Here is a 230,686-nt window from a genome sequence, read left to right as displayed (position 1 = left end):
GACGCCGCATTCATGCAGGCCGTCCAAACGGTGTTGGGCGCGAGCCTGCCTGTCAAGCCGAACACGGTTGCACAGGCGCACGAGTGTGATGCTTTATGGCTTGGCCCCGACGAGTGGTTGATTCGTTCGAGCGAGCCGCGCGCGCCGGTACTCGAAGCGAAATTCGGCGCGGCATTTGCGGGCGTGTTCGCGTCAGCGGTCGATATCGGCAGCGGCTATACGGTGCTTGAAGCGAGCGGCCAGAAGGTGCGCGAGGTCATCGCTCGCGGCTGTCCGCTCGATCTTCATCCGAAGATGCTGACGCGCGGTCAATGTGCGCAAAGCCATTACTTCAAGGCGTCGATCGTGCTGGTGCCGATCGCCGACGACGTCTACGAGATCGTCGTGCGCCGCAGCTTTGCCGATTACTTCTGCCGCATCATGCTCGATGCCGGGGCACCGCTGATCGCGTGACGGATCGGCGGGCCGCATCGGCTCGCCGCATCGTCAGCGCGTCACGGCGATGGCGGTTATCCTTTGAGCTTTGCGCCCGCTGGGCTCGACTCTTGGAGAAATCGTCATGGAATACCGCAAGCTCGGCCGAACTGGCCTGACCGTCTCGCGCCTGTGTCTGGGAACGATGACGTTCGGCTTTCAGACGGAAGAAGCTTTGGCCGGCCGCATCATGGAGGCCGCTGCCGACGCGGGCATCACGTTCTTCGACACGGCGAATGTCTATCCGCTTGGCGGTGGTGACACGCGTGCAGGACACACCGAGGAAATCGTCGGACGTTGGCTGAAAGGAAAGCGTCAGCGGTTCGTGCTTGCAACGAAAGCCGTGGGCAAGATGGGGCCGGCGCCGTGGGATCAGGGCGCATCGCGCAAGCATTTGCTCGACGCCATCGATGCGTCGCTGCACCGCCTCGGGACCGACTACGTCGATCTTTACCAACTGCATTCCGATGATCGCGAGACGCCGCTCGATGAGACGCTCGAAGCGCTCGATATCATCGTGAGGTCGGGGCGGGCGCGCTATATCGGCGTGTCGAATTTTTTGGCGTACCGGTTGGCGCGTGCGCTAGGCCGTGCCGACACGTTGAAGCTCGCACGTTTCGTTTCGGTTCAACCGCGCTATAACCTGCTGTTTCGTCAGATCGAACGGGAATTGCTGCCGCTCGCCGACGAAGAAGGGCTTGGGGTGATCCCGTATAACCCGCTGGCCGGCGGTTTGCTGACGGGCAAGCATCAGCGCGCGGCGACGCCGCCGGAAGGCCGCTTTACGCTGGGCACCGCAGGGCAGGTTTATCAGGAGCGCTACTGGCACGAGCGCGAATTCGAAACGGTCGATGCCGTGTGCAAGGCGGCGCGAGACGCCGATATTTCTCCGGTGACAGCGGCGGTCGGCTGGGTGCTGGCCAATCCGGTCATCACGTCTGCGATTATCGGCGCGAGCCGTCCTGAGCAATTGACCGATTCCATTGCGGCGGTGGATCGTCCACTCGATTCGGCGTTCAAGGCGAAGCTCGATGAATTGAGCTACGAATATCGTTTTGGGGATGCGCTTCGTTAGGTCGAGCTAACGAGTAAAACGCGCGCGCATTGCGTTGATTTGCGCGCGGCGGCGCCATGGCGAGGGCCCGGAAGGTTCGAACTACTGGATGTGTGCATCGCTGCTGCAGCCTTTGCCGCGATGGCGGCATGGGCTGTGACGTTGTTCCGCGTCTCCTTTGGCGTAGATGCGGTTACTCGTCAATACAATAAGTACCGCGAGCGATTGATGAAATCCTGGCGAATCTATTTCGCATCAATCGTTATTCAGTCCGAATTTTATGGAGAGGGTTCAGTCGGGTAGGGCGATCGGCGTGTAATGCGGCGGCTATACACATTCACCAATCACGCCGCCAATGATGGACACGACGAATTCCGGGATATTCAGGCCGGCGATCAGCGCTGCACGACGTATGTTGATCGCAGGTGGTGAGAGGACATCACTGCGGGGTCGAGCGTGCGGCGAGCGATTTGTTAGGAGTCCAATAGGATTCGCCGTCCTGTGCGCATTCATTGCTCAGCCGTTCGCTGTCCACGCGCAGATGACGTTACCGATCACGCCTGATCGCCGCGGGCCGACGCATCCGGTCATCGGTGTGTCAGCCAACGGTGTGCCGCTGATCAACATCACGGCGCCCAATCGCGCGGGCGTGTCGCTGAACAACTTCACGCAGTACAACGTGGGCACGAACGGCGCGGTGATCGTCAATAGCGGTCGGCCGAGTGCGTCGCAACTGGCGGGCGCGGTGCAGGGCAATCCGTTTTTGGGCAACCAATCGGCGCGCGTCATCATTAATCAGGTGACGTCCGGCAACGCCACGCGCTTGCTCGGTCCCACCGAAATCGCTGGCCACCGGGCCAACCTCGTTATCGCGAATCCGGCCGGCATCACCTGCGCGGGGTGCGGTTTTATCAATACGCCGCGCGTGTCGCTGTCCACTGGGTTGCCGACATTGAATGCCGACGGCTCGCTCGCGGGCTTGAATGTCACGCAGGGCCATATCGATATCACCGGCGCCGGGCTCGATGCGCGCGGCAGTGCGTTGGATCTGATCTCGCGCGCGATGACGATCAACGCCCAACTGTGGGCCGATTGGGCCGACGCGGTGGCCGGTGCCAACCAGGTCGACTACGGCACGAACGCGGCGCACCCGCAGCCAGGCGTCGGCCCCGCACCTTACTTTGCGATCGACGCCAAGGCGCTCGGCAGCATGTACGCCAACGGTGTGCGGCTGATTGGCACCGAGGCGGGTTTGGGGGTGCGTGATGTCGGCGGGATTACCTCATTGACGGGCGAGATCCACCTGTCGGCGAATGGCGAGATCACGATCGAGCCGCGCGCACGCCTGCAATCGGCAGCGGGCACGCGTATCGAGGGCAAGGTCGTTACGAATCGGGGCGAGATCGTCAGCGCGCAGGCGGCGGCGTTGCGCGCCTCGGCGGCACTCTCGAATGAGGGCGTGATTGCGGCGGCGGGGGCCGTTACCTTGGAGGCAGCGGTGCTTCGCAACAGCGCGCAGGTATGGGCCGGTGTGGATAGCAGCGGTGTGCTGAGCGCGCCGGGTGCGGTGAAGCTTGCCGCGTCGGAGGTGGTGAACCGCGGGCTGATCGCGGCGGGCGGCGGCATCGACGTGGTGGCGCGCGAGCGGATGTCCAACGTCGGCGGCACGCTGCTGGCGAACCACGCGACGATCGACGCGGCGCGCCTGGACAATACCGATGGGCGAATCGGCACGGCGGGCCAGCTTACGATCGAGGTGGCGCACGATATCTCGAATGCGGGCGGGTTGATCGAGGGCGGCAAGCGGCTGAGCCTCGAAAGCGAGACGCTTTCGAATACAGGCGGTGGACAGATACGAAGCGTGGCGGGCGATTTACGTATCCAGGCGCGCGAGGACGTGAATAACACGGACGGCACAATGTCGGCAGCGGGCCGCTTGACGCTCGACGCGGGGGTGCTGCGTAACGAGCGAGGGGCGATCGGCGGGGGCGAGGCAAAGGTGGTGGCCGACTCGATCGAGAACGACGCGGGCAAGATCGTGGCGGCTGGGGCGTTGGAGGTGGATGCGAGGGGCGCGGCGTCCAATGCCAATGGCGTGATCGTCGGCGCAAGCAGCTTGATATTCACGGCTGGACGGCTGTTGAGCAATGATCACGGTCAAATCGGCACCATTGCCGGGGATGGATCGTTTGAGGTCGCGCGGGAGATCGATAACTCGAATGGCCGCTTCGGTGTGGGCGGTGAGCTGACGTTGCGCGCGGGCGCACTTGAGAATGGCGCGGGCACGATCACTTCGGGTGCGGCCGATATCGGGGTCATCGGCGAACTGACGAATCGCGGCGGCACCATCGCCACGACGCGCGACACCGAACTCACGGCGGGCGCGTTGCGTAATGAGCACGGCATGATCGGTTCGGTCGAAGGGGGATTGTCGGTGACGACCGATGGCGCGACCAATAACACCGAGGGCAAGCTGCTGGCGGACAAGGATCTTTCGCTTAAAAATGCGGAGTTGGACAATCGCGCGGGGGACATCGATGCGGATAGCGTCAAGCTCGAAAGCGCGGGGACGTTCAACAATACGGATGGTCGCGTCAACGCGGGCCAGCAGGTCGATGTTGCGGCGGGCGCGCTCAATAACGACGGCACGCTTGAGTCGGCTGGCAACTTTACGTTGTCCACGCGCGGCGATTTCAACAACACCGGGACCATGGCCGCAGCTGGTGACCTGCGCGCGACAACCAAAGGCGTGCACGAGAACAGCGGAACGCTATCGGCCGGCCACGCCCTTTCAGTGTCGGGTGCCACCGTCAATAATAAGGCCAGTGGCGAGATGCTCGGCGCCACGCAGACGAACATTAAAGCGACCGACACCGTTGTCAATGATGGATTGATCGATGGCGGCGCGACCCAAGTCACGGCCAACAAAACGGTGCTCAATGTTGGGCGTCTCTATGGAGATGCCGTTTCGATTGGCGCGCCAACCGTCGTCAACAAACAGAACGAACAAGGTGTGGGCGGCGTGATCGCTTCGCGCGGCGACGCCGACATCGGCGCGCAATCGATCTCGAACGGGCAGCACGCACTCGTGCATGCGAGCGGCGATATGCGCATCGGCGGTGCGCTCGATGCCGACGCGCGTGCCATGGGCACCGCCAAGACCATCACCAATGACGGTGCCCAGCTCGATGCGGGAGGAGACGCCAACATCGATGCGGATCGGGTCGATAACCTGAACGCGGACTTTAGAACGGCTAAGGAAACGACCGATTCGGGCCGCAAGGTCTGGCATCAGCTCCCGGGCTCGACCGAGCAAATCGATCCTTCGACCGTGCACTTGTACCACCGCAACAATCACGAGATCACCGAGGGCGCGAACTATCGATGGCTCGGCTCGGACGATCATAAAGTGTTGCTGCTGCCGTCCAAGGCGTATCCGGCGGCGACGTTCGGGCCGCATACCGTGAACGGGGTGGCGGGCGCGATTGATCCGGTGTTTTCGGAGTCCTATTGGGACAACATGAGCGGCTGGAATATGCCGCCGAAGTACCGCGTATTCGGGGATAACGGCATTTGGCGGACGTTTGGCATTGAAGCGCCGGCAGCGATGCCGGATATCGAGCAGCGAGATGGGCGCGGCCGGTCACTGCCGCCGTTGACAGGCAGTGCCGCCATTACAACTTGCTTTGCATCGACCGCCCCCGATTGCGCGCCGGTGATCAACTGGATGCGAGCGAGCGGCAGTGCCTACACCGCATTGAACCGTGCCATTTGGAAATACAACGACGACGTTCGCCGCCATATGGTATCGGATTGGACCATCTACGATGTTCAGATGCGCTCGTCGAAGGACGTGGTTGTCGCGACGCAGCCGGGCAAGATCACCGCGGGCGGCAATATTCATATCAACGCGAAAGACGGCAGCAACGACAAGAGCCAGATCGTCGCGGGCGGCACCGCGTATTTAGGCGGCATGCGGGACAACCAGCGTGCGGTGGGCGAACAAACGTTCACGGCGGAGGGGCACGCGATTTATACGCGGGTCGCCTCGGGTGGACGATTTAGCGGGGACGAGCGCAAGAACGACTACACGCCGTATCGGCCGGCCGTGCCCGCGCGTGAGATCGAGCTGCCGGTGGCCACGCCCAATGCGGCACGCGCCGCTCCGATCAAGCAGGTCGTGGCCCGGACGCCCGATGTGCCCACCTTCACTTCGACCGTCTCCACCCGCGGCCTGGACCCGGCGCTCGTCACTGCAGTGCGCGCCAACGCCGGGGACGCGGTGATTCGCACCGTGAGCCCGAACGTCCAACTGCCAAGCCACGCGCTGTATCGCGTCACACCCGATGCGGGCAGTCCGTTTCTGATCCAAACCGATCCGCGCTTCACACGCGGCAAGACGGAGGTATCGAGCGACACGATGTTAGCGGCGCTCAGGACCGACCCGGCGAGCGTCACCAAGCGCATCGGCGACGGCTTTTACGAGCAGCAACTGGTGTTGCAGCAAGTCATGCGTACGACCGGACAGTATTTCGTGGGCGATTACACCGATAAGCAGCGGCAGTATCAGGCGCTGCTGGCCAATGGGGTGCAAGCGGCCAAGCGGTTCGATCTGAACGTCGGCACCGCACTCACCGAAGCGCAAATGGCCGCGTTGACCACCGATATGGTCTGGCTCGTCAATCAGTCGGTGAAGCTGCCGGATGGAACCGAGCAAACGGTGTTGGCCCCGCAGGTGTACTTGCGTGCCCGCGCGGCTGATGTAACGGGCGAGGGTGCCGTCATTGCCGGCAAACGGGTTCGCATCGACGCGGCGGGTTCGTATCGGAATTCAGGCACGATCGCGGGCCGAACGGTCACGGTCATCACCGCCGACTCGATTACGAACCGCGGCATGGTCGAGGCCGACACCGTGCTCATCGGTGCAAAACGTGACTTCGCGAATCTCGGTGGGGTGATTCAGGGCAATGCGGTGGCGCTCGCGGCGGGCCGCGATGTGAATCTGACGAGTACGACGCGCTCGGCCGAGGCCGACAGCGGCACAGCCACGGGCGTTGATCGCCTATCGACGATTAACGCGGGCACACTGCAAGTGCAAGCGGGGCACGATGTGAACGCCCGTGCCGCGGTGATGACCACGACGGGGGACGCGCAAATCGTAGCCGGCAACGACATCAACCTGCTTGCCGCACGTGAAAGCAGCGAGGAGGCGATCCGATGGAGCGAGAGGAACCGCGCGGAGCATGCCGCCTCGGTGGACGTGGGCACGCGCATCGCATCGGGCGCAGGTCTGACGATGCAGGCGGGGCGCGATGTCAACGCGGTTGCCGCCTATGCCAGCGCGCAAGGCGAGATCGACGTGCATGCCGGGCGCGACGTGAAACTCGATGCGGGCAAACGGAGCGCGAGCGCGCTGGATGAGCATTACCACAAGGAAAGCGGATTCCTGTCGTCGAAGAGGACACACACGCTCGATTCGAGCGCGCACACCGAGGCGATTGGCACGACGCTCTCGGGCGATCGCGTCACGGTGACGGCAAGCAATGACCTCCGCACGCAAGCGGCGACGATTGCGTCAACCGGTGACGCCACGCTGGCCGCGGGACATGACCTCTCGATTGGGACGGCTCAGAACTCAGCACGTGAATACCATTTCAAGGACGTCACGCGAAGCGGCCTGGGCGCGGCCGGCGCCGGTATCTCTTACGGGCGCAGTCAGACGACCGACACGAGCCGGGACACCGTGCGCAGCGAGCAGGGCAGTCTAGTGGGTAGCACGCACGCCAGTGTGAGGATGCAGGCGGGTAATCGATTGCAGATCACGGGCTCGGACGTCATAGCGGGCGAGCACATCACCGGTATCGCCCGCGAGGTGAGCATTGAGGCGTCGAGCACACAGCGCCACCATGACGAGACGCACGAGATGAAGAGTTCGGGCATCTCGCTGGCGGTCAAGACGCCGGTGATCGATGCGCTGCAAAACGTCAATCAGCAGGCGCAGGCGGCAAGCGACAGCCAAGATGGCCGTGCGGCGGCCTTGCGCGGCATTGCCGCCGCTGGTGGCGCGATGGAGGCGTTGATTGCCACGGAGGACATGGTCAGCGCAATCAAGGACCCTGAGCGCCGGCCGGAGGCGAAAGTGGAACTGAGTGTGGGCGCGTCGCGTAGCAAGATGACTTTTACCGAAGACAGCACGCAGCACACCGGCAGCCATATTCGTGCGGGCGAGACCGCGGCATTCGTCGCAACAGGCGACGCGGCATCCGAGAGCGGCAACCTCACGATCGCGGGCTCGGACATCGATGCGCGCGAGGTATTACTGCAAGCGAACAATCGCATTGACTTGCTGAGCAGCGTCGACACGAACCGCACGCGCAGCACGAATGAATCGAAGAGCGCGAGCGTGGGGGTGTCGTATGGGGTGGATGGGGTGGGCGTATCGGGCTCGGTGTCGTACGCGCGAGGCGAGGCGAATGCCGATGCGAGCAGTCATAGCAACACGCACATCAACGCAAGCGATCGGGCCACGCTGGTCAGCGGGGGCGACACGAACGTGGTGGGCGCAAACGTGAATGCGAAGCGCATCGTGGCGGACATTGGGGGCGATTTGAACATTGCCTCGATGCAGGACACGAGCCGCAGTGCGGCGCATCAGTACAGTGGGGGCGGTGGCTTTGCGGTGAGCACGGGCGGCGCGAGCGGCAGCTTTAGCGTCAACGCTGGTCAAGCGCGCGGCAACTATGAGGCGGTGAACGAGCAGTCAGGCCTACAAGCCGGTGAGGGTGGGTTTGAGGTGACGGTAAAGGGCAATACGGATTTGAAAGGCGGGTATATCGCGAGTACGGCGAGCGCGCCGGACAATCGCCTGAGCACGGGCACGCTGAGTTGGAGCGACGTCATGAACCGTTCCACCTATCGCGCAACGAGCGGGGGGATGGCGCAAGGGGGCACGACAGGTAACGGCGGCAATAACTACGCGACGCACGGTGCGAGCTCGGGCAAGAACACGGGCGGGGTGTCGCCGATGCTGGTGCAACACGAAAGTGGCAGCCAAAGCGCGCTGACGCGCAGTGCGGTGGAAGCGGGCTCGATCACGATCACCGATGAAGCGAATCAGAAGCAAGACGTGGCGATGCTCAATCGCGATACCAGCGCATTGAGTGGCACGGTGGCTCGCACGCCGGACTTGCAAAGCAAGCTGAACCGGCAGGCGGAGGTGATGACTGCGGTGCAGGCAGCGGGCGAAGTGGTGGCCAAGCAAATCGGGCGGTATGCGAACGGCAAGCGCGAGGCGGCATTGGAAGAGATGAAGCAGGCCCAGGCGCGGGGCGACGCGAAGCTTGCGGCGCACTACGAAGCGCAGGCTGAGCGCTTGAGTGAAGGCGGCAAGAGCCGCGCGCTGATGCAGGCGGCGGGGGCGGCGGTGACGGTGGGACTCGGTGGCGGCAACGCGGTGGGCGCGGCGGCGGGAGCGGGAGTGGCGTCGCTGGCGGGCGGCAAGCTGGACGAGCTTGCTGAGCAAATCAGGTCATCAAAGCTCACAGGTAATGCCGACGTCGACGAGGCATTGGGAAATATCGTGGCGAATAGCCTCGCGACCATGCTGGGTGCGGCAGTGGGCGGCAATGCGGGTGCGGTGGGTGCGTATAACGTGGATCGGTTCAACAGGCAACTTCGGACTGACGATCGGGAGCAAAGAAAGGAGCTCACGGCGTTGGCTGAGGAAAAGGGACTGCGGCACACCGAAGGGGACATTGCCAATCAACAGGCCCTGATGGATCTGAGGGTAGGCGGAAAGGCCTACTATGGCGACAATCAAGTGGCGACGGGCGAGAAGCCGCAAGACGGAACGGATTGGAGCTACTACGCAGCCTTCGACCTTCACACCGCCAACGAACGCCTCTTCGAGATCAAATTCTGATCGTCAAGACGGCCGCCAAATGTCGCTTACAATGGAACGAGCGTGCTGCCGCGTTCTTGCGTTAAGAGCGGCATGCTTGCCCCTGATGGCAATAGCGGGACGGCGGTTGGGGCAGCTACGATCGCTGTAGGTGGTCCGGTTGCAGCGCCGCCGGGAGCGCCGATCTTCAGTTCTGGCGGCGTGCTCGGTTCTGAATCGTTGGCGTCGCCGGTTGGGACCGGCGCTATTAGCGCAACGATCAACGCGGGAGCACAGTATCTGCAGAATGGAACCGTCAATCTCACTGACGTTGCGGGCGCATTTGCGACAGGCGCTGCGGTCAATCCGGTCGGCTATGGTTTTACGCCGACAGAATAGTGGAGATGTCGAAATGGCTGGACCATCATTCAAACTGGGGCACTACGAGATCCTGAGCGAATGGCAGAAGGCGATTTATTGGCTTGCCGTCATAGTTGGGTTCGCCGCGATTGCCTGCATTTTGATCTATAAATTCGCTATGAAATGTTGAAAGCGAGGGACGCGTCGTCGCTGAATTTTGCCGCTTCGCTCGAGCCTAATGCGGATGCCGATGCGAGCAGCCACAACCATATCGGATCGTTTTCGGTCAGCACCGTCTTGGCGCCAGTGCTGCTGCGTTGGTTCGTCACAGCAGCGGGTTTGGCAGCCGAGATGATGGTTCATCTCGCCACCCAGCGCCCGCTCTATCAACGCCTTTTTCAGAGCCATCGTCGCGGCGTTAATCGATTAGGCTGTCATCGGACCGTTGCCGAATTGCTCAAGCAGTTCGGGGGGATCGCCGGCAGGTCTGCAGGTGGGGCTTTTGGTTTGCGAAGCATTTATTCTCCTCGGGAGCATCATATGCCTTGAACACGAAATTACTGACAGACCCGAGCGATCAGCCAGAGTGACCTTGCCCCTGCCATACACACCTAGTCCGCCGTCACATACTGTCGACGCAATGGCGCCGGGCTCGGTGCCGGCCCTGTTGCCGCACGCATCCTGCGCGCTTCGTCCACGGGACTCACGCCGAACAGGCGCTTGAATTCACGGCTGAATTGCGAGGCGCTCTCATATCCAACATGTGCCGCGGCGGCACTCACGTTCAGGCCGTCTTGCGCCATCAGCAGGCGAGCGTGGTGCAAGCGCGTCGCCTTCACGTATTGCATCGGAGACGTCGCCGTCACGGCTTTGAAGTGCGAATGAAAAGCCGCGGAGCTCATGCCTGCCTCGCGGGCAAGCATTTCGACGTCCAGATTGTTCCGATAATCCGAATGAATGCGACGCAACGCCTTGGCAATGCGGCCGAAATGGTGCTGATGCGTCAGTGCGACGCGAATCACATCGCCTTGTGGGCCCGTCAACACGCGATAACAGATTTCCCGCACGATGCCGGGGCCGAGAATCTGACCGTCGGACGGCGAGGCGAGCGCCTCGAGCAGCCGCAGCACGGCATCGCCGAGTGGTCGATCGAGCGGCGTGGCGTAAAACGCGCGCGGTTCGCCATCAATGGGCCCCCGCATGTCGTTCAATGCAATCAGCAATTCGGCTACCACTGTCAGATCCACGCGGATCGACACCGCGAGCAATGGCTCTTGCTCGGTTGCCTCGGTCTCGCACTCGAACGGCAGCGGCACCGCCATCACCAGGTAATGCTGCGAATCGTAGACGAACGTCTGTTCGCCCAGAAAACCGCGCTTCCGTCCTTGGCAGACGATTACGATGCACGGTTCATACAGCACCGGCATACGCGGGCAGCGCTGATTCACGCGCATGAACCGCACGCCATCGAGCGGGGAAGGCGTGAAGCCTTCCGCCGGCGCCAACTTGCCCAGGAGTTCGATGACGCGAGGCTGAGCAATGTCGACGAGCGCTGTTTCGGAAGAAAAATGATCCATGTCCGATGTATCGAAATTCGAGAGAATCGGGCTCGAAATCTACCACTAATCCAGCTTGCCTGCTGATTGGCAAGAGAAATAGGCAAGCGTTAAAGAGCTTCATGTATTCCGCGGGCCAAGCGTCCTGCCTACGATGCCAGCCTTAGTCAGTTGTCAGGCAGTTCAGCGATTTCCCGGCCTTCGCCTCACCGTTTTTGCAGGAGATAAGCATGTACAAGACGCACGGATACGCAGCACAGAACGCGCAATCGCCGCTCGCCCCGTTTCAATTCGAGCGCCGCAATCTGCGCGAGCACGATGTGCATATCGACGTGATGTTTTGCGGCGTGTGTCATTCCGATCTGCATCAGGCGCGCAATGAATGGAGCAACAGCGTCTATCCGGTGGTGCCGGGCCATGAAATCGTCGGGCGCGTCACCGAAGTCGGATCGGGTGTCACGCGCCACAAGGTGGGCGATCTCGTAGGTGTCGGCTGCCTCGTCGATTCCTGCCGTACCTGTGCGAGCTGTCAAGAAGGCTTGGAGCAATACTGCGAGAACGGCTTTGTCGGCACCTACAACGGTGTCGATCGTGTAACCGGCGAAACGACTTATGGCGGTTATTCGACCAATCTCGTCGTCGACGAAGCGTTCGTGCTGCGCGTACCCGACAATCTCGACCCGGCTGGCGTTGCACCGCTTTTGTGCGCCGGCATTACGACGTACTCGCCGCTGCGCACGTGGGGCGCCGGTCCTGGCAAGAAGGTTGGCGTCATCGGTCTCGGCGGGCTGGGCCACATGGGTGTGAAGCTCGCGCGCGCGATGGGCGCACACGTGGTACTTTTCACGACGTCCGCTTCGAAGATCGAGGATGCGAAGCGGCTCGGCGCGCATGAGGTCGTGATTTCGAAGCATGCGGACGAAATGCAAGCCCATCAGAATAGCTTCGATTTGCTGATCAACACGGTTTCAGCACAGCACGATTTGAACCCGTTCATCGCGCTGCTCAAGCGTGACGGAACGATGACACTTGTGGGTGCACCCGAGCACGATCATCCATCGCCGCAAGTCTTCAGCTTGATCATGAAGCGGCGGCGGTTGGCGGGCTCGCTGATCGGCGGCATCGCCGAGACCCAGGAGATGCTTGATTTTTGTGGTCAGCACGGCATTACTTCGGACATCGAAATGATTTCGATGCAGAACATCAACGAAGCGTACGGCCGGATGATGAAAAGCGATGTGAAGTACCGTTTTGTAATCGATATCAACTCGTTACGACAATAAGGCGGAATTGCATGACGACATTGAATATCAACGGGCAGGTCCGCACGGTTGACGTGCCGGACGATATGCCGCTTCTGTGGGTGTTGCGCGATGTGGTGGGGCTGACCGGTACGAAGTTCGGCTGCGGCATTGCGCAATGTGGCGCCTGCACGGTGCATCTCGACGGCGCGGCGGTGCGCTCGTGCGTGTTGCCCGTCTCGGCAGTCGGCAACAAGAAGGTTACGACGATCGAAGCGGTCGGTGCGACGCCTGCCGGCCGCAAGGTGCAGCAAGCCTGGCGGGATCTCGATGTCGTCCAATGCGGTTATTGCCAATCGGGGCAGGTCATGTCGGCCGCATCGCTGATTGCGCAAAACGCCAATCCGAGCGATGTGGATATCGACGCGGCGATGTCGGGCAACATCTGTCGCTGCGGCACTTATCCCCGCATTCGCGCTGCGATCAAGCACGCGGCGAAGGAGGCTTGATATGTCGAGAGGATTACTCGATGTCGCGAGCGCGGGGCTGGTCGAACTAGGTGGTACACAAGTCGATGCAGCCGATGTAGGCCTGTCACGCCGAACATTTCTCAAGGTCGGCATGACGCTGGGCGCAGCGGCAGGCGGTGGTCTGCTGCTGGGTTTCAGCTTGCCGGCTTTGGCACGTACGGACGAGCGCGGTGCGCGCGGGCATCAATCCGCCATCGGCGGACAGGCCACGGCCGCGCCTGCGCCCGGCGTGTTGGCACCGAATGCCTTTATCCGGATCGATCGGCAAAGCAACGTGACGCTCGTCATGCCCAAAGTGGAAATGGGACAGGGCGTCTATACGGCTATCCCGATGCTGATCGCCGAAGAGCTCGAAGTGCCGCTCGAAAAGGTAACGCTCGATCACGCACCGCCAAACGACAAGCTATATGGCGACCCATTGCTGGGCGGCGGACAGATCACGGGCGGCTCCACATCGGTTCGCTACGCATGGAAGCCGATGCGGCAAGCAGGTGCCACAGCGCGTGTATTGCTGATTTCGACCGCGGCCCGGCAGTGGCATGTCGATCCTTCGACGTGCGTTGCGCGTGCGGGCGAAGTCGTGCACTCGGCGACGGGGCGCCGCGTCGCTTACGGCAAGCTTGTCGATGCCGCTGCGAAGCTGCCGCTGCCGAGCGATGTCGCGCTCAAGGACCCGAAAGATTTCAAACTGATCGGCAAGCCGACCGACCGGCTCGATTCAGCGATCAAAGTCGACGGCACAGCGCTTTTCGGTTTTGACGTGCGCTTGCCCGGCATGCTCTACGCCGCAATCGTGAACTGCCCGATGCTGGGAGGCACGCTCGAAAGCGTCGACGATACCCGCGCGAAGCAAGTGCCGGGCGTGCATCAAATCGTGAAGCTGGATAATGCGGTGGCCGTGGTTGCGGCGCATACGTGGGCGGCCAAGCAAGGTGTGGCCGCGCTCGATGTGAAATGGAACGGCGGGCAAGCTGCCACGCTGTCGACGCAGCAGCTCGCCGGCGATCTCGCCGCGGCATCGAAACGCGAAGGTGCGGTTGCCCGCAAGGAAGGCGACGTCGGTCATGCATTTGGCGAGGCGAAGACGCGAGTCGATGCTGTCTATGAACAGCCGCTGCTGGCGCACGCGACGATGGAGCCTATCAACTGCACAGTGCATGTGCGCGCGGACGGTTGCGATATCTGGGTGGGTACACAGGTGCCGACCATCGCTCACGCGGTGGGGGCGAAAGTGACGGGGCTTGCGCCGGAAAAGGTCACGGTCCATAACTACCTGCTGGGTGGCGGCTTCGGCCGGCGCCTCGAAGTCGACGGCATCGTGCAGGCGCTTAAGGTTGGCAAGGCGGTTAGCTCGCCTGTCAAAGTGGTTTGGACGCGGGAAGAGGACATTCAACATGACATGTACCGGCCTTGCTACTACGACAAGATTTCGGCCGGGCTCGATGCAAATGGCAAGCCCATCGCATGGCAGCATCGTATTGTCGGCTCGTCGATCATCGCGCGTTTTGCGCCGGGGTTGATCAAGAACGGCGTCGATCCCGATGCGGTCGAAGTGGCGGCCGAGCTGCCCTACGCGTTACCCAACCAGCTCGTCGACTACGTGCGCGAAGAGCCACGTACGGTGCCAACCGCGTTTTGGCGCGGCGTGGGCGCGACGCGCGGAACGTTCGTCGTCGAAAGCTTTATCGACGAGTTGGCGGCGCACGCGGGCGTCGACCCGGTGAAGTACCGGCTCGACTTGCTCGGCAACGCACCGCGCGCGGCGAACGTACTGCAAGTCGCGACGCGCGCAGCCGGATGGGGTACGCCGCTGCCGAAAGGCAAGGGCCGCGGTGTATCGGTCATGCATGCGTTCGGCAGCTACTTGAGCATGGTGGCGGAGGTAACAGTGGACGGCGGCGACGTGAAGGTGAATCGCGTCGTATGCGCGGTCGACTGTGGCGCTGCGGTGAATCCGAAGACGATCGAAGCACAGATTGAAGGCGGCGTCGTCTTCGGTATTACGGCCGCGCTCTTTAGTGAAATCACGATCAAGGACGGCAAGGTCCAGCAGAACAACTTTACCGACTACCGCATGCTGCGGCTCAATGAAACGCCCGAGATTGAAGTGCATATCGTGAAAAGCAGCGAGGCACCGGGCGGCATCGGCGAGCCCGGTACTGCTGCGCTTGCACCTGCGCTTACCAATGCGATTTTTGCAGCGACGGGCAAGCGCGTGCGCAAGTTGCCAGTGGGCGAACAGCTAAAGAGCGCGTGATTTGACGGGTATGGGTGCTGGCGGGCGCGCGAGTGATGGCGTGCTCGCTGGTCATCAAGTATCAATACCGTTCAGTCGGATTTCGTGCGCATACCACCGGCCAATCCGACCGATCTACACAGCCCCGAGCGCCGAGGCAGCGCAGGCCGAACTCGATGCCTTCGCCCAAGGGCCCTGGGGCCAACGATTCCTGACAGTCAGCGCCGCCTGGCGCAACGCTTGGGATCGCGTGATTCCGTTCTTTGCGTTCCCGCCGGCGGTGCGCAAGGTGGTCTACACAACGAACGCCATTGAGAACATCAACGCGCAACTGCGCAAGATCATCAAAACGCGAGGCCACTTCCCGATCGATGATGCCGCCACGAAACTCATCTGGCTTGCACTGCGCAACATAACGGCCGGCTGGAGTCGCTCTGCTCACGATTGGAAGCAGGCCATGAACCAATTCGCTATCCTTTACGTGGACCGATTCGTTCGACCATCCGCGTGAATCTTAGCCCCGCCTTGAACACGGAAATTCTGACAACCTCCGGGCGGTTCAAAAGCGCGCGCGCTGGCGACCTTGCTCGCGTTCGCACTAAGAACCTTGAGAGGCGCGAGTTTGCGCGCCGAGCCATCAAGCCCAAGCTCGAGAAACTTTGAGCGACGCCGCTGTTCTCCGTGCTGAAAGAACAATGCAACTTCATGTCCCTCGAGCGATGCTTGCCGTGCAAAGCAAGGGGTCCGTCTACACCATGGAGGGCAGTAAAGTGAAGCTCAGCTGCCCGTTCTGTGTCGAGACGTGGGAAAGCTCGGACGATCCCCGCGTTGCCTTGTTCATCTTCTTGTTTCTCCCTGCGCGAGTTTAAACGCGGGGCAAGTTCGTCCTGAAGCTACCCCTTATTCGGTGACGAATTATGCGTTTTCAACGCATCTGGGTTTCGACACGTATATCGTTTCTCGGTGAGTCCGCGAATTCGATCGAAACAAAAACAGACCCGCGAAGATCATGCCAGTTATTAGATGAAATGTCTGAGCAATGCCACTAGCCATTCCACTTGCAAAACAGGTGCATGCGCATACACTGCAATCGCGTTGTGACATTGTCCGATATTCGAAACGAGACCCGCTGTATGGCAACGATTACAATCGACAGCGTTCTGCCTATCTTGCTAATTTAGGTCCCTTGAGGATCTGACTATCCGCAGCGGCGTTGCAGCTCCTCTTATTAAGTAAAAGCCGGAGGCCTTAATATGTATGTCCCGTGATCAATATACATTTTGCCAAAGGATGGCTTGCGAATATTGATAATCTTGATTTGCGTCGTCCACGATATAGCTCATGCTCTTATGTTTGAGTTCCGGATGAGTTCATGACATCAAAGCGGATCGCGTCCGCCAAGAGCATCGCGCCATGCTAGTCCCGCCCTTGCTTCATCTTCTCGGATCTCAGTCTCCAATCGCGAAATAGAGGTTTATCATGAAATTATTTGGAATTTTCGTTTCGTTTTGCATTTTTTCAACGCTTTCGAACATCGCATTCGCAGATACCACTAATACGATAAAACAACAGGGGACAAAGAATGAGATCAACAACCAAATCGTAGGCAAAGGAAACCTGAGTACATTTATGAACTCGGGAAGCGTGAGTGTCGGCGGAACCGCAACCCAAAACTCAATTTTGGTCAACGACACAAAACATGGATCCACTAATACTATCGAGCTCCAAGGTGGCACCAATACAATCACCGGCCAAGGAATGCAAAATTCGATTTCCGTAGGAAAAGGAAAATAGGCCGACACGATCCTTTGCAAAGGTATGCGCCGGAGTCGCATTACCCTTTCATTTCACATTCCACCTGGCGCACCCAAAAATGACTCGACCATCTTATCTGGCACTCGTTGCCACGACTCTTCTGGCGTTATCTGATTTTTGCTTGGCAGATGGAAATACATACGGTCAATATATGTCTACACTAACTCAGCAGCAAAAAGATGTGAAGCCGATAGTTAATTCGCAATTCTTTGTCACGAATGCAACGAATCGCGCAAATAGGGCGGCACTCACCGGGTTTTCCGGAAAAAATCGCAATATCATTCAAGGTACAAGCGATGGTGGCGCAAATTTTGATAGCGTCAATATCGGACCAAACGCGAAGCTCAATAACGCAACGATTGTTGTGAAGTCGGATCACTCAAATTCAACCATCGTTACCAAAAATGTCGCGAATAAATAACGATTTCCTAAAAAACACCGGCCGCGACGTTGATTGAAATCGAGGATGTCTGCTCGGGCGTGACCTTTAATATCGGAGAGGAGATTACAGATTCATGTGGAGAGCGATCGGGCAACGTTAGCGTGCGCCCCGGAATCACGAATCACTGGACTACTTATCGTACGGATTGATCAATGTTACGCCTCGTTTCATATATTTGCATTTCGCTTTCTGGGATTTTATTTTCGGCTTGTGCGAGCCGCGAAGCTTTGGTGGTGGAACCTTACAGCATTCCCACGCAGCGGATTGATGCCTTTACTGAAAGTCTGCAATGTTTTGGCCGGATGTTGAGCGCCTATGTCGACCAGCCGCTTCCCGTCGAGGTGGGTGTGGTCAAGGATGCCACAGGTGCTTCCAAAGAGGAGGAGGTTCCCATCGACCTGCGAGATATGACGGTGAGCACCGTCTCGAAAATCGGCGGACCGCTCAGCATTGTCTATCGACCAACAATAGAAGAAACTCAGTTGTTCAATATCGGTGGCGCGGCATTGATCCCAAGTCGGGCCTTTGGTTACGATACGATTTTTACGCTCTACGGCGCGGTGACTGAATTTGACCGTGCGGTCTATGGCAGAAAAAAATCACAAAACGTATCCGCTGAGTTCGGCGGCGGTAATGGCCTAACAAATTTGGATTTCGGACGTAATCAAGAGAGGACAAGTACCCGGATGGTCATGGATTTTTACGCTAATCAGACGACCATGTTTTCGATTGCCAACCACACAGCATCGACCAATGCGATGTTGCTGAATCTTGACAACGTCGATCACAATTACAATATCAGCATTGAGGGTAACTCTATCGGCTGGAGCGAATCTTTGTCACGGATCGAGGCCCGACATGCCTCTGTGCGTCTTCTAGTGGAGTTGGGTGTTATTGAGACTCTGGGTAAATCCGTACCAGTGCCTTACTGGAAATGCTTGCCCGGCGGCATCGAAGACTCTGAGACGACGCAAACGGCACGCCGCGAGTTTTTGGAGGTTCAGGAGGCGAGCAATATGCACAACATTGCTAATAGTCATACCATTTCTTTTGTTCAAACGCGCCGAGCCCGGACAGCTCTGGAGAAGGAACAGAAACTCAACAGTTTAATCAGCGCTTACGCTCGCAGCGGTAGATATCCGGAAACCGGAATAGCGTTGCGCGATCGATTGCTACGGGATGCGGGATTTTCTTCTTCGGACTATTTAAATGTGGCCGCTTATGCTTCACTCTGGAAAAATCTTCCGTATTAATGGGCAACGGGGCACCAAAATATTTTGTCTATTTTGGTTGGTATGCTCTAGTCCGGTAGCTCCCGCCGCCAGCGAATCTCCGGTTTCCCCGCCCTCTGATGCAGTTTCGAGTTGCCGTTTAAGCGACAGTCAAGACTGGCCATTGCATCAATATAAAGGGCCTTGCTTGAAAGGCTTGAGCGACGGTCTTGGCGTAGTTCGCTTCGCCAATGGCGACGAACTGCGAGGCCAGTTTAAACAGGGCCAGTTGACTGGAGGCAAAGCGGAAATTCACTATGCCAATGGCGATCTCTATGTGGGTGGAATACGGGACGGCTTACCTGACGGAGAAGGGATCTACACTTGGCTAAACGGCGACACGTATAAGGGACTGTTTGAGAGGGGCAAGAAGAATGGGGTGGGACAGTACACGGAGGCTCAATCGGGCCGACAGTTTCAAGCTCGATACCAAAATGATTTTCTACAAGAACTGAATCAGACATCGACATCCGCGCTCGTAACCGCAGCACAACAAGAAAAAGCGCTGGAAGCATTTCGCCGAACGCTTAAGCCGGGCGATCAGACAAATTTGGGACTGGTTATCGAAATTAGGCGAAAAGACGGTCTAGTCTTGGTGCAAGCGGAGGAAAGCGGCTTGTTTGGCATTCCTCGTTACAATTACCAACAGCGGCGCTCAAGCGTCGATTACGCGCTCGCCCAACAAGTTAACCAGAGATGGGTCAAGCTATCGGAAATTCGTCCGCCGACATCGCACGTTCGGCCAGAGCAGGAGCACCGCCTACCTCATCGGTAATCGGGGTTGACGGCCATACCTTTATGGCGTGGAGAAAACATGACAGCACATCAATGGCGGACACATGCTGGCCTCTCAGACGGAAAATTGCCCGAATCACCGCAGCGCGCGCAATGCGTGTGAGGAACGAAAAGCACACATAGATCAATGGCTTGCGCTAACGTTTCGCTAGCATCACCGCTAGCAGAGTACCTTGCTGTGTGCTGGGATCCTGAAAGTTCGCCAGTCCGTCAATCGCGTCGCCTCGACTGCCATTACGCAGGTCGACGCTGCTACAGTCACGCCTTTTTTGAGATATCTAGACGTAATGGGCGGTGTCTTGCGGAAGGATACTTGCGTTATGGACGGAACAATCGGTGGCTCGAATGTGCCGCGTCACGGCAGTAGTTGGCAAGGCGCGAGCAAAGAAGACATGCATTCGACACTGGCGCGGTCGTCTCCCGTCACGCAGGGAAGCTCGCCGCAACTGCAAGGACTTGTGCCACGCCCTCGACGGTCTCGCATCTCTCCCTGCTATGCGAGCGGTGTGCGGATGGCAGGGCAGGCAGCAGGCGGATACACGCGTCTATTGCACGCTCGCGCAAGTAGCAAGTACGACAGCAGCAGCGCGGGGGTATCGGATCATCGGTTCGCTCTAGTAGACGAACGACCCTCCGCGAACACGCTGCGCGCGGATGATGCGCCCGAATCTGAGCTCTCGGAGCGGAGCTCATTTTCCGCCGAAGGCGGTCCCGTGATTGTCTGGAATGCTCTACTATGGGACCGCTTTCCCGACGGAGACCGGCTCGGTGGCATCGCTGTCAACGTAGCGGTGCGCCTAGCAGAACTTGGTACACATGTCGCGCCCGTCGTCCGCGTCGGCAATGACGAACTCGGGCATGCAGCTGTCGAACAGTTGTCCGCTCGGGGCGTGGACACCTCGCTGGTACAGATTGATGATGAGCGTCGTACCGGACACACTATCGTTTCTTTCGAAAACGATGAACCTCGTTTCGAGAATCAGCCTGGATGCGCATGGGAATGGCTCGAGATGACGGAGAATCTCGCGCAGGCATTGCACAGCGCCCGTGCGTTTGTCTTTGGCACTGCGACCCAGCGAAGCGAGCATGGCCGCAAAGCGCTCGCCGACGGGCTAGCCGAATTGTCACCCAGCGCCCCCACGCTGTTTGATCCCAATTTGCGGCGGAATATTTTCGATTCTGAGAATGATCTTGCTCTGACGCAAGGACTGGCTAGAGCGAATGTGCTAAAGCTGAGCCGAAACGATGTCGAGTTGATAGGGGAGCGGCTAGGTATCAAAGACGATCCGGTAGCGGCGCTCCTTCGCTCCGATACCCGGCTACCATACGCCTCCGATCGGCGGTTGGTTGTGGTGACGGACGCAGCAAGCGGGAGTTGCTGGTTCGCAAACAACATGCAACTGAATATTCCTGCGGCCCCTGCGCAACCCGGTGGCGACCCGGTCGGCTGTGGTGATGCATATCTCGCCGCGACTGTGCATGGCTACGTCAATGGATGGCCTGCCCCGAACATCGGTTCGCTTGCAAGCCTGATCAGCGCTGAGGTGGCCAGCACCCGCGGAGCCACGCAGCCTATCAGCGCAGAGCGGCTTTCGGAGATTTATGGGCAATCTGCGCCAGACACAAGCAATGCTGACTCTTGAATTTTTCGCCTTGTACTGCCCTGTGGCGACTGTGTTGGTCAAGTAATTTCGGACAGGCAGATAGGCTCTTTTGCTGTCGACTTCGCCTCGAAGGCGGCGTCGTCTTCGGTATTACGGCCGCGCTGTTTAGTGAAATCACGATCAAGGATGGCAAGGTCCAGCAGAACAACTTCACCGACTACCGCACGCTGTGGCTCAAATGAAACGCCCGAGATTGAAGTGCATATCGTGAAAAGCAGCGAAGCACCGGGCGGCATTGGCGAGCCCGGTACTTCCGCGCTTGCACCTGCGCTTACCAATGCGATTTTTGCAGCGACGGGCACGCGCGTGCGCAAGTTGCCGGTGGGCGAACAGCTAAAGAGCGCGTGATGTGACGGGTATGGGGTGCTGGCGGGCGTGCGAGTGATGGCGCGCTCGCTGGTCATACCAAAAACGTTTCGCACTGCGAATCATTCGCCGAAGACGCGAAAGCCTTACTCCGAATGTTGCTTTTGCCAGAGCTGCATCAAGCGGATCTCCCGCTCTTGCGCCTGTACGATTTTCGCGGCGAGTCGCCGCATCATCGGATCTTTTCCGTATTTCAATTCGACCTTCGCCATGTCGATCGCACCTTGATGGTGCGGGATCATGTGAGCGACGAAATCCTTGTCGGCGTCGCCCGTATAAGTGGGCGAGTTCATGTCTTTCATCATTTTCTGATCGGCATCCTTGAACGCCTGCGTCGAAAGATGCGACTCGTCGGACGATTTAGAGGCATTCGATGCGCCGCTCGCCGAAGAGGACATGCTCATGCCGGGCATGGATGCAGCCGACTGCGCAGCAGCGGGCGTGATCGAAGCGCTCAGTGCGATGCCGACACATACAAGTGGTACGGAAAGCGGGACGAAAGCGGACCGAAGGATTCGCATTGGGGATTTCTCCTCAACTCAATATGCGGCGACGCCAATCGCACGCGAAAACCCCTTCCGCCTCGCGCCAGTTCGAAAGGGCTCGTGCCTGGGATGCTAGCCAATTTCGTGCCGCGTCGCCCCGTTAGCTTGGGCGCTTTCTCCGTGTGACGTTGCCGTTGCCATTGCCGTTACTGTACCCGACGAGGCAATCGCCTCGAGCGGCTGCCCTTTCGTTTCGATACCGAGCGCGGCTACCGCAATGGCCGCTACGACGAATGAAAGCGCGCCAAGCGTAAAGACCCCGCTTTGCCCAAATATGGGCAGCACGACGCCGACGACATAAGGCCCAATCAGCGACCCGACGCGGCCAATGGCAGACGCGAACCCCGACCCCGTGGCACGCGCCCCCGTTCCATAGAGCTCGGGCGTATAGGTATAAAGCGCGGCCCACATGCCGAAGAGAAAAAATTGCATCGCGAAACCGGCGCCGATGACAAGCGCGATATCTGCCTGGTACAACAGCGCTTGCCCGTAGAGATAGGCCATGGCGGCACCGCCGACAAGCGAGGCGACGCACGTCGGTTTGCGGCCCCATCGCTCGACGAGCCATGCCGCGCAAAGAAAGCCGGGAATACCGGCGCTTGAAATCAACACGGTATAAAGCACCGATTTCGTGACCGTAATGCCGCTTTGCTGCATCAGCGCGCCAAGCCACGAAGTTAATCCGTAAAAGCCAAGTAGCGCAAAGAACCACAGCGTCCAGACCATGATGGTGCGACGACGATAGATGCCGCTCCAGATTTCATTGAACGCACCGCGCGCGTGACGCTGAGCCAATGGCGCGATAACAGTGGACGGCGTTGGCAGCACAGCGAGGCCGCTTGCGCGCAGCACCTTCGCTTCGATTTGCGCGAGCACCTCTTCTGCACGCGCAGCATGCCCGCGATGCTCGAGCCACCGTGGCGATTCGGGCACGATGCGCCGCACGACGAGCACGAAAACCGCGGGAATGGCAAGCAGTGCGAAGACAGTGCGCCAGCCGAAATGCGGCAGAACAAAATAAGAAACGATGCCGGCGCTGATGAAACCGAGGGGCCAAAAGCCATCCATTAATGCAATCAGGCGACCGCGCGAGGCGGTCGGTACAAACTCCGACAGCAGCGCTTGCGCGACAGGAAATTCCATCCCCATGCCGATGCCGAGAATCACCCGATAGGCGATCAACGTATTCACATCGTGGGCCGTCGAGCACAGATACGATGCAACGCCCCAGAGCACCATGCTCCACTGAAACACCGGGCGCCGACCAAAGCGGTCCGCGAGCAGCCCGGCAACAGCCGCGCCGAGCACCATGCCAAAAAAGCTGGCACTGGCGACGAGTCCGGCCATCGCACTGGAAAGACCGAACTCCTGTTTGATCGAACCAAGCACGAACGTCATCGTGCCGAGATCGACCGAATCGAAGAAAAACGCCAGCGCGATGACGATAAACAACGTTCGGTGATAGCGCGAGAACGGCAGGCGCTCGAGCCGCGCGGCGGCACAAACGCGGGTGGGCGTCGGGTTGGCGACGGTCGGCATGGCAGGCTCCGAGTAGGAAGAAGCCGCCATGTCGGCGGCATCACTCAGTAAATGCGGCCATTAATGTGCGCCATAGAAGAAATGCGGCATCGGCATGGAACGAGGGCGCCATGCGATGCTGTGGCGGAACAGGCAAGCTCCTGCAACGCTCTGCAATCATCCGCATCAGAGCGCAGCGTGTGCTGCCGAAACAGGTGATGATGCAGCATCGCTCGCCCCCGTATGCCGAGCCGGCGCTCCATTTGCCACGTAATAGGGCGCATCGGCGCGTGGCAGCGCGCGTCGCCCGCGGATTTCATCGGCGATTTTTTCGGCAAGCATGATGGTGGGTGCGTTGAGGTTGCCGGTTGTAATGAGCGGCATGATCGACGCGTCCACCACACGCAATGCCTCGATGCCGTGCACGCGCCCTTGTCCATCGACGACGGCCATCCCGTCATATCCCATCGGGCACGAACAGGATGGATGGAAGGCCGTTTCAGCGCGTGCGCGGACGTATGCGTCGAGTTCCTTATCGCTTTTTACGTCGACGCCGGGGCTCAGTTCTCGTCCGCGATAACGATCGAGTGCAGGTTGCGAAATGATTTCACGCGTGATGCGGATGGCGTCGCGGAACTCGCGCCAATCCAGCGGCTCCGCCATATAGTTGAACAGAATGCTCGGGTGAGCGCGCGGGTCGCGCGAGCGCAACTTGACGCGGCCGCGGCTCGGTGAGCGCATCGATCCGACGTGCGCCTGAAAGCCGTGCATGTCGATCGCATTCGATCCGTTGTAGTTGATGGCGATCGGCAGAAAGTGATATTGAATGTTCGGCCAAAGGTCGTCATCGCGCGTGCGGATGAACCCGCCGGCTTCGAAATGATTGCTTGCGCCAAGGCCCGTTCCGTTGAAGAGCCATTCAGCACCGATGGCCGGTTGGTTGTACCACTTCAGCGCGGGGTAAAGCGATACCGGTTCTTTGCATTCGTACTGCATGTACATCTCGAGATGGTCTTGCAGATTGCGGCCCACACCAGGCAAATCGAGCACGATCGGAATTTGCAACTCGCGCAGCCACTCGCCCGGGCCGACGCCTGAGCGTTGCAAGACCTGAGGCGATGCAATAGCGCCTGCGCATAGCAGCACTTCGCGCCGCGCGTGTGCGCTTGCCTGCGCATTGCCATGCAGATAAGCGACACCGATGGCACGTTTGCCGGAGAACAAAATGCGATCGGTTTGCGCGTGCGTGACGATGGTGAGATTGGGGCGCCCCTTTGCCTGATCGAGATAGCCGCGTGCTGTGCTCGCGCGTCTGCCGTGCGGCGTCACGGTGCGATCCATCGGGCCGAAACCTTCCTGGCGATAACCGTTGAGATCGTCGGTACGTGGGTAGCCGGCCTGCACGCCCGCTTCGACCATTGCGCCAAAGAGCGGATTGTTGCCGGGTTTGCTCGTTGTCACATGCACGGGGCCTTCGCCGCCGTGATAACTATTCGGGCCGATGTCGCGCGTTTCCGCTTTCTTGAAGTAGGGCAGGCAATCGAGGTAGGACCAGTTTTCGAGGCCTTTGATCTGCGCCCAGCCGTCGTAATCGAGCGCATTGCCGCGGATATAGCACATACCGTTGATCAGCGACGATCCGCCAAGACCTTTACCGCGCCCGCACTCCATCCGGCGATGGTTCATATGCGGCTCGGGCTCGGTTTCATAGGCCCAGTTATAGCGGCGGCCTTGCAGTGGATAAGCGAGGGCGGCCGGCATTTGCGTGCGGAAGTCGAAGCGGTAATCGGGGCCGCCTGCTTCGAGCAGCAACACCGTCACATCGGCATCTTCTGTCAGGCGCGTGGCGAGCACGTTGCCGGCAGACCCCGCGCCGATCACGATGTAGTCGAATTCGCTGGCATTCATGAACTTCCCCTTCGCCTTCAGAACGCGGGCCGAAACGGGCCGAGCTCAACTTGTATCGATTTGATCTGCGTGTAGTGTTCGAGTGTCGTGATGCCGTTTTCACGGCCGATGCCCGATTGCTTATAACCGCCGACCGGCATCTGCGCGGGCGATTCGCCCCAGGTGTTGATCCAGCAGATTCCCGCTTCGAGGCGATGAATCGTGCGATGTGCGCGCGACAGATTTTCGGTGACGACGCCGGCGGCGAGCCCGTACTGCGTGGCATTGGCACGCGCGATCACCTCCGCTTCGTCATCGAAATCGAGCAAGCACATGACCGGGCCGAAGATCTCTTCGCGCACGATACGCATGTCGTCGCGGCAATCGGCGAAGACAGTCGGCGCAACGTATTGGCCTTGTGCGTAATGACCATCGACAAGACGCATCCCGCCCGCAACCAGCCGCGCGCCGTCACGGCGTCCGCTTTCGATATAGCCCAGCACCTTGTCGAGTTGTGCCGCGCTGGCAAGCGGCCCGAAGTTCGTTTGAGGATCGGACGGTTTGCCGATTCGGATCCGTGAAACACGCTCGGCGACGAGTGCTTCGAATTTGGCCTTCACGGAGCGGTGAACGAATACGCGCGTGCCGTTCGTGCAGACTTGCCCGGCGCTGAAGAAATTCGCGGTTACCGCAATATCGGCAGCGCGGTCGAGATCGGCATCGTCGAAAACGATCAGCGGCGATTTGCCGCCGAGCTCCATCGTCACTTCTTTCAGCGAAGAGGCCCCGGCAAGCGACATCACTTTCTTGCCCGTTTCGACGCCACCCGTAAACGACACCTTGGCGATGCCGGCATGCGCGGCAATAAGCGCGCCGACGCTGCCGTCGCCCTGTACGACGTTGAATACGCCAGGCGGCACGCCGGCTTCGGTATAGATTTCGGCCAGCTTCAATGCGGACAGCGGCGTCACCTCGCTTGGCTTGAAGATCATTGCGTTGCCGGCCGCCAGTGCCGGCGCCGATTTCCAACAGGCGATCTGGATCGGGTAGTTCCATGCGCCGATGCCCGCGCACACACCGAGCGGCTCGCGCCGTGTGTAGACAAAAGCATCGTCGCGCAGTGGAATCTGCCGACCCTCCAACGCAGGTGCCAAGCCGGCGTAATACTCGATGACATCGGCACCGGTGACGATGTCGACGCTGAGCGTTTCGGCAATGGGTTTGCCTGTGTCCCGCATTTCGAGCGTGGCGAGTTCGTCATTGTGCTCACGCAGCAGCGCGACGGCGCGGTGCAGGATACGCGAGCGCGCAATGGCGCCGAGCGAGGCCCACGCATGCTGCGCTTCGCGCGCCGATGCGACTGCGCGATCGATATCGGCGGCGTTTGCCTGCTGTACGGTCGCGAGTCGCTCGCCAGTGGCGGGATCGTACGTCTCGAAAGTCGTGCCCGCGGTTGCATCGACATAGCCGCCGCCGATATAGAGACGCTGCAACCCGTAGGCCGAGGACATGGACATCGAAAATCTCCAGCAGGCAATGTTGCAAAGGCCTTAAAGATAGGCGTTTTGCGCTTGGCGTTCAATCGATAAGGGACGCATCGGCCAGCGTATGTCGGGTTCCGGCAAACGTGTGTCGCGTTTTGTAGGATCGCGTTTGGGCATCGCGGGCTACCCTGAAATCCTGTGGCGCAGGTTCCAACAACCGAGACATGGAGACGAAAGCGATGAGCAGCAACCGAGGTGTCGTTTATTTGGGGCAGGGTAACGTCGAAGTCCAGTCGATCGATTACCCGAAGATGGTGGATCCGCGCGGACGATCGATTCAGCACGGCGTCATTCTGAAAGTGGTCAGTACGAATATTTGCGGCTCCGATCAGCACATGGTGCGCGGCCGAACGACCGCACCGGTTGGCCTCGTACTGGGCCATGAAATTACTGGCGAGGTCATTGAAGTCGGCTCCGATGTGGAGACGCTGGCAATCGGGGACCTCGTATCCGTCCCGTTCAACGTGGCTTGCGGCCGTTGCCCGATGTGCAAGGCGCAGCACACGGGGGTATGCCTCAATGTCAATGCTTCGCGCGCGGGCGGTGCTTACGGCTATGTCGATATGGGCGGCTGGATCGGCGGGCAAGCGGAATATGTGCTCGTGCCCTATGCCGACTTCAATCTGCTGAAGTTTCCCGATCGCGATCAGGCACTGGCCAAGATTCGCGATCTCACTTGCCTCTCGGACATCTTGCCGACCGGCTATCACGGTGCCGTCACGGCAGGCGTCAAACCGGGCTCGACGGTCTACATTGCCGGGGCGGGCCCCGTTGGCATGGCCGCTGCGGCGTCGGCGCGTTTGCTTGGTGCCGCTTGCACGATCGTCGGTGACATGAACGCAGAGCGGCTCGCGCACGCAAAAGAGATGGGCTTCGAGACGGTTGATCTATCGCTCGATGCAACGCTTGGTGAGCAGATCGAGCAGCTTCTCGGGAAGCCCGAGGTCGATTGCGCCGTTGATTGCGTGGGTTTCGAGGCGCATGGGCACGGCAGCGCGCACGGCCAGGAGGCACCCGCTGCCGTGCTGAATTCGCTGATGGAAATCACGCGTGCCGCGGGCGCGATCGGCATCCCGGGGTTGTACGTGACTGACGACCCCGGCTCCGCCGACGCCGCGGCCCGTCGAGGGAGTCTGAGCTTGCGCCTTGGCCTGGGTTGGGCAAAGTCGCATTCGTTCCACACCGGACAAACGCCGGTCATGAAGTACAACCACAATTTGATGCAGGCGATTTTGTGGGACCGTTTGCCGATTGCGAAGATCGTCAACGTCACGGTGATTTCGCTCGATGAGGCGCCCGAAGGCTATCGCAAGTTCGATGGTGGCGCACCGCGCAAATTCGTGATCGATCCGCACGGGTTGTTGAAGGCAGCTTGAGAAGGCAACGCGGGCGCAGGGCTTACCAGCCCAGCGCCTGCGCGAGCCGGGAGAGGGAAACATCGATCTCGTCAGCTTCGATGCAACCGAACCCGAACGCGATGCCGGCTGCTGCACGCGTGTCCGATTCGAACAGAAAATCGCTTACCGGCTGCGCACCCGCTGCAAATCGCCTGACGTGTGGCAGCAAACGCGATGCGTCGTTGCGACGCCGATATCGCGCGCAAAGATGAATACCCGCCTGAGCCGGAATCGCATCGAACCAGTCACCCAAGCGCAGTTGCAGCGCGTCGAGCATCGCCTCGCGCCGCGCGGCATAATGCTTGCGCATCGAACGGACGTGCCGCGCGAGATGCCCATCGAGGATGAATCGCGCCAGCGTCTCGTGCAATTGCACGTTGCCGGCCGCATCGGCGCAGCGCTTGGCCCAGGCCAGCGCATCGCAGGCCCATGGCGGCGCGACGAGGTAGCCGATCCGCAATGACGGGAACAGACTCTTCGAAAAAGTTCCGACATAAACGACGCTTCCATCGCGATCGAGCGTTTGCAATGCATCGAGCGGTTGTGCGCCGTAGCGAAACTCGCCGTCGTAATCATCTTCGATGATGACGGCGCCGTGTGTGCGTGCGAAATTCAGCAGTGCTAAACGTCGCTGCATCGACATCACCACGCCGGTCGGAAACTGATGCGATGGCGTGACGTACACCACCCGTACGTCGAGCGGTAGTCGTTCGACGATCATGCCTTCCTCGTCGACCGGTATCGCCACCAGTTGAGCACCCGCTGCAAGCATCGCAGCTCGCAACGGCGGATAACCTGGGTCTTCCACCGCAACCTTGGTACGCCCGCTCGTTACCAGAATGCGCGCGAGCAGATCGAACGCTTGCTGCGCGCCGGATGTCACCACGATATCGTCCGCGCTGCAGACCACCGCGCGCGCGTACGCGATATGCTGCGCAATCGCGGCGCGCAGTAATGGCGGGCCTTCCGCACTTGGATAGTCGAACGCGGACGCACCACTTAATCGCGAAGTTTGTCCGAGAAGGCGCCGCCAGACTGTCAGCGGCAGATGTCGATGGTCTGGTACGCCGAGCTGGAAGCCGCCTTTTGCCGTGCTGACTTCGATGCTGCGCGATGCCCCCGGCGCACGTTGATGCCAATCGGGCGCGAGCCGCGAGGCCTGACGCACAGTGGCTTTGCGGCTCGGGGTTTGCCGCATTTGCCCGACATCGGCTACTACCGCTTTGGCACCCGCGCGCGTGATCAGATAACCCTCGGCCATCAATAGATCGTAAGCGGCGACAACCGTATTGCGCGACACGCCGTAGGCCGATGCCACGCGCCGCGTAGCGGGCAACGATACACCGGCGGCAATGCGTCGTTCCAGAATGGCCGACCGCAGTTGTTGATGCAACCGTTGAACGAGTGTTTCATGCCCCGCTCGTTCGAGATGCACGGCAAATTCAAAAACTGGTTCTATAGGCATATCTATAACTGGATCATTCTCAGGGCCAGTTTAACGTTAAATTATTTTCCATGGCATGCGCTGGCATGCAGTCGAGACAGGAGAATTCAAATGACCGAAGTCGACATCGCCGCGCGTGTGCCGCGCATCGATTTTTTGCCTGCTCACGTCACCATCGGTGCCGATACCCGTTGGATCGAAGAATCGCCCGTCAAATGGTGGACACCGTTGCGATTCTTCTCCGACGGCGGCGGGTTTGTAGAACTGATGCGGATGAGCCCCGGTGCGCTGATGCCGTTGCATCGTCACACCGGCGAAATTCACGCATTCAACCTGAGTGGCGAACGCTTGCTTTCATCGGGCGAGCGCATTGGCCCGGGCGATTACGTATTCGAACCGCCCGGCAATGTCGACTGGTGGAAGGTAATCGGCGAAGTGCCGATGACGGTGCTCGTTGTCGTCAAAGGCACGGTGGAGTTCCTCAATGCCGACGGCACTGTGCGCGCACGTGTGAATGCATTGACGCAGCTCGATGCATATCGCCGGTACTGCGAGCAAAACGGCGTGCCGGTCCGCGATCTGTTGGATTGAAGCCGTGCTTTGCTTTTAGCCGCGCTTTTCGCGTGCAAGTTGCTCTCGATAGAGCGCCATCTCTTCGTCCATCGCGCGGGCCACGGCAGGGCGCGCGGTGACACGCTCGAAATACGCGCTGACGGCCGGCCACTGGGCGAGATCGACATCGCAGTAGCGCGCCCAATTAAGCACTACGGCCAGATACGCGTCGGCCACGCTGAAATCGTCTAACAACCAATCTTGCGACGCGAAGTGTGCCTGCAGAACACCGAGCCGTGCGGGCACTTTCTCGCGCGCATAACGCTTGACGTCGGCACCCGCATTCTGATCGAGCAATGGCGTGAATAGCGCTTGATGCAGTTCCGTGCTGATGAAGCCGAGCCATTGATGTAGCCGCGCCCTTGGCAAACCGGATGTGGGTGCCAGCCGTGCCGCCGGCAGCGCGTCGGCCACGTAGGGCAGGATCGCCGTATTTTCGGTTAGCAACTGGCCGTCGTCCGTGCGTAGTACGGGCACCATTCCAATTGGATTGACGGCGAGAAAATCCTCGCCGTCGCGCAGCAGCTTGCGCTTGGTATCCACTTGTAGATAGCGCGCTTCATAGCCTGCCTCGTAAAACACGATTCGCGTTGCGAGCGAGCAAGCCAACGGAGAAAAGTAAAGGTCCATGTCCCACCTCCTCAGTGATTGTTTTTGTACTATATTGGACACAATTGAATCGAGTCAATTATTTTATTCGATATGGTACAAAAAGACGTTGTGAAAGAGCCGAAACCCAAGCGTGCGCGGGGGCGGCCACGTGCGTACGACGTCGACGAGGCGCTCGCTCGTGCGCGCGATGCCTTCTGGGAGAGCGGGTATAGCGGCACGACACTCGACGAACTTAGCGCGGCGACGAGCATGAACCGCCCGAGCCTTTACGGCGCATTCGGCGACAAGCACGCGCTTTATCTCGCCACATTGCATCGCTATGTGGCGCAGAGCGTGCAAACGATGGATGAAACGCTTGCAACCATGTTGCCGCTGCGCGAGACATTGCTGCGCATTTACGATCTGGCGCTATCGCTGTATTTCCGGCCGGGCGGTGCGCCGAAGGGGTGCTTCCTGGTCGGCACGGCGGCGGTCGAAGCTGTGAATGACGACGAGATCCGAGACATCCTTCGGCAGGCGCTGCTGGCGTTCGATCGGGCGTTTGAAGCGCGCTTTACGCGTGCGCGGGAAGCGGGGGAGATTGACGCGCATGCCGATCCCGCGACGTTGGCGAAGCTCGCGTCGGCCATTTTGCATACGCTTGCGTTGCGTTCGCGCGCAGGCGACAAACGGCCGTCGCTGCGTGCGACGGCCGAAGCGGGTGTAGCGATGATCTGCGGCACGTGTCCCCCGCCCGCGCCGGGGCGAAAAGGCAAGCGCAGTTGATGGATGGCGCCGGGCTAAGCTTTCGTTGTGCTTACGGTATGTGGTGGCTGCGAGGCTGCCATCCGAGTATGCGTTTGGCCTTTTCGGTGCTGACTTCGGCGTTGTCTTCGGCGATATTGAAAATGCCGGTTACCTGACGTTGCACGGCGAGCAGCGCTGCGCTCGCGGCGTCGTCCACATGCAGCGGGCTTGCACCGGCTGGTGCCATGCGGCCCGTGCGAGGGCCGTACAAGCTGCCGTAACGCAGGACGGTCGCTGTCCGCGGGGCGCTGGCATAGCCCAACACGGTTTGTTCGAGCGCTACGACACCGCGCACGGTAATGCCGCGCGGATCTTGTGCATCGAGATCGAGCGGGGCTTCTTCGATGTAGGGCTTAGGCCCCCAGCGTAAGCCCACGAGATGCTTTGCGCCACGACGTGGCGGCAACCGGCGGCGCTCGCAGCGGACATCAGATTGCGTGTGCCTTCGTCACGAATACGCGCGTTGCGCGGTACGGCATCGGCCATGCGGGCGGGGTCGAGCGCGGGCGGCAAATCGGTCAGTTGGTGCACGACGATGGCTGGCTTGATGCGCACCATCTCGCGTTCGAGCGTTTCCTTGTCGAAGACATCGACGATGACCGGTTTCGCCCCGGCGGCTTCAATTGTTGGGGCGAGTGCCGGTTTGCGAGTGGTGCCGTAGACGAGGTATCCGGCATCGATCAGCCTGGGAACCAGGGCAGTGCCGATCGCGCCTGTCGCGCCGGCAAGAAAGACGACTTCGCTCATCGATGGTCTCTCCTATCCAAGGTTCGTCGGCGGCCCACGTGCCGCCGTGACATGACGAAGCGGAATGTTACCTAATGGAGCTGGAGTGCGATCTTGGTTGGCGCGCATGTCATCTCGTGAACGTCCCAATAGCGCGTGTAATGCAATTGAATTACAATGCGGCAATTGAGCTACTAACATGGGGAACGAACATGGCTGCGACTGCATTGGTGCAAACGCGCATCGATCCCGCGCTGAAAGAGCGCGCGGCTGCGGTACTCGACAACATGGGGCTGACCGTTTCGGATGCCGTGCGCATTCTGCTGACGCGTGTCGCGAACGAAGGGGCGTTGCCGTTTGCGTTCGCTGCTGACCCTGTAGCACACGATGCCTGGTTTCGCGCGAAGGTGCGGGAGGCATTGGCAGACCCACGGCCGGCTGTTCCTGACGATGAGGTAGAGGCCCATTTCGCCAAACGTCGCGCGGCGGCACTTCGCAAAGCTGACAAGAAAGGTTGACGCATGAGGCTTGAATGGTCGGCCTTCGCGTTAGACGATCGGGACAGAATTTTTGATTACATTGAAGAAGATAGCGCGCGTGCTGCCGTTGCCGTGGATGGTCAGATCAGCACTCAAGTCCGCCAGCTAATCCAGTTTGCGGAGACGGGCCGGCCTGGGCGTATTGAGGGCACTCGCGAACTGGTTATTAGCCGAACGCCGTATATCGCAGCGTACCGCATCATCGGTGACACCGTACGCGTCCCGCGGGTGTTGCACGGTGCACGCCAATGGCCTGATGATATGTCGGACTAACGGCCTTCGATATCTAGCAGTCGTCGCGTTTCAGATGTGCAGCGCAATCGCCCCATCTAACACCGAAGGAATTGCACTGCCGGCGAGCGGCGCGACTTGCTTGCGTCGTTCGCGCGTAGGTGCCGTGCCGAACGCGTCGCGATAGCTCTTGCTGAAATGACACGCGGACTGAAAACCGCAAGCCATCGTGATATGCATGATCGACATGTCGGTCTGCAGCAGCAACTCACGGGCGCGACGCAAGCGTAACGTCAAGTAGTAATGCGTCGGCGTCATGCCGAGATGCTCGCGAAAGAGCCGCTGCAGTTGGCGTTGCGACATATTCGCAAGCCGTGCGAGTTCCTCGCGTGAGAGCGGCTCTTCGATATTGCTTTCCATCAGCGCGATGACTTCGAAAAGCGATTTGTTTGCGGAGCCGAGCCGTGCAACGAGCGGCATCCGTTGTTGTGCATTGTTGTCGCGAACGTGTTCGACGATGAACTGCTCGGCAATTTGCGTGACGCGTGCCGTACCGATGCGCGGTGCGATCAGATGCAGCATCATATCGAGCGGTGCGACGCCGCCGGTACAGGTGATGCGGTCTCGATCGACGACGAAAAGCTCCTTGAGAAAACGCGTGCGCGGAAATTCCTCTTTGAGCGCCGACATATTCTCCCAATGAATTGCGCAGGCAAAGCCATCGAGCAGGCCGGCGCGCGCAAGCGCATAGGTGCCGGTGCAGAGGCTGCCAAGCACGACGCCCGCGCGCGCGAAGCGGCGCAGTTCAACGAGATGTGCGGGCGCGGTTGCGCGCTGCACATCCACGCCACCGCAGACGAATGCGATATCGGGCTGGTGCGCGAGCGAGGCTATCGGTGCCGTTTCGACGGACAAGCCATTGCTGGCGGTCACGGGGCCACCATCGGGGCTGACGAGACTCCAGCGGTAAAGCTCCTGGCCACTCAGGTAATTCGCCATTCGCAGAACTTCGACCGCATTCGAAAACGCGATCATCGTGAAGTTCGGCAAAACCATGAACGCGAAATTCGAAAGCGACGCAGTGCGCTCGGGTGACATGGCGATTTCCTTCGAATCCGGTGTAATGCGGCCGATGGGGGAGCAACGGCACTTTTCATTCTGGCTGCCAGGGCAACATGCATGCCATACGGCCTTACCCTAATGTCCGCCGCCGCGTGGATATGCCGCCACGTCGTTGTCGCGCGGCCCAAACTTGTCCAAAACGGACGCGCGTGTCGGAAAAGGTAAAGAACGCGTCTGAATTCGTCAATCCGCCAAAAATCCGAAAGACAAGAATAGAGCCATCGCCAACGAAAGCCAGCGGCGCCCGTTTCGAGCAGGCGCCGCGCACGACTCAATACGGATACCCCATGTCGAACCCTCAGCCGTTTTTCACGCAGCCCCTCGCCGAGCGAGATGCACCCGTGCGCGGTGCGATTCTCAAGGAACTCGAGCGCCAGCAGTCACAGGTGGAGCTGATCGCATCGGAAAACATCGTGTCGCGCGCCGTCCTGGAAGCGCAGGGCTCCGTACTCACCAATAAATACGCCGAAGGGTACCCGGGCAAGCGCTATTACGGCGGCTGTGAATTCGTGGACGAAGTGGAAGCGCTCGCCATCGAGCGCGTGAAGCAGCTTTTCAATGCCGGCTACGCCAACGTTCAGCCGCACTCCGGTGCGCAGGCGAACGGCTCGGTCATGCTGGCGCTGGCCAAGCCGGGCGACACGATACTTGGGATGTCGCTCGACGCGGGCGGCCACCTGACGCATGGCGCCAAGCCCGCGTTATCGGGCAAGTGGTTCAACGCGGTGCAGTATGGCGTCGATCGAGAATCGATGCGCATCGATTACGACCGCATCGCGGCGCTGGCCGACGAACACAAGCCCAGCCTGATCATTGCCGGGTTTTCGGCCTATCCGCGTGCGCTCGATTTTGCCCGGTTTCGCGCGATTGCCGATGGCGTCGGCGCCAAGTTGATGGTCGATATGGCCCATATCGCGGGCATCATCGCGGCCGGCCGCCATCCGAACCCGGTCGACCACGCACACGTGGTGACATCGACCACGCACAAGACATTGCGTGGCCCGCGCGGCGGCTTTGTGCTGACCAATGACGAAGACATCGCGAAAAAGATCAACTCGGCTGTCTTCCCAGGCCTGCAAGGTGGGCCGTTGATGCATGTCATCGCCGGCAAGGCGGTTGCATTCGGCGAAGCGCTGCAAGACGGCTTCAAGAGCTATATCGACAATGTGCTGGCAAACGCTCAGGCGCTCGGCGCGGTGTTGACGGAGGGCGGCGTTAATCTGGTGACGGGCGGCACCGATAACCATTTACTGCTTGTCGATCTGCGTCCGAAGTCGTTGAAGGGAACGCAAGTCGAAACCGCGCTCGAACGCGCCGGCATCACTTGTAACAAGAACGGCATTCCGTTCGATACGGAAAAGCCAACGGTCACGTCGGGCGTTCGGCTCGGCACGCCGGCCGGCACCTCGCGCGGGTTTGGCGTGGCGGAGTTCCAACAGATTGGTCAGTTGATTCTCGAAGTGCTCGATGCGCTCACGCGTCATCCCGAAGGCCATGCCGAGACCGAGCAACGTGTACGCCGCGAGATTTTCGCGCTGTGCGAGCGGTTCCCGATCTATTGATTGACACGATGAGATTGTGCGCTTGAGACACGCAATCGTTAGGACTCCTCTCATTTCGACAGCTTTTACGCCCGGAGCAACAGATGTCCACCTTGCATGAGAACAGCATCATCATCGACGGTCTGAATATCTCCAAGTTCGACCGCTCGGTTTTCGAAGACATGCGAAAAGGCGGCATCACTGCCGCGAACTGCACCGTGTCGGTATGGGAGAGCTTTACGAAGACAGTCGACAACATCGCACTGATGAAGCAGCAAATTCGTGAGGAGAGCGAAATGTTGACGCTCGTGCGAACCACCGAGGACATCGCTCGGGCCAAGCGCGAAAACAAGACGGGCATCATCTTCGGTTTCCAGAACGCGCATGCGTTCGAAGACAATATCGGCTACATCGAGGCTTTCCACGACATGGGCGTGCGCGTCGTGCAGCTTTGCTACAACACGCAAAACCTCGTCGGCACGGGTTGCTATGAGCGCGACGGCGGCCTTTCTGATTTCGGCCGCGAGGTCATTACGGAAATGAACCGCGTCGGCATCATGGTCGACCTTTCGCACGTCGGCGGGAATACGTCGTCCGAAGCCATTGCGTTTTCGAAAAAGCCCGTTTGCTACTCGCATTGCCTGCCGTCAGGCCTCAAGGCGCATCCGCGCAACAAGAGCGACGCGCAGCTCAAGGAAATTGCCGATGCAGGTGGGTTTGTCGGCGTCACGATGTTCGCCCCGTTTTTGAAGCGCGGCATCGACGCGACGATCGATGACTACATCGAAGCCATCGATTACGTCGTCAACCTGATTGGCGAAGATACGGTCGGCATCGGTACAGACTTCACGCAAGGTTATAGCGTCGATTTCTTCGATTGGCTGACGCACGACAAAGGCCGCTATCGCCGGCTGACGAATTTCGGCAAGGTCGTCAACCCTGAGGGCATCCGCACGATCGGCGAATTTCCGAACCTGACCGCGGCGATGGAGCGCGCGGGCTGGAGCGAAACGCGCATTCGCAAGATCATGGGCGAAAACTGGGTGCGCGTGTTCCGCGACGTCTGGGGCGCCTGAGCGACGGCACGCCCTCGCATTTTGATTCGGACTACGAAACAAATAAAAGCGCCACCTCTCACCGAACCACTCTCTGTCCATCAAGGCGAAAACATGCAACCGCAATTGCCGATCGACGTCGATGCCGATACGGGCGTTTGGACGACGGACGCGCTGCCGATGCTTTACGTGCCGCGTCATTTTTTCACGAACAATCACGTCGCCGTTGAAGAAGCGCTCGGGCGCGACGCGTATGCCGAGATTCTCTATCGCGCGGGCTACAAGTCGGCTTATCACTGGTGCGATAAAGAAGCGAAGCAACACGGGCTCAGCGGGATGGCCGTCTTCGAGCACTACCTGAAACGACTGTCGCAGCGCGGCTGGGGCCTCTTCCGAATCGTCGAGGCCGACCCAGCGCGCGCGCATGCGCGCATCGAACTGCGGCATTCGTCGTTTGTCCTCGCGCAGCCCGGCAAGCAGGGCAAGCTTTGCTATATGTTCGCCGGCTGGTTCGCAGGGGCAATGGATTGGGTCAACGATACGGCCGATGCCGGCGGCGCGCGCGGCCCGCGTTCGCAATCGAAAGAAACGCAGTGCGCGGCAGAAGGCCATGCGCATTGTATTTTCGAAGTGTCGCCGCTCGGTTGAGCCAGTTCGGCCGATTAGCAAACCAAGGTTCAAGGATCCAGGATTAGAGGTCGAACGAGATGCGCTATCCCCATCTTTTCAAGCCGATGACGCTGAACAAACTGACGTTGCGCAACCGCATCGTCAGCACGGCGCATGCGGAAGTCTATGCGGAGCCGGGCGGCTTGCCAGGCGATCGCTACATCCGCTACTACGAGGAAAAGGCGAAAGGCGGCGTTGGGCTGGCCGTGTGCGGCGGCTCGAGCCCGGTCTCGATCGATAGCCCGCAAGGCTGGTGGAAGTCGGTCAATCTCGCAACGGATCGCGTGATCGAACCGCTTGGCCGGCTCGCGGAAACGATGCATCGGCACGGCGCGAAGATCATGATCCAGGCGACGCACATGGGCCGCCGTTCCGCATTTCATGGCGAGCACTGGCCGCATCTGATGTCGCCGTCCGGTGTGCGCGAGCCCGTGCACCGCGGCAATGCGAAGATCATCGAAGTCGAGGAGATTCGCCGCATCATTGGTGACTTCGCCGCCGCCGCGCGGCGGGTACAGCAAGCGGGCATGGATGGCGTCGAAATTTCGGCGGCGCACCAGCATTTGATCGATCAATTCTGGAGCCCGCGCACGAACTTTCGCACCGACGAATGGGGCGGCAGCCTGCAAAACCGGATGCGCTTCGGTGTCGAGGTGCTCAAGGCCGTACGCGAGGCGGTCGGGCCAGATTTCGTTATCGGCTTGCGCATGTGCGGCGACGAATTCCACGAAGACGGGCTCGATCACGAGCAACTCAAGGAGATCGCGCAAGCGATGTCCGAGACGGGCCTGATCGATTACCTCGGGGTAATCGGATCGGGGGCCGATACGCACAACACGCTTGCGAACTGCATGCCGCCGATGGCGTTGCCGCCCGAGCCGTTTGTCCACCTCGCTGCCGGCATCAAATCGGTGGTCAAGGTTCCCGTGATGCATGCGCAGAGCATTCGCGACGCGGGCCAGGCCGAGCGGCTGCTGGCGTCGGGCGCGATCGATCTGGTCGGCATGACGCGTGCGCAGATCGCCGATCCGCATATGGTCATCAAGATTCGCGATGGCCGCGAGGACGAGATCAAGCAATGCGTCGGCGCCAATTACTGCATCGATCGCCAGTATCAAGGGCTCGATGTGCTCTGCATCCAAAACGCAGCCACCTCGCGCGAAGCAACGATGCCGCATGTCATCGAAAAGTCGCGCGGTGCGCGCCGCAAAGTGGTGGTGGTTGGCGCCGGGCCTGCCGGGCTGGAAGCCGCACGCGTTGCGCGTCTGCGCGGGCATGATGTCGTGCTGTTCGAAAAGCGCCAAGAGGTGGGTGGTCAGATCATGCTTGCCGCCAAGGCGCCGCAACGCGAGCAGATGGCGGGCATCGTGCGTTGGTTCGACATGGAAACGAAGCGCATCGGCGTGGACAGGCGGCTCGGCGTCGAGGTCGACGAAAAAGCGATTCTCGCGGAAAAGCCCGACATCATCGTGCTTGCCACCGGCGGAAGGAGCTTTTCGGATCAGGTCCCGGCATGGGGCGTGGCGGACGGGTTGGCCGTCAGTTCGTGGGACATTTTGTCGGGGCAGGTCGAGCCGGGGCGCAACGTTCTCGTGTATGACGGCGTGAGCACGCATGCGGGCGCAGGTGTGGCCGATTTCATCGCAAGCCGGGGCTCGAAAGTCGAAATCGTCACACCTGATGTGAAAGTTGCCGACGATTCGGGCGGCACCACATTCCCGATTTTCTATCGGCGCCTGTATGCGCAAGGCGTAATCCATACACCGAACCATTGGCTCGACCGCGTGTATGAAGAAGACGGCAAAAAAATCGCCGTGCTGCGTAACGAATACACCGAGGAACAGGAAGAGCGCGCGGTCGATCAAGTCGTGATCGAAAATGGCAGTACGCCGAACGATGCGCTCTATTGGAAGCTCAAGCCCGAATCGGTCAATCGCGGTCAGGTCGACGTCCACAAGCTTTTTGCGTCCGAACCGCAGCCGTCGCTTGCCGAGACGCTCGGCGATGGGCGTTTTTTGCTGTTCCGCGTCGGCGACTGCATTTCGATGCACAACATCCATGGCGCGATATACGACGCCCTCCGTCTTTGTAAGGACTTCTGATCATGAGCCCGGCGTTCGTCATCACGGGGCTGTTGTGGCTGTCGATGGCCGGCCTCGCCTATGCGCTCGCACGTCGTGCGTCGTACTGGCGGCTCGGGCGCGCGACGCCGGCCGGCATGTTTGGTTTGACCAATCTATTAAGGATTCCTAAGCGATATTTCGTTGATCTGCATCATGTCGTCGCGCGTGACCCTTACATTGCACGCACGCACGTGGCGACTGCCGGCGGCGCCATTGCGGCGCTTGCATTGGTGTTCGTCAATTACGGGTTCGCGATTTACTCGCCGTGGCTCGATCGGCTGATCGGCGTGGCGGCGCTTGCGATGCTGATCGGAACGATATTCGTCTGGCGGCGCCGCAGCGACCAGCGTGCGATGCCCGCGCGGCTTTCGCGTGGCCCTTGGAATGCGCTGCCCTGGCTGCTCGGCGCGTTTGCGCTGGGGCTCGTGCTGCTCGTCACGGTGCCGGCACCGGCTGCGTCCGGTGTCATCGCTGTGCTGATCGCGCTGCTGATTGCGGTGGGGGCCTATACGATGACATTTGGCGCCGCGCGCGGCGGCCCGATGAAACACGCGCTTGCCGGGCTCCTGCACCTCGCATTTCATCCGCGGCAAGAGCGCTTCGGCCAAGGCAACGCCGACGCGCTGCCGCCCACCGCGCTTAAAACGCCTTCGCTTGATGCTCGCGAGTTTGGCGTCGGCAAGCCAGTCGAGTTTCGTTGGAATCAGTTGCTGAGCTTCGACGCGTGCGTTCAGTGCGGCAAGTGCGAAGCTGCATGCCCGGCATTTGCGGCAGGACAGCCGCTGAACCCGAAGAAGCTGATCCAGGATCTGGTGACCGGCATGGTCGGTGGGACGGATGCAGCCTATGCCGGCAGTCCGACGCCGGGTATTGCGCTCGGCAAGCATGGCGGTATGCCGGACGGCCCGATCGTTGCCGGGCTGATCGAAGCCGACACGCTCTGGTCATGCACGACATGCCGCGCATGCGTACAGGAGTGCCCGATGTTGATCGAGCATGTCGATGCGATCGTCGACATGCGCCGCAATCGGACACTGACGGACGGTGACTTGCCGGGCAAGGCGCCTGAGGTGCTCGCGAACTTGCGCGAAACAGGCAGCGCCGGTGGTTACGGCATCGCCGCGCGCTACGATTGGGCGGTCGATCTGAATGCGCGCGTCGCGCAGCCGGGCCAGGCCGTCGATGTACTGCTCGTGGCCGGCGAAGGCGCGTTCGACATGCGTTATCAACGTACGTTGCGTGCGCTCGTCAAGCTATTGAACGAAGCGGGTGTCGACTACGCCGTGTTGGGCGGATGCGAAACGGACACTGGCGATGTGGCCCGTCGTTTGGGTGACGAGGCCACGTTCCAACGCATGGCCAAACGCTTGATCGCAACGCTCGATACGCTCAGCTTCAAACGCATCGTCACGGCAGACCCGCATGTGATGCACAGCTTGCGCAACGAGTACCGCGCGTTAGGCGCGCGTTATGCGGTTCAGCATCACACAAGTCTCGTGGCGGAACTCGTGCAGTCGGGGCAGCTCAAGCCGAAGAAGTCTGCGGCAATGATCGATAAGCGGGTGACCTATCACGACCCGTGTTATCTGGGCCGCTATAACGGCGAGACCGATGCGCCACGCCGGGTGTTGAAATCGATCGGCATCGAGATCGTCGAAATGGAGCGTCATGGTATGCGCGGGCGCTGCTGCGGAGGCGGAGGTGGAGCGCCGCTCACCGATATCCCCGGCAAGGCCCGCATTCCCGACATCCGCATTGCAGATGCGCGCGCGATCGGCGCGGAGATCGTCGCAGTCGGCTGCCCCAATTGCACGGCGATGCTCGAAGGCGTGGTCGGCCCGCGGCCCGAGGTACTCGATGTGGCGGAACTCGTCGCAGCGGCGCTGGAGTGAACACGATGAATGCCATCAAACGGATCGACCCGCGCAGGCCGTATGTGATTGCCTCGTCGGGCCTGCGGCGCATTACGCTCGGCGCCGAAGGTCTTGTCCCTGGCGCGATGTTCGACACGACATCGCATCCGCTTGTCGGGCACGATGTTGCGCCCGCGAAGCCGCGTCGCCGAATCGACAAGATCGAGCGTGTGTTGTTGGTCGCCGCGCATAGCGATCGCGGTGCGCTCGACGAGCACGCGCGGCAGGCGCTCGCTGCGGCGGCAATCGTTGCCGACGCGCGTACCGAAGTTGCACTGGTCGTGTTTGGCGAGCTCAACGAAGACGCGGCCGCACTCGGTGCCGACAAGCTGATCGAGTGGCGTTCGCTCGGCCGCCCCGCGTTCTTACCTGATCAGACGCTCGCGGCCTTGATGCGCTGCGTCGAGGTGTTGATGCCGGCGCACATCGTGATGCCCGACAACGCGACAGGCGACGGCGATCTTGGCCGGCGTTACGCCGCGCGCATGCGGGCAAGTGTTGCGGCGAATGTGGTCGAGATCGACGCGAACACCGTCGGTGTTTATGTCGCTGCAGGCAGGCAGTTTGCGACGCGGGCCTGGCCCGATGTCATCTTGCTTGCACCCGACGCGGCCTCGGCGAGGTTGCCATTCGTCGGAGCTGGTGAGCGTTTGCCTTTGCCTCCGACGGAATCGTCGAAATACGGCGAGTCATTGCACACAGCCGGCGCATACCGCGATCTCGGCACAACGCAACTCGGCGCAGCCGAGGTGGCGCTGGAAGAAGCGGACTTCATCGTCTCCGCGGGCAATGGCGTGACCGATATCGCTGCATTCGAGCAGCTCGCACACACGTTCGGAGCCGCGATTGGCGCGAGCCGCGTCGCCGTGGACAACGGACACTTTCCGCGCGACAAGCAGATCGGCGCCACGGGCAAAACCGTCAGCGCGAGCGTCTATATCGCGTTCGGCATCTCGGGCGCGGTTCAACATCTGCAGGGCATCAAAGATTGTCGACACGTCATTGCGGTCAATCTCGATGCAAGCGCGCCGATCGCCAAACGGGCCAACCTGACGATTGTCGGCGATGCGCAAGCGACGATGACCGCGTTGGGTACGGCCATCGAGAGTGCACGCGCATCGAGCGCGAGCGGGTTCCAGATGCCGGCACAAAAACCGGTCACGAACGAAGGAGTCGCGGCATGAACGCAGCAACGAGGCTCGAACGGATAGCCGTGCTTGTTTCGGCGGGCCGGCATCGCGTGAGCGGCGCGCCTTGCTACAGCCGCAACGATGCTTCAGCACTCGAGATTGCACGGACGCTGGCCCAGGCGCATGGCGCCGATCTCGATGTCCTGCATGCAGGTGATGTGTCGAACCCCGCGCTCTTCGATTACCTTGCACTCGGCGCCCCGCGCATCGAGGTGATCGAATGCGGGGAAACGGACGACCCCGTTGCCGCACTTGCGCAGCGGTTGAGCGGCGTGTCACTGGTGCTGACCGGCACGCGCGCCGAAGGCATGCACGATACGGGCATGCTCCCATACCGTCTCGCTGCTGAATTGGAATGCACGCTGATCGACTCGGCCCTCGATGTGACGATCGAAGCGGGCTCGGCGGTTGTGACGCAATTCATGCCGAAGGGTCTGCGCCGCCGTGTGGCGGCGGCACTGCCGTGCGTGGTTGCCGTGCATCCGCAGTCGAGCGTGAAGCCGCGTTACGCCTATGCGCGCGCGCAGCAGGGCGCAATCGTTCCGGGCGTCACGGCACAACGGCCCGATGCCGATGCGCCGCTTTGGACGCTTACTCCCGCCACGCGCAAACCGGTGAAGCTCGTGGCAGCCGAAAAGCGCTCGGGGCACGCGCGAATGTTAATGGCGACCACGACCGAAAGCCGCGGCGGAAACGTCGTAATTGAGGGGACTTCGGTCGAAAAAGCGCAAGTGATCCTCAGCTATTTGCGCGAGCATCGACTCATCGATTACTGAGCGAAGCATCGCTGCAAGCACTTGTTACCTGTATGAGAACCAGGACGCACGAATCCGGAGCACACATGAACGTATCGGCAGACATTCGCGAACTCGTCGAACGGCGCAAGGAAGGTTATAGCCTCGAAGCGCCGTTTTACCGGAGCGAAGAAATTTTCGCGCTGGATATGGACGCGATTTTCCGCAAGCACTGGATTCACGTCGCGGTCGAACCCGATATTCCCGAGCCGGGCGATTACGTGACGGTGGAATTGCACGGAGAGTCGGTGCTGATCGTGCGCGACGACGACATGGCCATCCGCGCATTCCACAATGTCTGCCGTCATCGTGGCGCGCGGCTGTGCAATGAGGAAAAGGGGGCGGTCGGCAATATCGTATGCCCCTATCACAGCTGGACCTACGACCTGAGCGGCGCGCTGATGTTCGCCGAGCATATGGGCGAGAAGTTCGACCGCTGCAAGCACAGCCTCAAGCCCGTGCACTTGCAAAATCTTGCTGGCTTGCTTTACATCTGCCTTGCAGATGAACCCCCAGCCGATTTCGCGACGATGCGCGCCGCAATGGAGCCGTATTTGCTGCCGCATGATCTGCCGAACTGCAAGATCGCGGCGCAAGTCGACCTCGTTGAGGAAGGCAACTGGAAGCTGACGATGGAGAACAACCGCGAGTGCTATCACTGCGTGGCCAACCATCCCGAGCTGACGGTCTCGCTGTACGAATACGGCTTTGGCTATCAACCGTCGCCATCGAACGCCGAGGGCATGGCCGAATTCGAGCGCAACTGCATCGAGCGCGCGGCGCAATGGGAGCGGATGAACCTGCCGTCGGTCGAAGTTGACCGGCTGTCCGATGTCACGGGTTTTCGCACGCAACGGTTGCCGCTCGATCGCGACGGTGAATCGCAGACGCTCGATGCGAAGGTGGCCTCGAAGAAATTGCTTGGCGAGTTCAAGCGTGCCGATCTCGGGGGGCTTTCGTTCTGGACACAGCCGAACGGGTGGAATCATTTCATGAGCGATCACATCGTGACGTTCTCGGTGATCCCGCTTTCGGCCGGCAAAACGCTGGTGCGAACGAAATGGCTCGTTCATAAGGATGCCGTTGAAGGTGTGGATTACGACGTAGCGAACCTGACGGCCGTTTGGAATGCGACGAACGATCAAGACCGCGCGCTGGTGGAGCTTTCGCAGCGTGGCTCGGGCAGCAGCGCCTATGAGCCGGGGCCGTATTCCCCCTATACGGAAGGGCTCGTTGAAAAATTTTGTGATTGGTATGTGAAACGCCTTGCTGCCCACCTCGGCGCATAGCGGACACTGGACAGCAAGAGAGCGAGGCATACGATGATGCGCGACGCGCAGATGTTAGAGCCGAACGAGAGCCGGCTCACGCGGCCTGCGTTCTGGAGCCGGTTGGGCGAACCCTGGACGAGCGACGCCGAAGAAACGCTCGTTTGCTGCCAGGTGCGCCAGGAAACACATGACGTGAAGAGCTTCTTCTTCATGTCGCGCGAGGGGCGTACCTTTGTATTCGAACCAGGGCAATTCATTACTCTTGAGCTCGACATAGACGGCGAGGCAATCAACCGCTGCTATACGATCTCCTCGCCGCCCACGCGGCCTCATACGATTTCGATCACGGTCAAGCGGGTGCCTGGCGGCAAGGTATCGAACTGGCTGCACGACAACCTGCGCGCCGGCGATGCGGTACGTGTGCTGGGTCCGGCGGGCGTCTTCACATGTGCGCGCCAGGCGGCGGGCAAGTATCTGTTTTTGTCAGGCGGTTCGGGCGTCACACCGCTGATGTCGATGAGCCGCACCCATCACGAACTCGGCGAGGATCGCGACATCGTCTTCGTGCACAGCGCGCGGACACCGGACGACATCATCTTCGCGCGCGAACTCGAATTGATCGCATCGAATCATCGGCATTTTCGTACGGCCTTCGTCTGTGAACGGTTAGGAGAACGAACCAATTGGTCAGGTGTAACGGGCTTTCTGACGCTGCCGTTGCTCAAGTTGATTGCGCCTGATTTCATGGAGCGTGAAATCTTCACTTGCGGGCCGGGCCCCTACATGAAGGCTGTGCGCGAAATGCTGGCCGATGCGGGCTTCGATACGAGCCGGTACCACGAGGAAAGCTTTTCGTTCGAGGAAACCGTTGCGCCGCAAGCCGCACCGGACGAGGCCTCGCCGAGCGCGGATGCACCGTCGAGCCCGAGTTCAAACGCAAGCGCGAACGCGGCTCGCTTCGCGGTGAGTTTCGCGAAGTCGCGGCGTGACATCGAGTGCGGTGGCGACCAACATGTGCTAGAGGCTGCGAGACAAGCGGGTGTGCGCTTGCCGGCGTCCTGCACGCAGGGTATGTGCGGCACATGCAAGGTCAAGCTTTTGTCGGGACAGGTCGACATGCGGCATAACGGCGGCATCCGGCAGCGCGAGATCGATCAAGGCATGGTGCTGCTTTGCTGCAGCAAGCCGCTGACGGATCTCGTGGTCGACAAGTAAGACGGTCGTTTTCTGACAAGCGCACGTCGTAAAAAACAGCACTTGGCTTTTAATGGCTACGCACTCTAGAGATTCTCGGATACGCTGATTTCGACGACTGGACGGTTAGGAGACCTTACTATGAATCTTATTAAACGCTTGATGTTTGCCGTCGCCATGGGCGCGGCGTTGACTGTCGCCGCGCTTCCTGCGTCGGCCGACACGAAGCCAATGATCAAGATCGGCTACGTGGAAGGATGGGACGACAGCGTCGCTACCTCGAACGTGGCTGCCACCATTATCGAAAAGCGGCTTGGCTACCCAGTCAAACTGGTGCCGGTTGCAGCGGGCGTGATGTGGGAAGGCGTGGCGCGCGGCGACCTCGACGCTACGCTCTCTGCGTGGTTGCCCGTGACCCAGGGCGCCTATTGGACGCGGTTTCATGAAAAAGTCGTCGATCTCGGCGCGAACTTCACTGAGGCCAAAATCGGCCTGATCGTGCCGGCCGACGCGAAGGTCAATTCGATTGCTGATCTCGCCGCGCAGAAAACGGCGTTCAGCGGGCGCATCGTCGGCATCGATGCGGGTGCCGGGGTCATGACGAAGACCGCCGAGGCGATCAAGGCGTACGACATCGGTTTTCAACTGATGCCGAGTTCGGGTAGCGCGATGACGGCGGAATTGGCGCGCGATATCAATGCGAAACGGCCCGTTGTCGTGACGGGTTGGGCGCCTCATTGGATGTTCGCCAAATGGAAGCTCAAATTCCTCGAAGACCCGAAAAAGGTGTTTGGCGAGGCAGAGCATGTGGATAACGTCATCAACCCCGAACTCGAGAAGAAGGCACCGCAGGTGGTTGCGTTCTTGAAGAAGTTTCAATGGAAGACGGGGCAGATCGACGGGGTGATGCTCGCCGCGCAAAACGGTGCGAAGCCGCAAGAAGCTGCAACGAAGTGGGTTGACGCGCATAAGGATCAAGTCAACGAGTGGGTGTCCGCCGCGCAGTAACCGTAAGGCATGACGATGGACCGCCGGCCTCGAGCCGGCGGTGTCGGTTCATCGTTCAAAGCGTGTTGTCTTGCTCGGGCTCGTTGAGTGTGGACAATCAAAACAGGGAGCGACGTCTGTCCTCCTGTAAATAGATCTGCTCGAAACGCACACTGCCTTGCGCCGGGAAGCGGTCTCTTCCGGTTGGATCGATGGTACATGTGCGGCCGATCAAGTTTCTTCAATTGCACGCCGAGCCCGGACAAGCTCATCGGCAAGGCAATCGACATCAGGTAGTAGCGTTCGGTACTCGGCAGCGAGCACTTTGGTTGGCAACCCATCCAGCGCGTACTTTGCTACGGCCGCGTCTTTTTGCGCGCAAAGAATCAAACCCACCGGAGGGTTTTCGCCGTCGCGCATCCAATGCTCGCGCGCATAGTTCAGATACATGTGCATCTGGCTCGCGTCCGGAGATGATTGAACCAGTCGACCCATTCGAGTGTGGCCATCTCAACGGCCTGTTGGTCGACGTCTTCATGCAAAATTTCCTGTAGATCCTGCTGCTAGAAAATCCTACCTTGAACACCCGTTAATCCTCGGGGGGACCACCGTTTCGTTTGTCGAATTGTCACGGCCAATAACGCGACAAACTCCTATTCTTAAGAGTCCATTCGGACACAATCAAGGAGGAAGACTATGCGCATGCTTCTCAACATACGAATACCTCACGAGCCATTCAACGCTTTTGTGCGCGACGGCTCCATCGGAGAGTTAATCGAGAGGATTCTCGCAGAGATGAAACCGGAAGCCGCCTACTTTACCGAGCAGAACGGAACACGCGGAGCAATCCTCGTCGTGAACCTTGAGGAGCCGTCGCAGATTCCAAAATTCGCAGAACCATGGTTTCTTACGTTCAATGCCGACTGCGAGTTTCGCGTGGTGATGGTGGCAGATGACCTCAAGAAAGCTGGACTCGAAACGCTTGGCTCGAAGTGGAAATAGGGAGCGCGGCACGGCGTGTGAGTAACGCTAACAGCATGCCGTGCTGCCGGCCACTTTTGTTGACCTACTCCGATGACCGCTTGACCTCCCCACCTCGCACTACCTTGAGGCAGGTCAAAAACAGTAATTCTAGATAAATAAGGGTAGCAAAATCCGCCATAACATCGTCCTTATCGGGAGAAATCAAAAGGATTAAAAAAAGTAATTTTAGGTAACGCACTTGACCTATATTACATTCTTACATTCGAGATTAAAGAAGCCTAACAATCCTAATTAGGAGGTTACTGCTTCAGAACATTTTGTCACGCACCTTGATCGATATCGGGCAATACCTCAACATTCGCGTCCCGCCGGGCAGCGCGCGATAGTTAATTTGTCGTGTCCGAATTTAAGTAATTCAGCAATACTTCGGCGCAACTCGTTGCGCCACTGCCGCTGAGCATATCGCCCATAAGCAATCCTCGTATTTTTATTATTATTAGAAAAGGAGGCCAATTATTCAACGTTTCTCAGTTATTTCTCAATAGACCATGCCCTGATATGCTTGGAGACAAATATGAAGAATCTAGCTTTAGTTACATTGGCTGCGGTGCTGGTCGCGCCCGCAGCTTGGGCCGAAACCAATCCCGCCAATGGGCCCAGCGGAGCACATTTTGCAACTGCCGAGCCGGTATGCACCGTAGATGGAGCCCAGGATGTCAGCTGTACCGGGGCCACCATCGGGGGGATCGGCCACACTAATGCGACAGCGACTCTGTCAGCGACTTACTCAGGCACCGTACAGTGCACAAACCATGGCGGCCAGGTCGTCGATGTGAAGGCGCAGACCACGGATGCTAGTTCGTCGGGAAAACTGACACCTTCTAGGAACGGGCAACTGGTAGTGCCGGCGCTCGGTGTGACGGCGCCGACCCAACAGGATTTAGCAAACGCGGCCACCTGCCCCAACGGGAACTGGACCAAGCAGCCGATCTCTGGCCCAACCCTTGCAAATTACGTATATACGATCACCTTCGCTGGCTTTAGCGGGCCTTATTTCAGTCTCACGGGTCCTTGATTGACTTGGCACAGGCTTCAGCACACTCGACTGATACAGGAAAAGCTGACACTAGGGAGAGCGTCCTAAGCCATAGGGATGGGCGTGCCAGTATCCGCTGGCACGTCTGCAATCGGTGGCGGCTGCTACCGTCATTTACGCGGTGCCACGCCCACTTTTTCCTGAATCATCGGACGCTTGGCCATGCAACAAAACGTTCACCTTAATTGCCGCGTGTGGCATGTCCCACATGCACCGCGCCGTTTTTTGCATGCCCCGTGGATGCTACTGTTCAGTCTGCTGCTTATCGGATGCGGCGGAGGGGATTCGGATTCCAACTCGGCATCAATGGCAGCCCCGCCGCAAGCTTCATCGGGAGCGAGCCCACTGGCCGCGCAAAGCACGTCGCAAGGGGGGCGGAAATCGGCACCGTCGGCAGTGACGGACGAAGCTGCCGTACCTTCGGTAGAGTCCGCCGGTTTTGTGCAACTTAGCGCGCTACCGCATCTGTCATCGCTGTCCGACCGCGAGAAGGCGGGGTTGCTCATGCTGCTGCCCTCCAAGTCGTCTTCGCAACGGCTGGCATTGATCAACATGTATCCCAGTCTGGTCAAGCTGCCGGAGCAGCAAAAGGAACTGTTGCTGGACCAACTGGAAAAAATCGTCCCGGTCACGGTAAGTCAGCGTCAATGATCGCTTTCCGGTAAGCGGTCGCGACCATGCCAAGTCGTCTAGCCGGGAGATCCGAAACGTTCGGTCGTGGTTGGACGGTTTTCTCCTGCTCCCATGCAACACTTGATCGTAGTCCCATCCAGACTGCGCTCTCGAGGGACTGGCCGCCTGGATTACCGTCCTACGATTCAGGATTTCGTTGCCGGCGGCGAGCGGTAGCGAACCGCTTCGGGGATGGCTGCGTTATTGCAGGACGACAGTCCGATCGCCGTTGATGAAAACGCGCCGCTCGACAAATGCCTTGACGGCACGCGCGAGCGTAATGCATTCGACATCGCGTCCGACGGCCAGCAGCCGCTGCGCACTATGTGAGTGGTCGACGCGCTCGACAGCCTGCTCGATGATCGGACCTTCATCGAGGTCGTCCGTGACGAAATGAGCGGTCGCGCCGATCAGCTTTACCCCACGCGCATGCGCTTGATGATAAGGCTTGGCCCCTTTGAAGCCCGGTAAAAACGAATGATGGATGTTGATGGCGCGTCCAAAGAGCTTGCGGCTCGTGTCTTCCGACAATATTTGCATATAGCGCGCGAGGACCATCAGTTCGGCGCCTGTCGTTTCGAACAGATCGAGAAGACGGGCCTCTTGTTGCGCTTTCGTGTCGGGCGTGATGGGCAGGTGATAAAAAGGCAGCGCATGTTGCACGGCCAGCGGTTCGAATGTTGAATGATTCGATGCGATGCCGACAATATCCATCCGCAGTTCGCCCATGCGCCAGCGAAACAGCAAATCGGCCAGGCAATGTTCTAGTTTCGATACGAGGATCAGTACCTTTGGCCGCGCGTTGGCATCGTGAATATGCCACTGCATGTCGAATCCAGAGGCGATCGGCACGAATTCGGATTTCAGCGCGCAAACGTCGTCCACGCCGTGAAAGACGCATCGCATAAAAAACCGCGCACTACTGTCGTCGTCGAAAACGGTCAGTTCGTCGATGTAGCCGCGATGCCGGTCGAGGAGGCCGACAACAGCAGCAACTTGGCCTGCGGCGCTCGGGCAAGCGAGCGTGAGAACGAATGATGGAGTCGGGTGGTCTGTGGTGGACATACGCGTATCCGCAGTAATCGATTGAGAATGCGTACGCGGCCCGATGACATATCAACTCGCCGCGCGCGGCATGCCGAAGTAAAGCAGGCGCGGGGCGAGACGGATAGAACTGAAGCGCCGTCAGCCTGGTATCGGCGCGCCAGCGGTGCTGCTGGCCGATGACCCGCACGCGGCCAGCAGCCAACGGCGAAACGCTGGCACGGCGAGGGCTTCGGGGCGAGCGGGGGGGCAGACAAGAAAGTAGCCGCGCGTTGTCACGACGGGCGGCGTGACGAGCGCGACCAGTTGTCCGGTGGCGATCAGTTCGTCGACGAGCGGTGACCAGCCGAGCGCCACGCCCTGATGCGAGAGCGCTGCGTGAATGACGAGCGCATAGCTGTTGAACGTCATGCCATGCTGCTCGGGCGGCGCATCGAGGGCGTGGGCTGCGAACCAGGCGCGCCAATCGAGCCACCGCTCGGGCCGCGTCGGTTGCACGTGCAGCAGCGGTAGCGCGAGCAAGTCGTCGGCACGCGTGATCTTTTTATGTGCCGCGCGAAAGGCGGGCGTACAAACCGGCACGACGTGCTCTGGAAATAGCCGCGTCGCGCGTGAGGGCGACCAATCGCCGGCGCCGAATGCGATTGCCACATCGGTACGATCGCGCTCTGGATCGAAGCCTTCTTGCGACGTGACGATTTTTACGTTGACTTCGGGCATGGCCCGCTTGAACTCAGCGAGCCGCGGCATCAACCAATAGGTGGCGAAACCGAAATCGGTGAGGATCGTGAGTGTGCCGTTCGCGGTGCGGGTACGGATATCAGCCGCGGCATGCCGGATTTCATCGAGGCTTTTTTTGACCGCATCGAAAAGCCGAATGCCGTCCGCGGTCAATGTGACGCCGCGATGGCTGCGCTCGAACAGCGGCGCGCCCAGGCTGGCTTCGAGTTGGACAATGCGCTGGCTGACCGCGGGTTGCGTAGAGCCAAGTTCGCGCGCGGCGGCGGTAAAGCTGGCCAGACGGGCAGCGGCTTCGAAGACGAACAACGCCTGCATCGGCGGCAGGCTGTCGGGGGGACCAAAACGGTTGTTCATACCGGCCTCCGACATGAAAGAGATGTTGCGGTAAAGAGGCGAAGCCGGTTCGATATTAGGCAGTTTCACCGCATTCGACAATGGCGATAGCGCTATGAGCTCATTCGGATGCGGCGGGTGGGGGTACTAATCGGTTGGCATCGCTTCGAGGCTTGTCGCGGCACGTCGGAGTCCGTCGAAAAGAAGCGCTGCCACGCGATGTGGAAAACCGTCGGGCAAAGCTCGCGAAACCTGGTCGATAACATCGGGCGTGCGTTCGACGATGCGCGCAATAATCGGCTCGGCATCGGATCCGTAATGGCAAAGACGCGCGGTTGAATTAAAGTGCTTGCGTTTAATATCACGCATTCTGTAGTGCCTGTTCTTTCCCCAGATCGCCATGGCGAGCGTCGCTTTGTACCACGACCACTGATTGTCGGCATTGCCCTCGACAGGCCAGATAGACATCACATCGTAGAGTGGAGTCAGATGAAAGCGACCGCCGGCGAGCAACCGAATGCTGAAGTTCTTTGCGTGGCCATCGGGCGCAGCCAGCATCCAGTAAACGATTTGTGCGCTCAAAAAGGTTTCGATGTCCTGGTGCGCCGCTTCCGATTGGCGCAAGACATTCGCGATTTCCCGCACACCGGGGCCGCCATGTGCTTCGTATTTGTGATGTGGCGCTACGCCGAGCGCGGTTTTTTCCTGAGCGCCGGCAAGCGAGATGCGAAAATCGTCTTCCTCATCGTCGGCGCCAATGGACGAGCTGGTAGTCTCGCGCAGCCATCGTTCGATATCGCTCTCGGAAAGCGGTGTACCTTCGATCTTCTCGATGTTTGTCGGCGCATCGTTTTCGCCGAGTAATTGGACGGCGCCGACGCAATCGCGCCCGACAGCTTGCAGCAAATCGAACGTCTGCATCGTATTGGTTCTAAAGCGAGTGGCGATTCTCCGGCGAATATCCTGGCTATCGGGAAGCAGGTTGTCGAAGTAGTTGGCAACCTGCTCGCCTTTGAGCGGCGTATCGCCCACGCCGAACGGCAACGAAAGCGAAAGTGGGCGCCCCGTGGGCGAGGTCTGCCAGCTAGCGTCGTAGCGCAATTCCATGGCGCCGGTAGCCGGCATCAGCCATAGGCCGACGCGTTCACCATTAGCCCAGATCGACAGTGCGCGCGAGTGCGATGGACGGGCCATGTGTTACCACTCCGGCCGGGTCGCGTCCGACCGAACGGTGTCCGATTGAGCAGGCTCCCGCGTTTGGACACAGAACTCGAGTCCATACAGCGAAAAGAGGGCCAGCATTTGTTCGAGCGAGATGCTAGCTGTGCTTGTCGTCTCAAGCGCCGAAAGCCTTGGTTGTTGCACGCCGATTTGCGCCGCAGCCTGCGACTGCGTGACATGTCGAGCCTTGCGGGCCGACAGCAGCACGTGGCCTAATTGATGGGGCGTGTGAATGATGATCTTCATTGAAGATATCTCTGACGGAAATATCCCCAGTATATTCGCTACAGAGATAAATCTCAAATATTCTTTCCACGAATAAATCTGCAGCACGCGCCTATCCATAAGCCTCACTTATGGATACATAAGACACAAGCAGTTCTCAACACGTTATTGACGGCCGATAGTGGGTTCGACGTCGCACGCGACGCGCGCCGTCAAGTTCCGAATACATCGGACTCCTAACTAATCGAATCCGCATCGCCTAACATGCCTAACCTCCAACCGAATCTGCTCGTGCTGATGGCGGACCAACTGACGCCATTTGCGCTGCGCGCCTATGGTCACCATTTGACGCGCACGCCGCACCTCGATGCGCTCGCGCGCGATGGCGTCGTTTTCGAATCGGCTTATTGCGCGAGCCCGCTTTGCGCGCCTTCACGCTTTGCTTTCATGGCCGGAAAGTTGCCGTCCGCTATCGGCGCATTCGACAATGCCGCCGAGTTGCCGGCCCAAACGTTGACGTTCGCGCATTATCTTCGCGCCGCCGGCTATCGAACCATTCTGTCCGGCAAGATGCATTTTTGCGGACCGGACCAACTCCATGGTTTCGAAGAGCGCTTGACGACCGACATCTACCCGGCCGATTTCGGCTGGGTGCCCGATTGGGACCAGCCGGACGTGCGCCCAAGCTGGTATCACAACATGAGTTCGGTCCTCGAGGCTGGGCCGTGCGTGCGCACCAATCAGCTCGACTTCGACGATGAAGTCGCTTTTTGCGCCAGGCAGAAGCTCTTCGATATCGCCAGGCAAAAGCAGGGCGGCGTGGACGTACGCCCGTTTTGCATGGTGGCCTCGCTGACGCATCCACACGACCCTTATGCGATTGCTCAACCGTATTGGGATCTCTATCGCGACGACGAGATCGACATGCCGGCCGTCTCGCTCTCGCTCGAAGCAAGTGACCCGCATTCCAAGCGCGTGCGCGCGGTGTGCGAAACGGATCGCACGCCGCCGAGCGCCGCGCAGATTCGCGACGCGCGGCACGCCTATTACGGCGCCATCTCATACGTGGATGCGCAGTTCGGTACCATCGTCGAGGCACTGCGCGAGACCGGCCTTGCGGACGACACCATCATCGTCGTGACGTCCGATCATGGCGACATGCTCGGTGAGCGCGGGCTCTGGTACAAGATGACCTTCTTCGAACAGGCCTGCCGCGTGCCACTGATCGTGCATGCGCCAAAGCGGTTTGCGGCGCGGCGCGTCAAGGCATCGGTGTCGCATGTCGATTTGCTGCCGACATTCGTCGAGTTGACGAGCAGCGTGCCACGCAAACAATGGCCGGATTCCATCGACGGACGCAGCCTTGTCGCACATTTGCGAGGCGAGAGCGGCCACGACGAAGCAGTGGGCGAATATCTGGCCGAGGGGGCGATTGCGCCGATCATCATGATCAGGCGCGGCGATTACAAGTTCATTCACTCGCCCGCCGATCCTGATCAACTGTTCGATCTCGCTGCGGATCCACAAGAACTGAACAACCTTGCGAACGATGCGCGCCACGCCGAGTTGCTGACGACGTTGCGCGCGGAGGTGCAGGCGCGGTGGAACTTGCCCGCGCTACATGAGCAGGTGCTCGCTAGCCAGCGTCGTCGACGTTTTCATTTCGAAGCCACGACGCGCGGCAAGATTCAGTCGTGGGATTGGCAGCCGTTTGCCGATGCCAGCCGCCGTTTCATGCGCAACGATCTCGAGCTCGATACGCTCGAAGCAATGGCACGCTTGCCACGTGTCGCCTCAAGCCGACCCTTACCCCCACCCCCATCCTCGTTGGACGGAGATTGACAATGAGAACGATCAAGCTTGCCCTGCTATTGCTGATGTCGTCAGGAGTCCTAATGAGTGCGGCGTCGCACGCGGCGGCTACAGACGAAAAAGACTGTACGGCGGTGCATATGGCCGCACCGGGCTGGACTGACATCGAGGCGACGAATGCGATGGCCGGCGTCGTGCTGCGTGCGCTCGGCTATCAGCAGACCGTGCAGAACCTATCCGTGCCGATTACGTACGAGGGGTTGCGTAAAGGGCAAATCGACGTCTTTCTTGGCAACTGGATGCCTGCTCAAGCGCCGCTCGTGAAGCCGTTCATGGACGCGCATGCGTTCGATGTGGTCCAGGCCAATCTGACGGGTGCGAAGTTCACTCTTGCGGTTCCCGATTATGTCGCCGCCGCCGGCGTTCATACGTTTGCGGATCTCACGCAGTATGCGGCGCGTTTCGGCGGCAAAATATACGGCATTGAACCGGGTGCGCCAGCCAATCAGAACATCAAGAAGATGATTGCCGATAAGGCATTCGGACTTGGCGATTGGCATGTGGTCGAATCGAGCGAGACGGGCATGCTCACACAAGTCTCGCGCGCGGTACGCGAAAAGCAGTGGATTGTTTTTCTCGCCTGGGAGCCGCATTTGATGAATACCGAGTTTCATCTGACCTATCTCTCGGGTGGCGATGCGTATTTCGGGCCGAACTACGGCGGTGCGACCGTCAACACTGTCGCGCGCAGCGGCTTTATGGCGCAATGCAAGAATCTGGGGCGTCTTTTCAGACAAATGACTTTCAGCGTCGATATCGAGAACCAGATGATTGCAAGCGTATTGCGTGGCAAGGTCAATGCCGATGCAGCGGCGCGCAAAATGCTGAGCGCGAATCCCGCGATGCTCGAAAAATGGCTGGACGGCGTGACTACGATTTCTGGCGCAAGCGGACTTCAAGCGGTGCGAGCTTCGATTGGCGCCCAATGAAGGTCTGAGCTAATACCGCGCTCACTATATGAGAGCGTTGCCGTAATAACGCTATTTAGGAACGCAACCGCTGCATTACGCGAGCATTGAAATGCTGCGGGCGCAGCGGCGAGCGGTATTCAGGTGGCGCAAGCGCACGCGCCTGCCCCTCCGCCTTGGATGAAGGCTTCGACGGAAATCATCGCTGATGCGTTGGCCGGGGCGGGCCGCTCAGCCGGCCTGAATACGGCGTCGCCACGACGAATCGCCCGGCGTGACACGACGCATGTCCCGGATGAATTGGCCGAACGCCGACGCCAGCGCTGCTCGCCGTAATGGCAACGACCGGGCTCCACCCAGCGAATGACGAGCGTATTTTCGGACTGCTCGAGAATTTCGATCTGGACGCGGCTCAGGTCTAGGGCGGAAGATTTTTTAGTCCTCATTGCTGCTCCTTAAATCGAGCCCTCTAAATGTATTCGTCTGCGAGCGCCGCGAACATCGTTATATCCGTAGAAACACAATTCTCCAAAGCGAAATAATGACGAATCGATACTTCGTATTGATGGGATTGTTCGACACCGACGTCTAATCGATGCCGATTCGCTGCCGTTTCAGACGTGGCGTCGATATTGGCGCGTCTGATCGCGCAAACGCCTTGGCGTTGCACAGACTGGCACCACGCAACCTACGTAGTGCAGGTTCAAGGACTTAGGCGATGTGCGGGCGGGTTGTCCACAACCTTGCTAACAGAAACTGTGGATAACTCTGCGCATCGCATCGACTATGGCTGGCCAGCGGCATTCCCGTCATTTCGCGACGGCACCGGCTGTCAGCGTGGGTCGTCTGCATGAAAGCGGCTTGCCCACCTGCCGAGCGCATCGAGCGTGGACGATTCGAGTTCGGGCGCCTCGGCCGCTGCCACACGCGAAAGGCCGATCCGGTTGTGCCAGTATGTTCGCAGACCCACCGCTGCTGTGCCGATCATGTCGTAGCTCGACCCGGCAACGAACGCGGCTTCGTGAGCAGCAACGCCGAGCTTCGCGAGCGCAAGACGGTACGGGCGCGGATCCGGCTTGTAGGCGCTGGCTTCTTCAGCCGTGACAACGGCATCCCATTGCACCGGCAAGCGCGCCGCGGCCGCTTTGCCTAGATCCGCCGAGCAGTTGGTGACGATGGCCAGCTTGACTCGGCCGCTCACACTGAGCAAAATCTCAGGCGCTTCCGGCCAGGGCTCGAGTTCGAGCCAATGTGCCGTCAGTGCGCGTGGTGCCGCCGACGACAGCCCGACATTTGCCGCCGCCTGTCGCACGAGTGTCTCGTAGTCAACATAGTTCCCGCAGCCGTAGGTGAGCCGCAGGTATTCAGCGCGCCAGGCGCGGCCGGATTCGACCGATCCGGCACTGCGATTCCACAACGTCCATGAATCGAGCAACGCAGTCAACAGATCGAAAAGAATTGCCTTCGGATAGGTGGTCGATGAACCGCTCATGAACGAATGCCTCGCAAGAGAAGATGGAGGATGCGCTCGAGTATAGGTGTCCGCCGGGCGCTGGTCGTTAAGCGGCCTTAAATGCATCAGTTACCGCAGCTAAATCATGGCGATGACAAGCCGTCGGCGCGAGGCCGGCTACGCACGGAATGCGTTGACGTCTATGCCGTGCCGCGCAATCTTGTCATAGAGCGTCTTGCGTGGCAGGTCGAGCAATTCGGCTGCCCGCATGACTTGTCCATCGGCCGCGCGCAGCGCTTCTTCAATGCACGCACGTTCGGCGCGCGCCATTCGCGCTTCGAGCGAGCCGGCATTCGATGCGGGCTGAATCAGGCCGTCGTCGAGCCCAAGGCAAAACCGTTCGGCGACATTCTTCAGCTCTCTGACATTGCCGGGCCAGTCGTGCGCTTGCCAGCGCGCCATATCGGCTGGAGTCCACACGGGCGCGGTACGCTCGAACCGCGCGCTCGCGTCGCGCACGAAATGGGCGAAAAGTTCGGGAATATCGTCGCGGCGCTCGCGCAGCGGTGGCAACTCTAGCGTGGCAACGTTCAGCCGGTAATAGAGATCGGCGCGAAATGCGCCACCGTCGACCAGTTGCTTCAAATCCTGCTTGACCGCGGCCACGACCCGCACGTCGACGGAGATGGACGTATTGCTTCCGAGCCGCTCGACGCAGCGTTCTTGTAGCACGCGTAGCAGCTTCGCTTGCAAAGCGGGGGAAAGGCTTTCCAGTTCGTCGAGAAACAGCGTGCCGCCGCTCGCATGTTCGAATTTGCCGACGCGCTTTTGTTGTGCACCAGTGAATGCACCTGCTTCGTGGCCGAATATCTCGCTTTCGAAAAGCGCTTCGGGCAGGGCAGCGCAATTGAGTGCGACGAATGGGCCCGAGCGGCGGCTCGCGGCGTGAATTGCCCGCGCGAGCACTTCCTTGCCGGTGCCCGTTTCTCCGCGGATGAGAATGTCAGCCGGCGTCGGGCCGATTGCTTCAACCATCGCGTGAACTTTTCGCATGGCGCTCGAATGCCCCAGCATGACCTGCTGGCCGAGCAGTTGCGCGCGCAGATGCCGAATGTCGACAACCAAGCGGCGGTGCTCGAGCGCGCGCCGCACCGATTCGAGCAGGCGTTCGGAGTGAAACGGCTTTTCGATGAAATCGTATGCGCCGGCACGCATCGCTCTGACAGCCATTGCGATATCGCCATGCCCGGTAATGAGAAGCATCGGAATATCTGCGTCCTTCGCTCGGGCTCTGACGCTGTCGAGCAACGTCAATCCGTCGATGCCAGGCAGGCGGATGTCGCTGACGATGGCCGCCGGCAACTCACGTGCGAGCGCAGCGAACGCGCTTTCGGCATCCTCGAATTCGCGCACCGGTATGCCCGCGAGCGAGAGCGCTTGGGAGCAACCAAGCCGCACGGCCGGGTCGTCTTCGACGACATACACCGGATGTTCGTTAAGAAAGGTGACTGAATTCATCAGATGGACTCTGTGTTCGCCGCTGCACGTTGCAGCTCCACGACGAATACTGCGCCACATTGCGCTCGGGTTTTGCCGACATTGCTTGCGCTGAGCGTGCCGCCGAATTCGTCAACGATTGCTTGCGAGATCGCGAGCCCGAGGCCCAGTCCTTTGCCGGCTTTCTTCGTCGTATAGAACGGCTCGAAAAGTCGCGGCAGAGCATCGGGTGCGATGCCGGGACCGCTATCCGCGAAATTGATTTTCACGGTGCGCGGCGTGACAGTTGTGCTGACAACGACTTCACGCATGCCGTCATGCGCGGCACTCGCATCGATTGCGTTGGCCAACAGATTGACGAATACCTGCTCGGCGCGGATTGAGCTCGCCAGCACGAGCGCTTCACGCGGGACCTGCTCGGCGCGGATTGTGACATCGGATGCCTTGCGATGCGCTTCGACGAGCGCGAGCGATTGGATCAGCGTCTCGCTGACGGACACCGGTTCGCGTTCGATGGCATCGTTGCGCGCGAACGCTTTGACATGGGCCACGATCTTGCCCATGCGTGCAGCGAGCTCGTTGATCAGATGAAGATTGCGTGCCAGTTCGTGAATACGCTGCAGTTCGATCAGGCGAACCGCGTTGGTCGACAACGTCATCAATGCGGTCAGCGGCTGATTCAGTTCATGCGTAATGCCCGCGGCCATCTGGCCCAAGGCCGCGAGCTTGCCGGCTTGAATGGCGGCGTCGCGCGTATCGCGCAGAATGCGCCGCGCGTCATCGAGCGCCTCGACTTTGTGTGCGAGATCGGTATTGGCTCGCGTCAGTTCGGCCGTGCGATCGGCGATGCGGCTTTCGAGGTCGCGATGCGCTTGTTGTAGCGCGAGCCGTGAGCGGATGCGTTCCCGCGCGCGCGTGTGGCGCAACCATCCGGCGGCTGCGAGCGCGAAGGCGAGGGCACAGGCAGCCGCCGCGCCCGCTGCGGCGAGCGCGGCCGTTTGCTGATCTTCCGCTGGGTCGGTGAAGATCGCGATGCGCCAGCCGAGCGAGCCGGTAGCGCGATATTGCACGCGATACGCGCGCGCCGATTGACCGGGCAGCGCGGCTTCAAGCGCCGCTGGTGCGGTGGAAACGGCTCGGGTGCCTACGCCGCGTCGAGCACGCACATTCTGCAACGGGTCGAGGGGCGCATCGCCATACTGGCGCGTCGCGCGCAGCCGCTCGCGAGCTTGCGGCGACAGCGCGATCATTGCCCGATAGCGCCATGCGGGCACGGAGCTGAGAAAGACCACGTCATCGCGGTCGGCGACCAGCACGATGTCGCCGCTTTTGGCGAGCGCATCCTCATAGCTTTCGAGCGGCGCCTTGATCGTCACGACGCCAATGGGCGGCCCGTCGGGATGGTCCGGGGCGTGCACGGGTACGGCAAGAAAGTATCCCGCTTCCCCGGTCGTGTTGCCTACGCCGTAAAAGCGGCCGACGTCTTGCTTGATGGCTTCGATGAAGTACGGCCGATAGGCGTAGTTTCGACCGACGAAGCTGGCGGGCGTGTCCCAATTGCTCGCGGCTAGCGTATTACCGCGCGCGTCCATCAGATAGGCCGCGGCGAGTTGCGCTTTGGACTGAACCGCCTTCAGATAGGCGTTGGCCGCAGCGCTTTCGCGTGTGTCATCGGGATGTTCGAGCAGACGCAACAGCACTGGCGCGAGCGCGGCGATGCGCGGCAACGATTCATAACGCGCGAGTTGTGTTTCGAGCGAGAGAGCGTAAAACGAGGCGCGCTGCGCGACCTCGGCCGCGCGCACTTGCTGATAATGACGCAGCGCTCCGGCATAGGCCAGCCAAGCCACGACAGCGCAACATGCCAGAACGCACAACGTGCCGGCGGCACGCCGCAGGCGCATGATCGGAAACCTCATCGCGCCCACGCCGGCGCATCAGTCTTCGATACGCGAATGCTGCCTCGAGTCGCGCGTAAAGACGTAGACGAGCAATGAGCAGAAGATTGCCCCCGTGACATACCAATAGAACATTTCTTCATGTCCAGCCTGTTTGAGCCACAACGCGATATATTCGGCTGTGCCGCCGAATATCGATACGGTAACAGCATAGGGAAGGCCGACGCCCAATGCACGCACTTCAGCCGGGAAAAGCTCAGCTTTCACGACGGCGTTGATCGACGTGTAGCCCGAGACGATTACGAGTGCGGCAACGATCAGAAAGAAGGCCGTCCACGCATCGTGCGTATGGCTGATGGCGGTCATGATCGGAACGGTGAAAAGTGTGCCGAGTATGCCGAAGGCGATCAGAATCGGGCGCCGGCCGATGCGGTCGGAAATCGCCCCTACCACGGGTTGCAGTATCGCGAAGAGCGCGAGCGACGCCCCCGACACCAGCGTTGCATCGAGCTTGCTCATGCCGACCGTGTTGGCGAGAAACTTCTGCATGTAGATCGAGTACGTGTAGAACGCCACCGTGCCGCCCATCGTCAAGCCCACCACGGTCAACACCGCACGCGGGTGCTTGGCAAGCTCGGCCAACGTGCCGCGCGCCTTGCGGGCTTTGCGCGCCTTTTCGAATTCGCCCGTTTCTTCCATCGTCGCGCGCAAACGCATGCCGGCGAGCGCGCAGGCTGCACCGATAAAGAACGGAACGCGCCAACCCCACGATTCAAGCTGATGGGTTGTCAAAAGAAATTGTTGCATGACGATCAGCAAGACAATCGCCACCAATTGACCCATGATCAGCGTCACATACTGAAAGCTCGAATAAAAGCCACGGTGTTTTGCGGTGGCCACTTCGCTCAGATAGGTGGCTGACGTGCCGTATTCTCCACCGATACTGAGCCCTTGCAGCAGGCGGGCAAGCACAAGCAGCGTGGGCGCCGCGGCACCGATGGTTTGATAGCTCGGGCAGAGGGCGATGATTAGGGATCCTAAGCACATCATCAGGATCGAGATGAAGAGCGCCGAGCGTCGTCCGTGCCGGTCGGCGTAGATGCCCATCAGCCAGCCGCCAATGGGCCGCGCGAGAAAGCCGACGGCAAAAACGGCTGCGGTATTGAGCAATTGCGCCGTGCTATTGCCGGCCGGAAAGAATGACTTCGCAAAATAAAGGGCAAACGCGGAATACACGTACCAGTCGTACCACTCGATCAAATTGCCAACGGAGCCTGAGAAGATCGAGCGTATCCGACGGCCTACTTCGTTCGCTGTCGAGGCGGGGGCTTGCTCTAAGGGGGCGCCGCTCGTTGGCGCGGCAGTGTCAGAAAGAACCGGCTTCATGGAGTCTCCAGTAACGTTATGGTTCGTCCGCTCTACTGAAAATGAGCGCGACCCGCTAACGCAACTGCCATGCCAATCGATGCGTGTTTTTCGCAATCGCCAAGTTGTTGTTTACGAAAGGGATTCTATTTAATGTCGAGCCATTTCACGCGGCGATGTGCGGACGGTCGGAATGAACCATCCGAGATGTGCGGAATTTCGCATCCGCCCATGGCGCTTCGCGTTCATCGAGCATCACGTCTTCGTGCTCGATAGCGTGCCAGCCGACTTCTTTCTTATCAGCAATACGCCGCCTGCCGCCCCGCCAGAAAACTTCGAAAGCTAATAGTCAACTGGCGATATCGCCCTCCGCCGGCGCGATCGAGGCCCCCGCAATTCCATGACGCGCGAGCGATTCAGCGATCAACCCACTGGCTTTCATCGTCTCGACGAAGCGACGTAGCACCGCGGCGGCTTGCTCGCCGCGCCGCTTCGGCAGGCCCATTGCCTGTCGGATCACCATGAAGCGTTCCTCGAGCAAACGCAGGCCGGGCGTAGCCTGCACGTCAGCCTCCAGTTGCTGCTTGACACCCGCAGCGACCTCGAGGTTTTGTTCGAGAAACGTTTGAACGACCGCAGGAGAGCTCGGCGCACGCACGATTTGTGCGGCTTTGAGTTCGCGACTCAGGAAGAGGTCGTATGCGCTGCCTTTGCCGACCACCACGCGGTTGTGTCGCTGGTCAACATCCTCGTTGTGCTGGATGGCAGAATCCTCGCGCACGAGGTAGAAACCTTCGATCAACAAATAGGGAGCAGTGAACGCAATCGACTCGCCCCGCAAAGGGTCGACGGCAAAAAAAACCCACATCGGCACGCTCAACGCTTACTGCTTGTACCGACTTCCCAGCCGTATCGAAGACGACGAGTTCGAGCTCGACGGCCAGATGCTCGGCAAGCGCACGCGCGAGGTCGACCGATACGCCTGATGGTTCACCAGAGACAGCGTCCCTGCCGGCGAGAATCGGATTGCCGAGGTTGATCGATGCGCGCAACTTCCCGGTAGGCGTAAACGCGGCGACGATGGGCCGATCGATTGACATGTTGCCTCCGTTTTTACGGCGCCGGATTCGGCTGTGCTTCGTAGAGCGCGTCGATCTCCGCCATCGCTTCATCGGTTAGCCGAACGGTGACACTCGCGATGTTTTCCTTCAATTGCTCGAGCGACGTCGCCCCGACGAGATTACTCGTCACGAACGGGCGCGAGTTGACGAACGCGAGTGCGAATTGCGTCGGCGATAGGCCGTGCCGTTTGGCCAACGCGACATAGGCGCTCGTCGCCTTCACGGCTTGCGGCTTGCTGTAGCGTTGGAATCGCTCGAAGAGCGTAATGCGTGCGCCAGCGGGGCGCGCTCCGTCTTCATACTTGCCCGACAGCCATCCGAATGCGAGGGGCGAATAAGCGAGCAAGCCCACGCCTTCACGATGGCTGAATTCCGATAAACCGATTTCGAAGGTGCGATTCAGTAAGTTGTAAGGATTTTGAATGCTGACGATGCGAGGTAAGCCCAGCCGCTCGGAGGCACGTAGAAATTGCGCCACGCCCCAGGGGGTTTCGTTCGAAATGCCGACATGACGAATTTTGCCGGCTCTGACGAATTCGGCCAGCACGCCAAGCGTCTCCTCGATCGGCACGGAGTAAGCGTCGTCGATCCACGGATAAAGCGGCCGGCCGAATGTCATCGTGCTGCGATCGGGCCAATGCAACTGGTATAGATCGACATAATCGGTGCGCAGACGCGCCAGGCTGCTATCGAGCGCCTCCGTCAGATTCTTCCGATCGAATTGGTTATCTTCGCCGCGGATATGCCGTGGGTTATGAGGCTGGCGAGCCGGGCCGGCGATCTTCGTTGCAAGCACGATCTTGTCGCGAGCCGACGGATGCTTCGCCAGCCACGATCCAATGTAGCGTTCCGTCTCGCCTTGGGTTTCCGGTTTGGGCGGCACCGGGTACATTTCCGCCGCGTCGATCAGTGTCACACCTTGGTCGAGTGCGTAGTCGATCTGCGCATGCGCTTCGCGCTCGTCGTTTTGCTCGCCCCACGTCATCGTACCTAGCCCGATCGCACTGACTTGCATGTCCGAATTGCCGAGTTTGCGATATTTCATCGAATCGATCCGTTCGTTGCTACGTAAAAACGCGACGCTATCACGATGAGCGAGAACGTGCAGACGGGAAAGAAGACTTGATGCCCTTTTCGGCGTGCGGGGTTCCGTGCCGCGATATGTCCACCCCCGATATCATGCGCAACGATTGACCGATATCCGTTCAACGACAGCACGCACATCCATGCATCAGCGATTCACACCCACTACGATTGTTTTGCTTTGTCTGCCGCCTTTGCTTTGGGCTGGCAATGCCGTGGTCGGCAGGATGATCAGCGGACTTGTTCCGCCGCTGACGTTGAATTTTCTACGCTGGCTGCTCGCCTTCGTCGTGCTGGTTCCGTTTGCCGGCCGCGTGCTGCGGCCGGGCAGCGGCTTATGGGCGCATTGGCGGCGTTTTGCGCTGCTGGGGCTGTTCGGCGTCGGTTGCTATAACGCGTTGCAGTATTTGGCGCTGAAGACTTCCACACCGCTCAACGTCACGCTGATGGCATCGAGCATTCCCGTCTGGATGCTTGGCGTCGGCTGGCTTTTTTTCCGCCAAAGCGTGACGGGGCGGCAGTTGGTTGGAGCGGTATTGTCGATTGCCGGTGTGGTGCTCGTCCTTTGTCGAGGTCAATGGGCGGTGTTGATGCAACTGCGGCTGGTGTCGGGCGATCTTTATATGCTGGTTGCAGCGTTCGCATGGGCGGTATACAGCTGGTTGCTGACGCGCACGCGCGAGCCGGCGCAATGGCGCAGCGACTGGTCCGCATTCCTGCTTGCGCAAATTGCGTTCGGCCTCGTTTGGTCAGGGCTTTTCTCGGCGGGCGAATGGGCGCTGACTGACGCGCATATTGTCTGGGGCTGGCCATTGGCTGCCGCGCTGTTATATGTCGGGCTCGGGCCTGCGGTGCTGGCGTATTGCTGTTGGGGCTTCGGTGTTCAGAGAGTCGGGCCCGAGATCGCCGGCTTCTTTACGAATCTCACGCCGCTTTTTGCGGCGTTGATGTCGGCGGCTTTTCTCGGTCAGCGGCCCGAGCTCTACCATGGAGCAGCATTCGCGTTGATTGTCGGGGGCATCGTAATGGCATCACGCCGGTGACATTGTCAAATCCGACGTACCGCGTGCCGGCAATATCGGTTGCTCAGGTTCGTGCGACCAGAAACGCCTCGCCGCTCGACGGACGCAAGCCATCGCTGCGATCGGCGAAATATCGCGCCGTGATATCAGCAGTACAAACGTAGCGCGCCTGCGCAAAGCCGGCTTCGCGCGCCAGCGCGAGCATGTCTGCGGGACTGAAGAAGCTGACGAACGGTGTGCCCGCCGCACGCGCGCGTTCGTAGACCGCTGCATGTTGCGCGCGCTCTGCGGCATCCTCGATGAGTTCGAGCGGCAGCAAGAACGTCATCGCAAACGTCGAATTCGGCGCAAGGGTGGCGATCTGACGCAACGTGGCAGCGATTGCTTCTTTTGTGAGGTACATCGACACCCCGGTGGATGCGATCACTGCGGGTTGGCGCGCGTCGAACCCGGCGGCCGTCAGCTGCTCCCACCACGATTCGTTCGCTTCGAAGTCGACCGGAACAAGTCGAAGCCACTCGGGGACGCCGAAGCCGAGCTCGATCAAGCGCTGTCGCTTCCAGGCCTGCGTGCCGGGCTGATCCACCTCGAAAATGCGCATGCGCGAGGCGATGTCGGGCTTGCGCTGGGCGAAGGAGTCGAGGCCGGCACCAAGAATGACGTACTGTGCGATGCCCCGGTCGGCTTCTTCGATAAGCAAGTCGTCGATGAATCGCGCGCGGCCTACGATGGACGCGCGGTAGCCAGCGGTGCCGTTCGGCTCCATGTCTGGACGTTTGCGCCAGTCCTCTGTGGGGTTAATGAGCTGCAGGCCGATCGAGTCTTCGCAGACATACGGCGGTGCGTCGACTTCGAGGTGCAGTGCTCGCCATAGGGCAACTCGCACCGCTGTGCTGTCCGGTTGAGCAGCCGACTGGTCATGCATGGCATTTCTCCTTTCATGGATGTGACGTTGAGGAGGTTAGCAGTTTATCCGCCGTCTCGATTGGCCCCAAGTTCACAACGGCGGATAATCGCGTGCCTTGGCGCGTTTAATGCCGGGCTAAAAGATCACTCATCACGCTGACATTGTTATCGCACGCGTGGTTCAAACAACGAAGCCCAAAGCCGGCTTCGAGCGTCTTGAGCAGCGAAAAGTGTGAGTACGGTTTGTTGCTCTGCGTGCCCTTCGCTCCGAAATTTGAATCGACGATCACGACGACCTGATTCGGGGTTGCGCTGTAGTCGTTCTCGTCCCAAACGACGAAAAGCGCGTTATTGCCTTCGTGCCAAGCGCGCGAATCCTTGATTGCGGCGATAAGCTTTTCGAGGCTTTTGTCGCCCATGCGGATGGTGGACGCCTCGTCCGTGCACAATGCGCTGCCACCGGTCGCACCGTGCATGTCGTGGCACTGGTTTGGCGCAATCAACGACAACTGCGGCAATGCTCCAGCGCGCAGGTCGGCGTATAAGCCGTCGAGTCCGTCGAAGCCGACCACGTTCGCAAGAGAGTTATTCGGATTGTCGCCGCGCTGCACACTGTCGAAGTAAGCGAACGGATTGTGTTTCACGGCGTAGAGCTTTTGAACTTTCGCCTGATCGACGATGGTATCGAGGTTCGAAAAAACGCCGTCGCTATAGTTGACCTTGTCCGCGCCGGTAGCCGGAAGATCTTCCTGGTAGCTCTTCCAGTGCATTCCGGAAGCCGCTAATTGATCGCCGATGGATGCTGCGGTGTAATAAGCCGATGGAATGGCCACGTTCGACGGAGCGGTATCTGCGGGGGTCGCGACATCCATACCGGTGCCGACAATCGGATTTACCAAGTTGGGATTGTTCGGGCCGTGGTGCCAGTTTGGATAGTTATCGCTTGTCACGCCGAAGTTCGAGCCGCCGACGATCTCGAGATAATTCGTCAGGCTGGGATGGCCGACCGCGAAGTAATTGGTGGCGAGATTGGCACGGCGCGCATAACGGGTGATAAACGGCGCATTCGCGTTGCCGAGGATCTGTTGATAGCCGTGATTTTCCATCATGATCACAAATGCGTGATCGAGTCTAGGCACTCGCTGGTCTTCGTCGGCATTGGCAAGCGAAGGGGCCGTGATCAGACTTGCAGCAATCAATGCGGTGAATTGAATTCTCATGGCGAGCGGATCCCGTTGGGCAAGGTGATGGGGGAAGGGCACAAACGCAGCTACGGCGACAGCGGCGCATCATCTGCAGCTTTGTAAGCGAAGCGAAGATGGAGGGTACGGACGGCGCGTGACAATGATATTGCAGCTCAGGTCGCATCGTGCCAACCGGCACCGCGATGCCGTGCGCCGGCTGGTCAGCGCCATCCACTATTACTGTTCGGCACGGGGTGCCTGCTTACGCCTGGATCGCCCGTTGGTGCGTGCGCTCGAAGAAGAGCTTCGCGAGCGCAGCCGAGGCGAGCCGCACACGCAGCGAGTCGGCGCGGCTTGTCAGGATGATGGGCAAGCGTGCGCCGAGAACCAGACCCGCTGCGTCCGCGCCGGTGAAGTACATCAATTGCTTGGCGAGCATGTTGCCGGCTTCGAGATTGGGGACGAGGAGAATGTCGGCCGCGCCTGCGACGGGCGAGACGATCCCTTTTGTGGTGGCCGCAGCGAGGCTGACGGCGTTGTCGAACGCTAACGGACCGTCGACGAGCCCGCCCGTAATTTGCCCACGCATAGCCATCACCGTGAGCGCAGCCGCATCGAGCGTCGATGGCATCTTTTCGTTGACAGTCTCGACTGCCGCGAGGACAGCGACGCGGGGTTGCTCGATGCCCATCGCGCGGAGCAAGTCGATGGCGTTTTGGCAGATATCGCGCTTGTCGCTGAGCGTCGGGGCGATGTTTACCGCAGCGTCGGTGATCACAAGCGGCTTGAAATAGGCCGGGATGTCGAGCACGTAGACGTGGCTGATCCGCCTTGCGGTGCGAAGCCCCGACGTGGGTACAACGACCGCGGCCAGCAGCTCGTCAGTGTGAAGGCTCCCTTTCATCAGGGCCGCGACCTTGCCCGCCGCGCCGAGTTCGACGGCACGCGCTGCTGCGGCATGACTATGTTCGACGGCTTCGATCTCGATGTCGCCAAGGTCGATCTGCGCGATGTCGGCCGCCGCGCGAATTTTTGCCACGGGTCCGATCAGGATCGGCTCGATCAGCTTTTCGCGGCGCGCTTCGACCGCTGCCTGAATGGCCTCGGGGGAGCAGGGGTGGACGATTGCGGTGCGTATTGCCGGTTGAAGGCGCGCTGCGCGGATAAATGCTTCATAGCGATCGTGATGTCGGACCGTTATATCCGGGCGCGGCATGCGCGGCCATGCGATCGGGCTCGTTGGAGCAATCACTGTGGCTTTCCCGCGCAAGACCGTCTCGGCGTTCTGATTCGTGCAGCACGTGTCGAGCACGACAATGTGCTTTTGCGGTTGCTTTGTCCTGACAGTGACTGTGGCGGTGATCGTGTCGCCCGGCACGACAGGGCGCTTGAACTCAAAGGTTTGCTCAAGGTAGATCGTGCCGGGGCCGGGCAGCTTGGTACCTAGGACGGCGGAGATGAGCGCCCCTGTCCACATGCCATGCACGACAACATGACCAAACACGTCCTGCGCGGCGAATGCTGCATCGAGATGAGCCGGATTGACATCGCCCGATACTGCCGCGAAAAGCGCGATGTCATCCCGATCGGCGGTGCGTGTGATCGACGCGGACTCGCCGACTGCGAGGTCGTCGAATGGGCGGTTATGCAAGAGGCTGTCGTTCATATACACCTTCACCTCTGGAAAACGTAAGTGCCTGGCGCGTCTTCAAGGGTCGGCGTGGCGACGTCGGGCAGACCCATCCGCGGCGGAGATGAGCGCTTTGCCGAAGAATGCTCGTCAAGCCATTCGACCCACGCTGGCCACCAGGAGCCGTCGTGCACTCGCGCCGTAGCGACCCATTCAACTGGCCCGACATACATGGCGTCGGCATCGGTCACGCTCATTCGAAATTGGCGATGCGGATGTCCAGGCTCATTGACGATGCCGGCGTTATGGCCGCCGCTCGTGAGTACGAATGTTACAGGCGGATCGTGCCTTGCCAATCGCGCGAAATCTTCGAGCGCATTAAAAAAGCCTTTCGCAAAGTTCATCCCGAAAACGTCGACAGTGCGTTCGACGACTTCGGGGTTGGTCATCGGGAAGTTCGCCGGAGAAAAGATATCGAGCACTTGCCTCATGGCGAACGACACGACGTCCTCATGATGACGCGTCGTTCCCGGCACTTCATGCGTAGCTGCGCTCCACCATTGCTCGGCAAGGAAAAACGATTGTTGCCAAAAACGGAACGGCTCCAGTTGCCACGCCGCGCCGCGAAAACGGTGGTCATGGCTGGTGACGGCTGCGGGCGACGCAGGGTTCTCATCGGTTCGCACAGCGCTAACGCTCTCGGTCATGCTTAACACGTTGCTGGCGGTGAGGGACGCAAGCTCTAGCCGTTTGCCGGGGGCGGCAATAAGATGAATGAGCCAATCCGCAAACGCGAGTGTGAGCGCGGCCGGCGAAAGGCCGAACGTCGCACGTGCAATCATTGCCTGCGTTGCGTGATCGAGCGAACGGAACGGAGTATCCGATACGCGGCCTGGTATCGGCTCTGTTGTCACGTCGCAGGTCGTCGGGTCGGGCCTTCTTCGCGAGTCCATTTTTTTTATCCAGTCAGCGTGCGGTGTATGACGGCCCATATCACCCGGCTTATATTGATCGTCGATGCATTGCGCGATTCAATGCTTTCATCAGCTTCCCTGATTCGGTTTTCGCCGTTATTGCCAGAACGCAGACTCATCGGGACATGAGAACGGGTACCGTCATCGTGCCGAGCACCGTGCGCGTCACACCGCCTACCGCCCGCTCCAACGCGCGCGCGTGAGCGTAGGCGCCCATGACGAGTAGATCGGCATGCAGCGTGCTCGTCAGTTCGAGCAGCGTTGCGCCCGTGGTCGAACCTGAGGGGCGCGGGGTGACCGTGAAACTCGCCCGCACGCCGTGCCGCTCCAAATAGGCGGACACGTCGATTCCGGCCGGCTCTTTGTCGTCGGGATGCTTTGCGACCGTGGACACCGTCACGAACCTTGCCCGCTTGAGGATCGGCAGCGCATCGGAGATCGCGCGCGCAGCTTCGCGACTGCCGTCCCATGCAATGATGACGTTCTCGCCAAAGGACGAAATGTGATTCGCACACGGCAGCACGATCACCGGCCGTCCCGCTTCCATGACGAGGTCCGCCACGAAATCGCGGGCGATATGAGAGCGTTCGTCATCGGAAGCCTCCTGGCTCACTACAACGAGATCGGCATGGCGCGCGTGTAGCGTCGCAGCGTCGATCGCAGAGCCCGATGGAGCGCGCCATTCGAAAGCGCAGCCCGCGCGCCCCGCCGCCGTGACGAATTGATCGTGGGCGCGGCTCATCCGCTCGTCACTCTGCGATTCAAGTGTGGCGAGACTCAACGCCCCGTCACGTTGAAGCATTGGCCGAAACATATCCTGGCAAACAACATAAAGCCCGATCAGACGAGCGCCATGCCGGTTCGCGAGATCGAGCGCAAAGGCGAGGCGCATATCGTTGTGCCGGCTGTCGTCGATATGGACGAGCAGAGTTTTGTAGCTCATGGCGTCACCTTTGCGGTTTCCGATACTTTGGGCGTGCCGGTCGTGTCAACCTTGCCGGCTTCCTCGAAGCTGCCGGGAATCATCACCACGGGACAGGACGACGTCCGGGCGACGCGCTCGGCGACACTGCCGAGCACGAGACGGCGAATGCCACGTCTGCCGTGCGTACCCACAACGAGCAGATCGGCGTTCACGCTGCGTGCCTCTTGCAGAATGCGTTCGGCGACATCCATCCCGGGTCTGTCGATCTCGACGACGCGCGGCATCCCGTTCACGCCTTCACGCTGCATTGCCTTGAGTGTGTCCGAGCGAAGCTGCTTGCCTTCCCGCAATAGCGCCTCGAGCACGATCGACGGTTCGAAGCCGGGTGTCTGATAGGCGATGATTGGAACGTCGACCACGAAGAGCGGGATGAGCTCCGCGTGGTTCTCCCGTGCGGCGTTGAGCGCGAAATCGAATGCGCGTTGCGACGTCGGGCTGCCGTCTATCGGCGCCAGGATTCGTTTGTACATATCTGCACCTCTTCATTCAGTACCTCTTGGCCGCTCAATGCGACATCAGCACCGGGACGGTCATCGATTGCAGGATTGAGCGCGAGGTACCCCCAAGCGCCAACTCACGCCAGCGCGAGTGACCGTAACAGCCCATCACGATCAGATCCGCCCCGAAGTCGGCGGCGCGTGAGAGCAGCATTTCGCCGACGGACGCGCCGTGCACGCCCTCAATCTGCTGGGTGACGACATTCGCACCGTGGCGAGCGATGACTTCGGCGATGTCGACGCCCGGAATGCGCGTCGCGGGAGGCTCGCCGTCTAATGCATTCACAGTCAGGACCGCGGTTTGTTCCGCGCTGATAAGGAACGGCAGTGCGTCGTGCAGCGCGCGCGTGGCCTCGCGGCCCGCGTCCCAGGCAAGGAGAACGCGCGTGCCGACGGTCGAAAAATGGCCGGCGTATGGCACGATGAGGACGGGCCGTCCTGCGGACAACACCAGGTTCTCGGCGAATTGCTCGGCGACGAACGACTCTGGATCGTCCGGATCGAATTGGCCGATGATGGTCAGATCGGCGAGGCGTGCGGTTTTCGGCACGACCGTGTTTGGGTGCTCGCTCGAGTCGAGCCATGCGCCGTGCACCGTGGCGTGCACGATCTCGCTGTGAAAACGCTGTTCCAGCTCCGCTCGCTGTTCGTTGCGGAACGATTCCTGGTTGATGAAGTAGTCGGCCGTGCCAGCGTTGACGTAAACGGACGGCATTTCGCGCCGGGAGACGACAAAAAGAGCTGTGAGGTATGCATCGAAGCGCGTCGCGAGTTCCATGGCGAGTTTCAGTCGCGCAGGTGCCCGTTCGCTGGCATCCAGGTGAACGAGGATGTTTCTGTAATTCATCACAAAAGCCTCCAAGAGAGGAAACGAAGCGCACCAGCGGCGTTCGTTTCGACTCTAAGCAATGCGCGCGTGAAAGGATTGACGAAAATCAATCGAAAGCGGACTACCTCTATGCCTTTCTATCTGCCCCCGGCAACGAGCACGGGGGGGCGCCCGGCGCGGCCTACCTGCTGCGAGTTCCATTGACCGAAGTCAACTGTTGGTCGGAGGAGACGCTTAAAGTTCTGTTTTCATATGCGCGTCTCGGCAGTGTGCCGGCGCGCGATGCGACGCGCTCGACGGTGGAACCACAATAGGTCGTATGGGCCTCAGATAGCGAGATTATGTCGATGCTCTCAGATTCCGCATCACGTTCGCCCCTCAATTTCGAGGGGCACGTGCGAGCCGTGCGTGGCGCAGTGATCGGTGTGGACTTCGGCTCGGCGGGCTTCCTGCGATCGAAGACGCACTACAGATCGATGCGGGCCGCGCGCAACCTTTGCTTGCCGAAGACGTCGCATCCAAATGAGATTACTTCCGATATCCTCGAGCTCGCGCGCGTTGCGGCTCCGATTCACAATCACGCGATAGCAAAGACATATTCATGAAGCACCCGATCCTTGTATTGAACGCTGGGTCGTCCAGTCTCAAGTTCTCGATCTTTGAATCGCTCAAGCATCACTCGCTCGTCGTTGCCGCACACGGCGAGGTGGAGCGTATAAACGATAGGCCGCATCTGATTATCAAAAATTCGCGAAACGAGACGATCGCCGATAGCGACATCGCAGGACGCGGGCATCATGGTGCGATCGCTGCTATTCACGAGTGGTTTGCGTCACACGTTGGCGGTGACGTCGGATTTGACGGTGTCGGTCATCGCGTGGTGCACGGCGGTCAGCGTTTTGTCGCTCCGGTCAGGATCGATGCGGAAGTGCTTGCGGCAATCGAGGCGCTGGTGCCGCTCGCCCCACTACATCAACCCCATCATGTCGAAGTAATTCGCGCGATCAGTGCGGTTGCGCCGGACGTCGTGCAAGTGGCGTGCTTCGACACGGCTTTCCATCGGACGATGCCGATGCTCGAGCGTGAGTTTGCGCTGCCCCGCGCGCTGACCGCGCGGGGCATCGTGCGCTATGGGTTCCACGGTCTGTCGTACGAGTACATCGCCACAGCCCTCAGTGCGCTCGACCCGAACTGGATGCAGCGGCGCACCATCGTCGCCCACCTTGGCAACGGCGCGAGCATGTGCGCGCTCGCGAACGGCGAGAGCGTCGCAACCACGATGGGCTTTACTGCCGTCGACGGCTTGCCGATGGGCACGCGAACTGGCTCGCTCGATCCGGGTGTGCTGTTGTACCTGCTACGTCATGACGGACGTTCGATCGACGACGTCGAGCACCTGATCTATAGCGAGTCCGGCTTGCTCGGCGTGTCTGGAGTCTCGAGCGACATGCGCGAACTCACGCAAAGCAAGACAGCTGAAGCTGCGCACGCGATCGACTTGTTCGCTTACCGATCGGCGCGCGAACTTGCTGCACTGGCCGGTGTGCTCGGGGGGCTCGACACGCTTGTGTTCACGGCTGGCATCGGCGAGCACGCACCGAACGTGCGCGCGGCCATCTGCCAACGCGCGGCGTGGCTCGGCATCACACTCGACGAAGCAGCGAACGCAGCCAACGAGGCAATCGTATCGGACCGCCGATCCGCCGTCACCGTGCGCGTCATCCCGACCGACGAAAACCTCGTGATCGCGCGTCATACTCGCAATCTGCTGGACAGCTGACCCGTACACGGACAACCAGTCAACGTGCAAACACTGTTGCACGACCATTCTGATGATCGAACCATGTCGCGTGCCTGAAACATGAGCGGATTTTTTGACAGCCTCGAACTAAGTGGTCCGGACTCGCTTGACAGCCCTCGAGCTGCGCGCGCGTACCACTGGATACAGTGGGTCCTCTTCGGCAGCAGCCTGCTTGCGATCCCGGCCTTTTACATGGAACTCACGGCCAGCTCACCGTTCTTGCTGAACGCAGGCCGGATTCTTTACCTGTGCATGGCTACGGGCTTTGCTTGGTCGCTGGGTTGGATGGTGCATTTGAGCCGAAGGTACCGGCATCTGATTTGGCGCAATCGGTTCGACGTTTTAGTGTTGGTCGGTGCGGCGGCAAGCATTGGTTGGGGCGGCAACCCATGGTCATCGTTGGAATGGCTATTACGCATGACGTTCATGGGTATGGTGGCGCTGCGTATCGTTATGTCCCTGCGCCGTTTCCTTTCACCCAACCGGCTGCTTTCTTTGTTGATGGCGGGCGCCGCGTTGCTGGCATTGGCAGGTGTGGGGTTTTATTGGCTCGAACCGCGAGTGCACTCATATGCGGATGGTCTTTGGCTCGCATTCGAGAGCAGTGCTACCGTGGGATACGGGGACGTATCGCCAACGACACCTGCGTCGCGGGTATTCGCAGTTTTCGTCGTGCTATTCGGCTATGGCATGCTGTCTCTCGTGTTTGCGAGTATCGCCGCGAAGTTTATCGGACAAGAAGAGCGGCTGCTGCGGCATGAGATGCACCAAGATATAAAACGCCTACACGAAGAGATGGCTGTTATTCACAAGGAACTTCAGGGGCTGCGCGAATCCATGAACACTAAATGGCCGCCCGCTCCGGCAGGACATCTGGATGAATAAGGCTGTCCTGTGCTTCTGCGTTTTCAGGCGGATGCAGCGACCAATTAATGGAATACGACCTCGGCAACGCCGGCCATCGTACAGACAGCGACCACCGCCAGCGGCGCAACGCTCCACCGCGTGAGTAGAAAAAACCCGATCGCCGAGATGGAGAAATCGAGCGTGGAGCGGACTGCACTGGTCCAGACTGGCGAGTAAAGTGCCATCGCCAGTAATCCGACGACCGCGGCGTTGACCCCGGCAAGCACGGCAGCCATCGACGGATGCGTGCGCAATGCTTGCCAATACGGCAACGCAGCGAGGACGAGCAGCAGCCCGGGCAGAAAGATGCCGGCAGTGGCCAGTAAAGCGCCCGTCCAGTGGGTTGGCGCACCGGCCAGCATCCAGCCAAGAAAAGACGCGAAGGTAAACAGGGGGCCGGGGACTGCTTGCGCGGCACCGTAGCCGGCCAGAAAATCGTTTGACGAGACCCAACCGGTGGATACGGTCTGCTGCTGCAAAAGCGGCAGCACGACATGACCGCCACCGAAGACGAGTGCGCCGGATCGATAGAAGCTGTCGAACACTTTGATTGCCTGATTGCCATGCAGTTGCGCGAGGATCGGAAGGCCGAAAAGTAGGATGAAAAAGACGATCAATGCCACTGTGCTCGCGGCCCGGGGCACGCCGAATTCTTGCAGACGTTGTTGCGCGCGCCTGAAACCCGGCGGCATCGGCGTCTGGCAGAACAGCAATCCGAGCGCTGCGCCGAGGGCGATCACGATGACCTGTGCATAGACAGTCGGTAGCACGCTGAGCGCGGCCAGCGCGACGAGTGCAATAGCGGCACGGCGATGATCAGGGCACAGGCGACGTGCCATGTCCCACACGGCTTGAGCCACGACAGCGACGGCGACGAGCTTCAATCCGTGGATGAGGCCATTACCGAGTGGTCCGCTCAGACTCGGGGCAAGGACTGCAAACATTAGCAACAGCAGGATCGATGGCAGCGTGAATCCGCACCAAGCGGCGAGCCCGCCGAACCAGCCTGCTCTAAGTAAGCCAATCGAGAATCCGACCTGGCTGCTTGCAGGCCCCGGGAGGAACTGACACAGCCCGACCAGATCGGCGAACGTTTCATCGTCAAGCCAGCGTCGCCGTTCGACGAATTCACGACGGAAATAGCCGATGTGAGCGATTGGGCCGCCGAAGGATGTGAGCCCTAGCCTGAGGAATATAGAGAGAACTTCGAGCACGGCGCCTGCTCGTGTCATTGTCAACCTTTCTCAAATGAAAGCATCGGGAATCGCGCAAAGCCATTTACGTTGGCTTACCGGCATTGTTTTGATGCGAGCGGTCGTTTTGGTTGCCTTTGTTGATTCGCATCAACGCCGGCGCCAAGCTGGGGGGCAGGATATATCGAACAGAGAAAGAAATGGCGTGAGCGTAACAAACGGAGACGTACGATGGAAATATCATTTCGCGATTTGATGACGGTCATGCACGGCATGGGTTTTGGGGCGCTCTTTATGCTCGCTTTCTCGGGCGCGATCGCGGAGCTTTACCGCATGACCGCTCCGGGGGCGCCGTTAATGCCGACTCCGAGGGAGCACAAGCTGCTGATGCTGTATCTGGTCGCGATGGTAGTCCTCGCATGGGCAGCCACCCTTTCTGGCGCGTACGTCGTCTACCCGTGGTATCGCGCGGTACCTCCGGCTGGCCTCGCGGATCTGTCAAATTATCCGCAGCGCCTTTTGATGTCGAGTCGTGACACCTCTGGATGGCATAGCCTCGGGATGGAGTGGAAAGAGCATGTAGCTTGGCTCGCGCCTATCTCCATCACGATGGTGGCGTATGTGTTCGGGAAATATGGGCCCGCACTCGCACGGCTGCGGCAAATCCGCCACGCAGTTCTTGGGTTTACGCTCGTCGCCTTTGTCGCCACGGGCGTTGCCGGCGCGTTCGGCGCCTTCTTGAATAAATATGCGCCGGTGCGAGGCGGCACCACGATTCATTTGATGACGGGAGAATCCAGATGAATACCTATCAACCCGCGAGCACTCCACGAACGACAGGCGACGCAGTCTCGACCGAGAAGACGGCCGCAAATCGACGCTCAGAAATGGTCGGTGCGACGGATACGGTCGTCAATGGGCCGGCTGCCGCCGCGATTCTCGCCGCAGGTATCGGCTGCTTTGCTGTCGGCTTGTTTGCACTCGCCGGCGATGCATTTTCGGTCTTTGCGCATTTCTTCACCTTTTATAAACCTACGGGACCACTTTCCGGGGTAACGACGAGCGCGATTATCGTGTGGCTGCTGTCGTGGTTCGCGCTGTCGCGTCGGTGGGAGGCAAAATCGATCGCATTGGGGCGGATAACGACGATCGCGTTCGTTCTTTTGGCTTTCGGTGTCCTGCTGACATTCCCTCCCTTCATGGACCTTGTGCAGGGCAAATAGCCAGTTATTCAATGTGTCGCTACTTCACTGACCCTCGACCTGCAACTCAGAGGGAAGGGCCGTCGAGTGATCAAGGATGATGCTGCGACCTTTCCTGCAACATGCTCACGAACGGAGCGCGGAATGACACAGATGCAACTATTGACCTATGAGGCTATTCCTGGGCTTGCCCCGAAGTCGACGGATGGCGACGTCGCGCAGACGATCGATTTGCCCCGCCCGCAATTGGCGGCGAGCATGCCGCTGATGGCGGCGCTTTCGCTTCGCGCGAGCACTCGTGAATTTTCAACGGCGCCGCTGCCTCTCGATATGCTGGGGGCATTGCTTTGGGCAGCCGACGGCGTCAACCGGCCGATCACGGGAGGGCGCACCGCGCCATCGCCGCATGGATTCCAAGAAATCGACATTTATGTCGCACTCCCGAACGGCGTGTATCGCTACGATTCTCCGACGCATCGGTTGATACTCAAGCATGCTATCGACGCGCGCAATATGACCGGATATCAGGACTTCGTCGGTACCGCGCCACTTGATCTCGTCTACGTCGTTCATAGCAGCAGACTGCTGACCATGCCCGCCTCGCAGCGCGACATCTTCTCGGCAGTGACGGCGGGCGCAATTTCGCAGAACGTCTCGCTTTTTTGCGCGTCCGCGGGCCTCGCGACTGTGGTGCGCGGTTGGATCAATCATCGCTTGCTCGGCGATGCGCTAAGCCTCAACGAAGACGAACTACCCATTCTCGCGCAGACAGTTGGTTTGACGACGGGGCGAGACGAGGAAAGTGGTCCCGCAAAGGCGTAAAGGGACGGTGGCAGTATCGTTCTCGATGCCCGTGTCGTTTTACGTATGGGCATCTGGTCTGCTCTTCGCGCGTTCGTTGATCTTCGTCAATCCGGTCGCGCCTTGCCGGCGCGATGTTCGAATCAGCGGCATTGACAGAACCTGGCATTGGGACTTTCCGGCTTGTTTGCCATGCTTGCGTTCTGATAGCGCTAGAACGCCGGCGTTTCGATTCGATGGTTATAGCAACCGCATAGCAAGGAGTGCGCAATGAAGACGGACGAGCAATTGAAGCGGGAAGTGGAGGAAGAACTTCACTACGATTGCGCGATTAACACCGCCAATCTCGGCGTCGAAGTGAAGGATGGCATCGTCACGTTGCTCGGATCGCTAGCGAGCTATGTGGAAAAGATCGCAACCGAAAAGGCTGCGCAACGGGTGGCCGGGGTGAGGGCGGTTGTCGTCAAATTGGAGGTCAGACCGCCCAGCAACGACATGTTGCCCGACGAAGAAACCGCCAATATGGTGCGATCGGCCTTGCGCTGGACGGCCGGGCTTTCGCAAGACGCCGTCAAAGTGCAGGTTGAAAAGGGCTGGGTGACACTGCGCGGCGAAGTGCCAAGCGCGCACCTTGCACATCGTGCGACCCGCGTGGTGCGCCGTCTGCGTGGGGTGACGGGAGTATCCAATTTGATTGATGTCGTCGGCGTTCACGCAGCCGCCGACGATATCGCCAGCGAAATCGGCCGTGCGCTCGAGCGTCACGCAGCGCGCGAAGCGAAGCATATCCATATCCAGGTTCGCGACGGGACGGTGACGCTTAGTGGCAAAGTGGGTTCGTATGCGCAGCGATCGGCCGCACGAGGCGCAGCATGGTCCGCGACGGGTGTGCGCGCCGTCGTTGATGAGTTGGACATCGAGTGACCTGATCGGGCGCGAGGCAATGCTGTCATGAGCGAGAGCGCCAGCAAAGTAACTGCGACAAAAGGCGGGCCAACAGACCGACAAGTCGTACGAAATTAGTGCAGAGCTTCCGGGACTCGATGAAAAAGATATCGAGGTGAAACTTGTCGACGGCAGCATCACGATCAAAGGCGAAAAGCGAGAAGAAAAGGAGGAAAGCAAGAAGGACTATTACCTCCGTGAACGTCATTTCGGCGCTTTTGAGCGTACGTTTCGCGTGCCCGAAGGCGTGGATGCGGAAAAGATTCAGGCGACGTTCACGAAGGGCGTCCTTGCCCTGACATTGCCGAAGCGAGCGAACGCGCAGAAACCTGAAAAGAAAATCGAAGTGAAAGCATCTTGAGGCCTGCGGCTGGCCGGGATGTCCAAGAGGCGATCCCGGCTGGCGTTCTCGCGGCTGTACCCGGCGCAGCGAACCGCCGTTAGTGCGCCCGACGGACGTGCATTGCCGCATGGAGTGACCATGGCACAGATAGTCACGATTACGCTGAATCCCGCAGTGGACATCTCATTCTCGGTCGCGCAGCTGTTACATACGAGAAAGCTGCGTTGCGCGCAGGCGCGCAAGGACCCAGGCGGGGGCGGAATCAACGTCGCGCGCGTATTGCAACGTCTCGGAAGCGAATGCGTTGCGATTTATCTCGCTGGCGGCAATACCGGGCTGGAACTCGGTCGGTTGCTCGATGCCGAGAACGTCGGAGGCGAACGAATTGCGATTCAGGGCGAGACAAGGGAGAACGTGACGGTGCATGAAACGTCGACGCACCGCGAGTTTCGTTTCGTCATGGAGGGTCCTGAAGTTTCCGGGGCCGAATGGACTCGCTGTCTCGAGCGGCTTGGCGAGTTCGATTCGGTACCGCGTTACCTCATTGCAAGCGGCAGCCTGCCACCCGGCGTGCCTTCTCGATTCTATGCAGAGCTCGCACACTGGGCCCGCGCACACGACGTTCGCATGGGACTGGACGCATCGGGCGAGGCGCTTGCCGAGGCGCTCGAGGTCGGGGTGTTTCTCGTAAAGCCGAGCCTTCGCGAACTGTGCGAACTCGCAGGCGCGGAATTGACAGAGGAAGCGCAATGGCGCGAAGCGGCCCAGCGGCTCACACGAGAGTGCCGAGCCCATTGCGTAGCGCTGACGCTTGGTGAACGCGGTGCGATGATGGCGACGCAAGAGCGGATCATCCGTCTTCCCGCGGTGCCAGTGCCGGTCGTTAGCGCCGTCGGCGCGGGCGACAGCTTCCTTGCTGCGCTGGTCTGGGCACTCGAACACGATGCCGATTGGGCGCACGCTCTGCGCTATGCCATTGCGGCGGGCAGCGCGGCCGTGATGAATCCGGGAACAATGTTGTGCAATCCCGCCGACGTCATTCACCTTTATCGGCAGTCGTTCGATATCCCTCTAACCACTGATGGCCGCTGATCACGCCATCTGCGCGAATCAGCCCGGGCTGTTTGGCAACGCGGTGCCATTGCCCGCGGCATCTATTGCGATGCGCGCGCACACGCCGCGACGCGCATGTTCGAAAAGACCTGCGAGTAACGGATCTAGTCCTGCGCCCTCGTCATAGACGAGTCCTGTGAGATCGAAGAGTCGAAAGCCGCCGCTGGTGACGAGTCCAGCTTCTGGCGTGTCGCTCATTCGCACGCCATGGTCGCGCGCTCATTCCTCAGCTCTATCGATTTCATCGAGCGTTGCTTCGTTGCCGAAAGGAAAGGCGGAGCGATCTCGGGTCTGCGGTATGGCGTCGATTGTGAATACAATCTTTTCGTCGAACTCGAGTACGGGCTGACCAAATAGATCTTCACCCCGGCGGCAGGCGACCACCGGCGCGCCATTCGAGCGTCGCTTTTCCGGGTTTGGGGATACGAACTCGCCCGCATCGGCCACGGCAGATGAAGCGGGCACGAATACCGGCCCGCCCATTATGTCAGCCAAGTCTTTTGCGCAAGCAGCTGCAAGCTGATCCGGCATGTTTCTGATTCGCCATGCAACAGCATCGCCAGGGCCGAGTTCGTCTACCGAAGTGAGCAGCAAGTAAATCGTCTCGTGCGCATCCATCCGGCGTCCCTCGGGATGCAGGAAGGCCCCATCCGCGGTGCCTTCAACCTCGACGTAGAAGTAGCCTTCGGGTACATATCGGCGCGACGGCGGTTCGACCGGGCTGGACCGGTCGAGAGCGGGCGTCGGAAAAATCAAGTCGGCCGTCTTCAACCGAAAATTACCGGCGTCGGTCGTGACCGAGGCTGGCAGCATGGGCCTTGGCGGTTCGTTCGCCAGAACTTGCCTTTCGAAGATCAGCCGCTTGTCGAGCCAACCTAATTGCTCGAATCGGCAAATAACGCGACCAAAACCATGATGCGTCATCATCGTCCGCATTGCATGCGCAAAGTCAAGATCGCTGGCGCTAATCGCAGCTTCCAATGCGGGTGGTAGAAGGGAAAACATGATGCCCTTGTCAATTTCGTCGCGGTACAACTCGATGAATTGGGAAACCACGCGCATGACGATATCGACGATCCTGTCAGGAGGTATGCCAGCAAGCGGAACATTGATAAAGCGCGGCAATCGTCCGTTCGACGGTCTTTCGAAAGCGATGCGGAGGTTCACATTATCGAGGCCACGTGCTTCGACGACGCGTTCGTCATAGGAGTTGGAAACCCGTGCGAACGCAATGGACTTTACATTCGGCCACGCTGGCTCATCGCTTTGCTCCCCAGGGGGTTGCCGCACCTTCGCGAAACCACTGCCTGAGCACGACTCTATTGGCAGGTGCCACGCCAAAGTCGAACCGCATGTTCAACGCAGCGGCGTTCGTGCCAGACGCGTAGTCCAATTGCTCGGCATCGTTGAATGGCGCAGGAAAACGATTGATCCACGCCGCGGCTTTTAACGCGGCGAAGCGCTCGACGGTACGCTCATTCAGCGACGAATCATCCCGATAGTGCTGGCCGTGAAATCCGCATTTGAGACGATGTCGTTTGGCGTGCGCCAACTCGTGCAACAGTTCGATCAACTGGTTTTCGCGTGACTTCAACAGCAGTGCCGCATCGATCTGCATAACGCGCACGTTCGCGTCGGTGACGTAAAATGCGCTCGGTCCATCCGCGATATGAATTTCGTCGAACAGCGCTTGAACGTCGGCAAAGCCGGATGCTTGCACTGCCTCGTTTATCGCCGTCGACGCCCGCCGCAAACGTTGTGTGCGCGTAACTGGACTATCGGCTGATGCCGAGTCAAACACGATGCCGCAATTGCCGGCGGTTTTGATCGATGCGATCGGCGCATTGCGTATGCCCGGTTCAATTGGGCGTGTCGCACCGCGTTTGCTATTGCTGAGCGGAGGCAGGCAGGCGGGCACTCGCTCGATTTGCGACTCCGGGTGTCGCGCTGGCGGGATCGACGAGGTGCTAAGGAACATCTGATCTATTGACGTTTTGAACGTTGACGTTCATGCCAGCAATTTTCTGCGAGCTTCGATGATCGATTTTTCCGGCCATCACGCTACCAATCGAGGCCATATCGGCCCCGAGCGCCGATTTTCCGAGGCAGCGGACGGATTTTTCCCATCAAGCCATCAGCTTTCGCCTCGCTAGATAAAGATTCGTCAGGCCGATCAGCGAGAACACCTGCGCCGCGTTCTTCGCCAGCCCTTTGTAGCGCACCTTCGCGTAGCCAAATTGCCGCTTGATCACCCGAAACACGTGCTCGACCCGGGCCCGGATCGAGGACATCCGGTGATTGAAGCGCTTGTTTGCGCTCGTCAGCGGATACGGCTTGCTGCCCTTGAGCGCAACACCCCAGAACACACCGGCTTCACGCGCCAGACGCTTGAACGCGTTGTTCACGTAGCCCTTGTCGCCGAACACCGCCCGATCGCTCTCTCGCAGCAGCACCGGCAACTCGCTCACGTCCGCCGTGTTGGCCGGCGTCACCGATACCGTATGCACCAGGCCGCTATCGACGTCCGCCCCAACGTGGATCTTCATGCCAAAGAACCACTGGTTCCCCTTCTTCGTCTGATGCATCTCCGGGTCGCGCTGCTTGCCCTCGTTCTTCGTCGACGGCGGCGCATGGATGATCGTCGCGTCTACCATCGTGCCGCCCTTGAGCAGCATGCCCCGTGCTTCCAGCGTCTCGTTGATGACGTTCATCATCTTCGAGGTCAACCCGTGCTGCTCCAGCAGATGTCGGAACTTGAGGATCGTCGTCTCATCGGGCAGCGCATCGTCCGACAGTTCAAGCTGCGCGAACCGGCGCATCGATTCGATCTCGTAGAGCGCGTCTTCCATCGCCGGGTCCGACAACGCGTACCACTGCTGCATGAAGTAAATCCGCAGCATCGTGGCCAACGGCATCGGCGGTCGGCCACGCCGGCCCGACTTCGGATAGTGCGGCTCGATCACCGCCAGCAACGCCGTCCACGGCACCACCGCTTCCATTTCCGTCAGGAAACGCTCCCGGCGCGTCTGCTTCTTCTTTCCATCAAACGCCAGCGAGGCGAACGTCGTTTGTTTCATGGCTCGGAGGCAAGTGGCAACGGATCAATCTTAACGGCTCGAATAGATCAGATGCTCCCTAATGGTTGCCAGCGATTTTCCGTCGTCAACCGTTAGCCGGCGGCTAGTGTTATTGGGTCCCATAAAACATAGGCGAATGCGTCAGCATGTGGATGCTGCTCCATGTTGGCGGATAGCGTAAGCGATTACCGATATGGCGGATCGCTTAGGCAGTGCCATGCATTTTACTTGACCAGTATATTTATGTAATAGAGCTATTTGGTGCGACTTACGAATTTTGCTTCGCTTTTTCATGAGCGTGTGCGCATTGAGATGTTATTAAACGTCCAGTCTGTGTTAATTCATCATTCAATATTTATGACGTCCTGGGTGCCTAATGTCAATGCCTCCTATCCGCAAACTGGTCGACCTAACGAAGGCACCACCCGCGGAAGTCAACACAGAAACAAGCGATTCTTCGCATGCAGCGCATCCAACCAAACAAGGCACAGTCGCTGGCGTTCTTGCAGGCCTGAACCATCAAAGACCAACGGCGAAGACAAACGCCGGCGCGGTGCCCGCGGCGACACGTGAGATCGGGAATGCATCTGTGTTGTCCGCGCCGAACGATGCGCAGGATTCTTTGGTGAGCAACCCATTTATCGTGGATCGAAAACACCGAACCATCACGAATGATGGGAAAGCTTGTCTTATCCGCGTGGGCGACAAGAGTCGTCAATTGAGTGCTCGGGAATTCCTAGCCGCGGACCTATTAATAGATAACATTGGACAGTACGTGTCGATGGATACGTTATGTGAGCAGTTGGATCTCGGCGCGGAAAGCGTAAAGATCATGTTGTTTAAGGTACGGCACGCGCTGGGCTTGGGAAGCACTCACAATCTCTACTCATCGTCGTCGTCGTTGGTCCTGATACCGGATGGAAGCCCGGCGCGCGGATATGGAATATTTAGATCTCGGAGGGCGATCGACGAACTTGACGCGGGCGCGGGCGCGCGCGGCACTCAGGAAGCGCTGTTTGTGGATTTGGAACCGCAAGCGCAGTTGCTTGATTGTCCTCCTGATGCCCCGTATTTGGCCGTGCGGATAGCCAACTATGAATTGTGGCTATACGTCACCGAGATAACGGGGCGCATCAAGCCCGAGATCAGATGGAAGGCGTTGCCGGGCGAGGCGTCTTCGCAGCCGGTGGACGCCACGGTTGAGCTTATGGTGGGGTGGGACCAGGGGCGTGGCGTCTATGCGCTCAAAAAAAAAGGACGTTCTACGTTTGTCAGCAACGCTTTGCTCAACGGCGCCGAAGCAGACGATATTTTCTATATCGTCGAGGCACTGAACGACCTGCCGGAAGGCGTGTTCAAAGTCGAAAGCGCATGGGCGGCGAAACCGCGGGCGATGATGACTGCGATACAGGGCTACTTGGCTCACGAACAGGTCCAAGCAAGCGGCATTCCGTTCAATGTGACGCAAAATTCTGAGGTCCAGGCAATCGTTCTGGCTCAACTGGGCGCGCAACGTCACGGGCTGCTTGGCGTCAGTCCGCTTCCCGTGTATGACTTGAGCTCCCCTTACCCTAGCAATGCGCTGCTCTACATCAATCCAGTCTTCCGCGTGAAAGGAGGCCCGCAGTTTGGAATACGACCTACGTTGCCGGGGCAGAATGGAGGAAAAACTGCGACGTTTTATCAAGCGGATGGCGTATCAACGTTCGTTTTAGGTGTGTGCGAGTATGACGGGGAAACGTTAGTCATTGCATGGGATCCCGCAAGTTATCCAGAAATGAGAGAACGGACCTTGATGTCCGTTGAAGAGGACACTCTGCGGGAGGCCCAGCAAAGCCACCGGCTTGTAAGCCAATGGCGACGGCAGTTGAGGAATGGTCGATCGGAAGAAGTCCTCGTCGCACCGCTCGACCTGCTGGCGGAACTGATAACGATGCGATCGCGGCCCGATCCGCGGCGGCGACTAATTGATGCACTGGGCGGTGAATCTATCGTACGCCGGCGCTTCAATGAACATGTCTGGACGATGATGGTGGACGAGCGCCTTCTCCATATTCAGTGGTGTGGTGCATTGCTTCGCGGCAATATTGAGCCGCATATCACGCCGTTTTCGAGCGCCGAGCGTTTCGTGCCGCCGGCGCCAGATACCGTCGCAATTTTGGCTGCATATGATGCGAGTAACGACGTCGTCGTGTTTTGGCGCCAAGATCAGATCGATGCCGCAGGCCCCAATTTACTTTTGATCGCGCCAGAGAGTGTACTCGAGGATGCTGCCCATAACGGCACCGCCTTACATACGACGGAAACGGGGCGCCGTTCGATTCAATTCAGGGATGTCGTTGCTTCGCCCTATGAGAGTCGCCACGTGTCGAGCGCATTGCGTCAGCTTTTGAGTGTGCAGGACCGGTCTCAAGTCTGGCGAACCCGTCGATCAGACGTTCATGACGAACTGGAAGCGTATCTGCGACCCGTGGAATCGGGCAGTACGCGAATCCGGCCGTGGCCCGTCACAGTCGATCTGCCAAACCTTGGAGAGACTTCGCTTGATCTCTTTGCCTATCGTGCCCAACCAGTGTCAAAGGATCGTCCCCACCTGCTGGTAATCCAGCCGCATATTGTCGGATCGGAAAAGCGCAATTCATTTTTTTCCGGTGAGCGCCGGCCTGTGGTGCTGGGCGAGTGGAAGGGCATCTATTTTCTCGTTGATCCTAAAGCGCATCCAACGATGAAGCTTAATCAGCGGATCACGGTTTCTATCCGTCCCGAGTTATTGGAAAAAGTTCGATCGGAAGGCATCTGGCAGATTACACGGCCGATAGGGGCGGGTGAGTTCGAAGAGAGGGTGATTTTTTCCACTGCGCCGCGCTTGCTCGACGCCATTGCGATGCGCTTGGTTACGCCGCCGATACTGAACGCAGGCGCAATCCAGCAAGCCGTGAATGCTGCGGATCCGGATGCGCTGGAAGCGATGGCAACGCGCATGCGATATGCGCTCGATCTGCCCGACAGAGATGCCCTCACGGGCACCCGGAACATCCCTGATCGGCCGCTGGTGATCGCCGGGCCGCCGCACGGCATCGCTCTATTTGACTTCGACGTTGAAGAACGGCTTGCCATCGCGCCAGAAACCGAGACTGACCAGCAGCATCTTTTGCGCATACATTCGGATGGTGCCGGGCGCGCCGTTGTGCTCAACGCCCACCTGTGCGCTGTATTGCAGGAAGGCGAGGCCCCGCGATGGCCGTCGCGGCGGCAATTCGACGTATTGTGGGCGCTGGCGTATGCCGCCGCTTATCACCAGCCGGTTTCAGCGGAAGTGATCGAAGCGGCGTGCATGGGTTCGCTCGAATGGTTGTTTCTTGGCAGCGCGTCTCCGTTCGCATTGAGCGTCAATGCGATCAACGGCGCCTACGGGGTTCGATATCGACGTGCCGGCGGCTCCAGCGAAGATGAAGAGCGCATCCCCTCGAGAGCACTCGACCTGCTGCTGAACCACGGAGCGCTTTATGCAGAGCCGAAGGCAAATCCGATTCTGGCGTGGAAGTTCATGAAAAGGGTGGGACTGACAAAGTTCCTGCCTGCGGGGCCGTACAGCGACGTGTTGTTTCAGCTCGGTGGGCGACGCGTAAGGGTATCGGGGTTGTGCCGTGTTTTGTGGCGAACAAAAGACGGACAAACGGCATATGTGGTGCCCCGGTTGTCCGAAAAGCAATTGAATCGGATCAGGTCACATCCAGAAGAACTCCATGTTCTTGCTGGCTTTGATCCGAGCGACGGCGCGGAGAGCTGGGTATTCTGGCGAGCCGACGCCCATATCGATCGATTAAGTGATCCTGGCTATCGCATTTGCGTGAGTGCTCAGTCGCTAGGTGCTTCCTCGCACGAATGGCGCCCGATGGAGGATGGTCGGGATGAATTGATTGCGATTAGCCATGCCAAGGGGCCGCTTAGCGCATTGCGGCGGTTATTGAACGACGACGTTCTAGGGCAGACGGTTGCCGTTTTGGAGTCCGAAGTATCTGGGGAAGGCATAACGATTCAGCAGGCCTTAGGTGTGATGCTGCCGGCTCAACAAATCGCACTCTCGATGCGTTTGGGGCTCGCTCCGTACACGAGAAGCCACGGCATAGAAGAAATAAAACAGGTTGTTGGTGTTGTGCCCGGAGCGGACGCGATTCGCAAGGCGATCCCGGCCGCTCGCGAGGCGCTTGCGGCTGGCGAGCCGATTCCCAGCCTGTCGGATGTGTTACGGCTGCTGGACGACGAGCATGCGGAACACTACATGGGGTCGCGGACGTTGTTTAAGATGCTGCGCGAGTTATACGGCTTGGGCGCTAGCGGTAAACCGATGGCGATATCAAAAGCGTTTGCTGGCTGGGAGATTGAGCCGCGCCATTGGCGGATCTGTTATCGAGAGTTGGTCATGCGCTTAGTATGGGGTGCGGCGCGCGGTGGGGCGTTGGCTACTCAGTTCGTCAGTATTGACTCACCTGCGGCGGAGCCCACTGCCTCGCCGGATTCGACGCTTCCGCCAGTGAATGCGCCGCTGATTAAGCCAGACGTTGAAATCGACCTGGAACGAATGAACATCGATTTGCCCGATCGCTCCGAACTCGAGGCGAATCAAGCTTCAGCGTTGAGCTACTGCAGAGAAAAACACGGTTTGCATTGGCCGAACGGTGTGGCTTTACCTACGGCGCTCGCGCGACTTCCCCCTGACGCAGAGTTGGTCGTGCGAGCCTATTTGGGATTATGGCCGTACGGGCATCGCTATACGTTGGCTGAGCTTACCGCTCAATTCGAAATCCGCACGGTGTCTTTGACAAATACGTTGGTCACTAATGCGCTGGACGAGTTGCTGGCGCATGCCGAATCGTTGCACGGGAGAATTTTACCCGTTGCGCAGCCGCGTCCGACGCTGGAACGGCTCGTTGAGCTGCTCTTAATGAAGGGCAGCGCGTTGAATAGCCAAGAGTTGAATGCGGTACTGATCCGGCATGGGTTGGCCGGCATGCGCGCTATCGTTTCCGAGCCGACGCGGCGTGGGACGTTACGTCGATATCGTGATTCATCAGCCTACCGGAGCGCGATGGAGAAGTTGACCGGAAGGTCCGAGCCAATTCAGGAGCGTAAGGAAAAGGAGGCTTTCTGGTCAACTGATCAGATCGATGAGATTTACAAGCGAATCGACGCGGGCGAGTATGCCAAAACAATCCTTCGGCTGCGCGACTCGGAGACACGAGACGATACTTTTGCTGACATGGTGATCAGATTTGCTGTGATTGCAAATCGCCGGAAAATTCATCGCTTGAGCGCGGTGCAAGGTCGGAGATTAAATACAATGAACAAAATAAGCGATGAGACCTCGATGGATTATGAGACGGCGGTCACGAAGCTTTATGGAATCGATCCGCAGTTCGAAACATTTATGCAGCGTACACATGTACTGGACGTTGTTCGCGAGCGTTCGCTGGTAGTTACAGACGCAGAAGCTGATGAACTGGCGCTGATTGTAGAAGACGGATCTCGCGCATTCAGCGAGTTTCAAGTTGGGAACATACGGCTTACGTATTATATAGCCAAGCGCATGGGCTACAGCGAGGATAACTACGAGGCCGAAGAAATTATCGACTACGCAATGGAAGGAATGAGGCGCGCAATTCTCGGGAATAACCCCAAGATGTTGTTTGCATTTTCGACTTATGCGAACGCGGTAGTCAGGTCAGTGGTACTTCGTCAGTCGTCGCTTCGGCATGCGCAACGCTTGAGCGTGTCAATTGGACGGGCCCACGAGATCATCATGACACGTGCGATGCGCCGGCAGTTGCGTGAGGCCCTGCAGCAAGCGTTTCCGCAAGCGCCGCGCGAACCAACATCAGAGGAACTGGCGAAAGCGGTGCTCGAATCGAGCCTGCGAGCACGGGTTCGAAGGGTTGAACAAAGTGAACCAACAGCCCGGCAGATGCAAACTGCCTGGAAACAATTCATGCCTGAATATGTCCTTCGAATCGAAGAGAATATCGAACTATTGGAGCAATATGACGGTATCCGTCACCAACGAAGTCTCGATCGTTCCTTCTCTGATGCCAACGCAAAAAATCTTTACGACGTCACGGCATCGTCTCAGGATCAGATTGAATTTGAGGCTGCGGAGAACGATGGCAGTGCGTATGCCGTCATGGCTGGCGACCTGATTGTCGCCTTTAATGAGGCCGGCCTTACCGAGAGAGAGCAATATGCGCTTCAGCACAGCTTCGGAATTATTGGCTACGAGCGCCGATCCGCCGAAGAAATCGCCGAACATTATCGTATCGACGAAGAGGCTGTGGCCAAGGTGATTGAATCCGCAATGATGAAGGTCAGAAGGTCGCCGGATGCACAAGGTGTATTGATGCGCTACCTTCGCCCCGATCGCTCTGGCGATTCGCAATGATGCGATCAAATTGCTTCGGCGTCGGGCGCGATCAGGACGAGATCAGTCCGAGCTACTGCAACGCACGGCAGGACGAACCCTTCAGCCATCTCCTCTTTGGTGAGCCCTGGCCATTCGATGCGATAGAAAACGGTGCCGCTCGCCAGGCGGCACATACAGGTACGGCAGGTGCCGTTGCGGCACGACCGGGGAAGCCTCAGTTTTCCTGCAGTAGCAGCTTCGAGCAGCGTGAGAGGCTCGGGCGCTTCGAAGCAGTGGCCGAGCGGTTCGACGCGTACGAACGGGGGACGCTGGGCAGCGGGCATGGATGTCTCGCGGAGTTATCGCACTGCAGCATACTTCAACCACGGTGCCCAAAGATATTTCGGACTCCTACGTAAAACGCACCCCCATGCGATGCGCGACGAAGTGGCCACACGCACAAAACTTGCGTGTTGCTGCAAACGTTCTAAAGTACATGCAACCGACGCAATCCAGCTGTTTTCCGCCGCGTCGGTTCGGGCTGCCTTCATCCAGCACGGTTATCGGCGTCTGTCGTCATGACAAAGGCGAATCTCATGCAGATCAGTTTCCCAAACGAAGTGCCGGAATATTCGGCCCGTGAGCTGACGCTTGCATTTCCTGCGCTCGTCGACGGGAAACTCGTGCTTTGCGAAATAACGGCGGAAGCGCTTGAGGACCATTTCGGAGCGGCGTCACCGCGGCTCGAGGACATGATCGGCGCTTTCGACGCGCACCGCACTCGCATCGAGGCGGCGGCGCGGCGGCTATTGTCGGAAACGAGCGCACAGTGCGCTGTGCTGCGCAGTGGCTATGTCAGGTTCTACGAAGCGAACGCGCGCGCGTGAAGCTGGTAGCGGTGCGCGTTTTTCGTTTATTCGGAACCAAGATAAAAGAATCGGAAGAGAAAGACGGCTGCGATGATCCAGACGACAGCTTTCACTTGCCGCGCGCGACCGGTAAATAGCTTGAGACCGGCATACGCGATGAATCCGAATGCGACACCGTTTGCAATCGAATAGGTGAAGGGCATCAAAAGGGCCGTCAGCGCGGCCGGCACGACTTCAGTTGCATCGTCCCACGGCAGATCTGCGAGCTCGCGCAACATCAGGCACGAGACATAAAGCAACGCGGGCGCTGTTGCGTAGCCTGGCACGACGCCCGCTAACGGTGCGATAAAAAGGCAGGCGAGAAAGAGCACCGCGACCGTGATGGCGGTTATGCCCGTTCGGCCGCCCGCTTGTACGCCAGACGCACTTTCGATGTAAGCCGTCGTGGACGAGGTTCCGAGCAGGGACCCAGCGACGATGGCCGTGCTATCGGCAAGCAGCGCTTTATTGAGCCGATCCATCTTGCCTTCGACGAGCAACCCCGCGCGATTGGCCACACCCATTAGCGTGCCGGTGGCATCGAAGAGTTCGACGAGAAAGAACACGAGCACGACATTGATGACGCCTGTCGAAAGCGCGCCGGCGATATCGAGGTGAAACAGCGTGGCATCGATCGACGGCGGGACGGACACCACCCCGTGAAACTGATTGCCCCCGAAGAAGAATGACAACACGGTCACCGCGAGAATGCCGATGAGGATGGCCCCGCGCACGCGCAGGAAATCGAGTGTGACGATAAGGAAAAAGCCGATGGTGGCCAGAATAACGGGCGGCTTGTGCAAGTCACCCAAGGTAACGAGCGTGGCGGGGCTGCCGACGACGATGCCCGCCGTTTTCAACGAGATGATGGCGAGAAACAAACCGATCCCGCCGGTAATCGCGACCCGAATGGAATGCGGTATGCCGTTCACGATGACTTCGCGCACGCGAAAGAGCGTGACGGCGAGAAACAGGCATCCGGAAATGAAAACGGCGCCGAGTGCCGCTTGCCACGTGAACCCCATTCCTTTGACGACGGTATATGCGAAATAGGCATTAAGGCCCATACCGGGCGCGCAAGCGATCGGATAATTTGCGTAAAGGCCCATGATCAGCGTCGCGAGCGCGGCGACGAGACAGGTCGCGACGAACACCGATTCTTTCGGCATGCCGGCGTCACCGAGAATGGCCGGATTGACGAAAATGATGTAAGCCATCGTCAGAAACGTAGTGAGGCCAGCGAGTACTTCGGTGCGCAGATTGGTGCCGGCTTCTTCGAAGCCGAAATAGCGCCCCGCCAATTCCAGCAAAGAAAAAGCTTTGACTTGTTCCATGGGCGGTCTGTCTCCTGATCCGGTGTCGGTTTTGTGGGGTAGCGCGCGGCAGGCCTTACTGTACACAGCCGCGGCCCGGAAACCAGCCGCGCAACGAAATAACGACTATTTGCCTGAACGGCCACCGCACGCATCGCCCCTGTCGCCAAGACCGCGCCGTACGGACCTTAGCGACGTTGAAGCAGCGTATTGAGCAGATCGATCGGGAGCGGAAAAACGATAGTGGAGTTCTTGTCCGCAGCGATTGTAGTAAGCGTTTGCAAATAGCGCAATTGCATCGCTTGCGGCTCTTGAGCGAGGATCTGAGCGGCCTGCAGTAGTTTTTGGGACGCTTGCAGTTCGCCTTCGGCATGGATGACTTTGGCGCGCCGCTCCCGCTCGGCTTCTGCTTGGCGCGCAATTGCACGAATCATGGTTTCGTTGATATCAACATGTTTGATTTCGACATTCGAGACTTTGATGCCCCACGCATCGGTCTGGCTATCGAGTGTCTTCTGGATATCCGCATTCAATTGCTCGCGTTCAGCCAGCAATGCATCGAGTTCGTGCTTGCCGAGCACCGAGCGCAACGTGGTTTGCGAGAGCTGACTGGTCGCCTCGAAGAAACGCGCGACTTGTATCACGGCTTTTTCCGGATCGACGACGCGAAAGTACACCACCGCGTTGACTTTGACAGATACGTTGTCGCGCGTGATGACGTCTTGCGGCGGCACATCGAAGACGATAGTGCGTAGATCCATGCGAACCGCCTGTTGAATAACGGGTGCAATAAGCACGAGCCCGGGGCCTTTTACTTTCCAGAAGCGCCCGAGCGTGAAAACGACGCCGCGCTCATATTCTCGAAAGATCCGGATCGACGAAGCCACGATCACGATTACGAGCAATAAGAGAAGGCTGGAAAAACCGAACGTAAAGCCCATCATGGCGATTCTCCTTGTTGTGGCGGCGGTGGCTGCGATGGTGCGGCAATAGGTTCGACGGTCAGAACGAGTCCTTCGCGTGCGGTCACGCGCACGCGCGCGCCGGCGGGCAACGCTGCAAGCGCACGGACCCGCCAGCGTTCGCCGTGCACCTGCGCCCACCCTGTCATGGCATGGTCGGCATCGTCAGTCGAGCGCGATAGCGTTTCGTCGAGAATTTCTCCGATCGAGCCGATCATGGCCTCGGCACCGGTCACGATGGGGCGGCGACGCGCTTTGAGTGCAAACCGCGAGACGGCGAAGATGAAAACCACGCTTGCCGCGCTCAGTCCTGCGATGACGGGCAGCGGCACGCCGTAACCGGGAACGCTGGTGTCAACGAGCATCAGCGCACCGGCGGCAAAAGCAACGATGCCTCCGAAACCGAGCGTGCCGAAGGTAGGCAGGAATGCCTCGGCGATCAGAAACGCTAGACCGAGGAACACGAGAGCAAGACCCGTATAGCTGATCGGAAGCAGCTGTAGTGCAAAAAGGCCCAAGAGCAACGAGATTGCACCGGCTACGCCGGGCAACATGAAGCCCGGGTTGGCGAATTCGAAGAAAAGCCCATAGACGCCGATGGTAACGAGAATCAACGCAACGTTCGGGTCCGCGATGACGGCCAGCAGACGGTTGCGCCAGTCCGGCTCGAGCGTGACAAACGAAGCATGGGCCGTCGCGAGCCGGCGCGAGCCGTTCACGGTCTGGACCGTGCGGCCGTCCAGCTTGACGAGCAGATCGGCGACATCGCGCGCGCCAAGATCGACGACATGCTGCTCGATGGCTTCGTTCGCCGGCAGGCTCACGGCATAACGAACGGCCCGTTCAGCCCAGTCGGCGTTGCGGCCACGCATTTGCGCAAGGCCGCGAATATAAGCAACTGCGTCGCCGATACGTTTTCTGGCTTCGGTCGATTGTGTATCGGCCGCGGCTGTTTCTGATGCGGTTGCTGCTCGATTTGCTCGATTGCTGTTTGCGCTGCTAGTGCCGATTTCGATTGGCGTAGCGGCGCCGAGGTTGGTACCTGGCGCCATCGCGGCGATATGGCTCGCATAGACGATATAGGTCCCTGCGCTGGCGGCTCGGGCACCGCTTGGCGCGACGAAGGCAGCCACTGGAACCGGCGAGGCGAGGATGGCTTTGATGATTTGCCGCATTGAAGTATCGAGCCCACCTGGCGTGTCAAGCTCGAGAACGATGAGTGCCGCTTCGTCGTGCGCTGCGCTATTGAGGCCGCGTGTAATGAAATCGGCGCTGGCGGGCCCGATCGCGCCCACGACCGGTATCACGATCACGTTGCTCGTCCGCGCAGCGGCGACGGCCCAGACGATAGATAAAAGCAGGCCGACGGCCACTCGCGCAAGCGGCGCCGACAATGACGTGGCGCGCCGGACGTATCTTGCGGCAATGCGAATGGGCGCGCGGAATGACTGCGGGCGGGTTTCCATCGTGTATTCCGGCGCCCGACGTGGCGCCGCCGGCGGCGAAAGGCCGCGCTGATAACTGAAGATTAGGACGAATTGCCGCTAAGCGGAAACCCGCGCGTGCTGAGGCGGCGCTAGAAGATGGATCGTCCGGTGAGGGTTGTCAGCCATTCAAGTGCGAGCGTGCCGGCAAGCGAATTGCCGTTCGAGTCGAGCCCGGGCGACCAAACGCAAACCGCCATTTCACCGGGCAGCACCGCGACGATGCCGCCACCGACACCGCTTTTAGCCGGCAGGCCGACCCGATAAACGAAGTCGCCGGCGGCATCATAAGTGCCGCAAGTCAGCATTAGCGCCGAGAGGCGTTTGGTGGAACTTGCATCGAGCACGCGCTCGCCAGTGGTTGGCGCGACGCCGCCGTTCGCGAGAAATAGTGCCGCGTGCGCAAGCTCGACGCAGTTCATTTCGATCGCGCATTGGCGGCAGTAAGCGTCCACGACGACTTCCGGCGGCATTTGCAGATTGTCGAAGCTGGCGATGAAGTGCGCCATCGCGCGATTTCTGTGCGCGTGTTGCAGTTCGGATTGCGCGACCCGCGAGTCGTAGTCGATATCCGTCGCACCGGCCAATCGACGCACGAATTGCACGAGTGCTGTTTCTGCGCGTACGAAGCGGCGGCATAGCACGTCGGAGACGACGAGCGCGCCGGCGTTGATGAACGGATTGCGCGGCAGACCGCGTTCCGTCTCGAGTTGAACGAGCGAATTGAACGCGGTGCCGGAAGGTTCGCGTCCGACGCGTTGCCAGAGTTCGTCGCCGAGCAATTGGAACGCGAGCGTACAGGCAAAGAGCTTGGAGATGCTCTGTATTGAAAAGCGTACTTGAGCATCGCCGATGCTGAATACTTCGCCGGCTAGCGTGACGAGTGCCATACCGAAACGTTCGCCATGCACTTTTGCGAGCTCGGGGATGTAGTCGGCGACGCGGCCGGCAGTGCGCCACGGTGCGATGTCTTGATGGATTTGCTCGAGAATCGATTGGTAGTTCATCGGGAGTGGATGGATCGAGGGCGCAGGCGATGCGAGTTGAATGCGGCCGGTCTGCGACGAAGCCCGTATGGAACCGTCAAGCGTCGCCGGCGTCAAGCTTCTCGGCATGACGTTTTTCACTTGCGCGGCTGCGGGAAGGGCACTAGAATTGCGCCCTTTCGCGCGTTCGTCAGGGCGCGGGGGAAGAAGGGAAGCGAGGCTGGGGTGCGTATTGGATAGTTGTCGGGTGGGGAGCGCGGGAGTTCAGGAAGCGCTAAAAACCAGTTGACGATAGTAGTAACGGGCCGCATAATCTCGCTTCTGTGCTGCAAACGCAGCGACGCAAGACAGGCAAGGCGCTGGAGGGGCAACCCGAAGGAAGGCTGGGCTGGTTAAGCGGTGCGATCTTTAACAATTCACAGTCGATAAGTGTGGGCGCTTGATGGCGAGTGCGCAGTTGAGCCTTTCGGGGCTCGACGGTAAAGCGAAAGCATCAAGTCTCACACAGTATTGAGGAAGGTTTAGAGCCGTTGAAAGACGGTTCGAGAACTGTCAGTACGTTGAGTGAGCGACCGATTCTGAGAAGAATCGAAAACAGTAACAGGTATTGAACTGAAGAGTTTGATCCTGGCTCAGATTGAACGCTGGCGGCATGCCTTACACATGCAAGTCGAACGGCAGCACGGGGGCAACCCTGGTGGCGAGTGGCGAACGGGTGAGTAATACATCGGAACGTGTCCTGGAGTGGGGGATAGCCCGGCGAAAGCCGGATTAATACCGCATACGCTCTGAGGAGGAAAGCGGGGGATCTTCGGACCTCGCGCTCAAGGGGCGGCCGATGGCGGATTAGCTAGTTGGTAGGGTAAAGGCCTACCAAGGCGACGATCCGTAGCTGGTCTGAGAGGACGACCAGCCACACTGGGACTGAGACACGGCCCAGACTCCTACGGGAGGCAGCAGTGGGGAATTTTGGACAATGGGGGCAACCCTGATCCAGCAATGCCGCGTGTGTGAAGAAGGCCTTCGGGTTGTAAAGCACTTTTGTCCGGAAAGAAAACCTTTGCCCTAATACGGTAGAGGGATGACGGTACCGGAAGAATAAGCACCGGCTAACTACGTGCCAGCAGCCGCGGTAATACGTAGGGTGCAAGCGTTAATCGGAATTACTGGGCGTAAAGCGTGCGCAGGCGGTTTGCTAAGACCGATGTGAAATCCCCGGGCTTAACCTGGGAACTGCATTGGTGACTGGCAGGCTAGAGTATGGCAGAGGGGGGTAGAATTCCACGTGTAGCAGTGAAATGCGTAGAGATGTGGAGGAATACCGATGGCGAAGGCAGCCCCCTGGGCCAATACTGACGCTCATGCACGAAAGCGTGGGGAGCAAACAGGATTAGATACCCTGGTAGTCCACGCCCTAAACGATGTCAACTAGTTGTTGGGGATTCATTTCCTTAGTAACGAAGCTAACGCGTGAAGTTGACCGCCTGGGGAGTACGGTCGCAAGATTAAAACTCAAAGGAATTGACGGGGACCCGCACAAGCGGTGGATGATGTGGATTAATTCGATGCAACGCGAAAAACCTTACCTACCCTTGACATGGACGGAATCCTGCTGAGAAGTGGGAGTGCTCGAAAGAGAACCGTCGCACAGGTGCTGCATGGCTGTCGTCAGCTCGTGTCGTGAGATGTTGGGTTAAGTCCCGCAACGAGCGCAACCCTTGTCCTTAGTTGCTACGCAAGAGCACTCTAAGGAGACTGCCGGTGACAAACCGGAGGAAGGTGGGGATGACGTCAAGTCCTCATGGCCCTTATGGGTAGGGCTTCACACGTCATACAATGGTCGGAACAGAGGGTTGCCAACCCGCGAGGGGGAGCTAATCCCAGAAAACCGATCGTAGTCCGGATTGCACTCTGCAACTCGAGTGCATGAAGCTGGAATCGCTAGTAATCGCGGATCAGCATGCCGCGGTGAATACGTTCCCGGGTCTTGTACACACCGCCCGTCACACCATGGGAGTGGGTTTTACCAGAAGTGGCTAGTCTAACCTTCGGGAGGACGGTCACCACGGTAGGATTCATGACTGGGGTGAAGTCGTAACAAGGTAGCCGTATCGGAAGGTGCGGCTGGATCACCTCCTTTCTCGAGCGAAGTGCGCTTAAAGTTGAGCGCTCACGCTTATCGACTGTGAAGATAGACAGACTCAGGGGTCTGTAGCTCAGTCGGTTAGAGCACCGTCTTGATAAGGCGGGGGTCGTTGGTTCGAATCCAACCAGACCCACCATGTCGATGATCGTCAGTGCTTTAGCACTTACGAGCATCCCATCCCCGTAGGGGGTGCGGCGGATGCCCTGGGAATGCATTGGTTATGCGGGGGCATAGCTCAGCTGGGAGAGCACCTGCTTTGCAAGCAGGGGGTCGTCGGTTCGATCCCGTCTGCCTCCACCACCCCCTCTATCGTTAGCGCTTTAGCGCTTACGAGAGCGCGGTCCCCGAAGGGGATGGGGCGTCTCCAATGACAAGTGTTTGTGCCAAGTGCGGCCCGAGTCTTTGTCATTGGCGATTGAGCCATTGAGTACGGCACGCGAGTGTCGACTGTCGATCTTTAACAATCTGGAAGAAGAAGTAATGGATATTGGACGCATCTATGAGATGGATGCGAAAGATATCAGGGTAGTGATTGTATCAGTATGAAAAGTTATCGAAAGATGGCTTGGAATACGGCAAACGCAAAACTCAAACCTGTAGCGCAAGCGTGAAGGCGTGCATCGAAGGATGTATGGTTGAAACGCTCTCGTTATAGGGTCAAGCGAACAAGTGCATGTGGTGGATGCCTTGGCGATCACAGGCGATGAAGGACGCGGTAGCCTGCGAAAAGCTTCGGGGAGCTGGCAAACGAGCATTGATCCGAAGATGTCCGAATGGGGAAACCCACTCCGAATGGAGTATCCATGACTGAATCCATAGGTCATGAGAAGCGAACGCGGCGAACTGAAACATCTAAGTAGCCGCAGGAAAAGAAATCAACCGAGATTCCCAGAGTAGTGGCGAGCGAAATGGGATCAGCCGGTACACGTTATCTTCGACGTTAGCCGAACGCTCTGGAAAGTGCGGCCATAGCAGGTGATAGCCCTGTAGGCGAAAACGACGAGGAAGGACTAGGTGTACGACAAGTAGGGCGGGACACGTGAAATCCTGTCTGAAGATGGGGGGACCATCCTCCAAGGCTAAATACTCGTGATCGACCGATAGTGAACCAGTACCGTGAGGGAAAGGCGAAAAGAACCCCGGGAGGGGAGTGAAATAGATCCTGAAACCGCATGCATACAAACAGTCGGAGCCTGGAAACGGGTGACGGCGTACCTTTTGTATAATGGGTCAGCGACTTACGTTCAGTAGCAAGCTTAACCGAATAGGGCAGGCGTAGCGAAAGCGAGTCCGAATAGGGCGTTCAGTTGCTGGGCGTAGACCCGAAACCAAGTGATCTATCCATGGCCAGGTTGAAGGTGCGGTAACACGTACTGGAGGACCGAACCCACTAACGTTGAAAAGTTAGGGGATGAGCTGTGGATAGGGGTGAAAGGCTAAACAAACTTGGAAATAGCTGGTTCTCTCCGAAAACTATTTAGGTAGTGCCTCGTGTGTCACCTTCGGGGGTAGAGCACTGTCATGGTTGAAGGGTCCATTGCGGATTACTTCGCCATAGCAAACTCCGAATACCGAAGAGTGCAATCACGGGAGACAGACATCGGGTGCTAACGTCCGGTGTCAAGAGGGAAACAACCCAGACCGCCAGCTAAGGTCCCGAAATATAGCTAAGTGGGAAACGAAGTGGGAAGGCTAAAACAGTCAGGAGGTTGGCTTAGAAGCAGCCACCCTTTAAAGAAAGCGTAATAGCTCACTGATCGAGTCGTCCTGCGCGGAAGATGTAACGGGGCTAAGCTATATACCGAAGCTGCGGATGCGCACGCAAGTGCGCATGGTAGGAGAGCGTTCCGTAAGCCTGCGAAGGTGCACCGAAAGGTGTGCTGGAGGTATCGGAAGTGCGAATGCTGACATGAGTAGCGATAAAGGGGGTGAAAGGCCCCCTCGCCGTAAGCCCAAGGTTTCCTACGCAACGTTCATCGGCGTAGGGTGAGTCGGCCCCTAAGGCGAGGCAGAAATGCGTAGCTGATGGGAAGCAGGTCAATATTCCTGCACCATTGTGAGATGCGATGGGGGGACGGATCGCGGAAGGTTGTCCGGGTGTTGGACGTCCCGGTCGCTGCATTGGAGAAGGCGCTTAGGCAAATCCGGGCGCGTAATTCAAGGGTGTGGCGCGAGCGGCTTTAAGCTGCGAAGCAATCGGAAGGGGTCCCAAGAAAAGCCTCTAAGCTTCAGTCTCACAATGACCGTACCGCAAACCGACACAGGTGGGCGAGATGAGTATTCTAAGGCGCTTGAGAGAACTCGGGAGAAGGAACTCGGCAAATTGGTACCGTAACTTCGGGATAAGGTACGCCCCTGTAGCTTGACTGGCCTGCGCCAGAAGGGTGAAGGGGTTGCAATAAACTGGTGGCTGCGACTGTTTAATAAAAACACAGCACTCTGCAAACACGAAAGTGGACGTATAGGGTGTGACGCCTGCCCGGTGCCGGAAGATTAAATGATGGGGTGCAAGCTCTTGATTGAAGTCCCGGTAAACGGCGGCCGTAACTATAACGGTCCTAAGGTAGCGAAATTCCTTGTCGGGTAAGTTCCGACCTGCACGAATGGCGTAACGATGGCCACACTGTCTCCTCCCGAGACTCAGCGAAGTTGAAGTGTTTGTGATGATGCAATCTCCCCGCGGCTAGACGGAAAGACCCCATGAACCTTTACTGTAGCTTTGCATTGGACTTTGAACCGATCTGTGTAGGATAGGTGGGAGGCTATGAAGCGTGAACGCTAGTTTGCGTGGAGCCGTCCTTGAAATACCACCCTGGTTTGTTTGAGGTTCTAACCTTGGGCCCTGAATCGGGCTCGGGGACCGTGCATGGTAGGCAGTTTGACTGGGGCGGTCTCCTCCCAAAGCGTAACGGAGGAGTACGAAGGTACGCTAGGTACGGTCGGAAATCGTGCTGATAGTGCAATGGCATAAGCGTGCTTAACTGCGAGACCGACAAGTCGAGCAGGTGCGAAAGCAGGTCATAGTGATCCGGTGGTTCTGTATGGAAGGGCCATCGCTCAACGGATAAAAGGTACTCTGGGGATAACAGGCTGATACCGCCCAAGAGTTCATATCGACGGCGGTGTTTGGCACCTCGATGTCGGCTCATCTCATCCTGGGGCTGTAGCCGGTCCCAAGGGTATGGCTGTTCGCCATTTAAAGAGGTACGTGAGCTGGGTTTAAAACGTCGTGAGACAGTTTGGTCCCTATCTGCCGTGGGCGTTGGATATTTGAAGGGGGCTGCTCCTAGTACGAGAGGACCGGAGTGGACGAACCTCTGGTGTACCGGTTGTCACGCCAGTGGCATCGCCGGGTAGCTATGTTCGGAAGAGATAACCGCTGAAAGCATCTAAGCGGGAAACTCGCCTTAAGATGAGATATCCCCGGGGCTTCGAGCCCCTTGAAGGGTCGTTCCAGACCAGAACGTTGATAGGTCGGGTGTGTACACGCAGTAATGCGTTCAGCTAACCGATACTAATTGCCCGTAAGGCTTGATCCTATAACCGGAGCGTTTTGCGCTCAGAGTTATCGCTTTAGCGATTACTCTGGGCTCACCCCCGTCAGGGGGCCACACGCCAACCCAGGTTTGAGGCGCGTTTGCCAACCACAATCACCACCCCGCTGTAACCATTACTCTTCTTCCCAGATTGGCTGGCCCGTGCTCACCCAAGCACCCAGCTACAAGTCATGCCTGATGACCATAGCGAGTCGGTCCCACCCCTTCCCATCCCGAACAGGACCGTGAAACGACTCCACGCCAATGATAGTGCGGATTGCCCGTGTGAAAGTAGGTAATCGTCAGGCTCCCTATGCCGTATCCAACCCCCCGTTCAGCCTCCGTGCTGACGGGGGGTTGCTGTTTTTACGGCGCGTATAGGCCCGCTTTCCCTTCTTCTCAGATCGACGTTACATCATCCCTCAGCGACCAGCCGAATGCGGGTGATTTCCGACGGCGCGCCGAGCCGTTTCGGCGGTCCCCAATAACCGGTTCCGCGACTCGTATAGACCCAGAGATCGTCGATGCGTGCGAGGCCAGCAGTGAACGGTTGTTGAAACCGCACAAAGAAATTCCAAGGAAAGAATTGACCGCCATGCGTATGGCCGGAGAGCTGGAGCGTGTAGCCCGCGTCGGCCGCAGCCAGTGCAGTGCGCGGCTGGTGCGCGAGTAATACCCGGACGCGGGCATGTTCCGGCGCATTTTTTAGTGCCGCAGCTGGGTCACTGCGGTGCATTCCGTCGAAGTCGCTAGTCGAATAATCGGTAACGCCGGCCACAATAAACTGCGTACCGTTGTGCTCAAGTACGACATGTTCATTCATCAGCACGCTCAGGCCAAGCCGCCGGAATTCGGCGATCCATTCGTCTGCACCTGAATAATATTCATGATTACCGGTTACCAGATATGCGCCATATCGCGCACTCAGGCGTGCGAGCGGCTGAGTATGCTGCGCGAGCTGCGCAACCTTGCCATCGACCACATCGCCAGTTATGGCAATGAGATCGGGTTCGAGCCGGTTCACCTCGTCGACAATAGCGTCCACGTAGCGTTGCTTGATCGTAGGCCCGACGTGAATATCGCTGATCTGAACGATAGTCAGGCCGTCGAGTGCGGCGGGCAAATCGGCGATTGACACATCGACCGTCACCACCTTCGCACGGCGACGCGCATTCACGAATCCTATGATCGTAGATAGCAACGCGAGCAGGGGCACGGCGATAGCCGAGTCGGTTCGCCATCGGGTGAGCGAGATCGTATGCGGCAGCAGCGAATCGACGGTGAGAAGCGACGCGATCGACAAGTCGCGCAAAAATGTTAAGACGAGAAGCGATGAGAAAAAGCCCATGACGAGCAATCCAACCCACGCGAGCCGGTCAGCCAGCGGCTGACGCTGCAAGCCTCGGGCGAGTACGCCGAGAGGAATGACGATACAGGACAGAGCGAGCCACAATATGGCGGCGCTTTTCATCGCGGGATTGACAGGCCATTCGGGGATCAGCCGGAAACCAATATAGACGTGCAGCAAAATGCCAATGCCGATGACGCGAGCGAGAAAGCTGGAACGACGCATAAGTTTGGGATATTCAGTGAGGGGCGCCGAGGCATTGTACAGAGAGCGTCGATTGCTCGCCGGCCGCGATTGTGCGCAGCCCGAACGCGCTGACATGGGCAGCGATGACATATTCCTTTTGTGTCCGAGCTAACCTAATATTTAAAGGAGTCGCAACTCGAATCTCACGCCATTTGGCGCAGGCGACGTTGGGGAGACGAATGATGAAGACCGAGAAATTGCCGCATGCGGCCCATCATCATCATTTCAGTCACGAGGGCAGTCACGTGATGCTGCCACTCGTCGTGTTGTCGATGATGGCGCTGGTGGTTTACTACGTTGTGCGACGCATCGATTTGCTCGAAATCAGCCGAACGATCTTGTTTTACGTCGTCATGGTCTTCGCGACGCTTGGCATTGCCGGCTTGTTCGGCGTAGTTGGCGGCTGGCTGCGTTCCGGAGCCGATGCCGAAAGCGAGCGATTTTGTTTTGTCGGCGCGCTCATTGGAGCAATGATTTTTTATATCGCCTTGCTTATATAGGCGACCAGCACGCCCGGCTCGACGTCTACGGAGCAGACAGCGCCGTGGCGTGCAGCAAGCGTCAATCGATACGAGCAATTTCGTCGAAGGCGAAGCGAGGCAGGCGCGCGCGCAGCCCGGCCGAATCGCCGTAGCCCAGGTTGATCAGGAAATTCGATTTGATCGTGGTGCCGGCAAAGAAAGCTTCATCGACTTTTGCCGGATCGAAGCCCGACATCGGCCCAGCGTCGAGCCCGAGCGCTCGTGCTGCAATGATCAGATACGCTCCCTCCAACGACGAATTGCGAAAGGCCGTGGCTTGGATGGCGGCATCGTTGCCTGCAAACCAGCTTCGAGCATCGGAATGCGGAAAGAGCCTAGGGAGATGCTCGTAAAATGCCATGTCCATACCGACAATGACCGTCACGGGTGCCGCCATCGTTTTCTCGAGATTGCCCGCTGAAAGCGCTGGCCGTAATCGTTGCTTGGCCTCGGCACTTTTCACGAAAACAAAGCGGCCAGGGCTCGAATTAGCAGACGTTGGACCGAGCAACGTAAGTTCGATGATTCGCTCGAGCAGCGAATCATCGACGGATTTCGGAAGCCAGGCGCTATGAGTGCGAGCGCCAATGAAAATCTGCCTGAGGGCGTCGGTTGAAAGCGTCATCGGTAGTCAGGTCCGTTGGAAGTCGTTGCGGAGTAGCGGCACATCATAACTGCGCTCGCACGGCAATGCATCGCCGCAGCAAACCCGCACGACACCGCGTACAACCGATACGCGTCGCGACGTTAAACTATTGCATGAATTCCTTACCGCGTTATCGGCATATGCAGGCTAATCGAGCGCAACCACCGCTTCCTGGCTTCGTCGAGCTCCCCGAGCCGGAGGTCGACTGGCATCCCTGTTGGCTGCCCTCCGACGCTGCCGCAGGTACGTTGGAACGGCTGCTCAGTGAAGTCGTCTGGAAACAGGACAAGATCGGCACGCCTGGTGGCATCAAGCCATTGCCGCGTCTGACGGCCTGGCAGGGCGACCCCGGAACGGTCTACGTCTACTCGGGCATCCGTAATGAGCCGCAACCGTGGACTTCCACTGTGCTCGACCTCAAGCGAAGTATTGAAGCGACGACGGGGGCAACATTCAACAGCGTGCTGCTGAACCGCTATCGCAGCGGCGTCGACAGCATGGGCTGGCACGCCGACAGGGAGCCTGAATTGGGGCCGACGCCGGTCATTGCATCGCTGAGCCTGGGTGTCGCCCGTCGCTTTGACTTGCGGCACAACGCAACCGGCGTCGTCCGATCATTCGAGTTGACCAACGGCAGCTTGCTGGTCATGCGAGGGGCGACGCAGGCGCAATGGCGTCACCGTGTCCCCAAAGCACCGGGCCTGATCGGCGAGCGTATCAATCTGACGTTCCGCTCGGTGTCGCCGCGCTCAAGCGAGGTGCGCGAGGAGGGAACTTCGTCGTCGTGACTAGTCGATGCAGTTATCTTAAAAAACTTATAAAAGTTTATGCGCATAACACGTGCGTGCCGGTGCACGGCGACCGGCGTGCACGTGCTGTCTAATGGCCGCTTGGCTGCGGCAGGGCCGCGACTCGTTGTCCCACATTAATGCGGGAAAACGCTGTTTTCTGGCTCGATCGATTTCTTTTCGACAGCCTGCAGCCGCCAAACGCCTCCCACCGGGGAATGCTGGGACGCGCACGCCCATTCGGCGGCGCCTTGTGCAGCCGCGACGCGCTCATAGCGGTCCACGTGTAACCCACTCAATGTGCACACCGGTGTTTCGGTCTGATGTCCACAGAGCTTTGTTACACCACCTTCGTCGCGCACCTCGCCCCACGGCGGGAGTTCGATGCCCTCGTGCGACTCTCTTGACCAAACGCGCTCTTTAGTGTCTAGCCAGAGCACGGCGTAATCATGATTCACGGTGGGATCGGGCCCGTTTATCAAAATCGTAAGCCTCATCGAAAGCCTCTCTAAATGGGGTTGTATCAATCAGTCCCCTAATTCTCCTGCGTTTTCTCCTCGGTTTCCGATCTCGGACATGCCCCTTGGCGAAACGGCAGACTATCAATGTAGGCGCTTTGCGGCACGAAGCCAACTCATTTACTTATCGGAGGGCAAGCAAATAGGGACTGTTCCATCTCCCGCGCGGCACGCCCGCCCCTGTCACATAAAGGTTCGTTCGCGGTTATAAGGCTTCGCTATTGGCGGGCAGAACAATTTGTTGAACGTTATTTATAAGAGCATTAATTAAATAAGGAACCACAAAATGAGGCCCAATGCTGTAGGCCACGAGGGATGGGATGCGAGCGAGAGCTACCCGATTCATCGAGGCGGTGACGACGTGGAAGCCGGAAACCGCGAGCCCGGTAAGCCAACGTTGCGATCAACCGACCCGCGGTTTCCTACTTCCAGGGCGCCGCGGGGAGTGACGGACCAGGCATTGCCGCCTCGCCAAACGAGGTTCTCGTTGATGCAATCTCCGCGCACCGTCGTGTCTTTCTTACGAGAAGCGGAATTGACTAGGCGCCTTAGGCAGTCTTTGATCCGCGATACCGACGATGGCCGATGGAAAATCCCCGTTAACCTCCAATACGAGTTGTCCCCCGATATGTGGGTCGAGGCGTCCGGCAACCCGGATTACGGCATCGCAAGAACGGAGTGGGGGTTGATCGTCCGCCTGTTTGAAAAATACGGCCGCGACTACACGCTTTTTATGGAAGTCGGACCGGGAAGCGGTGCCAAGGCAGCGGCATGTATCGACGAATTGACCTCGCGCCAGGTTCGATATGTAGCCTTTGACATCAACGACAAAATGATGGAGTTAGCGCAACAGACGATAACGACGTACGCGAACGATCATCCTGAACGCGAAGTTTCGCGGCAGTTCAAAAAGGTCGATTTCGAAGATCGAGGGGCCATTTCGCGAGCCACACGGCCTTCCGATATTGCGGGCGAAAAGACGCTCATCGCGATGCTCGGACAAACCTTCGGCAATCCCACTCCGCAAGGCAGAAAGAACATGCTCGATAACATTCATGCATGCGCGCCTTATGGCGCGCGTTTAATGATGGGCGTCGCGATGGCACCGCCTGATCGCGCGGCAATAGACAACACACTGAAGGGATATCGGAGTGACGCCTACACGAAGCTGATTACCGCACCGCTTCGGCGGCTTGGTATTGCGGATGCCGGCAAGCTCGAAATCATCTGGAACGACGAGGCTCCCGGCATTGAGGGGATTTTCACGCTGAACAAGGATGTCGTGATCGATGGCACCGACATTTCGCTTGCGCAAGGTGAACAGATCGTTGCGTTCACCTCATTACGCTTTACGCATGAGGGTCTCAAAGCGGCGTTAGAGGCAGCCGGTTTCGCGGAAGTGGCATTCGAGGACGCCGATTCCGGTACCTATTCGGTCGTGACGGCAGTTGTTGCTGAACGAAGCGCGGAGGCTCCGTAAGTTTCATCTGACATTCCCGCGGCGCATGGCACACTAGCGTCTTCGACCGGGCAGCTGCCGGGGTGACAGGTGTTGTCCGATCGACGGACGCTTCAGTGCAAATCGCACCGAGTCGAAATCACAAAAAAGGAGCATCACCTCATGATGGCATCTCACGGAATCATTGCTTGGCTCATCATCGGCATCATTGCGGGCTGGCTTGCCGGCGTCATCCTCGGCCGCGGCGGATTCGGGCTATTGGGCGATATCGTCGTTGGCCTCGTTGGCGCTCTCGTCGGCGGGTGGTTGGCGGGGTTGCTCCATATCAACCTTGGTGGAGGATGGATTTCTTCCATTATTACCGCCACGGCGGGAGCGATCATTCTCATTTTGATTGTGAGATTGATCAAGCGCGGTTAGTTAGTAGTTCTAAATTGCGGCAGGTCGGGTTTGGAACGGGTTCAAAACGCCTCGCCGCAAAAAAGTGCCGCCGTCAGGCCCGGGTTCGAAGGCCAATAACCATGCATGTAGCTGGCGACGATCGAGCCATGCCGGAATATCGGCTCGCCCGGCTGGTCGCTCGATGGCCGCGTCGCATGACCTATCGGCTTGAGCGGCGTCGTCAGGTGCGAGTAGTGAAACGTGTGGCCCGTCATCGCGCCGTGTGCCGTCATCATCTGCTGCATGCCCAACGCAGCGAGTCGAGCTTGCATGACCGCACGCCCCGGCAGCACGCCCAGCATCGGCGCGACCGTGCCGGCACGATCGGTCAATGTTTCGACCAGATAGAGCATGCCACCACATTCCGCGACGACTGGCTTGCCCGCCGCGACATGGTCGCGAATCGACGTGGCAGTGCGTAGACCCATTGCGAGCGCGTCGACGTGCAGTTCCGGATAGCCGCCCGGCAAATAGAGCGCATCGGCCAGGTCGGGTAACGGTTCGTCTGCCAGCGGCGAAAAGTAGCTGACTCGCGCGCCAAGCGCTTCGAGAAGGCGTGTGTTCGCGGGATAGATAAATGAAAACGCTGCGTCGCAGGCAATCGCGATGTGTCGGTCAGCGAGCAGTCTGGGTACGGCGGCTTGCGACGCGGGCCCGAACTCGACGGCCGGCGGCAGTTCGGCCAGCGCCGTGCCGATGAGTGCATCGGCTGCTTTATCGATGCGAGCTTCGAGTCCAGCGATCTCATCAGCCTGATGCAAACCGAGGTGCCGCGAAGGCAGGCCGATTTCCTCCGAAGGAGCGACATGGCCGAGCCAGCGAATATCACCTGGCAGCGCACGTTCGAGCATCTGCGCGTGACCGGGCGAGGCAACGTGGTTCGCGAATACACCATGGAGCCGAACGTCTTGTCGATAACGCGCGAGCCCGAGCGCGACGGCCCCGAACGTCTGCGCCATGGCCTTCGCGGAAATCACCGCGGCGACGGGTAGGTTGAATGTCGCGGCGAGGTCGGCGCTGCAGGGCGTGCCGTCGAAAAGCCCCATCACGCCTTCGACGAGGATCAGATCGGCATCGGCTGCCGCATCCGCAAGCAATTGGCGGCACGCCGGCTCGCCGACCATCCACAGATCCAGCGAAAGGACCGGCGCTGCACTCGCGCGCGAGAGAATCATCGGATCGAGAAAGTCAGGGCCTGCCTTGAAGACGCGTACGCGCCGCCCATGCCTTCGATGCAGCCGTGCGAGACCTGCGGTAATCGTGGTCTTGCCCTGGCCTGACGCCGGTGCGCTGATAAAAAGAGCGGAGCATGCGGGCACCGTCAGAACTCCACGCCGCGCTGCGCCTTTACGCCTTGTTCGCGATACGGATGCTTCACGAGCCGCATTTCGGTAACGAGATCGGCGGCGTCGATCAACGCGTCGGAGGCATGCCGGCCCGTGACGACGACATGTTGCATCGGTTTGCGCGCCTGCAAGACGGCGAGCACTTCGTCCTCCAGCAGATATTCATACTTGAGCACCGTATTGAGCTCGTCGAGGATCACCATTCGATATTCCCCGCTTTCGATCATTCGGACCGCTTCATTCCAGCCTTTGCGCGCGGTGGCCATATCGGCTTCGCGATTTTGTGTGTTCCATGTATAGCCGTCGCCCATCGTGACGAAATCGCATTGCGGATGGCCGCCCAGGAAATCGCGCTCCGACGTATGCAGCGCGCCCTTGATGAACTGCACGACACCAATGCGCTCGTTATGCCCGAGCATCCGTACGGCCATGCCGAACGCGGCCGTGCTCTTGCCTTTGCCGTTGCCGGTATGGACGATCAAAAGCCCTTTTTCGACGGTCGCGGCCGCTTGTTTTTTTTCATGACCGTCGCGGCGCCGTTGCGTCATGCGTTGATGCGATTCGGGATCGGTTTTCATCGGTTGGTCCTCGTTGCTCCATGGAGTCTGTTCAAGGTTCGGGTACGGCCGCAATAGCGACGGCGACACGGCCGAGCGTCTGCTTGCCCACCACGAGCTGGCCGCCCGGTGTCGCAAGCAGCGCACATGGTTCGCACACGCCGCGCACGCCCTGGTGTCGACGTGCCGCAGGCGAAGCCGCAAGCGTTGGATTGGCCTCGAGACAGGCATTGATGACGTCTGAGGAAAACGTGGTGAGCGGCAACCGGTAATGCGTGCAAAACGCAATGAGCGCAGGCTCGTCCGCTTTCGACGCAATCGTGGCCACCCGATCAACATGATCGAGCGCGCGCTCGCCAAGCGCCGCGTGCACCGCGGCTTCGATTTCGTCGATTGAAACACCGCGCCGGCAGCCGATGCCAACAGTAAGCGCGGCGCGCAGCGGTGGCGGTAGTAGGGGTGACACAAGGCTCATGTGATGCTGGACGTGGCGCGCGGCAGCGCGATGCGCCGTGGACCGTCCCCCGCGGCCATGGCGTTCGGCGGACTCATGGCCGCCCCTTGCGCCGGCCGGTATCCGGGCTGGCCGCCTCGCATCTTCGCCTTCCCGTACCCGGCACACGCGGACAGTGGCTTTGAAGAGCGTGCAGGATCGATTGATCCGCTGGCGGTTGACCGTTGCGGGGACAGCACAGGCAAAGGCACGTTCGCCCTCCTGTTTCCCGTTTAACTGCAGGCGCGAACGCGCATGCGAGCACCAGACGCGAGGCATACGATATCACAGCAAATTAGCTATACCGTTTCTGTACCGTTCCTTGACGGTCGGTGCTGAGCGACCTACACTCGCTCCCAATCTGGTGCTCGCGTGCGCATTCCTGCGCGCGCAGTTAAACGGGAAACAGGAGCGTGTCGCGACAGTCGCTGTTCGATATCGCCAGCCTGTGCTGCCCCCGCAACGGTTAAGCGAACGCATCGCGCAAGCGATGCAACGCCGGCTTCGATGCATGCGCGCAAGGTCGCGCGTGTATGGTAACCACTGCGCAAGAAATATCACTACTCGCGTGGGAAGGTGAAGCGGCGCTTTCGCAAGCCCGGATACCGGCCAGAGGGGAGGACGGATGCCGCGGGTAGGTGGCATGCCGGCCAGGACGTCTTCGCACTTCGCGCTTTGCGCTTCGCAGTTGGCAATTCGCAATTTGCACACAACATCGCATTGCTTTGCACGATGTGCTGCGTCCACGTCAATTCGGGTTTCGCTTAAGCCAGAGGTCAACCGTGCTCAAGTCCGTCTGTGGGCTCTTCAACGACAGTTCAACTGCGTTGCGCAGGAAAGTGGCCGGTATCTATGCCGTGCTACTGGCATTCAATGTGGGCGCATGGGTATGGGCGTTCGTGGCGTTTCGCGGTCAGCCGGTACTACTCGGTACCGCTTTGCTCGCTTATACGTTCGGGCTGCGACATGCCGTCGACGCGGATCATATCGCCGCGATCGACAACGTGACGCGCAAGCTGCTGCAGGAACGTCGCAACCCGCTCGGTACCGGCTTTTTCTTTTCGCTCGGACATTCGACGGTGATCATCGTGATGTCGATTGCCGTTGCGCTGACGGCTGCGACGCTGACGACACATTTTTCGCAATTGAAAGCGGTGGGCGGTTTGATCAGCACGAGCATATCGGCCTTTTTTCTGTTGGTGCTCGCGCTTGCCAATATGACTATCCTGCTATCGCTTTGGCGCACGTTTCGCGCTGCGCGCCGCGGTGAACCGCTGGTCGAAGAAGACCTCGATTTGCTGCTCGGTTCGCGCGGGTTCCTCGCCCGCGTGTTTCGCCCGCTTTTTGCACTTGCCTCGCGTAGTTGGCATCTTTATCCGATCGGGCTGCTGTTTGGCCTCAGTTTCGATACCGCCACCGAGGTCGCGCTTTTCGGCATCTCGGCGACGCAAGCCTCGGGCGGGATGTCGGTCTGGTCCGTCGCCGCATTACCGCTGCTTTTTACGGCCGGCATGTCGCTCGTCGATACGACCGATGGCATTCTGATGACCGGTGCATATCAATGGGCGTTCGTGCGGCCCATCCGCAAGATCTACTACAACATGACGATCACATTCGTCTCGGTCGTCGTGGCGCTCGTGATCGGCAGCGTCGAAGCGCTCGCGCTGGCGGCCGACAAGCTGCAGCTTAAAGGCGGATTTTGGGATTTCATCGGCAATATCGCCGCGCACTTCGGATTGCTTGGCTATTTCGTTATCGGCATCTTCGTATTGAGTTGGGCTGCTTCGGCGTTGATTTACCGCGTGAAGCGCTACGACAAAATCGATGTGACTGTGTCGACTTGAATGAACGTCGATTTGATTGTTTTTTCGATAAAGATTGAGGCATCAGATGCAGACTTCCATGCGCAAAATTCCGGTGACGATCGTCACCGGCTTTCTCGGCAGCGGCAAAACCACCTTGCTGCGCCATATTCTCGGCAACGCGCGCGGCTTGCGTATTGCCGTCATCGTCAATGAGTTCGGCGAGCTCGGCATCGACGGCGAAATCCTCAAAGGATGCGGCATCGGATGCACCGACGATGGCAGCGGCGGTGAGAACGAAGAGGCCGGCTCGCTTTATGAGCTAGCCAACGGTTGCCTGTGCTGCACCGTGCAAGAGGAATTCTTGCCCGTGATGGAGCAGTTGATCGAACGTCGCGATGGTCTCGATCATGTGCTGATCGAGACGTCGGGTCTCGCATTACCAAAGCCGCTCGTGCAGGCTTTCAACTGGCCGTCCATCAAGACGGGATTTACTGTCGATGCTGTGGTGACCGTCGTTGATGGCGCGGCTGTCGCCAGCGGGCAATTCGCGGCCGATCCCGATGCCGTCGATGCGCAGCGCAAAGCCGATCCCAATCTTGACCATGAATCGCCGTTGCACGAGCTGTTCGAAGATCAGTTGTGCGCGGCCGATCTCGTGGTGCTCAATAAAGTTGACTTGCTCGACGACATGCAAAGCGCTGCAGTCGAGGCACTCGTTCGCGAAGAAATTCCCGCGCAGGTCAAGATCGTGCGCGCGCAAATGGGCGCGCTCGATTTGCATGCGCTGCTAGGCCTCGAATCCGCATCCGAAGCAGCCATTCATCTGCGCGAAGATCATCACGGCTCGGCCGATGGAGATCATCACGATCATCATCACGATGAATTCGATTCAGTTGTTGTCAGCGGTCATCCTGCCACGCGTGAGGCGGCCGTCGCCGCGCTGCGGCGGCTTGTCGAGGCGCATGCGATTTATCGCGCCAAAGGTTTTGCCGCGCTGCCGGGTGCACCGATGCGTCTTGTGATTCAAGGCGTCGGTCGACGATTCGACAGTTATTTCGACCGGCGCTGGCAACCGCACGAATCGCTCACCAGCCGTTTCGTGCTGATCGGGCAGGGCCTCGATCAAGCGCTGCTGCAGCGTGCATTCGATGCGGCGCTTGCGGCCGAAGTGCAACCGGTCTGATACATCATGCACTTATTGCGTACCGTGCCTGGCGGCTTCGTCGACGATGCGGCCGGTGTCGTGCGGATCGATCAACAGCCCGCTGACATCGTCGTGATGAGCTCGGCCGATACGACGCTGTCGTTGCTGGCGAGCGTCGTCGAACGGCTCGGCGCAGGCTTTCCGAGCCTGCGTCTGGCGAACCTGGCTTATCTGCGGCAGCCAGCGTCCGTCGATTTTTATATCGACGACGTGTTGCAGCATGCACGCGTGATCGTCATCGATCATCTTGGCGGCGAGGCTTATTGGCCCTACGGCATCGAACGTATCGGCGAGCTGGCAAGGCACAAGCGTCAACTGCTCGTCATGTTTTCGGGTGATTTGCAGGAGGACGAAAACCTCATCGCCAAAAGTACCGCCGATGCATCGCTCTCGCGATTGCTGTGGCGTTATCTGCGCGAAGGCGGGCCGACGAACGCACAAGCGTTTTTGCGCGCGATCGCCTGGCATGGATTCGGTTGGGGGAGCGAGCCACCGCCGCCTGTTCCGCTGCCGTCTGCGGCGCTCTATCATCCACAACGCGATACGCCGACCATCGCCGATTGGCAATCACGTTGGTGCGCCGGTGCGCCAGTCGTCGCAATACTCTTTTATCGCGCGCATCTTCAAGCCGCTAATACGGCGGCGTTCGATGCGCTCATCGAAGCGCTCGAAGTGCGGCAGATGAATCCGCTGCCGGTTGCGGTCACCTCGCTCAAAGACACGGTATGCCGCGATGTCGTCGCACGCCTTTGCGCCGAGCATGATGCAGCGCTCGTGCTCAATACCACGTCATTTGCCGCGTCCGCTATCGACGACCCCGAGCCGTTCGTGCTCGCCGGCGACGCGCCGGTGATGCAAGTCATTTTGTCCAGCGCAAGCCGCGAGAGCTGGCTTAACGACAATCAAGGGTTGAATGCGCGCGATATCGCAATGCACATCGCATTGCCTGAGGTCGATGGACGGATCATTACGCGAGCGATCAGCTTCAAAGGCCTCGCGTATCGATGCGCGCAGACGGAAGTCGATGTGGTCCGCTATCAACCCGATGCCGAGCGCATTGCCTTCGTGGCGGAACTGAGCCGACATTGGTGCCGGCTGCGACATATCCGCAACGGTGAAAAACGGCTTGCGCTCGTGCTTGCGAATTATCCGACTAGCGAAGGGCGGATCGGCAACGGCGTCGGGCTTGACACGCCGGCGTCTGTCGTCGCGATCCTTTCAATGTTGCGCGATGCGGGCTATCGCGTCGACAACGTGCCCGACGATAGCGATGCGCTGATGCGCATGCTGACGCAAGGTGTGACGAACGAGCCCAATATGCGAAGCCTGCGCCCGGCGCTGCAAAGCTTTTCGCTCGATGACTACCTCACATGCTTCGACGCGTTGCCGGACGATGTCAAGCAGGCGCTGAACGCGCGTTGGGGGCCGCCCGAACGCGATCCAACGATTCGGCGAGGCCGTTTCATGATCGCCGGTTGGCATTGCGGGCAGGTATTCATCGGCATACAGCCGCCACGTACGCGCGAGGGGAGCGATTACGCCAGTTATCACGATGCCGATCTCGTGCCGCCGCACGCATATCTGGCTTTCTATTTCTGGCTGCGTCGCGGGTTCAATGTTGATGCGATTGTCCATGTCGGCAAGCACGGCAATCTCGAATGGCTGCCGGGCAAGAGCGTTGCGCTCAGCGCAAGCTGCTGGCCCGATTTGATACTTGGGCCGGTGCCGCATCTTTATCCGTTTATCGTCAACGACCCAGGCGAGGGCAGCCAGGCGAAGCGCCGCGCGCAGGCGGTCATCATCGACCATTTGATGCCGCCGCTCACGCGAGCCGAGACGTATGGCCCGTTGCAGGACCTCGAGCGGCAAGTCGACGAATACTACGAAGCACTGTTGGTCGATGCGCGTCGCGCGCGATTACTGCGCAGCACGATTGTCGCGACGATCGTCGAGCACCGGCTGCACGAGGAGCTCAGCATGGCGCCGCCGCGTGGGCGCGAAGACGAGGATGCGCTGCTTACGCGTGTGGATGCATGGCTTTGCGAGCTGAAGGAGGCGCAGATTCGCGACGGCTTGCACACGTTTGGAAGTTCGCCACAAGGGCTGCAACGGCGCGATACGCTGCTCGCGCTCGGACGTTTCCCGGTGGGCGATGGTCGCGGCGCCAACGCGGGCCTGATCGACGCGCTCGCACACGATCTTGAGATCGCGGATGGCTTCGATCCATTGGCGGCGGAATGGGCGCCATTGTGGACGGGCCCGCGTCCGCCGATGCTGGCGCAGATTAGCGACGCGCCCTGGCGCCATAACGGCGATACGCGCGAGCGGCTCGAGTTGCTCGCGGCGTCCGTGGTGGAAAGCCAGATGCTGAACGATGACCGCGGCGCCGGCATAGGCATTAGTAGTGTTAATGCGAGTCCGATCGCCACATTGCCGCTGACGGCGTGCGTGCTGCAACGGCTGGCGAATGACGTATTGCCGCGCCTCGACGCCTGTGGCGCGAGCGAATTGCGCAATCTTGCGCGTGGCCTTGAAGGTCGATTTGTACCGCCTGGGCCGAGCGGTTCCCCGTCGCGCGGGCGGCCTGATGTGCTGCCGACCGGGCGCAATTTTTATTCGATCGACACACGTGCCGTTCCAACGCAGGCGGCGTGGGCACTCGGGCTCAAGTCCGCGCGCCAACTAATCGAACGTCATCTTCAAGAGCATGGCGATTACCCGCGCGCGATCGGTCTTTCCGTGTGGGGCACCGCAACGATGCGCACAGGTGGCGACGATATCGCGCAGGCGTTCGCGTTGATGGGTGTGCGTCCGAAGTGGGCGCCGGGCAGCCATCGTGTGACTGACTTCGAAATCTTGCCGACTGGCGTGCTCGAATGGCCGCGCATCGATGTCACGCTGCGCGTGTCGGGTTTTTTTCGCGATGCGTTCCCGAACGTCATGCATCTTTTCGATGCCGCTGTGCAAGGCGTGGCGGAGCTCGACGACGAAGCCGAAGATGTGAATCCGATAAGGGTGCGTGTGCTGCGCGAGCGCGACGCATGGATCGCGCAGGGCCTCGATGCAGACAAGGCGCGTGCGCGGGCCGGCTGGCGTGTGTTTGGTGCGAAGCCGGGTGCCTATGGTGCAGGGCTGCAGGAAATGATCGATTCGCGCCAATGGGACAGCGATGCCGATCTTGCAAACGCGTATCGCGAATGGGGTGGGTACGTCTATGGGCAGCGCAGCGCGGGCGATGAGGCGCGCGAGGTGTTCGCTACGAGGCTGGCGACGATCGATGTTGTACTGCATAACCAGGACAATCGCGAGCACGATCTGCTCGACTCGAACGACTACTATCAGTTTCAAGGTGGAATCGCGGCTGCGGTGCGGCACTTCGCAGGCGCGCAGCCGCTCATCTATCATGCGGACCATAGCAACCCGGCGGCGCCGCGTGTGCGTCCGCTGACCGAGGAGATCGCACGTGTGATCCGTTCGCGGGTGATCAATCCGAAGTGGATCGACGGTGTCAAGCGCCATGGCTACAAGGGTGCGGCAGAAATGGCGGCAACCGTCGATTACCTGTTTGGTTACGATGCCACCGCGCGCGTCGTTGCCGACCACCAATACGCGCTCGTAACGGATGCTTATCTGAACGACGCACCGACGCGCGATTTTTTACAGGCGCACAACCCGCATGCGATGCATTCGATCTGCGAGCGTTTGCTCGAGGCGATCGAACGCGGATTGTGGCAGAACCCTGGCGCTTATCGCGCGCAGATCGCAGCGCATTTGCTTGCGAGCGAACAGCAGATCGAAGGAATAACGTCATGAACATGTCGCTGCGCGCGGCTTTGCCCGCGCCTTATCCGTTCGCCGCGCTGATCAGTCAGGAGCCCTTGCAGCAGGCCTTGCTGCTTGCGGCGGTCGATCCTGGCATCGGCGGTGTGCTTGTCAGCGGGCCGCGGGGTACGGCGAAATCAACTGCGGCCCGCGGGCTCGCGGAGATGTTGCCGACGGGCCGTTTCGTCACGCTGCCGCTCGGAGCAAGCGAAGACCGGCTGATCGGCACGCTCGATCTGGACGAAGTGCTGCGCGGTGGCCCGCTCAAGTTCTCGCCTGGGCTGTTGGCTCAGGCGCATGAGGGCGTGCTTTACGTCGATGAAGTCAATTTGCTGGCCGATGCGCTCGTCGATGCACTGCTCGATGCGGCAGCCAGCGGTGTCAACGTCGTCGAGCGCGATGGCGTCTCGCACAGCCATGAGGCGCGCTTTGTCCTCGTAGGCACGATGAACCCGCAGGAGGGCGAGCTACGGCCTCAATTGCTCGACCGCTTCGGTCTGATGATCGAGCTCGATAACTGTTTCGATCCGCGCGTGCGGCAATCGATTGTGAAGGCGCGGCTCGCCTTCGAGGCAGACCCTCACGCGTTTCGTGACCAGTGGCGCGCGGCTCAGCAGGCGCTCGCGCAGCGCGTGACAGACGCACGCGCTGCCTTGCCGCGGTTTTCGTTCGATGACACCGTTCACGAGGCGGTCAGCGCGAGCTGTGTAGCGGCCGCGGTGGATGGCATGCGCGCCGATCTCGTCATGTTGCGCTCGGCTCGCGCTTTGGCAGCGTTCGAGCAAGCGGAGACCGTGACGCCCGAACATGTGGAGCGCGTGGCGCAGGCTGTCTTGCGACATCGTCGGCGTGAGCGAGACGCAGCGAGCCATCCGACAGAGCCGGATGGCTCTCAACGAAGCGAGAAAGATGCGCGCGAGCGTCGCGACGAGCCGTCAGCGGGTGGCTCAGGTGCCTCGAGAACCGGCGCGACGCTGTCCGATAAGCGCGGGGGCCGGCCGTCGACACCCATAGAGACACACAACGATTTCGGCTATTTGCCGCCCGAGCCGACGGGCATGGCTCAGGTCAAAAGCGTGATTCCGTTGAGCGCGGGAAAAAAGCGCTGAGCCATCGGAAGTGGGCCGCCGCTGACTCCACCAGCGGTTTTCGATGGCTTCAAGGCGATCATTTCTCACCGCGGCGCGGGGGTGTGAACCGAGGCACTGGCACACGTGTCGCGTGGCCGGCCACGCTCGCGCAAAAGCGCCAGCTGTCTTTACATACGTCGCATTTGCGCTATGTGCGGAGGGCGTCGTCGGAAGGCGCATTACATTGTTTCGTGCTCGATTGTTCGGCGTCGATGCTTGTGCATGAGCAGCTCGCTCGCGCCAAGGGTGTGTTGCTTGCGTGCTTCGATCGCGCTGCAGCCGAGCGCGCCGAGGTTGCGTTGATCTGCTTCGGTGGCGCGCGCGCCGATTTGCGCTTTGGCCCGGCTGTGCCGCGCTGGTGGAACGAACGGTGGGTCGCGCCGATTGGCGGTGCGGGGGGCACGCCATTCGAACTCGGCATTGCGACCGCTACGCAACTGCTCGCGCGCACGCGTCGCCGCAAGCCCTATCAGCAGCGCGTGCTGTGGGTAATGACAGATGGCCGCTGCCTCGACGAGCCTGCGAAGCCGGACCTCGCCAATCGCGTCATATTCGTCGATTGCGAGCACCAGACACCCAAGCTTGGGCGTTGCATTGAACTGGCGAGCGAGTGGGGCGCAGCTTGTCTATCGCTCGAGGAATTGATGGGTCCTCAGCAATAGTAAGGAGTGCTTATCAATCCGCGCTATCGCTCCGGATACGACCGTGGCGTATAGATCCATTCGCGCAGCGCCGCGCCGCGCACCGAGCGCGTGGTTGAAGAACCGATGATGACCGTCGTACGCATATCGACCTCATCCACGCGCAATTCGCCGAGTGTGGTGGCAACGAGCGCCGCACCGGGCCGGCCGATATCGCGCCCAAGCACAACCGGCGTTTGCGGCGTTCGAATGCCGCGGACTACGTCGAGTGCTCGCGCCAGCTGCCAGGGGCGCGCACGCGCAATCGGGTTGTACAGCGCGATGACGAGGTCCGCTGCGGCTGTAAGACGTAATCGGTCCTCGATGATGGACCATGGTTTTAGATTGTCCGACAACGACAGAATGCAAAAATCGTGGCCAAGCGGTGCGCCGGCCTGAGCCGCAGTGGCCATCGCAGCCGATACGCCGGGCACGATGCGCAATTCGACCTTGGCCCACCGCGCATCGTCGGCTTCGTCGAGTGCTTCCAGCACGGCTGCCGCCATTGCGAAGACGCCCGGGTCGCCCGACGACACGATGACGACGGTACGGCCCGCGCTGGCCAATTCGAATGCGTGCCGCGCCCGCTGCATCTCTTCGCGGTTATCGCTGGCATGCACCCGCTGATGATCGCCGAACGGTCCGGCCATCTTTACATAGGTGTCGTAGCCGAGAATGTCGGTCGCCTCGTCGAGCGCCGTCCGTGCGGCCGGCACCATCAGTTCGGCGCAGCCGGGGCCGAGCCCCACGACGCTGAGCCTGCCGCGGCGCTGGCCGAGCGCGGTCGTATCGATGGGCGCGCAAGCTACGCCAAACGCAATACCGCTGCGATGCGCGAACAGGTGATGGTCTACGTGCAGTGCGGCTGCCAGTAATTCATCGGCGGCGAAAATGCGATTGGACGGCGACTGGCTGTTGGCCGCATCGGCAACGAACCGCAGCGGTACGTGCAGGCATGCCGCGGCGTCTTCGAGCAACGGCTCGCCCATGCGATGCGCGGACACCAGTAACGCAGCGAGCGACAGCGGTGCCAGCCGGTGCTCACCCATGGCTTCGAGGATCGAATTAGCAGATGGCGCGGCGTCGTTGCCGATGGCAACGACGATGCTGCGCGGATGAAACACGAGTTCGTCGGCGCATTGATCCGACACAGACGCATACGGTGTGACGCGGATTGCATGTGGGGCAGACGTGTCAAGCGGAAGGCAAACGCCATCGAGCCAAGGCGCGTTGCCTTCAATGCGCGTGCTGGCGCCTGCCAACAAGTCGGATACGAAGCGCTTGCCTTGTGCCAGGCTCGCCAGCGTGTAGCCATCGGGCGGATTCAAAAGGCAAGTGCCGAAGCGCAACTCACCGCTGGTCGTAATGGCCGGTGTTGTCCCGAGCACTTCGCCGATCTCGCGCGCCATTGCGTTGGCACCCGTGAGGCCGCCGAGCAGCGGCACGACGGCGCTGCCATCTTCCGCCAGCGCCAATACGGGCGGTTCGGTGCCCTTATTGGCGAGCATTGTGGCGAGACAACGAATGACGATTCCCGCTGCGCACAGCGCGATGATCGGTGTGCCGCACGCGTAGAGTTCGCGTAAATGTGCGCCGAGTTCGTCATAGGTGCGTTCCGCCGTGGCACGACCCCGCAGCGTATGCACCTGCGCGCCGGGAAGACTGGCTTGCACGCGGCGCGCCACCGGCAGCGCGCTCGCGCCGAGCACGACGATTGCGGGCGGCGGGGTCATCATCCTCGCCATTGCGCCCCCGGCACGACGAGCAGCGAGAAATAAGGCGACGCCATCGGATCGACCTCGGCGAGCGGCACGATCCGTTGATTGGCCATCGTCGCCCGCTCGACATAGAGCGCACGCTGCGCAAGCCCGAGATCGTCGAGCACGCGCCGCACCTTATCGAAATTGCGGCCGAGCTTCATGACGACCGCCGCGTCTGCATCGGCGAGCCGCCGCCGCAGTTCGTCTTCCGACAACACACCGGAGAGCACCGACAGGCTCTGATTGCGATAGACGAGCGGTGCCCCGAGTACTGCGGCGCCGCCGAGCATCGAGCACACGCCGGGCACGACATCGACGTCGAAATGCGGCGCAAGCCGATCGTGCAAGTACATGTACGAGCCATAAAAGAAGGGATCGCCTTCGCAGATGACGGCAACGTCGCGGCCAGCGTCGAGGTGTCCTGCGACGATTGTCGAAGCCGTGTCGTAGAAGTCGGCAATGATCGCTTCATACGATAGCGGCGGTGCGAGCACTTCAGTGGTCACGGGGTAGACAAGCGGCACGCGCGTTTGCGTCTCGCGCAGATAGCCTTCGACAATGCCGAATGCATTGCCCTTTCTTCCCTTTGCGACGAAGTATGCGATGACGGGCGATGCTTCGATCAGACGCAGCGCCTTGAGCGTCAGTAGTTCGGGGTCGCCCGGGCCTACGCCGATACCGTACAGGTGTCCTCGCTTCGCCATTTACTCGGCCTCCGTGGCAAGAGCATTGACGGCGGCCGCCGCCATGGCACTGCCGCCGCGGCGCCCCGTGACGACGACAAACGGTACCCCTCGGCTGTCGGCTGCGAGCATCGCTTTCGATTCGGCGGCGCCGACGAAACCAACCGGAAAACCGAGGATCAGCGCTGGCCGCGGTGCGCCGGCGTCAAGCATTTCGAGCAGATGAAAGAGCGCGGTCGGCGCATTGCCGATCGCCACGACGCTTCCCGCCAGCAGCGGCCGCCAGAGTTCGAGTGCGGCGGCCGAGCGCGTATTGCCGAGTTCGCGAGCGAGCGAGGGCACAGCCGGTTCGCCGAGCGTGCAGACAACGTCGTTTGAGGCGGGGAGCCGCGCGCGCGTGATGCCGTCGGCGACCATGCGCGCGTCGCAGAGAATCGGCGCGCCGTTGGCGAGCGCGGCGCGGCCCGCGGTGCCGGCGTTCGCCGAAAACTGCAGAGCGTCGACGATATCGACCATGCCGCAGGCGTGAATGACGCGCACCGCGAGCTTTTCGAGGTCGGCGGGAATGCGCGAGAGGTCGGCTGTGGCGCGTATCGTGGCGAACGACTCACGGTATATCGCCTGGCCGTCGCGGATGTAGTCAAGCATGCGTGTCAGGGCTCCGGGAGGCTGCGTCCAAGGTCAAGTAATGTGGCGGCTGCGTCGATGGTGACGTCCGCGGCGAGCAGACGGCCGAATCGGCGCGTGGCATCGTCGCGGCTCTGGACCTGCGGGCCCCCGTCGCTTTGGAGCATTGCGCGCTGATACACGTTGTAGCGGCCTTGCGCAACGGCAAGCAGCGTGTAGGAAGCGCAATGCGCGGCGGCACACGAGCGAATGCAACCCGTAAGATGAACGTCGACATTCGCTGGCAGTAGCGGCGCAAGGAAAAGGGCATCGGCCTTTGTATCGGCGTGGCTCTTCGTGCAGCCAGCAGACCCTGCGCAGGCGATCGTACGCGCGAGCGGATGTGAAGCGTCGCGCAGGAAGCCGAGCGCATCGAGGCCCGCTTCGGCCTCCGATACGGCGTGCTCGGCGATATCGGGCAGCAGAACGCTTTGCCAAGGTGTGACGCGCAAGGTGGCGTCGCCATGTTCGGATGCGAGCCGCGCAAGAACACGTAGCGCGGCCGCATCGGTGCGCCCAAGCGGCGGTTGAGCGCCGACGTACCAAAAGCCGGCCGCGCGCTGCGGATGCGCGCCGAAACGCAACGCGGGATCGGCAACGGTTCGCCGCCAAGCTGCGATGCCGGCACCGCGTCGCAACGGAAAGTCGATGCGCTCGCTTGCGCGCTGCACGAATGCTTCGGGTGTTCGGGTGGCGAGCACGTCGCGCATGCGCTTATCATGTGCGCCTGCCAGTTCGAGGAACGTTTCGAGCAGTGCGCGCACGAGCGCGAGCACGTTGTCATGTCGAACGGCCGCCAGCGCGCAGCGCCGTTGCGTCGACGGGTGTCCGTCGAGACCGAGCGCGAACCAGACGTCGCCATTGCTCGGACGCATCGCGCAAAGCCAGATATCGTGGCTGTGATCCAGCACCGCCAGACGCTCGCCGCCGTCAAGCAGCAGCGCAAATTTCGGCGACAGTGCCGCAAAGCGCGGTTCGCCCTCGAGCAATGCAAGAAGCTCGGCGGCACGCGGCCTTGTGTCGTACCAAGCGTCGGCATCGCGGCCCGCGGTTGGATTCAACAGCAGATTGCGCACGTCGTCGGCAGCGGCGAGGGGCGCCCGATCCGCCGTGTGAGCGGCTCGGGCCGCAGCTTTCGGTCCGAGCCCGGCCACTACCAACTGCTCGGTCAGCGCAAGCTCATGGCCGGTTCGCACACCTCGCAATTGCAGATTGGCACGATTGGTCAGCTCGATGATGCCGGACGCATGATCGTCTACCGCGTCGGCAATGGCGAGCGCTTGCCGCGCGCTGAGTTCGCCGCCCGGCAGCTTGATGCGGCAAAGGCCGCCGTCGCGCGCAGCAACGATGCGCGAGAGGCTAGGGCAGGCTACAGGCCGCGAAGGCGAACAGGAAGCGTGGCTCAAGGTTCAACGGAGGAAGAGACGACACGGAACCGGTGCACCCCGCCCGGTGTTGGCTTGCGCGAACGATCTGGCCGGCAGGTCTCCTGGCTCGCAGGTCGCCGCCTGTGCCGGCCTTCCCGATCGATCGGCATCGATCAGATCAGTGGCTTGTTGCGGCACGGGCTCGCTGCATACAGTTGCGGGGGCAGCCACAGCACGACTGTGTTCCCTTTCTCAGCCCCGAAGGGCACCGGCGAAGCGGTATTATGCCTTTTTTCGCTGGGGCCAAGAAGCGGCCAGCTCAAGATGACATATGGGGTTGATCGATTTGAAGCCGGAGGCGGTGCAAGGGCGCCATGGCTGACTGTGGTCGGGATTGGCGAAGACGGATTTGCTGGACTCTCTCGCGCCGCGCGCGGTGCGCTGACGCGGGCCGACGTTATCGTCGGCGGCGATCGCCATCTTGCCATGTTGCCGCCTCGGCTCGCGGCGCGCGGCGAGGCGTGGCCCCGGCCGTTCAACATCGCGCCCGTGTTGGCGCGCCGCGGCAAGCCAGTATGCGTACTTGCGAGCGGCGACCCGATGCTGTTTGGCGTCGGCGCGAGCGTGGCGCTTGCATTGCCGGCTGACGAGTGGTTCGTATTACCGGCCCCGTCGTCGCTCTCGCTGGCGGCATCGCGGCTTGGCTGGCCGTTGCAGGACGTGACGATGCTGTCGCTTGTAGGCCGGCCGCTGGCGGCGCTCGGTGTGCATCTGCATTCGGGCGTACGTCTGCTGGTCCTGAGCCAGGATGGCGGCTCGCCCGCTGCACTCGCCGCGTGGCTGTGCGAGCGCGGCTTTGGCGCCACGCGTATGAGCGTGTTTGAACATCTTGGCGGCACGCGCGAGCGCCGCATCGATGCCTGTGCCGACGCTTGGCCGCCTATCGATATCGCCGCGTTGAACCTTGTTGCGCTCGAATGTCGGCCGGCGCACGACGCGCGGCCGCTGTCGCTCACAGTCGGCTTGCCCGACGATGTGTTCGCCCACGACGGACAAATCACGAAGCGCGACGTGCGTGCCGTCACGCTTGCCCGGCTGGCGCCGGCTCCGGGGGCATTGCTCTGGGATGTCGGGGCGGGTTGCGGTTCGATCGGCATCGAGTGGATGCGGGCACACCCTTCTTGCCGTGCGATTGCGATTGAAGCCGAGCCGCAGCGCCAGCGGCTCATCGAACGCAATCGCGAGGCGCTCGGCGTGCCGGCGTTGCAATTGATTTGCGGGGCTGCGCCGAACGCACTTGCGGGGCTGCCCACGCCCGATGCCGTTTTCATCGGCGGCGGCGTGACGGTGGCGGGCGTACTCGAGGCATGCTGGGCGCGTTTGCGTGCTGGCGGACGGCTCGTCGCCAATGCTGTCACGTTGCAGGGAGAAGCCGCGCTCGTTGCATGGCGAGCGCGCCATGGCGGCACGCTCACCCGCATCGCGCTCGGTGAAGCGTTGCCGCTCGGCGGCTTCGATACGTGGCGTCAAGCGCTGCCGATTACGCTGCTCGATGTGACGAAGCCGTATGAAGACGAAGCCGGCCATGCGTGAAGAAACGCCCGAGCGGTCGCGCCCATTGCGCAGCGGCTATACGACGGGCAGCTGCGCGACGGCCACTTCGCTTGCGGCCGCTCGCTTGCTGCTCGGCGGCATCGCCAGCGAGGTCGCGGAAATTGTGCTGCCCAAGGGGCAACATGTGCCGATGCCGCTCGTCTTTTGTCGTTTCATCAATGGCTATGATGCTGCACAGGGCGCCGAGGCCGGCACGGTGAAAGACGCCGGCGACGACCCCGATGTCACGCACGGCGCCGTGGTATTTGCGCGCGTACGGTTGAGCGCGGTTGCGGGAGTGCGTTTTCACGCGGGCCCGGGGGTGGGCACCGTCACGCGCGCAGGGCTCGTGGTGCCTGTCGGCGAGCCCGCCATCAACCCGGTGCCGCGCGCGATGATGGCCGCGCACTTGGGCGAGCTTGCCGCCGAGTACGGCTATGACGGAGGCTTCGACGTGACGATCGGCGTGGAAGGTGGCGAAGCGCTCGCGCTCAAGACGATGAACCCGCGGCTCGGCATCGTCGGCGGCCTTTCGATTCTCGGCACGACGGGCATTGTCAGGCCGTTTTCGTGTTCGGCCTATATCGCATCGATTCATCAGGGCATCGACGTCGCGCGCGCAAATGGCTACCAGCATATTGCCGCCTGTACCGGCAACGCGAGCGAGGATACGATGCGCACACGCTACGGCCTACCGGACATCGCGTTGATTGAAATGGGTGACTTTGTGGGCGCGGTGCTCAAGCACCTGCGACGCGCGCCCGTCGCACGACTCAGTATCTGTGGTGGATTCGGCAAGCTCAGCAAACTTGCATGCGGCCACCTCGATCTGCACAGCGCCCATTCGAGCATCGACCTCGCGCAGCTTGCTCAATGGGCAGGTGCCGCAGGCGCGGACGACGCATTGCAAGCCGTTATACTCGCGGCCAACACGAGCCAGCAGGCACTGGCATTGACGCATGGGAAGGGCGTGCCGCTCGGCGATATCGTTTGTCGCCATGCACTCGAAGTTGCGCGGAACATCGTGCCGCCGACGATCGCAGTCGAAGTCTTTGCAATCGATCGACAGGGGCAGTTCGTCGGGGAAGCGAAATGACAATGCGTGTATTGCTGCTCGGGGGAACGGGCGATGCGCTCACTATCGCGCGTAGTCTCGACGCCGAGCATGTTTATAGTCTCGCAGGGCTTGCGAGGGTGCCAGAGGATCTCGTTTGCACCGTGCGCGCAGGCGGCTTCGGTGGCAGTGAAGGCCTCGCGCGATACCTTCGTAACGAAGGTATCGGTTTGCTTGTGGACGCTACCCATCCGTATGCCGCGCGGATCAGCGCCAACGCAGCCCAGGCGAGCCGCGCGAGCGGCGTGCCGTATTGGGCATTACCGCGCGCCCCTTGGCAGAAGCGCCCGGGCGACGATTGGCGATACGTCGACGATTGGTCGGCGCTGACCGAAGCGCTGACCGCTTTCGAGCACCCGCTCTTTACACTGGGGCGCGAGCCGCTGCAACATCTCGATGAAATTCCCGCGCATCAGTTATGGACGGTGCGTTGTCTTGATGCTCATCCGGGCAACGCTCGCGCGCGCGTGGTCGGTGCGCGCGGCCCGTTCACACCGGAAGGCGAACGCGCGTTCTTCGATGCGTGCCGCACCGACGTGGTAGTCAGCAAGAACAGCGGCGGCAAAGCGACCGAAGCGAAGCTCGATGTGGCACGGGAGCGCGGCTTGCCCGTCGTGATGCTGAGGCGGCCGTTGCTGCCCGATGCCGATCGCACATTCGACGATCCGCTGGCGTTGCTCGATGCGTTGCAGATGCTGCAGATGCAGATGCCTCGCGAACAGCATGCCTTGTCCGCCCCGAATCGTTAGTATTCCTGAATAAATTAATTAGGTGTCCTCAATTCGATGACAGTTTTTTTTATCGGCGCCGGCCCTGGCGATCCTGAACTCATCACGGTAAAAGGCCAGCGCCTTGTACGTCGCTGCCCCGTTATCCTCTACGCGGGCTCGCTCGTGCCGGCCGCGGTGCTGGAGGGCAATATCGCCGAGCGTATCGTCAACACCGCGGAGCTCGATCTCGACGCAATCGTTGCGCTGCTCGAACAAGCGCACCTCGCCGGGCAGGACGTCGCGCGCGTCCATTCGGGCGACCCGTCGCTTTACGGTGCGATTGGCGAGCAGATTCGCCGCATTCGTGCGCTCGGTATTCCATACGAAATCGTGCCGGGAGTGACCGCGACAGCCGCCTGTGCCGCCTCCCTCGGCTGCGAACTGACGTTGCCGAATATTTCGCAGACGCTGATTCTGACGCGCTACGCCACGAAGACGGCGATGCCCGAAGGCGAGCGGCTTGCCGACCTCGCGCGTCACGGCGCGACGATGGCGATTCATCTCGGCGTGCGGCATTTGGCGCGCATCGTCGACGAATTGCTGCCGCATTACGGTGCCGATGGTCCGATCGCCGTCGTTTATCGGGCCAGTTGGCCCGATGAAGAGCGTGTGACGGGTACGCTCGCCGATATCGTCGAGAAGGTCAGTCGAACCGACATCGAACGCACGGCCTTGATTCTGGTTGGCCGCGTGCTGACGGCGGACGGGTTCGCCGATTCCTCGCTATACGCGAAGGCGTAGCGCGCGCGACCTTATGGGTTGGACGAAATGTGATTGAATGTGGCTTTATTAGCGGCCCCTTGGATTACATGCAGATGATTACCATCCGACGACTTACGCCTGGTGATGCGCCATCGTTCCAATCGCTGCGGCTGAACGCGCTTATCGAGGCACCCGCTTCTTTCGCTTCGAGCTACGAAGAAGAAAAAGATCTCGATTTGGCGATTATCGAAGCGCGATTAGAGGTCGCTCCCGAGCACGGCGTTTTTGGGGCGCTTGTCGGTGAAGAATTGGTGGGCGTGGTTGGGCTCCTGCGGGAAACGAAGCGCAAACGATCGCACAAAGCATTTGCCTGGGGCATGTACGTGGTGCCGGGTCAGCGAGCATCGGGCATCGGCAGAATGCTGATGCAAGAAGCCATCGACCTGGCCCGAGCGATGCCCGGCGTTTCGCAAGTGAATTTAGCGGTGACGGCGAGCAATGAGCGTGCGATCCGGTTGTATCGTTCATTGGGGTTTGAGCCGTTCGGGCAAGAGCCAAACGCGTTACTCGCGGACGGTCGATTGCACGACGAACTTCATATGTGTCTGCAGTTACGATAGCGGCCGCCGCAGCTAATCAGGAAAACACATGCCACGCTACGTTGCATTCTTACGGGGCGTCAGCCCGATGAACGCGAAGATGCCTGAATTGAAACAGTGCATGCAAGTCGCTGGTTTCAAGGACGTGCGAACGCTATTGTCGAGTGGTAATGTCGTTTTCACGACGCGCGCGACAGCCATTGCGACGATCGAGCGAAAAGTGGAAGCGGCCATGATGGAGCAGTTAGGGCGCACATTCTTTACGATTGTTCGTCCCGTTGCCGAGCTGAACGATCTTCTCGCTGCGGACCCTTTCACGGCATTCGATCTGCCGAGCAACGGCAAACGCGTGGTGACGTTTTTGCGCGAACCGCATGCGCTACGTGTTGCACTGCCGATCGAACTCCACGACGCGCGCATCCTCGCATTCAACGGCCGCGAGGCATTCAGCGTTTACGTGCCCGGGCCGCGCGGCCCGGTCTTCATGGCATTGATCGAAAAGACGTTCGGCAAGAACGTCACGACGCGCACCTGGGACACCATCAGAAAGTGCGCAGCCGCATGAAACGAATCACCGTCAGGCTTATTCGTCAGCGATAGTGCTAGCGATAGCGGCCGCAACGTCGCGCCGATAGCCCTGCGTGGCGCGCAGCAAGTTGCGCGTGTAGTTGCTTGCGACGCGCTCGGCGCGTACATCTTCGATCGTCAATTGCTCGACGAGCTCGCCGTTTCGCATCACTGCCACGCGCTGACACAGGAAGCCGACCACCGCGATATTGTGGCTGACGAGTATCATCGTGAGCCCTCGTTGGCGATGCAGTCTGCGCAATAGATTCAAAATCTCCGCTTGCACGGACACGTCGAGCGCGGATGTCGGCTCGTCGAGCAATAACACCCGCGGTTCGAGAATCAGCGCGCGGGCGATCGCAACACGCTGTCGTTGTCCACCCGATAACTGATGCGGATAGCGAAAACGAAACGATGGGCTCAGGCCGACTTCGGCAAGTGCGCGTGCGATTCGCTCGTCGGCATTCGCCATCCGATGAATGGCCAGCGGCTCGCGTAAGGTTTCGTCGACCGTGAATCGAGGGTGCAGCGACGCGTACGGGTCCTGAAACACCATCTGCACGTCGCGCCGAAACGTCCGGTCGAGCTTGCCGGCCACCGGCCGCTCATCGATCGACATCGCACCGCTTGCCAGCGGCACGACGCCGGTCAGCGCGCGCAGCAGCGTGGACTTTCCCGAGCCGGATTCACCGACGAGCCCGAATGCTTCGCCACGATCGATAGCAAAGCTCGCGCCGCGTACGGCGTCTACGTGGCCTGAGCGGGTGGGGAAACGAATCGATACGTCGCGGACTTCGATCATCGGATGACCTCGTTGAGCCAGACGGGATCGCGTGGCAGTACCGGCAGTTCCTCGGGCGGATCAATGAGCGGCGGATTGGCCGCGAGCAGCCCGCGCGTGTAGGGGTGCGACGCATGCACGAGATCCGCCGCTGCGCATGTCTCGACTACACGCCCTGCGTACATCACGGCGACACGGTCGCAAAACGACATCACCAGTGGCAGATCGTGGCTGATGAACATCAAACCGGCGCCATGTCGCGCAATCATCGCATCGAGCACGCCGAGCACCTGCATCGCGACGGCGACATCGAGTGCCGAGGTCGGTTCATCTGCAATCAACAGGCGCGGCCCGGTGGATACCATCATCGCGATCATCACACGTTGCCCCATGCCGCCCGACAGTTCGTGCGGATAGGCGTCGGCGACACGCTCGGGGTCGCGAATCTCGACCGCGACGAGCGCTTCGATGATCCGCTCGCGTAGCGCCTTGGCGCGCAGCTTCGGTTCATGCCGGCGCAATGCCTCGGCCATCTGGCTCGATACGGTCATGACCGGATTGAGCGAGTATTTCGGGTCCTGCAAAATCATGCCCATTTCCGCGCCGCATAGCCGTCGCCGTTCACGGGCGGAAAGCGAAATCAGATCGCGACCGGCAAACCGCATCTTGCGAGCGCCCCATTGCGCACCCGACGGCAGCAGGCCAAGCAATGCGCGCCCGGTCAGTGATTTTCCGGAACCTGATTCGCCGACGATGCCAAGCCGTTCACCGGGCGCGAGCGTCAGCGAAAGATCGCGCACTGCTTCTGTGATGCGTCCGTCGTGGCCGCGAAAGCCGATGCGCAGCCCTTCAATTTCGCACAGAGGCGTGGCGGGGGGAGCGGTAGTGATCGAAGTAGGGGTAGCCATTCAATCTCCGTGGCGCGGGTCGAAGACGTCGCGCAGACCGTCGCCGAGCAGGTTGAATGCGAGACTCACGAGCAGAATAGCGCCGCCGGGCAGCGTGGCGACCCACCATGCGTCGAGCAGCACGTTGCGGCCCGAGGCCACCATGAATCCCCATTCAGGGCTGGGCGGCTGCGCACCGAGCCCGAGAAAGCCGAGGCCAGCGACAGTAAGAACAATGCCCGCCATGTCGAGCGTGGCGCGCACGATGACCGAGGACATGCAAAGCGGCATCACGTAACGCAACAGGATGCGCAGTTCGGAGGCGCCTTGCAGCCGTGCCGCGTGGATGAAATCCGCCTCGGCGATCCGCAGCGTTTCTGCGCGTGCAAGACGTGCGTAAGCAGGCCACGCTGTGATCGAGATGGCCACGACCGCGTTGATGACGCCCGGGCCCAGCGCGGCAGCGAATGCGAGTGCAAGGACAATCTTCGGAAAGGCGAGGGCGATGTCGGTAATGCGCATCAGAATGGTATCGACAGCACCGCGGCAAAAGCCGGCCGTGGTACCGATCAGCAAGCCGATAGGCACGACGATCAATACCACGAGAATCGCAATGCCAAGCGTCAGACGCGAACCGGCGACGAGGCGAGAAAGAATGTCGCGGCCGAGCTGATCGGTGCCGAGCCAATGCGAAGCGCTGCCGGGCGGCAGCAGGCGATCGGCTAGCACTTGACGCAGCGGATCATGCGGCATGATGAGCGGGCTTGCGATTGCCACGATTACGAGCGTGAGCAAAATGGCGAAGCCGATCATGTTCAGTGGGTTGCCGGCAAAGCGGCACCAACGCCGGTAAGCGAGGCCGAGCGAGGCTTGCGAGCGGGACTGCGGTGCGTCGACGAGCAGCCACGCGCGCATCGACGCGCGCGAAGACAGGCTCGGACGATCAGGAGATGAAGCCATGGCGAAAATGCGCTCGCAAAGTGAAAATTCCGCCGGAATCAGCGGGCACGCGGATCGAACACGCGATAAAGCGCATCGGTCAGCAGGTTGACGGTGATGAACATGATGCCGATGATGAGCGTGCTGCCGAGCACCGCATTCATATCCGCATTGAGCAGCGCGCCGGTCAGATAGGATCCGATGCCGGGCCAGGCAAATACGATTTCCGTCAGCACCGACCCTTCGAGCAGATTGCTGTAGGTCAGCGCGATGATCGTCAACAGCGGCACGGCGATGTTGCCAAACGCGTGGCGCCAGATCACACGCGTTTCGGAAAGCCCTTTTGCACGCGCGGTGACGATATATTCCTGTGTCAGTTGATCGAGCATGAACGAACGCGTCATGCGGCTCAGACAGGCGACGGAGTAATAACCGAGGATGGCGGCGGGCAGCGCGATGTGCGAAAGCGCGTTACGCAATACGTCCCACTCGCCGGCAAGTGTGGCATCGACGAGCAGGCTGCCCGTGCGCGCGTCGACCATGCCGTCGTAGAGCGGATCGAGCCTGCCGGGCCCGCTGACCCAATGCAGCTTGGCATAAAAGAGCAACAGCCCCATCAGACCGAGCCAGAACACCGGCACCGAGTTGCCGATGAGCCCGATGAAGCGGGCGAGATGATCGACTGGCCGATTGTGTCGCACGGCGGCCACCACGCCGAGCGGCACACCGATGGCGACACCGATCAGCGTCGCAAGGGTGGCGAGCTCCAGCGTGGCCGGAAAAACGCGCTTGATGTCATCGAGCACAGGATTGGCGCTCAACAGCGAGATGCCGAGGTTGCCATGCAGCACGTCGCGCGCATAGATCAGAAATTGCGTGAGCAGCGGCTTGTCGAGCCCGAGCGCGATGCGTTCGGCAGCGTATGCCTGAGCTGACGCGCGATCGCCGAGTACAGCGAGCACCGGGTCGATCGGCACCTTACGGCCGATGACGAACGTGAGCGCAAGCAGGCCCGCAAACGTAACAGCGAGTGTGAGCGCCCAACGTATCACGCGCAACGTCCAGCGCACACTGGGCCGGCGAGCCGGCAGCGTGCGCAGTGCTTCGAACGATGACGATGACGACGAAACAGGTGCCGACATGATGGACTGTGTCATTGCTTCTTGAGGTTGCGGTACGACACAAGATCGTTGATTGGCCCCACCTCGAGGCCGCTCAGGCCGGGCTTCGTCGCGACCTGTGCGACTTTCTGGAACATGATGACGAACGGTGAATTGGCTAGCAGTTCTTTTTGCATCGCCTCATAGCGTTGCGCCCGTTTTGCAGCTGACGGCTCCGACAGCGCCTGCTCGGTTTCTTTCGTGATTTTCGGAATATCCCAATCGTTGCGCCATGCGAGCATTTTGTAGCTCGATTTGTCGGAGTTATCGGGGTTCCATGCGTAACCTTGCGCATTGCTGTGCGGATCGATGTAGTCGGCCGACCACTCACCGATGTAAATATCGTGCTGGCGCGCGCGGTACTTGGCGAGCGTCTGCTTGTTGTCCCCCGGAATCAATTGCACTTTGACGCCTGCCTGCGCGAAGTTGGCCTGAATGGCTTGCGCGATTTCCGTATAAGGATAGTCGTTGCGCACATCCATCGTCACCGAAAAACCGTTCGGCACGCCAGCTTTCGCAAGCAACGCCTTCGCCTTGGCGACATCGAGGTGATAGGGGTTGGTGTTCAGCGCGCCGAGGAACCCCTCGGGCAGGAACGCTTGATGAACCTTATAGGTCGTCTTGACGATATTGGTTTGAATCCCGCTGTAATCGACGAGCCATTTCAGTGCTTCTTGCACCTCGGGCTTTGCGAGCGTCGGGTTCTTCTGATTGAGACCCATATAAAGCAATGTCACTTGTGGCGATGGCATCACCTTCGCTTTGCCGCTTTTGACGACCGCAGCGAGATCGTCGGGGCTCAGATCGCGCGCTACATCGACGTCACCATTTTCGAGCAACAAACGCTGGCTTGCCGCTTCAGGCACATGACGCAGCACGATACGCTTCATCGCAAGGGGTAAGCGGTAGCCGTCGAAGCGCTGCAGCACGATGCTGTCGCCGGCGGTCCACTTGACGAGCTTGTAGGCGCCCGAACCGGCTTCGTTTGTCTTGAGCCAGCCGTTGCCGAAGTCATTGCCTTGCTGATGCGACAGCAGCAACTTCTTGTCGAGCACCGATGCGGGCCACGAGCCCAGCACGTTCAGCACGAACGTCGGGGCGTACTTCTGATCGGTCGTGACCGAGAGTGTCGTGTCGTCGATCTTCTTGACCTTGTCGAGCACGTTCGCCTTGGTGAGTCCGATGCCGGTGAGCACGGCGGCAGGACCTTTATCGAGCAGGACGGTACGTTGAATCGACCAGGCCGCATCGTTGGCGGTGAGCGGGTTGCCCGAATGGAACTTGAGGCCCGCCCGCAATTTGAACGTGAAGGTCAGGCCATCGGGGCTCACCGTCCACGACTGCGCGACATCGCCGTTGAACTTCGATGGATCGGCCAGATCGACCCGGATAAGCCGGTCATAGGTGTTCGCGACATATTCCTCGGGCACGAGCTCATAGACTTCGCCCGGATCGAGCGTCGTGAATTCGTCGAGCAGCGTGGCCATCACGAGCATGTCTTTCGGCGTGGCGGCCTGTGCGTTGTATGCCGGCATGGCGGCTACAACAAATGCGGCGACCAGCGCCGCGGCGAGCTTGGGCAACAAGGGTTTCATTCGCGCTCCATCGATTGAAAAATCAAAAAACCTCATCGTGCAACTGCAATGCTCACATCAGGCGCCATGGGCCACTCGCTTCGTTGTCGATTTGAGGCAGTGCCCGCGAGCTCGGCAATTCGTAATGCCACCATTCGCTCGGGATATGGGTGAAGCCGGCGGCATGCATGACGCCCAGCAGCATCAGCCGATTACGCTGAACGTGCTCCGGCAAACCTTCATGAAAATGATTCGATGTGGCGACCATTTCGTCGAACCCGGTACCCATGTCCAGCACATTGCCGTCGCGGCCGACGAGTGTCAGGTCGACGGCTGTGCCGCGGCTGTGATTCGAGCCACGGCCGAGGTCTGCGACGAAGTTGGGGTCCGGCAGAAAGTCCCACAATACCTGTTGCGCCTGCGGTGGACGATACGCGTCGTAGATGCGAAGCCGTGTGCCGATTTGCGCGGCGATGGCGACGGCCCGGCGCAGCGCGCTTTCCGCCGGCTCGAGCAGCAGGCAGTGCGCACGCCGATAGATCGGCCGGCCGGTCAGATTGCGCTCGGTAGCATAGACGAGATCGATTTCAACATCATGTGTGTGTGACGTGATTTCGACGAGGCGGTGGGTGGTCATGGTACGAACAGTATGTTAAGGCTCGAACTGATTCAGCTCGTGTTGCAGCTCGCGGTTACGCGCAATGCGTTCGTCGATCGCGGTACCGAGCCGATCGACGACAGCCGTAATCAGCAGATTGAATAAACAGGTGAGCGGCGCGAGCGAATCCCAGAACTGACCGACGTCCGTTTTTACCTGGAGCAGATCGCATGGAATGTCGCGTGCCCACGGGCAGTAAAGATCGGTGACCAATGCAAAGCGCACGTTGCGTTCGAGTGCGGCCGCACAGTATTGACGCGCCACGCGCGAGTACGCGCGCGTATCGGTGACGATGCAGTAGGGGGCGGCGAATTCGGAATTGAGTGAATCGATATACGAGCCGGACATTCCGTCCGAATAGAACACGCGCGGACGCAAGTATTCGAGGTAGCTGTGGAACGCGTTGCTGATGCCGCGCGTCGACTGAATGCCGAGGATGAAGACGGCGTCCGCCTGCGCGATGCGTTCGGCTACTTGCGCGAAAGCGGGGCTCTCGGCGAGCCGATAGACATGTCGAATGGCGTCCAGTTCGCATTCGAGCGCGTGTTCGAGCGCGATTGTTGCATGGTGTTCTCCGTCTGACCCAACGGGCACGAAGGCACCCGCACCGGCGTTGCGACGATAGGCATCGAGACGGTCGGTGATCATCCAGGGACGCTCGCTGCTGCCGCGCAGCTCGCGTTTGAGATCGTCGAGATTCCGATAGCCGACACAGCGCAAGAAGCGACCTACCGAAATACCGCTTGCGCCCGTTTGCTGTGCGATTTGATCCGCCGTTTCAAGGCCCAGCCGATCCAGATTCGCGAGCATGTAGCTCGCGATGCGCTTGCCCGTGGGCGTCAATTCGGCAAAGCGGGCTTCGACAGTCTGGGCGAAGGTGGACGACATCGGCGGCAAATGTTAGATAGTTGTCTTATGGTGCGTGCTTGTCATCTATCTAACGAAGCCAAAAAAATTGGCGCCAGCTAAAAGAAACTATGGATTCATAAAATCGATAGGACTACTAACGAAGTAACTGAGCGGGCGCATTCTTTCGTGGCAGCCGCGAAATGTTCGCGCCATTCGAGAGTCGACGTCTAACTCGAAAGGCACTTACTTAAGCCTGTGGAGCGTGTCCATATTTTCGGACGTGCTCGCGTGCGATGTGACGAGGCTCGCCACCACCCGCATCTACGACCGGCGGAAAAGCCGGCCCGAAGATTCGCCGACCTTCAAGGTGGCTTATTAGCCGAATCTCTGTTTACCGAAGACCAATGCGCGAACGCACCCGAGACATGGAAGAGGCCGGTTTTCGTTCGACGCCCCGCTCTGCGAAGGGATCGCGGCGAATGCAGACTTTGTCCTCAGGCAAGGCGCGGGGCGTCGGGAATTGCAATCGCGGCGTTGTTCCTGCTTCATTCGACGCCATATGCAAACCGCTCGGCCGAAGCGCGGTCGCGAGGCGACGCATCTTCGACATGTTACTCGTGTCAACCGCAGTGGCGTCCGCACGAGTTCTGGCGACGGCAGTGAATTCGGTGGTGTCGTCGGCGAAGTGAACAAAATTCGAAACTTTGTAGCAGAAGGTTATCGGAGAGACGGCCATAGCGAAGACGAGTCTCAGGCTGCGGCGGATGCAGCGGTGGGTAAAACAGACCCTGCGACCAACTTCTCCGCGCGACGTTTCGATCTGAGCGGTCTGGCAACCGCACTTTGGCTCAAGCGTTCATCGGAAGCGCAGTCGAGTGGCGCAGGGAACGTCCTGCGGCCAAAGACGAGCGGCTTTTACCCCTCGCTTCACGTGACCGGAGATGGCGCTGCGGCACATCGATGCTGATCGCGCGAGCCGATAGAAAACGAGGTTTGAGGCGCAGCGGAACAGTTGTGCAAAAAAAGCCATAACCTCTCGGGCATTCGCGTGAAACTGCATGACGAGATCTTCCACTGCGATCGCCCGGTGCTGGCCGACGTCGATGCGAATCCGACCTACTGTTACCTGCCGGCGTTTCGTCTTACTCTCGGCAAGTTGACAACGTCTTGCGCGATGATGCGGAAGAGAAGCAGCTTGCATGATGAATTTTTCGCAGAGCGAAGCAGAGCAGCCCCATAGGCAACGCCAAATGCGCCGTGCACGCTGCGGTGTCTCCTCCAATCATTGCGGCACTCGCTATGTGATCGATTACTTTAACCGGGTGATTCGCTAACGCGCGCGACGCGATTTCGTAAGCCTGCTGATGGGGGCGATGGACGATCGATCCAGGTCGACGGATGGACCAAGGTCGACCGCGGCTTGAACGCAAGCTGCCGCAGCCATTGCCGGTAGCCGTCTACCACGTATCCGCCGTTGCGCCGCTGATACGCATCGGCGCGGCTTTGATAGACAACCCCCAATGCGTACCATGGCACCCCTGGAAGGTGGTGATGAACCGCATGAAAATTATTGTTAAGGAATAGCAGCCGCCAGGGCAATGCCGCATGGTTGACGACCGTTCTGCAAGCTGGGTCCTGATGATAGCGATGTTCCCGAAACGAACGAATCGATGCAATGCACAAAGCCGGATATCCGACGCCACCGATCAAGAGCGGAACAGGAATGCCGCAAATCACCTTGAGCCAGGCAGCGAGCTTGGCAAGCGTCAGAAAATGTACGACCCATATCGACGCCTCCGCAAAGTCGCCATTGCTGATCCTGCGCCAACTATCTTGCGCGGTCGAGATGAGACTGAATGCCGGCCCGATCAGGACGTGACCCACAAAGGTGCTGCGAACGACGAACAGCGTCCGCATAAGCAGATTGGTCCGCTGCCAATCGGCTGCGCTGACGAAGAGGCTTTCCGGATCGAGTTCGGGATGGGTCAGTTCTGATGCAGCGTGATGTGCGAGATGCGAGCGTCGATAGATCTCGTACGGAAACCACACAGCAAGCGGCGCGTAACCAAGCAGCGCGTTTAGCCAGGGCAGGCGGGTGGGATGCCCATGAATCAGTTCATGCTGCAGCGACATGTACCACGCGCTTATGACGGACAGTAACGAAGCGGTTAGCGGAAGCCCCAGGCTTCGCGCGTGAATTGCGATGCCGAACCATGCGCCGTAGACGGCTCCAAGCAGCAGCCACGTTGGCCATTCGGTTCGCCACGTCAAGGACCTTCGCAAAGTATGAAGCGTTTGGCGCTGCAGTTCGTCGAAGTAAATGGACGCGCCGCTGACCGGGAGGGGCTCAGCGGCTACTCGGCCGCCGATCGCGCCAATGCATGCATCGCCTTGTGTCATCGCAGCCTCCGGCATACGCAATTAATGTTGAGCGGAGCCTATCGTTTATGTCGATGCTTCGAGGAGGGGCGAGCGAAGTGATTTCCGTAGCGGCGAACCCGCTATGGTTGTGCGTTGGACACACGTGCTCTACTGCACAGCCTCCATTGCACGTTTACGAAATCGCTTCATTTTCGGTGGGGATTTGTCGAGCTAAGCTGCATTGGCGACGTGCGAACGAGGTCGCCGAGCGGACCGCGACGATACAGTCGATCACCCGTCCGCCATGACAGAGCCTGGGCACCGACAGTCTGGATATCGTGGAACGCGAGGCCGAGTTGTGTCTGCCCCTTTCACTCTGTAAGTGACTCCGAAGATCCGGAAAGAAAGCCGAAATAACGAAAACGGTGGCGCAGGAGTTCATGGCAGGATGCGACGAATCTACGCTCATCCGCATATGCTTGCTGGAGGAAATTCACCTGCTCGGACTGCCTCGCAAAGGGAACCGGCTACTGCGTTCGAGAAGGAACTCCGCGATGGGCTTGGCCAACAATAGCCATACCGACCCTCGGGGGCGGCCCACGCCAAGAACGACATGCCAACCATCAACCCTGACATTCCGCTTTGGGCGCGAGAAACGGTTGGTCTCTCGATCGAGGATGCCGCCGTGGCGCCGCATCTCGGCGGCGCACGCATCTGCGGTCCAGATGCGCTGAAAGCGCTCGAGCGTGTCACCACTCATCGCTTTCTCGGCTTCAGCCGAAATGGCACCGCGTGCTCTGGCGCGGTCGTCATGATTGCCCTTGGGCGCACCGGCCTACTGTCCGCAAGCTCAACGAAAAATGATTGAAGCAAACGCGCAATCACGAGCGTCGCCTCAGCGAGCGCGAACTGTGCGCCTATGCATACTCGCGGCCCTGTGCCGAATGGTAGGTAGGCGAACTGGGGTGCTGCCGGTGCGTTGGGCAAAAAGCGCGAAGGATCGAATGCATCCGGATTCTGCCAAAGCCGGCGATGGCGGTGCAGCACCCACGGACTGATCATGACATGCGTGACCCCGCCTGATGATCAACTCGTCTATCTGATCCGGCTCGACGCACCGACGCACCAGCATCCACGCCGGAGGGTAAAGGCGCAGCGCTTCGTTGATCACCGCCCTCGTGTATGGCAGCGCGTCCAACGCCTTGCCCGCGGCAGCCGAACTCAAATCGACATCGCGTACTTCCGCAGCGACCGCTTCCTGTTCCGCGGGGGCGCTGGCAAGTAGATAGATCGACCAGAACAGCGTGAGCGCCGATGTCTCATGGCCGGCCACGATCATCGTGCCAACCTGGTCCCGCAATTCGGCCCGATTGAACGCCGCGCCACCCTCGGGGTCGCGTGCGGCGCATAACAGGTCGAACAGATCGCGAGGTTCGTCGTCATTGGGAGCCCGTTTGGGCATGTCGGCGCAAACGCTGCGCAACTGGGTAAAGGCCGAGGCATCGGGCAAGCTGAATGGAGCTGAAGCGAAGCCGGTGACGCCGGAGCAAATGGAGCTCTCGCGTCTGCGGGCAGAAAACAAGCGCCTGCAAATGGAGCTTGAGATCGCAAAAAAGCGCGGCATACTTCGCGAAGGACCTGCTGTGAGGTATGCCTGGATCGACCGGTAGGTCGGGCAATATCCGCTGTCCTCGCTGTGCTGGGTGTTGTCGGTTAGTGTGAACGGTTATCGCGCGTGGAAGCGCGGCGGCACGCCGGGACGAGCGCGACTGACGGACCCCCAATTGCTGACGCTGATTCGGACGGTGCACGCCGCGGTCAAGGGCGCCTATGACTCGCCGCGCATGACCGAGGAAATCCGTGAACGCGGCTTTCCGAAGTGGTGGCTGGCCGATCAAGCCGCGCATGACGACGGATCTCATGACAGACGCGCTGACGATGGCTTGGTTCCGTCGTCGTCCTGCACCGAGCGCGCTGTGCCATTCGGATAGGGGCAGCCAGTACGAGAGCCATGAATTCCAGCGCAAGCTGGTCAGCTATGGCATGCGTTGCTCAATGAGCCGGAAAGGAAATTGTTGGGACAATGCCCCGACGGAAAGCTTCTTTAACAGCTTGAAGAACGAACGGGTTCACGCCACGCGCTACCGTGGTGGAATTCGTTCGGCAGGCCTGTTTGCGTTAAAAATAGATAGTTGCGTACGCAACCAAATGCGGCGCCTACCCTGTCAAACAAAGCCCTTTTCAAGCGCTTCCGAGTAGTTGCCAGAATTGACGTGGTGCTGGGCCGTCTCACCCAACGTTTTGTCGTCATGAACCTCGACCGGATCGTTGGTTCGCATCTTCCGCGAACCGCGAACCGCGAACCGCGAACCGCGAACCGCGAACCGCGAACCGCGAACCGCGAACCGCGAACCGCGAACCGCGAACCGCGAACCATGGTTCGCACCCCCGACGGAGAATACGATGAGTTCTCACGCGGCCCAGTTCTGAGGCGCGGCTAGCTGACTACGCCAGCGCTGGAGATTGGTGGCATCGCCCGCTTCAGCCTTCGTCATGGCGCGGGTGACGAATTTCTGGATCGTCAGATTGCCGTGCAACGTCTCGAGGATCTGAGTCGCCTGCACGCGTGGTCCCCCTCCCGTGAACCCGATGTCGAAATGGATCACGCGGCGTCTGCTCGGCCCGATCACCAGGCTTTCGCCGCCGCCGCCGTGACCGCCTCCGCGCAAGGCCATGGCGGGCGGATCGATGATAATCAGATTCCAGGTGAATCCATGGCGCGCAATCCAGTGTTTTGCTTCCTTTTCGTCTCTGATGGCAGCGAGAGCCGGCGGAGCGTTCGGCGCGGTCGTCGCAAGGCCGTAGCGAAATCTGTTCCAGGCGGCGAATGTGTTCGAGGTTGGACGCGCCGCGTACATGTCTTTGCTCACTTCGCCGCGATCGATCCATGAGTTCGACGTCGGATCAAACTCGTGCCATTCGATCCTTTCGAGCCATTGAAGTTCAGGACAGTCTATCCCCTCTCCCGATAGCGAGCCGAGCGAGCGCGGCGCAACGCTCAATTGCGCAACATACGCGAATTCGTGTCCGGCTTGGCTCTGGCCCGAGCCGCCGGTAGATTGAATCGTGCCGATCGAGCTGTTCAGGACCATCATCTTGGCTTTCATCATGGCGTCGACATCCGAGGGAGGGAGGTTGAAATCCGCTTCAGGCGCTCGCGGACCGAGATGGCATCGCGATCAACGTGACACGCTCCGGATTGCCGAGCCAGACCGCCAGCGCCGAATAGTTGTCGACGTGCACGCAACGCTTTGCGCGCTCCTCCGCTTCCCGAGCGATCAATGCGAGCCAGTCATCAACGGTATGGACGAGCCGCAGACAACGCTCCATGACCTCATCCGAAACTAGTTGCCACAGCCCGTCGGAGCAAAGCAGGAACACGTCACCGTCATGAATCGAATACGAGGTGCTCACATGGGGCATCGCATCGTCTCTCGTGCCGAGCGCGCGGGATAGCAAATTGGACCGAACGCCATCGTGCTGCAAACCCGCAACGGCAAGTTGCTCGGCGAGGCTGTGATCTCGCGTCCGCTCAATCAAAAGCCCGCGGCGAAACATATACAAACGGCTGTCGCCGACATGTGCCCACCTCGCTGCGCGCCGACGCCGATCGATCAGCAGTGCAACGATCGTCGCAGCCATATCGCGGTGCTCGGCGTCGCATCGTTGCCGAGCGAGAATGGCATCGTTAGCCGCGGTCACAGATGTTTGCAGCGCCTCGTCGGACGCCATCGTTTCGTTGCCGACATTGGCGAGAACGGTGGTCACCGCAAGCCGCGATGCAAGTTCGCCGCCTCGTGTGCCGCCGATGCCGTCGCTGATCACGAAACAAGCGTGATCTTCGCTGCCGGCGACATATCCCACCGCATCCTGATTGGCCGCTCTGTTGCCGGTGTTCGAAAATTGAGCGTGCGTGATCTTCATGCAATCGCACGGATCAAGTGTGGGACCGTCCACGATAATTGGCTACCTGCAAGTCGTAAGCATCGAGAAACGCCTTGCCGAAGACAGAGGCGAAGTCGTCCTCGATTGCACACATCGCATTGCGATGATCGGCTGCAAAGCAGTCCCACATTCGCGCCTTGTAAAGCGGCGGCAGGTAACGCTCGTACCAGCGCGGCGCAGGATTTCGTTTGGACAACCGCTGCGGCGAAAAGCGCGCGAGCAGGTCGGTCAGCGCGGCGCGCATGCCCGACACCATGCCGATCTGATGCGCATGCAGGTCTTGAAATGCGTCGCTTACGGCACTTTGAGGCGACATGAAGCCAGGAAACGGCAGACCCAGCATCTGCTTCAGCACGGCGCCGCCGTCGGGCAGCAGCTTGAGCGGATTATTTTCGCGGTCCAGCAGCATCGTCATGTCGGCCTTCACTTCACGCTTTAGGATATTGCGCGATGAAAGCAACTCGACCGTGCCGTTTGCGAACAGCGCCAGCAACTGGCCGGCGATAAATGACTGCTCGGCGGTCCATTGGCGCGGCTGCCCTGCCATATCGATCCCGGCACCCTCAAAAAAGGCACGCACGAGCGCATCCGATGTTGTCGGTTCGCCGCTGCGCTCGCTTGTCGGCTTGCTTTCGGCGGGCGACGGACAGGTGCCAGGCGAAGGAGGCGTTTCGGAGACCGCAGACTGCAGCCGGATGTGGCTTGCCCAATCGGGCACATGGTTGAACTGCGCCAGCGGCATAGCCTCCCGATAGGGGGATGACGGCAGCGGTGACTTTCGCGTGGGCGCTTCGCCAGGTGCTCCCGGATAGGAACCGATATCGCTTTGCGGCGATTCGAACAGATCGAGCGGGTCGACGGACAACGGCGGCAATGCGCCCGGATCCGGCGCCGCCGCAAGTCGTTCGTCCGATTCGAGCCCGCTTGTTGGGACGCGTGCCTCGTTCTCCATCCGATTTTCAACGGGTCTTTCCAACTGACCGTGCGAGGCGCTGCGAGGCATACCGGCCGCGCACTCGAGATCGGCGCGCAGCACATAAGTCCCGATGCGGATGAGATCGCCCGCCTTGAGAAGCTGGGCCTGCGCATATCTGATTGGAACGCGATTGACTTCGATGGTGGACACGCTGCTCAGATTCTTGAGCGAACAGGCTTCTTCTCCGATTTGCAGCAGCGCTTGCAATCGCGAGATCTGCCGAGTGTCGTCTTGCAGCACCAGATCGTTTTCGCTGGCGCGCCCGATCGTGCCGCCCGGCGGACGAAAGATGACGGTCATATCGGCGCCATGAGCTATGGGTTGACCGGCGTGTTCGATAACAGTCAGTTGCATGTGGTGCGTCGTTCTATCAAGGAAGCATTCAGACGAGGCCATGCTCGCTTACGAAGGCGACTTGTGTCGGCGTTGCGCGGTCTCGAACACTGGACCCCAGATGGGGTGTCCTTTCTCCGCGGGAAGCAGGTCGAAGCGCGGGTTCAGATCGAGGATCTTCACGAACTCGGCGCGGCACAGGGTGATGCGATTCGTTATGCAGTATGTGAACGCGGCGAGCTTGTGCGCGGCGATCTGCGTGTCGGGAGCTGCATCGTCGAGCGCACGCGAACGGGTGAGCAGGGCGATCGTGCGTGAGTAATCTCCCGCGTCGTATGCGGCTTGGGCGGCATCGACCGTGGCGCGCGCATGCGCTTGCTCCGGCGAAACGGTGTGGCAGCCGCCGATTACGCAGAAGAGGAGCGCAAACAAAAAATAAAAAATATAAAAGTAGCAACTTCGGTTTTCGTTTGAAGTTCTCATCGCAAAATGAATGATTTGAATGCGGTGCATGGTAACGCATGGTGATTCTAGTTCGCGATGATGGCATAGGTGGTATGGCTGTTACTTTTTGTTTCAACGTGAGCGTCAATACAGAAAATATGCATTTTATTTAACGGGCGGATAATCGCTTGCGTATTCGAAATTCGGCTTGTATAGTTCACTCCGTTTTTTCGGAGAATCTTGATTATTATGCGCATTGATGCACCCCTCTTTCTCGTTTTTCATCGATTGACTTGGTGAGCCGGCACATAAGGCATTGGTCGGTCTGGTATTGCCCATTCAAGAGCCCTTTCGCAAACGGGACTGCGCTGGCATTGGTCTTCGGGCCGCCGTGGTATGGCCAGAAATCAAGTGATTTGCGAGGGTGGTTGCGTCTTCAAGCGATTAAGCCATTTGATGGATTTGATCTGCTGTTTCGTTGCGCGGTTTTCTTGCGGATTCGGTTCCGGAGAGAGAAATTTTCGGTTTTGTGAATTGTAAGGGCACGAAGATGAGGTGGCTGAATTTCAAGCTGGCTTTAGGTGCGATATGGTGCTTATCGATTTTATCCGGATGCGGTGCGGCCGAGCGCGCGCAGTCGATACCCTATTCGATTACGTTTGACGTCGCGTTCGATGTCAATCAGGGTTCAAACAAAATCCCTTCACCGATCGTTTTGAAGGTGTTTCAGCTCAAGACGGCGTCTTCGTTCGGGCGTGCCGATTTCTTCATGCTGCAAGACAGGCCGGAAAGTGCGCTCGGATCCGACCTGATCGGCGTGGACCGGATGATTCTGCGGCCGGGCGATACGCGCACGCTCCATTCCGCGGGCAGTCCCGATGCTCACGCGATCGGCGTGATAGCCGAGTATCGACTCATCGACAAGACACGCTGGAGGCTTGCGGTACCGCTGTCCTCGACCAGGCACTCGTTCTGGCGCATGTCGCCGCGCGGGATGAAGCTGGCGATTCTGGTCCGGGATGACGGCATTGCATTCGCCAACGATTCGCAGGCAAGCCAATGAACGAACCGCCATTGTCATCAACGCCTTCGTCGGCGTTGCGTCATCGCGTGGTGTGGACTGAGGGAATGTTCCTGCGGCCACAGCATTTTCAGCAATTGGAGCGGCATTGGGAGCACTACGTCCGTTTGCGCTGCCTGCCGCTGCAAGGATTCTTCTGGGGTTTCGACCGTCTGGAAGTGGACCGCGAACTGCTTGCTCTAGGCAAGGTCGCGTTGCTCACCGCATCCGGTGTGATGCGGGATGGCACGCCGTTCGACTTTGCTCACGCGGACGATCGTCCGTCGGCGCTCGATATCCTCGGCGATGCGAAGGATCAACTCGTCACGCTGGCTTTGCCGGTGTGGCGAAGCGGGGGCGAGGAGGTGTCGTTTGCCGAGGATGATGCCGGGCTTGCCCGGCTCGTGGTGCGCGAACACGAGATCGAAGATGTGAACGCCGTCGCTCTCGGGCCTGCATTGATCCAGACCGGGCGTCTGAATGCGCGGCTGATGCTGGAGTCTCAATTGACCGGCGACTGGCACACGCTCGGTGTGATCCGCGTCACGGAACGCCGCGCCGACGGGCAGTTGCTCCTCGACGATACCTACATTCCTCCGCGACTCGTCGCCAGACGAGATCCGATCTTGCTGCGTTACGCGCGGGAAGTGCACGCACTACTCGCCCAACGCAGCGAGGCCCTCGCCGATCGTCTTGCTCAGCCGGGCAGGGGCGGCGTATCGGAAGTGGCCGATTTTCTTTTGCTGCAGTTGGTCAATCGATATCTCGCGCTCACGTGGCACACGCAGCAGGACGTCACCGTGCATCCGGAGGCGCTCTTTTGCGATTGGCTCAAGCTTGCTTGCGACCTCAGCACCTTCACCGCTTCCAACCGGCGGCCCAATGTACTGCCCGTCTATCTGCATGACGATCTGCAGGCCAGCTTTGGCGAGCTGGTTGCCGAATTACGCCGATCGCTGTCCACCGTGCTCGAGCAGAACGCTCTTCAGATCGAGCTGCGTGATGCCGGCAATGGCATGCGGTTAGCGGTGATTGCCGACCCGGCGCTGCGCAACGATGCCGGTTTTGTGCTCGCGGTGCATGCCGACGTGCCGTCGGAAAGCCTGATTTCGCATTTTCCGGCACAGGCGAAGCTCGGCCCTGCCGAGCGCATCCGCGATCTCGTGCAGTTGCAGTTGCCGGGCATCGGGATGCGGCCGATGTCCGTCGCACCGCGCCAGATCCCCTATCACGCCGGTCGCACTTACTTCGAGATCGACAAAGGCGGCGAACTCTGGAAGCAACTCGAACGTTCCGGCGGGCTGGCATTCCATCTGGCCGGCGAATTTCCGGGGCTTTCGATGGAGCTCTGGGCAATACGTGGCTAGCAGCGGGAGACTATGATGAACTCGTCCGATTCGCTTACGCCGGGCATGGGCGACGGCTTGACCGAACCCGACGCTGCCGACCAGGGCAGCGCGCAACCGCCGCTTGTCCACCCGCCAGCCGGCCCGGCCGCGCCGTTGCCGACGAATGGTCCGTGGGCCGCAAGCGGCAGCAATCCGCTCGTTGCCGCAGCCAATCCGCTGCTGAATCTGCTACCCCAGATCCGCTCCACCGTGCACCATCCGAATCCGACCTGGCTGCGTGAGCATCTAGTTGCGGAGATCCGTCAATTCGAAGCGCGCGCGCAAGAGGCGGGCGCGTCTGCCGAGTCGATCGTCGGAGCGCGCTATTGCCTGTGCACCGCGCTAGACGAAGCCGCGGCGCTGACACCGTGGGGCGGCAGCGTCTGGTCTGCCCATAGTCTGCTGGTGCTGTTTCATAACGAAACATGGGGCGGAGAAAAGTTCTTTCAGTTGCTCGACCGGTTGTCGCACAATCCTCGTCAGCATTTGGATCTGCTCGAATTGCTCTACTTTTGTCTCGCCTTGGGTTTCGAAGGACGCTACCGCATCCTAGACAACGGACGCGCGCAGCTGGAGTCGTTGAGGCATCGGCTCGCGCAAACGGTTCGCTCGATGCGCGGCGAGTTCGATTCTGCCTTGTCGCTGCATTGGCGCGATACGGTGACGCGCAGCGTAACTCAGCGCGGCCTCGTGCCGCCGTGGGTTGCCGCCGTCCTTGTGCTGCTGATCGCGTTCGGCATCTTCATTGGTTTGCGCTTGAATCTCGCGAGCCACTCCGACCAACTGTTTGTCGCAATCGATGCCCTGCGCCTGCCGCGCCTGAAACCGACGCAATCAGCGCCGCGTCCTGCGCCCGCGCCGCGCTTGACGACGTTTCTCGAGCCCGAAATCAAAGCGGGGCTGGTGACCGTGCGCGACGAAGCCGATCGCAGTGTGGTCACGCTGCGCGGCGACGGTCTTTTCGAGTCAGGCTCCGTTTCCGTGATCGATCGATATCTGCCGGTTCTGACGCGCATCAGCGATGCGTTGAACGGCGTTGACGGGATTGTCCGCGTGACGGGCTATACCGACGACGTGCCCGTGCATACGGTTCGCTTCGCGTCCAACTGGGACCTGTCCCGCGAGCGGGCGGAAGCTGTCCGCGGCCTGCTGGCCGCGCGGTTTGCGAGACCCGATCGGCTATCGGCCGAGGGACGGGGCGCGATGGATCCGGTGACGCCGAACGATACAGCCGCGAACCGCGCACGCAACCGACGCGTCGAAATTACGCTGAATCTCGCACCCGCAACAGGGGCGGCGCAGTCGGCCGGGGAGGCAAGGTGAGCACGAGCGATCTTCCCGCCCGCCTCGTTCGACCGTTGCAGCGGCGCGAGGCATTGACGTTCGTCGGTGTCTGCGCGCTGTGCATCTTCGTCTGGCTTGCGGGTCCATTACTAGCGTTCGCAAACTATCGCCCGCTCGACAGTGCGGGAGCGCGTGCGCTGACGATTCTCGCACTGTTCGTGATCTGGGCCGCCCATATCGCGTGGCGCAGTTGGCGTGCGAGCCGCCTGAACACACGCCTGCTGAGCAGGTTGAGCGGCAATGCCGACGACGATCCGCCGGCGAGTAGTCCGGTTCAGCCGCAACTGGACGAGCTTCGCGGCCGCTTCGACGAAGCTGTCGCGTTGCTGAAAGAGACCCGCTTTCGCGCGCACGAGCCAGTGCGGGCTGGGTTGTCGAAGTGGTTCGATCAGATGTCTCGTCAGTATCTGTATCAGCTGCCGTGGTACGTCTTCATCGGCGCACCGGGCTCGGGCAAGACGACGGCGCTGGTCAATTCCGGGCTGGGCTTTCCGCTTGCGGAGCAGTTCGGCCGGGCCGCGATTCGTGGCGTGGGCGGCACGCGGCACTGCGACTGGTGGTTCACGAACGACGCTGTCCTGATCGATACGGCCGGTCGTTACACCACGCATGAAAGCAACCGCAAAGAAGATGAGGCCGAGTGGAAAGGCTTCGTTGCGCTCTTGAAAAAATATCGCGCACGCCAGCCGCTCAATGGCGCGATCTTGACGGTCAGCGTGGCCGATTTGCTGGTTGCATCGGAAGTCGAGCGCACGCAGCATGCCATGATCTTGCGCAAGCGCCTGCAGGAATTGCGGGCGCAGCTAGGGATCGAATTTCCGGTGTATCTGCTCGTGACCAAGGCCGATTTGCTGGCCGGGTTCACTGAATATTTTTCCGCTTTCGGTCGTGTCGAACGCGCGCAGGTTTGGGGTTTCACGTTCAAGCTGAGCGAAAGCGCTGCTCCGGGATTCGCCTTGCGCGCCGCGTTCGATCAGGAGTACGAACGATTGCATCGACGTCTCAATGACGCGCTGCCCGAATTGCTGGCGGCCCAGAGCGACGCGCGCCATCGCGAGCTGGCGTATCTGTTGCCGCAGCAGTTTGCCGATATGCAGGATCTGCTAGGGCAGTTCGTGTCCGAAGTGTTTTCGGTGTCGAGCTTCGAGCCCATGCCGGCGTTGCGAGGCGTGTACCTGACCAGCGGGACTCAGGAAGGCACTGCGTTCGACCGCGTGATGAGCGGCATCAAGCGCTATCTGAAAATTGAAGGCGTGCCGGCGGTCGCGCAGGCTGGCGCGACCGGGCGCAGTTTCTTTCTGCATGCGTTGCTTCAAGAGCACATCTTTGGCGAAGCTTCGCTCGCCGGCAGCAATCTGCGCTGGCTGAGACGAAAGCATGCGATTCGCGTTGCGGGTCATGTATTGCTCGCTGTGGCGTTCGTCGTGGTTCTGGCCGCATGGGTGCGCAGCTATGAACGCAACCGGGGCTACCTGGACGCGGTCGCGGCTCGTCTGCTCGGCGTCCAGGCACAGATCGACCGTGCGAAACCTGGCGACGGGACCAATATCGCACAATTGCTACCGCTGCTGAATGCATTGCGCGAGTTGCCCGAGGCGCAAGGGCTGGATCTTGCTCACCCGCCACTCGGGTCCCGTTGGGGACTGTTTCAAGGCGAGAAAATCGCCGATTCAACCGACAGCGCATATCGGCGCGCACTTGACGATGTTTTGCTTCCAGCAATCGCGCGTCAGATGGAAACGGCGTTGCGCGATGCGCCGCCGGAGGACAACGAGTATGCGTACGCCGCGCTGAAAGCCTACTTGATGCTCTACGACGGCGCCCACTACGACCCCGCCTTCGTGCAAGCGGTAGCAGACCTCGAAATGGAGCGATCGCTTTCCGCTTCGCTGCTGCCCGAGCGGCGTGCCGAACTGCGCGCACATCTGGCCTCGCTGTTTGGCGAGCGCATCGCGGCATCGCCATTTCCGATGAACGAGCGGCTCGTTACGAGCGTGCGCGAGCGTTTGCGCCAGATTCCGTTTGCTCAGCGCCTCTATGGCGGGCTCGTGCGCACGCTGCGTGCCAGCAGCGCCGCATACGATTTCAATGTCGCGCAAGCGGTCGGCCCCGATGCCTCGTTCGTGTTTCGGCGCGAGAGCGGCAAAAGCCTTCGCGACGGCGTTCCTGGTCTTTACACGCGCGAGGGCTACCGGACGGTATTCTGCCCGCGTCTTCCCGATGCAGTGAATGCATATGGTAGTGAGGAGGTCTGGGTGCTCAATCTCGGGGCGTCAGAGGTCCCGACCGCAGCGGATGCCGCGGCGTGGGTAAGCAATATCCGCCAACTCTTTCTGAACGATTTCATTAGGATCTGGGACGGGTATCTGGCCGACGTCCGGCTGCAGCGCAGTACGACACTGCAGCAAAGCGTTCAGATCGCACGTGTGTTGTCCTCGCAAGACTCGCCCTTGACCCGATTGAGCCGTGCGCTTGCCAGTGAAACGTGGCTCGGCGACATGTCGTCCAGCGACGCCCGGCGCGGCAAGGAGGCACGTGCGCAGGACAAGATCGACGAAGCGCGAGGCGAACTGGCGCAGATTTTCTCGAAGGGGTCCGATGGCGATTCGCGCGTGGCGGCCGAGCCCTCGAACCCGGAGTCGATCGTCGATCGGCATTTTGCGGGCTTGAGAGCGCTCGCTCCGGCGTCCGACGAGAAGACAGAGCAGGCGGGAACACCGCTGGACGCCGCGCTCAAGACGATTGACGCGTTGTACGCGTACCTCACCGCGACCGACGATGCGTTGCGCGGCGGCGCGTCCCCGGCGCAATCGGATGTTCCTGACCGGCTGCGTGCCGAAGCGGGCCGCATGCCGACGCCATTTCGCGAAATGCTGGTCGATGTGTCGAATGTCGCCACCGGCAACATCGCCGGCGTCGAGCAGCGCGATGCCGCCCGGCGAGCTGGCGCCGACATCGGTGAATTCTGTCGCCAGGCCATTGCGGGACGCTACCCGTTCGCACGCGGTTTGGCGCGCGATGTCGCGCCCGCGGACTTCGCGCAGTTGTTCGCGCCGGGCGGCACGATGGACGCGTTCTTTCAGAAGAACTTGGCGGGGCTCGTCGATACCGCTTCGCGACCGTGGCGTTTCATCAACCGGACCGATGACGCGTCGGCCTCGCCGTTACTCGCATCGTTCGAAAAGGCGGCAGCGATCCGGGATGCATACTTTGCGGGCGGCGTGCACACGGCGCAATTGAAAATCGAGATCAAACCGCTCGAGCTGGACCCGTCGGTTTCGGAGATGACGCTCGATGTCGACGGGCAGATCCTTCGCTATGCCCATGGCCCGTTGACCGCGACGGCAGTGCAGTGGCCCGGCACGCGCGGTAGTGGCCAGGTGAGACTGCAGATGCAGGACGAGACGGGCGCGACGCATGGCTTTACCACGGAAGGGCCGTGGGCGCTGCACCGATTGTTCGATCACGCGGCGATATCGCCTGGTCAGGGTCCTGAGCAGATGGTGGCGACCTTCGCTATCGACGGAAAACACGTGGCGCTGCAGGTCACTGCAGGCAGTGTGCGCAATCCGCTGCGGCTGCCACAGATGGAGTCGTTTGCATGCCCCACGAAATCATGACGAACGCGGCGCAATTTAATGACCCGGACAGCTCGCTTGCGTGGTACGGAAAAGTACCGGGTGCCGGAGATTTCGTCAGCGGCGGACTAACGCACGCGCTGGCCGATTGGTGGTCGCACTGGATGCAGCAGGGCTTGGCTGCGATGCACGAGCGCGGCCGCGACGAGTTCGAGCGTCATTACGCCATGGCACCAATCTGGAGTTTTCTGATTCCAGCCGGTGCCGGTGCTGCCTGCATTCAGGCGGGCTGTTTAGGGCCGAGCTTCGATCGAGTGGGACGTCGCTACCCGCTCGTCGTGACGTTGCCGATTCGCACCGCCGGCTACTGGCGTGGGCTGCCCGACATGGCGCATGCGTTCTACCAGCAGACCGGCGAGGCGTTGCTCGAGGCGATTCGCAGTGGATATGCGCCCGCACAACTGGAGCGGGTGCTCGCGCAGGTCGCCTTGCTTTCGTGCGACTTCAGCGACACCTCGGGTTGCGCAGCTTCGAACGGTGCGCCGGGCGAACCGCTGACCACCGGAAATGCCGAGTGGCCCGGGCTTTCGCAGTACTTCGATCCGCATGGCGCGACGAGCTTCTGGTGGACCCACCGTGCAGGCGGCACGGCGCCGCGCGCTCATTCGCATACCGGCGTGCCGGACAGCCGGCTGTTCGTTAAATTGTTCGGCGCCGAGCGTGGAGCATGAACCCCGGGTGTTAGTAACGTCGCGTGCCGTGCATGGACGCGTGTGAGGATGGCATGGGCACCGTGAGCATAAGGAAGATTGGCGAATGACTGATCGGTTTTCGAGAGATGTGGGGCGTGACGCGACTGCGGGCGGTGAAGTGGCCGACGACGATGTGCGGCCGCTGCCGGTCGGTCATCTGCTTGGCGACTTGCAGATTGAAGAGATCGTGGGTATCGGCGGCTTCGGGATCGTCTATCGGGCCTTCGATCGCACGTTACGGCGCGTGGTGGCCGTTAAGGAGTACATGCCGTCGCTGCTTGCCATTCGCGGCGGCGACTTCACCGTGTCGTTGCGCGCCGAACGCTTCGCTCAGGCTTTCGGTGCGGGGCGCTCGGCCTTCTTGAACGAGGCGCGACTGCTTGCGCAGTTCGAGCATCCCGGCCTCATCAAGGTCCTGCATTTCTGGGAGCGTCATGGCACCGCCTACATGGTGACGCCGTTTTACGAAGGTAGAACGCTCAAGCAGCTCGCGGACGGACGCGGGCGGATGGGCGAGGCGCAGTTGTGCAGCATCTTGATCGCCTTGCTGAGCGCGCTCGACGAGCTTCATCGCGCACAGTGCTATCACCGTGATATTTCGCTCGACAACATTTTGATCCGGCCGGACGGAAGCCCTGTCTTGCTTGACTTTGGCGCAGCGCGCAAGCAGATCGGCGATCTTGTCGACGATGGCGCCATGATGCTCAAGCCTGGCTACGCACCGATCGAGCAGTACACCGACGATCCCGCTTTCGGCCAGGGTCCGTGGACCGATCTTTATGCGCTTGGTGCGGTCATGCACGCAATGGTGACTGGCGAGCTGCCTCCGGCGGCCGTCGTGCGCAGCATCAAGGATAGCTATCGGCCGCTGGCCACAAGCATATTTCCTGACCATGACCGGTACAGCCCTGCTTTTCTGTCGGCGATCGACCACGCGCTGCAGTTGCGCATAGCCGATCGTCCTCAATCGGCCGCAGAGTTCGCGGCCGAGCTGGGCATCGCCGAATTCGAGTCAGCAGCACTTACGCCAACCGAGCAGGGCAGTCGTGCTGATCTCCCCGATGCACCGGTGGAAGCTGAACCCGTAGCCGAAGCCGCGGCTGCTGCGAATGCGACGGCAGAGCAGGCGTCCGAACCTCCAGCGATTGCGAGCGAGAGCAGCGAGCCGGGCGGTCATTCGACACCGCAGCCACGGCGATGGAGGGTGCGTCGATCGCATCTTTACTCAGGCTGTGTGCTTTTGGCTGCGCTGCTGATTGCCACCGGCGTCGTGCATTGGCGCAAGCCTGCCGGACATTCGGCAGCGTCGACATCGATAAGCGCGAACGTCCCTCGTTCCAATCAGGTGAGCGCCGCGCCGCCGAACGCGGCGGCCGCATCCGTGCCTCTGCCGCGCGAGGTTACGCAAGCCGCGGTTCAGGTGGCGAGTGCCACGTCGCCAGCGGCCGCTTCCGCCAGCGCTGCATTGGGCACGAACCTCGCTCCGGCAGGCAGCCTCGACACATCGGAGGCGGTCGTCGCCGGGCCGGCGTCGGGACTCGCCGCACAAGCGGCGGCGGCGTCGAATGCCGCTCCCGCGCGGTATGACCCGAGCGTCGCTGCTACCGTCCCCGTACGTTTCCGTATCCAGCCCTGGGGCGACATCGTCGTGAACGGCGTCAGGCGCGGCGCGAGTCCGCCGATCAAGATGCTGGCCCTGCCGCCCGGAACGTATCAGATCGAGATTCGCAATGGCACTTTCCCGCCGCTGCAGCGCACGCTGAAGATCGAACCCGGCGGTAAACCCGTGAGCATCGACTATGCATTCGGATAGGCCGCGTACGCGTGGCGGAAGGCATCGTGTTCTCCGTTCGTGCAGATCAGTCCAGTCATTGGAGTAGCCGTGCTTCGTTCGAACTTCACCGATTCGTTGCTCGCCGGTATCGTGCCGGAGGAGCCCTGCGGCCCAAACCTGGAGTATCAGGCGGATTATCTTTTGCTCATGCAGAGTGCGAAGCGAAAGCCCGAGCAGCAGTACGGCGACGTCGTGATTCCTGCGCAAGAGCCAGATTGGCCGGCCGTCGAGCGTCTTGCGCTCGGGCTATGCGAACGCACGAAAGACCTGCGCGTTGTCGCGCATCTGGTGCGCAGCTGGATCGAACTGCACGGCATTGCCGGTTATGCCGACGGCCTGAGATTGCTCGCTGGGTTAATCGATTCGTGGTGGGACGATCTGCACCCGCGACTGGACAGCGACGGCGAGTACGATCCGGCACCTCGGATGAACGCATTGGCCGAAGTGGCGGGCGCGCATGAATGCGCTCGTGCCGTGCGCTATCAGCCAATGCTTGAAAACGGCTTGAGCGTTCGCGAGGCTGAACGCGTGCTGAACGGATGCGATGGAGAGCAAGCCGAATATTCGGGAGGGTTGGATCGCCTGAAGGCCGATTTGCAACGAGCGCGAGACGAAAGCGAGCCTCTTTTCCTTGCCGCGCTCGCCACGCTGGATGCGCTCGACGCGATCCGCGAGTGCGTGACTGCCAGACTGGGTGTCGAATGGATACCCGATGCGAGCGAATTCGAAAAGACGTTACGGCACATCGCCCGAGAGGTGCTCACGCGTTCGGCTGCGCAAGAGGCTGAAGCGTCGCGGGCGACGACCGCTCACGCCTCGCCGCCTGGCGATTCGGACCGAGGCGTCGGCGGCGGTGCCCTTGTCGGCATCACCTGGCGAGAGGTCGAACTTGCAAGCCGCGACGACGTCAGGATGGCTCTGGAGAAGGTATGTCGATACTTCGAGCACTACGAGCCGAGCCACCCCGCACCCATTCTGTTGCGGCGTGCGCATCGTCTGCTGTCGCTCGACTTTTTGGAAATCATCCGGGATCTCGCTCCCGAGAGTCTGCCTCAGATCGAGCTGCTGAGCGGACAACGAAGCGGGTAATGCGGCGTGACAGCGTCGCCTGTTCAATAGCGCAATCGAGGAGCACATGAGCACAGGGAAAAAGGGTTCGGCCAGCGGCCAGAAATTCATCGCGCGCAATCGTGCGCCGCGCGTGCAGATCGAATACGACGTCGAGGCGTACGGCGCGGAGCGCAAGGTGCAGTTGCCGTTCGTTATGGGCGTGCTGGCGGATCTGGGTGGTAAGCAGTCCGAAGCATTGCCAGACCTCATGGAGCGCAAGTTTCTCGAGGTCGATGTCGACAATTTCGACGAGCGGATGAAGTCGATCGCGCCACGCGTGGCGTTTCAAGTGCCGAACACGTTGTCCGGCGACGGAATGCTCAATGTCGATCTGACGTTCGAGAGCATCGACGACTTCTCTCCGGCTGCGATTGCCCGCAATGTGGACGCGTTGCGCCGTTTGCTCGCAGCGCGCACGGAACTGTCGAACCTGCTGTCGTACATGGACGGCAAGCACGGCGCGGAGCAACTGATCGGCAACGCAATCAACAACCCGGTTCTGTTGAAGGCGCTCACGCGCGAGCCCGCGCCGGGCGGGAATCGAGAGGAGGCGGACCATGACTGATCGCGTACAGGCCGATGCGATCGACAGCGCGCAGGCTGTTGTCGTTCGTGACGAATTTCAGGCATTGCTGCAAAAGGAGTTCAAGTCGAAGACCGAGCAGGCGCGGCAGTCGGTGGAGCGTGCCGTGCGCACGCTCGCGCAACAGGCACTCGAAAACACCGTCTGCATGACGACGGACGCCTACGGGAGCGTCAAGCAAATCATTGCCGAGATCGATCGAAAGCTGACCGAGCAGATCAATCTGATTCTCCATGACGAAGCGCTTCAGTCTCTCGAAGGGGCTTGGCGGGGGCTGCACTACCTCGTGAACAATACCGAGACCGACGAGTTGCTGAAGATCAAGGTGCTGCCCATTTCGAAACCGGAGCTGGCCCGTTCGCTCAAGCGTTACAAGGGGGTGGCGTGGGACCAGAGCCCGCTGTTCCGCAAAGTGTACGAAGAGGAATATGGGCAGTTCGGCGGAGAGCCGTTCGGTTGCCTGGTCGGCGACTTCTACTTCAATCACAGTCCGCCCGACGTGGAAATGCTTGGCGAGTTGTCGAAGATTGCAGCGGCAGCGCACGCCCCTTTTATCGGCGGCGCGTCGCCCGAGCTGATGCAGATGGATTCGTGGCAGGAGCTCGCGAATCCCCGCGATCTGACGAAGATCTTTCAGAATACCGAATATGCGGCGTGGCGCAGCCTGCGGGATTCGGACGATTCTCGCTATCTCGGCCTCGCGATGCCTCGCTTTCTTGCGCGCCTTCCGTACGGCGCACGCACCAGTCCAGTCGACGAATTCGATTTCGAGGAGCAGACCGACGGTGCGAAGCACGATCGCTATACATGGGCCAATTCAGCCTATGCCATGGCGGTCAACGTCAATCGATCCTTCAAGCTCTATGGCTGGTGCTCGTCGATTCGCGGCGTGGAGTCGGGCGGCGCCGTGGAGGGCTTGCCGTGTCACACGTTTCCGACCGACGACGGCGGGGTGGATCAGAAATGTCCGACGGAAGTCGCCATCAGCGACCGCCGCGAGGCAGAGCTCGCCAAGAATGGCTTCATGCCGCTCGTGCATCGAAAGAACTCGGATTTCGCCGCTTTCATCGGTGCGCAATCGCTCCTGCAGCCAGCCGAATACCACAACGCCGACGCGACGGCCAATGCGCGGCTTTCGGCTCGGCTGCCCTATCTGTTCGCCTGCTGCCGTTTTGCCCACTACCTCAAGTGCATCGTGCGCGACAAGATCGGTTCGTTCCGGGAGCGGGAAGATATGGAGCGCTGGTTGAACGACTGGATCATGAATTACGTGGACGGCGATCCCGCGAATTCGTCGCAGGAGACCAAGGCACGCAAGCCGTTGGCGGCCGCAGAGGTCGTTGTCGAGTCGGTCGAGGACAACCCGGGCTACTACACCTCGAAGTTCTTTTTGCGACCGCATTACCAGCTCGAAGGGCTGACGGTGTCGCTGCGACTGGTCTCCAGGCTGCCGTCCGCAAAGACGGCCGGCGAATGATTGAACACGAAACTCAACTCTCAAGGAGTCTTCGATGGGTGTAGCACTGTTCATGAAGGTCGATGGCGTCACCGGCGAATCGGCGGATTCCCAGCATAAAAACTGGACCGATATCCAGTCGTTCTCCTGGGGCGCGACGCAACCGGGCGCGATGGCGAGCGGAAGCGGCGGCAACGCGGGCAGGGCGAGCTTCAACGACCTGGTCGTGGTCGCATACATGGACAAAGGGACGGCGGCAATCGTCAAGAACTGCGTCACCGGCAAGCACATTGCGAGCGTCGAAGTGTCGGCGTGCAAGACAGGTGGCTCGCAAATCGAGTTCATGCGTATCACGCTTCAGGAGGTGCTCGTGACCTCAGCGCAGGTGACCGGTGTGGATCCGAGCGATCCGGCGGACCGCCTGCTCATGAACTACGGCTTCCAGGCGGCGAAGGTCAAGAAGCAGTACTGGCAGCAGAACGACACCGGCGGCAAGGGCGCCGAAGTCACGGTCGGCTGGAACATCAAGGAAAACACCGAGATGTAACGCCAGGGAGCCACGATCTTGGACGACATAGCGCTTAGGGAGGACGGAACCCGGGACGCACGCAAGGCTGGCGGGCCGGGCGATCGGCCGCAGCCCGCCTTGCTCGATCGACTGACCGACGCCGAGCCGAGGCAACGGTCCGAGGGCGCACTTGCCTGGGCAATCGACAACGAGCGTCTGCGTGCGGCGGTGGTGCGCGATCTGTCATGGTTGCTCAATACGCGAAACGCCGAGGATGGGTGGACCGATTGGTCCAGTTTCCCGCACGCGCAGAATTCGGTGGCCAATTTCGGTATGCGTTCGTTCGTCGGCCGATATATGTCGGCAGTGGAGCGAATGGCGGTCGAGGCATCGATCCGCGACGCGATCCTGCGATTCGAGCCTCGCATCGTCGCCGATAGCGTCGAGGTGCGCAGCGTCTCGGAGCAGGGCCGCGATGCTGCGAAGCCGGGGCGGCCCAACGTGCTGACCTTCGAGATCAAGGGTGCCTTGTGGTCGATCCCTCGTCCGGTCGACTTCGTATTGCGATCGAGCCTCGATCTGGAAACGGGCGCAATGTCTTTTCTGACGCCGCACACAACTTGAAGTCGATGAACGCTGATCTGCTCGAGTATTACAACCGCGAACTGACGTATTTGCGCGAGCTTGGCGCCGAATTCGCAAAGCGGTTCCCCAAGGTGGCGGCCCGCTTGCGCATGGATGATGCCGCGCCGCCCGATCCGTACGTCGAGCGTCTTCTGGAAGGCTTCAGCTTTCTGACCGCACGTGTGCAAATGAAGATGGACGCCGAGTTTCCTCGCTTCACGCAAGCGTTGCTCGATGCGGTGTATCCCGCCTATCTCGCACCGTTGCCTTCCATGGCGATTGCGCAGTTCATCCCGATGTTGAACGAAGGCAGCCTGGCGCAGGGTTGCACGCTGCCAGCCGGTACGGTGCTGCGCGCGAGTCCGAGCGGTGCTGCGCAGACACCGTGTGAATTTCGCACGGCCCACGACCTGACGTTATGGCCTATCGAGTTGACGCGCGTGACGATGGCAGGTGTGCCCGCCGATCTGCCGCTGTCCATGATAGCGGCGCGCGGCGAAGTGCGCGGGGCGTTGCGAATCAGGCTGCGCGCGAGCGGTGGATTCAAGCTTGCCGAATTGCCTATCGATCGATTGACGTTTTATTTCGCCGGTCCTGAGCGCGAGGCTCAGCAACTCCTCGAACGCGTCGTCAACCATACACTCGGCGTGGTGTGTCATGAAGGGGGCAATCGACCGCGCTGGCTACACGCGTCGGGCCCGGAGGCCGTCGTGCACGAGGGATTCGACGCGACTCAGGCCCTGTTGCCCGATGACGGTCGAAGTTTCCACGGTTATCGCTTGCTGCGCGAATACTTTGCATTTCCGGCACGCTTTCTGTTTTTCAGCGCGAAGGGATTGCAGCCGGCGTTCGCGCGCGCAAGCGGCGACGAGATCGAACTGACCTTATTGCTCGACTGCCCCGGTGCAGGCCTTGAGAACGTAGTCGATATTGAGCATCTCGCGCTCAACTGTACGCCGGCGATCAATCTGTTCGAACGCCGCGCAGACCGCTTGCCTGTGATGCAGGGTGCTCGGGAGCAGCACGTCGTAGTGGATCGCAGCAGGCCGCTCGACTACGAAGTGTATGCCGTGCAAAAGCTTTCGAGTGACTCGCATGAAGACACGCCCGCTCGCGAGTTTCGCGCGTTTAATGGGTCGTTCGCGGGCGACGACGACAACTACGGCGCTTACTACACTGTCCGCCGCGAACCGCGGCTCCTTGCCGAGCACGCTCGCACGAACGGAACCCGAAGCGAGTATTTGGGCAGCGAGGCATACGTATCGCTGGTGGATAGTCAGTGCGCTCCATTCAGCGAAGCAATTCGTTATCTTTCGGTCGATACGCTTTGCACCAACCGCGATCTCGTGTTGCTGATGCCGCCTGGCGAGACGCGCAGACTCACGTTGCGCATCTCCGCCCCCGTCGAACGAATCGCCATGATTCGCGGTCCCTCACGGCCCCGCCCGTCGATTGCCGAGGGCCAATCCGCATGGAGGCTGATCAGCCATCTCGGGCTGGCACGGCAGACTTTGACGGATCTCGACGACGACGAAGGCGCGAGCGTATTGCGAGGGTTGCTCGAATTGCATGCTGATCCCGCCGATGCGGCGATGCGCAGGCAGATCGACGGCTTGCGTCGTATTGCTTTCACGCCGGTATTTCGGCGCTTGCCGGCCAAAGGTCCTGTTATGTTCGGGCGTGGCGTGCACGTCGAGATGAAAGTCGATGACCCTGCGTTTGCAGGCGACAGCCCCTACCTGCTCGGCGCGGTGTTGGAACAGTTCTTTGCGCGGCATGTGTCGATCAATTCCTTCACGGAATGCTCATTGCGCAGCGTCCAGCGGGGCATGCTTGCACAGTGGCCGTCGCGCGTGGGCAGGCGGCCCACGGTATGAGTCCACCCGTCGAATCGTTACCGGCGCACCCGCGACGCGATGCGTGGTGGCGAGCACTGCGAGCTTCGCCTCACGGCTACGATCTGTTTCAGGCGCTGCGCTGGCTGGATGCACTGTCGACAGACTGCGCGCCGCTTGGTCAGGCGACAAGACCTCAGGATGAGCCGGCCAGACTCGGCCAGGTTCCCTCGCTCGCGTTTGCCGCATCGATGGTGGCCGGCGTGGAAGAGGGTGACACAGTACCCCGCATTGCGATTCACGGCTTCGGCCTCTTCGGGCCGAACGGGCCGTTGCCGCTGCATCTGACGGAATATGCGCATGAGCGGGCGGCGCAGCATGACGATTCGACATTCGCTGCTTTTGCCGATCTGTTCCACCACCGGCTGATCGTGCTGTTCTATCGGGCATGGGCGGATGCGCAGCCGGTCGTCGGTCTCGACAGGCCCGGGCGCGCCCGATTCGAAACCTACATTGCAAGCCTGATCGGGCGCGCGCCCGATGAGCGCAAGGGCCCGAGCAACAGCCTTGCTCCCCACGCGCTCTACTTTCATGCCCCACACCTGGTACGGCATTCGCGCAATCCGGAAGGACTGGTTCAGATACTGCGGTGTCACTTCGGTGTGGCGGTGCGCATCGTCGAGCATATGGCGAAATGGGTTCGGCTCGATCGCAGCCAGCGCTGCGTCATACGCGCGACCTCGCCAACCGTGCCGCTCGGTGACGCGGTGCTGGGCAGTGCCGTGCGCGATGCGCAGTCGAGCATCCGGATCGTGCTCGGTCCGCTTTCGCTCGAACAATATCGGCGCTTTATGCCGGGCGGACGCGATGCGCGGCAATTGGAGCAGTGGGTGCGCGAATACGCAGGCGTTGAGTTCGATTGGGACGTCCAACTCGAGCTTGTGCGTGACGACGTGCCAGCATGCGCGCTCGGAACGCGCCTCGGGCTGGGTCAAAGCACATGGCTTGGCCGACGGCTCGATACCGGGCCCGCACGCGATCTTCTGCTCGACTACGCCGCGTATCGCCGCTGCCGACGGCCGAGCGCGGATGACGCATATCTCCCACGATGAGCAAGCTTTCACGGACCATACTATGTCAGACATCGGCCGAATGGCCCTCTTCAGAAAACTGAATCCATTTTTGTACAAGACGCTGGAAGAAGCGACCCGGTTTTGCCGCTCGCGCGGGAAAACCTGCGTCGAGCTCGCGCACTGGTTGAACCAGATGCTGCAGCAGGCGAACAGCGATTTGCATCGCATCTTGCTGCGCTTCAATATTCTCTCGCGCACGCTGCTGCCCCGAATCAGCCGGGAAATACTGCAAGCGATGATCGACGGCGCTGCACTCGCCGCAATCGAAGTGAGCGTGGCAGGCGGCGAGTCCGTTTATCGATTCGAGCGGGAGGACACGGCGTGTCGCGCATCTTCACACTGAATGTTCCCGGCACCGACGCGCTCAGTTTCTATCGTCTCGACGGCGAGGAAGAGCTGGGGCGGATGTTCGAATATCGCATCGAGGCCCTCGCCGACAGCCACAGCTTGTCCCTGCGCGAGCTGCTCGGCAAGGCGCTGAGCGTGCGTATCGAGCAGCAAGGAGGCTCGGCGCGTTATCTGAACGGGCTGATTGCATCGGTGTCCCTGAGTGGGCGGCACGCCGAGCGTCACTATGGCTACGAACTGGTCGTTCGACCGTGGCTTTGGCTCGCGACGCTTCGCTCGGACTGCCGGATCTTTCAGAACAAGACCGTGCCGCAAATCGTGCGGGAAGTGCTGGCCCCGTACGGCTTTCCGCTCGAAGACCGGTTGGCGCAGACGTACGCTCCGCGGGAGTACTGCGTACAGTACAACGAGTCGGACGCCGCGTTTGTCTCGCGGCTCATGGAAAGCGAAGGCATCTATTACTACTTCAGGCACGATGCAAAAGATCACACGCTGATGCTTTGCGACGCGATGTCGTCTCACGCGACGTTGCCTGGCAGCGGGACGATTCCATTTATCGCTCCCGATCGTCTCGCGATTGCCGATCAGGAACATATCGAACGTTGGGTGCTTGCAGAGCAAATGAGCGTCGGCAAATATCAAACCAGCGACTTCGACTTCACGAAGCCGCGTGCCGACCTTTCGGTCCAGCGCGTCGGGCCGCGCGGGCATGCACATGACGGCTATGCGGTGTTCGAATGGCCCGGAGGCTATTGCGACGATATACAAGGCGCCCATTACGGTCGCGTGCGTCTCGAGCAGTTGCAGGCGCTTCACGAGCGCGCGCGCGCCGATACCAATGCGCGCACAATGGCGCCGGGCTATCTTTTCACGCTGACGCGATGCCCCCGCGCGGATCAAAACCGAGAATATCTTGCCGTGCGCTGCCGGTATTCGTTTTGCGAAAACGCCTATGCAAGCGATCATCGCGCGCAAGCTGTGCAGCACGACACCGAAATATTGGTCCAGCCCTCGAGTCTGCCGTACCGATTGATCCGCAGTACGCCATGCCCCCGCATGGATGGAACGCAAACGGCCACGGTCGTCGGCCCCCAAGGCGAGGAGATCTGGACGGATCGATTTGGACGCGTGAAATTGCAGTTTCACTGGGACCGTTATGGCCGGTCCGACCAGAATTCGTCGTGCTGGGTGCGCGTAGCCGGTCCCTGGTCCGGTGGCGGCTTCGGGCACGTGCAGGTGCCGCGTATCGGCGACGAAGTCTTGGTGGATTTTCTCGACGGCAACCCGGACTTTCCCGTCGTCACCGGGCGTTTGTACAACGGCGAGCGGATGCCGCCATGGGCTTTGCCGGCGAATGCGACGCAAAGCGGGATTTTATCGAGGTCGTCGCCTCGCGGTACGGCAAGACAGGCGAATGCGTTGCGCTTCGAGGACCGCAATGGCGAGGAGCAGGTATGGATGCATGCTGAGCGCAATCTCGATGTGGAAGCGAAGCAGGACCACTCTCTGACGATCGGTCGCGATCACTCGCACACGGTGGGTGGCAGCTATGCCGTCAATGTCGAAGGGGACAGCGTGCACGTCGTTCGTTCAGGTGGGCACGAGGTGCAGGTGATGGCGGGTGGCTATACGCTGCACGCAGCACAAGCAATCACGCTGAGCGCGCCGAGAATCGTTCTGTCGGCGGGGCTTGGCTCGATCATCGTGGACCCTGCCGGCGTAACCATTGTTGGCAAGCTGATCGAGGCTTGATGCGGTGGGCTTTGTTCGGATGGGTGCCAGTCGGCGTGTTGCGGACGCAACTATCTATTTTATCGCAAACGCACCTGCCAAATGAGTCCCACAGGTCACGTGAGAGTTTGAAAAGTCGGATCTGGAGGTGCGGCTAAAATCTTGGACTGGGTTACGCCGCAAGGCCGAGGCTCTCTCGGTATTCGCGCGGACTGAGTGAGCCAAGCGAGACCTTGATCCGCTTTGCGTTATACCCGCAAGCCCGTCGATGTGCCGGTGCTGCTGGCGACGATGCGACGCCTGCTCGCGGAGCACGCGGCCGACTCTGCCGCCGCGCAGGGGCACACTGCGCCGCGTCATTGATGCCGGGACGCGCGATACCTCTAAATGAAAAGTGTTTGCGCCAAGCACTGCGGCGCGGTGCTCGGGTACCGGGAGCGTTCGTGCAGCCGCACGTGCTGCCGGAGAAGTCGGTTACTTGGGCGGCGGCAGCGAAGGATCGAGCTTGGCCGAATCCCTGATGAGCTGATCCGTCATCGCGGCCGCGACCGGGTTCGAGCCGGTGCCTGGCTTCGAGCGACGTTGGTCCATGGCGGCGCGAGCGGCAGACATATCCGGCGGAGGCAATGATGGATCGAGCTTCGCTGATTCCCTGACCAGTGCGTCCGTTTCCGGTGTCGCGCGACGGTCCAGACCGTTTCGTCCACGCTGGGCGCGCCGCGCCGGAACCACCTTCGGCGCACCGGAGCCCTGCACGTTTACCGACGCGACTGCCGTCGATGGCGCCTGCTTCGATTGTGCCTCCGGTTTCGGTTGCGCGGTGACTTGTGCGGCGGCCGGACTGGATGCGGGCGCGGCCGTCATGGGCGCAGGTGCTACTGCCAGAGCGGGAGCCGGAGCGGGAACCACCGGGTGCTGCGCGATGGCAGTGCTTTTCGTGATTGCGCCGGATGGATTCGACTCGCCGATGCTGTCTTCCGTCGCGTGATCGCTGACGCGAGAATCGACGACGGGCGTGCGTGCGGATTCATCCATGGGGGCCGTGACTTGTGCCATTGCGCGGCGGTCCTCCCGAAGGAGTATCAGGTACGTGGTCCCTGCTGTAACGAGCAGGAGTCCTCCAATAATCATCAAAATCTTTCGGGTATTCATCATACTTACTGACAGATCCTGCAAACGACGTGAGCCAGTCACGATAAACGACTGATCACGGAAGTTATCAGACAAATGACCGGCGCCGAAATCCAGATTGCCGCGGCAAGGACGGTCAAGTTCACGTCCGGCAAGGCCTTCAAGGATGCCGTCAACGCGTCATGACGAAGCCGTCCGGGTGGCCTTGGTCACCGGTCAATGCATCGAGCGCTTTCATGGCTGGCGGATCAGCGTGCGGGTCGAGCGCCCCTCACCATCATGGACCATGGCGGGCCGCCCGCAGGCAACACTCGACATCTATCACCACGACACGGCAGCACTCGACGTGGCGCCTGGAGTGGCTCAGGGGGCCGCGCCCTGCGCCGCAGGCGGTTCTGTCGCAATAAACCAACTGGCAACCTGATCGGTTCCCTGGCTGGCCCGCAGGAACATGGGCCGCGTACAATAATTGCCCATCAGTCAACAGTAGCCATACCGACCCTCGGGGGTGGCCCACGCCTAGAACGACATGCCAACCATCAACCCTGACATTCTGCGGTGGGCGCGAGAAACGGCTGGTCTCTCGATCGAGGATGCCGCCGTGGCGCCGCATCTCGGCGGCGCACGCATCTGCGCTCCAGATGTGCCGAAAGCGCTCGAGCGTGTCACCACTCATCGCTTTCTCGGCTTCAGCCGAAATGGCACCGCGTGCTCTGGCGCGGTCGTCATGATTGCCCTTGGGCGCACCGGCCTATTGTCCGCAAGCTCAACGAAAAATGATTGAAGCAAACGCGCAATCACGAGCGTCGCTTCAGCGAGCGCGAACTGCGCGCCTATGCATACTCGCGGTCCTGTGCCGAATGGTAGGTAGGCGAACTGAGGGGCCGCCGGTGCGTTGGGCAAAAAGCGCGAAGGATCGAATGCATCCGGATTCTGCCAAAGCCGGCGATGGCGGTGCAGAACCCACGGACTGATCACGACATGCGTGCCCCGCCTGATGATCAACTCGTCGATCTGTTCCGGCTCGACGCACCGACGCACCAGCATCCACGCCGGAGGGTAAAGGCGCAGCGCTTCGTTGATCACCGCCCTCGTGTATGGCAGCGCATCCAACGCCTTGCCCGCGGCCGCCGCACTCAAATCGACATCGCGTACTTCCGCAGCGACCGCTTCCTGTTCCGCGGGGGCGCTGGCAAGTAGATAGATCGACCAGAACAGCGTGAGCGCCGATGTCTCATGGCCGGCCACGATCATCGTGCCGACCTGGTCCCGCAATTCGGCCCGATTGAACGCCGCGCCACCCTCGGGGTCGCGTGCGGCGCATAACAGGTCGAACAGATCGCGAGGTTCGTCGTCATTGGGAGCCCGTTCGCGCGCATCGATAATACGATCGACAAGCGCGGACCATTGGTGACGGAAGCGCGCGCGGGCGATGTCGTGAAACGTGGGAAGGGGAAGCGGCGTGAGCAAATCAGAGAAGTGCGGGCGCGCATAGTGCTTGAACCGAGTCACTTCGCGTTGTACGGCTGGTCCGTATTCCCACGTCTCAAGAGAGAACATGGACCGTGCGGCGATCTTTAGTGCAAGCGCCTGCATTTCGGTCAAGAGGTCGACGGGCGTGCCATCACGCGCGGCCAATACGGGTACGACCTCATCGGCGCATTGCGCGATATGGCGCGCGAGAATAGGCAACATTTTCGGAGCGAACGCAGGCGCCATAGTGCGTCGCTGACGTTTCCAATTTTCGCCTGTACTGAGCAGCAAGCCGTCGCCGACCAACGGGCGAAGCAGCCTGATCGCGATGTCGGTTCGGCGGTAGTTGCGGTGATTTTCGACGAGCGCGCGGTGAATCATGTCGGGCCTGTTCAGCAATACACGGGTTCGACCGAAAGTGCGCTTTTCGAGCCAGTCGATTTCGTACGCACGGCGTGGCCACGCACATAAGCCGTTTCGGCCGAAGCTGCGCAAGAACGCGAATGAAGAAAGGTCGTGAGAAGGAATGTCCGGCCAAGGGGGAAGGAAATAATGTTGGTTGTCGGCATACGCAGCCCGATCGTCGGTGTTCGCAGGACACGTAATCGGTTCGAAATACAATTGGCATTCTCCTGTTTTGTCGGTTAAGAGTTTCATGGTGCAGCAATGGAAACGGATGACGTGAGTCTTGCGTGGCGTGGGCGTGGGTTTCCCGCCAATTGACGTAAAGTTGAGACGCAGCATAGCCGGGAAAGGACTGCGCCTTGCGGCGTCTGTTGTTCGCGGATTTCTCCGCGTTGCTGCACTCCCCGCAATTCCATGAACGCGCACGCAGCAGCGACCATGTCACCGCCGCCGCAAGCTGCCGCGCCCACGCTGGTGGCTGTCATGCTGTGCGGGTTGCGCAAGAGCATCCAGGCCGAACTCGACGAGTTTTTCGGCCATCTCCGGCAGCAGGCCGGTCTCGCGCGCGACGTTTCCGAGCAGGCTTTTGCCAGCGCTCGCGCCAAGCTGGCAGACGCCGCGTTGCCCTATCTCGGCTTTGTTTTACAAGGGCTTCCCCGTTGAGCGCAAGAGCCCGACGTGGAAGCCCTTGTAGAACAAAGCCCCTTTCAACTACGAAGCGCGATGCGGCGCAACGATACCGAGCGCGGCCATACGCCGGTATAAGGTCGCGCGCGACATGCCGAGAGCGCGGGTGGCGGCCTGCACCTTCCAATCATGAAGCGCAAGAGCTGCAACGATGCGGGCACGCTCGTCTGCCGCATCGGCGCGTAAAGAGCATGTCTGACGCTGCGTGCGGAGCGCGAGCAAGGAGGACAAGTCGCGAGGCAAGTGCCGTAGCTCCACATTGCCCGATTCGCATACCGCGCATGCATATCGAAGCACGTTGCGCAGTTGGCGGACGTTCCCTGGCCACGGGAACGTGCAAAGCCCCTCTATAACGCTCGCATCAAGTGTCAACGCAGGAGCAATCGACTCCGCCTCCTCGCGGAACACCGCGTCGATCACATCGCGGATATCGGTTCGCTCGCGTAAAGGTGGGACATTGAACGTCGCGCCGGCGAGGCGGTAATACAGATCCTCGCGGAACGTTCCATCAGCCACCATTCGCGAAAGATTGCGGTGCGTCGCGCAGATGACGTCCACGTCGACCCGCGTCGGCGAGTCGCTTCCAAGCGGCGTGACCTCGCCATCGGCCAGCACCCTCAGCAGTCGGGTCTGCAGGCTCAGTGGCATGTCGCCGATCTCGTCGAGAAACAGCGTTCCGCTGTCAGCGCTCGCGATCTTGCCGCGCGCCCCCTTGCTGCGTGCGCCCGTGAATGCCCCAGGCAAATATCCGAATAGCTCGCTTTCGATCAGTTGCTCGGGAATCGCTCCACAATTAACGGCCACGAATGGTTTACCGCAGCGTGGGCCGCTGGCGTGAATCGCGCGCGCAAACACTTCCTTGCCTGCGCCGGTTTCACCGGTGACGAGGATCGAAATTCGCTTGCCGGCGATACGTGAAGCCAGCCGTGCCGTACTCGCGATTCGCTCGTCGCTACTGAGGAAGAACCGTTGCATGAGCGAGTCGCCTGGCTCAGCGGCACCGATTTTGCCGATCGGCGCTGCTGTAGCAACACGCAGAAGCTGCCGCGGCGCCCGCAAGCGCGCATAGACGGTCGTTCCATTCTCACGAAGCTGTAGCGCGATCAAGGCGTCGGTGCGCGCGATGTCGCGAAGATAGGCGTGCGAGGTGACAAAAAGTTCGTCGATATGGCGAAGCGCTCCACCGTGGCCTGTCACCCACGGGCGCGCGTGGCGATTGGCGCAAACGATATTGCCTGACTCGTCGAAGGCGATCAGTATCGCCGGCAGTGCATCTACGTAGTGACGATCCTTGTGGGCAGCGAGAACCCAGTGGTTTGCTGTTCGCTCGAGGAGATATTCGTTTTCTATGATTCGCGCAGCTTGTGTGACGGTTCGCAGCACGAACGGTCGATCATCGCGGCTCTTGGGCGCCTGCAGTGCCGATGCGTCGAGCACGCCAAGCAGCTCGCCGGTCGGCGCAAATATGGGCGCCGCACTGCAGGCAGCGGTCAGAAAGGCCGTACTGAAATGCTCGTCCCGATGAACGGTCATTGGCCTGAGATCGGCGAGCACAGTCGGCACGCCGGCTGTTCCCATCTCGTCTTCGGTCCAGCAGGAACCAAGGTGCATCCCCGCGCGCTTGAAGTCGTCCCGGACGTCCGGTCCGATTCTGCAATCGACGGCGACACCGTTGGCATTGGTCAGCATGACGCCGTAGCCGTCCGTTCCGAGGACGTCGTGCAGGCGCACGAGTGACTGGCTAGATGCACGAAGGAATGCTTCCGCCTTTCCTTGTGCTTCGCGCAATTCGGCCGCGGTGAGCGCCCGAGGTCTGATCGGCGCATCGGGCGCAAGCTGATGCCGCTCGAGTGCGCGCCGCCACGACGAAACAACATGGCTGGGCGGCTCCAGTGCGGACGAACGCCCCTCTATGACAGCCATGATGCGATTGATGTGATCGACTTGAGATGGATACGGCACAGACGTATCTCCGATTACCAGCACGCTGCGAGTGCAATACGGCGCCCGATAGAGTGTTCGTGCTTGACCGCGTCGCAGATGATTGAGAAAGGGGGGACGGCTGCAACGCAGCTTTCTTGAGCGCTCCTTATAGCACATGACGAATCGGGAATCATGCTTCAGGCCGATGCGACGGTGATGAAAGTGAGGTCTCAGGAGGTGAGACGCCGAGGGCGCGGCGCCAGGTACGGGCTGGGCTCTGCGAATTGCTGCATGACCAGGCGAGCGCAACGATGCAGCGCGTTGAGCGGCTGTCTCGATTGAGACGGGCGATAGGGCCACTCCGCAAAGAAAAGTACAAATGCAGCGTTGCGCCAATCGCCGGTAGCACAGGCATTTCCGCGATTTGTCATGCGACCGGATCATTGTTGGCGTAGAAGTTGCGCACAATGTGTACGCACTTAACAACGTGCTCATCTATGTGATCGGCCTGATAGCCTGACAACGCCTTTGCGAGGTGCTTACGTTGAACATGTCCTAGGACATGCGCGGTGCGATATCTGACGCTGTACTCTGAGGCTTGCCTCATGCGCACGTAACTGGAATCCAAGCGCCACGTTGGGCGACGAGTGGACTCGGGTCGACAAACGATATCGATACAGAGCAGCCAGCCTATGGAGGCACGGTTGTCGCATTGAGGCGTTACGGTCGGGACGATGGAATTGTGTAGAAGCCGATGGCTACAACCGTGCTTCTCAGCGCGCGACAGGCGGTGGTTGTCTTTGCGGAACACATCAAAATATCGTCATCGAATTTGAGAGGCAGAAATGGGTTTATCAATTACAGCTGGTCAAGCCAGCAGCGGGCAGGACCGTATGCATGAGCGCTTCGATGCCTTGAAGAGCGGGGCGATGTCATATGTTTCATCGGCCATGCAAGGCGGATTGCTCGGAGCACTCATGTCAGGCGGACGCCCCCCACACACAAAACAGCGCGCAGCAGGACTGGATCCCACGGGGCCAATACCCGAGGGGGTGGCAGTAGCGGTCAACGAGCGGTTCCCCGGCCAGGCGAAACCGAATTTGAATCACGAAGCACAGAACCCTTCGGCGGTGCCGACGGCAAAAGCACTTGGGCGGCCCGTTGCGCGATCCATTCGAGGGGCCGATGCGAGTGATCTAGCCATGGTTGGTAACAACGATGGGCAGTCGGCGTGGGTCAAGGCGCGCGACCGCGAGCAGTATGAGCGGGCGGTTGCTGGAGCCTCAGGCGGTAGCTCCGGCGGCTCCGGCTGCGCGCCCTCCGTGCTCACTATGGTCGCGGCATCATCGGTGACCGTCGGCATAGCGGCACAGTGTGTACGCCGCGGACTCGCGAAGAGGTAGTCGTTGAGATTCGCAAACTCTGCTAGCCATGGTCACGAAACCCGCTAGCGGTATGCACGAAATTCGCTAGCGTCAGCTATGGCGCCAATGCTGTCGCGCGAACGGTCGGTGAGCTTCCCATTCGAACAGGGTTGTTCGGTGCTCGCGGATATACGAGAAAGAACTCTGCGATGGACGCGCCGCAGCCGTCGCGGAGCGGTGAAAGCGACTAGCGCGCGAAATGCTGCCCACAGCAAGTCGCCCCGGTGGAGATTTCAACGATGACATCCCCTATTAACCGTTCAGGTTCGACAGCTTCTACGCCACCGACTGGCCGTGTGTCGAGCAATAATAATTCGACGCCCCCGGTAAAGCCGACTGCTGCCGTCGATCCAACCGGTACGCTCAAAGGCTTGGCAAGCGTAGGGGTGAACGGTGATCGCACGCGCCGTTACGCAGCGCCCAATCCTTTGGGTGAGCACCTCGAATGGGCAACGTCCCAACTCAGAGAAGGCATGAGCATCAATGGGGTCGCAAACGCCGTCGCGAAACGTCTTGGCGTGCCGAGCGCGCATGTTGCCGGAGAAATCGAAAAGCTCTCGACCAAGCTCGCGCGCGAAACGGAACTGAAGCGCGTCGAGGACGATCTTCGCTTTTTCGGACAGAAATTTTCTGAAGTGATAGAGCATGCCGAATTGCGTTTAGGCAGAAAGCTGGAGCCGGACGAGCTGGCACACTTAAAAGAGGTATCCGATAACGTTACTCGTGCGGGAGGACCGTGGCAGCATCACCTGGCGCCCAGGGCTTGGGATTTGATTCAACGCTCGGGGCGCCCTCCGCATGAACTCTTCGGGCAGCTCAGGCTCCACCCGGGCGATGGGGAGGGGCACGACATGGTGGTCGATATGCATCGGCTTTTCCATGAGCCGGGCGCTACTGTGCAGGCCAGCAAGACGTTTAACCCGATCGGCCGCGCGGCGGAGCGCGCGTCGGTAGACCGCACGTTGGGTGGTCATCTCAAGGACTGCCTGGGTGGCGTCAACCCTCTCGACGTGGCGACACCGCATCAACAGGAACGGATGCTGAGCGCGATCAAAGAACTGCGCATCAAAGCGGAACTCGTCGTCGTCGACGAGCACGGGCAGCTAAGCGAGAGCGACAAGGCCGTATTCGACCAGGTCTACGCAACGAACTTTCCCGCAAGCGAGGCGGTGCCGATCGACACGATCGCAGCCGCGAGAGCGAATCGGCAGAAAGCGGGCACACATCTCGACGGCAAGCGATTCACGCTTTGCCTCACCGGCGTGCCGCCAGGCGGGCACGAAGACGAGCGCCGCCCGCTCGCCTTCGCGCAGGGCGGTGCGCTCGACGCAGGACCGAAGGGCATGGTCGCCTACGCCGAGTACTGGGCGGTCAACGAAGATCTGCGCGGACGGGGTGCATTGCATGTGCTGCAGGCCTACACGGATGCAGTCGGGAAAGCAGCGGTGGAAAAACACAATCAGGCTACCGGGGACAAGAAGCTGTTCCTTGGCGGCTATTGGGAAAAGGATCCAACGGGGCGCGGCGAAACACCTAAAGACCGCGTGTACTCGATCGAGAGAAACCAGATATATGAACGCACTGGTGCGCAGACCATCATGGGTCGCGACAGCGCTGGGCAACTGTTGCCAGTTCACGCTCAGCCCGACGTGACACCGACGGGCGATTGCGGCAATTGGCACCTCGACGTGGTCTTTCGTCCGCAAAAGCCTGAGTATGTCGGGTTGGTCGACAGGGAAGCGGTCGCGGCCCTTAGCAGGAGCTACAGCGAATATTTCCAGGATTGGGCGGACACAGGCTTGCCTGGTGTCGACAGCGCGAAGATTGCGGCGGCCGCCGCGTATCGCGAAGCGCTTCACGCGCGGATCCACGACATCGCATTGATGCCGCCCACCCAAGGTCCGGGGGATTGCGCCATGGCGCACGTCGACCCGCTCGTGGCAAAGATCGTCGCGGACGACTTCGGTCTGCGTACGCCCGGCGGCAGGCCCTACGAGGAGAGCGACTGTATGGACGCAGCCGTGCGGCGTCACGTGGCCAATCTGGCCGAACGCGCGTTTGCGCGGGAAGTGGAGCAACACCAGGCAGCGGCCGCATAGGCCGCAGAGGCGTAGCGTGAGCGCGACGCGACCCGCGCGGTCGCGCTCTTCATCAATCCCAACGGGGTGCCGACGCTAGGTAGCAGGCGTTTGCGGCATTCGATCGCGTGCGTCGAACACGGGCCGTGCTTTCTCGTAATCGCTATGTCTTAGCAGTTGCAAAACTGCGTGCAACTCGTCCCGAACATGGGTCCATTCCGTTGCCGGAACTGTGTTCACCACGGTCTTGAACGCGTCGAGTTGGCGACCCGGATACATATCTGGGATGAGCGTGACCAGCGCCCGCGCGTTATCCGCAACGCAAGGTGCGCTGCGGCATAGCCGCTCCACGATCTCGGTCTTTTGCTCCTGTGACCACGGCTGATGTCGATCGATGAAGTCCATGAGATAAAACGTGTCCGCGGGGTTGCTTTCGATCCATTCCAGCACGCGGTTCAATGCTTTGGCGTTATCCGGTGTCGGTAGCGAAAGAATGCCTTCGGCAAGTGCGCCGAGCGTGAGGCGTCCAGTATAGGGAAGCCGCTCGCGCGTTGCGTTCAGCATCGCTTCCATCACGGTATCAATCGATTCGATGATACGGGGACGATCCTTTGCATTCAAGATGTTGCGAGAAACGATCGGTAGGGTAGACCACGCTTGGGTGTGTGCGCTTTCATCGGCACCTCGCCAGATCGGGCGAATCGCGGCGAGCAAGCCGACCGATTCGATGTAGGAGACCTCCTCGCACCGCGCCATCATCGATTGCCTGATGGCAACGTCGCTGATGATCTGCGCGTACTCGCCGGTCGTGATCTTGTTCTCGTTCCATGCGGAAACGGCAACTTGCAGCACATCTTGGCGCCCCTGAGATTCCAGGTAAATCGCGCGTTTGGCCAGCGCAAGCAGTGGCGTTGACGAATCGTCAACGTCCTCGTTCAGCAATTCCTTGCATGCCGACAAAACGATTGCGCATGCATCGGCGACGTGCTGTCCTCCGATAAAGGGTAGCCGCGTTGCCGCCTCGGAAAGTGGCGCGGCCCGCAACGACGGCGGCAAATCACGTGTCGTCTTACCGTTGAACTTCTGCGCGCTCGATCCGACGCATGCCCGCAGCTGTGCCAGGTTGGCTACTTGGCTCGCCGCCTCGATGAGCTTCGCTTGAAGGATGTGAGGCTCACTCAGTCGTGCGATTCGCGGACTTGCGCCGCGCGGTATACGCAGCACGGCGAGTTGTGCGTGATCTGGCTGCCGCAGCGGTAATACGGGCACTGGGCTGTGGGTCGCAAAACGGGATAATTGTTGTGCGTCGTACGGAGCGGCACAATTGACGCGATCGATGTTCCAATGACTCACTTGCCGTCTCTTCTTGTCACGTCGCTCTCCTGCATCTTTCGATGATCCTGGACGAGAGCGTAACGTAGGCGTCCGAGACGGAGAGGCGCGCGAACGAAGCGCCTTCCGTCGTGACGAATCTGGGCATGCCGGCTTCGATGGTCTGCGAAGAACAGGCTATGAGATCGACGGCGCCATCCCTGTGTGATGGCGGCTGGACGATAGGATCGTATGAGTCGAGAGGCTCGCGTACAGGCGTGTCCAGCGAAGACTGGCGTGTTCAGCCGTAAGCGGTCCGTGAAGCACGTCCTTGCCGCCGACTTTACCTATTGGTTTTTTTCGGGAATACGCTTGCTCAGATTCCATGGCAACAGCGCCTCGTAGCTCTCGACAGTTTTTGTCTGGGGCAGAGCTTTAGACCGATCGACGAGATACTGGTAGACGTCGATGCGGTTAGCCATGTATGTTTGAACGAGCGAATAGAGGTTGGCGGAAGCCTTCGCGCCTCCAACCGTGTTTGCAAAAAGCCATGCCGACCTGTTATGGAAAGGCTTCCCCAATCGTAAGAACTGGCTCTTCTATGACACAGTCGCCTGCAGCGAACGCTGCAGCTAACCTCTATTCGCTGATCGAAACCTGCAAGGCGAACCGCGTCGAACCGTACGGCTATCTCGTCGAGCTGTTTAAGGCACTGCCGCTCGCAAACACCGGCGACGACTATGAGGCGCTGTTGCCCTGGCGCCTCATCGCCTCCGCAGACTGACGCACAATCGGGCGCCCCGAGCTAGCCACGTGCTTTATAGCGCTTACACTTCAGTGGAAATTCGTACCAACTTTAGCTCTTTTGACAATTGGGCGTAAGCCGGTGGATCGACCGACAGACAGGGAGTCTGCTTCATGTATTCAAAGTTACTCTTGCACGCCCTCCTGTGGGCGTTTGCGTCCACGGCCTTCGCGGCGGATTGGCGCGATTACTCGGTAGGAAAGATAGGCACGCTGCAGTACGACGTCGACTCATATCGCAGGGATCCAGGGAGCTCACGAGCGAGCATTGCGACTCGCGACGTCTTGCCCCATCCCGGTCGTCTGGAGGACGGGCGGGAGTATGCGTATGTCGAGACACGGACAGTGGCCAATTGCGACCGTCAGGAGTTAGGCGCAGCCGAGGTGCGATACGTCGGCGCCAACCAGGAGGTGCTCCGAAAGATCGAGCCCACCGATCCTCAGCAACTGAACTTCATGAAGGCGAGCGCCGGCAACCTGAAGCGTTTCGTGATATCGGTGTGCAACCTTGAACTGCGCGGCTTGGGTGGCGCATCGCTCGAGCGCCGCTGGATCCACTACCTTGAGAACGAAAGCGGCGCCCTTTACTTTGACTCGGCTGGCATTCGGGCAATCAAACCATACCAGCGCGTTCATGTGCGCCTGTACTACCTGGGCGGCGCTCAGTTGCCAAATGGCCAGAAGGTGGATCTCTCGGAAGCCGACTGGATCATCGATTGCCGCAACAAACGGGGCGCGATTGCCACCGAAGCGAAGATTCGCGTCAGGGACGGTCAACGCGAGGTCGTTGATTGGATCAAAGCGGACGCGAAAGAAATGCGGTTCGCCGTGCCCACACCAGGGACGCTGCCGGCACTGTTCACCGAATCGCTTTGCGGCGGCGAATTGACGCGGTAGCTGACCTTCGGGCGTTTGCGCGGCTCGCCCGATTTCAGTTTGGCCTTGTAAGGCATTCAAAGGTCATGGAGCAAGTGAATCGGTTCGCACTTTCTACCTCGCCCCGCCTCGGCATGCAAGGCCCGCTGCCGAAGGCAGCCTCATAGTTCGCTCGGCTATCGCGCGCCCGTGCAGTTCGCGCGGGCGCGCGACGCAAGCAGCAACGAACCAAACCCTCAAGGCGTCCAACGATAAACAGTAATGCTGTTGGCCTTGACGTTGTTCTTCGTCACCACATACTCGCCCGTTGATCGTTGGTACGCGCCGACGCCGTACATCGAATCCACTGCACTGCTGGCGTCAATCGCACCGTTACTCGTATTGGTCAGCGTGGCATCGAGCTTGCCGGTGGCGAGATTGAAGGCGTCGATGTCGGGCAGGTTTTTCTGAGCGCTGTCGAACCAATAACCAATGAACAGATAGTTGCCGGCCGCGGCGATCGATCTGACGCCGGGGTTGGTGACGTTGATCACGGGATCGGGTCGCGTCGTGTTGCCCGCTTTCCAGCCGTGATACACCTCGAACCGCGTGCCGAGCACCGTCCAGTCCGTACTACTACTGTCGACGGGGCCCTGTCCGAGGATCATGGTATCGCTGTCCGCGAGATAGACGATGCGCCGCAACGGCTGAATGCTCTCGGGAATCCGAATCGGAATACCGGCGCCCCAGGTCGGCTTGCCGCTGGCGTCGAAGCTGATCAACGGGTAGTGAGTGATGTAGCCGGTCTGGTCCAGGCCGGCCCAAACGTCCCCCTTGCCATCGATACAGAATCCGTTCTTGACGTGCCGAGTCGTATTGAATGTCGGGCCCGGAATCGATGCGTCAGGTATGGCGATGTAGCCGTTCGCCGCGTTGAAGTGGAAGAAGTAGAAAGTGCCGGGATCTTGGCTGGTGGCCACGAGAATCCGGTTCGTGCCGACTGTGGTGAGTTGGCCGAAGTGCTCACCGCGCGACGTATCGTCCATGTTGATTCTTGGATCGGACGGATAGGCGATCGGATCAACGGTGTTCGCGACGAAGGTGCCACCGGCGCGGCCGGAATAGATGTTGGTGCCGCCATAGAACAAGTTGCCGTCTGTGCCCGGGTCGGGCACAGCAAGGCCCTCGAAGTTGAGAGACTGAAGCTTCCACCGCAGATCGCCGGAGGCGTTGTAGGCGTGAATGTCGGTACCGCCGTCGCGGCCGAGGTCCCATGCGCCGCCCCACGGGTTGTTGAGCACATAGAGGTTGCCGGTGGCGTCCTTGCCGATGCCGGCGACGCGGGTGAAGCGCTTCGCGCCGACCTGGCCTTTGATGCCCGAAGTGGTGTCGAGATAACCACCTTGAACGCCGAACGTTCCGGCCAGAGTTGGCCTGCCCGAGATGTCGTAGCGTTTGATGTTCATGTCGGGCCCTTCGTCGCCGACCATCAGTTGTCTCGATGACGCATCGAAATACAGCGCAGACGGCCGGGACCCGGCGGGCATCCGGACGGTGTTCAGCAGCGCGCCGGTCGGACTGAACTCGACGATCGTGCCCGCGCTCTTCTGCGCCACCCAAACATTGCGTGCGCCATCCACCGCGATCGCGCCCGGGCTCGAAACGTTGATGTCGCGCCGCCAGGCTCCGTCGGTGGTGAAGATCCGAACTCGGTCGCCATAGAAGTCGCTTGCGTAGAGCAGCGAACCCGCTGTGGCGAGTCCGGTAATGACGTCGACGCGAGGCAGGTTGTTCGACGCGCTAACCGGAATCAAAAGATCGCGAGCCTTCGTCGTGCGGTTATATCGCCCGACAGTGCCGCTTCCGTACGTCTGGCCGGGCTGCAGTGCGGCGAAGATCGACGTCGCGTTACCCGTGATCGCGCCACCCTGAAACTCGTTGTGCGCGCCGATCGAGCCGAGGCTCTTGCCGTTCTGATAGATTGCGACGCCGCCTTCGGATTCGTCCCACATGGAGGACGTATAGACGACGCCTTCGGGCGAGACCCACATCGAACGCGCGGTATTACCCACGTGAGTGTCGAGCGCGCCATAGGTATTGGCCAGCCAGTCGATGGTGTTGCCCGCCTGACAGGCCGGCGCAATGGTCGCGATCGTTGCGGCGAGGAGTACTGCGTGGATTCTTCTTCCTGCCATGCCTCATGCTCTCCTGAATGTGACGATCAATTCATGAACGGCCGATCACAGATTTCCAAAAATCTGTGATCGGCGAAATATCCCCGGGAATTTATCTGGCGAGGCCCGTCGCACGTCGGCGTATCGTCGACAAGTGATAGGGCGAGAGTGACTTCTTTGGATTGATGCGGTTGATGCGGTTGATGCGGATGTGAACTTCCTTTCTCGTCACCGTGGCCCGGTGTTTGCCAGGGCTCGCCCTCGGTGCGAGGAATAGCTCGATGGTATGAGCAAAAAAATGCGAGTTCAAGAACTTACTGATTACTTTTTCAATGTCCGATACGAAGTGAGATCGTTAATCGGGCCTACCTCGGGGCCGACGACACCGGGGCGCGTGGCAACCTGCACCACCTTTTCGAACATGATGATGAAAGGCGATTGATCGAGCACCTGCTGTTGCAGCGCCTGATAGCGCTTCGCTCGCTGCGCAGGCACAGGCTCCACGAGCGCTGCTTCCGTCTCGTCGGTCAGCTGCGGGATGTTCCAACTGTTGCGCCAGGCGAGCATCTTGTACTTCGATTGATCCGAGTTATCGGGATTCCACGCGAAGCCGCGCGCGTTGCTATTCGGGTCCATGTAATCGGAGGACCATTCGCCGATGAAGATATCGTGCTGGCGCGCGCGATACTTGCCGATCGCTTGCTTGGCGTCGCCCGGAATCAGCTTCACCTTGATGCCCCCTTGCGCGAAATTCGCCTGCAGCGCCTGCGCGATTTCGATGAACGGGTAGTCGTTGGGCATATCCATCGTCACATCGAAGCCGTTCGGCAAGCCGGCTTTCGCCAACAATGCTTTCGCTTTGGCGACATTCAACCGGTACGGATTGACATCGAGCTGGCCGAGAAAACCATCGGGCACGAAGCTCTGATGCACTTTGTAAGTAGTACTAACGATATTGCGCTGAATGCCATCGTAATCGACGAGCCACTTCATGGCCTGTTGCACTTCGGGTTTCGCGAGATTCGGGTTCTTCGCGTTGAGACTCAGATACAGCAATGCCGATGCTGGCCACGACGCGACCTTGATCTTGCCGGCTTTAGCGAGTGAAGCAAGGCTGTCCGGGCTCAGATTGCGCGCGGCATCGGCATCGCCGTTTTCGAGCAGCAGCCGTTGCGCGGAGGCCTCGGGCACATGCCGCAGTACGATGCGCTTCATCGGATACGGTGAGCGGTAGGCATCGAAGCGCTGCAGTACGAGGCTTTCGTTCGGCGTCCATTTGACGAGCTTGTAAGGCCCGGAGCCCGCATCGTTGGTTCGCAGCCACGCGCTGCCGAAGTCCGCGTTCTGTTCATGCGAGAGCACAAGCTTGCGATCGAGAATCGAGCCGGGCCCCGCGCTCAACACGTTCAACACGAAGCTCGGCGCGTACTTGCGGTCCGTTTGCAGCGTGAGCGTTCGGTCATCGATTTTCTTGATTCGCTCAGCAACGTTGTCCTTCGTCAAACCGAGGTCGGCCAGCACGCCGGCCGGGCCTTTGCCGAGCAGCACGGTGCGTTGCAGCGACCACACGGCGTCGTCGGCTGTAACAGGGTTGCCGGAATGAAACGTGAGGCCGGGCCGCAGCTTGAACGTGTAAGACAGGCCATCCGGGCTGACGCTCCACGACTGCGCAATCTTGCCGTCGAACTTCGAAGGGTCGTGCAAATCGATTTGTACGAGGCGCTCATAGGTGTTCGCAACGTATTCGGAAGGCACGAGTTCGTAGATCTCGCTCGGATCGAGCGTCGTGAATTCGCCAATTTGCGTGGCGATGACGAAGATGCCGGGCGGCGTGGCAGCTTGAACGGCCGAGGCGGGGACCACTGCCGCGAGCGCTGCAGAAACTACGAGTTTCGATAGCAACAGCAGTTGCTTCATGTAGGCTCCGTGAAAAGGGACGATGATTTGAAAACGGGTTATTCGTGGCAGTCGACCCACGCACGCGCCCATTCGGCGCCGGCGGCGCGAGCTTCTTCTTCGGTATCGAAAACGGCGAGGATCGCGGAGCCTTGGACCAACTCGTTGTGTTGCATGACGGTACCGCTCGCCGCGAAGCCATCGCCTCGAACAATGGCGTGGCCCCAAATTTCATACCCTTTATATCGTTCCATTTCGATCGAAATAGGTTGCTGCAGCGTCGAGCAAGTTCGCCATGCAAGAGGTCTCGCGAATACGCAAGTGCAAGTACAAGTGCATGACGATCGGATATGCAGTGACTGCCGATACTGCCGCGTCAGCCATTGCAGCCGGGGCAATAGTGGCGGTCAGCGACGGAATCGTCCACCTGCCAGATTTGCTGGGGGGGCGGACTCGCTGTACAGATGCAATAACCGTTCTCGGTTGCATGGAAGGAAAAAGTGCCTGTCCAAGGTGTCGGAATGTGCATGCGGATGGAACTGTACATCCATACAGATTTTGTCGCAATGCGATGCCTAAACGGGCAATGAGGCTCGCGTTAGAGGCTACAGCGAGATGATCACGCCTGAGCTGTCAACCGCACATTCAACCGCCGCATTCCTGTGAATATCGCCTCGGCCATATCGTTCGGAACCTCGCTTGAGAACCGAGCGGAGGTTTCGGCGATCACGGCCTCGGTTCGCGAAGTCACGTCGTCAATGATCGACTCGACATCGTCGGCCGTGAACCCAACACGCTGTCCTTGAGCCACCCAATGGCGACGTTGGATTTGCTCGAGCAGATAGTGAGTGTTCCTGCCGCGCACGGCCATCGAAAGCTTCACCTTCAGCATTGCTAGGTGGTTGGGGCCGATGCCGATGATCGGATGCGCAGAGAGTACATCGTAGAGCGGAGTGGCGGCGTAGCGGCTGCCCGGCAGATGCTTGATGCTGAAATTCTTTGCGTGACCGTCGGTTGCAGCCAACAGCCAAAATACCAGCTGTGTCATCAAGAAACATCGTCTGTCTTGTGCAGCCCGTTCGGAGCCGGACAGAATCCCCATGATCGACTCGATGCCGGGCCCGCCATCGGTTTGATATTTATGTAAGGCAGGCGTGCTGGTGGCCTGGCACATGTCCTCCTGCGGTAGCCGCACAATCCATGTCCGGTCGTGCGAAAGCTGTCGATCAAAGCGTTCGACGGCGAGGGCCTTTTGATCTTCGAAACGGACAATTTCGCATTGCGCGATCGGCAGTCCATAGGCAGCGACGATTTTGGAGCAAAGCCATTCGTTTTCAACGGAGGTCCGCATGTCGGCGCGCATGTTGCCTACCAGGCCAAGCGGCAATTTAAAAATATGCGTGGTCGGCGTACTACCCTCGGGCAGGTATCACTGGTTGTCATGAAAGGGTAGCGCTGTCTTTTCCTGGGCCCCTGATCCAGTCGTCCCAATAGACGAGGCTCTCTTCGCCGCGGGTACTTTCCCAATATCCAACTGGCAGCCCGTTCATCCACAGGTTGAGTCGGTTCGTGCGCGTGCGCTTCGCCATGCCTACCAGTTCTCCCGCTTCTTTGTGACGCCTTTGGGGGATGGCGCTTGGCCCTGGTTATCGGTCGCGTCCTTTCGTGATTCGACGTCGGCTGGAATCAAGGTGAGGCTGACGTCGAGCACACGCAAAACCTTGAACAGACGCTCCACGCTGACTATGGCGGGATTGGCTTCCAATTGAGCGTAGGTCTGCTGTGTCACCCCAAGGTGATTGGCCATCATGGCTTGCGTCATGCCCGCGGATTTTCGAAATCCCTTGAGGATAGGGCGCAGTTGACCCAATGTCTTGATGTGGTAGTCCACGGTAGTTTCTCCAGCGGGCAATTGAGCGCAACAGGCTATGGCCTGTAAGTCGAAAAAACAGGTTATAGCTTGTTTTTAGCAAATACAAGGCATAGCCTGTAATACCGCTGCGGTATGTTCTCGATAAAACAGGAAATAGCCTGTATTGCCGGGTTGATGCCACCAAGCGTCAGAATTAGCCGGCGACAAAATTCTGCGCTAGAATGGCTGTATATATATACAGTGTGCGCCGGGAGACCGGTAGAGATCAAGGGGTGAAAGTCCCCGACATTGCAAGAACTAGCGATTCACGATGTCCCCGAGTCATGCGTGGTCAGCCGCGAGGCGGGCTGCGAAGCGTTGACAGGGGTGCTGATAGGCCAGCCATCGAGCCACGAAATGGATACATTCCCGAGTGCTGACGTACTACTGTATGCGGAAGGCAATACCGCGGGGCGCGCCATCGCAAGCGCCATGCGGACTCGGCGCGGTCTTAGACCCTGGCATGTCAGTACGATCTCTATGCGGGAACCGGGAGATCTCCTATTTGGCCGCGGACGGAGGTGTCGTCGAGCGGTCCGCATCGGGAAGGTGAGGAGCCAAAGCCGATGACGAACGAATGGGAGAAGTCGGACTCGCCCATAGTAGCGAAGAAGCTGGCGAACAAATCCGGGCAACCAGACGCGGAGCCGGCGGAGCGAAGGGGCGGGGCCAAGGGGAACACGGGCTGGTCGCGCATGCGCCGGACGCAGAGCCGGATAAGCGTGTCCCAGAGGCTGGACCGTGTGCGACAAGCCGCAAGGCAAAGGAAGAAGGAGAGGTTCACGGCGTTGTTCCACCTGATCGACTTCGACCTACTGGCGACGGCGTTCTTCTGGCTGAAACGGAAGGCGGCAGCCGGGGTTGATGGCGTGACGTGGCACGACTATGAGCTAGATCTGGATCGAAATCTCGAAGACCTGCATGGCCGACTCCACCGGCAGGCTTATCGGGCGCTGCCCAGTCGCAGGCGGTACATACCGAAAGCGGATGGAAAACAGCGACCGCTGGGCATTGCCGCACTGGAAGACAAAATCGTCCAGCGCGCGCTGGTGGCGGTCCTCAATGCGATCTACGAGACGGACTTCCTGGGCTTCTCATACGGTTTTCGTCCGCGACGCAGCCAGCACGATGCGTTGGATGCACTCGCAACGGGAATCGCTCGCACGAGCGTGAGCTGGATACTGGACGCCGACATCAGCAGGTTCTTCGATACGGTCAACCACGACTGGCTGACCCGATTCGTTGAGCACCGCATAGGCGACCAGCGCGTGATTCGACTGATCCGCAAATGGCTGAAGGCGGGAGCGATGGAAGACGGGGTGATCGAGCCCACCGACGAGGGGACACCGCAAGGGTCTGTCATCTCGCCGCTGCTGGCGAATATCTACCTGCACTACGTCTTCGACCTCTGGGCAAATCAATGGCGTAAGCGCCATGCCGAGGGTAACGTCGTGATCGTCCGATACGCCGACGACGTCGTGATTGGTTTCGATAAACCACATGATGCGAAGCGGTTCAGGCGGGCCATGCAACAGCGACTGGAGCAGTTTGGGCTGTCGGTGCACCCGGAGAAAACCCGGCTGATCGAGTTCGGGCGCTTTGCGGCCCGCAACCGAGCCGGCCGAGGGCTGGGCAAACCCGAGACGTTCAACTTCCTCGGATTCACCCACATCAGCGGCCGTGCTAGAGACGGCAGGTTCATGCTCATGCGCAAAACGCGGAGCGACCGACTCCGCACGGCGCTGAAGGGGATCAAGGATGAGTTGCGGCACAGATGGCACCAGTCGATTCCCGAGCAAGGGGACTGGTTACGCCGCGTGGTCCAAGGGTACTTCAACTACCACGCGGTGCCGACCAACTTCGCTGCGCTGCGGGCCTTGCGCGCACGCGTGATTGACCTCTGGAGGTTGGCGCTACGGCGCCGCAGTCAGAAGGACGACACCACGTGGGCGAAGATGCAACGGCTTGCGAAGCAGTGGATACCCAAGGCTCGCATCCTTCACCCCTGGCCGGTCGTGCGGTTTGACGCCAACTACCCGAGGCAGGAGCCCGGTGCGCGAATCGCGCACGCCGGGATCTGTGCGGGGGGTGTCCAGTAATGGACATTCCTACCGCGACATCAACATGAGCGCTCTGATGGACCACCTCGCCGCCCAACACCCGCAGATACGGCCTTCCGATCAGCGGGCACGCTCTACCGACGCTCTACTTGACTCAGCTCTGTACCCGGGGATGGAGGGAATAGCGTTATGGCGCGCCTCTCAATTGGCACGAGGGGGCTTACGCACGGTCGATACGGGCTATGCCGCATTGTCGGCCGAATTGCCTGGCGGCGGTTGGCCCGTCGGCGCACTGATCGATCTGCTGGTCCAACAGCCGGGCGTGGGTGAAATCCGGCTGCTGCGTCCAGCGCTTGCCTCTTTGGGCAAGCGTCCGGTTGTGCTCGTGCAGTCTCCGCACGTTCCCAATGGGCCGGCATTCGCTTATTTGGGCATGCCGTTCGATCGGTTGATGCACGTGCGGGCGTCGAAAATGGCTGATGCGCTTTGGTCAGCCGAGCAGATATTGCGGGCAGGCACCTGCGGGGCGCTGTTGTATTGGGCGCAACAAGTGCCCGTATCTTCATTGCGGCGGCTGCATTTGGCTGCGCAGTCGTCGGAAACGCTGTTCGTCATGGTGAGGCCGCTTGCGGCCGCACAAGATGCTTCCCCTGCTTTGCTGCGGTTGGCCGTGCGTCCGGCGGACGATGGCATCAGCGTTGACATCGTGAAGCGACGAGGGCCTACGCACACCGAGCCTTTATCCATCCCTTTACATCCCAGTCCCATCTTGTTCAGCCGTCATGCGCGTATTTCTCGCCGTCAAACTGCACCGACTCGAGCTGGAAGTGTTTCGGCCGAAGTGGTTGCCTGACCCGGCACATGGCGCAGTCGTATTCGAAAAGGACAGGGTCGTCATCGCCGACGGCACAGCGCGTGCGGCAGGCGTGCATCTCGGCATGCGCCGGGGTGGCGTACTGACACTCGCGCCCAACGCTGAAATCCACGAGCGCGATGCAACAAAAGAGGCGGCGGTGCAGCGGGAAGTTGCGATGGCACTGATGCAGTTTTCGCCCGAAGCGAGTGTGGCGAGCGAGGCCACCGTTTTGCTCGATGTCACTGCCAGCCTGCGTCTGTTCGGCGGCATCTTGCGGTTATGCCGGCAAGTGGGGCTTGTCTTGCATGCCATGGGTATCAGCGCGTCTGTCTGCGTGGCGCCTACGGGGCAGGGGGCATGGCTGCTTGCGCAGCATGGCCGGCGGCGCTTTTTAAAAATGCGTTCGCTGGAGCGGGCACTTTGCGCGTTGCCGTTTGCCGGGGTGCCGGAGCTCCAGCCGTTTGCCGAATGGTTATCGGGCCTTGGTTGCAAGACGGTTGCCGATATTCGCCGTTTGCCGCGGGCGGGTCTTTTACGCCGCTGCGGTACGGATGTGCTCGAATCGCTTGATCGGGCCTTTGGCGTCGCACAGGAGCTTTTCGATTGGCTGGAGTTGCCGCCAGTCTTCGTCGCACGCATTGAACTGCCGGATCGGATCGAGCATGCGGAAGGCATCTTGTTCGCCGCGCGCCGCCTGATCACACAGTTATGCGGCTGGCTTGCTGCGCGGCAGCTTTCGTTGTCGGCGGCGGCTTTCTTTCTCGAGCACGAGCGCGGCCGTCAGGCGCTTGCGCCAACCTTGCTCGAACTCGCATTGGGCGAGCCGACCTGGCGAGAGGATCATCTGATCAGGCTGCTCAAAGAACGGCTGGGCCGTCTCGAACTGACGGCATCGGTCATTGCGCTGCGGCTCGAGGCGACGAATGTCGCGCCTGCCGCGCCGGTCTCGGATTCGCTTTTTCCCGAGCCAGGCGGTTCGGCACAAGACCACGCACGCCTTATCGAACTGCTGGCTGCGCGGCTGGGCAACGAGAACGTGCTGCGCGCCGCGCCGATGGCCGATTATCGTCCCGAGGTGGCGAACCGCTGGGTACCGGTTCAGGAATCCGTCAAGGCCGCGCCTGTTGCCGAAGGCTTGCCGCGTCCCGTCTGGCTTTTGGAAAAACCGGTGCGGCTGCTGATGCGCGAACATCGTCCGTTTTACGGTTCACCGCTCAAGATCGTCTCGACTGGCGAGCGCATCGAAGCGGGATGGTTCGACGGTGCACTCGTGACGCGCGATTATTTTGTCGCACAAGCGCAAGACCGGAGCTGCTATTGGATCTATCGCGAGCGAGTGAGCAGTCGCGATATGCAAAAAGAGCCGAATTGGTTTCTTCACGGGCTATTTGGGTGAGGCGCGATGAATGCGACTTTTAACGCGCTGCCGGCCTATGCCGAATTATTTTGCTTTTCGAATTTCACGTTTTTGCATGGGGCATCGCATGCCGAGGAGTTGGCCGAAAGAGCCGCGCAACTCGGATATGCTGGTCTTGCGATTACCGATGAATGCTCGCTCGCCGGCGTCGTGCGGGCGCACGTGGCGGCGAAAGAGGAAAAGCTGCCGCTCGTCGTCGGTTCGTATTTCAGGCTGGTCAATGCGGATGGCTCGCCCGCTTTCGGGCTGATATTGCTTGCACAGAACAGAAACGGCTATGGAAATTTGTGCGAACTCATTACGCTCGCCAGAATGCGCGCGCCAAAAGGCGAATATCGTCTGACACCGCAAGATTTGGCACGGCCGGAAAAGCCCTATGAGCATTTGCGCGGCGTGCCCGATTGCCTTGCGATTCTCGTACCCGAATTCCCAGCCAATGAAGCGTTGCTGTACGAACGCTTGATGTGGCTAGATGAAACGTTTTTTGCGCGTGCCTGGTGCGGCCTCGTTTTGCATCAACGAGCCATGGACGACATTCATCGTGGCGCGATCGAGCATGTAGCCCAGCAATGCGATTTGCCCGTCGTTGCGCTTGGACACGTGGTGATGCATGTGCGCTCGCGCAAGCCATTGCAGGACACCATGACGGCAATCCGCGTGCGCAAGCCCGTGAACGAATGCGGCTATGAACTGGCGCCCAACGCCGAGCAGCATCTGCGCTCGCGCTTGCGTTTGGCCAATTTGTATCCCGAACATGCGCTTACCGAGACGACGAACATCTTTGCACGCTGTACGTTCTCGCTCGACGAACTGCGCTATGAATATCCGGAAGAACTCGTGCCGCATGGGGTAACACCGGCCGCTTATTTGCGCCAAGAAACTTATATCGGCGCGCACCGCCGGTTTCCGCGCGGCATTGCGCATCAGATTCAAACCCAGCTCGAACACGAGCTCCAATTGATTCGCGAACTCGAGTACGAACCTTATTTCCTGACTGTCTATGACATCGTTCGTTTTGCTCGAAGCCGGGGCATTCTTTGTCAGGGGCGCGGCTCGGCCGCCAATTCAGCGGTGTGTTATTGCCTTGGCATAACAGAGGTGGACCCAGCGCGGGGCAACATGTTGTTCGAACGTTTCATCAGCAAGGAGCGTGGCGAGCCGCCCGATATCGATGTCGACTTTGAACATCAACGCCGGGAAGAAGTCATTCAATACATCTACTCAAAATACGGTCGTGACCGTGCGGCGATTGCGGCTGCTGTCTCCACTTATCGGCCGCGCGGCGCATTGCGCGAAACGGGCAAGGCACTTGGCGTCGATCCGCAGATCGTCGACATGGTGGCGAAGTCGCATCAATGGTTCGACGGCAAGCGCGATCTGCTCAAACGCTTCGACGAGTGCGGGCTCGATCCCGAGGCGCCGCTGATACAAGCATGGGCGTCGCTGGCGACGCAACTGCTCGGCTTTCCCCGACATTTGTCCCAGCATTCGGGCGGCTTCGTCATTAGCCGCGGCAAACTTTCGCGGCTCGTGCCGATCGAGAATGCCGCTATGCCGGAACGATCCGTAATCGAATGGGATAAAGACGATCTCGAATCGTTAGGGCTGCTAAAGGTAGATGTGCTTGCGCTTGGCATGCTGTCTGCCATTCGCCGTACGCTGGATATCGTATCGGAGCAGCGCGGGGAACGCTTCGACATACAGAACATTCCTGCTGAGGACACCGAAACATACGACATGATTTGCCGTGCTGATACGGTCGGCGTGTTTCAGATTGAATCGCGTGCGCAGATGTCGATGTTGCCGCGTCTGAGGCCGCGCACGTTTTACGATCTCGTGATCGAAGTGGCTATTGTGCGTCCGGGGCCCATTCAAGGCGGTGCCATCCATCCGTACTTGCGTCGCCGTCAGAAGCTCGAGCCGGTGAGCTATCCCGGCAAGGCGTTGGAAATCGCGTTGTCGCGCACGCTCGGCGTGCCGATTTTTCAAGAACAGGTGATGCAAGTCGCGATGCTCGCGGCCGGCTTTTCGGCGGGCGAGGCCGATCAATTACGGCGCGCGATGGCATCGTGGAAACGTAAGGGCGGACTCGAAAAATACTATGACCGCATCGTAGGCGGCATGACCTCGCGCGGTTACGAGAAATCGTTCGCCGATGGCATTTTTGAGCAGATCAAGGGCTTTGCCGAATATGGCTTTCCGGAAAGCCATGCCGCAAGCTTCGCCTTGCTCGTCTATGCGAGCAGTTGGCTCAAGTGTCACGAACCGGAAGCGTTTCTTGCGGCGATGCTCAATAGTCAGCCGATGGGTTTTTACTCGCCTTCGCAGCTCGTGCAAGATGCAAGGCGTCATGGCGTTAAGGTGCTGCCCGCCGATGTCGTAATCAGCAATTGGGATGCGTCGCTGGAGAAGGGCGAACATGCTGAAAGGCCGGCGGTCCGTCTGGGTTTGTCCTTGCTCAAAGGCATGCGCGATGGCGCCGCCGAGCGCATCGAGATTGCCCGTGCAGTGCGGCCGTTCGAAAGCGTGCGCGATATGGCCTGCCGCGCGCAACTCGATCGTCACGATCTTCAGGTGCTTGCTGCTGCCAATGCACTTTCGTCCCTGGCCGGCAATCGTCGAGAAGCGCTGTGGCAATCGGTTGCGGCTGTGCCCGATAAGGACATGTTGGCGAAAGCGGTAATCGAAGATGCCACACCGGCGCTTGGCGTGCCGTCGGAGGGCGAGGACATCGTCGGCGACTACCGCGCGATGGGGTTGACGCTAGGCCGCCATCCATTGGCGTTGTTGCGGACGCAATTGTCGGAGCGGCGGCTGATACCGGCCGCAACGTTGCAGACCTACCCGAATGGCCGGCTCGCCCGCGCGTGCGGGCTCGTCACGGTGCGTCAGCGGCCCGATACGGCCAAGGGCGTTATCTTCGTGACGATCGAAGACGAGACCGGCAACGTGAACGTCATTGTCTGGCCGAAGGTGCTGGAGCAGCAAAGAAAGGAAGTGCTCGGTGCGTCGCTGCTCGCTGTGTTCGGGGTATGGCAATGCGAATCGGAGGTGCGTCACCTGGTGGCGCATCGGTTCGTCGATCTGTCGCATATGCTGGGTGAGTTGCCGTCGGCGAGTCGGAACTTTCATTAAGGTTTTGATGCGTGTATTGATATTGCGTGGATTTTTGCTGCGCGATATCGCTCGCGCATTCGCCTTAGCCGATAAAAATTGATCAGCCATTGCTATTGTTTGTGCGCACATTATTACAAACCGCATAAACTATTTTCTACTACGCTATATGGTTACTCGTTTTCTCGGGGATACGCCCGCCTCTCTGAAACCTTCCCGCTTGTCATTCGAGCTGCCATCCGAGAAAACAGGAAACACGATTCGTTTTTCCGTACGCGGCTCGGCTCACGTCCTTGACCAGTTGAAGCGCCGGGCACGGCCGATGGCCTGGTCGGCGTGCGGCGAATCCGGCCGCATCGAGGGCACCATATACAAGCCGGCTATCGAGCAATGTACCAGCGCGAAAAATATTCCCCTCGAAGCGCGCCGCTATCGCGGCCGCGATGTGATCGATCTTTACCGCAACGTGCAACAAGGCACGATTCCGCCTGGGCGCTATGTCTATGCGCTGTCCCGTAGCGTTCAGACCGGTGTTGCCGCCAAGGTGCTGCGCTGGGCGCGTGTGGAGCGCAGCCGCGATGGCGGGCAAGCAGGAGAATTGCATTGGGCCGATCCCAATCCGCTGATGGATCGGGTGCCTCGGCCGCTTTCCAAATCGATCATTTTCGTCGTGACCAACAAACCGATCGACAATCCGGCCTCGTTATTGAATGCGGAGCAAGAATCAAGCATCAGTGCCAAGGCCGCGTTGCCGCAACGCGTCACGCTCGACATCCATCAGCCGACGGTGGGCGAAACAACAATCTCGATGCGCTTGCGAGGACGCCCGAAAACGCAGCATAGCCAGGAGTTGGAGGCGCTGCTCACGCTGGTCGTGCTTGGCGAGCGGGACGAAGACGAACCTTCGATTCTCGGCAAACTCGCGCGGATGAGCACCGCAGCCAAGCCCAATACAAAGCGGGCGCTATCGGTAACGACGCTCAAGATGATCGACGTCGACGACAGCAAAACGGCCGACGCGGCAGCAAAGCGCCTACAGGTGCCCAAGCAGGACGAGGTACGAAACCGGCTTTTCGAATCTCTCAAAGTCCAACCTGAATCGGCGACGGAGCATCCGATCAAGGACGCCAAAGATGTGCTCAAGGCGCTTCGAACGCTGATTAACGGATATTGCGAAAATACGTCCAAAACGGGACATGCGGAACCTGGCGCGAAGTTGGCCACGTTTCAGTCGCTTTTGCCGCAGGATCTCTATCGCAAATATCGGCATTTACAACGCGAGATGGTGGCCATGGCCAGCGTGAGCGCGAAGCATCCGAAGCGGGAGTTCATCGATATTCAGCGCGACGATGAGCTAGCAAGAGGCATCGATGAATGGGTGAGCCAACTGATCGAATGGATGAATGAGAACACGCGGGAAGGCGCTGCTGTCGACGAGGACCGAATCGAAGCACTCGCCTGGTTTTACTTTCTGGTGCGTAGCGAAGAACTCAACGAGATATCGTTGAAAAACGATATCGACGACTTCGATGACGGCAAGACCCGCATGGAGAGCGAGGTTTATGGCGAACTGGCGCGCTACGGATTCTCGCGGGCGCAACTGAAAACGTTGCTGAGCGACCGCGAGCTTGATCTCGTCCAATACTCGCCGCGCACGCTATGGCGCGCGATGAAGGTGGTTGCCAGATTCGGCAATCTGCGTCAGCAGCGCGGCGTTCTCACCGGCGTCATCGCTAACTTCATCCTGCAAGGGCTAGTACGCGGCGGATCATCGAACTTCTATGCAAACGTGACTCGAGGCAACCATTTTGACATGGGCGCTTACACGGGGTATTGGACCGCCAATTACCTGGCTGGCGATATGCTTGCAGCGAATGGCGCCGCTCGCGTCGAAAAGGTCATGTTGCGCGCCGACATCGAAGTTCAGCGCAGTTGGTTGAACCGAACCTTCTATGGCGATGAAAACGGCACGAGCTTCGAAAAGACATTCAATACCCTCGTGCGGGGCCGGCAGGCCGGGGGTAAGTTGATAGGCGACGCGCTGACCCGGGGCAGTCCCGCGATCATGCAGATTCTGGCCGCCGCGGGGGTGCTCACTCGCTTCGATCCGCGACTTGCGGCGGCTGGCCTTGTCAGCCTGCCCATCATGTATTTGTGGGCCAAGCGCGGTAATCAAAAGATGGAGCGGCTTTATCGCGAGAGCCACGAAGCAATCGATGCGACCACCGAGAGCAATAGCCGGAGTCTGCGCGGCGTGCACGACCTGAGAAACCTTGTCGGTATGGAGCGCAGCTTGAATCAAATCGCGCAGCAATTCGAAAAGGAAAGGTCGCTCGAGCATAACTTGATGTACCGAAAAGCGTGGCAATGGTTCTGGAGTTATTTGCCCATGGACGTCGGTATCCTGCTTACCGTTGCGCTCGGGGTTGAGTTGGGCTTGCCGGCCGGGCAGATATTGGCATCGACGATGGCTTTCGGCGGTCTCACGTACCCCATTCAAGGTCTCTCGCGGATGTATTTCGACGAATTCCCGCGCCATATTCTTCAGGTCATGGAACTCAAGGAGATGATCGGCTCGATGGAGTCGATCGACGATCCTCGTGGCGCACTCGAGCACGCGCGCATTCGCGTTTCCGAGTTGCGGGATTTTTCCCTCGCTTTTCGTAACGTCAGCTTCAGTGTGCTGAACGAGCATGGCAAAGACGAACTCATTATCAAGGACGTCAATTTCGCGGTCCGACAGGGGGAATTCGTGACCATTCAGGGCGACTCGGGTTCGGGCAAGTCGACGCTCATCAAAATGATTGGCGGCATCAACACGCCGACGTCAGGCGAAATCACTATCGGGAATCAACCGCTCGATCAGGTCAAGCAATTCGGCAGCGATTCACTGCAGGATCTGGTGCATTACGCCAGTCAGCATGCCGAGTTTTTTCCGGGGAGCATATTTCATAACCTTATTCTTGGCATGCCGTTCGCGCGCGATGAACGCGAACTTGAACACTGGCGAGCAAAGATTCAAGAGCTGATGAAGAGGCTAGACTTCAATCCAGTTCGTTTCGACCTTGATCGCGAGTTTCCCCCCAATCTTTCAGGGGGCGAACGAGTACGCATGAGTTTGATTCGCGCAATACTGCGTGACTATATGACCGACGATCCCAAAAAACGCGGCGTGTTACTGGTAGATGAGCCGACGGCGGGGTTGGACAACCGCCGCGAGAAGCGGGTCATCTCGCTGCTGACAGAACTGAATGCAGGCGGGACGACGCTGCTGTGCGTTACGCACAACGACGAACTTCGGAAGGTCGGCCGCCAGATCGATATGTCGCAATTCAAGACCGCCGCTTGATTGCCTGCTTCGCATATGCGTCGCTCGCTTCGCATAACGCAAGAATTGTAAGCTCGCGTTTGCTATTTTCGACACTTGGAAGGACCCAGTTTGCATAATTCCCGCTCGCGTCGTGGAGACGGCTTTGATCAATACCGCTGGTTTTCAACAAGTGGACCCGCTGCTGAACCAGCTAACGGGCAGTGGCACGAAGACTAGCGGCAGCACCGACCCGCTCGCTGCCGCGCGACAGATCGAGCAGGTGATGGCGTCGATGTTTGGCGGCGGGCAGGGCGAGGAGTATTCGACGGACTGGCTGACCCAGCTGGCATCGTCGACCGCTTCCCAAATCGAGGCGATTGCCAACAGCCCGATGGCCAACGCCGATCTGGGCATCAATTTAGCCAGTTTCAGCACCGGCGGTACAGGCGGCACGCAGTCATCCGGCGGCGGCATTGCTTCCGCTAAGTACAACGGCGGGGGAACGCACGGCAAGCCCGTTGCGGATTGGTTTGTCGGGCGCTTGCAGCACGACTTCAACCTGACCAAAAATCAAGCCTCCGGCATTGTCGCGAACCTGTGGTATGAAAGCGGCGGCATGAAGCCGGCGATGAACGAAGGGATGCACGTTGGCGCACCCAGCTCGAACATGGGGCAGGGGTACGGCATTGCGCAATGGACTGGTTCGCGCAAACGGGAGTTTTTGGACTTCGCATCGAAACACGGTATGAACCCATCGAGCGTCGAAGCGAATTACGCTTACCTCAAGCACGAGTTGCAGACGACCCACGCCAATGCGATCACCGCTGTGAAGCGGACCAATAGCGCCCAGGCGGCAACAACCGCTTTTTGCAACGTGTTCGAGGTTCCAGGCGTTCCTGCGATGCAAAAGCGATACGACGCTTTGGCTCAAGTGCTCGGAACCAGCGGCACTGCGTTTGCCTGACGCCGGCGGCCGAGCACGTCACATCTTTTACATCTTTAAATCAATCAGTATCGAGACACCTGATTGCCGTCGATCCGAACCCGATCGCCGGGCCGCAGGTCGCCCGGCGTTTGCAGATCGAACGAACGCATCGAGCCGTCGCTCAACTGAATATCGACGCGATAACCGGATGGTTGGCCCACACGCTGGCCGAGTTGATTGCCGGCTACGGCGCCGCCCAGTGCGCCGATGACGGTTGCGGCCTCGCGTCCGTGACCGCCGCCGAACTGATTGCCGATCACTCCGCCGGCCACCGCGCCGACTAGCGTGCCCACCACGCCCGAGGGACTCGTCGCGCCGCCGATAGGCACGACCCTCGCCACTGTGCCGTACTGCGTCCCATAGCCGTCCGGTTGCACGTAAGCTGGTTGGGCATATGACGGCTGAGGTTGCGGTTGCGCGTAGCTTGGCTGTGCGTACGCCGGTTGAGCGTACTGCGGCTGCGATCCGTAACCGCCGTAAGGCCCAGGTGCTACACACGCGGTGAGCGGCAACGCCGCGCTGACGGCGAGCAAAGCGAGCCGAGCGGCTCGCGTAAACGTGAAGTTTTTCATTTGATTTCTCGACTTCGAATTAACGCTTAGGAGCGCGAATGAATTAGCTGCGATTGGAGTATATGGAAAGCAGCTTTTACTGTACGCGCGCCGAGTAACAGTCTGTAAAGTCTGTTTGGCATCCGTGCGTTATCGCTCTGATGCGTTGATGCGCCTACGTGCGGACCAGCAAATCGCCGTTCAAGCAGCGTGTCACTGCACGCCGTAGCCGCGGCTTTGCATGCATTCGCCGAATGCATGCCAATAGCTCGTCATGGGCGGCTCGGGTGGTGGCAGGGGAGGAAGTTTCACTGTGCTCGCACCCGACGCCGCGTTGACCGACGCGGTTTGGCTCGCTGCGGCTGTCGGGGACGCCGCTGTGCTACTGCTCGCGGGCGCGGCACTGGCAGCCGCCGCTGCGCTTGCTGCACTCGCTGGACCTGCATGCCCAGCGTCCGCCGGCAATGGCGGGGCCGACGTCCCGCGCCCGGCATCAGGCGCGAAGCCGATCGCTTTGGTGCGCACCGGCCGCTGCGATTCATGCACGATGTCGACGTGGGTTTGCTGCCTCGCCTGCCAATAGCAATAGGCGTTGTCGACGCTTTGCGCGCCCGCGCTCTGGCTGCGCAGCGGATAAACGGTCGGCCGCTGAGCCCAGACAATTCCGGTTGCAGCCATAAGGGCTGCGCCGACCCACATACGAATGCTCATCGACTGCGGCCATCCTTTTATTGGTAATGCAAAAAGGATAGGCCCGCCGGGCGATGCATACGCGAGAGAGTATCGGCGGCATCCGCCAACCTCGCCGCGTTGCGGGGCGCGATTTATAAGATGTTGTTCATTTGCAACTTTTAATCGCGACGCGCTCTATCTCTTTAAAAGCAAGCACGATAAATAACTAGTTAAAACAAGGGTGTTCACCTATTTTTGTTGCAAATTGTTTCTTATTGCGAAAATATGAATTGCCTTGTCCGCGTTTACCCCTAGATCTGAGCACCCGTAGACTCGCCAGCTCGCTGAACGGTTACACGACAACCGACCGTTCTTCCGGAAGTCTGGCCAACGGGCCAGTTTGATCAGCAAAGGGAATCTCTCTCCAATGAAAAAAACCCTCATCGTTGCAGCAGTGTCGGCATCGTTTGCAGTTGCAGCGCACGCACAAAGCAGCGTCACACTTTACGGGGTGCTGGACGCGGGCATCAACTACACGAGCAATGTCGGCGGCCACTCAAATTGGCAGCAAACGAGTGGCGGTGTCGACCAAAGCCGTTTCGGCCTGAAGGGTTCTGAAGACCTGGGCAGCGGTCTCAAGCTCGTCTTCACACTCGAAAGCGGCTTCCAACTTAACAACGGCGGTCTCGCCAACAACAACGGTATGTTCAACCGCCAGTCGTTCGTCGGTCTGTCGAGCGACTACGGCACGGTGACGCTCGGTCGCCAGTACGATGCAGGACAAGACTTCCTTTCGCCGCTGACGGCAACGGGCAGTTGGGGCGGTACGCCGTTCGCCCACTACGGCAATCTCGATAACCTGAGCAATAACTACGGTACGTCTGTGAACAACGCGGTGAAGTTCACGAGCGCGAACTACAGCGGTTTCTCGTTCGGCGCGACGTACGGCTTCTCGAATCAAGCGGGTGGCTTCACCAACAACCGCCAATACAGTCTCGGTGCGGCCTATCAATTCGAAGGCCTGCGGGTTGCAGCAGCTTATGTGCAACGGGATAAGCCGACTGCCAACACGAACGGCGCATCGGATGGCTCCGCATTCACGTCATTCGGTATCAACGGAATCGGAAGCATTGGAACGCTCGGCAACTTCCGCCAACGTATGTATGGCGTCGGCGCAAACTATGCGTTCGGCCCGGCGCAAGTGGGCTTCGTTTGGACGCAGGCACGCGCGGATAATTTCCGGAGCGTTCCGTTGCGCATTAGCCAAAACAATTACGAGATCAACGGCAGGTACAACCTGACGCCGACGTTGGCCCTGGGCGCGGCCTACACGTATTCGCAGCAAGCGACCTCGCTGTTCGGTGAGCATGCGCCTCAGCATTTCCACCAGATCGGCGCGCAAGCTGATTACAAGCTTTCGAAGCGCACGAGCGTCTACACACAAATCGTTTATCAGCACGCGTCGGGCCATCTCGCCAAAGCCGCTATCTATAACGCCAACAGTGGCAGCGTGTCGAGCAACAGAGATCAGACGTCGGCAACGGTTGGTCTACGCCATAGCTTCTAAAGTCGGCCCCGTCGCTCATCTGCTCTTTGACCGTCGAAAATCAGACGCATAACGCGTCAGGTTCGACGTACTCCATAGGCGTCGCTCATTGCGGCGCCTTTTTTATTTACGCTTCTCCCGTTTCTCCCTACTGGATAGCGGGCCACTACGCTTACCACCGAACGTTGATCCTATACTCGACTCCATTGAACGCAGGTGCCGCCGCGCAACTGCGTAATTTCGCAATTGAGGGTCGCAAAGTGAACGATGCATCATTGAACGGCGATGGTCCGATTCGCACCGATGTCGTGATCGTCGGTGCAGGGCCGGTCGGTCTTTTCGCGGCTTTCGAGGCTGGGGTGATCGGTCTGTCGTGTCATATCGTCGATGCGCTCGAGCAAATCGGCGGACAATGCATCGAACTCTATCCCGACAAGCCGATCTTCGACATTCCCGCGATTCCTGTTTGTACCGCACGCGAATTGATTGAACGACTGATGGAGCAATGTCGGCCGTTTGCGCCGCCTGTTCATCTGGGCCAACGGGTCGTGACGCTCGCGCAGCGAGCGAGCGACAAACGTTGGCTCGTTACCACTGACAACGGGCTTGCGTTCGACACGGCAGCGGTCCTGCTGTCGGCTGGCAACGGTGCGTTTGTGCCGCAACGCATTGCGCTCGAAGAAGCGCCTGCGCTAGAGGGCCGACACGTTCACTATGCCGTGCGTCAGCGTTCCGCATTCGCCGGACAACGAGTGGTCGTGGCGGGCGGCGGCGATTCGGCGCTCGATTGGGCGCTTGCGCTGCGCGACGTTGCGCAACGTGTCACGCTCGTACACCGGCGCGAGACATTTCGCGCGGCCGAATCTACGGTACGGGAGGTCAAGCGTGCGGCAGCCGACGGCGAGCTCGATATCATCATCGGCACGCTAGCCGCGCTCAATGCGCCCGATGGCGTATTGCGGTCGGTTCGTGTGAAGCAGATCGACGGTGCGACGACGATCGAGGCCCATCATGTCATCGCGTTATATGGGCTCGTTGCCGAATTGGGACCCATTGCGCATTGGGGGCTCGAGACGCTAGCGGGGCGCGTGGCCGTCGACACCTCCCATTACGAATCGTCGCGCCCGGGCATTTTCGCGGCGGGCGATATTGCCGTGTACCCGAACAAGCAAAAGCTGATTCTCTCGGGCTTTCATGAAGCCTCGCTCGCGTTGCGCAAGGCCTATACCTACGCTTATCCGGAGAAAAAGCGGGTGCATGTGCATTCGAGCTACGACCAAAACCTGTCGGAACGGATTCTCGGCGGCGAAGCAGCGTCCCCTTAAAGGAGAAGGCGATGTACAAGCGAATCCTGGTACCTGTCGATGGCAGCGAGGGCGCGTCGCGCGCGCTCGATGAGGCATCGAGGCTGGCTCAAATCGTCGGTGCCGAAGTGCAGGCCGTGTTCGTGCTCGAACATCCGCCGCAACTCGTCGACGCGGCCGATGGCTTCGTCGAAGATACGCGCAGCAATGACAAATCGAGCCAAGCGGCGACCGCGGTGCTCGACGAGGCGCGCGAGCGCCTGGCAAAGCTTGGCGTGCAAAGCAGTCTGCGTGCGGTCGATTCCTACGGAGACAGTCTCGCGAGCGTGCTGATGCGGGTGATCGATGAATTCCGCGCTGACCTTGTCGTGATGTATTCGCATGGCCGCAGTGGTTTGTGGCGGTTGCTTGCGGGCAGCGTGGCGGAGTCGTTGTTGCGCGAGACGTCGGTGCCGCTGCTCCTGCTGCGCAACGGCGAGCAGGGAGCGAGCGAGACGCTATAGCATCGGGCGAAATGCGCGGCCAAGTATAATAATCGGTTTCGCATTTCACGCTGCGGGCGAAATGTCGCGGCGCAGGAGGTTCTACTTTGACGGCGCCCATTGAACGCGGCGGTTTAAAAAACCGCCATATTCAATTGATTGCGCTTGGCGGCGCGATTGGCACGGGCCTTTTCCTCGGTTCTGCAAGTGTACTGAAAGCGGCTGGACCGTCGATGATCCTTGGTTATGCGATCGGCGGCGTCATTGCATTCATGATCATGCGCCAACTGGGAGAGATGGTCGCGCAAGAACCGGTGGCAGGTTCGTTCAGCCATTTCGCTCATAAATACTGGGGCGATTTCGCCGGCTTTCTTTCGGGCTGGAACTACTGGGTACTCTATGTGCTCGTCAGCATGGCCGAGCTGACGGCTGTCGGCACCTATATTCATTTCTGGTGGCCAGGCGTGCCCACCTGGGCCTCCGCGCTCGTCTGTTTTGTTGCGATCAACGTAATCAATCTCGCCAACGTGAAGGCATACGGCGAAACAGAATTCTGGTTCGCGATTATCAAAGTTGTCGCCATCATTGCAATGATCGTTTTCGGAATCTACTTGCTTGCGAGCGGTCGCGGCGGGCCGCAAGCATCCATCACGAATTTATGGCGAGTGGACGGGTTTTTTCCACATGGCTTGCACGGGCTTTTCATGACGCTGGCCGTCATCATGTTCTCGTTCGGCGGCCTCGAACTGATCGGCATCACTGCTGCCGAAGCAGACGATCCAAGCCGCACTATTCCCAAAGCGATCAACCAGGTCATCTATCGAATTCTCATCTTCTATATCGGCTCTCTGATCGTTTTGCTCGCGCTGCATCCGTGGAACGAGGTCGCACAAGGGGGGAGCCCATTCGTCATGATCTTTTCGCAGATCGGCGCGGGCATCACGGCTAATGTGCTGAATCTCGTCGTGCTGACCGCCGCGCTGTCCGTCTACAACAGCTCCGTCTATGCGAATAGCCGCATGCTTTACGGTCTGGCGGAGCAGGGTAATGCACCGCGTGTGCTGATGAAGGTTGATCGTCGCGGCGTGCCTTACGTCGCAATCGGTCTTTCCGCGCTCGCAACGTTCGCTTGCGTCATCATCGACTACGTAATGCCCGCGCGCTCGGTCTGTTGATGGCGCTCGTTGTCGCCGCACTCGTGATCAACTGGTCTTTAATCAGCCTCACGCATTTGAAGGCGCGCAAGGCGATGCGATCGGCAGGCGAAACGCTCGTTTTCGCGTCGCTCGGTTTCCCGGTGGCCAATTGGATTTGCCTTGCGTTTATGGCGCTGATCCTCGGCATTCTTGCCGTGCCGCCAGGGCTCTCCGTCTCGGTGTGGCTCGTGCCCGCATGGCTCGCGGTCTTATGGCTCGGCCACTCGCTAAAGCGCCGTGCAATGCTTGTGCGCGTGTCGGTTTGAGCCGGCGTAAATCCGTTGAGGCCCGCGTGCGCTTCTTCGTCAGTGCAGCGAATCGCGCGGCCATCACTGCGGCCGGCCGTGGTGTCGTGTTAGTACGGATTCGGAGCGTACGGCGATGTGCGCGACGCCTCTGTGCTGCTGCGCGATGCGGCGAAGCGGTCTTGGCGATTGCTTTCGCTGCCCCTTCATTGCGTAATTCGGCACGTGTTGCAGCGTCAACCGCATCGGCAAAACGCTGCAAGGTAGCCAGCGAGCCGCTCACGCTATGGTAGGTTTCATTGCCGATGCGCGCATCGAGCAACACTTGCAGCCCGACCTGCTGTGCCATCTCGATGATATTCATGATGTGTGGCCTCCCAACAGCGTTGCGAAACCGGCTGAGCCCGAATTTTTACTTGGTAAGCCAAGTAAAAATCGCGATCGGTGCTCAGCCGATACCCCGTTTCGCTGATCGTTATTGAGTGCTATTGCCACTTACGCAAAGCAGGACGATCGACCCTTAGCAGTCATTGCTTTCGGTTTTTATGCGTGATCGTATTGTCATACCTTGCGCCGTTTCGCGAATGTTCGGTGCCGAACAGGCCCCACGCGTTTGTTGTTATTTATCGGCGCCGCACTCTTTTCTTTTCTCTTCGCCACTACCCCGGTTGGATCTGCCTTACGCTGCGACCGGCAGTCTCGCTCTTGTGTGAAGAAAGTCTAGGCGCAGCCATCGGCGCAGGCAATACAAATTCGATTAATACATTCCCGTAATTGTTTACGCAGCCACGTGCTATTTTTTCCGAGGGTTTTCGATATTGGGGCTATGCTGACGCCTGATCGAATCAGGCTTCGTTTCGAGGTTTCGCTGCGCGCCGCGGTGCGAATCGACGAAAGCGCTCTTTTTTGTGCTCTTCTTCGAAATGAGTTTGGGCAGGCTTGACGAGGTCGCTGCGCGAGACGATACCCATGAGGCGCATCGAATCGCGATCGGAGACTACCGGCAAGCGTTCTAGACCATGCACCGCTAGGCGCGTAGCGACGAGCCGGCAGGTTTCGTTCGGCAATGCGACGGGCGGCGCACGATGCGCGAGTGCGTCGCCGAGGGAAAGCCCGCGTGGCTCCGCCTGCGCGCGTTCGGCAAGCAACAGCAGGCTCGACCGATCGACCACGCCGACGAGCGCGTCGCCACGTATCACGGGATAGGCGCGGTGCGTTTGGCTCGTGCCGAAGAAGGTCGCCAACGCTTCATGGACAGGCAACGCGGCGTCGATTGTCTCGACTGTGCGGGTCATGACTTCATCGACGTAATGGCGTTCGAGCGGGTCGACCCCGTACTCGCGATAGATGTGATAGCCGCGCCGCGCGATTTTTTCGGTCATGATCGAACGCCGCATCACAACCGTCGCGAAGCCATGCGCGACCAGTGTCGCAGTCAGCAGCGGCAGCAGTGCGTTGCTGTCGTGCGTGAGGCCGAAGGCAAAGACGATGGCTGTCAGCGGTGCGCCGAGCGTGGCCCCAAGCGTGGCGGACATCGCGACCAGCGGCCAAAGCGCGGGTTCGTTGCCCGGAAGCACATGCCCCAGCACAATGCCGAGCCCGGCGCCGAGCATCAGCAACGGAGCGAGCACCCCGCCCGATGTGCCCGAGCCGAGCGCGATAACCCAAATGATTGCTTTCGCGACGAGAATGGCGACTGCCACCTTGAGCGCCAACTGCTGGTGCAAAAGATCGCCGATCACGTCGTAGCCTACGCCGAGCACACGCGGCTCGATGAACCCGCCGATGCCCACCGCCAAGCCGCCTAGCGCGGGCCACCACATCCAGTGCAGCGGCAGCTTGCCGAAGATATCTTCGGTCTTGTAGAGCGCAACCGAGAGGCCGCAGGCCAGCGCACCGGAGGCGAGTCCGAGAATGGCGCACGAGAGGAGCGAGATCGCCGCGGGCGGCGCTGTCTCCAGCGGAAAGAGCGGGCCGGTGCCAAGCCATGCGGCTCGCATGAAGCCCGCGACGGCACAGGCGAGTGCGACCGGCAGGAAACTGCGCGGCCGCCATTCGAACAGCAGCAATTCGACGGCGAGCAAGACGGCGGCGACGGGCGTGCCGAAGACGGCAGTCATGCCGGCGGCCGCACCAGCAACGAGCAACGTCTTGCGCTCAGCGGCGGTGACCTTGAAGCATTGAGCGAGCAGCGAACCGAGTGCACCGCCTGTCATGATGATCGGGCCTTCTGCACCAAACGGCCCTCCGCTGCCGATCACGATGCCGGACGAGAGTGGTTTCAGTATCGCGACCTTCGGCGACATGCGGCTCTTGCCGAACAGGATGGCTTCGATGGCCTCGGGAATACCATGGCCACGAATTTTTTCGGAGCCGAAGCGCGCGATGAGACCAACGATCAAGCCGCCGGCGGCCGGCACGAGCACCACCCACGGACCGAGCGTGTTATCGGCCGGCGAACGATCGGCGAATGAGAACGCGCCGTAGAAAAACAGATTGGTGAAAAGGTGAATCAGATTGAGCAAAGCATAGGCCGCAACCATGCCGAGCATGCCGATGGCAGCGGCAAGTGCGCAGATGCCGGGCAAGCGTGCGTTGGAGGAAAAATCTCGCTTGTGGGTGTCGATGCTCATCGGAAATGTCCGGTCAAAAATCGAGTTGCGGCACGTTGAATCGGCCCCGTAATGACTTCAGCTCGGCGCGGTGTAACGCGGCGAGGCGAGCCAGAATAGTTTCGCCTGTCTTGAGCAAATGCACTTGCACCTGCCGCCGATCGGCTTCGCTTGGCTTGCGCTTCACGAGGCCGATGGCTTCGCAGCGCGACACCAAGGCAACAGTGCCGTGGTGCTGCGCCTGCAGCCGTTCGGCGAGCTCGCCGATGGTGGCCCATTCGCGCCCGGGGTAGCCCTTCACATGAAGCAGCAACAGATACTGCAAAGGGGTAATGCCTTCGCTGAGTGCAGCCCGCTCCGAGAAGCGCTCGAAGCACCGCATCTGATAGCGGAACTCCGACAACTGCTCGAAGTCGGCTTTGGCAAGTGCGCGCGCAGTAGAGGTTCTCGTCGTCGACATCGTCGTTTATGCAGGCGGTAAAACGCGAAATTATATCACGATATGATATAAATACCGGTCGATGCCACGGTACGGATAGTACGGTCGAGAGGCCCGGTTTCATCGCTTCCAGGGTCGCTTGAGCGGCCACCTCAAGCGGAGCGCAATCGCTGCGTTTGTGACTGTCGATGCAGGCCGCCGATCAAATCCGATTGCGTGATCATGCCAACGAGCCGACGTTGCGCGTCGAGCACCGGAATATGGTGGTGGCCGTAATGCGCAAAAAGCGGAATCAGCTTCGCAACCGCAAGAGATGCATCGGCTGTGCACACCGCAGAGGTCATGAATTCGCCGACTCGCCGCGTCGCCGCCACGTCGCGCCGGACCGAAAGACGCGCCGCGCGTATGGCGCGCAAGCCAAAGGGTGTCCGTCGAACGAAATCGGTTCGCGTCACGACGCCCACGACGTGATGTATCCCATCGACGACAGGCAGCGCCTTGACGCGATGGCGCTCGAGCAGCCGCCAAGCGGTTGCCGCCGTGGTCTCTGCCGTGACGGTCACGACATCGCGCGACATGATTTGCGCACATGTCATGTCGCTGAAGCTGCGTGCATAGGTGAGCAGTTGCGCTTTATGCAATAACGTTTGCAGGTCTTCGGCCGCTACGTCGATCAACTCGCCTTGCTTTCGCACAAGGGCTTCGATATCGGCGCGCGTCACGCCCGTGCCAGCGGTGTCCGCGGCACGATCTGACGGCGTGGCGCGCCGCACGTGAGGGTATCGATGCCCGGTGACCGTGTGATAGGCGATGGCAGCCGTTAGGAGTACGAACGATTGCACGGCGATCGGCTCGACGACGAAACGGAATCCGAGCGCGTGCACGGCTGGGCCGCCGAGCACCGCTGTCAGTGCGACGGCACCTGACGGCGGGTGCACGCATCGCAGCGCGAACATGGCACTTGTTGCGGCGGCGACGGCAAACGCGGCAGCCACGACCGGGTCGGCAAACCAGTGACTCGCCAGCACGCCGAGCGTCGCTGCGACAACATTGCCGCCGATGAAAGACCACGGTTGCGCGAGCGGGCTTGCCGGCGCGGCGAACAGCAGCACGGCCGATGCGCCCATCGGCGCGACGAGCAGTGGAATATGGGCTGCATCGCTTACGAGCCAATGCATCGTCGCGCCCGTGACAGCAATGCCGATGAATGCGCCAATGCATGAGCGAAGGCGTTCTTGCCACGGCACGGTGACAGGGTTCGGGACGAAGCTCAGCAGCCAGCGAGCGATGGCGACACGGGACACGGCGATAACGGATCGAAACGATTAAAAAGCACGGGCCCCGCGCAGGCACGGGCCCAAAGGGACGGCGATTATATCGCAACGTGACATATTTACGCGACGCAAGCCGAGGCGGCGATGCGTGAACGCAACGCTGCCTTTCTCCAGAGCAATTAGGTAGGACTGCTAAACGATGAGCGCAAGGTGCTCAGCGCCAGATGGCGCCATCGCAGAAGACGTCGGTTTGCGTTTCAGCTGGGATCGGCACGTCGGCCAAGGCTGCCGCCTCGCGATAGAGCGCTGTTTGATTGACCGCCGCGGCAATCGCCGCATCGCCGGCCGCGTCGCTTTCATCGGCGCGAAGCAGATGCCATCGACGATATTGCGCGAGAAACCAGCGACCGTCCGATACGCGCGGATAGTTGACGGCGCCGCCCTCGAAGAACGAAACGGCGAGCGGAGGCTGTGTGAAGCGTCGGCCGCCGTCGCGGCCGGACAGCCGTGGAGCGATTAGTTCGTGCGGCACGTCCAGCGCGTCTGACTTGGCGAGCCACGGTGCGATTTCTTCCCGATGCGTAGGCGAGTCGACCCAACGGCAAGCTTCGAGCATCGTCCGGATCAACGCGCGGGCGGTATTCGGATGAAACGCCACGAAATCGCGCCGGCATGCCAATACCTTCTCGGGATGCCCAGGCCAAATCTCGCTCGTGGCTGCAACCGTTTCTCCGGCGCCGCCAGCTTCGGCCAGTGCATGCCAGGGTTCACCCGCGCAAAAGCCGTCGAGCGTTTCGCGGGCCAGGGCGTCGACCATACGAGGCGGCGGAATGACGACACTTTCGATGTCGTTCAGCGGATGGATACCCTGCGCGGCGAGCCAGTAGTAGAGCCACATCGCGTGCGTGCCGGTCGGGAACGTCTGCGCGAAGACCGGCGTGCGGCCAAGCGTAGCGAGCGCGGCTTTCAGATTGCCGGTTTCGTCGAGCGCGCGCGCCAAACGCGTCGAAAGCGTGATGGCCTGCCCGTTGCGATTGAGCACCATCAGCACGGCCAAGTCGGCCTGCGGCCCGCCGATGCCGAGCTGCACGCCATATACGAGGCCATAAAGCGCATGCGCGGCATCGAGCTCGCCCGACAGCAGCTTGTCGCGCACCGCCGCCCATGACGGCTGACGACACAGTTCGAGTGTCAGCCCGTGGCGGTGTCCGAACTCGAGCACCTTCGCCGCGATAAGCGGGGCCGCGTCGGAAAGCGCAACGAAGCCGATGCGGAGGTGGGTCTTTTCGAGCTGTGTATCCATGTCCTACCTCGATGAATCGGCTGCGTCGACGAGCCGGCGCGCGATCTCCGCAAGCCGCACGCCGGCATCCATTGCACGCTTGCGCAGCGTGGCATAGGCGTCGTGCTCCGACATCTTGCCGCGCTCCATCAGCAGCCGTTTCGCACGGTCGATGGTTTTGCGCTCGGTGAGCTCACTCTCCACTTTTGCGAGGCGTTGCCGCAGCTTTTCCTCGTGAGCGAAGCGCGCAAGCGCGACCTCGAGAATCGGTGCGAGACGCTCGGGTGCAAGCCCTTCCGTCACATACGCCGTCACACCTGCATCGACCGCATCGCGAATCAGCTGCTGATTCGCGTCATGGCTGAACATCAGCACGGGGCGGGGCGCCGTCTCGTTCATCACCGCGAGATGCTCGAGCGTGTCGCGCGAAGGCGATTCGGTATCGATGATGACGACATCGGGCCGCTCGCGTTCGACCACTTTCGGCAGCGCTTGCGGCGTCGCGGCTTGCTCGAGCATCTCGTAGCCCAGGCGAGCGAGTGCCTCGCGCATTTCGCCGATGGGTTTGTCGGTATCGGTAACGAGCAGGATGCGTAGCATCTATCGGGCTATGCGGCGGATCATCCAGCGACTCATGCAATAGCAGGCGCGTTCATCAGTCTCTTGATTTCCGGGATACAGGAGCCACACACAGTACCGCAGCCAAGCGTCGATTTCAAATCTTCGAGGCTCGCGTGTGCCGTCACCGCCGCTTCGATTTGCGTTTGCGTGATCTGTTTGCAGTTGCAAACGATACGCGAGCGTGGTGCCAACGCGCGCAATGCATCTTCGCCGCCGGGCAGGAAGATCGTGTGCCGCGGGCCTGGCCATGGGGTGCCCGAGCGGATTTGCTCGATCAGCGCGGGTGCGCCGCTCGTTTCGCCAGTCAGCAAAAAGCCGTCGATCACGTTGCCGTTCCAAGCCACGCGTTGCTCGCGGCCGCGACGTGCATCGCGATATTCAAGCAAATCGTCGCCGCGCGGCAATCCTAGCGCATCGTGCAGACGTTCCGCCCACTTGCCATCCGCGCTCGAATCGGCAGCGGACACCACGAGCAGATTTTCGTCCTCGATTCGTACGGAAGCATAGCGACGCTCCGCCAACAGTGGTTGCACGGCAGCACGCAGCGCCTGCGTATCGCCGCGCTTCGCGGCCACGAGACGCCACGGCAGATCGGCCGCCTCGATCCGCACGGCCGCGTGCTTGAGCTCAGGCTGGAAGGAATGCGGATCGACGGCGCCAATCGTCGTTTCGTTGATGCCGCCGCTGTTGAGGAACTGGCCGCTCCAATGCATTGCGGTGAATACCGTGCCGGACGGGACATCGTCCGACGTTTCGAGCGGCAGGACGAGCTTGCCGCGGCGGCTCGCAACCGTCAGCAGATCACCGGTCTTGAAGCCGCGGCGCGCGGCATCGCGCTGCTGCATCACAACGGCGGCTTCCGGTGCATGCGCGAAGAGGGCATCTGCGCGGCCGGTGCGGCTCATGCCATGCCACTGATCGCGCAGGCGGCCCGTGACAAGCCGGAACGGATAGCGCGAATCAGCCGGCTCGGCGACAGGCCGGTAGGGCGTTGCATGAAATTGCGCGCGACCGTTGGCCGTTGCGAAAATGCCGTCGGTATAGCGGCGCGATGCTCCGTCGCTCGCACCCGCGGCCAACGGCCATTGTTTCGGACCTTCGGCATCGAGCAGCGCATACGAAAGACCGCCGATGTCGAGGTCTCGGCCGACCGTCAGCGCGCGATGTTCGTCGAAGACGTCTTGCTCGGATGCGAACGGAAATAGTTCGGACTCCGAACGATTCGCGCGACGATGCACGCCGTGCTCCGACGTCGCCAGCCTCGATTCCAAACGGCGGGCCACTTCGTTCGCAATCCACCAGTCGGCCTTGGCCTCGCCCGGCGCCTCGACGGCCGCCCGCACGCGCGAGATGCGACGTTCGGAGTTTGTGACGGTGCCCGACTTTTCGCCCCAGGTGGTGGCCGGCAGTACCACGTCGGCATAAGGTACGGTATCGGTGTGCGTGAACGCCTCTTGAACCACGACGAACTCGGCCTTCTCGAGCGCGTTGCGCACGCGTGCGATATCGGGCATCGAATGCACCGGGTTCGTGCAAACGATCCAAACGGCTTTGATCTTTCCTTCGGCGAGCGCATCGAACATTTCGACGGCGGGCAAGCCCGGGCGCGCCGATAGGTCTTTCACACCCCACAGGGCCTCGAGTTCCGAGCGGTGAGCAGCGTTGCCGATATCGCGGTGCGCCGCAAGCATCGTGGCCATGCCGCCGACTTCGCGGCCGCCCATCGCGTTGGGTTGCCCGGTCAGCGAGAACGGGCCCGCGCCCGGTTTGCCGATCTGCTGCGTGGCAAGGTGCAAGTTGATTAGCGCCAGATTTTTCTCGGTGCCGTGACTCGACTGATTGAGCCCCATGCAATAAAGCGAGAGCGTCGCAGGGCTCGCGGCGAACCATTCAGCCGCCTGAATCAAATCGCGCTCGGTAATGCCGCATATCTTCGCCGCGGTGCGCGGCGCGTACTCGCGCACGAGCGCCTTCACCGCGGCGAAGCCATCAGTGTGCTCGTCGATAAACGTGCGCTCGAGCATGCCTTCCCAAATGAGGTGGTGCAGCATGCCGTTGAACAGCGCGACGTCGGTTCCCGGTTGAATCGCAAGATGCAAGTCGGCGAGCGCGGCCACATCGGTGCGACGTGGGTCGACGACGATCCAGCGCGTGGCCGGGTTGCGCGTTTTCGCGTCCTCCAGCCGGCGAAACAGCACGGGATGAGCGTAGGGCATGTTGCTGCCGGCAAACAGCACCGTCTGCGCGCGTTCGAGGTCTTCGTAGCAGGTGGGCGGCCCATCGGCCCCGAGTGCCTTCTTATAAGCGGTCACCGCACTCGACATGCAAAGCCGCGAGTTCGTATCGATGTTGTTGGTGCGAATGAGCCCCTTGGCCAGCTTGTTGAATACGTAGTAGTCCTCAGTAAGCAACTGGCCGGACACATAAAGCGCAACAGCGTCGGGGCCATCGCGCTTGATCACGTCCGCAAAACGCGCGGCGACGTGATCGAGCGCGCTCGCCCAATCGGTAGACACGCGCGGGCTGCCACGCTCGGTGCGGATTTCGGGCACGAGCGCGCGGCCATCGAGGCTCGCCGCGGTCAGCGGCAGCGAACGGCCTTTGGTGCAAAGACGCCCGAAGTTCGCCGGATGATCCGGGTCGCCGGCAATGCCCGTAATGCGGCCTTGTTCGGCGTCGATCAGCACGCCGCAACCGACACCGCAGTAACAACAGGTCGAACGCGTGACGGTCTTCATTGCTAATGCACTCCCGTTACGCGAGGCAAAGGTACACTGCCTCGCCCTCGACTTTCACGGGAAAGCGCCGCGCGCAGCCTTCATCGGGCGCGCGCGCCTCGCCCGTGGCGAGTTCGATATTCCAGCTATGCAGCGGGCAGGTGACAGCCTTGCCGTGCACGATGCCTTGTGAAAGCGCGCCACCCTTGTGCGGGCAGCGATCGAGCAGCGCGAAGACTTCATCGTCGGCAGTACGAAAGATGGCGATGTCGGCGTCGGCATGCTTGAGCACGCGGCTGCCGAGCCGCGGAATGTCGGACACCTGGCAGACATGCGTCCAATTGGGAAGAGACGAGCGATCCATCATCAAAATCCTTAATCGATAACCGTGAGCGGAATATATTCGCGCGGCTGAGCACCTTCGACGCGCGCTTGCCACGGGTCGGGCAGGCCCTCGAGCGAATAGAGCAGCCGTTCGTAAAGCGCTTTGCGGCTCGCCTCGTCGTCAACCACTTTGCGCTTCACGTAATCGAGGCCGACACGTGCCACGTAATGCACGGTGCGATCGAGGTAATGCGCTTCTTCGCGATAGAGCTGCAAAAACGCGGCTGTATATTCCTTGACCTCGTCGGGCGTCTTGACCTTGGCGAGAAATTGCGCGACCTCGGTCTTGATGCCGCCGTTGCCGCCTACATACAGCTCCCATCCGCTATCGACCGCGATCACGCCGACGTCCTTGATCCCAGCTTCGGCGCAATTGCGCGGGCAGCCCGAGACGGCGAGCTTGACCTTGTGCGGCGACCACATGTTCGCGAGCATCGTTTCGAGATCGATGCCCATTTGCGTGCTGTTTTGTGTGCCGAAGCGGCAGAATTCGCTGCCCACGCAGGTCTTCACCGTGCGAATCGATTTGCCGTACGCATGGCCCGATTGCATGCCGAGATCTTTCCAAACGTTGACGAGATCTTCTTTCTTCACGCCGAGCAAGTCGATGCGTTGGCCGCCCGTCACCTTCACCATCGGAACGTGATATTTGTCGGCGACATCGGCAATGCGGCGCAACTCGTCGGGTGTCGTCACGCCGCCCTTCATCTGCGGAATGACGGAGAACGTGTTGTCCTTTTGAATATTGGCGTGCACGCGCTCATTGACGAAACGGCTTTGCGGATCGTCGACGGCCTCATGCGGCCAAGTGGAAATAAGGTAGTAGTTGATCGCCGGGCGACAGGTAGCGCAGCCGTTCGGCGTGCGCCATTCGAGGAACTCATAGACGGCCTGATGCGTGAGCAGCTTATGCTCGCGCACGGCCTTGCGCAGTTCGTCGTGCGTGTGGTCTGTGCAGCCGCACATGGCTTTGGTCTTCGGCGTTTCCTGGAAGCTCGTGCCAACGGTGCTCATCAGGATCTGCTCGACGAGACCGGAGCACGAACCGCACGAGCTGGCCGCTTTCGTGTGCTTTTTCACATCATCGAGCGTGAAAAGCCCCTTTTCGGTGATGGCCTTGACGATGGTGCCTTTACAGACGCCATTACAGCCGCATACCTCATCGCCGTCGGCCATGGCGGCCGCTCGGTTTTGTCCTTGCACACCGGCGTCGCCAATGCTCGATTCGCCGAACATCAGTCGATCACGCAGTTCGCCAAGCTTGCGGCCCTCGCGCAACAGCTTGAAGTACCACGCGCCGTCGGCGGTATCGCCATAAAGGCAAGCCCCGACGAGACGGTCGTCTTCGATCACCAGTTTTTTATAGACGCCGCTAGCGGGGTCGGACAGCACGATCTGCTCGGTGTTTTCGCCGCCGATAAAGTCGCCCGCCGAGAAGAGATCGATGCCCGTCACTTTGAGCTTCGTCGAGAGCACCGAGCCCTTGTAGCTGCCGATGCCCATCAGCGCGAGGTGATTCGCGCAGACTTTCGCCTGCTCGAAAAGCGGGGCAACCAGGCCATAAGCAATACCGCGATGGCTGACGCATTCGCCAACGGCATAAACGCGCGGATCGTATGTCTGCAGCGTATCGTTGACGACGATGCCGCGGTTGCAATACAAGCCCGCCTGCTCGGCGAGCGCGGTGTTCGGCTTGATGCCGGCGGCCATCACGACGATGTCGGCCGCTATTTCCTCGCCATCCTTGAACCGTACACCCGCGACTTCGCCGGCTTCGTTGCCGACGATCTCAGTGGTGGCCTTCGACAGCAGAAACGAGAGCCCGCGCGCTTCAAGCGAGCGCTGCAGCAGCTTGCCCGCATTGGCGTCGAGTTGACGCTCGAGCAGCGTCGAGGCGAGGTGGACGACCGTCACTTCCATGCCGCGCAGCTTCAACCCGTTGGCCGCTTCGAGGCCCAGGAGCCCGCCGCCGATTACGACCGCGTGACGCTTGACCTCAGCCGCCTTGATCATTGCTTCGGTGTCCTGAATATCGCGATAGGTGATCACACCTTTGAGCGATGCACCGGGCACGGGAAGAATGAACGGCTGCGAGCCCGTTGCAATCAGCAGACGGTCATACGGTGCCTCCGTGCCGTCTTCGGCAACGACGCAGCGACGCTTGCGATCGATGCGCGAAATCGCTTTGCCGAGATGCAGACGGATATCATTCTTCGCGTACCAATCGAGCGGATTGAGCACGATGTCGTCGAACGACTGCTCGCCGGCCAATACCGGCGAGAGCAAAATCCGGTTGTAGTTCGGATGCGGTTCGGCGCCGAAGACGGTGATGTCGTACTGATTGGGCGCAAGCGCCAGCAGCTCTTCGATTGTGCGGATTCCGGCCATGCCGTTGCCGATCACGACGAGTCGTGGCTTGTTCATCGATGTGGACTCCTTCAAGCGTGGGGCGTCGCAGCGTCGTTGCTCGACCGAAACCGAAGCCAAAAACAAACGGCGCCCGCTCGTGTCGATGCACGAGGGGACGCCGTTGTCCTTTTCATCGCGATGTCGGCCCGAGAGGGTGCCGCATCGCGTCTTTGCAGCATGCGCTCCGACACCGTTGCCGGAGCATGGCCGCGGTTAACGCAAAGGCTATGCCAGCATTTCGAAAGCTAGGTACTGCAAGGCTCTGAGCGCAATCGGCCCATTCGTTGGGCACGGTCACGGGATGGGTGTTGCACCGCAGCAGTGCAGGGCGTCGCGGGCGTCGCACCCGTTCGGCGCGGCGCCGTCCGCTTCGGTGCGCACGGTGGGTAACATATGGCGGTGCGCGTCTGTGTCTATAATCGTGAGCCGCATGCAGTCAACAGCTTGTCAATAGTTCGTCAACCACAGACTAAAAGGAGCTCTGATATGACCATCCGCATCGGTGACGAAGCCCCCGATTTCACCGCTGAAACGACTGAAGGCCCGATCAAGTTTCACGACTGGATCGGAAACGGCTGGGCAATTCTGTTCTCGCATCCGAAGGATTTCACCCCCGTGTGCACGACCGAGCTTGGCTATATGGCCCGGCTCAAGCCTGAATTTGACAAGCGCAACACCAAAATCATCGGCCTGAGCATCGACCCGGTCGGCGATCACGCGAAGTGGGTTGGCGACATCCAGGAAACGCAAGGGCACGCAGTCAACTATCCGATGATCGGCGACGCTGATCTCAACGTGGCCAAGCTGTACGACATGATTCATCCGAACGCGAGCGGCGGCACGCGTTCGGCGGCCGATAACGCCACGATTCGGTCGGTGTTCATTGTCGGGCCCGATAAGAAAGTGAAGGCAATGCTGATCTATCCGATGAGCGCAGGGCGCAATTTCGACGAGGTGCTGCGCCTTTTGGACGCGCTCCAACTCAATGCGCAGCATGCGGTTGCCACGCCGGTGAATTGGCGGCCGGGCGACGACGTGATTATTCCCACGTCGGTTTCCGATGAAGAAGCCAAGAAGAAGTATCCGCAGGGTTTCAAGACGTTGAAACCGTATTTGCGTACGGTCGCACAGCCGAAGTGATTGATTGCGGCGGAATAGCAGGTCAGAGCGCCGGCCCTCGTGGGCCGGCGTTTTATTTAGTTGGGGCCTTCTTTCAAAAACGCGATTGGCGCGGTGGTGCCCATGAAGATCGCGGCCTGATTAGCGTATACGCCGGCCACTAGCGTGTCAGTCGGGTCGCTGCGATTTTCGATGATCACCGTCGCGCCAGCGGGAACGGGGTATTGCCATTTTCCGAGCGGCGTTATTTTGATTATGTGGGAATCGAGGCTGGATCGTGTTTCATCCAACCGGCCGTAGTGGAGCAAATATCCGGCTCGATGATGCGCGCCGACCTGCGTTCGAATGCTCACGAGCGGCCGCTGATCACGCTGTGAAAACCGTCTCGGCAATTTCAATCCCGGATCGATATGACTGTCGACGGTATGAATGAATGACGGCTGACTCGGCAGCTTGAGCCATTTGATGATGACATTCGTTCTTACTCTTACCATCTTCGCCCACCCGCCGGCATCGACAGGCGTCAGCGAGATGACGGCGCCCGGGTTATCGCGTCTGCCTTCGCAAAGGCCAATGGCGTTATTGTCCAATTCACCGTCGGCCGCGCTAACGGCATGGGTGGCGGTTTGATTCGCATTCATGAGTGACCCCAACGTTCATATAAGGCGCTGGCATGACGGGCCAGCTTGCCGTTGAGGTGCGAATGCTACTGACGACGTGCCGCTGTGTTACGCGTTGTGAAAATTTTGGGACGAGTGGCTATCGCGCGGCCGTAAATCGCGATTGTGATTAACGGTTCAGCCTTTTCATTGCCTCGGATTCCATCGCTGCTTGCCATTCTTCCGAGGCTTCGATCGGGTCCATTTCGTCTTCGATCGAAGACTGTGCGCGCTCGGATGCATGCCGCGTATCATTGAAATCAGGGTCGAAGGTGTCGTCGGTGTCTTCATCGGTGGGCGGTTCGAGCATGTCGCGCAGCATCGCGTCGAGTTCAGCCGTATCCCACGGCTTGCCCTGCTGCTTGCAGACCTTGATGTAATGCCTGATCTCGGCATCTTGCTCCGCCGTCAAAGGGAGCCCGCGAAATGTCCGGTTCGGGTCGAGGTCGCTCATAGTGGCTCTCCGGCGCAGTGATGCTCAAAGTGTAGCGCCGATAGAGGCCGCAATGCTATCGGAAGGTTTCGTACAACGAAATGGTGTGCGGCGTTATCGCCGGCGCTTTTACGCGCGCTAGCACTAGTGAACGCAGCGTTCCGCCACGTTCGAAAAAAACGTCCGCAGCTGCGTGTCCCATGTGTCGTCGCGCAGCGGGACATGAGCCGCCGCAGTTTGCCGCATTTCAGGATCGAGGTGGATGGCGCGCAGCGCTCGCGCATCGAGAGGAGTACTGAATAACCGGCCTTCAGCATCGAGGAACAGGCACGCTTTGCCGCGGTAACGGGCGCCCCTGATCGAAGTGATATCGAACACGTGACGCGCCGATTCCTTCGGGTAGACGAAGATCACATTGATGCCGCGCGCTTCGAGGCGATCGCAGACGTCGGAGAATCGATAGAGCATCTGAAAGCCGCGCTCGCTTGCGCGGCCCACGCCGACCACGATCAAGCCATGCTTGCCCGTCACCTCGTGCACGAGGCGATGTGCGTACTCATGTGAAGTCAACCAAGCGTTGACGTCGATCACGTGGAGCTCCTGGCGGCTTTGATAGGTCAAATCAATAAATCTGATTGGATGATAGCGGAATTATCAGGAATTGATAATACCTCGCGAATAGATAGCACTCCTTACTATCGGCTCTGGGCCGCACCCACCGACTGTGGTACGCGATTTGCCACTCTGCTTGTCGGATGCGTTTGAGACGAACGGAGGTCGAAATGGATTTGCAGCAAAGCGTTGCCCTTGTGACCGGTGCCGGATCGGGCATCGGCAAAGCCAGTGCCGTGAAGCTCGCCGCGGACGGTGCGCGTGTCATCGTGCACGCGCACAAGGAGGCGGAAACCAAGGCGACTGTCGCCGAGATCGAACGCGACGGCGGTGACGCGTTCGGCGTTACGGCCGATCTGCGTGACGACAACGCCATGCGCGAGGCGATCAAGTGCGGCGTGGACTATTACGGCACGCTCGATATCGTCGTCGCGAACGCCGGCATCAACGGCGTATGGGCGCCGATCGACGCGCTGCAGCCAGACGAGTGGGACAACACGATCAACACCAATTTGCGCGGTACCTATCTGACGCTGCATTACGCTGTGCCGCATCTCAAGCGCGCGGGCAGCGGGTCGGTCGTCATCGTGTCGTCGATCAACGGTACGCGCATGTTCAGCCACGGCGGCGCCTCCGCCTATTCCACGACCAAAGGCGGTCTGCTCGCGCTCGGCCAAATGCTCGCGCTTGAACTCGCGAAGCATCGCATCCGCGTGAACGTGGTGTGTCCGGGGAAAGTCGACACCGAGATCAACGAGAACACGCGCGCGCGAGGGAATGAAGAGGCGTCCGAACCGGCACAGTATCCCGAGGGCAAGATTCCGCTAACGGATGGGCGTGCGGGCAAAAGCAGCGATATTGCCGAACTCGTTGCGTTTCTCGCATCCGACCGCGCGAAATTCATTACCGGTACGCCGGTTTGGATCGACGGCGGGCAGTCGCTGCTGGTCGGATGACGCTCAAGCGGCACCGCGGTATACAGGCAGCGTTTGAAACGCGCTAATGGAACGGCTGGCAGCAGCCGATGTGCTCGGCTGGCTGCCCGGTAGTGCAATCGGCGAGGGGCACGGCGGGATGTCGTCCCGGTGCCGCGGCGTGTTCAGCGAAAAAAGCCGATCGAACGCGTGCGCGGCAGCGATACGGTCATTCGTGATCACGGGCTTGCCGGGCGGCGGCCGCAACAGCACGTCGACCGTCTTGAGCAGCGACGTGTGGTCGTACACCGTGTGATCGATCGTCGATTGCCGAACGTAGGGTGAGATAACGAGCGCCGGTACCCGAAAACCGAGGCGATCAAAACGAAAGCCGTGCACGTTCAGATCGTTGCCCGCGCTCGGCGCCGATGGCGGCACGCAGGCGCCGGGAGCGACGTGGTCGAAGAAACCACCGTGCTCGTCGAACAGCACGATCAACGCGCTTTGCTCCCAATAGGGCGATGCCTTCACCGCTTCATAGACTTCTTTGATCAGGGCTTCGCCGCGCCGCACATCGCCGAGCGGGTGCATCGAGTTGCCGTTGCGAAAGCGGCTCAGCGGCGAGGCATCGTAGGTCGGCTCGATAAAGACAAAGCTCGGCGCGAACGGTTGTGCGCCGCGGAGCATCCCGAGAAAATCGGCATACGTCACGAAATTGCCCACGTGACGATCGACGCCCGCCAGCGCCCACGATTGCGGGAAATCCCCGCTCGCCACGATCCATTCCTGCGGGTTCAGCCTCGTCAGCACGGAGTCGGCGCCGTTGCCGAAGCGGGCTGCATCAAGAAAATCGGAGGCGAGCGTCGAAAGATCGCTTGGGCTGTGGTCTAGCCCCCACGACGTACCGGCCAATGTAAAAAATCGATTCGGCCACGTGGGCCCGGGCACCGACGAAAACCAGTGATCGCACACGGCGAACTGATGGGCGAGGAAATTCAGCACGGGCAACTGATCGGGTGTGAAGCAGCGCAACGCGCTGGCCACGTCGCAGCCATGATCGTCGAGGCAGGCCGCGAAGCCATAGTCGTTAGCCGATGCCGCAGGTGGAGGGTAGCTGCCGCCGAGGCGTATCGCGTCACCGACGCAATCAGCCTTGGCTATGGCGGCCGGGCCGCATAACTGCAGCAGCGCATCGGAAAACTCGTGACCCGGGTCCCCATCAAGTTGGAACGGTGCGCCCGCGCCGATCGAATATACGTTGCCGCTGCGGTCCCGATTGGTGAAGAGCGGCTTGCCGATCAGGCCCTCGGCTTGCGTCGGCGTGCCGTCCGGTGTCCATCCGCGCAAGTCGGACCAGCCAAAAATGTTGTCGTATGAGCGGTTTTCGAGCATCAGCACGAAAACTTTCTTAATCGATTGGCTGGCCAACGGTTGGGTTCCTTGCGGGCGATAGAGCGTTTAAAGGGAGGTGCGCGTTCAGAATAGGCGAGGACGGCATTGACTCGCTAATCGGGGTTAACCCTGATTTTTGTGTGGTCAGGAGGCGCTTAATGAATCGCCGGCCACGTGCACTCGCTCCCCGATCTGGAAAGCCGGCTGGGTGTTGTAGTTGAAATTGCGGTAGCTGCCGTCCTGCATCCGCACCTGCACTTGATACACCGTATTCTTGCGCACGGCGTGTTCGATGCCGTTACCGGCCAAGCCCCCGCCGACCGCACCGGCAATCGTCGCCAGCACGCGGCCGCGTCCGGCGCCGATCTGGTTGCCGAGCAGGCCGCCGGCCACCGCGCCGCCGACTGCCCCGACGCCGGTCGCTTGCTCCGGCGTTTGAACCGCATTGATCGCGACGATTTCGCCGGCCGTCGGATCGATGGCGGGCTGCGCGGGCGAACGCGTTTGCACGCCATTGTCGGTATACGAAGGAGCCTGTGCGGGACGCGCGACATGATGATGCGGCACGCGCGGTACGCTCACGGGGGCCGCTGGCTCGTTGCTCGACGCAAGCGGACCGCGTTGCGGCGCCGCAGACATGCTCGCGGCTGGTAGCGCCACGGCCGATGACGCGACCTGATCGGGCGGCGGTGCGGTGACGGCGCGCGAGGTCGGCAGCAGTCCTGTCATCGCTGCGATACCGGTCGCGCTGACGAGCACCACGGCGACGGCCGCCGTCGCGATGAGCGGGTGGATCCGATGACGGGGCGACAACTCGCGAGGCAGGTTCGTGTTCATGTTCATGTAGGACTCCTGAATGATTGCCTCAAAAACGCGGCATGCGGCTCGCCGGTGGACGCGCCATTAGTGACATTTGTAAGTAGTTGTTGGTCAAGGCGGTTCACTGCCCGACCTAGTTGCTCGACGATCTGCACGGGCAATCGAAACAATCGCCACAGCGCGCGCAAGTGAATCGTTTTCGTAGCGCCGCAATGCTCGTTGCATTCGACCTACGGATCGACCGGGGCGACGCGGGTTCCTGGCCCATAGAATGACCCTTACGATCCCTCGTGCGCCGCCTCGGGTCGGTATCAGATAGAACCGGGCGGTACGCGGTTTGCCAATCCACGCCGAGGAGCGATTCATGCAGAGAGTCCCAGCGCCTTTTCGCATCAAGATGGTCGAGGCAGTTCGCGAGACGACACTGGCGCAACGCGAACAGGCACTGAGAGACGCGGGCTACAACCCGTTTCAGCTACGCAGCGATGATGTCTACGTCGATTTGTTGACGGATTCGGGCACTGGGGCGATGAGCGATCGTCAATGGGCCGCGTTGATGCAAGCCGACGAGTCCTATGCCGGCTCGCGCAGCTATTTCCGATTGCAGGAAGTCGTGGCGCAACTGTTCGGCTACGCCTACATGGTGCCGACGCACCAGGGGCGCGGCGCCGAGCATATTTTGTTTCCATGCTTGGTCGAGCGTGCGCGCAGCGAGCGCGGCGCGACCGAACCGGTCTTCATCTCGAACTATCACTTCGATACGACAGCCGCACATGTCGAGTTGGCCGGCGCACGCGCGTTGAACGCGCTGACGCGCCGCGCTTTCGACACCGCTTCGCTCGATCCGTGGAAAGGCAACTTCGATCTCGAACAAGTGGCTCACCTGATCGAAACACACGGCCCGCGTAACGTGGCCGCCATCGTGACCACGGTGACATGCAACAGCAGCGGCGGCCAACCGGTCTCGCTAGCGAACATGAAGGCGGTGTACGACCTCGCGCATCGTTATAGCATTCCCGTCGTCATCGATTCCGCGCGCTTTAGCGAAAACGCCTATTTCATCAAAGCGCGCGAGGACGGTTTCGGCGATGCTTCGATCCCTGAAATCGTGGCGCACATGTACCGGTATGGCGATATGTTGACGATGTCGGCCAAGAAAGACGCGATGGTCAACATCGGCGGCATCTGCTGTATTCGTGAGGACCGCGACCTATTCGAGGCGGTGCGCGCGCGCTGCGTGCTGATGGAGGGCTTCGTCACGTACGGCGGCCTTGCAGGGCGGGACCTCGAAGCGATGGCGACAGGGCTTGCCGAGGCGGTCGACGAGCAACTGCTGGCCTACCGCATCGCGCAAGTTGCCCATTTGCATCGCCGGCTCGACGACGCAGGTGTTCCGGTTCAGCGGCCTTGCGGCGGGCACGCCGTATTTATCGATGCCGCACGGCTGTTGCCGCATATTCCGGCCGAACAGTTTCCCGCGCTCTCGCTTGCGAACGCGATTTATGTGGCGGGCGGAGTGCGCGGCGTCGAGATCGGTTCGTTGCTGCTCGGGCGCGATCCAAAAACGGGCGTGCAAAAGGCGTCGCCATTCGAATTGCTTCGGCTTGCTATTCCACGCCGCACCTATACGAACGATCACATGGATTACGTGGCGGACGTCATTATCGACACCCAAGCGCAGGCCGCGCAACTGCGCGGCTATGCCTTCGAGCAAGAGCCGCCGACGCTGCGCCATTTTCTGGCCCGCTTTCATCCGTTGCATTAAGCGTTGAACATAAATCCGTTGAACGCCTGTGCGGTGCGTATCGATCTCCCGTGGTTCGCGCAACCCACGCCACGCTGAACTACGGAAATACGATGTGCCCGTCAGCCGCGCAACTCATATGCTTGAGCGAAACGAGGGGTGTGCCATGCGGTCGGTCAATATTGACCCGCTCGGTTTTTGATGCGGTAACCGATGCCGGTTTTATTGCTCTACTATCGTTCAAACGCTCAAAAGTTCAAACATTAACTACGAAGCTTCGTACGCGATCGATAACGAAGAATTCTCAACAGTTCTCAAATGATTGCGGATAGTCAGATTTGTTGAATATGTCGTTCGAGTGCTTCTCTATAGTGGTGCAAATGCACTCGACCTTACGTCCATGGTGCCGGTAGTGGGCGGCTTACAATCTGTCCATCGCATCTGCACGTCATCACGTGCCGCTGCACCGGCACAAGTGCATCAACGAGGAGTTGCACGATGTTTCCGGCTCTCTATTTTCCGTTGGTTGCAGCGCAAGGCATGCGTTGTTCGCCTGCGGCGTTTCTAGATAAAGTCCGCGAAGGTAATCTCAACGCGGCAAGCGCATACGCAAACCGATGGGCCGATGAAGATCCGCAAAACGCGGATTTGCCGTGGCTCTTGCAGTTGCATGCCGACATGCTCAGCACACTCGGCATCGGGGACGAAGCCGAGGAACAATACCGTCGCGCTCAGAAGCTGATCCGTGCGCCACGTCAGGCGATGCGGGCAGCGTCGTGCCGCAACGCGGGGTGGCAGGCGCTTTTTCGTCACCGGCTGACGACGGCATTGTCCTGCTTCGCGCGTGTGATGGAAGAGACGGGGATCGACCCGTTGCTGATATTCGACGCGCGCGTCGGCATCATCTGCGCGCTTCACCAGCTGGGCCACCCACGCGATGCGATCAATCACCTCGATGAGCTCGGCGCCTTTGTCGAGACGATGGACGAAAGCGATGCGGTGCGCTTGCGCGACGTCGTGACGACGCTGCGCTATGACCTCGCGGTACAGCACGAGCTGCGCAGTGCGGCCCCGCTGGGCGATCACGTGTATTGGCATTCGGAGACGGCCGACGGCATGGCCGCGGTTCCGGAGGCGGGCGAGGGCATCGCCGCTCGGGAAAGCGCTGCGCTGCGCGTCGAGGTGCCGTTGCTGCGACAACGAATCGACTATCTGCGCGATATCCGCGCCCTGGTCCGCGGCGAGCGCACGGCGATGGAAAGCATCGCGCGACATCTGCAATGGGCTCAGCAGGCCGGGCTGCACGAATACGTACGCACGACGCGGCTCGAAGCCGTTCTCGCCGTATTAGCTTGTGCGGCGCCGCAGCTTGCCGAAACGCTGATCGAGCCGCTGCACCGGCTCGACCATGCAACGTCGACGGGCCATCGGCAGCTCGAATATCTTTACTGCGTTGCAAAGCTGCGGCAGGTTCAGGGGCGCGCCCCCGAGTCGATGCAGTTTTACAGCCGCTATGCGCTGCTTTCGATGCAGTGCCTGCGCGCGGATGCTCATGCGATCGCGCCGTTCGTCAGCAGAACGACGCGTCGGCCGCCGCAACTCGATGACGTGGGCGCGCGTCTGCCCGCGAAATATCGCCGCGCTTATCGGTACATGCAGGAAAATCTCGACCGGGCCGATTTGTCGGTGCGGGAGCTGGCCATCGAGATCGGTGTAACCGAACGAGCGTTGCAAACGGCGTTCAAGAATTTTCTCGGGTTGTCGCCGACGGAGTTGATTCGCCGTCAGCGCATGGAGCGCATCCGCGCCGAGCTGGAAGACCCATTTACGACGGACCGCAATATTCTCGGTGCGGCCAACAAGTGGGGCGTGCAGAATCGCTCAACGCTCGTTTCGAGCTATCGCAAGCAGTTCAACGAAGCGCCGTCGGAAACGCTCGAGCGGTGAGCGCGAGCTAGGCGCAAGGTCATCAGGAAACGCAACTGCGGGCAGTGTTTCCGTTTGTTTCGCGTTTTGACAAAACCTTTCGCGCCGTGACGGGTTCGGCGCATTCGAATCGTGCATGATGCGGTGGCCGGCTCAAAGCCGCGCTGCTGCTTTCAGTAACCTTCGATTGCCCGCATATGTTCACTCGTTCGAATATGACTGAACCAGGCCATGGCGCCAATCCATGCACCCGCGGCGCTCGCGCACTGCTGCCTGCCGCTATCGTTGCATTCGCTTGCGCAATGAGCGGTTCAGCGAGCGCGCAGACGACCGATTGCTTCGACGCCGCGGCTGCCTATCAGCATGTCAACCCGATGGTGCTGCGTGCCATCGCCTGGCAGGAGTCGCACAACCGAGCCAATGCCACGCATGCGAATGCGAACGGATCGGTCGACTACGGGGTCATGCAGATCAATACGATCCACCTTCCGACACTCTCCAAATATGGCATCGGCCGCCAAGAGCTGATGTCGCCTTGCAAGAACATCTTTATTGCGGCATGGCAACTGCGCCGCCAGATACTGAAGTACGGTAATACGTGGGCCGCGATCGGCGCTTATCATTCGGCCACGCCAGCGTTGCGCGATCAGTACGCTCGTCAGATCGCGGCTATCCTGCGGCGTTGGGGTGCGCTCTCGGATAAACGTCCCACAGAGGTGGCTGATCGGGCGGGGCCGGGGGCTGCGGTGGAGTGACACTGGTGTGTGAGGGGGCTAGCTATTGAGACTTCCATAATTCATGACATCACCACAGCGTAGCCTGCATCCAACAAGCGGCAATAATCGAAGGTCGCTTTTGAGCGCTCTTAAGCTTGTTGCGGGCGCTCGCGTGCAGTTCGCTAAGGTCATTGGGGCAGTAGTTGGCCAGCGCGTGGCGCTTCAACCAAGCCCACAGGTATTCGACCGGGTTCATGTCCGGCGCATACGGCGGCAGGAACGCGATCTGGATGTGTCCTTTCAAGCTGTCCAGGTACTCGCGCACCAAACGACTGCGATGCGCCTTCAGGCCATCCCAGATCACCAGCAGAGGCTGCTTCAAGTGGGCCTTGAGCGCTTTGAGGAATTCGACGATCTCTTCCTTCTTGATGCTGCCCTCGTGCAGGCGGAACAAACAGTTGGTGCGCGTGAGCCCGGCGATGACCGAGACGTGATTCCAGTTGAAGTGAAACTGGATGATGGGCGTCTGTCCCTTGGGTGCCCAGGTACGGACTCTGGTCGGGCGCTCGCTGATACCAGACTCGTCCACGAAGACAATTAGTCGGCCTTCTCGTCGGGCTTTTTTTTAAGGGCCGGCCAGGTGCGACGCTTCCAGTTGCGCACGGCATCCTCGTTGCGCTCAATGGCCCGCTTCTCTGGCTTTTGCGGACTAAAGCCCAGCGAACCCAGGATGCGCCAAACTTGCGTCTGGCCAAAGCGAACGCCGTGCATGCGCTCGATGACTGCGCCCACACGCTTGAGAGTCCACAGTTCAGTGCCAAATCCATGCTCGACGGGGCTTTGTAGCAGGGCGGCGCGAACAACCGCCAACTGTTGCTCATCGAGTTGGGCCGGACGCCCTCGCTCGGGCACCTCTCGCAGGGCATCGATGCCGCCTTCATCGAGCAGCCGCTTCCATGAGTACACCGTCTGCCGAGCAACGCCCACAGCCAACGCCACCTCGGCGCAGCCCTTGCCCGCCAGCAGCAGCCGACCAGCCTTCAATCGCTTCTTTGCTGCTTCGCTCAATCGCCTTTGCGCCATGCCAACTTGTCTCCAAGATCGCCCAGGAGGTATAACGCTTGAGACGCTCAACGGTTGTCATGATTTTAGGAAATATCAATAGTTTGGCAATTGGTTAGTACAACTTACCGAACCACGTGTGGTTGCGTGCACAACCAAGTCGAGGCGATGGCGATCAGCGGGTTTCAGGCCGAAAGCCTGCAGCCTCAATGGCTGCGTCGATTGCGGCGTTTTCCTCGTCGCTGAGATATGCGCGAGCCACGTGCAGCGTCGCATAGATCTCGATAAGTTCCGTCGGAACGGGTTGATTTGCCTTTCTATATGGGGTGATAGCCGCCAAAAGCACGTCGACAGTTGCCCGATAACGCAGGTAGCGATCATTGGTCAGCGGACCATCGACGTCGTCGTTGGAAAAGGTATGGACTTCTACGATGAACTTGATACGTAGGGCGACCGTCTTCAGTAACACCATCTGCTGACTGTACGGAACGCTTTCGATCGTTGGCCATGGCGGAGCCCCCCACGTTTGTTGACCGAGTGCCGTGCGCACACCATCGAGCGTCGTCACCGTGTCGACGTGCACGGCCAATATGTCTGCCATCGGCGCGGAAAACACCGGCGCTGTGCCCCGTGGTTTGGCGTCGCCCGGTTCCAACTTCTGCAGAGCCGCGTTCTGCGCGGCAGGGGTGGCGGTTCCTGCTGCCTCGCCTGCGCCCTTGATTTCCTCTGGTTGGCCAGGTTCAGGTGTACCGGGGCCACCAACGCGATTTATCATGCCCGTTCCTCCTGTTCCTTCGTCCCCAAAAAAACGTACGGCCGAGCCACTCCCCTCGATCAAGCTGCCAAGAGCCGATGGGGCGACATCGGGTGGGGCGGTGGAATAATTTTAGTAGTTGTGCGCGCAACTAATTGATAAGCACAGCGCATTGCGGTAAAGTTGCGGGCACAACCAAGTAGAGTTGGTGGAAGTTAGCGCGTCTCGGGCCTAAGGCCCACTGCTTCGATGGCGGCGTCGACTGCCGCGTTTTCCTCGTCGCTGAGGAATGCTCGAGCGTTATGCAACGCCTGGTTCAGATCCAAGAGGTGGTCCGGATCGGGTTGGTTTGCGTTTCTGGACGCAACGAGAGCGGGCAACAGGACGTTGGCCATCTGCTGATAGCGGCGGTAGCGGTCATTGGTCAGCGGTTGGTCGCCATCGACGTTGGACAGCGTATGGATTTCCGCCGCCAGATTTTTCAGTATCTGATGGCGCGTTGGTGGATCGGTTACACCCAGCGCGACTTGGAGGCGTCTATCAAACTCGCGCAACGACGCGGTGTACCTTGATTCGCTTCCATCGCTTGGCATATACGGCTCGAGCGACTTGGCGAACTCCATGCGCTGTTCTTGTGTCGGCAGGCTTTCGGCGGCCTCGAGTAATGTCGCGAGCGCGGCATTCCGCGCCGGCCCGGGCGGCAGCGTGTCGATACCCAGGACCAGCCCCTGCGTGATCATGTGCCGCTGCTGATCATTGAACCTGTTGCTTGCTCTGGCGAGCACGATTGCCCGGCTAACGTCGGGCTCTATCTGGTCCGATAGCGAGAAACGCTGCTGGCCGAGAATATGGAGTAACGTGGCTTTCTCGTGTGGTGGCAGCTTTGCTATGTCGGCGAAGAGATTGCCGACATGAGCCATCTGAAATTCAAGGGACGTTTTCCCGAACGTCAGTACCAATCCGCCGAGCCCCATACAATAGTCTTCGGCAGTGATAGATTCTTTGCGTAGCGCGTCGCTAAGGTCTCTGGATAGGCGTTTGAAGGCCGCATCTTGATCCTTCGGCTCAAGCTCCTTGATCATATGCGGCAACATCTTGAGAACCGGGCCTTGATCTACCGAGTCCGGCATACCGCTCGTTGTGTTGAGAATTTCTCGCATCACGCCAATACGATCGCCCGCTGGTTCGATGAACCTCATATGCAGACCGATTGTATGGAGCAGCTCGATCTGCTGACTGTGCGGGATACCTGCGATCGTTGGCCCGGACGTTGACGTTGACCGACCGAGTAGTGCGCGCACGTCATCGAGTGTCCTGACGGCGTTTGCTTTCTCGGCCAATATATCGCCAGTGGTCGCGAGGTCTTTCCCAGCCATAAACGCCGTAAACGCTTCGATTGCCTCGTTTTCCTCGGGGCGGAGGAGGTCTACTCGAGCGTTGTCCAACGTCTCATTGATTTTCGAGATGTACAGCGGCACGGTCTGGTTTGCTTTAATGTCCGAGGCCGAAAATGACGACATCGCGTCGCACAGCTGCCGATAACGGGTATAACGATCATTGGATAGCGGACAGTTGGTGGCATCGACGTTGGAAAGATTGCGCAACTCCATGGCGAGGCCTAGCAGCATCTGATAGCGCAACGGGAGTTCGGTGACATTCAGGGCAGTTTTGAACGTTTTGTCAAACTTCTGCACGAGCGCCGCGTACGCTTGCGAGGTTTCATCAATGGGCATAACCGGTTGCAGCGAGTAGGCGAATGCCATGCGCTGTTCCATTGCTGGCAGCTCTTCGGCGGCGTCAAGTAGCGTCATGACGGCGGCATCCGCAGCGGCCCTAGGTCGCAGCGCGCCGACACCCCGGACGAGTCCACTGCAGATCATGCCTCGGTGCTCATTATTGAAATGGTCGCTTGCCCAGGCGAGGACGATCGCGCGGCTGACCTCGGGCTTTATCTCGTCCGATAGCGAGAAGTGCTCCGTGCCGAGAACATAGAGCGCCGCGGCTTGTAGGTCTGGTGGCAGATTTGCTATGTCTCCCAAGAGTTTCCCAATGTGCGCCCGCTGAAATGTAGGAGACATTTTCTCAAATGCTTCTATCAGGCCACTGAATCCCACAGTGTAGTCGGCCGCATCGATCGAGTTCTTGCGTTGCGCCGCATTAAGTTCCTTGGACAAAAGTCTGAAGGCCGTTTCTTGATCCTTCGCGTCGAGGTCTTTGATCGCAAGCGGCAACAAACTGAGAACCGGGCCGCGATCTACCGTGTCCGGCATATCCCTCGTTGTGTTGAGGATCTCTCGCATCACCGTAGTACGATCCGCCGCTGGTTCGATGAACCCCATGTGTAGACCGATTGTATGGAGCAGTTCGATCTGCTGACTGAACGGGACACTTGCGATCGTTGGCCCGGACGGCATTGACGTTGATCGACCGAGTAGTGTGCGCACGTCATCGAGTGTCCTGACGGCGTTTGCTTTCTCGGCCAATATATCGCCAGTGGTCGCGCGGTCTTTCCCAGCCGCAAACGTCGGCGCTCTATTTTTCGGCTGAGCGCTATCCGCTCGAAGTTGTCCAAAATTGTGGTTCGACGACTGCTGAGTTGCGCTTCCGTCGATGCTGCCGGTTACCGCCGCTCCATCGACTCCATCTGGACGCTCCGGTTGATTTGCGCCAGCGCCGCCGCCAATACGATCTATCATGTCCGTCGCTCCAGTGAAGACGCGGTCATGTTAAGCCGGCTCGATGCGCAACGCGCTTGACGATACGAACGTCATAAAGCGTACGCGAACTTTGCAGTTCGATCGAAGCTGACAATCGACTGTCGGCTACCGACAGTTCCGCCATCCCCAAAAAACGTAGGATCGGGCCACTCACCTCGACCAAGCTGACGAGAGCCTATGCATTGCACGCCATGCGTGTTTCCTAAAATGTCATTGAGGCAATGCATCTGGCTTCGAAAACGCGTAGTGACCTTGCTGCAAACTAGTTGTTTGTGCAACTATCTGGCATATCATGCGCGCTTCGATTCGTAGTCGACGATTCGACTCGCGAGACCACCACGATGTTCGGGCGACAACAAGAAGTGCGCGAAAAAGAAGGAAGGGAACGCACGGTGCACAAGTTCACGCCTGGCCGTCCATTGATTTGCTGGTCCGCTGTTGCGACGAAGAAGAATTGCCACGAAATAGTCACAAAGTAATCATAGAAACGGGAAAACCGTAATCGGCTTGTGGGAAGGCGGTCTTGGCGCAAATGGCCTGCGCCGCGGCGCCGCTGTGCCCAGCGGATGAAAAGGGGACGGGGAATGCAACTCTTATTGCGGGTGGAAACGAATGATGAGCGGGACAAAGAAGCACCGCGCCGTCGTAGTCATGTTTGGGGACAGGCAACTCGACAGCGTCCCCGTGCAGGCGCGACTTCACGGATCATATCCGGTCAGCGGCGCCGCCACGCCCGCGCTACTGACGGACCTCGGGCGCTGCGAAGATTTGGTCGCTCGCCGCAACTTCACCAGCGCCACCATTCATAAGGCAGGCTTCGACTGGCTCTGCTATTGGCTCATACAGCGCGTGGGCGAACGCGTGAGCTCTCTCGCATGGTTTGATACCTATTCGCCACCCGGATGGGCCGAGCGGTTCAACCGCGACGCGTTTTTCGACACCGATCCGCGAATTGCGTTCGCCTGCCGGTTCGATTGGCCGCTCGCGTGGGATCTCGATTCGCTGTTTGCCAATCCTGAAAACAAAGTGAACGCTGCTGCTGCCAAGCGGTTCGTATCGAGCGCGATCCAGTTTGGTGCGCATAGCGGCGTCACTTTCGGTTTGCCGACTGCTCGTCCGTTCGAGCATGCCGTCGTCACGCTTTCGAGTGCTCAACCCAACCGCCGCTGGATTACCGATGCAACGATCGGCGAAGCCTATGCGATTGGTGTGTCGCTGCATTCGTTCATCGAACCCCGCATCGGTCGGCTATTGCCCGAGTGGGAGACATCGAAGCCGACCGACGTGCAACGCAGCATGCTCCGTTGCGTCGCCCAAGGGCTGAGCAATCGTGAGATCGCGGAGCGCATGACGATGTCGGTGCACACCGTTGCCTATCACCTTCGACAACTCGAAAAGCGGTTTGACGCACAAAACCGGGTTCAACTGGCCTATATCGCGGGCCGGATTCTCGACGAATAAAAAAAGACGGTCATCACCATACCAATATTCCGGGACGTTATCCCGGAAAAATACAACCACTCAGTACGGGGTACGCTGTCGCATCGAGTGATGCGTGGGGGAATGTCGTTTTCCGCTGCAATGATGAGGAGCTCGAATGTCGTACCAAGACACAGCAAGAGAGTCCACGGACTTTCTCGTACACGATCGGGTGGATACGGCGGTTCTCGAACGCGCAGACGAGTTCGATACACCGGCCGTGCGCCCGGGTCCTGAAATCTGCTACGTCGACGAGACGGAAATTGCGTCGATGATCCGTGGCGACGAGTTGGGGCGGGAAACCGATATCGCCGTGGAGCTTGGTGCGGCGCGTAACGCCGAGGAGCGCGTGCGGCTCGTTCGTACGCTGTTGCGCATGCTCGGCTATAGCGGCCTCGCTTATCTTGCCGTCAAGATGGATAAGCTCGGTCGCCCGGAGCGCGTCTACGTTTTGCGCAATTACATGACGACGAACATCGCCACGCAGATGCTCGAGGCCGGTTTTCTCGAACGCGAAAGCGATCTTCATGGTGCGCTGACCAGCGACGTTCCGCAGGTATGGGACCTGAAGAGTCTCGTGACGGCATGGCGCGAAAGTGGCGATTACGCGCGTGGTCAGCAGCTGGCCGATCAAATGCGCGACAAAGGCGTATGCAGCGGGCTGAGCTTCGGCGTGTCGATTACGCATACGACCATCCGCTCGATCGTCAGCTTTACGTCGCCGCGTCATAACGCGGCATGGATCAACGATAACGTGGTGGCGCAGTCGCTCGCGTTGGGCTTGTCGTTGCACCAACGGTGCTCGGCCTATATCAAGGCCGTGCGCAGGCGCGAGACAGCGGGCGTGCTGTCGCAGTTGCAGCAGCGCATTTTGAGTCTGCTCGTACTCGGGCTTTCCGATAAGGAAATTGCAATTCGTCTCGACACGACTGCGCATAACGTTGACTATCACTTGCGGCAATTGCGCGATAAATATAAAGCGCTCAATCGCAGCCATCTGGCTTTTGTGGCAGCTCAGACGCAGGGCGTTTGAGGGCGGGCTACTGTCGGGGCGTCAGTCAACAAACACAAACGAACGGAACGGCCGCCGGAGTCGGCGGCCGCCAGAGGCTACACCTGCCGAGCGCTCTCGAACGAGTCGTGTTTTACGCTGCGCCGCGGCTATCGAAATACGCCATAGCTTGCTCATGAGCTGCGCTTATCGATGCCATGTTGGGCGCATCCGGGTGTGCGCTGCGTGTGCTCTGGAGCATCATTTCCATATACCTCATGTCGACTTGAGCGCGCTGCGCGTCGTCGCCGAGGCCAAAAAATGCGCGCCAGTCGTTTTTTGCCGGTTTGTCGTCGTCTTCGTCGACGATTTCGGCATCGACGATGCCCTCTTCGTCAGGCTCCGCGGTACGCGTGGCCGGGGGGCCGGAGGGGACCTGATTGATGACCACATCGCGAACTCGTTGAGAACCGGCCTTGCCCGTTGCGTCTGCCTGAGGTTTCCACGTTGGCGTTGGCGTTGCTGCTGCGGTCGCGACTGGGCCCCTTCCATGCGCAAAGCGCGGCGTGCCTGTGTTTGTGGCACTGGCCGTTTGGGGGGCGGCGCTCTGCTGCCCGCTTGTGGTGGGGTTCCACGCGTTAGTCTGCTGAGGCCACCAGAGCGGAGAAACGTAAGGTATGTAAGGCATCCCCGATTGGTACATGTTCGGAACCCAGCCGCCGTCCGGGGTCCACATGGGTCCCATACCGGAACCCATGCCCCATGGCATCGGAGGGATATAAGACGGACCGGCGTACGCTGCTTGGGCAGCCCGGTTTTGCCTCGTGTTATCGCTGGATTGGGGCGATGTCGCTCCGTACATTTGCTCAAAGCGCGCCGCATTTTTTTGGGCGTCACGATGGAATCCGATCCCGAACAAGGCAAATGGCAGGAATGCCGAGCCCAATGCCAGTGCGACTCCGGCAGCCATCATTTTCTGCGCTTTTGAGCCGAAAACGTCCGGCGGTGCCGGCTGTGGCTGGACGGTTTGATCGTAGCGCACCGTGTAGGGTCCCCCTGCGGGAGGATCGCCGGGGTTGCCACTATGCTGAGTTGCGCCGGGGTACGGCTGCTGCCAACTGGTATGTCCGCCGCGCTGTTGGCCCGTCAAGTTGGAGACGCTCTCCGTTATGCGTTGACGGACCCGCTGTGCGCTGTCTCCGAGCGAGCGCAGGCCGTCGATCAGCGGACTGGAAGACTGAGCGCGCGCGTATCCGTGCGCCTGCCCGGTGCCAAATCCATTCCCGTTTGGCGTACCCCATGACGGCTGCGATGCCGGATCGATGCCATTGATTCTGGCCATGCGCTCTCCATTTGCTTGCTAACCAATGATGAGAACGATTGTCGCGCCGGCAACGCGCATTGTGATGGTGCAGTGCGAACCGTGCACTGACCAAACGAACTCGGCAGCGGTGTTCACGAGCCAGAGGAAGGACCGTCGAGCGCTTCCAGTGCATTAAATGGGGCATTTTCCGCCACAATCTCGCGATCGCCCGTTGCACTCATACGCGTGTTGAACTGCAACATCATGCTTGGCCCAAAACTACGGGCACGCGTATTGCGCTCCCGTACCTTCAGTTCGACGAGCAGCCACGAGGCGCGATTGCCGAGCAACTGTTCTTTTCGCGCTTCGAACGCCGCTTTGACGCGCGGGTCATGATCCGACTGCGCGACAAGCATCGCGTTCGCTTCCAGCTGCTCGGCTACTTCGCGACGTAGCCGATATCGCTTCACATAGGAGAGATGCGGCCCACGATTGACGTCGACATCGGCGAGATGCGCATCAATGCGCTGGCCCGCGCGTGCGATTTTTTCCCGGCGACTGACAGACGTATGTTGACCATGCTTGCCCGCGCCTGAAGCCTGCGCCGAGAAAAGCCTGAGCAATTCACCGCGAGAGGATTGAACGGAACGCATGTACGCGTCAGCGTTTAGGTATTCGATATCGAGTACACAGGCGCGGTGGTTGAGCTTGTCGCCCCCTTCCCATACCAGTTGCACCTTCGCCGACTGATTGCGCTCATCGAGTTTCATCGACCATGCTGGGGCATCGATCGACATCAGTCCTACGCTGTGGCGGCCGTTCGACGACACCGGATGCGCGACGCTCGGCGCAATGCCGGTGCGCGCCTGCCATGAAGCACCGAGGCTCACACGATGCTGCTCTACTTGGAGCATGCCGGTACGCTCGACCGAGTCCATCGTCTGACGCGAGCGTTGCCAGCCGGCGCCGATCGAAGGCCCCGCACGAAAAGTCAGTTCGCCAGGATCTGTGGGTTGGCGAGCGCCGAACTTGGGCAACGCAACTGTGGCGTTCGCATCGACGGTCAGCCCGTGGCGTCGGGTGACGGTCTCGCTTTCCGTCCAACTCACCGAGACGTCGGGATCAGCCCAATAACGCTGCGCGAACCGATTCCACACGCCGTTCGATCCATCATCGTGCGCTTGTTGAGCCTCAGCAAAAAAATGGTCGACGATTTCACTCAATTTCGCTTGCATCGCTTTGTCGTCATAGCCGGTTCCATCAGCATTGAGCCGTCTCGCCACGCGTATCGATACGCCACGAGGCTGGCTAAGCTCGCGTCCGTGCAGCGTGACGTTTGTCACGATACCGGCGCGAAGAACCGTGAAGTCGACGTCGATGTCATAACC

The 230,686-nt window shown here is 60.1% G+C and carries 180 protein-coding genes, 2 tRNA genes, 3 rRNA genes, 14 pseudogenes and 3 riboswitches (2 of these 202 running past the window's edge); of the genes and pseudogenes, 104 read left to right on the top strand and 95 right to left on the bottom strand.

The annotated features are described in order from the left end of the window. From ACSQ20_RS21600 to ACSQ20_RS21585, 4 genes are all read left to right on the top strand, one after another. Positions 1-453, top strand: the 3' portion of a protein-coding gene (locus ACSQ20_RS21600) for a sarcosine oxidase subunit gamma (protein ID WP_436024047.1). Its footprint begins 174 nt before the window's first position; only the last 453 of its 627 coding nucleotides appear in the window; its start codon lies off the left edge, out of view; it ends in the stop codon at positions 451-453. A 106-nt stretch (positions 454-559) separates the two neighbouring features. Then, positions 560-1,549, top strand: coding sequence for an aldo/keto reductase (locus tag ACSQ20_RS21595; protein WP_436024045.1), 990 nt, complete (start codon positions 560-562; stop codon positions 1,547-1,549). A 520-nt stretch (positions 1,550-2,069) separates the two neighbouring features. After that, positions 2,070-9,449, top strand: coding sequence for a two-partner secretion domain-containing protein (locus tag ACSQ20_RS21590; RefSeq protein ID WP_436024043.1), 7,380 nt, complete (start codon positions 2,070-2,072; stop codon positions 9,447-9,449). Positions 9,450-9,521: 72 nt separating this feature from the next. Continuing rightward, on the top strand, positions 9,522-9,806 hold the full coding sequence (locus ACSQ20_RS21585) for a hypothetical protein (protein WP_436024041.1): 285 nt from the start codon (positions 9,522-9,524) through the stop codon (positions 9,804-9,806). A 230-nt stretch (positions 9,807-10,036) separates the two neighbouring features. Here the strand turns inward: ACSQ20_RS21585 and ACSQ20_RS21580 are convergent. After that, positions 10,037-10,285: pseudogene (locus ACSQ20_RS21580) on the bottom strand (IS256 family transposase); the annotation flags it as partial. Between the two features lie 93 nt (positions 10,286-10,378). Continuing rightward, positions 10,379-11,344, bottom strand: a complete 966-nt coding sequence (locus ACSQ20_RS21575; RefSeq protein ID WP_436024039.1) for an AraC family transcriptional regulator — start codon at positions 11,342-11,344, stop codon at positions 10,379-10,381. Between the two features lie 209 nt (positions 11,345-11,553). Between ACSQ20_RS21575 and ACSQ20_RS21570 the strand changes: the two genes are divergently transcribed. From ACSQ20_RS21570 to ACSQ20_RS21525, 10 genes and pseudogenes are all read left to right on the top strand, one after another. Beyond that, positions 11,554-12,606: an NAD(P)-dependent alcohol dehydrogenase gene (locus ACSQ20_RS21570; protein ID WP_436024037.1), complete on the top strand. Its 1,053-nt coding sequence runs from the start codon at positions 11,554-11,556 to the stop codon at positions 12,604-12,606. A gap of 11 nt (positions 12,607-12,617) precedes the next feature. Then, entirely contained in the window at positions 12,618-13,073 is a 456-nt protein-coding gene (locus ACSQ20_RS21565; RefSeq protein WP_436024035.1) for a (2Fe-2S)-binding protein, read from the top strand. Between the two features lies 1 nt (position 13,074). Next, positions 13,075-15,351, top strand: a complete 2,277-nt coding sequence (locus ACSQ20_RS21560) for a molybdopterin cofactor-binding domain-containing protein (RefSeq protein ID WP_436024033.1) — start codon at positions 13,075-13,077, stop codon at positions 15,349-15,351. Between the two features lie 103 nt (positions 15,352-15,454). After that, positions 15,455-15,841 (top strand): annotated as a pseudogene (locus tag ACSQ20_RS21555) (transposase); the annotation flags it as partial. A gap of 968 nt (positions 15,842-16,809) precedes the next feature. Continuing rightward, positions 16,810-17,124 carry a hypothetical protein gene (locus ACSQ20_RS21550; RefSeq protein ID WP_436024031.1) on the top strand — a complete coding sequence of 105 codons (315 nt, stop codon included), beginning with the start codon at positions 16,810-16,812 and terminating at the stop codon, positions 17,122-17,124. A 79-nt stretch (positions 17,125-17,203) separates the two neighbouring features. Beyond that, positions 17,204-17,566 carry a hypothetical protein gene (locus tag ACSQ20_RS21545; RefSeq protein WP_436024029.1) on the top strand — a complete coding sequence of 121 codons (363 nt, stop codon included), beginning with the start codon at positions 17,204-17,206 and terminating at the stop codon, positions 17,564-17,566. A gap of 173 nt (positions 17,567-17,739) precedes the next feature. After that, positions 17,740-18,840, top strand: a complete 1,101-nt coding sequence (locus ACSQ20_RS21540; protein WP_436024027.1) for a hypothetical protein — start codon at positions 17,740-17,742, stop codon at positions 18,838-18,840. A gap of 166 nt (positions 18,841-19,006) precedes the next feature. Then, a complete protein-coding gene (locus ACSQ20_RS21535) occupies positions 19,007-19,633 on the top strand; it encodes a hypothetical protein (RefSeq protein WP_436024025.1) in 627 nt (208 codons plus the stop codon). A 733-nt stretch (positions 19,634-20,366) separates the two neighbouring features. After that, complete coding sequence (locus tag ACSQ20_RS21530; protein ID WP_436024023.1) at positions 20,367-21,296, top strand: PfkB family carbohydrate kinase; 930 nt, start codon at positions 20,367-20,369, stop codon at positions 21,294-21,296. Positions 21,297-21,388: 92 nt separating this feature from the next. Beyond that, a pseudogene (locus ACSQ20_RS21525) lies at positions 21,389-21,665 on the top strand (xanthine dehydrogenase family protein molybdopterin-binding subunit); the annotation flags it as partial. 104 nt (positions 21,666-21,769) lie between these two features. Here the strand turns inward: ACSQ20_RS21525 and copM are convergent. The 4 genes from copM to betB all read right to left on the bottom strand — a co-directional run bounded on the left by copM (position 21,770) and on the right by betB (position 27,144). Beyond that, the gene (gene copM / locus ACSQ20_RS21520; RefSeq protein ID WP_436024021.1) at positions 21,770-22,204 is read right to left on the bottom strand and encodes a CopM family metallochaperone; all 435 of its coding nucleotides are present in this window, start codon (positions 22,202-22,204) and stop codon (positions 21,770-21,772) included. Positions 22,205-22,300: 96 nt separating this feature from the next. Then, positions 22,301-23,767 carry an MFS transporter gene (locus ACSQ20_RS21515; protein ID WP_436024019.1) on the bottom strand — a complete coding sequence of 489 codons (1,467 nt, stop codon included), beginning with the start codon at positions 23,765-23,767 and terminating at the stop codon, positions 22,301-22,303. A gap of 165 nt (positions 23,768-23,932) precedes the next feature. After that, complete coding sequence (gene betA, locus ACSQ20_RS21510; RefSeq protein ID WP_436024017.1) at positions 23,933-25,654, bottom strand: choline dehydrogenase; 1,722 nt, start codon at positions 25,652-25,654, stop codon at positions 23,933-23,935. Positions 25,655-25,671: 17 nt separating this feature from the next. Then, positions 25,672-27,144, bottom strand: coding sequence for a betaine-aldehyde dehydrogenase (gene betB, locus ACSQ20_RS21505; RefSeq protein ID WP_436025799.1), 1,473 nt, complete (start codon positions 27,142-27,144; stop codon positions 25,672-25,674). A gap of 212 nt (positions 27,145-27,356) precedes the next feature. Here betB and fdhA point away from each other — a divergent pair, with 212 nt between their 5' ends. Further along, positions 27,357-28,553: a formaldehyde dehydrogenase, glutathione-independent gene (gene fdhA, locus ACSQ20_RS21500; RefSeq protein WP_436024015.1), complete on the top strand. Its 1,197-nt coding sequence runs from the start codon at positions 27,357-27,359 to the stop codon at positions 28,551-28,553. 22 nt (positions 28,554-28,575) lie between these two features. Here the strand turns inward: fdhA and ACSQ20_RS21495 are convergent, their stop codons facing one another. Further along, positions 28,576-30,009 (bottom strand): PLP-dependent aminotransferase family protein, encoded by a 1,434-nt coding sequence (locus ACSQ20_RS21495; protein WP_436024013.1) that lies wholly within the window; start codon positions 30,007-30,009, stop codon positions 28,576-28,578. Between the two features lie 120 nt (positions 30,010-30,129). On the opposite strand from ACSQ20_RS21495, the gene ACSQ20_RS21490 reads away from it, so the two are divergent. Further along, positions 30,130-30,609, top strand: coding sequence for a cupin domain-containing protein (locus ACSQ20_RS21490; RefSeq protein WP_436024011.1), 480 nt, complete (start codon positions 30,130-30,132; stop codon positions 30,607-30,609). A 15-nt stretch (positions 30,610-30,624) separates the two neighbouring features. On the opposite strand, the gene ACSQ20_RS21485 is transcribed toward ACSQ20_RS21490, so the two are convergent. Beyond that, entirely contained in the window at positions 30,625-31,260 is a 636-nt protein-coding gene (locus tag ACSQ20_RS21485; protein WP_436024009.1) for a glutathione binding-like protein, read from the bottom strand. 90 nt (positions 31,261-31,350) lie between these two features. On the opposite strand from ACSQ20_RS21485, the gene ACSQ20_RS21480 reads away from it, so the two are divergent. After that, positions 31,351-32,007 (top strand): TetR/AcrR family transcriptional regulator, encoded by a 657-nt coding sequence (locus ACSQ20_RS21480; protein WP_436024007.1) that lies wholly within the window; start codon positions 31,351-31,353, stop codon positions 32,005-32,007. 31 nt (positions 32,008-32,038) lie between these two features. On the opposite strand, the gene ACSQ20_RS21475 is transcribed toward ACSQ20_RS21480, so the two are convergent. After that, on the bottom strand, positions 32,039-32,323 hold the full coding sequence (locus tag ACSQ20_RS21475) for a hypothetical protein (protein WP_436024005.1): 285 nt from the start codon (positions 32,321-32,323) through the stop codon (positions 32,039-32,041). Further along, on the bottom strand, positions 32,308-32,775 hold the full coding sequence (locus ACSQ20_RS21470) for an NAD-dependent epimerase/dehydratase family protein (protein WP_436024003.1): 468 nt from the start codon (positions 32,773-32,775) through the stop codon (positions 32,308-32,310). The genes ACSQ20_RS21475 and ACSQ20_RS21470 overlap by 16 nt, the downstream gene beginning before the upstream one ends. A 191-nt stretch (positions 32,776-32,966) precedes the next feature. On the opposite strand from ACSQ20_RS21470, the gene ACSQ20_RS21465 reads away from it, so the two are divergent. Both ACSQ20_RS21465 and ACSQ20_RS21460 read left to right on the top strand, forming a co-directional pair. Then, positions 32,967-33,272, top strand: a complete 306-nt coding sequence (locus tag ACSQ20_RS21465; protein WP_436024001.1) for a type II toxin-antitoxin system RelB/DinJ family antitoxin — start codon at positions 32,967-32,969, stop codon at positions 33,270-33,272. A gap of 3 nt (positions 33,273-33,275) precedes the next feature. After that, positions 33,276-33,566, top strand: a complete 291-nt coding sequence (locus ACSQ20_RS21460) for a type II toxin-antitoxin system RelE/ParE family toxin (protein ID WP_436023999.1) — start codon at positions 33,276-33,278, stop codon at positions 33,564-33,566. A 30-nt stretch (positions 33,567-33,596) separates the two neighbouring features. On the opposite strand, the gene ACSQ20_RS21455 is transcribed toward ACSQ20_RS21460, so the two are convergent. Then, positions 33,597-34,658, bottom strand: a complete 1,062-nt coding sequence (locus ACSQ20_RS21455; RefSeq protein ID WP_436025797.1) for a GlxA family transcriptional regulator — start codon at positions 34,656-34,658, stop codon at positions 33,597-33,599. A 275-nt stretch (positions 34,659-34,933) separates the two neighbouring features. Here ACSQ20_RS21455 and ACSQ20_RS21450 point away from each other — a divergent pair, with 275 nt between their 5' ends. From ACSQ20_RS21450 to ACSQ20_RS21405, 10 genes are all read left to right on the top strand, one after another. Then, positions 34,934-36,208, top strand: a complete 1,275-nt coding sequence (locus tag ACSQ20_RS21450) for a serine hydroxymethyltransferase (protein ID WP_436023997.1) — start codon at positions 34,934-34,936, stop codon at positions 36,206-36,208. An 83-nt stretch (positions 36,209-36,291) separates the two neighbouring features. Further along, positions 36,292-37,263 (top strand): dipeptidase, encoded by a 972-nt coding sequence (locus ACSQ20_RS21445; protein WP_436023995.1) that lies wholly within the window; start codon positions 36,292-36,294, stop codon positions 37,261-37,263. A gap of 93 nt (positions 37,264-37,356) precedes the next feature. Beyond that, positions 37,357-37,890: a DUF5943 domain-containing protein gene (locus ACSQ20_RS21440; protein WP_436023993.1), complete on the top strand. Its 534-nt coding sequence runs from the start codon at positions 37,357-37,359 to the stop codon at positions 37,888-37,890. A 59-nt stretch (positions 37,891-37,949) separates the two neighbouring features. Further along, on the top strand, positions 37,950-40,013 hold the full coding sequence (locus tag ACSQ20_RS21435) for an FAD-dependent oxidoreductase (RefSeq protein WP_436023991.1): 2,064 nt from the start codon (positions 37,950-37,952) through the stop codon (positions 40,011-40,013). 2 nt (positions 40,014-40,015) lie between these two features. Further along, positions 40,016-41,926: a (Fe-S)-binding protein gene (locus ACSQ20_RS21430; protein ID WP_436023989.1), complete on the top strand. Its 1,911-nt coding sequence runs from the start codon at positions 40,016-40,018 to the stop codon at positions 41,924-41,926. A 5-nt stretch (positions 41,927-41,931) separates the two neighbouring features. Next, positions 41,932-43,131: an electron transfer flavoprotein subunit alpha/FixB family protein gene (locus ACSQ20_RS21425; RefSeq protein WP_436023987.1), complete on the top strand. Its 1,200-nt coding sequence runs from the start codon at positions 41,932-41,934 to the stop codon at positions 43,129-43,131. Beyond that, entirely contained in the window at positions 43,128-43,913 is a 786-nt protein-coding gene (locus ACSQ20_RS21420; protein ID WP_436023985.1) for an electron transfer flavoprotein subunit beta/FixA family protein, read from the top strand. Before ACSQ20_RS21425 ends, ACSQ20_RS21420 begins: the two co-directional genes overlap by 4 nt. A 65-nt stretch (positions 43,914-43,978) precedes the next feature. Continuing rightward, on the top strand, positions 43,979-45,220 hold the full coding sequence (locus ACSQ20_RS21415) for an aromatic ring-hydroxylating oxygenase subunit alpha (protein ID WP_436023983.1): 1,242 nt from the start codon (positions 43,979-43,981) through the stop codon (positions 45,218-45,220). Positions 45,221-45,253: 33 nt separating this feature from the next. After that, positions 45,254-46,417 carry a 2Fe-2S iron-sulfur cluster-binding protein gene (locus ACSQ20_RS21410; protein ID WP_436023981.1) on the top strand — a complete coding sequence of 388 codons (1,164 nt, stop codon included), beginning with the start codon at positions 45,254-45,256 and terminating at the stop codon, positions 46,415-46,417. Positions 46,418-46,537: 120 nt separating this feature from the next. Then, positions 46,538-47,404, top strand: a complete 867-nt coding sequence (locus ACSQ20_RS21405) for a glycine betaine ABC transporter substrate-binding protein (protein WP_436023979.1) — start codon at positions 46,538-46,540, stop codon at positions 47,402-47,404. A gap of 210 nt (positions 47,405-47,614) precedes the next feature. Here the strand turns inward: ACSQ20_RS21405 and ACSQ20_RS21400 are convergent, their stop codons facing one another. After that, positions 47,615-47,878: a PDDEXK nuclease domain-containing protein gene (locus ACSQ20_RS21400; RefSeq protein WP_436023977.1), complete on the bottom strand. Its 264-nt coding sequence runs from the start codon at positions 47,876-47,878 to the stop codon at positions 47,615-47,617. A 201-nt stretch (positions 47,879-48,079) separates the two neighbouring features. Here ACSQ20_RS21400 and ACSQ20_RS21395 point away from each other — a divergent pair, with 201 nt between their 5' ends. Both ACSQ20_RS21395 and ACSQ20_RS21390 read left to right on the top strand, forming a co-directional pair. Beyond that, positions 48,080-48,385: a panthothenate synthetase gene (locus tag ACSQ20_RS21395; protein WP_173259863.1), complete on the top strand. Its 306-nt coding sequence runs from the start codon at positions 48,080-48,082 to the stop codon at positions 48,383-48,385. Between the two features lie 1,240 nt (positions 48,386-49,625). Then, positions 49,626-50,114, top strand: a complete 489-nt coding sequence (locus ACSQ20_RS21390) for a hypothetical protein (protein ID WP_436023974.1) — start codon at positions 49,626-49,628, stop codon at positions 50,112-50,114. 222 nt (positions 50,115-50,336) lie between these two features. Here ACSQ20_RS21390 and purU read toward each other — a convergent pair whose 3' ends face one another. The 4 genes from purU to ACSQ20_RS21370 form a co-directional block, all read right to left on the bottom strand. After that, on the bottom strand, positions 50,337-51,200 hold the full coding sequence (gene purU / locus ACSQ20_RS21385) for a formyltetrahydrofolate deformylase (RefSeq protein WP_436023972.1): 864 nt from the start codon (positions 51,198-51,200) through the stop codon (positions 50,337-50,339). Between the two features lie 120 nt (positions 51,201-51,320). Further along, positions 51,321-52,235, bottom strand: coding sequence for a choline sulfate utilization transcriptional regulator (locus ACSQ20_RS21380; protein WP_436025795.1), 915 nt, complete (start codon positions 52,233-52,235; stop codon positions 51,321-51,323). A gap of 165 nt (positions 52,236-52,400) precedes the next feature. Next, entirely contained in the window at positions 52,401-53,447 is a 1,047-nt protein-coding gene (locus ACSQ20_RS21375; RefSeq protein WP_436023970.1) for a HipA N-terminal domain-containing protein, read from the bottom strand. 3 nt (positions 53,448-53,450) lie between these two features. Then, positions 53,451-53,807, bottom strand: a complete 357-nt coding sequence (locus ACSQ20_RS21370) for an XRE family transcriptional regulator (RefSeq protein ID WP_436023968.1) — start codon at positions 53,805-53,807, stop codon at positions 53,451-53,453. 156 nt (positions 53,808-53,963) lie between these two features. On the opposite strand from ACSQ20_RS21370, the gene betC reads away from it, so the two are divergent. Both betC and choX read left to right on the top strand, forming a co-directional pair. After that, positions 53,964-55,541, top strand: a complete 1,578-nt coding sequence (gene betC / locus ACSQ20_RS21365) for a choline-sulfatase (protein WP_436023966.1) — start codon at positions 53,964-53,966, stop codon at positions 55,539-55,541. A gap of 2 nt (positions 55,542-55,543) precedes the next feature. After that, positions 55,544-56,500 carry a choline ABC transporter substrate-binding protein gene (gene choX, locus ACSQ20_RS21360; RefSeq protein WP_436023964.1) on the top strand — a complete coding sequence of 319 codons (957 nt, stop codon included), beginning with the start codon at positions 55,544-55,546 and terminating at the stop codon, positions 56,498-56,500. A gap of 119 nt (positions 56,501-56,619) precedes the next feature. Here the strand turns inward: choX and ACSQ20_RS21355 are convergent, their stop codons facing one another. The 5 genes from ACSQ20_RS21355 to ACSQ20_RS21335 form a co-directional block, all read right to left on the bottom strand. Continuing rightward, the gene (locus ACSQ20_RS21355) at positions 56,620-56,925 is read right to left on the bottom strand and encodes a DUF3331 domain-containing protein (RefSeq protein ID WP_436023962.1); all 306 of its coding nucleotides are present in this window, start codon (positions 56,923-56,925) and stop codon (positions 56,620-56,622) included. Positions 56,926-57,311: 386 nt separating this feature from the next. Then, on the bottom strand, positions 57,312-57,971 hold the full coding sequence (locus tag ACSQ20_RS21350; RefSeq protein WP_436023960.1) for an HAD-IA family hydrolase: 660 nt from the start codon (positions 57,969-57,971) through the stop codon (positions 57,312-57,314). A gap of 138 nt (positions 57,972-58,109) precedes the next feature. After that, a complete protein-coding gene (locus tag ACSQ20_RS21345; protein ID WP_436023958.1) occupies positions 58,110-59,450 on the bottom strand; it encodes a sigma-54-dependent transcriptional regulator in 1,341 nt (446 codons plus the stop codon). Further along, complete coding sequence (locus ACSQ20_RS21340) at positions 59,450-61,348, bottom strand: ATP-binding protein (protein ID WP_436023956.1); 1,899 nt, start codon at positions 61,346-61,348, stop codon at positions 59,450-59,452. The genes ACSQ20_RS21345 and ACSQ20_RS21340 overlap by 1 nt, the downstream gene beginning before the upstream one ends. A gap of 18 nt (positions 61,349-61,366) precedes the next feature. After that, positions 61,367-62,713 carry an MFS transporter gene (locus ACSQ20_RS21335; protein WP_436023954.1) on the bottom strand — a complete coding sequence of 449 codons (1,347 nt, stop codon included), beginning with the start codon at positions 62,711-62,713 and terminating at the stop codon, positions 61,367-61,369. A gap of 172 nt (positions 62,714-62,885) precedes the next feature. Between ACSQ20_RS21335 and ACSQ20_RS21330 the strand changes: the two genes are divergently transcribed. Further along, positions 62,886-63,038, top strand: a complete 153-nt coding sequence (locus ACSQ20_RS21330; protein ID WP_436023952.1) for a hypothetical protein — start codon at positions 62,886-62,888, stop codon at positions 63,036-63,038. Between the two features lie 3 nt (positions 63,039-63,041). Here ACSQ20_RS21330 and ACSQ20_RS21325 read toward each other — a convergent pair. Beyond that, a pseudogene (locus ACSQ20_RS21325) lies at positions 63,042-63,792 on the bottom strand (ABC transporter substrate-binding protein). A gap of 13 nt (positions 63,793-63,805) precedes the next feature. Then, the gene (locus ACSQ20_RS21320; protein ID WP_436023950.1) at positions 63,806-64,858 is read right to left on the bottom strand and encodes an NADP(H)-dependent aldo-keto reductase; all 1,053 of its coding nucleotides are present in this window, start codon (positions 64,856-64,858) and stop codon (positions 63,806-63,808) included. A 181-nt stretch (positions 64,859-65,039) separates the two neighbouring features. Between ACSQ20_RS21320 and ACSQ20_RS21315 the strand changes: the two genes are divergently transcribed. Then, a complete protein-coding gene (locus tag ACSQ20_RS21315) occupies positions 65,040-65,939 on the top strand; it encodes a DMT family transporter (protein ID WP_436023948.1) in 900 nt (299 codons plus the stop codon). A gap of 43 nt (positions 65,940-65,982) precedes the next feature. Here the strand turns inward: ACSQ20_RS21315 and ACSQ20_RS21310 are convergent, their stop codons facing one another. From ACSQ20_RS21310 to ACSQ20_RS21280, 7 genes are all read right to left on the bottom strand, one after another. Then, positions 65,983-66,843, bottom strand: a complete 861-nt coding sequence (locus ACSQ20_RS21310) for a class I SAM-dependent methyltransferase (protein WP_436023946.1) — start codon at positions 66,841-66,843, stop codon at positions 65,983-65,985. Between the two features lie 106 nt (positions 66,844-66,949). After that, positions 66,950-68,044 carry an alkaline phosphatase family protein gene (locus tag ACSQ20_RS21305; RefSeq protein ID WP_436023944.1) on the bottom strand — a complete coding sequence of 365 codons (1,095 nt, stop codon included), beginning with the start codon at positions 68,042-68,044 and terminating at the stop codon, positions 66,950-66,952. Positions 68,045-68,270: 226 nt separating this feature from the next. Beyond that, positions 68,271-69,674 carry a bifunctional enoyl-CoA hydratase/phosphate acetyltransferase gene (locus ACSQ20_RS21300; protein ID WP_436023942.1) on the bottom strand — a complete coding sequence of 468 codons (1,404 nt, stop codon included), beginning with the start codon at positions 69,672-69,674 and terminating at the stop codon, positions 68,271-68,273. An 8-nt stretch (positions 69,675-69,682) separates the two neighbouring features. Further along, a complete protein-coding gene (locus ACSQ20_RS21295) occupies positions 69,683-70,591 on the bottom strand; it encodes a poly-beta-hydroxybutyrate polymerase N-terminal domain-containing protein (RefSeq protein ID WP_436023940.1) in 909 nt (302 codons plus the stop codon). Positions 70,592-70,727: 136 nt separating this feature from the next. Further along, a complete protein-coding gene (locus ACSQ20_RS21290) occupies positions 70,728-71,555 on the bottom strand; it encodes a universal stress protein (RefSeq protein ID WP_436023938.1) in 828 nt (275 codons plus the stop codon). Next, positions 71,552-72,067 (bottom strand): universal stress protein, encoded by a 516-nt coding sequence (locus ACSQ20_RS21285; RefSeq protein ID WP_436023936.1) that lies wholly within the window; start codon positions 72,065-72,067, stop codon positions 71,552-71,554. The genes ACSQ20_RS21290 and ACSQ20_RS21285 overlap by 4 nt, the downstream gene beginning before the upstream one ends. A 34-nt stretch (positions 72,068-72,101) precedes the next feature. Continuing rightward, on the bottom strand, positions 72,102-72,941 hold the full coding sequence (locus ACSQ20_RS21280) for a universal stress protein (RefSeq protein ID WP_436023934.1): 840 nt from the start codon (positions 72,939-72,941) through the stop codon (positions 72,102-72,104). Positions 72,942-73,524: 583 nt separating this feature from the next. Here ACSQ20_RS21280 and ACSQ20_RS21275 point away from each other — a divergent pair. Together ACSQ20_RS21275 and ACSQ20_RS21270 are read left to right on the top strand one after the other, a co-directional pair. Next, on the top strand, positions 73,525-74,703 hold the full coding sequence (locus tag ACSQ20_RS21275; RefSeq protein WP_436023932.1) for an acetate/propionate family kinase: 1,179 nt from the start codon (positions 73,525-73,527) through the stop codon (positions 74,701-74,703). 81 nt (positions 74,704-74,784) lie between these two features. Further along, positions 74,785-75,609: a potassium channel family protein gene (locus ACSQ20_RS21270; protein ID WP_436023930.1), complete on the top strand. Its 825-nt coding sequence runs from the start codon at positions 74,785-74,787 to the stop codon at positions 75,607-75,609. Positions 75,610-75,653: 44 nt separating this feature from the next. Here ACSQ20_RS21270 and chrA read toward each other — a convergent pair whose 3' ends face one another. Then, positions 75,654-76,862: a chromate efflux transporter gene (chrA, locus tag ACSQ20_RS21265; RefSeq protein ID WP_436023928.1), complete on the bottom strand. Its 1,209-nt coding sequence runs from the start codon at positions 76,860-76,862 to the stop codon at positions 75,654-75,656. Positions 76,863-77,054: 192 nt separating this feature from the next. On the opposite strand from chrA, the gene ACSQ20_RS21260 reads away from it, so the two are divergent. The 6 genes from ACSQ20_RS21260 (at position 77,055) to ACSQ20_RS21235 (ending at position 81,206) form a co-directional block, all read left to right on the top strand. Then, entirely contained in the window at positions 77,055-77,627 is a 573-nt protein-coding gene (locus ACSQ20_RS21260) for a hypothetical protein (RefSeq protein WP_436023926.1), read from the top strand. Continuing rightward, on the top strand, positions 77,618-78,046 hold the full coding sequence (locus ACSQ20_RS21255; RefSeq protein WP_436025793.1) for a hypothetical protein: 429 nt from the start codon (positions 77,618-77,620) through the stop codon (positions 78,044-78,046). Before ACSQ20_RS21260 ends, ACSQ20_RS21255 begins: the two co-directional genes overlap by 10 nt. Positions 78,047-78,169: 123 nt before the next feature. After that, complete coding sequence (locus ACSQ20_RS21250) at positions 78,170-78,847, top strand: SagB/ThcOx family dehydrogenase (RefSeq protein WP_436023924.1); 678 nt, start codon at positions 78,170-78,172, stop codon at positions 78,845-78,847. Between the two features lie 249 nt (positions 78,848-79,096). Beyond that, positions 79,097-79,750, top strand: coding sequence for a BON domain-containing protein (locus ACSQ20_RS21245; RefSeq protein ID WP_436023922.1), 654 nt, complete (start codon positions 79,097-79,099; stop codon positions 79,748-79,750). A 52-nt stretch (positions 79,751-79,802) separates the two neighbouring features. Beyond that, positions 79,803-80,132: an Hsp20/alpha crystallin family protein gene (locus ACSQ20_RS21240; RefSeq protein ID WP_436025791.1), complete on the top strand. Its 330-nt coding sequence runs from the start codon at positions 79,803-79,805 to the stop codon at positions 80,130-80,132. A gap of 120 nt (positions 80,133-80,252) precedes the next feature. Further along, positions 80,253-81,206, top strand: a complete 954-nt coding sequence (locus ACSQ20_RS21235) for a 1-phosphofructokinase family hexose kinase (protein ID WP_436023920.1) — start codon at positions 80,253-80,255, stop codon at positions 81,204-81,206. Positions 81,207-81,224: 18 nt separating this feature from the next. Here the strand turns inward: ACSQ20_RS21235 and ACSQ20_RS21230 are convergent, their stop codons facing one another. From ACSQ20_RS21230 to ACSQ20_RS21215, 4 genes are all read right to left on the bottom strand, one after another. Beyond that, positions 81,225-81,425, bottom strand: coding sequence for a hypothetical protein (locus ACSQ20_RS21230; RefSeq protein WP_436023918.1), 201 nt, complete (start codon positions 81,423-81,425; stop codon positions 81,225-81,227). A gap of 21 nt (positions 81,426-81,446) precedes the next feature. After that, complete coding sequence (locus ACSQ20_RS21225; protein ID WP_436023916.1) at positions 81,447-82,394, bottom strand: hypothetical protein; 948 nt, start codon at positions 82,392-82,394, stop codon at positions 81,447-81,449. A gap of 91 nt (positions 82,395-82,485) precedes the next feature. After that, complete coding sequence (locus ACSQ20_RS21220) at positions 82,486-82,947, bottom strand: hypothetical protein (protein WP_436023914.1); 462 nt, start codon at positions 82,945-82,947, stop codon at positions 82,486-82,488. Between the two features lie 406 nt (positions 82,948-83,353). After that, on the bottom strand, positions 83,354-84,304 hold the full coding sequence (locus ACSQ20_RS21215) for an IS5 family transposase (RefSeq protein ID WP_436018149.1): 951 nt from the start codon (positions 84,302-84,304) through the stop codon (positions 83,354-83,356). A 376-nt stretch (positions 84,305-84,680) separates the two neighbouring features. On the opposite strand from ACSQ20_RS21215, the gene ACSQ20_RS21210 reads away from it, so the two are divergent. Beyond that, positions 84,681-90,737 (top strand): hypothetical protein, encoded by a 6,057-nt coding sequence (locus ACSQ20_RS21210; RefSeq protein WP_436023912.1) that lies wholly within the window; start codon positions 84,681-84,683, stop codon positions 90,735-90,737. Between the two features lie 5 nt (positions 90,738-90,742). Here ACSQ20_RS21210 and ACSQ20_RS21205 read toward each other — a convergent pair whose 3' ends face one another. Beyond that, on the bottom strand, positions 90,743-91,042 hold the full coding sequence (locus ACSQ20_RS21205; protein ID WP_436023910.1) for a 2Fe-2S iron-sulfur cluster-binding protein: 300 nt from the start codon (positions 91,040-91,042) through the stop codon (positions 90,743-90,745). 252 nt (positions 91,043-91,294) lie between these two features. Between ACSQ20_RS21205 and ACSQ20_RS21200 the strand changes: the two genes are divergently transcribed. Continuing rightward, the gene (locus tag ACSQ20_RS21200; protein WP_436023908.1) at positions 91,295-91,585 is read left to right on the top strand and encodes a DUF1488 domain-containing protein; all 291 of its coding nucleotides are present in this window, start codon (positions 91,295-91,297) and stop codon (positions 91,583-91,585) included. A gap of 26 nt (positions 91,586-91,611) precedes the next feature. Here ACSQ20_RS21200 and ACSQ20_RS21195 read toward each other — a convergent pair whose 3' ends face one another. From ACSQ20_RS21195 to ACSQ20_RS21180, 4 genes are all read right to left on the bottom strand, one after another. After that, the gene (locus ACSQ20_RS21195; protein ID WP_436023906.1) at positions 91,612-92,940 is read right to left on the bottom strand and encodes an NCS2 family permease; all 1,329 of its coding nucleotides are present in this window, start codon (positions 92,938-92,940) and stop codon (positions 91,612-91,614) included. Positions 92,941-93,107: 167 nt separating this feature from the next. Then, positions 93,108-93,863, bottom strand: a complete 756-nt coding sequence (locus tag ACSQ20_RS21190; RefSeq protein ID WP_436023904.1) for a slipin family protein — start codon at positions 93,861-93,863, stop codon at positions 93,108-93,110. Beyond that, positions 93,860-95,347, bottom strand: coding sequence for an NfeD family protein (locus ACSQ20_RS21185; RefSeq protein WP_436023902.1), 1,488 nt, complete (start codon positions 95,345-95,347; stop codon positions 93,860-93,862). Before ACSQ20_RS21185 ends, ACSQ20_RS21190 begins: the two co-directional genes overlap by 4 nt. A gap of 110 nt (positions 95,348-95,457) precedes the next feature. Continuing rightward, entirely contained in the window at positions 95,458-96,372 is a 915-nt protein-coding gene (locus ACSQ20_RS21180; RefSeq protein WP_436025789.1) for a glutaminase, read from the bottom strand. Positions 96,373-96,960: 588 nt separating this feature from the next. On the opposite strand from ACSQ20_RS21180, the gene ACSQ20_RS21175 reads away from it, so the two are divergent. The 5 genes from ACSQ20_RS21175 to rrf all read left to right on the top strand — a co-directional run bounded on the left by ACSQ20_RS21175 (position 96,961) and on the right by rrf (position 102,341). After that, a 16S ribosomal RNA gene (locus ACSQ20_RS21175) occupies positions 96,961-98,491 on the top strand. Positions 98,492-98,556: 65 nt separating this feature from the next. Continuing rightward, positions 98,557-98,633, top strand: a tRNA-Ile gene (locus ACSQ20_RS21170). Positions 98,634-98,721: 88 nt separating this feature from the next. Continuing rightward, positions 98,722-98,797, top strand: a tRNA-Ala gene (locus ACSQ20_RS21165). 355 nt (positions 98,798-99,152) lie between these two features. Next, positions 99,153-102,036 (top strand): 23S ribosomal RNA (locus ACSQ20_RS21160). 191 nt (positions 102,037-102,227) lie between these two features. Further along, positions 102,228-102,341 (top strand): 5S ribosomal RNA (gene rrf / locus ACSQ20_RS21155). Together the 16S, 23S and 5S rRNA genes with 2 tRNA genes alongside form the textbook arrangement of a ribosomal RNA operon. Positions 102,342-102,448: 107 nt before the next feature. Here the strand turns inward: rrf and ACSQ20_RS21150 are convergent. Then, positions 102,449-103,606 (bottom strand): metallophosphoesterase, encoded by a 1,158-nt coding sequence (locus ACSQ20_RS21150; protein ID WP_436023900.1) that lies wholly within the window; start codon positions 103,604-103,606, stop codon positions 102,449-102,451. A gap of 203 nt (positions 103,607-103,809) precedes the next feature. Between ACSQ20_RS21150 and ACSQ20_RS21145 the strand changes: the two genes are divergently transcribed. Beyond that, positions 103,810-104,127, top strand: coding sequence for a hypothetical protein (locus tag ACSQ20_RS21145; RefSeq protein WP_436025787.1), 318 nt, complete (start codon positions 103,810-103,812; stop codon positions 104,125-104,127). A gap of 61 nt (positions 104,128-104,188) precedes the next feature. Here ACSQ20_RS21145 and ACSQ20_RS21140 read toward each other — a convergent pair whose 3' ends face one another. Continuing rightward, a complete protein-coding gene (locus ACSQ20_RS21140) occupies positions 104,189-104,773 on the bottom strand; it encodes a malonic semialdehyde reductase (RefSeq protein ID WP_436023898.1) in 585 nt (194 codons plus the stop codon). Between the two features lie 161 nt (positions 104,774-104,934). Here ACSQ20_RS21140 and ACSQ20_RS21135 point away from each other — a divergent pair, with 161 nt between their 5' ends. Then, a complete protein-coding gene (locus ACSQ20_RS21135) occupies positions 104,935-105,582 on the top strand; it encodes an alpha-ketoglutarate-dependent dioxygenase AlkB family protein (protein WP_436023896.1) in 648 nt (215 codons plus the stop codon). 137 nt (positions 105,583-105,719) lie between these two features. Here the strand turns inward: ACSQ20_RS21135 and ACSQ20_RS21130 are convergent, their stop codons facing one another. Continuing rightward, positions 105,720-106,079, bottom strand: coding sequence for a DUF3564 family protein (locus ACSQ20_RS21130; protein WP_436023894.1), 360 nt, complete (start codon positions 106,077-106,079; stop codon positions 105,720-105,722). 556 nt (positions 106,080-106,635) lie between these two features. On the opposite strand from ACSQ20_RS21130, the gene ACSQ20_RS21125 reads away from it, so the two are divergent. Together ACSQ20_RS21125 and ACSQ20_RS21120 are read left to right on the top strand one after the other, a co-directional pair. Further along, positions 106,636-107,580: an L-histidine N(alpha)-methyltransferase gene (locus ACSQ20_RS21125; RefSeq protein ID WP_436023892.1), complete on the top strand. Its 945-nt coding sequence runs from the start codon at positions 106,636-106,638 to the stop codon at positions 107,578-107,580. A 144-nt stretch (positions 107,581-107,724) separates the two neighbouring features. After that, entirely contained in the window at positions 107,725-107,979 is a 255-nt protein-coding gene (locus ACSQ20_RS21120) for a GlsB/YeaQ/YmgE family stress response membrane protein (protein ID WP_436025785.1), read from the top strand. Between the two features lie 41 nt (positions 107,980-108,020). Here the strand turns inward: ACSQ20_RS21120 and ACSQ20_RS21115 are convergent, their stop codons facing one another. Genes ACSQ20_RS21115 through ACSQ20_RS21105 form a run of 3 tightly spaced genes read right to left on the bottom strand, consistent with a single transcriptional unit; the run spans position 108,021 to position 110,378 of the window. Continuing rightward, a complete protein-coding gene (locus tag ACSQ20_RS21115; protein ID WP_436023890.1) occupies positions 108,021-109,319 on the bottom strand; it encodes a cobyrinate a,c-diamide synthase in 1,299 nt (432 codons plus the stop codon). Between the two features lie 2 nt (positions 109,320-109,321). Next, entirely contained in the window at positions 109,322-109,924 is a 603-nt protein-coding gene (cobO, locus tag ACSQ20_RS21110) for a cob(I)yrinic acid a,c-diamide adenosyltransferase (RefSeq protein ID WP_436023888.1), read from the bottom strand. 31 nt (positions 109,925-109,955) lie between these two features. Continuing rightward, entirely contained in the window at positions 109,956-110,378 is a 423-nt protein-coding gene (locus ACSQ20_RS21105; protein WP_436023886.1) for a cobalamin biosynthesis protein, read from the bottom strand. A 76-nt stretch (positions 110,379-110,454) separates the two neighbouring features. Then, positions 110,455-110,681, bottom strand: a riboswitch (cobalamin riboswitch). A gap of 60 nt (positions 110,682-110,741) precedes the next feature. Further along, positions 110,742-111,024, top strand: a riboswitch (cobalamin riboswitch). A gap of 154 nt (positions 111,025-111,178) precedes the next feature. Here ACSQ20_RS21105 and ACSQ20_RS21100 point away from each other — a divergent pair. The 5 genes from ACSQ20_RS21100 (at position 111,179) to ACSQ20_RS21080 (ending at position 119,019) form a co-directional block, all read left to right on the top strand. Then, the gene (locus tag ACSQ20_RS21100) at positions 111,179-112,240 is read left to right on the top strand and encodes a HoxN/HupN/NixA family nickel/cobalt transporter (protein ID WP_436023884.1); all 1,062 of its coding nucleotides are present in this window, start codon (positions 111,179-111,181) and stop codon (positions 112,238-112,240) included. 46 nt (positions 112,241-112,286) lie between these two features. Further along, positions 112,287-113,384, top strand: a complete 1,098-nt coding sequence (gene cobW / locus ACSQ20_RS21095; RefSeq protein WP_436023882.1) for a cobalamin biosynthesis protein CobW — start codon at positions 112,287-112,289, stop codon at positions 113,382-113,384. Positions 113,385-113,390: 6 nt separating this feature from the next. After that, the gene (gene cobN, locus ACSQ20_RS21090; RefSeq protein ID WP_436023880.1) at positions 113,391-117,218 is read left to right on the top strand and encodes a cobaltochelatase subunit CobN; all 3,828 of its coding nucleotides are present in this window, start codon (positions 113,391-113,393) and stop codon (positions 117,216-117,218) included. A 2-nt stretch (positions 117,219-117,220) separates the two neighbouring features. Continuing rightward, entirely contained in the window at positions 117,221-118,336 is a 1,116-nt protein-coding gene (locus ACSQ20_RS21085) for an ATP-binding protein (protein WP_436025783.1), read from the top strand. An 83-nt stretch (positions 118,337-118,419) separates the two neighbouring features. Then, positions 118,420-119,019 carry a vWA domain-containing protein gene (locus tag ACSQ20_RS21080; protein WP_436023878.1) on the top strand — a complete coding sequence of 200 codons (600 nt, stop codon included), beginning with the start codon at positions 118,420-118,422 and terminating at the stop codon, positions 119,017-119,019. Positions 119,020-119,042: 23 nt separating this feature from the next. On the opposite strand, the gene cobJ is transcribed toward ACSQ20_RS21080, so the two are convergent. Genes cobJ through cobG form a run of 4 tightly spaced genes read right to left on the bottom strand, consistent with a single transcriptional unit; the run spans position 119,043 to position 123,552 of the window. After that, positions 119,043-120,770: a precorrin-3B C(17)-methyltransferase gene (gene cobJ / locus ACSQ20_RS21075; protein WP_436023876.1), complete on the bottom strand. Its 1,728-nt coding sequence runs from the start codon at positions 120,768-120,770 to the stop codon at positions 119,043-119,045. Further along, positions 120,770-121,501: a precorrin-2 C(20)-methyltransferase gene (locus ACSQ20_RS21070; protein WP_436023874.1), complete on the bottom strand. Its 732-nt coding sequence runs from the start codon at positions 121,499-121,501 to the stop codon at positions 120,770-120,772. The genes cobJ and ACSQ20_RS21070 overlap by 1 nt, the downstream gene beginning before the upstream one ends. Beyond that, the gene (locus ACSQ20_RS21065) at positions 121,502-122,128 is read right to left on the bottom strand and encodes a precorrin-8X methylmutase (RefSeq protein ID WP_436023872.1); all 627 of its coding nucleotides are present in this window, start codon (positions 122,126-122,128) and stop codon (positions 121,502-121,504) included. A 5-nt stretch (positions 122,129-122,133) separates the two neighbouring features. Beyond that, positions 122,134-123,552 (bottom strand): precorrin-3B synthase, encoded by a 1,419-nt coding sequence (gene cobG / locus ACSQ20_RS21060; RefSeq protein ID WP_436023870.1) that lies wholly within the window; start codon positions 123,550-123,552, stop codon positions 122,134-122,136. Between the two features lie 56 nt (positions 123,553-123,608). After that, positions 123,609-123,801, bottom strand: a riboswitch (cobalamin riboswitch). 36 nt (positions 123,802-123,837) lie between these two features. Between cobG and cbiE the strand changes: the two genes are divergently transcribed. From cbiE to ACSQ20_RS21030, 6 genes are all read left to right on the top strand, one after another. Continuing rightward, positions 123,838-125,106, top strand: coding sequence for a precorrin-6y C5,15-methyltransferase (decarboxylating) subunit CbiE (cbiE, locus tag ACSQ20_RS21055; RefSeq protein WP_436023868.1), 1,269 nt, complete (start codon positions 123,838-123,840; stop codon positions 125,104-125,106). Continuing rightward, complete coding sequence (locus tag ACSQ20_RS21050) at positions 125,099-126,202, top strand: cobalt-precorrin-5B (C(1))-methyltransferase (protein WP_436025781.1); 1,104 nt, start codon at positions 125,099-125,101, stop codon at positions 126,200-126,202. Before cbiE ends, ACSQ20_RS21050 begins: the two co-directional genes overlap by 8 nt. Continuing rightward, positions 126,199-126,969 carry a cobalt-precorrin-6A reductase gene (locus tag ACSQ20_RS21045; protein ID WP_436023866.1) on the top strand — a complete coding sequence of 257 codons (771 nt, stop codon included), beginning with the start codon at positions 126,199-126,201 and terminating at the stop codon, positions 126,967-126,969. The genes ACSQ20_RS21050 and ACSQ20_RS21045 overlap by 4 nt, the downstream gene beginning before the upstream one ends. A 36-nt stretch (positions 126,970-127,005) precedes the next feature. Next, positions 127,006-127,731, top strand: a complete 726-nt coding sequence (gene cobM / locus ACSQ20_RS21040) for a precorrin-4 C(11)-methyltransferase (protein ID WP_436023864.1) — start codon at positions 127,006-127,008, stop codon at positions 127,729-127,731. Between the two features lie 68 nt (positions 127,732-127,799). Then, a complete protein-coding gene (locus ACSQ20_RS21035; RefSeq protein WP_436025779.1) occupies positions 127,800-128,312 on the top strand; it encodes an N-acetyltransferase family protein in 513 nt (170 codons plus the stop codon). Positions 128,313-128,340: 28 nt separating this feature from the next. Beyond that, entirely contained in the window at positions 128,341-128,856 is a 516-nt protein-coding gene (locus ACSQ20_RS21030; protein ID WP_436023862.1) for a DUF1697 domain-containing protein, read from the top strand. An 18-nt stretch (positions 128,857-128,874) separates the two neighbouring features. On the opposite strand, the gene ACSQ20_RS21025 is transcribed toward ACSQ20_RS21030, so the two are convergent. The 8 genes from ACSQ20_RS21025 to ACSQ20_RS20990 form a co-directional block, all read right to left on the bottom strand. Next, the gene (locus tag ACSQ20_RS21025; protein ID WP_436023860.1) at positions 128,875-129,660 is read right to left on the bottom strand and encodes an ABC transporter ATP-binding protein; all 786 of its coding nucleotides are present in this window, start codon (positions 129,658-129,660) and stop codon (positions 128,875-128,877) included. Continuing rightward, positions 129,657-130,547, bottom strand: a complete 891-nt coding sequence (locus ACSQ20_RS21020) for an ABC transporter ATP-binding protein (RefSeq protein WP_436023858.1) — start codon at positions 130,545-130,547, stop codon at positions 129,657-129,659. The genes ACSQ20_RS21025 and ACSQ20_RS21020 overlap by 4 nt, the downstream gene beginning before the upstream one ends. Further along, complete coding sequence (nikC, locus tag ACSQ20_RS21015) at positions 130,548-131,486, bottom strand: nickel transporter permease (RefSeq protein ID WP_436023856.1); 939 nt, start codon at positions 131,484-131,486, stop codon at positions 130,548-130,550. 38 nt (positions 131,487-131,524) lie between these two features. Next, on the bottom strand, positions 131,525-132,607 hold the full coding sequence (locus ACSQ20_RS21010) for an ABC transporter permease (protein ID WP_436025777.1): 1,083 nt from the start codon (positions 132,605-132,607) through the stop codon (positions 131,525-131,527). 11 nt (positions 132,608-132,618) lie between these two features. Continuing rightward, a complete protein-coding gene (locus tag ACSQ20_RS21005) occupies positions 132,619-134,220 on the bottom strand; it encodes an ABC transporter substrate-binding protein (RefSeq protein WP_436023854.1) in 1,602 nt (533 codons plus the stop codon). A 52-nt stretch (positions 134,221-134,272) separates the two neighbouring features. Then, a complete protein-coding gene (gene ddpX, locus ACSQ20_RS21000) occupies positions 134,273-134,836 on the bottom strand; it encodes a D-alanyl-D-alanine dipeptidase (protein WP_436023852.1) in 564 nt (187 codons plus the stop codon). A 15-nt stretch (positions 134,837-134,851) separates the two neighbouring features. After that, positions 134,852-135,745 (bottom strand): sap1 transcriptional regulator SapR, encoded by an 894-nt coding sequence (gene sapR / locus ACSQ20_RS20995; RefSeq protein WP_436023850.1) that lies wholly within the window; start codon positions 135,743-135,745, stop codon positions 134,852-134,854. A 1,275-nt stretch (positions 135,746-137,020) separates the two neighbouring features. Further along, positions 137,021-137,977 carry a fatty acid desaturase gene (locus ACSQ20_RS20990; RefSeq protein ID WP_436025775.1) on the bottom strand — a complete coding sequence of 319 codons (957 nt, stop codon included), beginning with the start codon at positions 137,975-137,977 and terminating at the stop codon, positions 137,021-137,023. Between the two features lie 703 nt (positions 137,978-138,680). Here ACSQ20_RS20990 and ACSQ20_RS20985 point away from each other — a divergent pair. Further along, positions 138,681-138,935: a hypothetical protein gene (locus tag ACSQ20_RS20985; protein WP_436025923.1), complete on the top strand. Its 255-nt coding sequence runs from the start codon at positions 138,681-138,683 to the stop codon at positions 138,933-138,935. On the opposite strand, the gene ACSQ20_RS20980 is transcribed toward ACSQ20_RS20985, so the two are convergent. Together ACSQ20_RS20980 and ACSQ20_RS20975 are read right to left on the bottom strand one after the other, a co-directional pair. Continuing rightward, on the bottom strand, positions 138,824-139,129 hold the full coding sequence (locus ACSQ20_RS20980; RefSeq protein ID WP_436023848.1) for a cytochrome P450: 306 nt from the start codon (positions 139,127-139,129) through the stop codon (positions 138,824-138,826). The two genes, ACSQ20_RS20985 and ACSQ20_RS20980, sit on opposite strands and share 112 nt — an antisense overlap. A 70-nt stretch (positions 139,130-139,199) precedes the next feature. After that, positions 139,200-139,529: pseudogene (locus ACSQ20_RS20975) on the bottom strand (cytochrome P450); the annotation flags it as partial. Between ACSQ20_RS20975 and ACSQ20_RS20970 the strand changes: the two are divergent. Then, positions 139,438-140,215 (top strand): annotated as a pseudogene (locus ACSQ20_RS20970) (DDE-type integrase/transposase/recombinase); the annotation flags it as partial. The pseudogenes ACSQ20_RS20975 and ACSQ20_RS20970 sit on opposite strands and share 92 nt — an antisense overlap. A gap of 323 nt (positions 140,216-140,538) precedes the next feature. Here ACSQ20_RS20970 and ACSQ20_RS20965 read toward each other — a convergent pair. The 4 genes from ACSQ20_RS20965 to ACSQ20_RS20950 are packed head-to-tail and all read right to left on the bottom strand — an operon-like array spanning position 140,539 to position 143,864. After that, the gene (locus ACSQ20_RS20965) at positions 140,539-141,237 is read right to left on the bottom strand and encodes a hypothetical protein (protein WP_436023846.1); all 699 of its coding nucleotides are present in this window, start codon (positions 141,235-141,237) and stop codon (positions 140,539-140,541) included. A 37-nt stretch (positions 141,238-141,274) separates the two neighbouring features. Then, positions 141,275-142,051, bottom strand: coding sequence for a PP2C family protein-serine/threonine phosphatase (locus ACSQ20_RS20960; protein ID WP_436023844.1), 777 nt, complete (start codon positions 142,049-142,051; stop codon positions 141,275-141,277). Between the two features lie 13 nt (positions 142,052-142,064). Then, positions 142,065-143,402 carry a type VI secretion system-associated FHA domain protein TagH gene (gene tagH / locus ACSQ20_RS20955; RefSeq protein ID WP_436023841.1) on the bottom strand — a complete coding sequence of 446 codons (1,338 nt, stop codon included), beginning with the start codon at positions 143,400-143,402 and terminating at the stop codon, positions 142,065-142,067. A gap of 48 nt (positions 143,403-143,450) precedes the next feature. Then, entirely contained in the window at positions 143,451-143,864 is a 414-nt protein-coding gene (locus ACSQ20_RS20950) for a TssQ family T6SS-associated lipoprotein (protein WP_436023839.1), read from the bottom strand. 511 nt (positions 143,865-144,375) lie between these two features. Here ACSQ20_RS20950 and tssJ point away from each other — a divergent pair. From tssJ to ACSQ20_RS20875, 15 genes and pseudogenes are all read left to right on the top strand, one after another. Then, positions 144,376-144,888, top strand: a complete 513-nt coding sequence (gene tssJ, locus ACSQ20_RS20945) for a type VI secretion system lipoprotein TssJ (protein WP_436023837.1) — start codon at positions 144,376-144,378, stop codon at positions 144,886-144,888. After that, on the top strand, positions 144,885-146,252 hold the full coding sequence (tssK, locus tag ACSQ20_RS20940) for a type VI secretion system baseplate subunit TssK (protein ID WP_436023835.1): 1,368 nt from the start codon (positions 144,885-144,887) through the stop codon (positions 146,250-146,252). Before tssJ ends, tssK begins: the two co-directional genes overlap by 4 nt. A gap of 12 nt (positions 146,253-146,264) precedes the next feature. Further along, entirely contained in the window at positions 146,265-147,596 is a 1,332-nt protein-coding gene (locus ACSQ20_RS20935) for a DotU family type VI secretion system protein (protein ID WP_436023833.1), read from the top strand. Continuing rightward, the gene (gene tssM / locus ACSQ20_RS20930; protein ID WP_436023831.1) at positions 147,593-151,237 is read left to right on the top strand and encodes a type VI secretion system membrane subunit TssM; all 3,645 of its coding nucleotides are present in this window, start codon (positions 147,593-147,595) and stop codon (positions 151,235-151,237) included. The genes ACSQ20_RS20935 and tssM overlap by 4 nt, the downstream gene beginning before the upstream one ends. Then, positions 151,219-151,926, top strand: coding sequence for a type VI secretion system-associated protein TagF (gene tagF / locus ACSQ20_RS20925; protein ID WP_436023829.1), 708 nt, complete (start codon positions 151,219-151,221; stop codon positions 151,924-151,926). The genes tssM and tagF overlap by 19 nt, the downstream gene beginning before the upstream one ends. Before the next feature lie 85 nt (positions 151,927-152,011). Further along, positions 152,012-153,760 (top strand): serine/threonine protein kinase, encoded by a 1,749-nt coding sequence (locus tag ACSQ20_RS20920; RefSeq protein ID WP_436023827.1) that lies wholly within the window; start codon positions 152,012-152,014, stop codon positions 153,758-153,760. Between the two features lie 69 nt (positions 153,761-153,829). Then, positions 153,830-154,870 (top strand): type VI secretion system protein TssA, encoded by a 1,041-nt coding sequence (gene tssA, locus ACSQ20_RS20915; RefSeq protein WP_436023825.1) that lies wholly within the window; start codon positions 153,830-153,832, stop codon positions 154,868-154,870. A gap of 46 nt (positions 154,871-154,916) precedes the next feature. Further along, entirely contained in the window at positions 154,917-155,456 is a 540-nt protein-coding gene (gene tssB / locus ACSQ20_RS20910; protein WP_436023823.1) for a type VI secretion system contractile sheath small subunit, read from the top strand. Then, the gene (tssC, locus tag ACSQ20_RS20905; RefSeq protein WP_436023821.1) at positions 155,449-156,951 is read left to right on the top strand and encodes a type VI secretion system contractile sheath large subunit; all 1,503 of its coding nucleotides are present in this window, start codon (positions 155,449-155,451) and stop codon (positions 156,949-156,951) included. Before tssB ends, tssC begins: the two co-directional genes overlap by 8 nt. Before the next feature lie 34 nt (positions 156,952-156,985). Beyond that, positions 156,986-157,477: an Hcp family type VI secretion system effector gene (locus ACSQ20_RS20900; RefSeq protein ID WP_436023819.1), complete on the top strand. Its 492-nt coding sequence runs from the start codon at positions 156,986-156,988 to the stop codon at positions 157,475-157,477. 27 nt (positions 157,478-157,504) lie between these two features. Beyond that, positions 157,505-158,062, top strand: coding sequence for a type VI secretion system baseplate subunit TssE (gene tssE, locus ACSQ20_RS20895; protein ID WP_436025773.1), 558 nt, complete (start codon positions 157,505-157,507; stop codon positions 158,060-158,062). Positions 158,063-158,067: 5 nt separating this feature from the next. Then, positions 158,068-159,939: a type VI secretion system baseplate subunit TssF gene (gene tssF / locus ACSQ20_RS20890; protein ID WP_436023817.1), complete on the top strand. Its 1,872-nt coding sequence runs from the start codon at positions 158,068-158,070 to the stop codon at positions 159,937-159,939. Next, a complete protein-coding gene (gene tssG, locus ACSQ20_RS20885) occupies positions 159,864-161,009 on the top strand; it encodes a type VI secretion system baseplate subunit TssG (protein ID WP_436023815.1) in 1,146 nt (381 codons plus the stop codon). Before tssF ends, tssG begins: the two co-directional genes overlap by 76 nt. A 22-nt stretch (positions 161,010-161,031) precedes the next feature. Continuing rightward, positions 161,032-161,217: pseudogene (locus tag ACSQ20_RS20880) on the top strand (hypothetical protein); the annotation flags it as partial. A gap of 134 nt (positions 161,218-161,351) precedes the next feature. Next, a pseudogene (locus tag ACSQ20_RS20875) lies at positions 161,352-163,010 on the top strand (type VI secretion system Vgr family protein); the annotation flags it as partial. Between the two features lie 271 nt (positions 163,011-163,281). On the opposite strand, the pseudogene ACSQ20_RS20870 reads toward ACSQ20_RS20875, so the two are convergent. Both ACSQ20_RS20870 and ACSQ20_RS20865 read right to left on the bottom strand, forming a co-directional pair. Continuing rightward, positions 163,282-163,362 (bottom strand): annotated as a pseudogene (locus ACSQ20_RS20870) (IS3 family transposase); the annotation flags it as partial. A gap of 221 nt (positions 163,363-163,583) precedes the next feature. Next, positions 163,584-164,165 (bottom strand): hypothetical protein, encoded by a 582-nt coding sequence (locus ACSQ20_RS20865; RefSeq protein WP_436023813.1) that lies wholly within the window; start codon positions 164,163-164,165, stop codon positions 163,584-163,586. Positions 164,166-164,339: 174 nt separating this feature from the next. Between ACSQ20_RS20865 and ACSQ20_RS20860 the strand changes: the two are divergent. Further along, positions 164,340-164,426, top strand: a pseudogene (locus tag ACSQ20_RS20860) (HU family DNA-binding protein); the annotation flags it as partial. Positions 164,427-164,912: 486 nt separating this feature from the next. Here ACSQ20_RS20860 and ACSQ20_RS20855 read toward each other — a convergent pair. Next, entirely contained in the window at positions 164,913-166,112 is a 1,200-nt protein-coding gene (locus ACSQ20_RS20855) for a cytochrome P450 (RefSeq protein ID WP_436023811.1), read from the bottom strand. Positions 166,113-166,556: 444 nt separating this feature from the next. On the opposite strand from ACSQ20_RS20855, the gene ACSQ20_RS20850 reads away from it, so the two are divergent. Continuing rightward, positions 166,557-166,781, top strand: a complete 225-nt coding sequence (locus tag ACSQ20_RS20850) for a hypothetical protein (RefSeq protein WP_436023809.1) — start codon at positions 166,557-166,559, stop codon at positions 166,779-166,781. A gap of 48 nt (positions 166,782-166,829) precedes the next feature. Here ACSQ20_RS20850 and ACSQ20_RS20845 read toward each other — a convergent pair whose 3' ends face one another. Continuing rightward, positions 166,830-168,767, bottom strand: a complete 1,938-nt coding sequence (locus ACSQ20_RS20845) for a sigma-54-dependent Fis family transcriptional regulator (protein WP_436023807.1) — start codon at positions 168,765-168,767, stop codon at positions 166,830-166,832. Between the two features lie 1,858 nt (positions 168,768-170,625). Between ACSQ20_RS20845 and ACSQ20_RS20840 the strand changes: the two genes are divergently transcribed. After that, complete coding sequence (locus ACSQ20_RS20840) at positions 170,626-172,251, top strand: hypothetical protein (RefSeq protein WP_436023805.1); 1,626 nt, start codon at positions 170,626-170,628, stop codon at positions 172,249-172,251. A 75-nt stretch (positions 172,252-172,326) separates the two neighbouring features. Here the strand turns inward: ACSQ20_RS20840 and ACSQ20_RS20835 are convergent, their stop codons facing one another. Together ACSQ20_RS20835 and ACSQ20_RS20830 are read right to left on the bottom strand one after the other, a co-directional pair. Further along, entirely contained in the window at positions 172,327-173,583 is a 1,257-nt protein-coding gene (locus ACSQ20_RS20835) for a hypothetical protein (protein WP_436023803.1), read from the bottom strand. 305 nt (positions 173,584-173,888) lie between these two features. Next, positions 173,889-174,101, bottom strand: a pseudogene (locus ACSQ20_RS20830) (IS66 family transposase); the annotation flags it as partial. Between the two features lie 22 nt (positions 174,102-174,123). Here ACSQ20_RS20830 and ACSQ20_RS20825 point away from each other — a divergent pair. Beyond that, positions 174,124-174,325 (top strand): annotated as a pseudogene (locus tag ACSQ20_RS20825) (transposase domain-containing protein); the annotation flags it as partial. A 305-nt stretch (positions 174,326-174,630) separates the two neighbouring features. Continuing rightward, on the top strand, positions 174,631-175,242 hold the full coding sequence (locus tag ACSQ20_RS20820; protein ID WP_436023801.1) for a hypothetical protein: 612 nt from the start codon (positions 174,631-174,633) through the stop codon (positions 175,240-175,242). 215 nt (positions 175,243-175,457) lie between these two features. On the opposite strand, the gene ACSQ20_RS20815 is transcribed toward ACSQ20_RS20820, so the two are convergent. The 5 genes and pseudogenes from ACSQ20_RS20815 to ACSQ20_RS20795 form a co-directional block, all read right to left on the bottom strand. Beyond that, positions 175,458-177,395 carry an SMP-30/gluconolactonase/LRE family protein gene (locus tag ACSQ20_RS20815; protein ID WP_436023799.1) on the bottom strand — a complete coding sequence of 646 codons (1,938 nt, stop codon included), beginning with the start codon at positions 177,393-177,395 and terminating at the stop codon, positions 175,458-175,460. A 300-nt stretch (positions 177,396-177,695) separates the two neighbouring features. Further along, positions 177,696-179,291, bottom strand: coding sequence for an ABC transporter substrate-binding protein (locus tag ACSQ20_RS20810; protein WP_436023797.1), 1,596 nt, complete (start codon positions 179,289-179,291; stop codon positions 177,696-177,698). 38 nt (positions 179,292-179,329) lie between these two features. Next, on the bottom strand, positions 179,330-179,524 hold the full coding sequence (locus ACSQ20_RS20805) for a hypothetical protein (RefSeq protein ID WP_436023795.1): 195 nt from the start codon (positions 179,522-179,524) through the stop codon (positions 179,330-179,332). Positions 179,525-179,889: 365 nt separating this feature from the next. Further along, positions 179,890-180,747: pseudogene (locus ACSQ20_RS20800) on the bottom strand (HipA domain-containing protein); the annotation flags it as partial. A gap of 114 nt (positions 180,748-180,861) precedes the next feature. Continuing rightward, positions 180,862-181,161: a helix-turn-helix domain-containing protein gene (locus tag ACSQ20_RS20795; RefSeq protein ID WP_436023793.1), complete on the bottom strand. Its 300-nt coding sequence runs from the start codon at positions 181,159-181,161 to the stop codon at positions 180,862-180,864. A 587-nt stretch (positions 181,162-181,748) separates the two neighbouring features. Here ACSQ20_RS20795 and ltrA point away from each other — a divergent pair. From ltrA to ACSQ20_RS20765, 6 genes are all read left to right on the top strand, one after another. Continuing rightward, positions 181,749-183,281: a group II intron reverse transcriptase/maturase gene (gene ltrA, locus ACSQ20_RS20790; protein WP_436018321.1), complete on the top strand. Its 1,533-nt coding sequence runs from the start codon at positions 181,749-181,751 to the stop codon at positions 183,279-183,281. Between the two features lie 133 nt (positions 183,282-183,414). Further along, positions 183,415-184,095 carry a translesion DNA synthesis-associated protein ImuA gene (gene imuA, locus ACSQ20_RS20785; RefSeq protein ID WP_436025771.1) on the top strand — a complete coding sequence of 227 codons (681 nt, stop codon included), beginning with the start codon at positions 183,415-183,417 and terminating at the stop codon, positions 184,093-184,095. Further along, entirely contained in the window at positions 184,025-185,494 is a 1,470-nt protein-coding gene (locus ACSQ20_RS20780) for a Y-family DNA polymerase (protein ID WP_436023791.1), read from the top strand. Before imuA ends, ACSQ20_RS20780 begins: the two co-directional genes overlap by 71 nt. Positions 185,495-185,500: 6 nt before the next feature. After that, the gene (locus ACSQ20_RS20775; protein ID WP_436023789.1) at positions 185,501-188,650 is read left to right on the top strand and encodes an error-prone DNA polymerase; all 3,150 of its coding nucleotides are present in this window, start codon (positions 185,501-185,503) and stop codon (positions 188,648-188,650) included. Between the two features lie 301 nt (positions 188,651-188,951). Continuing rightward, a complete protein-coding gene (locus tag ACSQ20_RS20770) occupies positions 188,952-191,978 on the top strand; it encodes an ATP-binding cassette domain-containing protein (protein ID WP_436023787.1) in 3,027 nt (1,008 codons plus the stop codon). A 151-nt stretch (positions 191,979-192,129) separates the two neighbouring features. Next, complete coding sequence (locus tag ACSQ20_RS20765; protein ID WP_436023785.1) at positions 192,130-192,903, top strand: phage tail tip lysozyme; 774 nt, start codon at positions 192,130-192,132, stop codon at positions 192,901-192,903. Positions 192,904-192,947: 44 nt separating this feature from the next. Here ACSQ20_RS20765 and ACSQ20_RS20760 read toward each other — a convergent pair whose 3' ends face one another. Both ACSQ20_RS20760 and ACSQ20_RS20755 read right to left on the bottom strand, forming a co-directional pair. Further along, positions 192,948-193,496, bottom strand: a complete 549-nt coding sequence (locus ACSQ20_RS20760) for a glycine zipper 2TM domain-containing protein (RefSeq protein ID WP_436023783.1) — start codon at positions 193,494-193,496, stop codon at positions 192,948-192,950. A gap of 192 nt (positions 193,497-193,688) precedes the next feature. Then, positions 193,689-194,186, bottom strand: coding sequence for a hypothetical protein (locus tag ACSQ20_RS20755; protein ID WP_436023781.1), 498 nt, complete (start codon positions 194,184-194,186; stop codon positions 193,689-193,691). 388 nt (positions 194,187-194,574) lie between these two features. Between ACSQ20_RS20755 and ACSQ20_RS20750 the strand changes: the two genes are divergently transcribed. The 4 genes and pseudogenes from ACSQ20_RS20750 to ACSQ20_RS20735 all read left to right on the top strand — a co-directional run bounded on the left by ACSQ20_RS20750 (position 194,575) and on the right by ACSQ20_RS20735 (position 198,941). Beyond that, on the top strand, positions 194,575-195,714 hold the full coding sequence (locus ACSQ20_RS20750) for a porin (RefSeq protein ID WP_436023779.1): 1,140 nt from the start codon (positions 194,575-194,577) through the stop codon (positions 195,712-195,714). Positions 195,715-195,953: 239 nt separating this feature from the next. Then, positions 195,954-197,018 carry an NAD(P)/FAD-dependent oxidoreductase gene (locus ACSQ20_RS20745; RefSeq protein ID WP_436023777.1) on the top strand — a complete coding sequence of 355 codons (1,065 nt, stop codon included), beginning with the start codon at positions 195,954-195,956 and terminating at the stop codon, positions 197,016-197,018. Positions 197,019-197,029: 11 nt separating this feature from the next. Next, the gene (locus tag ACSQ20_RS20740) at positions 197,030-197,500 is read left to right on the top strand and encodes a universal stress protein (protein ID WP_436023775.1); all 471 of its coding nucleotides are present in this window, start codon (positions 197,030-197,032) and stop codon (positions 197,498-197,500) included. 86 nt (positions 197,501-197,586) lie between these two features. Then, positions 197,587-198,941 (top strand): annotated as a pseudogene (locus tag ACSQ20_RS20735) (amino acid permease). A gap of 824 nt (positions 198,942-199,765) precedes the next feature. On the opposite strand, the gene ACSQ20_RS20730 reads toward ACSQ20_RS20735, so the two are convergent. The 8 genes from ACSQ20_RS20730 to nirB form a co-directional block, all read right to left on the bottom strand. Continuing rightward, on the bottom strand, positions 199,766-201,553 hold the full coding sequence (locus ACSQ20_RS20730) for a chloride channel protein (RefSeq protein WP_436023773.1): 1,788 nt from the start codon (positions 201,551-201,553) through the stop codon (positions 199,766-199,768). Between the two features lie 13 nt (positions 201,554-201,566). Continuing rightward, positions 201,567-201,992 carry a MarR family winged helix-turn-helix transcriptional regulator gene (locus ACSQ20_RS20725; protein ID WP_436023771.1) on the bottom strand — a complete coding sequence of 142 codons (426 nt, stop codon included), beginning with the start codon at positions 201,990-201,992 and terminating at the stop codon, positions 201,567-201,569. Between the two features lie 131 nt (positions 201,993-202,123). Further along, complete coding sequence (locus ACSQ20_RS20720) at positions 202,124-203,275, bottom strand: HPP family protein (RefSeq protein ID WP_436023769.1); 1,152 nt, start codon at positions 203,273-203,275, stop codon at positions 202,124-202,126. Between the two features lie 184 nt (positions 203,276-203,459). Then, positions 203,460-204,548 carry a CmpA/NrtA family ABC transporter substrate-binding protein gene (locus tag ACSQ20_RS20715; RefSeq protein WP_436023767.1) on the bottom strand — a complete coding sequence of 363 codons (1,089 nt, stop codon included), beginning with the start codon at positions 204,546-204,548 and terminating at the stop codon, positions 203,460-203,462. Positions 204,549-204,551: 3 nt separating this feature from the next. Continuing rightward, complete coding sequence (locus ACSQ20_RS20710) at positions 204,552-205,127, bottom strand: ANTAR domain-containing response regulator (protein WP_436023765.1); 576 nt, start codon at positions 205,125-205,127, stop codon at positions 204,552-204,554. 32 nt (positions 205,128-205,159) lie between these two features. After that, entirely contained in the window at positions 205,160-207,886 is a 2,727-nt protein-coding gene (locus ACSQ20_RS20705; RefSeq protein ID WP_436023763.1) for a nitrate reductase, read from the bottom strand. A 16-nt stretch (positions 207,887-207,902) separates the two neighbouring features. Further along, the gene (gene nirD / locus ACSQ20_RS20700) at positions 207,903-208,229 is read right to left on the bottom strand and encodes a nitrite reductase small subunit NirD (RefSeq protein WP_436023761.1); all 327 of its coding nucleotides are present in this window, start codon (positions 208,227-208,229) and stop codon (positions 207,903-207,905) included. Positions 208,230-208,240: 11 nt separating this feature from the next. Continuing rightward, positions 208,241-210,673, bottom strand: coding sequence for a nitrite reductase large subunit NirB (gene nirB, locus ACSQ20_RS20695; protein ID WP_436023759.1), 2,433 nt, complete (start codon positions 210,671-210,673; stop codon positions 208,241-208,243). Between the two features lie 471 nt (positions 210,674-211,144). Between nirB and ACSQ20_RS20690 the strand changes: the two genes are divergently transcribed. Next, positions 211,145-211,798: a peroxiredoxin gene (locus ACSQ20_RS20690; protein WP_436023757.1), complete on the top strand. Its 654-nt coding sequence runs from the start codon at positions 211,145-211,147 to the stop codon at positions 211,796-211,798. Between the two features lie 56 nt (positions 211,799-211,854). On the opposite strand, the gene ACSQ20_RS20685 is transcribed toward ACSQ20_RS20690, so the two are convergent. From ACSQ20_RS20685 to ACSQ20_RS20675, 3 genes are all read right to left on the bottom strand, one after another. Next, entirely contained in the window at positions 211,855-212,418 is a 564-nt protein-coding gene (locus ACSQ20_RS20685; RefSeq protein ID WP_436023755.1) for a hypothetical protein, read from the bottom strand. A gap of 148 nt (positions 212,419-212,566) precedes the next feature. After that, a complete protein-coding gene (locus ACSQ20_RS20680) occupies positions 212,567-212,890 on the bottom strand; it encodes a hypothetical protein (protein WP_436023753.1) in 324 nt (107 codons plus the stop codon). A gap of 123 nt (positions 212,891-213,013) precedes the next feature. After that, positions 213,014-213,460 (bottom strand): hypothetical protein, encoded by a 447-nt coding sequence (locus ACSQ20_RS20675; RefSeq protein ID WP_436023751.1) that lies wholly within the window; start codon positions 213,458-213,460, stop codon positions 213,014-213,016. A gap of 191 nt (positions 213,461-213,651) precedes the next feature. Between ACSQ20_RS20675 and ACSQ20_RS20670 the strand changes: the two genes are divergently transcribed. Beyond that, the gene (locus ACSQ20_RS20670) at positions 213,652-214,437 is read left to right on the top strand and encodes an SDR family oxidoreductase (RefSeq protein WP_436023749.1); all 786 of its coding nucleotides are present in this window, start codon (positions 213,652-213,654) and stop codon (positions 214,435-214,437) included. Between the two features lie 3 nt (positions 214,438-214,440). Here the strand turns inward: ACSQ20_RS20670 and ACSQ20_RS20665 are convergent, their stop codons facing one another. Beyond that, positions 214,441-215,823: an alkaline phosphatase family protein gene (locus ACSQ20_RS20665; protein ID WP_436023747.1), complete on the bottom strand. Its 1,383-nt coding sequence runs from the start codon at positions 215,821-215,823 to the stop codon at positions 214,441-214,443. Between the two features lie 108 nt (positions 215,824-215,931). Then, positions 215,932-216,624, bottom strand: coding sequence for a glycine zipper 2TM domain-containing protein (locus ACSQ20_RS20660; RefSeq protein WP_436025769.1), 693 nt, complete (start codon positions 216,622-216,624; stop codon positions 215,932-215,934). A gap of 346 nt (positions 216,625-216,970) precedes the next feature. On the opposite strand from ACSQ20_RS20660, the gene ACSQ20_RS20655 reads away from it, so the two are divergent. The 3 genes from ACSQ20_RS20655 to ACSQ20_RS20645 all read left to right on the top strand — a co-directional run bounded on the left by ACSQ20_RS20655 (position 216,971) and on the right by ACSQ20_RS20645 (position 221,031). After that, positions 216,971-218,371: a tryptophanase gene (locus tag ACSQ20_RS20655; protein ID WP_436023745.1), complete on the top strand. Its 1,401-nt coding sequence runs from the start codon at positions 216,971-216,973 to the stop codon at positions 218,369-218,371. A 477-nt stretch (positions 218,372-218,848) separates the two neighbouring features. Beyond that, positions 218,849-220,297, top strand: coding sequence for a helix-turn-helix domain-containing protein (locus ACSQ20_RS20650; protein WP_436023743.1), 1,449 nt, complete (start codon positions 218,849-218,851; stop codon positions 220,295-220,297). 281 nt (positions 220,298-220,578) lie between these two features. Then, positions 220,579-221,031, top strand: coding sequence for a lytic transglycosylase domain-containing protein (locus tag ACSQ20_RS20645; protein ID WP_436023741.1), 453 nt, complete (start codon positions 220,579-220,581; stop codon positions 221,029-221,031). A gap of 49 nt (positions 221,032-221,080) precedes the next feature. Here ACSQ20_RS20645 and ACSQ20_RS20640 read toward each other — a convergent pair. The 3 genes from ACSQ20_RS20640 to ACSQ20_RS20630 form a co-directional block, all read right to left on the bottom strand. Then, a protein-coding gene (locus ACSQ20_RS20640; protein WP_436023739.1) for an IS630 family transposase occupies positions 221,081-222,075 on the bottom strand; the annotation gives its coding sequence in 2 pieces (ribosomal slippage) (positions 221,081-221,610 and positions 221,610-222,075; 996 coding nt in all). Positions 222,076-222,229: 154 nt separating this feature from the next. Beyond that, entirely contained in the window at positions 222,230-222,829 is a 600-nt protein-coding gene (locus tag ACSQ20_RS20635; RefSeq protein WP_436023737.1) for a hypothetical protein, read from the bottom strand. A 194-nt stretch (positions 222,830-223,023) separates the two neighbouring features. Then, on the bottom strand, positions 223,024-225,504 hold the full coding sequence (locus ACSQ20_RS20630; protein WP_436023735.1) for a hypothetical protein: 2,481 nt from the start codon (positions 225,502-225,504) through the stop codon (positions 223,024-223,026). Between the two features lie 633 nt (positions 225,505-226,137). Here ACSQ20_RS20630 and ACSQ20_RS20625 point away from each other — a divergent pair. Both ACSQ20_RS20625 and ACSQ20_RS20620 read left to right on the top strand, forming a co-directional pair. Beyond that, on the top strand, positions 226,138-226,986 hold the full coding sequence (locus tag ACSQ20_RS20625; protein ID WP_436023733.1) for a helix-turn-helix transcriptional regulator: 849 nt from the start codon (positions 226,138-226,140) through the stop codon (positions 226,984-226,986). A gap of 136 nt (positions 226,987-227,122) precedes the next feature. Then, entirely contained in the window at positions 227,123-228,037 is a 915-nt protein-coding gene (locus ACSQ20_RS20620) for a helix-turn-helix transcriptional regulator (protein ID WP_436023731.1), read from the top strand. Positions 228,038-228,149: 112 nt separating this feature from the next. Here the strand turns inward: ACSQ20_RS20620 and ACSQ20_RS20615 are convergent, their stop codons facing one another. Together ACSQ20_RS20615 and ACSQ20_RS20610 are read right to left on the bottom strand one after the other, a co-directional pair. Beyond that, positions 228,150-228,446 carry a hypothetical protein gene (locus tag ACSQ20_RS20615; protein WP_436023729.1) on the bottom strand — a complete coding sequence of 99 codons (297 nt, stop codon included), beginning with the start codon at positions 228,444-228,446 and terminating at the stop codon, positions 228,150-228,152. Positions 228,447-229,450: 1,004 nt separating this feature from the next. Further along, positions 229,451-230,686, bottom strand: the 3' portion of a protein-coding gene (locus ACSQ20_RS20610; protein ID WP_436023727.1) for an autotransporter. Its footprint extends 2,241 nt past the window's final position; 1,236 of the gene's 3,477 nt are visible here — the last part of the coding sequence; its start codon lies beyond the right edge, outside the window — the gene reads right to left on this strand; it ends in the stop codon at positions 229,451-229,453.

Source organism: Trinickia sp. LjRoot230, assembly GCF_964253315.1.
In the GTDB taxonomy this organism is placed as follows: domain Bacteria; phylum Pseudomonadota; class Gammaproteobacteria; order Burkholderiales; family Burkholderiaceae; genus Trinickia.
The sequence above is the reverse complement of the archived record's forward strand: the minus strand, read 5'-3'. Positions and strand labels throughout refer to the sequence as shown.

What these genes read in the sequence shown, in the direction of transcription:
- cbiE (WP_436023868.1), top strand. Translation starts at nt 123,838, where the DNA reads ATGACATATGGGGTTGATCGATTTGAAGCCGGAGGCGGTGCAAGGGCG.
- ACSQ20_RS21230 (WP_436023918.1), bottom strand. Translation starts at nt 81,425, where the DNA reads ATGAGCGACACGCCAGAAGCTGGACTCGTCACCAGCGGCGGCTTTCGA.
- chrA (WP_436023928.1), bottom strand. Translation starts at nt 76,862, where the DNA reads ATGACACGAGCAGGCGCCGTGCTCGAAGTTCTCTCTATATTCCTCAGG.
- ACSQ20_RS21595 (WP_436024045.1), top strand. Translation starts at nt 560, where the DNA reads ATGGAATACCGCAAGCTCGGCCGAACTGGCCTGACCGTCTCGCGCCTG.
- ACSQ20_RS21570 (WP_436024037.1), top strand. Translation starts at nt 11,554, where the DNA reads ATGTACAAGACGCACGGATACGCAGCACAGAACGCGCAATCGCCGCTC.
- ACSQ20_RS21485 (WP_436024009.1), bottom strand. Translation starts at nt 31,260, where the DNA reads ATGGACCTTTACTTTTCTCCGTTGGCTTGCTCGCTCGCAACGCGAATC.
- ACSQ20_RS20900 (WP_436023819.1), top strand. Translation starts at nt 156,986, where the DNA reads ATGGGTGTAGCACTGTTCATGAAGGTCGATGGCGTCACCGGCGAATCG.
- nikC (WP_436023856.1), bottom strand. Translation starts at nt 131,486, where the DNA reads ATGGCTTCATCTCCTGATCGTCCGAGCCTGTCTTCGCGCGCGTCGATG.
- ACSQ20_RS21465 (WP_436024001.1), top strand. Translation starts at nt 32,967, where the DNA reads ATGGCTGCGACTGCATTGGTGCAAACGCGCATCGATCCCGCGCTGAAA.
- ACSQ20_RS20680 (WP_436023753.1), bottom strand. Translation starts at nt 212,890, where the DNA reads ATGAGCGACCTCGACCCGAACCGGACATTTCGCGGGCTCCCTTTGACG.
- ACSQ20_RS21305 (WP_436023944.1), bottom strand. Translation starts at nt 68,044, where the DNA reads ATGAGAATTCAATTCACCGCATTGATTGCTGCAAGTCTGATCACGGCC.
- purU (WP_436023972.1), bottom strand. Translation starts at nt 51,200, where the DNA reads ATGTCCACCACAGACCACCCGACTCCATCATTCGTTCTCACGCTCGCT.
- ACSQ20_RS21425 (WP_436023987.1), top strand. Translation starts at nt 41,932, where the DNA reads ATGAATGCCATCAAACGGATCGACCCGCGCAGGCCGTATGTGATTGCC.
- ACSQ20_RS20685 (WP_436023755.1), bottom strand. Translation starts at nt 212,418, where the DNA reads ATGAATGCGAATCAAACCGCCACCCATGCCGTTAGCGCGGCCGACGGT.
- ACSQ20_RS21470 (WP_436024003.1), bottom strand. Translation starts at nt 32,775, where the DNA reads ATGAGCGAAGTCGTCTTTCTTGCCGGCGCGACAGGCGCGATCGGCACT.
- tagH (WP_436023841.1), bottom strand. Translation starts at nt 143,402, where the DNA reads ATGCAACTGACTGTTATCGAACACGCCGGTCAACCCATAGCTCATGGC.
- ACSQ20_RS20780 (WP_436023791.1), top strand. Translation starts at nt 184,025, where the DNA reads ATGCGCGTATTTCTCGCCGTCAAACTGCACCGACTCGAGCTGGAAGTG.
- ACSQ20_RS20690 (WP_436023757.1), top strand. Translation starts at nt 211,145, where the DNA reads ATGACCATCCGCATCGGTGACGAAGCCCCCGATTTCACCGCTGAAACG.
- ACSQ20_RS21280 (WP_436023934.1), bottom strand. Translation starts at nt 72,941, where the DNA reads ATGAATTACAGAAACATCCTCGTTCACCTGGATGCCAGCGAACGGGCA.
- ACSQ20_RS21310 (WP_436023946.1), bottom strand. Translation starts at nt 66,843, where the DNA reads ATGCATGACCAGTCGGCTGCTCAACCGGACAGCACAGCGGTGCGAGTT.
- ACSQ20_RS21330 (WP_436023952.1), top strand. Translation starts at nt 62,886, where the DNA reads ATGAACCATCCGAGATGTGCGGAATTTCGCATCCGCCCATGGCGCTTC.
- tssF (WP_436023817.1), top strand. Translation starts at nt 158,068, where the DNA reads ATGAACGCTGATCTGCTCGAGTATTACAACCGCGAACTGACGTATTTG.
- ACSQ20_RS21215 (WP_436018149.1), bottom strand. Translation starts at nt 84,304, where the DNA reads ATGAAACAAACGACGTTCGCCTCGCTGGCGTTTGATGGAAAGAAGAAG.
- ACSQ20_RS21405 (WP_436023979.1), top strand. Translation starts at nt 46,538, where the DNA reads ATGAATCTTATTAAACGCTTGATGTTTGCCGTCGCCATGGGCGCGGCG.
- ACSQ20_RS21540 (WP_436024027.1), top strand. Translation starts at nt 17,740, where the DNA reads ATGTTACGCCTCGTTTCATATATTTGCATTTCGCTTTCTGGGATTTTA.
- ACSQ20_RS21345 (WP_436023958.1), bottom strand. Translation starts at nt 59,450, where the DNA reads ATGAATTCAGTCACCTTTCTTAACGAACATCCGGTGTATGTCGTCGAA.
- ACSQ20_RS21450 (WP_436023997.1), top strand. Translation starts at nt 34,934, where the DNA reads ATGTCGAACCCTCAGCCGTTTTTCACGCAGCCCCTCGCCGAGCGAGAT.
- ACSQ20_RS20850 (WP_436023809.1), top strand. Translation starts at nt 166,557, where the DNA reads ATGTCACCGCCGCCGCAAGCTGCCGCGCCCACGCTGGTGGCTGTCATG.
- ACSQ20_RS21490 (WP_436024011.1), top strand. Translation starts at nt 30,130, where the DNA reads ATGACCGAAGTCGACATCGCCGCGCGTGTGCCGCGCATCGATTTTTTG.
- ACSQ20_RS21315 (WP_436023948.1), top strand. Translation starts at nt 65,040, where the DNA reads ATGCATCAGCGATTCACACCCACTACGATTGTTTTGCTTTGTCTGCCG.
- ACSQ20_RS20865 (WP_436023813.1), bottom strand. Translation starts at nt 164,165, where the DNA reads ATGGCACAAGTCACGGCCCCCATGGATGAATCCGCACGCACGCCCGTC.
- cobJ (WP_436023876.1), bottom strand. Translation starts at nt 120,770, where the DNA reads ATGACCCCGCCGCCCGCAATCGTCGTGCTCGGCGCGAGCGCGCTGCCG.
- ACSQ20_RS21250 (WP_436023924.1), top strand. Translation starts at nt 78,170, where the DNA reads ATGACACAGATGCAACTATTGACCTATGAGGCTATTCCTGGGCTTGCC.
- ltrA (WP_436018321.1), top strand. Translation starts at nt 181,749, where the DNA reads ATGACGAACGAATGGGAGAAGTCGGACTCGCCCATAGTAGCGAAGAAG.
- ACSQ20_RS20625 (WP_436023733.1), top strand. Translation starts at nt 226,138, where the DNA reads ATGATGAGCGGGACAAAGAAGCACCGCGCCGTCGTAGTCATGTTTGGG.
- tssK (WP_436023835.1), top strand. Translation starts at nt 144,885, where the DNA reads ATGAACGAACCGCCATTGTCATCAACGCCTTCGTCGGCGTTGCGTCAT.
- ACSQ20_RS20645 (WP_436023741.1), top strand. Translation starts at nt 220,579, where the DNA reads ATGAGCGGTTCAGCGAGCGCGCAGACGACCGATTGCTTCGACGCCGCG.
- imuA (WP_436025771.1), top strand. Translation starts at nt 183,415, where the DNA reads ATGGAGGGAATAGCGTTATGGCGCGCCTCTCAATTGGCACGAGGGGGC.
- ACSQ20_RS20705 (WP_436023763.1), bottom strand. Translation starts at nt 207,886, where the DNA reads ATGAAGACCGTCACGCGTTCGACCTGTTGTTACTGCGGTGTCGGTTGC.
- ACSQ20_RS20960 (WP_436023844.1), bottom strand. Translation starts at nt 142,051, where the DNA reads ATGAAGATCACGCACGCTCAATTTTCGAACACCGGCAACAGAGCGGCC.
- ACSQ20_RS21285 (WP_436023936.1), bottom strand. Translation starts at nt 72,067, where the DNA reads ATGTACAAACGAATCCTGGCGCCGATAGACGGCAGCCCGACGTCGCAA.
- ACSQ20_RS21105 (WP_436023886.1), bottom strand. Translation starts at nt 110,378, where the DNA reads ATGAGCCTTGTGTCACCCCTACTACCGCCACCGCTGCGCGCCGCGCTT.
- tssC (WP_436023821.1), top strand. Translation starts at nt 155,449, where the DNA reads ATGACTGATCGCGTACAGGCCGATGCGATCGACAGCGCGCAGGCTGTT.
- ACSQ20_RS21410 (WP_436023981.1), top strand. Translation starts at nt 45,254, where the DNA reads ATGATGCGCGACGCGCAGATGTTAGAGCCGAACGAGAGCCGGCTCACG.
- ACSQ20_RS20935 (WP_436023833.1), top strand. Translation starts at nt 146,265, where the DNA reads ATGATGAACTCGTCCGATTCGCTTACGCCGGGCATGGGCGACGGCTTG.
- ACSQ20_RS20650 (WP_436023743.1), top strand. Translation starts at nt 218,849, where the DNA reads ATGTTTCCGGCTCTCTATTTTCCGTTGGTTGCAGCGCAAGGCATGCGT.
- ACSQ20_RS21430 (WP_436023989.1), top strand. Translation starts at nt 40,016, where the DNA reads ATGAGCCCGGCGTTCGTCATCACGGGGCTGTTGTGGCTGTCGATGGCC.
- ACSQ20_RS21460 (WP_436023999.1), top strand. Translation starts at nt 33,276, where the DNA reads ATGAGGCTTGAATGGTCGGCCTTCGCGTTAGACGATCGGGACAGAATT.
- ACSQ20_RS21145 (WP_436025787.1), top strand. Translation starts at nt 103,810, where the DNA reads ATGAAGACCGAGAAATTGCCGCATGCGGCCCATCATCATCATTTCAGT.
- ACSQ20_RS21320 (WP_436023950.1), bottom strand. Translation starts at nt 64,858, where the DNA reads ATGAAATATCGCAAACTCGGCAATTCGGACATGCAAGTCAGTGCGATC.
- ACSQ20_RS20715 (WP_436023767.1), bottom strand. Translation starts at nt 204,548, where the DNA reads ATGGATACACAGCTCGAAAAGACCCACCTCCGCATCGGCTTCGTTGCG.
- ACSQ20_RS21020 (WP_436023858.1), bottom strand. Translation starts at nt 130,547, where the DNA reads ATGGCTACCCCTACTTCGATCACTACCGCTCCCCCCGCCACGCCTCTG.
- betB (WP_436025799.1), bottom strand. Translation starts at nt 27,144, where the DNA reads ATGTCCTCGGCCTACGGGTTGCAGCGTCTCTATATCGGCGGCGGCTAT.
- ACSQ20_RS21300 (WP_436023942.1), bottom strand. Translation starts at nt 69,674, where the DNA reads ATGAACGACAGCCTCTTGCATAACCGCCCATTCGACGACCTCGCAGTC.
- ACSQ20_RS20985 (WP_436025923.1), top strand. Translation starts at nt 138,681, where the DNA reads ATGCCAACCATCAACCCTGACATTCCGCTTTGGGCGCGAGAAACGGTT.
- ACSQ20_RS21120 (WP_436025785.1), top strand. Translation starts at nt 107,725, where the DNA reads ATGGCATCTCACGGAATCATTGCTTGGCTCATCATCGGCATCATTGCG.
- ACSQ20_RS21420 (WP_436023985.1), top strand. Translation starts at nt 43,128, where the DNA reads ATGAACGCAGCAACGAGGCTCGAACGGATAGCCGTGCTTGTTTCGGCG.
- ACSQ20_RS21205 (WP_436023910.1), bottom strand. Translation starts at nt 91,042, where the DNA reads ATGCCCGCTGCCCAGCGTCCCCCGTTCGTACGCGTCGAACCGCTCGGC.
- ACSQ20_RS21390 (WP_436023974.1), top strand. Translation starts at nt 49,626, where the DNA reads ATGCAACAAAACGTTCACCTTAATTGCCGCGTGTGGCATGTCCCACAT.
- ACSQ20_RS21035 (WP_436025779.1), top strand. Translation starts at nt 127,800, where the DNA reads ATGCAGATGATTACCATCCGACGACTTACGCCTGGTGATGCGCCATCG.
- ACSQ20_RS20770 (WP_436023787.1), top strand. Translation starts at nt 188,952, where the DNA reads ATGGCCTGGTCGGCGTGCGGCGAATCCGGCCGCATCGAGGGCACCATA.
- ACSQ20_RS20740 (WP_436023775.1), top strand. Translation starts at nt 197,030, where the DNA reads ATGTACAAGCGAATCCTGGTACCTGTCGATGGCAGCGAGGGCGCGTCG.
- ACSQ20_RS21030 (WP_436023862.1), top strand. Translation starts at nt 128,341, where the DNA reads ATGCCACGCTACGTTGCATTCTTACGGGGCGTCAGCCCGATGAACGCG.
- ACSQ20_RS20710 (WP_436023765.1), bottom strand. Translation starts at nt 205,127, where the DNA reads ATGCTACGCATCCTGCTCGTTACCGATACCGACAAACCCATCGGCGAA.
- ACSQ20_RS20810 (WP_436023797.1), bottom strand. Translation starts at nt 179,291, where the DNA reads ATGAAGCAACTGCTGTTGCTATCGAAACTCGTAGTTTCTGCAGCGCTC.
- ACSQ20_RS20840 (WP_436023805.1), top strand. Translation starts at nt 170,626, where the DNA reads ATGAGCATCAATGGGGTCGCAAACGCCGTCGCGAAACGTCTTGGCGTG.
- ACSQ20_RS21210 (WP_436023912.1), top strand. Translation starts at nt 84,681, where the DNA reads ATGTCAATGCCTCCTATCCGCAAACTGGTCGACCTAACGAAGGCACCA.
- ACSQ20_RS21085 (WP_436025783.1), top strand. Translation starts at nt 117,221, where the DNA reads ATGTCGCTGCGCGCGGCTTTGCCCGCGCCTTATCCGTTCGCCGCGCTG.
- ACSQ20_RS21150 (WP_436023900.1), bottom strand. Translation starts at nt 103,606, where the DNA reads ATGCGTCGTTCCAGCTTTCTCGCTCGCGTCATCGGCATTGGCATTTTG.
- ACSQ20_RS21005 (WP_436023854.1), bottom strand. Translation starts at nt 134,220, where the DNA reads ATGAAACCCTTGTTGCCCAAGCTCGCCGCGGCGCTGGTCGCCGCATTT.
- ACSQ20_RS21415 (WP_436023983.1), top strand. Translation starts at nt 43,979, where the DNA reads ATGAACGTATCGGCAGACATTCGCGAACTCGTCGAACGGCGCAAGGAA.
- fdhA (WP_436024015.1), top strand. Translation starts at nt 27,357, where the DNA reads ATGAGCAGCAACCGAGGTGTCGTTTATTTGGGGCAGGGTAACGTCGAA.
- ACSQ20_RS21135 (WP_436023896.1), top strand. Translation starts at nt 104,935, where the DNA reads ATGCAGGCTAATCGAGCGCAACCACCGCTTCCTGGCTTCGTCGAGCTC.
- ACSQ20_RS21440 (WP_436023993.1), top strand. Translation starts at nt 37,357, where the DNA reads ATGCAACCGCAATTGCCGATCGACGTCGATGCCGATACGGGCGTTTGG.
- ACSQ20_RS21290 (WP_436023938.1), bottom strand. Translation starts at nt 71,555, where the DNA reads ATGAGCTACAAAACTCTGCTCGTCCATATCGACGACAGCCGGCACAAC.
- ACSQ20_RS21575 (WP_436024039.1), bottom strand. Translation starts at nt 11,344, where the DNA reads ATGGATCATTTTTCTTCCGAAACAGCGCTCGTCGACATTGCTCAGCCT.
- ACSQ20_RS20750 (WP_436023779.1), top strand. Translation starts at nt 194,575, where the DNA reads ATGAAAAAAACCCTCATCGTTGCAGCAGTGTCGGCATCGTTTGCAGTT.
- choX (WP_436023964.1), top strand. Translation starts at nt 55,544, where the DNA reads ATGAGAACGATCAAGCTTGCCCTGCTATTGCTGATGTCGTCAGGAGTC.
- ACSQ20_RS20725 (WP_436023771.1), bottom strand. Translation starts at nt 201,992, where the DNA reads ATGTCGACGACGAGAACCTCTACTGCGCGCGCACTTGCCAAAGCCGAC.
- ACSQ20_RS21185 (WP_436023902.1), bottom strand. Translation starts at nt 95,347, where the DNA reads ATGGAAACCCGCCCGCAGTCATTCCGCGCGCCCATTCGCATTGCCGCA.
- ACSQ20_RS21070 (WP_436023874.1), bottom strand. Translation starts at nt 121,501, where the DNA reads ATGGCGAAGCGAGGACACCTGTACGGTATCGGCGTAGGCCCGGGCGAC.
- ACSQ20_RS21445 (WP_436023995.1), top strand. Translation starts at nt 36,292, where the DNA reads ATGTCCACCTTGCATGAGAACAGCATCATCATCGACGGTCTGAATATC.
- ACSQ20_RS20815 (WP_436023799.1), bottom strand. Translation starts at nt 177,395, where the DNA reads ATGGCAGGAAGAAGAATCCACGCAGTACTCCTCGCCGCAACGATCGCG.
- ACSQ20_RS21565 (WP_436024035.1), top strand. Translation starts at nt 12,618, where the DNA reads ATGACGACATTGAATATCAACGGGCAGGTCCGCACGGTTGACGTGCCG.
- ACSQ20_RS21350 (WP_436023960.1), bottom strand. Translation starts at nt 57,971, where the DNA reads ATGAGCGGTTCATCGACCACCTATCCGAAGGCAATTCTTTTCGATCTG.
- ACSQ20_RS21130 (WP_436023894.1), bottom strand. Translation starts at nt 106,079, where the DNA reads ATGAGGCTTACGATTTTGATAAACGGGCCCGATCCCACCGTGAATCAT.
- ACSQ20_RS20980 (WP_436023848.1), bottom strand. Translation starts at nt 139,129, where the DNA reads ATGATCAGTCCGTGGGTGCTGCACCGCCATCGCCGGCTTTGGCAGAAT.
- cobW (WP_436023882.1), top strand. Translation starts at nt 112,287, where the DNA reads ATGCAGACTTCCATGCGCAAAATTCCGGTGACGATCGTCACCGGCTTT.
- ACSQ20_RS20655 (WP_436023745.1), top strand. Translation starts at nt 216,971, where the DNA reads ATGCAGAGAGTCCCAGCGCCTTTTCGCATCAAGATGGTCGAGGCAGTT.
- cobO (WP_436023888.1), bottom strand. Translation starts at nt 109,924, where the DNA reads ATGAAAACCGATCCCGAATCGCATCAACGCATGACGCAACGGCGCCGC.
- ACSQ20_RS21270 (WP_436023930.1), top strand. Translation starts at nt 74,785, where the DNA reads ATGAGCGGATTTTTTGACAGCCTCGAACTAAGTGGTCCGGACTCGCTT.
- ACSQ20_RS21515 (WP_436024019.1), bottom strand. Translation starts at nt 23,767, where the DNA reads ATGCCGACCGTCGCCAACCCGACGCCCACCCGCGTTTGTGCCGCCGCG.
- ACSQ20_RS21400 (WP_436023977.1), bottom strand. Translation starts at nt 47,878, where the DNA reads ATGGGTCGACTGGTTCAATCATCTCCGGACGCGAGCCAGATGCACATG.
- ACSQ20_RS21065 (WP_436023872.1), bottom strand. Translation starts at nt 122,128, where the DNA reads ATGCTTGACTACATCCGCGACGGCCAGGCGATATACCGTGAGTCGTTC.
- ACSQ20_RS21590 (WP_436024043.1), top strand. Translation starts at nt 2,070, where the DNA reads ATGACGTTACCGATCACGCCTGATCGCCGCGGGCCGACGCATCCGGTC.
- ACSQ20_RS21435 (WP_436023991.1), top strand. Translation starts at nt 37,950, where the DNA reads ATGCGCTATCCCCATCTTTTCAAGCCGATGACGCTGAACAAACTGACG.
- ACSQ20_RS20775 (WP_436023789.1), top strand. Translation starts at nt 185,501, where the DNA reads ATGAATGCGACTTTTAACGCGCTGCCGGCCTATGCCGAATTATTTTGC.
- tssG (WP_436023815.1), top strand. Translation starts at nt 159,864, where the DNA reads ATGCTCATTGCGCAGCGTCCAGCGGGGCATGCTTGCACAGTGGCCGTC.
- ACSQ20_RS21335 (WP_436023954.1), bottom strand. Translation starts at nt 62,713, where the DNA reads ATGAAGCCGGTTCTTTCTGACACTGCCGCGCCAACGAGCGGCGCCCCC.
- ACSQ20_RS21045 (WP_436023866.1), top strand. Translation starts at nt 126,199, where the DNA reads ATGACAATGCGTGTATTGCTGCTCGGGGGAACGGGCGATGCGCTCACT.
- nirD (WP_436023761.1), bottom strand. Translation starts at nt 208,229, where the DNA reads ATGGATCGCTCGTCTCTTCCCAATTGGACGCATGTCTGCCAGGTGTCC.
- ACSQ20_RS20805 (WP_436023795.1), bottom strand. Translation starts at nt 179,524, where the DNA reads ATGGAACGATATAAAGGGTATGAAATTTGGGGCCACGCCATTGTTCGA.
- ACSQ20_RS20660 (WP_436025769.1), bottom strand. Translation starts at nt 216,624, where the DNA reads ATGAACACGAACCTGCCTCGCGAGTTGTCGCCCCGTCATCGGATCCAC.
- ACSQ20_RS21050 (WP_436025781.1), top strand. Translation starts at nt 125,099, where the DNA reads ATGCGTGAAGAAACGCCCGAGCGGTCGCGCCCATTGCGCAGCGGCTAT.
- ACSQ20_RS20630 (WP_436023735.1), bottom strand. Translation starts at nt 225,504, where the DNA reads ATGATAGATCGTATTGGCGGCGGCGCTGGCGCAAATCAACCGGAGCGT.
- ACSQ20_RS20965 (WP_436023846.1), bottom strand. Translation starts at nt 141,237, where the DNA reads ATGATGAAAGCCAAGATGATGGTCCTGAACAGCTCGATCGGCACGATT.
- ACSQ20_RS21380 (WP_436025795.1), bottom strand. Translation starts at nt 52,235, where the DNA reads ATGCAGGCGTTGTTCGTCTTCGAAGCCGCTGCCCGTCTGGCCAGCTTT.
- ACSQ20_RS20635 (WP_436023737.1), bottom strand. Translation starts at nt 222,829, where the DNA reads ATGATAAATCGCGTTGGTGGCCCCGGTACACCTGAACCTGGCCAACCA.
- sapR (WP_436023850.1), bottom strand. Translation starts at nt 135,745, where the DNA reads ATGTCGTCCACCTTCGCCCAGACTGTCGAAGCCCGCTTTGCCGAATTG.
- copM (WP_436024021.1), bottom strand. Translation starts at nt 22,204, where the DNA reads ATGCGAATCCTTCGGTCCGCTTTCGTCCCGCTTTCCGTACCACTTGTA.
- ACSQ20_RS21010 (WP_436025777.1), bottom strand. Translation starts at nt 132,607, where the DNA reads ATGTCGGCACCTGTTTCGTCGTCATCGTCATCGTTCGAAGCACTGCGC.
- tagF (WP_436023829.1), top strand. Translation starts at nt 151,219, where the DNA reads ATGCCCCACGAAATCATGACGAACGCGGCGCAATTTAATGACCCGGAC.
- ACSQ20_RS21200 (WP_436023908.1), top strand. Translation starts at nt 91,295, where the DNA reads ATGCAGATCAGTTTCCCAAACGAAGTGCCGGAATATTCGGCCCGTGAG.
- betA (WP_436024017.1), bottom strand. Translation starts at nt 25,654, where the DNA reads ATGAATGCCAGCGAATTCGACTACATCGTGATCGGCGCGGGGTCTGCC.
- ACSQ20_RS21245 (WP_436023922.1), top strand. Translation starts at nt 79,097, where the DNA reads ATGAAGACGGACGAGCAATTGAAGCGGGAAGTGGAGGAAGAACTTCAC.
- ACSQ20_RS20760 (WP_436023783.1), bottom strand. Translation starts at nt 193,496, where the DNA reads ATGAAAAACTTCACGTTTACGCGAGCCGCTCGGCTCGCTTTGCTCGCC.
- ACSQ20_RS21195 (WP_436023906.1), bottom strand. Translation starts at nt 92,940, where the DNA reads ATGGAACAAGTCAAAGCTTTTTCTTTGCTGGAATTGGCGGGGCGCTAT.
- tssB (WP_436023823.1), top strand. Translation starts at nt 154,917, where the DNA reads ATGAGCACAGGGAAAAAGGGTTCGGCCAGCGGCCAGAAATTCATCGCG.
- ACSQ20_RS21235 (WP_436023920.1), top strand. Translation starts at nt 80,253, where the DNA reads ATGGCACAGATAGTCACGATTACGCTGAATCCCGCAGTGGACATCTCA.
- ACSQ20_RS21340 (WP_436023956.1), bottom strand. Translation starts at nt 61,348, where the DNA reads ATGAGGTTTCCGATCATGCGCCTGCGGCGTGCCGCCGGCACGTTGTGC.
- ACSQ20_RS21025 (WP_436023860.1), bottom strand. Translation starts at nt 129,660, where the DNA reads ATGATCGAAGTCCGCGACGTATCGATTCGTTTCCCCACCCGCTCAGGC.
- ACSQ20_RS21375 (WP_436023970.1), bottom strand. Translation starts at nt 53,447, where the DNA reads ATGGCCCGTCCATCGCACTCGCGCGCACTGTCGATCTGGGCTAATGGT.
- cobM (WP_436023864.1), top strand. Translation starts at nt 127,006, where the DNA reads ATGACAGTTTTTTTTATCGGCGCCGGCCCTGGCGATCCTGAACTCATC.
- betC (WP_436023966.1), top strand. Translation starts at nt 53,964, where the DNA reads ATGCCTAACCTCCAACCGAATCTGCTCGTGCTGATGGCGGACCAACTG.
- ACSQ20_RS21190 (WP_436023904.1), bottom strand. Translation starts at nt 93,863, where the DNA reads ATGATGGGCTTTACGTTCGGTTTTTCCAGCCTTCTCTTATTGCTCGTA.
- ACSQ20_RS21585 (WP_436024041.1), top strand. Translation starts at nt 9,522, where the DNA reads ATGCTTGCCCCTGATGGCAATAGCGGGACGGCGGTTGGGGCAGCTACG.
- ACSQ20_RS21395 (WP_173259863.1), top strand. Translation starts at nt 48,080, where the DNA reads ATGCGCATGCTTCTCAACATACGAATACCTCACGAGCCATTCAACGCT.
- ACSQ20_RS20755 (WP_436023781.1), bottom strand. Translation starts at nt 194,186, where the DNA reads ATGAGCATTCGTATGTGGGTCGGCGCAGCCCTTATGGCTGCAACCGGA.
- tssJ (WP_436023837.1), top strand. Translation starts at nt 144,376, where the DNA reads ATGAGGTGGCTGAATTTCAAGCTGGCTTTAGGTGCGATATGGTGCTTA.
- ACSQ20_RS21545 (WP_436024029.1), top strand. Translation starts at nt 17,204, where the DNA reads ATGACTCGACCATCTTATCTGGCACTCGTTGCCACGACTCTTCTGGCG.
- ACSQ20_RS20920 (WP_436023827.1), top strand. Translation starts at nt 152,012, where the DNA reads ATGACTGATCGGTTTTCGAGAGATGTGGGGCGTGACGCGACTGCGGGC.
- ACSQ20_RS21355 (WP_436023962.1), bottom strand. Translation starts at nt 56,925, where the DNA reads ATGAGGACTAAAAAATCTTCCGCCCTAGACCTGAGCCGCGTCCAGATC.
- ACSQ20_RS21275 (WP_436023932.1), top strand. Translation starts at nt 73,525, where the DNA reads ATGAAGCACCCGATCCTTGTATTGAACGCTGGGTCGTCCAGTCTCAAG.
- ACSQ20_RS21560 (WP_436024033.1), top strand. Translation starts at nt 13,075, where the DNA reads ATGTCGAGAGGATTACTCGATGTCGCGAGCGCGGGGCTGGTCGAACTA.
- cobN (WP_436023880.1), top strand. Translation starts at nt 113,391, where the DNA reads ATGCACTTATTGCGTACCGTGCCTGGCGGCTTCGTCGACGATGCGGCC.
- ddpX (WP_436023852.1), bottom strand. Translation starts at nt 134,836, where the DNA reads ATGACCACCCACCGCCTCGTCGAAATCACGTCACACACACATGATGTT.
- ACSQ20_RS20950 (WP_436023839.1), bottom strand. Translation starts at nt 143,864, where the DNA reads ATGAGAACTTCAAACGAAAACCGAAGTTGCTACTTTTATATTTTTTAT.
- ACSQ20_RS21295 (WP_436023940.1), bottom strand. Translation starts at nt 70,591, where the DNA reads ATGGACTCGCGAAGAAGGCCCGACCCGACGACCTGCGACGTGACAACA.
- ACSQ20_RS20620 (WP_436023731.1), top strand. Translation starts at nt 227,123, where the DNA reads ATGTCGTACCAAGACACAGCAAGAGAGTCCACGGACTTTCTCGTACAC.
- ACSQ20_RS21260 (WP_436023926.1), top strand. Translation starts at nt 77,055, where the DNA reads ATGGAAATATCATTTCGCGATTTGATGACGGTCATGCACGGCATGGGT.
- ACSQ20_RS21180 (WP_436025789.1), bottom strand. Translation starts at nt 96,372, where the DNA reads ATGAACTACCAATCGATTCTCGAGCAAATCCATCAAGACATCGCACCG.
- ACSQ20_RS21550 (WP_436024031.1), top strand. Translation starts at nt 16,810, where the DNA reads ATGAAATTATTTGGAATTTTCGTTTCGTTTTGCATTTTTTCAACGCTT.
- ACSQ20_RS20670 (WP_436023749.1), top strand. Translation starts at nt 213,652, where the DNA reads ATGGATTTGCAGCAAAGCGTTGCCCTTGTGACCGGTGCCGGATCGGGC.
- nirB (WP_436023759.1), bottom strand. Translation starts at nt 210,673, where the DNA reads ATGAACAAGCCACGACTCGTCGTGATCGGCAACGGCATGGCCGGAATC.
- ACSQ20_RS21140 (WP_436023898.1), bottom strand. Translation starts at nt 104,773, where the DNA reads ATGACGCTTTCAACCGACGCCCTCAGGCAGATTTTCATTGGCGCTCGC.
- ACSQ20_RS20730 (WP_436023773.1), bottom strand. Translation starts at nt 201,553, where the DNA reads ATGAGCATCGACACCCACAAGCGAGATTTTTCCTCCAACGCACGCTTG.